Raw genomic sequence first — 177792 nt, forward strand, 5'->3', positions numbered from 1 at the left:
CAGTGCAATCGCGAGGGTTTCGAGGTCTGTCGTCACAAACGGACTAACGAGACCCTCGCTTCATGCACCCGAAAACTTCGGACTTACTCATCTAGGCCCGCGGGTCGGACGACCTGGAGACACGGGCCGGACCGGACACAGCCGGTCCGACGGCCTGGAAACGGCGGCCGGACCGGCCCCGGAAAGTTCGCACGGACCCCCCTTAGCCGAACGGCCCACGCCGGAATGCCGGTTCGCCCTTCCCGGGTCACTATGGCAGCAGTATCCCGTCTGCCCTGAAGGGGGAGCCGTGAGACGTGCCACCGCCGTCAGAGGAACGGTTCTCGCCGTGGGCGCCGTTCTCGTTCTGGCGCCCGTCGGCCTCACCCCCCGAGGGTGCGGCGATCTCTCCGGCGGCCGGCTCTGTATCGAGGGCCCGGTGGGCGGCGCAGGACCGTTCACCGTGCGCTATGTCCAGTACCCGGGCCACCCCAGTGTCGCCGTGCGCCTCGGCTACCAGCGCAAGGACGACCGGATCACCGCGTTCCCCGGCTGGCTCGGCACCCAGCAGACCTGGCACGGCCGGGCCGAGCAGACCGGCAGGCTCGACACCGCCGCGGGCGAGTGCATCCGCGGTGTGATGGAGCACCGGGACCGGACGTACGTCACCGAGTGGCACTGCTCGTAGAGCAGCCCCGGGGAGTCGCGGAATCTGGCAGTCCACATCCGGAAGTCCATGAATGCGGAAGACTCAGACCAGCCGGCGCGCCGTCGCCCAGCGCGTCAGTTCGTGCCGGTTGGAGAGCTGGAGCTTCCTCAGCACCGCCGAGACATGGGATTCCACGGTCTTCACGGAGATGAAGAGCTGCTTGGCGATCTCCTTGTACGCGTACCCGCGCGCGATGAGCCGCAGCACCTCGCGCTCGCGCTGGGTCAGCCGGTCCAGGTCCTCGTCCACCGGCGGCGCGTCCGTCGAGGCGAAGGCGTCCAGGACGAAGCCGGCCAGCCGGGGCGAGAAGACCGCGTCGCCCTCCTGCACCCGGAAGATCGAGTCGACCAGGTCCGTGCCGGTGATCGTCTTGGTGACATAGCCGCGGGCGCCGCCCCTGATCACCCCGATCACGTCCTCCGCGGCGTCCGAGACCGACAGCGCCAGGAAGCGCACCGGATTCTCGCCCGCCCCCATCATCGGCGCGCAGCGGCGCAGCACCTCCACCCCGCCGCCGCCCGGGAGGTGGACATCGAGGAGCACGACCTCGGGCCGGGTCGCCGTGATGACGGTGACCGCCTGGTCGACATCGGCCGCCTCGCCGACGACCTCGACGCCCGTCTCCTCCGTACGGCCGATCTCGGCCTGCACTCCGGTACGGAACATCCGGTGGTCGTCGACGAGCACGACCCGTACGCGCCGGCCGTCCCCCGCCGCGCCGCCGCTCTCCGCACCGGTGGCCCCGGCCTGTGCGCCCTCGCTCATGGTCTCTGCCCCTCGCCCTAGTCGTTCGTCGGCCCGCACGGTCCTGCCACGCACGGACCCGTACCCGTCGTACGTTCGTACGCGCCCGTTCTCAGTCTGCCCGTTCCATCTCCAGCTCGACCTCCGTACCGTTGCCGGGCACCGACCGCAGCCGGGCCGTACCGCCGTTGCGCTGCATCCGGCCGATGATCGATTCCCGTACGCCCATCCGGTCGGCGGGCACCGCGTCGGGGTCGAAGCCGGGGCCGCGGTCCCGTACGGAGAGGAAGACCGTACGGCCCTCCACCTCCGCGAAGACCTGTACGGCGCCGCCCTCGCCACCGTACTTGGCGGCGTTGACCATCGCCTCGCGCGCGGCCTGCATCTGTGCGGCCAGCTTCTCGTCGAGCGGGCAGTCGCCCACGACCACGACCTCGATCGGGACCCCGTGGTGGTCCTCCACCTCCGCCGCCGTGCGCTTCACCGCCTCGGCGAGGGTGGTGGGTTCGTCCTCCTCGTCCTTGCCCGTGCCCTCGGGTTTGTAGAGCCAGGCGCGCAGCTCCCGTTCCTGGGCGCGGGCGAGCCTGCGGACCTCGCCCCCGTCGTCGGCGTTGCGCTGGATGAGCGTGAGGGTGTGCAGCACGGAGTCATGGACATGCGCGGCGACCTCGGCCCGTTCCTGTGCGCGTATGCGCATCAGCCGTTCCTCGGAAAGGTCCTGCGTCATCCGTACGAGCCAGGGCCCGGCGAGCAGGGCGACTCCGGCGACGACCGCGATCGCCCCCGTCAGAATGCTGCCGAACTGGGCCGTCGCGCCGCGCACCACCATGAAGACGGCCAGGCCGAGGCCGACCAGAGCGACGCCCGCGAGGCCGCGGGCGAGCTGGAAGATCCGACGGCGTCTGCCGATCTCGGTCCAGCGGGCGCGGCGGGCGTTGTCCGCCTGCCGCCAGACCAGGACGACTCCCGCGCCGATCAGCAGGGTGGGCCAGATGTAGCGGTCGGCCTGGCCGCGGCCCAGATTGACGTTGCCGACGAAGACGGACGCGCCGATCAGCAGCGCGATGAGCGCGAAGATCTGGCCCTTGTCGGGTTTGCGGAGCCGCCGCCGGCCGTCCGGGCTGATCTCGAAGAGGGTGCGCGGTTCGCTCGTCGTACCGCCGACCCCGAGCGGTACGACGATCCAGAAGACCGCGTAGACCAGCGCACCGAGGCCCTGGCCGAAGAAGAGGCCGAGAAAGACCAGCCGTACCCAGACGACCGGCAGCCCGAGATGCCCCGCCAGCCCGCGCGCGACACCGCCCAGCATCCGGCCGTCCGCGCTGCGGTAGAGCTTGCGCGGGGCCTGTTCCTCGGGCACCGGGGCGCGGGGGGCTGAGGTCGCGGCGCGTGGCGGGGCGGCTGGCATGTCATCGATGGTCACATGGCGCGGTGTGCGGGGACATCAGGGTCGGGCCCCTGAGGCGACCCTGATACCTGGGGGACACCTCGGGGACACCTGGGGTGGTGTCCCCAACCTCACAGCCCTAGGTCCTGTCCTGGGCCAATATCAGGGACAGACCGGGGTCGGGGCCGCTGGAGCCCGCGCCCCCGCGCCGTCACCATGGATGTATGACCCAGCCGCCCCCCGTGCCACCCGCCGCGCCGCCCCCGGCATCGGCCCCCGGCCCCGCGTCGTCCCGTCCCTTCTCCAAGGACCTGCGGCGCAGCCCCCGGCAGAAGATGGTCGCCGGGGTGTGCGGCGGCCTGGGCCGGTACTGCGACATCGACCCGGTGATCTTCCGGATCGTGATCGGGGTGCTCACGGTGACGGGCGGCATCGGGCTGATCTTCTACGGCTTCGCCTGGCTCCTCGTCCCGTTGGAGGGCGAGGACGAGAACGAGCTGCGCAGGCTGCTGGCGGGCCGGGTCGACGGCTCGTCACTGATCGCGGTGCTGAGCGCGCTGGTCGGCTGCGGACTGCTGCTGTCGACGCTGGGCAACAACGGCACGCTCTCCTTCGCCGTGATGCTGTCGGTCGCGGTCGCCGGCTCGGCCGTCTGGTCGCAGCGCCGTCGCCAGATCGCCTCCGACGGCGCGACCGCCGCCTCCGCGCACGCCCACACCGCGCCGGAGGCGCCCCCCGAGACCATGGCACCGCCGACACCCGGCGGCACCTCGTCGTGGTGGCGTGACCCGATCGTCAAGGACGGCACCACGGGCCGCTCCGCCGGCGCTCCCTATCTCTGGGGTCCGCGGGATGCCGCCGAGGAGCGTACGGGGTGGCGCGATGGCGCGACCCCGCTGCTGAAACGGGTGCCATGCCCCCGGGGCCCGAGCGGGATCGGCGGCAGCGTACTCATGCTCGCCCTGGTGGCGGGCGGGCTCGGCACGGGCCTGACCTGGGACAGCCATCCGTTCGGCACGAGCTTGCAAATCGGGCTGGCCGCCGCGCTCGCGGTCTTCGGTCTCGGGCTGGTCGTCAGCAGCTTCCTGGGCCGGACCGGCCTGGGCACGATCTTTCTGGCGGTGGTCACGGCCGGGCTGCTCGCGGCGAGCGCGGCGGTGCCCAAGGACATCACCACGGACTGGGGCCGAAAGCAGTGGACCCCGGCTTCGGTCGCGTCCGTGGAACCCCGGTACAGACTGGGCTCCGGCGTCGGCACCCTCGATCTGACCGGCCTCGCCGTCCCCGAGGGCCAGTCGGTCCGTACGTCCGCCGAGGTGGGCGCCGGGCAGCTCAAGGTCGTCGTACCGGAAGGAGTGACCGTGAAGGTGCGTGCCACGGTCGGCCTCGGGGACATCCGGCTCCCCAGCGAGCCGCCGAACGATGTGGACATCTCCCCGGACCAGTCGCGTGAGCGCACGCTGTCGCCGGACGCCGGGTCCGCTCCGGCGGGCACGCTGGAGCTGCGGCTCGAAGTCGGCCTCGGCCAGGTGGAGGTGACCCGTGCTGCGTCATGAGTTCAGGCCCGGCCGGCTGGTGGCGGGGCTGGCGGTGCTGGGCGCGGCCGTCACGTACGCGGGAGACGCGGCCGGCGCCTGGCACACACCGTGGTACATGGCGCTCATCGTGGTCTGGGACGGTCTCTGTGTGGCGGCCCTGGTGGCCTGGACGCACTACCGCATACGCCGTCGCCGGTCGGCCAGGACGGCGTCCAGCGAGAACACCGGAGCACCGGCGAGCACCAGCGGAAGCCAGGCCATGAGGTAGGCGAGGTCGTTGCCGTAGTAGTACGGCGTGCTCTGCCAGCTGACCGTCAGCCACAGGCTCAGCGAGATCAGCGCTCCGCCGAACGCGGCGAGTCGGCCGAGCACGCCGAACAGGGTGCCCAGTCCCACGGCGAGTTCGCCGATGGCGATGGCGTAGCCGAACCCCGAGGGGCTCTTGAGCGCCAGATCCACCAGTGCCGGGACGGCCGAGCTGTCCCGGACGGCCCGCATCATCTCGCCGACGGACCCCGCGCCGGTCGCCGAGAAGAATCCGCTCTGGGTGAGTTTGTCGATCCCCGCGTAGATGAAGGTGACGCCGAGGAAGATCCGCAGCGGCAGAAGCGCGTAGCGCGAGGCGTTCTCGCGTCGGCCCGTCCGCTCGCCGCCGAGCTGCCCATAGGTGTCCGTCCGGTAGCTGTGCGTCATCGCCGGTCCGCCTCTCCGTGTCCCGCGCCGTTGCCGCGAGGGCGACTGTCCCCGCGTGCCTTGTCCTTGCATACGCAGCAGGACACGTCCGGCACTCAGTGAACCGGCCAACAGCCTGGCGGAATCGGACAGTCTTCAACAGACCTTGAACCGCATGCGACCGGATACGTTCACTACCTGACCCGGACGGACACGGCCGAGTCCAACACGGCCGAGTCCAACACGGCCTACTCCAACACGGCCTACTCCAGCACGGCTTAGTCCATGACCTCGACGATCACACGGTTGGTCTCGATTCCCGCCGCCGTCACCACCTGCACCTCGACGGGTCCCGGCTCCACATCCACCGGTACGGGCACGGTCAGCGAGGTGTCCGACGGATTCGCGAAGCCGCCGGGGACCGGCACCAGCGGGACATGGACATGGACCGCGCCGATCCTGACGACCATCCGGGCCAGCCGGTCCGGGGTGCCCGCGCCCGGCGGTACGAAACCGGCCCCGCGGATCTCGATGTCGTCGCCGGTACGGATCGGGGCGTCCAGATCGCCCGCCTCCCTGGCCCGTACCACCGACAGGACGACGGGACGGCCGCCCTCCGCGTACTTCCCCGCGAAGTAGGTGGCGGCGGAGACCGCGACCAGCAGCGCCAGCGCCCAGGGCAGATCCGGCAGTTGCTCGGGGCGTCGGGCCAGCCGGACCGCCGAGAAGACCACGGCGACGGCGCTCACCAGCGTGTACTGCACATCCGTGAAGCTGCCGCGCCCCGCGTCGTCGCAGAGCAGATCGGCAAGCCGCGGCCGCACGGCCCGTACCTTCTGGAGCCGCTGGCCCAGTACGCGCACGGCCACCACGCGGCGTACGACCACGGCGATGGCGCACACCACGGCCAGTACCGTCACCAGGCCCACGCCCCGGGCCAGTTCGAGGCCGGCGATCAGCTCGTCGCGCCGCTCGGGGCCCGAGGCGCCGGCCAGTTGGAGCGCGAGGACGAGCACGGAGAAGACGGCGAGCAGGACCCAGGCGGAGGCGACGGTCCGCGAGGTCGACAGCCGGTTGTCCTCGCCGATCAGCGGCGCGAGCAGGCCGCCGCGACGACGGTGCAGCCGGGCGGCGGCGGTCAGCAGGCCGGCGACGACCAGGGCGGCGAGCAGTCCGGCCGTACGCGCGAGCGTCCAGCCGGCCCCTATCGCGGTCACGGACTGGACCAGCGCGAGCAGCGCGACCCCGCCCCACACCGTCAGCAGCGTGTGCCGCCAGACGGCGTGCAGCCAGGCGTCGCCCGCCTCACGGCTGCGGTCGGCCACCGCGTTGGCGGACTGGGTGAGTTCGTCGGAGACCCACTGCCGGGAGGCCCCCGCCGAGTGCGCCACCGCGGCGGGCAGTCCCTGTCCCGCGGCCAGTTCGTCCCGCTTCACCAGGAACGCGGCCACCGCCCGTCGGTGCCCCTCCCGCGCTCCGTGCGGGCAGTCCCCGCACGTGCAGCCTCCGCCGTGCGCGCCCTGCCTCGCCTCTTGCACCGCCACGCCGAACGCCGCCTTCCCCGCCCCGTCCACCGAACTTCCTTGCAACGCAAGGGAATTCTGCCGCACAGAGGGCAACCCGCGCGCCGTAGGGGCGGTCCGGGCGGGTGACAACAGCGTTACGGTGTTGACGAGCGTTACGGTGTCGACGCCGTGGGCGCCCGGCCCGTCACTCCCACTCGATGGTGCCCGGCGGCTTGCTCGTCACATCGAGGACCACGCGGTTGACCTCGGCGACCTCGTTGGTGATCCGCGTGGAGATCCGCGCCAGCACCTCGTACGGCATCCGCGTCCAGTCGGCGGTCATCGCGTCCTCGGACGAGACGGGCCTGAGCACGATCGGATGGCCGTACGTACGCCCGTCGCCCTGCACACCCACCGACCGCACATCCGCGAGGAGGACCACCGGGCACTGCCAGATGTCCCGGTCGAGCCCGGCCGCGGTCAGCTCCTCGCGGGCGATCGCGTCGGCCTCGCGCAGCAGATCGAGCCGCTCGCGCGTGACCTCGCCGACGATCCGGATACCGAGGCCGGGGCCCGGGAAGGGCTGGCGCTGGACGATCTCGTCCGGCAGCCCCAGCTCCTGGCCGACCATCCTGACCTCGTCCTTGAACAGCTTGCGCAGCGGCTCGACGAGCTCGAACTCGATGTCGTCGGGGAGCCCGCCGACATTGTGGTGCGACTTGATGTTGGCGGTGCCGGTGCCGCCGCCCGACTCGACCACGTCCGGGTACAGCGTGCCCTGCACGAGGAACGCGACATCCTCGCCGTCCGCGCCCGCCTCGGCGACGATCTCGGCCTGCGCCTGCTCGAAGACCCGGATGAACTCACGGCCGATGATCTTCCGCTTCTGCTCGGGGTCGGAGACCCCGGCCAGCGCGCTGAGGAAGCGCTCCTCGGCGTCGACGACCCTGAGCTGTACGCCGGTGGCGGCGACGAAGTCCTTCTCGACCTGCTCGGTCTCGCCCTTGCGCATCAGCCCATGGTCGACATACACACAGGTCAGCTGGGAACCGATGGCCTTCTGCACGAGGGCGGCGGCCACGGCCGAGTCCACCCCGCCCGACAGCCCGCAGATGGCGCGCTTGGTGCCGACCTGCTCACGGATGAGGGCGACCTGCTCGTCCACCACATTGGCGGTGGTCCAGGTCGGCACGATACCGGCGCCCCGGTAGAGGAAGTGCTCCAGGACCTGCTGGCCGTAGGTGGAGTGCATGACCTCGGGGTGGTGCTGCACCCCGTACAACCGCTTCTCGTCGTTCTCGAACGCGGCGACGGGTACGACATCGGTGGACGCCGTGACGGTGAACCCGGCGGGCGCGGCGGAGCAGGCGTCGCCGTGCGACATCCAGACGGACTGCTCGGCCGGCGTGCCCTCGAAGAGGGTGGAGCCGGTCTTGGAGACCCGCAGCTCCGTACGGCCGTACTCACGCGCGCCCGTGTTGTCGACGGTGCCGCCGAGCGAGGTCGCCATCAGCTGGAAGCCGTAGCACATGCCGAAGACGGGGACGCCCGCCTCGAAGAGCGCGCGGTCCACGCTCGGGGCGTTCTCGGCGTACACGGAGGACGGGCCGCCGGAGAGGATGATCGCCCGGGGGTTCTTGGCCAGCATCTCGGCCACCGGCATCGAGGACGGGACGATCTCGCTGTAGACCCGTGCCTCGCGCACGCGGCGGGCGATGAGCTGGGCGTACTGCGCGCCGAAGTCGACGACGAGTACGACGTCGGGAGCGGCGGCGGGGGGTGCTGCTGGCACGGGGGCGGCCTTCCGGCGGTGATGGAACGATGAACGAACGTGGGATGTCGTGCTGCCAATTCTAACGGCGGGCGCGTACCGGCCCGGGACGCCTTCTCGTCTCACCATCCGAACCCGCGTTGCCGCGCCTGGGTGCGCGCGGTCCATACTGTCCCCATGCACACGCAGCTGACCTTCGTCTTTACCTATGGCACCGGCCCGTCCGGCTGCCATGGTCGTGCTGCTTGAGCTGACAAGCGACCTCCCAGGCGCCCCGGGCCGACAAGGCCCGGGGCGTCTGTCGCGTTCGGGGCCCTGTGGCCACCGGGACATCTGACGTCCCGACCACTCCCCGAGAAGGAACCCCGCATGACTGTCACGGAGAACGCCGGCGCCCGTACCGAAGAGGCCGCCACGCTGATCGCGGACGCGCGCGAACGCGTCGACGCGCTGGACGACCGGATCATCGGTCTCGTCCAGGAACGGATGGCGGTCTCGGCCGTCATCCAGGACGCCCGGATCTCCTCCGGCGGCCGTCGCGTCAATCTCTCCCGCGAGATGGAGATCCTCGGCCGCTACCGGGATGCCCTCGGCAAACCGGGTACGGCGCTGGCGATGACCCTGCTTGAGCTGAGCCGGGGCCGCGTCTGAGCCGGCCGGAGCCGCGTCCGAGCCCAGCCGGGAGCGCGTCCGAGCCGCGCCGGGGCCGTGTTCGGATCCGGCCGCGTCCCGGGTCCTGCCGCATCTGAGTTCGGGTGCCGCTCTCACCCGTACGGCGCGTGACCGGGTCCCGCGAGCCTTCGTTGGACCGTGCGTCCGTGCCCAGCCAGGGGCGGCGAGCGTGCAGGAAAGTTGAGGAAAGCCACGCGTGGCTCCGCCGGGGCGTGCGACGGACCGCAGGTGCGTCGTGGGACCTCGCCCCGGCGTCCGTGACCGGTCGGCAGGGGACAGCAGCCCGGTCACCCATGGGCGGTCGGCTCCGGGGACGCCCGGAACCGACCGCCCTTCCTGTGAGATCTCTGTGACACAGGCCACTTAAAGATTCCGTGAAGGACGCGGCAACCATTCCCGCACGTCACAGGTCTTGCTTGCGAAATCAACGGCCTCACCCGTGAACCCCACGTCTGGGAGGGCCCCACGACTCGCACCGCCCCCGGCGGTGTGCCGTACTTCGCTGAGGTCTTCATGAAACTCCGCCGTGCCATGGCCGTCGCCGCCGCGACCGCTGTCATAGCCCCCGCCGCCTTCTTCTCCGCCCCGGCCGCTTTCGCGACCGACGGTGACAGCACCCCGCCGCCCGTCACGAGCGAGGCACCTGAGGCCCCCGAGCCCACCGGGGCGGAGACCACCGGGGCGAGCGTGCCCCCGCCCGCCACCAGTGAGACCCCCGGGGCCCCCGAGGCGGGCGAGGAAGGTGCGCGGTCCGACGAAGAGGCCCCCGCGCCCGGAACGGACGCCTTCGAGGCGGAGGGTACGAAGCCCGCCAAGCCGACGCCCGCGTCGTCCGACCTGACGACCAAGCCGGGTGGCGAGACGGGCGACGAGACGGGCGAGGGCCCGGTCGAGTGCGTCGAGACCGACGAGGGCATCTTCGACGACCAGCTGCGAACGAGCCTCTCCGGACTGCCGGAGCGCGTTGTCGCGGGCAGCGGTTTCCATTCCTTCAAGCTCAATGTCTCGAACAAGGGCGAGCACGACTACGAGCGCGTCGACCTCGGCGTCTTCGCGTTCCAGATCGACGAGAAGTCCTGGGACCTGAACACCGGTCATCTCACGCTCCAGTACAAGGACCCCGAGTCCGGCGTCTGGACCCCCATCTCCCTGGACGAGGACGACGAGGGCTCCGGCTATCTCGGTTACACGGACCTCAAGGCGAAGGAGTCGTTCTCCGTCGACCTGCGTCTGAGCGTGGCCGCATCCGCCCCGGCCGGGCTCGGTTACGCCTTCAGCGTCGGTGTCTACGCCGACGACGAGGGCAACTGCGTCTCCTCGGACGACGAGTCCTTCTACGAGTTCGAGATCGTCGCGGCAGGTACGGACCCGGGCAAGCCGAACGAGGCCAAGCCCCAGGAGGGCGGGAAGAAGCCCCTCCCCGCCAAGCCGGCGGGCAACACCGAGATCAAGCCGCAGGGCCACCTCGCCGAGACCGGCTCCTCCTCAGTGGTCCCCGTCATCGGCATGGCCGGTGGCATCGCCATCGTGGCGGGCGCCGGAGTGATGTTCGCGATGAAGCGCCGCAGGAGCGACGCGGCCGCGTAAACGCGCGGACACGCGGGCGCGCGGCCACACAGGCACGCAGGCGCGCAGGCACGCGGCCACGCAGGCACGACGCCACATCACACAGAGACTCAGTGAGGCGCTGCACTCGGAGGGGGGTGCAGCGCCTCGCTGCACCCCGCCCCACCCCGGCGCACTCCGCCCCCGCGGCCCGCCGTCACACCCGCTTCGGCGGGATCTTGGGCAGCGCCACGAACGGCAGCCGCAGCGCCCCGAACGCCTCCTCCGGCACCGCCGGGGACACCGGTGCGACCGGATCCGGTCTGACGTACGCGGCCCCTTGCCCGGGGCGGGGGTCGGGCTCGCCCTTGTTCGGCCAGAACGACATCGCGCGTTCTGCCTGGGCCGTGATGGTCAGGGACGGGTTCACCCCCAGGTTCGCCGAGACCGCGGAGCCGTCGACCACCGAGATGCCGGGGTGTCCGTACAGCCGGTGGTACGGGTCGATCACGCCCTCCTCCGCCGAGGCTCCGATGACACAGCCGCCCAGGAAGTGCGCGGTCAGCGGCGTACCCATCAGTTCGCCCACATTGCTGCCCGCGAAGCCGTTGATCTCCTCCGCGATCAGCGTCGCGGCCCGGGTCGCCTCGGGTATCTGCTTCGGGTTGGGTGCGCCGTGTCCCTGGCGCGCGGTGAGCAGTCCTTTGCCCACACCGCCCGGTTTCCGGTAGGTCGTCAGGGAGTTGTCCAGCGACTGCATGACGAGGCCGATGATGGTCCGCTCCGACCAGCGGCGGGTGGAGAGCGAGCGGAGCAGCAGCAGGGGGTGCCTGGCCGCGTTCCCGAGCCAGCTCCGCACCCGCCGCTCGCTGTACGGCACCTGAAGGAGCGTCAGCAGGCCCATGGCGTTGGAGCCCTTGCCGTAACGCACCGGCTCGATATGGGTGGTGTCGCTCGGGTGGATCGAGGACGTGATGGCGACGCCCCGCGTGAAGTCGGCCTTCGACTCGCCGTGCCGCGCGCGGTAGCGCCGGTTGTCGGTCGCCGCGCCCACCAGGGCCTCGGAGTTGCTACGGGTCAGCTCGCCGAGCCGGGCCGAGAGGCGCGGCAGCAGTCCGCGGTCCCGCATGGTGTGCAGCAGGGTCTGGGTGCCGTACGTACCGGCCGCGATCACGACCCGGCGGGCGCGCAGGACGCGCGCCCGGCCCTTCTGGCGGCCCGTGCCGCGCACCCGGGTCGGTACCGTCGTGACGCGGAAGCCGCCCTCCCCGTCCTCCGTCACCGCGACCACCGAGGTCATCGGGTGGACGACCGCCCCGGCGCGCTCGGCCAGATACAGATAGTTCTCGTTGAGGGTGTTCTTGGCGCCGTGCCGGCAGCCCGTCATGCACTCACCGCACTGCCGGCAGGCGTTCCGCGAGGGTCCGGCCCCGCCGAAGTACGGGTCGTCCACGGCCGACCCGGGCCGGGTCCTCGCCGTACCGTCGGCGTCCCGGCCGTCCCCGAAGAAGACCCCGACCGGCGCGAGATGGAAGCTCTCGCCCACGCCCATCGCCTCGGCCGCCGCCTTCAGATGGACGTCCGAAGGGGTCATGGCCGGGTTGAGCCGTACGCCGAGCATGCGGCGCGCCTGGTCGTAGTACGGCTTCAGCTCCTGCTGCCAGTCGGTGATGGCGGCCCACTGCGGATCGTCGAAGAACGCGGCGGGCGGTACGTACAGGGTGTTGGCGTAGTTGAGGGAGCCGCCGCCGACCCCGGCGCCCGCGAGCACCATCACATTGCCGAGGAGATGGACGCGCTGGATGCCGTACAGCCCGAGTGCGGGGGCCCACAGGTAGTTCTTGAGGTCCCAGGAGTTCTTGGGGAGGGTGGCGCGGGTGAAGCGGCGGCCCGCCTCCAGGACACCGACGCGGTATCCCTTCTCGGTCAGCCGCAACGCGGAGACCGAGCCGCCGAAACCGGAGCCGACGACGATCACGTCGTAGTCGTACACCGCGTCGTCGTACACGGCGTCGTCGTGCACGTCGTAGTCGTACAGCGCGTCGTCGGATCCGTCGCGGACCGTGTCCGGGTGTGCTGCGTCGTGGTTCTCGTTCTGCTTCCGGGCCTGGCTGTCCTGTGCCACTGGCTCTCCTCGTTGAGAACGACCGTGTGCCGAACCACCGCGTCACGAACCACCGCGTCACGAACCACCGCGTCACGCACTACCGAAGCCGCAGTGCCTTCATGATCCGCAGACTGTGGCTCATGAGGGCCGCGTGCCTCTCGTCGTCCATCCCGAAGGACGGCGCCATGGGCAGGATCCGCTGCTGCGCGACCGTCTGGGCCTCGGTGAACTTGAGGATCCCCTCGGCGCCGTGCCGCCGGCCGAGACCGGAATCCTTCATGCCGCCCATCGGCGACCGCACGCTGCCGTACGCCGGCGCGTATCCCTCGTTGATGTTGACCGTGCCGGTACGCAGCCGGGCCGCGATCGCATGGCCGCGCCGGGAGTCCTTCGTCCATACGCTCGCGTTGAGCCCGTACGACGTGGCGTTGGCGAGGCCGATCACCTCGTCCTCGTCGCTGAACCGGTAGACGGAGACGACCGGGCCGAACGTCTCCTCCGCGCACACCGCCATCGGCGCGTCGACCCCGTCCAGGATGGTCGGCTCGTAGAAGAGCGGCCCGATGTCGGGACGCGCGACCCCGCCGGCGATGACCGTGGCGCCCTTGGCGACGGCCTCCTCCACGTGGCGGGTGACCGTCTCCAGCTGGCGCTCGCCCACCAGGGAGCCCATGTCGGCGCCGTACGCGAGGGAGTTGCCGAGCCGCATGGCCTTCGTACGGGCGGCGAACCGCTGGAGGAACACCTCGGCGACCGAGTCATGGACATACAGCCGCTCGATGGAGATGCAGAGCTGACCGGCGGAGGAGAAGCAGGCGCGCACCGCGCCCGCCGCCGCCTTCTCCACGTCGGCGTCCGCGAGGACCAGCATGGCGTTCTTGCCGCCGAGTTCGAGCGAGACGCCGACGAGCCGGTCGGCGGCTCCCCTGGCGACCTCGCGGCCGGTACGGGTCGAGCCGGTGAAGGAGACGTAGTCGGCGTGCCTGACGACTTCCGGGCCGGTGACCGGGCCCTCGCCGAGGACCACCAGGAAGACCTCGGGCGGCAGCCCGGCCTCGATCAGCAGATCACGGGCCCACAGCGCGGTGAGCGCGGTCTCGGTGTCGGGCTTCATCACGACGGCGTTGCCCGCCACGAACGCGGGCAGCGCGTCGCCCGCGGACAGCTCCAAGGGGTAGTTCCAGGGCACGATCTGGCCGATGACACCGCGCGGCTGACGCAGCTCGGTGACCTTCGTCAGGGTCGGTACGACGCCGGTGTGGCGCTTCGGCCGCAGATACGACGCCGCCGCCCGGCCGTAGTGCCGGGCTTCGACGGCCAGCCCCTGGACCTCTTCGTGCGCGTGCAGCCTGGCCTTGCCGGTCTCCAGCTGGATCAGATCGAGCACCTCGGCCTGGCGTTCCAGCAGCAGATCGTGGAAGCGGAGCAGCACCGCGGCCCGCTGTCTGATGGGCAGCGCCGCCCAGAGAGGCTGGGCCGCGCGGGCGCGCTCGAAGGCCGTCACCACGTCCTCGGGCGTGGACTCGGGCAGGACCGCCAGCCGCTCCCCGGTGAAGGGCGCGTGGTTTTCGGTGCGGCCGGAGCCGACGACACCACGTATGAGCCGGGCGACCACCTCGGGGGTGACCACATCGGCCGCGGTGCGCGCTCCGGCCGGGGCGGTGGCCACCGGGTTGGTGCCGAGGGAGCCGGGAGGGGCGGCGGAGGGGGCGGTGGGTGCCTGCGAGTCCGTCATGGGCCGAGCGTATGCCGCATCCGAACCTTTGGATACCCGGCGGTAACACCTTTTCCCCGAGCGCCCATATCGCGCCAGTGATCGCTGGCAGATATCCCCTGATCAGCGGCTACGGCGAGGTCAGGAGGCCCCGGCCGACGCAGCCCCCGACTCCTCGACGACGAGATGATCGACGACGTCCGAGAACAGTTCCTCGCCGTCCCGCACGGCCGCGCCCTTCGCGGGCATGGCCACCCTCAGCCGCAGATAGGTGTTGTCCTCGCCGGGGACGACGAGTTCGTGCCAGCGGTAGCGGACCGGAAAGTCGTCCGAATCGCTGTAGTCGGTGAAGTCGACGACCGTCTCGAAGCCCGGCTTGCCCTGGTGCTCGACATCCTTGGTGGTGACCTCGGCGTCCTTGATCTCCGTGCCGTTCTTACCCCCGAGCTCGTAATGCCTCTTCCAGACGTCCGCCTTCGGCTCCAGCAGATCGTTGTCCGGCAGCTTCTGGTTCCGCTCGATGAAGATGCCGAAGACACCGCTGGGGTCGTAGTACGTGACGCCGGTGTCATCGGTCGTCTGCTCGCGCCGGTAGTCGCCGGGGACCCCGACCTTCGCGCGGAGAATCTCGTTCTCCGGACGGACCCCCCAGCCCTCCGGGAGCTCGCCGCCACCGAAGGGGTTGGCGAGGATCAGTACGAGGGCGACGGCCACGGCCAGCACCCCCGCGCCCAGCCCGTACCGCGCCGGACGGCTCCGCCGGAGCACCGGCGGGACCCAGCCGCCGAGGCCCGTGGAAGCCGGCTCGGGGCCGGTCCCCGCGTACGGCCGGGCAGCGGCCGGCGGGCGCGCCACCGACTCCAGGACCGCCCGGATCTCCGCCGCGTCCGGCCGCGCCGCCGGGTCCTTGCGCAGCAGCCCCATCACGAGCGTGCCGAACGCCCCCGCGCCGCGCGCGGGCATCTGCGGCTCCGCCGACAGCACCGCCTGGAGCGTGGCGGGGACATTGGAGCGGCGGTACGGCGACATGCCCTCGACCGCCGCGTACAGCACCACACCGAGCGACCACAGGTCCGACTCCGGCCCCGGCTGCCTGCCGAGCACCCGCTCGGGCGCGATGAACTCGGGCGAGCCGACGAACGCGCCGGTCTCGGTCAGCCCCTGCTCGCCCTCGACCTGGGCGATCCCGAAGTCGCTGAGGACGACCCGGTCGCCACGGCCGAGGAGCACATTGTCCGGCTTGACGTCACGGTGCAGTACGCCCTTCTCGTGGGCCGCCGTGAGCGCGTCCAGTACGGCGAGTCCGATCCTGGCCGCCTCGCGCGGGTCGAGCGTGCCCTCCTGGAGCCGGTCGGCGAGCGAACGACCGCGCACCAGCTCCATCACGATCCACGGTTTGGCGTCCTCGATCACCACATCGTGCATGGTGACGACGGCGGGGTGCTCGATCTTGGCGGCGGCGCGCGCCTCGCGCCGCATCCGCACGTACACGCGGTCCCGGTCGCGCTCGGCCACGTTGTCCGGGACCCGCGGCTCCTTGATCGCCACCTCGCGGTCCACGACCTCGTCGTGTGCCAGCCAGACCGTGCCCATCCCGCCGTGTCCGAGCCGGGAGACCAGCCGGTAGCGGCCACCGAGCAGGCGCCTGGCAGCCGGATCGGCCGGGTGGGCGGCGGCCGGCGCGAGGGCCGGGGAAGCCTGTGCGGCCGCCGGTGGCTGCTGCGGCTGCCGCGGGTGCTGCGGCTGCCGCGGGTGCTGCGGCTGCCGTGTGTCCTGCGTGGGCAGGTATCCGGCCTGTCCTCCCGGCTCGGCGGCCGGTGGCTGCGCCCGCAGCGGCACCTGCGGCACATCCGGCGGCACGTCCGGCGGCCTCAGTTCATAGCTCGTGGGCTCGTTCACCCGTCCCCCGTCGTCGCTCATGTACGTCATCCTCACGAAGTTCGGCCGCGATCGCGCGGCGTTTCACTGGCCGGTATCGCTCGGTGGCGCCTGCCAGCTGCGCAGTACGGCGTCGAACTGCTTGCGCGTCGTCTCCCAGTCCTCCTCGGGACCGGCCATGTAGATCGCGTACTCCGTGGCGCTGTCGTCGGAGAAGTAGATCTGGTCGATCGCGTGCCGCTTGCCCGGCTGCCCGGTCTTCTCGGTCCAGGTGAACTCCCAGAGAGCGGCCTTCGCCTTGTCGCGGTAGGCGTTGGGGGCCAGTTCGAGCCTGAGGTAGTCCGGGAACTTCTGGACGGTCTTCTCCATGCTCAGCATGTGCGCGTACGGAGTGTCGAAGTCCGGCGAGCCGACGCTGATCCGTATGAGGTGACGGCCGTTGTCCGGGGTGTAGTCGATCTGGTCGCCGTTCGTCTGCCGTTCCCAGCCCTCGGGGACGTTGAGACTGAAGCCCTCCTCGGCCTCGACACGGGTCCAGCCCTCGGGCACGGTCTCGCTGCCGGTGTCTCCCTTGCCCGCCGCATCGCCGGCCGTATCGCCCGCCGCGCCGTCGGCCTGGCCACCGTCCGTCGTGGCGTCGTCCGTCGTACCGTCCCCCGCCGTGGGGTCGTTCGCGGACCGGCCGCCCGCGTTGTCGGCGGGAGCACCGTCATCGGCGAGCTTCAGCGCGGCGAAGCCGATGCCGCCGCCGAGGACCGCCGCGACGACCACGGCCACCAGCGTCGTACGCCAACGGCCCCGGCGGGCGGGGCCCGAGGGCGCGGCCGACGCCGCGGGCAGGGTCGGGGAGGAGCCCGAAGCCGGGCCGGTGGCGACATACGCCGGGCCGGTGGCGATGTGCGCGGGGCCGGTGGCCACGTGCGCCGGGCCGGTGGCGCCGTGTCCGGTGGCGCCGTGTACGGGGCCGGACTCGGCGGGCGCGAAGGACGGCCCGACGGGCGGCAGGTGCGAGGTGGCCGACTGCCGCTCTCCGTGGGACAGATGACGCGTCGTCGCGTGCTCGTCCTGCCCGGCGGCCGTCAGGCCCTCCGACACATCGCGCAGCATGCGCTCGGTCCGCTGCGCGTCGGGGCGTCCGTCCGGGTCCTTGCGCAGCAGCGCGGCGATGACGGGCGCGAGCGGGCCCGCCTGGCCGGGGTGGTCCGGCTCGTCCGTCACCACGGCCTGCATGGTGGTCAGCGGTGAACTCCGGCGGAACGGCGAGACCCCCTGCACCGCCGTGTAGAGCGTCACGCCGAGCGACCAGAGGTCGGAGGCGGGGCCGGGATCGCCGCCCCGTACCCGCTCGGGCGCCAGATAGTCGATGGAGCCGACGAGTTCACCGGTCCTGGTGATGGTCGAGTCGCCCTCTATCGCCGCGATCCCGAAGTCGGTCAGCAGCACCCGGCCGTCGCGCGCGAGCAGGACATTGCCCGGCTTCACATCGCGGTGCAGCACCCCGGCCGCGTGCGCCGCGCGCAACGCGTCGAGGACCGCGAGACCGATTCCGGCCGCCTCGCGATAGCCGACCGGGCCGGACTCCTTCGCGGCGTCGGCGAGCGAGGGGCCGTCGACGTACTGCATGACGATCCACGGCCGGCCGTCGTGCTCCAGCACATCGTGGACCGTGACGACACCCGGGTGGCTGATCCGGGCGGCGGCCCGTGCCTCCTTCTGGGTCCGCTGGTGCAGTACGGCCCGGTCGGCCTCGGAGACATACCGCCCCGCGGTCAACTCCTTGATGGCGACGACCCGGTGCAGCACTTCGTCATGTGCCCGCCACACCTTGCCCATGCCGCCGCGGCCGATGCACTCGGCAAGTCGGTAACGCCCGGCGAGCAGCGGCCCCGCGCCGCTCGCGTCCCTGTCCGAGCCCGAGCCCGCGCTCGTCCCCGTGCTCTGTATGTGCTCCACGTCCCAGCCCCGATCCTTGGGATCACAGATTACGGAGGGGGCATACGGACACGGAACCTCGGGTGGGTCACGGAAACCGCACTGTGATGCGTAACGGGCGTTGTACGGGGCACAAGTTGGGACTCTTGCCTCAGCGGGTGATCCGATAGGCGCCGGTCGCCTGCTGGTAGATCTCGTCGACCTTGTCCCGCTGCCCGTCCGGTCCGATGACCTGGATGACGTGGTACCGGTCGTCGACGATCATCGCGAGATTCCGTACGAACACCGCGCGCCCGCTGCTGTCCGTCCAGGTGTACTGCCCCTCCGCCATGGCCTGCCGGCCCACATCGACCCGGCGTACGCCCGAGGCGCTGGACCAGGACGAGTCACGGAACGGCTGAAGCTCCCGCTCCGTGTCGCGCTGGTAGGCGATCGGGTCGTCGCCGTTCTCCGCCACGCTGTCCCGGCCGGGAACGACGATCAGGGTGAAGTCGCCCCCGACATAGCGGACTTGCCCGCTGTCGTTGATGGGGCGTCGCTGCCAGCTCTTGTCGACGCCGATCCGGAAGCCCTCGGAGTCCGTACGCAGGACATAGCCGTCGGCGAGATCGGCGTCGGAACCCGACGTCTGGGGCGCGGAGGCATTGGGCGGGGGCGAACCCGCATTGTCCGGAGCCGGTGATGCCGGGGCGGCGGACGAGCTGGGACCCGCCTCGCCGACGCTCTGGCCCTGCTGGACCGTATCCGCCTTGGGCAGGAACATCACGGCGTAGACGATGGCCGCCACGAGCAGCAACAGGATCAGGATGAGCAGATTCCGGCCGAGGGAACGAGGGCCGCGACCCGGGCCCCGCTCGGCCCTGTCGAACCTGTCGGCACTCTCGAACCTGTCCGAGCTGTCGAACCGGCCGGACCTTTCCGACCTGCCCGACCATTCCGACCGGTCCGATCGGTCCGTCCTGTCGGGCCCGGCCGTCCGCTCGGGCCCGTCCAGCAGGCTGTCCAGCCGTTCCGTGATCTCCCGTTCCGTACCGTCCTGGAGCGCGTCGGCCCCGAGCGCGTGCCCGTGCTCCTGCTCGTAGTGCCGCCGCTCGTCGAGACCGGCCCCCCGGCCGCCCTTCTCCTTGCGCTCCTTGCCCTTCTTGTGACGGTGGCGTCCGCCCAGGTCCCGGCCGCGGCCGCGGCGTCGGCGCACCAGCTCGCCCCGACGGCGCACGATCGGCAGCCGGGTCTCGTCCGCGGGCACCGGTACGACATCGAGACCGGCCTCCGGCTCGGGCGCGGACCGTACGAGCGAGCGCAGCCAGCCGCGCAGCTCCTCGAAGTCCGGGCGCTCGGTGGGGTCCTGACGCAGCAGCGATTCCACGACGGGGCGCAGCGGTCCGCACTCCTCGGCGAAGGCGGGCGGTTCGGCGCAGACGAGCTGCACCAGCTCGATGGCGCTCTCTTCGGGGTACGGGGCATGGCCCTGCACCGCGCGGTACAGCAGCGCGCCGAGGGCCCACAGGTCGGTGGCGGGCCCGATGGGCGGTGCCAGCTGCCAGTTCTCGTGGACGGGACCGGCCTGCTCGGGCGCCCAGCGTTCGGTGACGGCACCGACGACCGCGATACGGGCCTGCCGGGCGCGCTCGGCGGCGAGCGGGGTGGCGGGGCCGCGGTACACGGGCAGGGAGCCGCTCGCGACTATCTCGTCCCAGCGCCCGGCGCCCGCGCCCTGACCGGTGACCGCGGGCAGCTGGGCGGACTGCCGCTGCGAGTCGGCGCGGAACGCGTCGCGCGCTCCACCGGACTGCCAGGTGCCGCTTCCTCGTCCGCTGTCACTGCCGGGTCCGGAGTAGGGGGTGTCGCCGCCGCGGGCCACGACGGCACCGGAACCGGCACCAGAACCGGTACGGGAGCCGGAGTCGCCGGGCGGCAACGCGGGAATGCCGGACGTACCACCGGCGGACGTACCACCGGCGTTCGTACCACCGGCGTTCGTTCCGTCGCCGCTCGCGCCGGAGCCGCCCCCGAAGGGGCCGGCCGAGTCGGGGCCGTACGGGCTGCCGCTGCCGCCGGCCGGTACGGAGCCCGACGCGTCGTTCCAGGGAGCCGGGCCGTCGCGCCAGACACCGGCCAGCCGGGCTCGGTAGGGGGTGGGCGGGTCGTCGTCCTCGTCGATGTCGGAGTCGGCGTCGGCGTCCGTGTCCGCGAAAGTGCGGGGCCGCGCCCACCAGTCCGGGTCGAGGCTCGCACCCTGCTGCGGACCACCGTCCGTGCCGGGGCCGCTCCGGGGAGGCTCCTGCGCACCCGAACCGGTGGTCGTACCGCCCGTGCCGCCCGTGACGCCCGTGCCGCCCGTACCCGCCGGGAGACCAGTACCCCCCGTACCGCCCGAGGCTCCCGGAACAGCCGGGACGCCCGCACTGCTCGTACTGCCCGTACCGCTCGTGCCGGAGCCCTGGTCCTCAGTGGCGCGCGCGGCGGCGCGCGCCCCCGCGCGGTACGCGGCGATGGCTCCGGCGCGCGCGGCGCGGATATCGCCGGAAGCGCTCCCGCCCGGCAGCGCCGGCTGACCGCCGTACGGCGCCGGGATGCCGGGGGTGCCGTGATGCGGACGCGGCATCGCACCGGACGTACCGGACGAGGTGCCGTCGTCGTAGGGGCTGTCCCCGCCCCGGCCCGTCCCCAGCGCGGCGCGGCCCGGCGCGCCGGGCACCCCGGCCGTCGGCCCGGGGTCGTACGGCAGGGAGGCCGTCGGTGAACCGGAGGGCCCTTCCGTCGGCGCGTACTGTCCCGGCGGTCCGAGCTGTTCGTAGGAGCCCTGTTGTCCCCGCGCCCCCAGCTCCTCGTGCGGCGCGTGGGGCTCATGGAGTCCGGGTGACTCATGGAATCCGGGTGACTCGTGGAGTCCGTGGGGCTCCCGCTGTCCCTGGTGGTCCGGCTCCTCGAACCGGTCCGGCGGCTCGGGCACCGGCGCGTACCCGCACAGCGCCTCTTCCGCCGCGCCCGCGGCGAGCCCGGTCAGCACCACGCGTCCGTCGTCACAGACGAGCACCGTACGGACGGTGATGTTCCGGTGCGTCCAGCCGTGCGCGTGCACCACCCGCACCGCGGTCAGCACATCGGAGGCGATCTCGGCGGCCCGGAAGGGGTTCAGCGGTCGCTCGGCCAGCAGCGCGGCAAGCGGTCTGGCCGCGACCAGTTCACTCACTATCCACAACGAACCGGCCTCCGCGAACACGTCGAAGACCTGGTCGAGCCGGGGATGGTCGGGGATCTGGGCGGCGCTCTGCGCGGCCTCGATGGCCCGCCTCACCGCCGGATCCGTGTGCCTGCGTGCCGAGCGCCCCGAGGTCCGGCGCGGTGCCGCGACGCCGTCCGCGTCCACCACCTCCGCGTCCACGACCTCCGGCAACGGCACCTGCCTGACGAGGACTTCCTGCCCGCTGTACGTATCGAAGGCGCGGGTCTCGACAAGGTCGTACTCATCGGAGGGTGGCAACGGAAGGCGATAGCGGTCGGCGAGCACCCGTCCCGCGTAGTCGTCCACAACGCCTCCCCACCACACGCCGTCTCCCGGTCCCGGAGACCCGCGAAACCGCCAATTCCGGTCGTTTACCGGCTCATTGTGGATGCGTACGGTTCGCGAGCTCTCACGATACGTGGCCGCGGGCCAACATGCCGCCGGGTCGCGGCAACCCGCTGCGTAACGTTCGGTTCTCGTAGGCCGAACTACCCACCACAGCGCCCGGAACTCATCGCTCCGCCTACTTGCTCGTCGGCTTTTCAGGCGGCCGATTCAGACAGCCGATTCCAGACAGCCGATCCAGGCAGCGGATTCAGGCAGCGGATTCAGGCAGCCGATTCGAACGATCGCTCACGCCACCGCTCAGGCCGTCGGCTCAAACGTCTCGAACGCCGTCTCGCGCAGCGTCTCGCACTCCGAGTCGCTCCACTCGCTCGCCTCACAGCTGACCATGATCGAATAGCCGCGCTTGGCGTCGATCTTGAAGCCCCGGTTGAGGACCCTGATCCGCTCACCGTTCTGATCGCGCTCGAACTCCCAGTCGGCGACGGTCTGGTAGCCGTTGTAGTCGACCTTCTTGATGCCGCGCAGCTTGTAGTTGTCGCTGCTGCCCCTGACCGCCGACTGGAGCCCTCGCCAGGCGGCCACCGCGTCATCGGTCGGGCTGTCGTTGAAGTCGACCTGGACCCTGGGGAATTCGCCGTCCTCGCTGTAAATGCCGCCGGAGTTGGCTCCGGCTATGCCGGTTCTGTGGAACCCCTCGGGCATCGCCATCGTGAAGTGGAACCGGTCGTCGGAGACCTTGGCGTAGCCCTCGGGCAGCGCGCCGCCCTTCTTTCCGCCGCCTTTCTTGTCACCGCCCGAATCGCCCGACGGATCGGAACCGGAACCGGAATCGCCGGACCCCTGCCCGTTCGTGGCGGCGGTGTCGCCCTTGCCGTCGCCCGCCGCACTCGCGTCCGGCGCCGGGCTCTGCCCCGTGCCGTCGCCCGCCGCGTCCTCACCTGCGGTCGCACCGGCCGAGGCGGTCGAGGAGTCCTTGCCCTGGTTGCTCCCTGACGAGTCGTCGGAGTTCCCGTTCAGCGCGACGATCAGGACGGTGGAGATGAGCGCGAGCGCCGCGACGACCGCGATGATCACCAGCGTGCGCCGGGGCACTACATCCGTGAGCGACGCGCGCGGCGGCGCGGGCCGCTGCGGAACAGCGGGCTCCGGGGCCCCCCGGCTCTCGGGCCTGCCGGCCGCCGCGTTCCGTACGGAGGACAGCGCGCCGCGCACCCGGTCCGCGTCCCCGGCGGAACCCGACGCCGACCGCGCGGCCGGGGCCTCGCCGGGCACCGGCGGCAGCGGCACGACGCGGGTGGCGTCCGCCGCCGGTTCCGCGGCGCGCAGGGGCTGCTCGGGGGCGTCGACGATGTCCTGAAGGAGCGCTCGCGCGCCCGCGTCGTCGAGCCGCTGCTCGGGGTCCTTGGCGAGCAGTCCGTAGATGACCTCTTCGAGCGGCCCCGCGTTCTTGGGCGGGTCCAGCGGCTCGGTCATCACGGCGGTGAGCGTGGCGATGGCGGAGCCCTTGTCGTACGGCGGGTAGCCCTCCACCGACGCGTACAGCAGACCGCCGAGCGACCACAGGTCGGCCGCGGGTCCGGGCTTGTGGCCGCGGGCACGCTCCGGCGAGATGTACGAGGGGGCGCCGACGAGCATGCCGGTCGAGGTGACCGACGGGTCGCCCTCGACCTGGGCGATACCGAAGTCGGTGAGGACCACGCGTCCGTCCTCGGCGATCAGCACATTGGACGGCTTCACATCGCGGTGCAGGATGCCCTCGCGGTGCGCGGAGCGCAGCACATCGAGGATGGCGAGCCCGACCTCGGCGGCCCGCCTGGGCGTCAGCAGCCCGTCCTCCCGGACGGCTTCGGCGAGCGACTTGCCCTCGACCAGCTCCATGACGATCCAGGGCCGGTCGTCCTCGTCCACGACGTCATAGACCGTCACCGCGCCGTTGTTACGGATCCGCGCGATCGCCTTGGCCTCCCGCAGTGTGCGCGTGATCAGCCGGCGCTTCTCGTCCTCGTCGATGCTGGAGGGAAAGCGGAGTTCCTTCACCGCGACCGTACGGCCGAGCGTCTCGTCGAGCGCCCGCCAGACCGTGCCCATGCCACCGCGTCCCAGCACCGCGCCGAGCCGGTACCTGCCCGCGAGCAGGCGCCCTTCCGGAGTGCCGTCGGCGCTCTTCCTCGCGTCCTGCTGGGGCTCCTGCGCCGTGTCCCGCGACTGCTCCGACTGCGACATGCGTCCCCTCTGCGATCCCTGATCCTGGCCCGCGACTCCACCCGCCCGCGCGATGCCGTAACGCGCCCTGGCAGGGGCTTCATTGTCCCTCACTCCGAGACCGTCACCGCTCCCGGGTCCGGCGTCCACGAGGATGACGCCGCACGACGGGACCCCACCATGCCACTCCCCCCTGGCCCCGGTGACCACCCCGCCGGTCATCACTCTGTTCGGTGTGGGCGCTTGTGTGCCATGCGTCGGTGTGACGGATGTGCCGAACGGGGCGGCTGTGGCCGCGCCTGTACGCCCGCACCACCGCGGCACCCCCCCGGCCCCCACCGCCCCCGGGCGGCGCGCCGTCTCGCGCTCGCGCACGGACCGACGGCGCCCGGCTCGTATCCGCACTCCCCTACGGATGCTCGTATCCGTACTCCCCTACGGATTACGTCCTGCTCGGCCTCGCCGTCAAGGAGGTGACGGGCCGTTCGTACGCGGCCGAGGCCAAGGCCCGCATCATCGTCCCCCTCGGTCTCACCGGCACCTCCTTCCCCGGCGTACGTACCTCGCTCCCTTCCTCCTACGGCCGGTGCGCACCGGCCACGGTGCGTCAGATCGGCACGATGTCCGGCGCGCCGAGCCGCGCCGCGTCCGCCGTCTGGTCGTCCGGCTGGCGCTGCGACTCCCGCTCCGCCTCCACCCTCTTCTCGTAGTGCTCGACCTCCCGCTCGATCCGGTCCTTGTCCCAGCCGAGCACCGGCGCCATCAGCTCGGCGCACTCCCGCGCGCTGCGGGTGCCGCGGTCGAACGTCTCGATCGAGATCCGGGTTCGCCGCGTCAGTACGTCGTCGAGATGGCGCGCCCCTTCGTGCGAGGCCGCGTAGACGATCTCGGCGCGCAGATAGTCGTCGGCGGCGGCCAGCGGCTCACCGAGACCCGGGTGCGCCGCGATCAGTTCGAGCAGTTCCTCGACGAGCGTCCCGTAGCGGTTCAACAGATGCTCCACGCGGGCGACATGGATCCCCGTCCGCGCGGCCATCCTCGCCCGCGCGTTCCACAACGCGTGATATCCCTCGGCGCCGAGCAGCGGCACATCCTCGGTGACGCACTCCGCCACCCGCTGGTCGAGGCCGTGCACCGCCTCGTCCACCGCGTCCTTGGCCATCACCCGGTACGTCGTGTACTTGCCACCGGCGACGACCACCATGCCGGGCACCGGATGCGCGACGGTGTGCTCGCGCGACAGCTTGCTGGTGGCGTCGGACTCCCCGGCGAGCAGCGGACGCAGCCCCGCGTACACCCCCTGTACGTCGTCCCTGGTCAACGGCGTGTGCAGCACCGAATTCACATGTTCGAGCAGATAGTCGATATCGGCGCTGGAGGCCGCCGGATGGGCCTTGTCCAGATCCCAGTCGGTGTCGGTGGTGCCCACGATCCAGTGCCGGCCCCAGGGGATGACGAACAGCACCGATTTCTCGGTCCGCAGGATCAGCCCCGTCGTCGAGTGGATCCGGTCCTTGGGCACGACCAGATGGATGCCCTTGGAGGCCCGGACATGGAACTGCCCGCGCTCGGCGATCAGCGCCTGGGTGTCGTCCGTCCAGACCCCGGTGGCGTTGACGACCTGCTTGGCCCGGATCTCGTACTCCCCTCCGGCCTCCACGTCCCTCACACGCGCCCCGACGACCCGCTCGCCCTCGCGCAGAAAGCCGATGACCCGCGCCCGGCTGGCGACATGCGCGCCATAGGTCGCCGCCGTACGCACCAGCGTCGTCACATAGCGCGCGTCGTCCATCTGCGCGTCGTAGTACTGCAACGCCCCCACCAGCGCGTCCTTCTTGAGGCAGGGCGCCACCCGCAGCGCGCGGCGCCGGGAGAGATGGCGGTGGACGGGCAGCCCGCGGCCGTGTCCTGACGAGACGGACATCGCGTCGTACAGCGCGACGCCCGAGCCCGCGTAGAGCCGCTCCCAGCCCTTGTGCCGCAACGGGTAGAGGAAGGGCACCGGCTTCACCAGATGGGGCGCCAGCTTCTCCAGCAGCAGCCCGCGTTCCTTCAGCGCTTCACGTACGAGCGCGAAGTCCAGCATCTCCAGATAGCGCAGCCCGCCATGGATCAGCTTGCTCGACCTGCTGGAGGTGCCGGACGCCCAGTCGCGCGCCTCGACGAGGCCGGTCGCCAGCCCTCGGGTCACGGCATCGAGGGCGGTCCCCGCTCCGACCACGCCCGCGCCCACGACCAGCACGTCCAGTTCACGCTCGGCCATCGCCGCGAGCGCCTGGCCGCGCTCCGCAGGTCCCAGTGTCGCTGTTCTCACCGCTGCCTCCCGTCGTCCCCCGTGTGGTCGGGCTCACACCATCGATTCTGTCCGCACTCCACGACTTCAGCCACTGCCTGTGGATAACACCGGTCACACAGCTGTCGACGAATAGCGCCATCCCTCTCGCGAAACGGACTTCCCCGGCCACGCAATGCCACATAACGGTCATATTTACGCCTAGTCTGACATTGCGCGTGCCCATTCTGTCCACAGGGTTTGCGCTCTCTGTCCACTCCGGCTAAGGGAAGGGCGGTCATCGCCGTGCCCGCAGATCTCGCCGTCATCGGACTCGGCCATCTCGGCCTGCCCCTCGCCCACGCCGCCGTGGCCGCCGGTATCGAGACCATCGGCTTCGACACCGACCCGCGGCCCGTCGCCGAACTGGCCGCCGGCCACTCCCCGGTCGACGGCCCGCTCACCGCCTCCGACGTACGCCGGATGCTCTCGGGGGGCTTCCGGCCGACCACCAATCCCACCGATCTCGGCCGGGTCCGTACGGCCGTCATCTGCGCGCCCACCCCGCTCGGCGCCGACCGCACCCCCGATCTGACCGCGATCGGCGACGCGGCCCGCGCGCTGGCCGCCCGGCTGCGCCCGCACACCACCGTGCTGCTCGAATCACCCGCCGCGCCCGGCACCACCGAGGGCTTCCTCCGCACCACCCTGGAAGAGGGCTCCGGACTGCGCGCCGGACGCGACTTCCATCTCGCGTACTCCCCCGGCCGGCTCGACCCCGGCAACCGCACCCACGGCTTCGCCAACACCCCCAAGGTGATCGGTGGTCTCACCCCCGCCTGCACCGAGTCGGCGGCGGCCTTCTACAGCCGCCTCACCGACAAGGTCGTCCGGGCGCGCGGACCGCGCGAGGCCGAAACGGTCAAGCTCCTCGAAACCAACTTCCGGCACGTCAACATCGCCCTGGTCAACGAGATGGCCGTGCTCTGCCATGACCTCGGCGTCGACCTCTGGGACGTCATCCGCTGCGCCGAGACCAAGCCCTTCGGCTTCCAGGCCTTCCGGCCAGGACCCGGCGTCGGCGGCCATGGCGCGCCGATGGACCCCAGCTATCTGCCGCACGCGGGCCGCACCCCGGGCCATCCGCTGCGGATGGTCGGCCTCGCCCAGGAGATCAACTCCCGTATGCCGCAGTACGTCATCCAGCGCAGCGCCACCCTCCTCAACGAGCACGGCAAGTCCGCGCGCGGCGCCCGCGTACTGCTCCTCGGCGTCACCTACAAGCCCGACCTCGCCGACCAGGAGAACTCACCGGCCACCGAGATCGCCTGCCGGCTGATGGATCTGGGCGCCACCGTCAGCTACCACGATCCCTACGTCCCGGACTGGCGCGTACGCGAACTCCCCGTCCCCCGCGCGGACTCGCTCTACGAGGCCGCCGCCGACGCGGATCTGACGGTGCTGCTCCAGCACCACCGCACGTACGACCTCCAAGGTCTGGCGGTCAAGGCGCAGTTGCTGCTGGACACGAGGGGCGCGAGCCCGGCGGGCGCCGCGTACCGCCTCTGAAAGTGGCCGCACCACGCTGAAACGGGTACGGGACCGCCCGAGCCGACTGCTTCTGTCCAGGGCCAACTGCTTCTGTCCAGGGCCAACGAGCGCGGATCATGCGCGCGACACATCGCCTGGACGCCCCCGGACCGCGCGACGCGGCCCGGGGCAATCCGCCTTCAGGAGTCCTCAGGAGTCCTCGGGAGTCCTGGGCCCGACGCTCCTCGGGAGTCCTGGGCCCGACGCTCCTCAGCGGCGGTGCTGCGAGTCCGCCACCGTCACCTCGACGCGCTGGAACTCCTTGAGCTCGCTGTAGCCCGTCGTCGCCATGGCCCGCCTCAGCGCGCCGAAGAAGTTCATCGACCCGTCCGGGATGCGCGAGGGACCGGTCAGGACCTCCTCCGTCGTCCCGACGATGCCCAGATCCACCAGCTTGCCGCGCGGCACATCCTCGTGGACCGCCTCCATGCCCCAGTGGCGCCCCTTGCCCGGCGCGTCCGTGGCCCGCGCCAGCGGCGAACCGATCATCACCGAGTCCGCGCCGCACGCGATCGCCTTGGGGAGATCACCGGACCAGCCGACCCCGCCGTCCGCGATGACATGCACATACCGGCCGCCGGACTCGTCCATGTAGTCCCGGCGGGCCGCCGCGACATCCGCGACGGCGGTCGCCATCGGGACCTGGATGCCCAGCACATTGCGGGTGGTGTGCGCGGCGCCGCCGCCGAAGCCGACCAGCACGCCCGCCGCGCCCGTACGCATCAGATGCAGGGCCGCGGTGTACGTGGCGCAGCCGCCGACGATGACCGGCACATCCAGCTCGTAGATGAACTGCTTCAGGTTCAGCGGCTCCGCGGCCCCCGAGACATGCTCGGCGGAGACGGTCGTACCGCGGATGACGAAGATGTCGACCCCGGCATCCACCACGGCCTTGGAGAACTGCGCGGTGCGCTGCGGCGAGAGCGCGGCGGCCGTGACCACGCCCGATTCCCGCACCTCCTTGATGCGCTGCCCGATCAGCTCTTCCTTGATCGGCTCGGCGTAGATCTCCTGGAGCCTGCGGTTGGCGGTGGCCTCCTCAAGACCGGCGATCTCGTCGAGCAGCGGCTCCGGGTCCTCGTACCGGGTCCACAGGCCCTCCAGGTTGAGCACCCCCAGACCGCCCATCTCACCGATCCGGATCGCGGTCCGCGGGGAGACGACGGAGTCCATGGGAGCGGCGAGGAAGGGCAGCTCGAACCGGTAGGCGTCGATCTGCCAGGCGATCGAGACCTCCTTCGGGTCCCGGGTGCGCCGGCTCGGGACGACGGCGATGTCGTCGAAGGCGTACGCCCTGCGGCCGCGCTTGCCGCGCCCGATCTCGATCTCAGTCACGATGTGTGGCCTTTCCCTCTACGTCTGCCCGTCCAGTATCCCCGACGCGCCAGTGAGGGGCGGTCCCGGAAACCGGGGCCGCCCCTCACAGAAACATGTGCTTGTCCCACGTTTTCAGTTCGCGGTGTAGTTCGGTGCCTCGACCGTCATCTGGATGTCGTGCGGGTGGCTCTCCTTGAGGCCCGCCGACGTGATCCGTACGAAGCGGCCCTTGCGCTCCATCTCGTCGATGGAGGCGGCGCCCACATACCCCATGGTCTGGCGCAGCCCGCCGACCAGCTGGTGCAGTACGGCGGCGAGCGGACCGCGGAAGGGGACCTGGCCCTCGATGCCCTCGGGCACCAGCTTGTCGTCCGAGGACACCTCGGCCTGGAAGTAGCGGTCCTTGGAGAACGAACGCCCCTGGCCGCGTGACTGCATCGCGCCGAGCGACCCCATGCCCCGGTACGACTTGAACTGCTTGCCGTTGATGAACTGGAGCTCGCCCGGCGACTCCTCGCAGCCCGCGAGCAGACTGCCCAGCATGACCGTGCTGGCTCCGGCGGCGAGCGCCTTGCCGATGTCGCCGGAGTACTGGAGGCCGCCGTCGCCGATGACCGGGATACCGGCGGCCTGACAGGCGACCGCCGCCTCGTAGATCGCCGTGACCTGCGGGACCCCGATACCGGCGACCACGCGGGTGGTGCAGATCGAGCCGGGTCCTACACCGACCTTGACGCCGTCCACACCCGCGTCGATCAACGCCTGGGCGCCCTCGCGGGTGGCGACATTGCCGCCGATGATGTCGACCGGGACACTCGACTTGATCTTGGACATCCAGCTGAGCGCGTTGCTGTTGTGACCGTGCGAGGTGTCCACGACCAGGAAGTCCACACCCGCCGCGACCAGCGCCTGGGCACGCTCCAGCGCCTCCGGGCTGGCCCCCACGGCGGCACCGACCAGCAGCCGGCCCTCCGTGTCCTTGGCCGCCTGCGGGTACTTCTCCGCCTTGACGAAGTCCTTGACCGTGATCAGGCCCTTGAGGATGCCCGCGTCGTCGACCAGCGGCAGCTTCTCGATCTTGTGCCGGCGCAGCAGCCCCATGGCGTCCACACCGGAGATGCCGACCTTGCCGGTGACCAGCGGCATCGGGGTCATGACCTCGCGCACCTGGCGGGTACGGTCCGCCTCGAAGGCCATGTCACGGTTGGTGACGATGCCGAGCAGCTTGCCCGCGCTGTCGGTGACCGGGACACCGCTGATCCGGAACTTGGCACAGAGCTGGTCGGCCTCGGCGAGCGTCGCGTCGGGGCGCACCGTGATCGGGTCGGTGACCATGCCGGACTCGGAGCGCTTCACCAGATCGACCTGGTTGGCCTGGTCCGCGATGGAGAGATTGCGATGCAGCACACCGACGCCGCCCTGCCGCGCCATGGCGATCGCCATCCGGGCCTCGGTGACCTTGTCCATCGCCGCGGACAGCAGCGGGATGTTCACCTTGACGTTCCGCGAGACCAGTGAGGCGGTGTCCACCTGGTTCGGCAGCACTTCCGAGGCCCCCGGAAGCAGCAGCACGTCGTCGTATGTCAGCCCGAGCGTCGCGAATTTCTCGGGCACTCCGTCGACGTTTGCAGTCATGACACCTTCCCCAAATGGCCTTGATCGGTGCGGATGTCCATGCTAACGGGCTTCGCGGGCCACTCATTCCACGATCGAGATCACCGATCGGCTTCGTATGTTCATACGTTCGCGGCCACGAAAGCGTGCCACGAAAGTCGCTCGCGGTGACCGCCGGGGCGGGCAGGCGCCGGTACGACCGCCCGGTACCGACCGCGGGTACGACCGTCCGTTCACGAGCCCGGACGACCGCCCCGGTTCACTGCTCGGCCAGGGCCCGCAGCCTGCTGAGCGCGCGGTGCTGGGCGACCCGTACGGCGCCCGGCGACATCCCCAGCATCTGCCCGGTCTCCTCGGCGGTCAGCCCGACCGCGACCCGCAGCACCAGCAGCTCGCGCTGGTTCTCCGGCAGATTGGCGAGCAGTTTCTTGGCCCACTCCGCGTCACTGCTGAGCAGCGCGCGCTCCTCGGGCCCCAGGGAGTCGTCCGGCCGCTCGGGCATCTCGTCGGACGGCACGGCCGTGGATCCCGGGTGCCGCATGGCGGCCCGCTGGAGATCGGCGACCTTGTGCCCGGCGATGGCGAAGACGAACGCCTCGAAGGGCCGGCCGGTGTCGCGGTAGCGCGGCAGCGCCATGAGGACGGCGACACAGACTTCCTGCGCGAGGTCCTCCACGAAGTGCCGCGCGTCACCGGGAAGGCGGTTCAGTCGCGTACGGCAGTAACGCAGCGCGAGCGGATGGACCCGGGCCAGCAGATCGTGCGTGGCCTGTTCGTCGCCGTCGACGGCACGGTGAACGAGCGCACCAATCACCGTGGTCTCGTCATCGCGCATCGGTCCATGGTGCCTTGGCGGCTGCTGATCGGTGGCACCGCGTCCATAGTTGTGCACCGAAGCGTTATGAGCGGGTGCGGCAGAACTCATTTCCTGCGCTCTCCCCTCGCGCTCGTCCGACTCGTCCCCGAGGAACTCCACATCTCAAGGATGCGGCATCGCGCGGGAAACGAGTGTGTACGAGCGTACGTTGCCCCGCCCGCCGGGTCTGCCGCGACAGACACGGCAGACCCGGCGGCGGGCGGGGACGGCTACGGCGTGTCAGCGGACGAGGCCCCAGCGGAAGCCGAGCGCCACCGCGTGCGCGCGGTCCGAGGCGCCGAGCTTCTTGAAGAGCCGCCGGGCGTGTGTCTTGACCGTGTCCTCGGAGAGGAACAGCTCACGGCCGATCTCCGCGTTCGACCGGCCGTGGCTCATGCCTTCGAGCACCTGGATCTCGCGCGCGGTGAGCGTGGGCGCCGCGCCCATCTCGGCCGAGCGGAGCCGGCGCGGCGCGAGCCGCCAGGTCGGATCGGCGAGCGCCTGTGTGACGGTCGCGCGCAGTTCGGCACGCGAGGCGTCCTTGTGGAGATAGCCGCGGGCGCCGGCGGCGACCGCGAGCGCGACACCGTCCAGGTCCTCGGCGACCGTCAGCATGATGATCCGGGCACCGGGGTCCGCCGAGAGCAGCCTGCGGACCGTCTCGACACCGCCCAGCCCCGGCATGCGTACATCCATCAGAATCAGGTCGGACCGGTCGGCACCCCAGCGGCGGAGGACTTCCTCGCCGTTGGCCGCGGTCGTCACGCGCTCGACACCGGGCACGGTCGCGACCGCGCGGCGGAGCGCCTCTCGGGCAAGCGGGGAGTCGTCGCAGACGAGGACGGATGTCATGACTGTCCTCCGCAGCTGATGCGCGTCACCTTGAGCCTCCAGGCTGGGTACATATCGTCACCTGTGCGATTGACGCTCTCGGACATGCGCCCGAGCGCTCATTGTCTCAACCGCCTCGCACATTCAACGACGGTCACTCGAAAGAGTTACGGGTCGGACAGCCCTCTTCGACACTCCCTGTGAGGGGTCGCACACGGAGGAGAGCGCCAGGGGTTGACCGGTACCCAATCGGAGGTATGCCCCATTTAGCGGCTTTTCTTCACTTTTACTGGTGTCTGTGGCTAGATTCGCAATGAGTCATATTTACATCTACTTACATAGTAGATGTACGGTCGTGAGCACCGGTGCGTGTACGCGCCGGGCTCGTACCCGGCGTCCAAGCGGCCCGTATCCGCCTCAGCACGGTTTCAAGGGGACATGAGCAATGGCAGATTTCTCCCGCCTTCCCGGACCGAACGCAGACCTGTGGGACTGGCAGCTCCTCGCGGCATGTCGGGGTGTCGACAGTTCGCTCTTCTTCCACCCGGAGGGGGAAAGAGGCGCGGCACGAAGCGCGCGTGAGAACTCGGCGAAAGAGGTGTGCATGAGGTGCCCCGTCCGCGCGGAGTGCGCGGCACACGCCCTGGCGGTGCGGGAGCCGTACGGCGTGTGGGGCGGACTGACCGAGGACGAACGCGAGGAGCTGATGGGGCGGGCGCGGACCCGGCTGATCACCGCGTCGACCTCGGGTCACGGCACCGGCCACGGTCACAGCCACAGCCACCACGGGAGCCACGAGAACGGCTGAGTGCCCGCCGCCGATAAGCGAAGAAACGTTCCTCCAGGTAAGGCCACACCGCACATACCGCACCACCCCCCTGCGCCGCCTCTCAGCGCGCGCCCGCCAGGACCAGCTGATCCAGCGTCGCCGCCACGGCCGGGACCTGAGCGAGATCGGGCAGGGTCAGGGCGACGATCTCCCGGTGAACGGACGGCTCGACCGCGAGCGTACGAACACCCTCGGTGCGTACGGACTCCATCGCCAGCTCCGGCAGCACCGCCACCCCCAGCCCCGCCGCGACCAGGCCGATCACGGCCGGGTAGTCATCCGTCGCGAAGTCGATCCGGGGCGTGAATCCCGCGGCCTCACACGCGTCGACCAGCTGGGTACGGCAGCGGGGGCAGCCCGCGATCCAGGACTCGGCGGCCAGCTCGGCGATCGCGACGGCACCGGCGTCCGCGAGCCGATGATCCTCGGGGACCAGACCGACGAGCCGGTCCATGAGCAGCGGGCGCACGACGAGGTCGTCCCACTCCGCGCCGGAGCCGCCGTACCGGAACGCCAGCGCCACATCGCACTCACCGTCTCGCAGCATCACCGCCGAACTCGGCGGCTCGGCCTCGACCAGCGAGACGCGCGTGCCCGGATGGGCCGCGCGCAGGGCGGCCAGAGCGGTCGGCACCAGCGTGGAACTGCCGCTGGGGAAGGACACCAGCCTGACCCGGCCGGCCCGCAGCCCGGCGATGGCCGCGATCTCCTCCTCCGCCGCGGTGAGTCCGGCGAGGATGCCCGTCGCGTGCCGTACCAGCGCCTCGCCGGCCTGCGTCAGCCGCATCTCGCGGCCGGTACGGACGATCAGCGGGGTGCCCGCGGACGATTCGAGCGCCTTCATCTGCTGGCTGACGGCCGGCTGCGTACAGCCCAGTTCGCGGGCCGCGGCGGAGAAGGAGCCAGTGGCGGCCACGGCGCGCAGGACACGGAGATGACGGGCTTCGATCACCCTTCGAGTATAAGTGAGCCTTTGGGGTAGCGATGAGTAATAGGTGGAATCTTTGAGAGTGGGGTGGATAGCGTGGCGTGTATGAAGCTTCTGACCGTGAATGTGGGGCGGCCGACGGCCGTGGAGTACACGGACACCCCGGGCGGGTTCACCGGGATCGACAAGCGTCCGGCCGACGGTCCCGTCCGGGTGTCGGATCCCGGGGCCAAGGGCGAGGGCGGGAGCGGCGTCGCCGGTGACACGGTCTGCGATCTGCGCCATCACGGCGGCTCCGATCAGGCGGTGTACGCGTTCGCCCGGGAGGATCTGGACTTCTGGGAGCGGGAGTTGGGACGGCCGCTGGCCAATGGCGCCTTCGGGGAGAATCTCACCACGTCCGGCGTGGACATCATGGGCGCCAGGATCGGCGAGCGCTGGCGTATCGGCTCCGAGGTGGTGCTGGAGACGACGAGCGGGCGGATTCCGTGCCGTACGTTCCAGGGCTGGCTCGGTGAGAAGGGCTGGGTGCGGCGGTTCACCGGGCAGGCCGTGACCGGGGCGTATCTGCGCGTCATCACCCCCGGCGCGATCCGCGCGGGCGATCCGATCGAGATCGTCCACCGGCCGGACCATGATGTGACGGTCTCCCTGGCCTTCCGCGCCGTCACCACCGAGCGCGAGCTGCTGCCACGGGTTCTCGCCGCCGGTGAGGCCCTGCACGCCGAGGAGTTGAGGACAGCGCGGGAGTACGTCGAGAAATACGCCACGGAGAACGCCGCGAAGTAACCCATTCCCGGGCGTCGCCGGGTCCGCCCGCCAAGGCACTAACGTGCCTGCGTATGACGACTGCTCTGATTACCGGCGCGACGGCCGGGATCGGCGCCGCCTTCGCTCGGCGGCTGGCCTCGGACGGACACAATCTCGTCCTGGTGGCCCGCGACACCGAGCGTTTGCGGGCCCAGGCCACCGAACTGCACGACCGGCACGGCATCGAGGCCGAGGTGCTGACCGCCGACCTCTCCACCGACCACGGGATCGCCTCGGTGGAGAAGCGGCTCTCGGACCGCAAGCAGCCGGTCGATCTGCTGGTCAACAACGCGGGGTTCGGCAACAAAGGACGATTCCTCGATGTCTCGATGGCCGACGAACTGACCATGCTGAAGGTGCACTGCGAGGCGGTGCTGCGGCTGACCTCGGCGGTGGTCCCCGGGATGAAGGCGCGCGGCCGGGGCGGGGTCGTCAATGTGGCGTCGGTGGCGGCGTTCGTACCGCGCGGGACGTACGGCGCCTCGAAGGCCTGGGTCGTGCAGTTCACCCAGGGCGCGGCGCGGGATCTGACCGGGTCGGGCGTACGGCTGATGGCGCTGTGCCCCGGTCTCGTGCGGACCGAGTTCCATGAGCGGGCCGGGATGGGCACGGACAATGTCCCGGGCTGGATGTGGCTGGACGCGGACAAGCTGGTGGCCGCCGCGCTGGCGGACCTGGCGCGCGGGAAGACGGTGTCCGTACCGGATCCGCGCTACAAGGCGATGATGGGAGCGGTGAAGCTGGCCCCGCGCGGGCTGCTCGGCGGGATCACCTCGAAGACCGGCCGCAAGTACGGCCCGCGGTAAGCGGTCACGCAGGAGGCCCGGCACCCCCTGGAAGGGGTACCGGGCCTCGGTGCGTTCGTCCGGCCGGACGGTTACGCGCCGTGCGACGTCAGTGGCTGTGGCCGTGGCCGCCGTGACCCGCGTCGGCCTCTTCCTCGGCCGGCTTCTCGACGACCAGGGTCTCGGTCGTGAGCAGCAGCGAGGCGATGGACGCGGCGTTCTCCAGGGCGGAGCGCGTGACCTTGACCGGGTCGATGACGCCGGCCTTCACCAGGTCGACGTACTCGCCGGTCGCGGCGTTGAAGCCGTTGCCCTTGTCCAGCTCCGCCACCTTGGAGGTGATGACGTAGCCCTCAAGACCGGCGTTCTCGGCGATCCAGCGCAGCGGCTCGACGACGGCGCGGCGGACGACCGCGACACCGGTGGCCTCGTCGCCCTCCTTGCCGAGGTTGCCTTCGAGCACCTTGGCGGCGTGCACCAGAGCGGAGCCACCACCGGAGACGATGCCCTCCTCGACCGCGGCGCGGGTCGCGGAGATGGCGTCCTCCAGACGGTGCTTCTTCTCCTTCAGCTCCACCTCGGTGGCGGCGCCGACCTTGATCACGCACACGCCGCCGGCCAGCTTCGCGAGGCGCTCCTGGAGCTTCTCGCGGTCCCAGTCGGAGTCCGTGGACTCGATCTCGGCCTTGATCTGGTTGACCCGGCCGGCGACGTCGGTGGAGTTGCCGCCACCGTCGACGATGGTCGTGTCGTCCTTGGAGATGGTGACGCGGCGGGCGGAGCCCAGCACGTCCAGACCGGCCTGGTCGAGCTTGAGGCCGACCTCCTCGGCGATGACGGTCGCACCGGTGAGGGTGGCGATGTCGCCGAGCATGGCCTTGCGGCGGTCACCGAAGCCGGGGGCCTTCACCGCGACGGCGTTGAACGTGCCGCGGATCTTGTTGACGACGAGGGTGGAGAGCGCCTCGCCCTCGACGTCCTCGGCGATGATCAGCAGCGGCTTGGAGCCACCCGCCTGGATGACCTTCTCCAGCAGCGGCAGCAGGTCCTGGATGCTGGCGATCTTGCCCTGGTGGATCAGGATGTACGGGTCGTCGAGGACGGCCTCCATACGCTCCTGGTCGGTCACCATGTACGGGGACAGGTAGCCCTTGTCGAAGGCCATGCCCTCGGTGAAGTCCAGCTCAAGACCGAAGGTGTTGGACTCCTCGACGGTGATGACACCGTCCTTGCCGACCTTGTCCATCGCCTCGGCGATCAGCTCGCCGACCTGCTCGTCCTGGGCGGAGAGCGCGGCGACGGCGGCGATGTCGGACTTGTCGTCGATCGGGCGGGCGGTCGCGAGGAGCTCGTCGGACACGGCCTTGACCGCGGCGTCGATGCCCTTCTTCAGGGCGGCCGGGGAGGCGCCCGCGGCGACATTGCGCAGGCCCTCGCGGACCAGCGCCTGGGCCAGCACGGTGGCGGTGGTGGTGCCGTCACCCGCGATGTCGTTGGTCTTGGTCGCCACCTCCTTCACCAGCTGGGCGCCGAGGTTCTCGTACGGGTCCTCGACCTCTACCTCACGGGCGATCGTGACACCGTCGTTGGTGATGGTGGGGGCGCCGAACTTCTTGTCGATGACGACATTGCGGCCCTTGGGGCCGATCGTCACCTTCACCGTGTCGGCAAGCTTGTTGACGCCGCGCTCAAGGGCGCGACGGGCGTCCTCGTCGAACTTCAGGATCTTCGCCATGGGAGCTTCTCTGTCCTCTCAATGAACCGCGCCCCTGTCCGCCCGGCTGTCGCAGGGTGGCCAGGGGCGCGGTCCACAAGCAATTAGGTGAATTACTTCTCGATGATCGCGAGAACGTCGCGAGCCGAGAGGACGAGGTACTCCTCGCCGCTGTACTTCACTTCGGTGCCGCCGTACTTGCTGTACAGAACGACATCGCCGACGGAGACGTCGAGCGGAAGGCGCTCGCCGTTCTCGAATCGGCCCGGGCCCACGGCCAGGACGACGCCCTCCTGGGGCTTCTCCTTGGCGGTGTCCGGGATAACCAGGCCAGAGGCCGTGGTCTGCTCGGCGTCGAGCGGCTGGACCACAATGCGGTCCTCAAGCGGCTTGATGGCAACCTTGGTGCTGGCGGTCGTCACGATCCGACCTCCCCCTTCGGAGATCTCACGGGGTTGACTGTCTGAGGGTGGCGACCAAATAGATCCGTCGTCGCGGGTGCCGGACCTGTCAGTCGCGCTTTGGCACTCTCCAGTGGGGAGTGCCAGACCCGAGACTATGACTGCGATTAGCACTCGGTCAAGCGGAGTGCCAATGAGCGCGGTCGTGGCGGATTTCCCGGTGCGGAAAAGCGGCTCCTGGGCCGGGGTTCCTCACGGGTCGGGCAGGACCGAAGGGCAGTGCCGCAGCGGTGGCGACGGCGGCGAAGGGGTGGAGAACGGCGGGGACGGCGGGAACGGCGGCGAAGGCGGTGGCGCGGGCGACATCTCGTGCAGCCCGCAGACGGGGCGTACGGGGGCGCCCGCCGCGGACGGGGACGAGGACGGGGGCACGGACATCGGCCCCGCTCCCGATCCCGGACCCGGCGCCCCCGAACCGGCGCCGGCCCCCGCCCCCGGCCCCGGCCCCGCCTTCGCTCCAGGTCCGGGACCCGGTAGCGGCACAGGCACCGGGGGCGGGACCGAGTCATGCGGATTCACCCGCTGCGCCGCCTTGCGGCCAAGTCGTTCGATCGGGTCCATCGGGTCCATCGCGCCGGACGACTGCGCGCAGCCGGCCGCGAGGAGCGCACCGGCTGCCAGCACCCCGGCCAGCAGCCGGTGCGCGGGCCTCATACGTAGTCCTCCAGCCTGCCCACGGCGTATCCCTTGTCGGTGACGACCTTCATCACATGGCGGATCATGTCGGGCATCGAGCCCTTCCACTCGTCCCGTCCGCGGAAGTGGGTCAGGATGATGTCGCCGGGGTGCATGTCCCGGTCCCACTCGCGCCACTCCATGTGGTCGGGGAACGCCTCGGACGCCCAGATCGGCGCGGCCTTGATCCCGCACTCCTTCGCGGCGCGCAGCGTGTCGGCGTTGTAGTTGCCGTACGGCGGCCGGAAGAGCGTGGGCCGCTTCCCGTAGTTCCTCTCCAGCAGATCCTGCTGGCCGCAGATCTCCCGCTTCTGCTCCTCGTACGACAGACCCGGCATGTACGGGTGGTTGAGGGTGTGGTTCTGAATGGCGACCCCGCGGTCCCGCATCTGCCCGAAGTAGCCGTAGTTGTCGTTGATGACGTAATCGCTGAGGAAGGCGGTGTAGGGGATCTTCAGCTCGCTCATCATCCGCAGCAGTTCGGGGTCCTTCTCCGAACCGTCGTCCATCGTCAGGAAGACGACCTTCTTGCCGTCGACCGGAACGGTGGTGAACAGCGGCGGCAGATCCTCGCCCCCCTCGACCTCGAAGCCCTCACGGGTGCTGATCTCCGGCTTGACAGCGGGCGGCCTGGGCGCGGCCAAGGGGGTACTCGCGAGCCCCCACTTCTTCGCGGCGACGGCGCGCTCGGCCTGGGCGCGGCGTACGTTCTCGGGCGAGTAGAGCGCGTCCAGTTCGGCCGCTGTCCGCTCGCCCGGCACCCCGGGGGCGGCTGGCCGGCCCGGCTTCCCGGCGGCGGGCGCGGCGGGCGCGTGCTGCACCGGTTCGGCGGACCGGTCGGTACATCCCGAGCCGAGGGCTGCGACCAGCAGCGCGGCCAGAACCGTACGACCGCACCATCGCCTGGTTTCCCGCCTGGTGACGGGTGCGCGATATGCGGCCTGTGTGGACATTTCTTCTTTTTGTCGTACTAGCTGCATGGCGTCGCATCCTGTCAGCGCGCGGAGCCCGCGAGCACCCGACACCGCCGCCCCGGCGTGTACCGTCCCCCGGCTGGCCCACAATGGGGCGGGTGACCGACCGCGCCTCCTCCCCCGCCGCCTCGCCCCTTCCGGGACCGGCTCCTGCCACGCCGCTCCTCGCGCCCCTCCTCTCCGCCGAGGGGCAGGCGCTGCTCGCCGAGGTGCGCGACCACGACCCGGCTCAGGAACTCGCCCTCGCCACCCGGCTGCGCCGTGAGCACCCGGCCGAGCTGGTGTCGGCGGCGCTGGCGCAGGCGCGGCTGCGCCAGCGCGGGGTGGCGAAGTTCGGCGCGGCCGACGCGTACCGCATGTACTTCACACCGAACGGCGTCGAACAGGCCACGCGCGGCAGCGTCGCCGCTCACCGGGCCGCCCGCTTCCGCGCCCTCGCACCGGACTCCGGGAACTCCGGGAACTCCAGGGTCACGGACCTCTGCTGCGGCATCGGCGGGGACGCGATCGAACTGGCCCGCGCGGGACTCGCCGTGACGGCGGTCGACCTCGACCCGCTGACCTGCGAGATCGCCCTCACCAATGTGCGCACCCTGGCACCGGACGGTCCGCCCGTGACGGTGACCCGGGCGGATGTCCTGGAGTACGACACGACCGGGGCCGACTCCCTCTTCATCGACCCGGCGCGGCGCGGCGGCCGGGGCAGGATCTTCGATCCGGAGGCGTACTCACCGCCGTTGTCCTGGGCGATCGACGCGGTACGGCGGGTCGGCGCGGGCGCGGTCAAGATCGCGCCCGGCATCCCGCACGAACTGATCCCCGACGACTTCGAGGCCGAATGGATCTCGGACGGCGGCGATGTGAAGGAAGCGGTGCTCTGGCACCGGCGCGAGGGCGGGCACGGGCCCCTGAGCGAGCGCGGACACGGTGGCCCGGCGGCCGTCGTCCCCGGTGCGCGCCGTGCCACCCTCCTGCCGTCCGGGGCCACCCTCACCGGCCGCGGACTGCCCGATCCGCCCGTCCGTCCCCTCGGCCGCTTCCTGTACGAGCCGGACGGCGCCGTCATCCGCGCGCATCTGGTCGCCGAGGTCGCCGAGGACCTGGTCGGCGGACTGCTCGACGAGACGATCGCCTACATCACGGCCGACGAACCGCGCCCGACACCGTTCGCCACCGCCTATGAGATCACCGACCAACTCCCCTTCGGGCTCAAGAAACTGAAGGCGCTGCTGCGCGAACGCGAGGTCGGCGTACTGACCGTGAAGAAGCGCGGCTCGGCCGTGGAACCGGAGGAGTTGCGCCGACGGCTCAAACTCAAGGGCCCCCAGGCGGCGACGGTCTTCCTCACCAGGGTCGCCGGCGCCCCCACGATGCTCATCGGCCACCCGGCGGAACAGGCCGGGAGCGCGCCAAGTTGACGGCGGGAACGCCAAGTTGACGGCGGGAACGACAGACGGACCGACAGACGGACTGACAGGTGGAATGACCGGTGGAATGACAGACGGCAATGGCAAGCGGCCTGATCAGTCCAGGTCGGTCAGCTCGTCCGCGTAGATCTGTGACAGCGGCTGCGGGCCGATGTACTGCTGGCAGTTGCACTGTCGGCGCTCGTACCGCAGGGGCTTCTTGTTCTCGTCCCACTCCATCGGCGCCTCCACGTCCTCGTGGCACTTGCCCTGCTTGTCGTGCTTCGCCAGATGGTGGGTGCAGCCGCACACCGGCTCCGGGGGCTTGTTGGCCTCTTCAAGGGCCAGCCGCTCGTGCTCCTGGAGTTTGAAGCGCTCGATTCTTCGTTCGTGCCGGGTTCGGAGCGCGGTACGGCCGGTGTCGGCGATCCAGCCGAAGCCGCCCACGATGAAGAAGACGAATATCCACCAAATCCATTCCATCCGCCGCCCCTTAACCCTGAATGGCGCATGCGTTCCCTCTTCAGGATAGGACGGACACGGCAGGACTGGCCTCAGCGGTGCGCTCCCCCGCCCCCGCGGACCGGTACCGACCCCATCAACAGCCGCTCCGACCAGCATTGATGTCTGACCGAAGGGACCAGTCCCAGCAGCCCGGTCACCAGGAGGGTGACGCCGAGCCCCAGCGCGTACGCGGTCTCACCCAGCGTGGCCGTTTCGCGGCCCGTCACGCCCCCGGTCCCGGCCTCGGACAGGGCACGGCCGGTCAGCCACACCCCCACCAGGCACAGCAGCACCGACGGCAGCAGCCACATCACGGACCGCCCGTGCGCCCCCAGACGGGGGTCCGTCAGGGGTTCCGGGGCGACGCGTGCCCAGGCCTCCAGGCGCTCCCGTATGACACGGCCCCGGCTCAGCCAGAAACCGACCCCGACCACCGCCGGGATCAGGAGAACGGCCGCGAGCGCCAGCGCCACCACTCCGGCCGGCAGACCGAGGCCGCCCCCCTCGAAGCTCTGGATCGCCGTCCCCACGGCCGCCCAGCCGACCACGGCGAGCGCCCCTGTCAGCCAGAGCGCCGCCAGCCGCCCGAAGGACAGACCGCGCCTGCTCAGCACCACCATGACCTGGGTACGCTCGGCGAGCCGCGCCGCGCGGTCGGGCCAGGTGCCCTCCGCACCCTCCTCCGGGGACGGCGGGGGCGGCGGCAGCGGAGCGCGGCTGATCATTCGCCAGAGGTTAGCGGTGCGCGGAGGCGTCGACGGCGCGGGGTCGGCACCGGTGACACTCCGTAGCGTCATTCGCGGGTGTCCGGGACGCACCCGGGTAGTTTCGGGGCGATCGAGCCGAACGAGGTCCACCCATGCCACCGCTGTCCTTCGCGTATCTGCTGAGATGGCTGCTGGGCAGTGAGCGCTGGCAGCGGCTGCATGTGAGGGCGGCCGTGTGGGCCGCGCTGGCCGTCGTGGTGATCCTGCTGGCCGGCTCCTGGATCATCGTCCCGTTCGAGGCGTCGGCGCCGCGCGCGACCATCACGTCCTTTCCGCTCGCTCTGTGGTGGTCGATCGAGACGGCAACCACCGTGGGGTACGGGGATCTGTATCCCGTCACCGCGCCGGGGCGCGTCATCGCCACTGTGGTGATGCTCGCGGGGATCTCCCTGTTCAGCATCGTCACGGCGTCCGTCGCCACCTGGTTCGTCGGCGGCGCCGCCCGCCACGCGCGTCAGCTGGCGCTGGCGGTCGAGCGCGCGGAGCGCGAGGGGCGGGCGGGGGTCTCGGAGGAGACGCGCGCCCTCCACGAACGGTTCGACCGTCTGGAACGCCTGCTCATGGACCGCGGCGGCCAGGCGCCCCCGAAGGACCGCTGACCGGTCACGTCATCCGGCCATCAGGCCACCAGGTCAGCGGGCCACCGGGCCGCCTTGGGCACCGGGTCACTTCGCGGCGGCGACCGGCCGCCCGAGGATCTCGGCCAGCCGTGAGTAGCCGTCGCCGCCGTGTCCCGCGTCGATGGCCTGCCGGGCGATGCCGAGCGCGGCGCTGAGCACCCCGGTCTCCAGGCCGCGGGCGCGCGAGGCGTGGATGATGTGGTCCATCCCCGCCGCGGCCGAGAGGAGCGAGGACTCCTCGCCCGGGAAGCGGCCCTCCTCGATATGGCGCGCGAAGGTGTCCAGGATGCCGGGCAGCAGAGCGCTGATGCCCTTGGCGTAGCGGGCGAAGTCCGTCGCGCCGATGTTCTCCCCGGCGGCCAGCGCGAAGGCGTGGACGACACCGCTCATGGCGGTCCAGAAGAGGTCGAGCAGCGCCACGTCGTGCGCCGCCGCCCGGCCGGGATCCGTACCGAGATGCGCGGCGGTGCCGCCGAGACTCGCCAGGGCGGGCCGATGGGTCTCGTACAGCTCCTCCGGTCCGCTGTAGAGGACAAGGGCGGCGGATTCCCCGATCGTCCCGGTCGGGGTCATGATCGACCCGTCGAGATAGCCGATGCCGTGTCCGGCGGCCCAGGCGGCCGTCTCACGCGCACGGTCCGGCGAGTCGGTGGTCAGGTTCACCAGGGTCCGCCCCTTCAGCGCGGCCGTGGCGGGGGCGAGGAGCGCGTGTACGGCGTCGTAGTCCAGGACGCATACGAGCGTGAGCGGACTCGCCGCCACCGCGTCGGCGACCGTCTCGGCGAGAACGGCGCCGCGTGCGACCAGTTCATCCGCCTTGCCTGCCGTGCGGTTCCATACGGTCGTCGGGTGGCCGTTCTTCAGGAAGGCGCCGCCGAGCGCGCGGCCCATCGGGCCGAGGCCAAGAATCGTCACGGATGTGCGGTTCGCAGTGTTCGGTTCCGTCGTCGTCATGACGGTTAAGCTAAACCTTCACGTTGACGTGAGAGTCAACTCCCGCTGGTGGGGGGCCATATGCGTATCGGAGAACTGGCCGGCAGGACCGGGGTGAGCCGGCGGGCGCTGCGCTATTACGAGGAGCAGGGGCTGCTGCGACCGGAGCGCGGACCGAGCGGGTACCGCGAGTACGCCGAGACCGACGTGGCGGACGTGCGGCGAATCCGCACGCTGCTCGCGGCCGGTCTCGGCACGGCGGTGATCGCCGAGGTGCTGCCCTGCATGGTCGAGGTCGAGGAGGAGGGAGCCCTCCTGGCGCCCGGCTGCCCGGAGCTGGTCCCCGGGCTGTCCCTGGAGCTCGCCCGGATCAAGGAGGCCATCGCGCAGCTCGACGCCGCCCGCGAGGTCCTCACGGCCATCATCAACGCCCCGGTCCCGGCCGCGGCCCCGCCCCCCGCCGGGACCGCGCGCACGACCTGACCCCGCGGCTGCGCCGCACGCCGCACTGCTCACGCCTCACGGCTCACCGCTCACGGCTCACGGCTCACGGCTCACGGCTCACGGCTCACGGCTCGGCGATCTCCCGGAGCTCGACGGTGATGTCGAACTCTTCCTCGTGGATCTCCACAAAGCGCCGGGTCCACTCCATGGCCTGCTCCTTGTCCTTCGCCTGCACGATCGCGTACCCCCCGATGACCTCCTTGGCCTCGGTGAACGGCCCGTCGGTGACGCTGAGCCTCCCGCCGCTCCGCCGAAAGCGCACACCCCGCGCGGACGGCGTCAGCCCGGCGGTGTCGAGCAGCACACCGGCCTTGGTCATCTCCTCGATCAACTCGCCCATGCGCCGCATCAGCTCGGGACTGGGCCCACCGGCGGGCGCGTTCTTCTCGTCACTGCTGACCGTGGACAGATAGCGCGGCATGGTGACTCCTCGGTGTGTACGGCGGGCTGTTGCCCGCCACTCACCCTTACGTCGAAGGTGAGCCCCCCGGATCGACACACACCTCGACACCCACCCCGACACACGCCGGGAATTCCTCTCGGGGGAATCCGAGCGAGAGTGCCAACAGCATGTGCGTACCTGCCCGGGCATCCCGCGACACGAGGCCGAGCCCGCCGGTCGGCTATCGCGCCGCGACCGACTCGAAGCGCCAGCGGTGGGGTGGGCGGGCGACGAGGTCCGGGGGTGGGGTGGGGAGTTCGGGGAGATCCGCGTCGTAGGGGGCGTCCCACCAGGTGATGACCAGGACGCGGTCCTGGGGGGCGCGCAGGAGTTCCCGGCGCAGGGGGGCGTACGACAGTTCGCGCGCCCGCGCCCACTCCAGCAGCTCCGCGCCCCGGCCGGGCGCCGCTCTCGCCTCCCACATCAGGGCGACCGTCATGAGTACAGATTGTCCTTCGCCACTTCATGCACATGGTCGTGATCGTGCCGGTGGTCATGGTCCTGCCCCGGCACATGCGGCTCCGTCACCGGCAGCGACGAGTCCGCCGACAGCTCCCAGTCCGACGCCGGCCGGTTGCGCGCCACCATCTCCGCGCCCAGCGCCGCCACCATCGCGCCGTTGTCCGTGCACAGCCCCGGGCGCGGCACCCGCAGCCGGATGCCCGCGCGCTCGCAGCGCTCCTGGGCGAGCGCGCGCAGCCGGGAGTTGGCCGCGACGCCGCCGCCGATCATCAGATGGTCCACGCCCTCGTCCTTGCAGGCGCGGACGGCCTTTCGGGTCAGTACGTCGACCACCGCCTCCTGGAACGAGGCCGCCACGTCCCGTACGGGCACCTCCTCGCCCGCGTTCCGCTTCGCCTCGATCCAGCGGGCCACCGAGGTCTTCAGGCCCGAGAAGGAGAAGTCGTACGGCGCGTCGCGCGGGCCAGTCAGTCCGCGCGGGAAGGCGATCGCGGACGGGTAGCCCTCCCTCGCCAGCCGGTCGATCACCGGGCCGCCCGGGAACCCCAGCTGGAGCACCCGCGCGATCTTGTCGAACGCCTCGCCCGCCGCGTCGTCGATGGTCGAGCCCATCGGCCGCACATCGGCCGTGATGTCCGGCGCGAGCAGCAGCGACGAGTGGCCGCCGCTGACCAGCAACGCCATGGTCGGCTCGGGCAACCGGCCGTGTTCCAGCTGGTCGACGCAGATGTGGGAGGCCAGGTGGTTCACCCCGTACAGCGGCTTGCCCAGCGCGTACGCGTACGACTTCGCCGCCGAGACCCCCACCAGCAGGGCGCCCGCGAGGCCGGGGCCCGCGGTCACGGCGATGCCGTCCAGATCGCGCGCGGAGATCCCCGCCTCCTTCAGCGCGCGCTCGATCGTCGGAACCATCGCCTCCAGATGCGCGCGGGAGGCGACCTCCGGCACGACACCGCCGAAGCGCGCGTGCTCGTCGACGCTCGACGCGACGGCGTCGGCGAGCAGGGTCGTCCCCCGGACGATGCCGACGCCGGTCTCGTCGCAGGAGGTCTCGATACCGAGAACGAGGGGTTCGTCAGCCATGGGTCTCAGTTCCTCGATGGGTCTTCACGTGGTGGCGCATGACGAGCGCGTCGACATTTCCCGGCTGGTAGTAGCCACGCCGGAACCCGATCGGCTCGAAGCCGAACCGCTCGTACAGCCGCTGCGCCCGGAGGTTGTCCACCCGCACTTCGAGCAGCACCTCCTCGCACTCGAAGGCGGTGGCGTGCTGAAGGAGATCGGTGAGCAGCCGGGAGCCGAGGCCGGTGCCCCACTGGTCGCCGGCGGCGGCGATGGTCTGTACGTCGCCGAGTCCCCCGGCGGCGGCGAGTCCGGCGTATCCGACGATCCGGCGGCTCCCGCCCTCCGTCGTCTCGGCCACCACGTAGCGGCGGGTGGCCCGGGGGCCGCGCGCGTGGGCCAGCTCCGACCAGAACATGGCCGGGGACCAGGCGTCCTCGGGGAAGAGGTCACGTTCGAGGGCGAGTACCGGCTCGATGTCCCACCAGCGCATCTCGCGCAGGACGACGGCGGGAGCAGCGGCGCTGTCGGCCGCGGCGCTGTGGCCCGCCGCGCTGTCGGCCGCCGCGCTGTCGGCCGCGGCGCCGTTGGCCGTGGTCCCGTCGGCCACGATCCCCTCAGGGGCATCGGTGCCGTCAGGGGCATCGGTGCCGTCCGCCGCATCAGTCGCGTCCGTCACTTCGGCGTGACCACCTTGTAGTTCTTGGGCACCTGCGCGTCGGGCCGGCGCAGATACAGCGGCAGCGCCGGCAGGAACTCCCCGCCGGACGCCAGTCTCTCCGCCGCCAGCGAGGCGAGCGCCGCGGCCGACTGGTGCTCGGGGCCGCGGGCGTCCGGAAACGTGTCGGGGTAGAGCAGCGCCCCGGCGCCGACGGCGGGCAGTCCCGCGACAGCCGCCGCGATATCGGCGGGCCGGTCGACGGCCGGTTCTGTCAGTCGGGTGCGGGGGTCCGCGTAGCGCGCCCAGTAGACCTCCTTGCGCCGCGCGTCCGTCGCGACCACGAAGGGGCCCTCGGCCCCGGAGGCGTACGCGAGGCCGTCGAGTGTGCACAGCCCCCGCACCGGCACCCCGAGCGCGGAGCCGAGGGTCAGCGCCGTGACCAGGCCGACGCGCAGTCCCGTGTACGGGCCGGGACCGACGCCGACGATCACGTCCGTGACGGCGTCCAGTTTCAGTCCGGCCCCGGCGAGGGCCCGGTCGACGGCGGGCAGCAGCAGTTCCCCATGGCGGCGCGCGTCGACCCGGCTCTCCTCGGCCAGGACGGAGCTGCCGTCGTGGAGGGCGACGGTGACGGCGGGCGTGGCGGTATCAACGGCGAGCAGAAGCACGCAAACAGCCTACGGCTCCCGGCCCCAAGGCACGGCGCCCCGCCCCGTCAGCCGCCTGCTGCTAACGTCACCAACTAGTCATACGTACGAGAGGTGGATCAAGGTGTCCAGGAGCAGCTCGGGAATCGTGGCCGGGCTCACCGCGGCTGCCGTGGCCGTGGTCGGTTTCCTCGCCTACCAGGCGTCGGCGAATGTCCCCGACGCCTTCGCCAAGCCCAAGGCACCCCGTACCGCACCCTCCGGCGCCGCCGGGGCCCCCGCGCAGAAGCCGAAGAACCCGCATGCCCTGCCCGCCGAGTCGGGCGAGGGCGACCGGGTCGTCTACGCGCTGGCCGACCGGCGCGTATGGCTGGTGGAGAAGAACCGGGTGACCCGGACCTTCCCGGTCATGCCGAGCACCGTCAGCCCCGAAGCCGGCTCGTACCAGGTGACCTCCCGGTCGGGATCGGTCACGGGCTCGGACGGGGTACGGATCGAGCATGTCGTGCGGTTCGCGCTCGTCGGCGATGTCGCGATCGGCTTCAGCGCGGCGGTGGACGGCACGCTGTCGAGCCCCGATCCGACGCTGAAGACCGGCGGCGTCAGGATGAAGGTGGCGGACGGAAACGCGATGTGGACGTTCGCGACGGTCGGTTCCAAGGTCGTGGTCGTCCCGTAAGGCCGCGGGCCGCGGGCCGGGGTCCTTGCCCGGCCGCCGCCCCTCCCGGCCACGGCCACCCACGTCCGCCCCACCCTCTTACGCGGCGTCGCGCTCCCTCGCGGCGTCGCGTCTCTGTTCCCGCTCGCGCCGCGACTCCAGCTGCCCGGCTTCCCCGGCCTCGGCGTCCTTGGCCGCCCGCGCCTCGGCGACCGCCACGGCCGACGGCTCGCACGGCGGCGTCGACACGGCCGCCGCCGAAGCGCAGGACGCCAGCAGATCCTTCATGGAAACGGACGACGGCGAGAGCGACCGCGTCAGATACGAAGTGGAGCGCGGTCGCGGTTCATGTGCTGGCGCCGGCATGGATGCCTCCTGGTGTTCGGGGGCAGGCATAGTTAGGTAGACCTAACCACTTCTCCGTACCATGTCACCACGTACGGCACGGCACGCGCAACATTTTGCCGACGTCTTGTCGGAATGTACGGAACGGCTGGCCGAATCAGTGGATCAGCGCGGCCAGGTCCGTGTCCGACCAGCGGCTGCCGAAGCCGGTCAGGGTGACGACGCGCCGTTCGTCAGCGTCCGCGCCGCCCGGGTCGGCCTCCGTATCCGCGTTCGCGTCCGCGTTCGTCTCCGCGTTCGCGTCCCCGTCCACGGTCCGGTCCGCGCCCACGGTCCGGTGGATCACCACATGCAGCCGGTCGTCCGACAGGTCCTCGACCTTGCCGTCGCCCCACTCCACGACCACCACGGAGTCCGGCAGCGAGACATCCAGATCCAGGTCCTCCATCTCGTCCAGCCCCCCGCCCAGCCGGTACGCGTCGACATGGACCAGCGCGGGGCCGCCGACCAGGGACGGATGGACCCGGGCGATCACGAACGTCGGTGAGGTGACGGCGCCGCGGACGCCAAGGCCCTCGCCGAGGCCGCGCGTGAGAGTGGTCTTGCCCGCGCCGAGTTCACCGGTCAGCATCACCAGATCGCCGGGGCGCAGGAGCGCGGCGAGTCCTCGGCCGAGCTCCCGCATCCGCTCCGGGGTCTCCACGGTGAGGCGGACGGCCGACCGGTCAGGGCGGTCGGGCCGGTCACGGCTGTCACGGCCGTCACGGCTGTCGGGACGGTCGGGCTGGTCGGGCTGGTCGGAACAGTCGGTACGGCGGGGGGCGGGCGCGGCCTCAGCCCCCGGGCCCTGCGGTGCTTCCATGAGTGCCAACGTTAGCCGCTGCCGGCATCGCGCCGACCCGTGCCAGCAGGTCGGCGAGCCGGTCCGTGACGGCCTCCGGATGCTCCAGGATCACCAGATGTCCGGCGTCCGGTACGAGCACGAGCTCCGCGTCCGGCAGCAGATCGCCGATGGCCTCGCTGTGCGTGCTGGGGGTCACCAGATCGCTCTCCCCGGCCAGGACCAGCGCCGGGATCTCCAGGAAGACCGAGAGCGCCTGCACCTTGTCGTGGTCGGTGAAGGCCGGATAGAACTCCGCGACCACATCGATCGGGGTCGACTCGATGAGCCGCTCGGCGAACCGTACGACCGCCGGGTCCACATCCTTCGAACTGAAGGAGTACCGCTTGATCAGCCCCGCGAAGAGATCCGCCGTCGCCCGGCGGCCGCGCTCGACCAGCTCGGCCTGGGAGCCGAGCGCCTTGAGGACGCCGGGCAGGACTCGCCGTACGGCGTTCACGCCCGCGACCGGCAGGCCCCAGTTGACCTCGCCGAGCTTTCCGCTCGACGTGCCGATGAAGGCGACACCGACGACCCTCTCCCGTACCAGCTCCGGATACTGGTCGGCGAGGGCCATGATCGTCATCCCGCCCATGGAGTGGCCGACGAGCACCAGCGGGCCCTCGGGCGCCGCCGCGTCGATGACGGTTCTCAGATCGCGGCCGAGCTGGTCGATCGTGACCGGGACCGCGCCGGGGCCCTGCTGGGCGGCGCCGCGCGCGGAGCGGCCGTGGCTGCGCTGGTCCCAGTGGACGGTGCGGACGAGTCCGCGCAGGGCGGCGCGCTGGAAGTGCCAGGAGTCCTGGTTGAGGCAGTAACCATGGCTGAAAACAACCGTGACCGGTGCGGGGGACTTCCGGCCGAAGAGCCTGCGGCGGCGCGGGCCGGCCGCCGGATCCGCGCCGGTCGCGTCCTCCGGGTCGACCTCGTCGATCTCGTAGTACAGCTCCGTACCGTCGTCGGCGAGCGCCTTGCCCGGCGCCCCGCGCAGCGCGCCGTACGGACCCGACGCGTCGAGCGCGAGCCGGGCCCTTCTGCGCATCCCGCGGCCGACGGTCAGTCTCTCGATCGCCACCCCGGCCGCCGCACCCGCGGCGATCACGCCTATCGCGGCTCCGGCGACGCCGGCCTTGCGCCAGTTGCCCGTGACCGACGCCATCATGGCGGCCGCCCTGGACGCCGTGTCACCCGCCGCGCTGCTCTCGCTCACCGTGCGCTCCTCGTCGTTCCGGCGGAATCTTCCCCGTCGTGCCGATCTTCACCCGGCGGAGGTCACACGGGCCGTTGCCTCTTCAACATACCCAGGGCGGCAACCGACGCGTTCGAGCCAGATACGCGGACCGCTCGTCGCCCCGGTCATCCGGACCGCGTGTCCACATAGACGCGGGGGACGCGTGAACCGATACGTGTGACGATCTCGTAGGCGATGGTGTCCGCCGCCTCGGCCCAGTCCTCGGCGGTCGGCTCACCGCGGTCACCCGGACCGAACAGGACGGCGGTCGCGCCCGGCTCGGGGATGTCGCCGCCGAGGTCGACCACGAACTGGTCCATCGCGACCCGCCCGGCCACCCGCCGCCGCACCCCTCCCACGAGGACCGGCCCCCGGTCGGAGGCATGGCGCGGGATGCCGTCGGCGTAACCGAGGGGCACGAGCCCGAGGGTCGTCTCCCGCGACGTGACATAGCGGTGGCCGTAGCTGACGCCGTGGCCCTCCGGCACCCGCTTGACCAGGGCGACGGAGGCGGAGAGCGTCATCGCGGGCCGCAGGCCGAAGTCCCGCGAGGTGCCGAGCTCGGGGCTCGGGGAGATGCCGTACATGGCGATGCCGGTCCGTACGAGATCGAAGGAGGCCTCGGGGAGGGTGAGCGCGGCGGCCGAGTTGGCGATATGCCGGACCTCGGGCTCGACGCCCTCCTTCTCGGCGTACGCGACCATCTGGTGGAAGGCGTCGAGCTGCGCGGCGATGGAGGGATGGCCCGGCTCGTCGGCGCACGCGAAATGGGACCAGAGGCCGGTGACCCGGACCAGACCCGCGGCCTGCGCGTCGAGCGCGGCGGCCACCAGTTCGGGCCAGTCGGCGGGCTGGCAGCCGTTCCGGCCGAGGCCGGTGTCCGCCTTGAGCTGGATACGGGCGGGACGCGCCGCCGCGCGCGCCGCGTCGGTCACCTCACGCAGGGCCCACATCGCGCTGACGGACATGTCGAGATCGGCCTCGATGCCCTCCCGCCAGGGGTCGCCGGGCGTCCAGAGCCAGCACATGACCCGGCTCCCGATGCCCGCCGCGCGCAGGGCGAGCGCCTCATGGGGGGTGGCCGTGCCCAGCCAGGTCGCGCCCGCGTCGAGGGCTGCCCGCGCGGTGGGCACCATGCCGTGTCCGTATCCGTCGGACTTCACGACACCCATCAGGGCGACGCCGGGTCCCACGCGGGAGCGCAGCGCGCGCACATTGCCCCGCAGGGCGGCGAGATCGACTTCGGCCCGTGCGCGGACACCGGTCGACGTGTGTGTGTTCTCGGTCATCGTGCCCAGTCTCTCAGAGCGATGTCCGGCGCCGGTGCGATGTCATCGCCGCCCGGCGCGGCCGCCCTCGGCATCCTCGGCCCACGCTCCTCAGCCCTCCTCAGCCCTGCTCAGCCCTCCTCAGCCCTCCTCAGCCCACGACGTTGCGCCACGCCTCCGGCAGGTTCTCCGCCACGTCGTCCGCGGCCAGCGGCGCGTTCCTCGATGCCAGCCGGGCCGAGAGGCCATGGAGATAGGCGGCCACCGACGCCGCGTCGCGGGCCGGCAGTCCGGCGGCGAGCAGGGAGCCCGACAGGCCCGAGAGGACATCCCCGCTGCCCGCCGTGGCCAGCCAGGACGTGCCCGTGGGGTTCACCCGGACCGGAACGGCCGGGTCCGGGTCGGCGATCAGCGTCGTCGAACCCTTCAGCAGCACCGTCGCGCCGTACCGCGCCGCCAGCTCCCGCACCGCCGTCAGCCTGCCCGACTCGACCTCCGTCCGGGCGACGCCGAGCAGTGCCGCCGCCTCGCCCGCGTGCGGGGTGAGGAGGGTCGGGGCCGTACGTCCCCGCACGGTCCCCGCGTCCAGCAGCCGCAGCCCGTCCGCGTCCACCAGCACCGGGACGTCCGAGGCCAGGACGTCCGCCACGGCGGCCTCGGGGCCCGAACCGTCGCCCGGCGCGTCCCCCAGCCCGGGGCCGACCGCCCAGGCCTGGACCCGGCCCGCCTTCGACGGCGGTCCCTCGTGCACCAGCGTCTCCGGGAAGCGCGCGATCACCGCGTGCGTGCCGGGGCCGACATAGCGGACGGCGCCCGCGCCGCCCCGCAGCGCGCCCGAGACCGCGAGCACCGCCGCGCCCGGATAACGCACGGAGCCCGCCACCACACCGACCACACCGCGCCGGTACTTGTCGCTCTCGCCCGTCGGCACCGGCAGCAGCCGGGCCACATCCTCGTGCTGGAGCGCTTCCAGTTCCGGCACGGACGGCAGATGGGGCGCGAGGCCGATGTCCACAAGCCGTACCGCGCCCGCGTGTTCCCTGGCGGGGTCGATCAGCAGGCCCGGTTTGTACGTACCGAAGGTCACCGTCACATCGGCGCGCAGCGCCTCACCCGTCACCTCCCCGCTGTCGGCCTCGACGCCGCTCGGCAGATCGACGGCGACGACCAAGGCGCCGGAGCCGCGCGCCGCCCGGGCCACCGGTACGGCGTCGGGGCGCAGCCCGCCATGTCCGCCGATGCCGGTGATGCCGTCGACCACGAGGTCCGCGGCGGTCAGTTCGTCGTAGAGGTCGCCGGCGCCGGCGACGCGACCACCCGCGCCGAGCAGCGCCGTCAGCCCGCCCTCGTGGGTCCGGCCGGGGGCCAGCGGTACGACGGTGACGGCGGCGCCGCGACGGGCCAGCCGGACCCCGGCGTAGAGGGCGTCACCGCCGTTGTCCCCGCTGCCCACGAGCAGGACGACACGTGCCCCGTACACCCGTCCCAACAGATCCCGCAGCAGGCCCGCGCAGACGGCGGCGAGACCGGCGGCGGCGCGCCGCATGAGCGCGCCCTCCGGCAGCCGTGCCATCAGCTCGCGTTCGGCGCTCCGTACCGTCTCCACGCTGTACGCAGTACGCATTCGACCAGCCCTTCCACCGTCGTCACCCGCGTTCGCCCCCCGTAGCCTGCCGTCGTCCGCCCACCCTCAACCCTCCGCGATCACCACGGCGGACGCCACCCCCGCATCGTGGCTGAGCGACACATGCCAGTTCCGTACGCCAAGCTCCGCGGCGCGCGCCGCGACCGTCCCCCGTACCCGCAGCCGTGGCTGCCCGCTGTCCTCGACGCACACCTCGGCGTCCGCCCAGCGCAGTCCGACGGGCGCGCCCAGCGCCTTGGCCACGGCCTCCTTCGCGGCGAACCGCGCCGCCAAGGAGGCCACTCCGCGCCGCTCGCCGCTCGGCAGCAGCAACTCCCGCTCCGAGAAGAGCCGGTCGGCCAGTTGCGGTGTCCGCCGCAGCGACTCCCCGAACCGGTCGATCTCCGCCACGTCGATCCCCACCCCGATGATCAACTCATCCTCCGTCCCGGCCGGCGTATCCACTCGGCTCGCACTCGCACTCTCCCTCACTCCACGGTCACGGACTTCGCCAGGTTCCTCGGCTGGTCCACCTCATTGCCGCGCGCGGTCGCCAACTCGCACGCGAACACCTGCAACGGCACCGTCGCGACCAGCGGCTGAAGCAGCGTAGGCGTCGCGGGGACACGGACCAGATGATCCGCGTACGGCACCACCGCGTCGTCCCCCTCCTCCGCGATCACGATCGTGCGCGCGCCCCTGGCCCGGATCTCCTGGATGTTGGACACGATCTTGTCGTGCAGCACCGAACGCCCGCGCGGCGAGGGTACGACCACCACCACCGGCAGATCCTCCTCGATCAGCGCGATGGGGCCGTGCTTCAGCTCACCGGCCGCGAACCCCTCGGCGTGCATGTACGCCAGTTCCTTCAGCTTGAGCGCGCCCTCCAGGGCCACCGGATAGCCCACGTGCCGGCCCAGGAACAGCACCGTCCGCTTGTCCTTGAGCGAGCGCGCCAGGGCCCGTACCGGCTCCATCGTCTCCAGGACCCGCTCCACCTCGTGGGAGATCCGCGACAGATCCCGGATGACGGCCCTGATCTCGTCGCCCCACTTCGTACCGCGCCGCTGCCCCAGATACAGCGCGACCAGATAGCAGGCCACCAGCTGGGTCAGGAACGCCTTGGTCGAGGCGACGGCGACCTCGGGGCCCGCGTGCGTGTAGAGGACCGCGTCCGACTCCCTCGGAATCGTCGAACCGTTCGTATTGCAGATGGCCAGCACCTTCGCGCCCTGTTCGCGGGCGTGCCGCAGCGCCATGAGCGTGTCCATGGTCTCGCCGGACTGCGAGATCGCGATCACCAGCGTGCGCCGGTCCAGGATCGGGTCCCGGTAGCGGAACTCGCTGGCCAGTTCCACCTCGCAGGGCATCCTCGTCCAGTGCTCGATGGCGTACTTCGCGATCAGCCCGGCGTGGAAGGCCGTCCCGCACGCCACGATGACGACCTTGTCCGCCTCGCGCAGCACGGCTGCCGGGATACGTACCTCATCGAGCGTCAGCGAGCCCTCGGAGTCGATCCGTCCGAGGAGGGTGTCCGCGACCGCCTTGGGCTGTTCCGCGATCTCCTTGAGCATGAAGTAGTCGTAGCCGCCCTTCTCGGCGGCGGACGCGTCCCAGTCCACGTGGTACGAACGGACGTCGGCCGGCGCGCCGTCGAAGTCCGTCACCACCACACCGTCGCGGCGCAGTTCGACGACCTGGTCCTGGCCGAGTTCGATCGCGGCACGGGTATGGGCGATGAACGCGGCGACGTCCGAGGCGAGGAAGGACTCGCCGTCCCCGACACCCACCACCAGCGGGGAGTTACGGCGCGCGCCGACCACCACGTCCGGCTCGTCCGCGTGCACGGCGACGAGCGTGAACGCCCCCTCCAGCCGCCGGCACACCTGCCGCATTGACTCGGCGAGATCGCCGCACGACGAGAACGCCTCGGCGAGCAGATGCGCCACGGCCTCGGTGTCGGTCTCCGACTCCAGGTCGTGGCCGCGCCCGGCGAGCTCGGCGCGGAGCGCGGCGAAGTTCTCGATGATGCCGTTGTGTACGACGGCGACACGGCCCGCGTTGTCCAGATGGGGGTGGGCGTTGATGTCGGTCGGGCCGCCGTGCGTGGCCCACCGGGTATGCCCGATACCGGTGGTGCCGCTCGGCAACGGCCGTTCCACCAGCGTCTTCTCCAGGTTGACGAGCTTGCCCGCCTTCTTCGCCGCGGCCAGCCCGCCGTCGGCGAGCACCGCGACCCCGGCGGAGTCATACCCCCGGTACTCAAGCCGTTTGAGGCCCGCGATGACCACATCGAGCGCCGACTGTCCTCCGACATATCCCACGATTCCGCACATGTCGGCAGCCTAGGTGGTGTCCGGTCGAACTTCGTGGACCGGCCGGTGGGGCGCCCCATGCGTCTCGTACCGCCCCGGGCACGTGACTGAGCACACCACCCACCGGGGCCCCGCACCCCCGACAATGGCGGGGTGATCACTTCGCCGCCACGAAGCGCCCCACGCCGGGGCGACCATGGGCCGACACCCTATGTCGACCTCAGCCGGGCCGAGTGGAGCGCGCTGCGCGACAAGACGCCGCTGCCGCTCTCCGCCGAGGAGGTCGAGCGGCTGCGCGGACTCGGCGATGTCATCGACCTCGACGAGGTACGGGACGTCTATCTGCCGCTCTCCCGGCTGCTCAATCTCTATGTCCAGGCCACGGCGGGGCTGCGCGGCGCGCTGAACACCTTCCTCGGGGACGCGGGCAACGGGCACGGCTCCCAGCGCGGTACACCGTTCGTCATAGGCGTGGCGGGCAGTGTCGCCGTCGGGAAGTCCACCGTGGCCCGGCTGTTGCAGGCACTGCTCGCGCGCTGGCCGGAGCACCCCCGCGTGGAACGCGTCACCACCGACGGCTTCCTGTTCCCGATGAAGGAACTCCAGGCCCGCGGACTGATGTCGCGCAAGGGCTTCCCCGAGTCGTACGACCGCCGGGCGCTGACCCGGTTCGTCGCCGACATCAAGGCGGGCAAGGACGAGGTCACCGCGCCGGTCTACTCCCATCTGATCTACGACATCGTGCCGGACGAACTGCTCACCGTACGGCGGCCCGACATCCTCATCGTCGAGGGTCTCAATGTCCTCCAGCCCGCGCTGCCGGGGAAGGACGGCAGGACCAGGGTCGGGCTGGCCGACTACTTCGACTTCAGCGTGTATGTCGACGCCCGCGCAGAGGACATCGAGACCTGGTATCTGAACCGCTTCCGCACGCTGCGCGAGACGGCCTTCCAGAACCCCGCCTCGTACTTCAGGAAGTACACCCAGGTCTCCGAGGAGGAGTCCCTCGACTACGCCAGGACGATGTGGCGGACCATCAACAAACCCAATCTGCTGGAGAATGTGGCGCCCACGCGCAGCCGCGCCACACTGGTCCTGCGCAAGGGCCCCGACCACAAGGTCCAGCGGCTGTCACTGCGCAAACTCTGAAGAACTGAAGGACTGTCAGCGTGCTGCATCTGCGCCTGCTCGTGCCGGACGGCCGTACCGACGAGGTCGTGGGGACCCTGGAGCGGACCGTCGGCACCGCGCATCTCGTCGTCGTGCCGGGGGCTTCCCGCGATCCGCGCGGCGATCTCGTCATATGCGATGTGGCGCGAGAGGCGGGCAGCGAACTGATCGCGCGGCTGCGCGCCCTCGGGATCGACGAGACCGGTTCGATCTCGGTGGAGAACATCGATCTGTCGCTGTCGAAGACGGCGGACGAGGCGGAGGAGGAGGCGCCCGGTGAGGGCGCCGACGCCGTGCTGTGGGAGCACCTGGAGGAGGTGACCCACGAGGAGTCCTCGCTCTCCCTCACCTATCTGGCGTTCCTCTCGCTCGCGACGATGATCGCGGCCTGCGGTGTGGTGCTGGACAACGCGATCCTGATCGTGGGCGCGATGGCGGTGGGGCCGGAGTTCGGCCCGCTCGCCGGGATCTGTACGGCGCTGGTGCAGCGCGCCCCGCTGCTGGCGTGGCGCTCGCTGATCGCGCTGATCGCCGGATTCGCGGTGGCGATGGGGCTGACGACCGTCTTCAGTCTGGTGATGGACGGCTTCGGGCTCTTCACGGAGTCCCTGCTGGAGGCCGACCGGCCCAATACCTCGTTCATCTGGAACCCGGACCTGTTCTCCCTGGTGGTCGCGGCGCTCGCGGGCGTGGCCGGGATGCTCTCGCTGACATCCGCGAAGTCGGGCGCGCTGGTGGGGGTGGCCATCTCGGTGACGACGGTCCCGGCCGCGGCCAACGCGGCGGTCGCCCTCGGCTATGGCGACTTCGCGCAGGTATGGGGCTCCAGCAGCCAGCTCCTGCTGAATCTGGCGGGCATCGTCGCCGCCGGTACGCTCACGCTGCTCGCCCAGAAGGCGCTGTGGGCGGCGCGGCGGGGCCGGATACGGCGTACCGGCGTCCCCCGCGCCCCGAAGACGAACGAGTGACGACCACATACGGGCCTAAGGAAGATCTGCTGTTCCAGGAGACGGGGAAGCGCCTGCCATCCGAAGAGGGGCAGGCGCTTCGGCTTGTCGCACTACTCTGCGTTCCGCCGCCGCGCCAGCACTGGAATCGCTGCGATCTTCTCAGGCGTCAGGTCGGCCCAAACCAGCCCGCGCGGCCGGCGTGGGTTAGTACAACGGATCACCTCGTCCGGCGTGACGATGTAGTCGACGCTGAAATCGTGCTCGGTCTCGGGGATGTCGTCCTCGACCACTTGGAGCGGATGAACGGGCGCGACGATCACCGTCTGATCCGTCACGAGGCCCGCCTCGATCAAGAGCGCAACCTCAAGGTCGGAGTACCCGGCGCCCTTGCCGATGCGCGCACCCGACCGGTTCACCGCGACACTGCCGCAGACCACCAGGTCGACAGGGCGCATGTCATCCACGCCGACACGGCGGGCGAACTGAGCCGCACTCCTCTTGTCGGCGGCTTCCTCGGCCGACACACCCAACGTTTCGGGGTCGAGGAGGAAGAACGGTTCCAGGCTCGCCATCCTCGGCACGGCCATATACAGGAGCTTGCCGTCTTCAAGCGCACGGATGCGGACGGGACGCTGTGCCCAGTCCGGGTTGGCCTTGACGGTGGTAGCACGCCGCCACTCGTCCAGTTCCGCCAACCGTTCCGCCGTCGCCTCAGCACCGTAGAAGCCAGGAATCTTGCCGTACGAGTCATCCGGAGCGCCGTCACCGTCGATGAGTCGACGCCACACCATGTCGCGGACGGCCTGCTTGGCCTGGTCGATATCTGTCACGCCCCACCCGTCCTACATCGCAGCTATCAGGGCAAGCAGGCGATCATTGATGTCCTGCGCCCACTGCTCATTTCGCCACTGTCGAAGCTCTCGACCAGCAGAGAACGCCAGATTAAGACCGCCGCCTCCGCGTGTCAGCTCCACAGCATCAATGGTGCGGTGCATGGTCGCGGCCGCTTCATCCAGCTTCCTTTGACGGATGAGTGCAAGCGTCAAGTTGCCAAGCGCGATAGCCTGACTCTTCTTCTTGGCGGCCAGTGCCCGCGTGGTCGTGCGGAGGATCGGCTCCGCTCGCTCCGGGAGGTTGAGAAACAAGTAGCACGATCCGGTGAGCCGGTTGAACTCGTTGACGGTGTAATGCTCCGCTGCCACGTCATCCAGGCCCACCCGATCAAACTGGGCGTCAGCCTTCTTGAGTGCGTCCTCGCATTCCTTGAGCGCGCCGGTCATCGCGTGCCCCTCCGCGACGTGCAGCAGGCTCAAGCCTGTCAGCGACGGGCTGGCGACCTTCGCCACCTCGGCCGCCTGCTGAGCGAGCATGACGCCCTTGGTCGGATTCTTCTCGCCATAGAGGGCAACGAAGCTCATCCGGAGCGTGGCATAGGACTCAATCGAGGGATCACGGATGTGCTGGGCGGCGTCGACAGCTTCACCGTAGTAGGTGAGCGGTGCGTCATGGTCGCGCCGCTGGCTGACATCCCAGACCAGTTGACCCATGAGGGTTGCTGAGTCGGCTTCCACCTCGTAAAGCGCTCGTCGTACGCGCGGGTTGGTGGCGTTCTCACGGAGGAACTTCACCTGTCCGTGCACGTGTCCAGCCGGGCCAAGCAAGCTGGTGGAGGATGCCTGGTCGTAGGACTCATCGAGCTGACGCAACCGCTCGTGCAAGTAGGCGACCACCATCAGGTCGACCGACGCCGGGTTTTCAAGCGCGTAGTTGATGCGTTCACTCGGCCGTGTGTGAATGATCGTCACATCATCGAGGGCCGCTTGTAGTTCGTCACTGGTGATTTTGAATGCGCGGGCAAGCTTCGGTCGTAACCAGGCTTGCGGCTCGGTTTCAGCGCTCTCCCAGCGGCCCACCGTTGAACGCTCGACGCCTAGATGTTCGGCAAGCGTCTCCTGTGTGAAGCCTGCCGATTTACGACGCTGAGCCAGCCGTACGCGCTTGCTGGCCATCGCTCATCCCTCCGACTGATCACGCGGCGTGAATCAGCCTAGCCAATCGGGTGACGTCCGTGCAGGCCAGGCGGTCATCTGCGGCATGGATGCGACATCTCTGCCGCACGCGCGCTGTTGGTTTTCGCAGGTCAAGCGGCTTTTCTCGCTGGTGGGTCGATCGACGGCAGGCAGCGTGAACAGTCGCCGGTCGATCCCTTCCAGCCTACGAGGAGGAATGGATGAGACCTGGAATGTACGGCTATCTGCGGTTAGCCGCCAGTAGCGCGGACGATGAAAACCGAACCCTGCAAAATGAATTGGCCACGCACGCTGAGCGCGAAGGTTTCACGTTGGAGCGGACCTTCATCGAGCAGATTCGTGCCAACGAACCGGCCTTCGACTGCTTGACGGAAGCCCTCAAGGCGAGCGGCGTCCGCAACGTCATCGTGCCTTCCCTCTGGCACTTCGCCCGGCTGCCCGGACTGCAAGCCGCGATGCGCGAACACATCGAGTACGAACTCGGCGCACGAATTTGGGTCGTCCAAGGAGTCCAGCGATGAGCAATACGAAGTCACCGGCCTACGGGTACCTACGCGCCCGCTCCGACGGGGCCGACCACGAGGCCATCGCGCTGGAACAGAACATGAAGTGCTTCGCCGCCGTGCGGGGGTTGCAACTGACTGCCATCTACCACGAGTTCGACAGCGGCTCGATCGACGCCTTCAACGAACTGGTCGAGGTGATCCGTTGTACCGGTGCGCGTGACGTGTTCGTGCCGTCCCTGGATCACCTCGCCGAGAACGGCCCGCTCCAACGTGCCCTGCTCGACCGGTTGGAGTTTGGTTTCTCGGCCACCGTGCACGCCCTGGACGAACTCCCGCACCACCAGGACGACGCAGCCACGGGAAGCAGTGGCGACCCACAAAACGCCGCCATCTCGTCAGCCGGCCGAGGGTAACGCCATGCCGCTGCTGCGCGCATGGGATCGCCTGACGCTGACCGCTGTTCCTTCAGCCGTGAGCTGTGCACGGGCCTTCGCCAAGTTCACGCTCCGGTGGTGGGACGCGACCCACGTTATGGACGACGCCCTACTCGTCGTCTCCGAACTGGTCACCAACGCTGTCACGGCCACCGGCCCGAAGACGACCACACCCACATGGACGGATATCAAGGCGGAACACATCCTCGGCGTACAGCTCCGCGTCGTGGACATGCATCTGTACGTCGAGGTGTGGGACAGAAGCGATGAGGTCCCCGGCACCAAGCATCCGGCCGCGGACGCCGAAGACGGGCGCGGCCTTCTGCTCGTCGAAGCGCTCACCAAAGGGTGGGGCACCTCCCGGCCGCCGGTCGGAGGCAAGATCGTGTGGGCTGAGTTGGCACTATCCAAGCCGCCCACTCTGACGGTCGATGTGCCGCCGCTACCGCACCGACTGCCCGCGCATGTGCGCGTTCCGGAAGGCAAGGCCAAGGACGCGGTCGCTACCGCGCTGATGCAGCGCGTCTTAGAAGGGGTGCGCAACCTGTGAGAGACACGACGGGTAACGACGAACTGCACCGTGTCGGGTCGTGGGTGCTGCGGATCGACACCAGTGAGGACACACCCACGGCGCGGTTCATGGTGGAGTGCGAAGACTGCCACGACACTTCCGCCCCGGTGGACGACGTCCAGCGGATTACCGAGGCGTGGGCCGTGAATCATGCGACCGAGAACCCCGGCCACGAGCGCTACCAGCTCACCATCCACCACTTCTGGCGGGTGACCCGTGGAGCGAGCCGCCCACGGCGACTGTAGATGTCAAGAAACGACGAACACCCCCCGTGAAGATGATCACGGGGGTGTTCTTGGGGTCCCGTACCACCGGCTCCGTGCCCGAGGGGCGCAGCAGAACGCGCCCCGTGGAGCCCAGTTCGCGCTCGGCCTCGGCGACCGCCGACGCCAGTTCCAAGGTCCGGCGGCTCACTGCGCAGACTCTGAGGACGGCGCCGGTGTGCCCACGGACCGATCGCCCTGATACGGGTCAGACCTTGACGATCCGCACGCCGCGGCCGCAGAGCAACTCCAGGTCCTCGGGGTCCGAGGTGAGGATGACGGCCGGCCCCGGGGCACGCAAGGCGGTAGCCGCGACGACCGCGTCGATGGCGTACTTGTGCCCGTGCAGTCCCGTCTCCTTGAGCAGCGCCATGGCCCTCCTTCCGATCGCCTCGCTGACAGGTTCCACCACCAGCCGGGACAGCGCCCAGTCGAAGCGCGACTGGTTCACCCGTGGGTGATGGGCCTCGATGAGGGTCAGAATGCTGGCGACCACTCGCATGTCCTCTTCCTGGGCGCCACGAACGAGGCCCATGACCCGGCGGTCGTTCGACGTGACCTTGGACAGCCCTTCGCTGTCCAGAACCAGGGTTCCTCCCTGCCCCATCAGGCCGCGTTCCCGGCGGCTTCGTCGGCGCCCCGCAGCTCGGCGCGGGCGGCGTCGATCTCCTCGCGGGTGAACGCACCGTGTGCGGCCTCATGCTGGGATACGAGTTCGGCGAGATTGTCGCGCTCGATCTGCCTCTGCACCGCGGCGTCGACATAGGCGCTGAACCCGCGCTTCCCGGCGCGTGCCCGCACCGCCGAGATGTTCCCGACGTGCAGACTCACCGAAACGTTCGCCGTCGGCCCCTCGCCCACCCCGAAGGTTGTGTCATCGCTCATGACACGATTCTAATAGAAAAAGTCTTAGTACGTAGGAGCGCTTTCCGCGCGGGGAGGGAAGACCGGGCAACGGCGAAACCGGAACGCCCGGGCGGACCACGTCAGGCGGCCCGGCCCCCCGCCGGGGTCCGGGCCGCGAGAACACTCCGTCGGCTCAGCGCCTTCAGCCGAGCGCCGACTTCACCGCGTCCGCCAGCCGGCTTGCCACCGACCGCGCCTGGTCGATGTCCGCCGCCTCGACCATCACCCGTACCACCGGCTCCGTGCCCGAGGGGCGCAGCAGGACGCGGCCCGTGGAGCCCAGTTCGCGTTCGGCCTCGGCGACCGCCGACGCGAGTTCGGCGGAGGTCGTCACCCGCGACTTGTCGACATCGGGCACATTGATGAGCACCTGCGGCAGCCGTCGCATGACGCCCGCGAGGTCGGCCAGCGTACGGCCCGTCGCGGCGACCCGGGCCGCGAGCATCAGACCGGTGAGGGTGCCGTCGCCGGTGGTGGCGTGGTCGAGGACGATGACATGGCCCGACTGCTCGCCGCCGAGTGCGTAGCCGTGCTCCTTCATCGACTCCAGTACATAGCGGTCGCCGACCGCGGTCTCGACGAGATGGATGCCCTCGCGTTCCATCGCGAGCTTGAACCCGAGGTTGGACATGACCGTCCCGACCACCGCGTCGCCGCGCAGTGTGCCCGCCTCGCGCATCGCGAGGGCGAGTACGGCGAGGATCTGGTCGCCGTCGACCTCCTCGCCCGCGCCGTCCACGGCCAGACAGCGGTCCGCGTCGCCGTCGTGCGCGATGCCGAAGTCGGCACCGTGCTCGACGACCGCGGCCTTGAGCTGGTCCAGATGGGTGGAGCCGCATCCGTCGTTGATATTCAGCCCGTCCGGCTCAGCGCCGATGGTGATGACCTCGGCGCCGGCGCGGGTGAACGCCTCCGGTGACACCCGGGCCGCCGCGCCGTGTGCCTCGTCCAGGACGACCTTCAGCCCGTCGAGCCGGTTCGGCAGCACAGCGATCAGATGTGCCACGTACTGATCGAAACCTTCGTCGTACGAGCGGACCCGCCCGACCCCGGCACCGGTCGGCCGCTCCCAGGGGGCGCCGGTGCGGTGCACGGTGTTCTCGTAATAGGCGGCCTCGATACGGTCCTCCAGCTCGTCGGCGAGTTTATGGCCGCCGCGCGCGAAGAACTTGATGCCGTTGTCGGGCATGGCGTTGTGGCTCGCGGAGAGCATCACGCCGAGGTCCGCGCCGAGCACCCCGGTGAGATACGCCACCGCGGGGGTCGGCAGCACACCGACCCGCAGGACGTCCACGCCCGCGCTCGCCAGGCCCGCCACGACAGCGGCCTCCAGGAATTCACCGGAGGCACGAGGATCGCGTCCGACCACCGCCGTGGGCCGATGCCCCTCGAACGTCCCCACTTCGGCGAGTACATGCGCCGCCGCTACCGAAAGTCCGAGCGCCAGCTCGGCCGTCAGATCGGCGTTGGCGACACCGCGCACACCGTCCGTGCCGAAGAGTCGTCCCACAGCTCTCCCTCCGAGAACACCCGGAGCCGGCATCACCGATCTCGCCCCGAGCGAAAGTTTTCGAAAACGCAAACCCATGCAAAGTTTTGAGCGCCTGATGCTGTTATACGCCCGAGTAACCAATAAAACGAACGCCCCGGCAGCACGGAGTGCCGCCGGGGCGTTCGGATGCCGTAGAGGCCGTAAAAGCCAGATCCGGCAAGCGAGCGATTTAGCGCTTGCTGTACTGCGGCGCCTTGCGGGCCTTCTTCAGACCGGCCTTCTTGCGCTCGACGGCGCGGTCGTCGCGGCTCAGGAAGCCGGCCTTCTTCAGCGGGGCGCGGTTGTTGTCCACGTCCGCCTCGTTCAGCGAGCGGGCCACACCGAGACGCAGGGCGCCGGCCTGGCCGGAGACGCCGCCACCCGAGATACGGGCGATGACGTCGTAGCGGTTGTCGAGCTCAAGCACCTTGAAGGGCTCGTTGACAGCCTGCTGGTGCACCTTGTTGGGGAAGTAGTCCTCAAGGGTGCGACCGTTGATCTTCCACTTGCCGGTGCCCGGGACGATCCGGACGCGGGCGATGGCGTTCTTGCGACGGCCCAGGCCGGCCGCCGGCTGCGGGTCGCCGAAGCGGGACGCCATCGACTCGGAGGTGTACTCGCCCTCGACCGGGGTCTCCGACTCGAAGGTCGTCACCTCGGCGTACGTCTCTTCCGCCTCGGGGGCTTCGACGGGGGTCTCTGCAGTGGTCTCGGCCACGATGCTCCTCAGATTTCTTTTCGTCTTAGGGGGTGGCCGGAACTACTGCGCGACCTGGGTGATCTCGAACGGGACCGGCTGCTGAGCGGCGTGCGGGTGCTGGTCACCCGAGTACACCTTCAGCTTCGAGAGCATCTGACGGCCCAGGGAGTTCTTGGGGATCATGCCCTTGATGGCCTTCTCGACGGCCTTCTCGGGGTTCTTGGCGAGCAGCTCGTCATAGCGGACGGAGCGCAGACCACCCGGGTAGCCGGAGTGGCGGTACGCCATCTTCTGGGTCCGCTTGTTGCCGGACAGGTGCACCTTGTCGGCGTTGATGATGATGACGAAGTCACCGGTGTCCACGTGGGGCGCGTAGATCGCCTTGTGCTTACCGCGCAGAAGGTTGGCGGCGGTGGTCGCCAGACGGCCCAGGACGATGTCCTGCGCGTCGATGATGTGCCACTGGCGCGTCACATCGCCGGGCTTGGGGCTGTACGTACGCACGGTCGTATGCCTTCGCTTCTTCAGTGAAAGTGGAGTCCTGACAAGGCCACCCGGACGATCACGACAGCCCTGGCGGTACTCCGGGGACGCAACCCGTGCACTACCGCTGTCCATCGGCCCGGTGGACCGGCGTAAGGGCCCCTCGCGTGAGAACGACCAAGCCAATACGCATAACGAACCAGAAGAATACCGTCGGTGCCCCGTACGGGTCAAAACGGGGGTCGCGCCTCTCGGGACCGGGTGCCAAGGGGCGCGCGACCGTATCGCCCGTACCACCCGCTCGCGCTCCCCCGTACCGTCCGTTACCGCTCCCGTACCACCCGTCGCTCGTCCCACACCGGCTCCGGCGTCTCCCGTACGACCCCGTCCGAGCCGAATACCAGATACCGGTCGAAGGAGCGAGCGAACCAGCGGTCGTGGGTGACCGCGAGCACTGTCCCGTCGTACACCTCCAGACCGTCCTGAAGGGCCTCCGCCGACTCCAGGTCCAGGTTGTCCGTCGGCTCGTCCAGGAGCAGCGCGGTCGTGCCGCACAGTTCGAGCAGCAGGATCTGGAAGCGCGCCTGCTGGCCGCCCGACAGCTTCTCGAAGGGCTGGTCGCCCTGGCGCTCCAGCTCGTAACGGCGCAGCACGCTCATCGCGCCGCCGCGGTCCTTCGCGTGCTCCGTCCACAGGATGTCGACCAGCGTGCGGCCCAGCAGCTCGGGATGGGCGTGGGTCTGCGCGAAGTGGCCGGGTACGACCCGCGCGCCCAGCTTCCACGTGCCGCTGTGCCGTACGTCCTCACCGGCCAGCAGCCGCAGGAAGTGGGACTTGCCTGAGCCGTTCGAACCGAGGACCGCGACCCGCTCGCCGTAGTAGATCTCCAGCGAGAACGGCTTCATCAGCCCGGTCAACTCCAGGTCCTCGCAGGTCACGGCCCGTACGCCGGTACGGCCGCCACGCAGCCGCATGGTGATCTCCTGCTCACGCGGTGGCTCCGGCGGCGGCCCGGCGTCCTCGAACTTCTTGAAGCGCGTCTGCATCGCCCGATAGCGCGAGGCCATGTCGGGGCTGATCGCCGCCTGCTGCCGCAGCCGGTGCACCAGCGCCTTCAGCCGGGCGTGCTCCTCGTCCCAGCGCCGCCTCAGCTCCTCGAAGCGCGCGAAGCGCTCCTTGCGCGCCTGGTGGTACGTGCCGAACCCGCCGCCGTGCACCCACACGTCGGAGCCGGCCGGGCCGGGCTCCACGCTCACGATCTTCTCGGCGGCCCTGGCCAGCAGCTCCCGGTCGTGGGAGATGAAGAGGACCGTCTTACGGGTCTCCTTCAGCCGCTCCTCCAGCCACCGCTTGCCCGGCACGTCCAGATAGTTGTCCGGCTCGTCGAGCAGCAGCACCTGGTCGGGCCCCCGCAGCAGCGCCTCCAGCACCAGCCGTTTCTGCTCGCCGCCGCTCAGGGTGCGCAGCTCGCGCCACTGCGCCTTCTCGTACGGGACGCCGAGCGCCGCCGTCGTACACATGTCCCAGACCGTCTCGGCCTCGTAGCCGCGCGCCTCCGCCCAGTCGCTCAGCGCCTGCGCGTACCGCATCTGCGCCGCCTCGTCGTCGACCGTCATGATGCCGTGCTCGGCCGCGTCCACGGCCGCCGCGGCTTCCCGCACGCGCGGCTGCGCGACCGAGACCAGCAGGTCACGGACCGTGCGCTCGTCCCGTACCGAGCCCACGAACTGCGACATCACACCGAGCCCGCCGCTGACCGTCACCGAGCCGCCGTGCGGCTGGAGCTCCCCCGCGATCAGCCTCAGCAGCGTGGTCTTGCCCGCGCCGTTGGCCCCGACGAGAGCGACGACGGAGCCCTCCGCGACGCGGAACGAGGCGTCGCCGAGCAGCACCCGTCCGTCGGGGAGGTAGTACTCCAGGTGCGCGGCGTCAACATGTCCCATGTCCGGCATTGTCGGTGCGGGTGGCGCCGGAGCCCAATCCTTTTCGGATTCCCGGGCCGCTCCCCGGTCTTCGGGCGGTCTAAACTCGCGCCATGAGCTTTGGGCAAGGGGGGCCCTCCTGGGGCGGCCCCGGTTCACCGGACCATGACCCGCACGGCACACAGACACCGGATTGGGCCGCTCTCGCGGACGCCTCCGCCGCGCGTACCCGCCGCAAACGCTGGCTGATGATCGGTGGTGGCGTGCTCGCGACCGGCGCGATAGCCGCGATCGTGGCGACCGCCGTCGTCTCCATGAACGGCGGGAACGACCGCGGCGCGGAGAACACCGCCAACGATCTGCCCACACCCACCGATCTGCCGGACCAGAGCCCCGAGGCGGAGCCCACCTTCTCCTCGGTCCAGCCGCTGCCGCCGCCGAACCCGAAGGACTATGTCTCCAGCGCCGACAAGGACAAGGCGCCGCTGAGCGCCGACACCCTCTTCCCCGGCGACAAGATCACGATGAGCGACCGCGTGTACGCGAAGGGTGCCACGGCCCGGACCACCAACTGCGCCGCGGCGGCGCAGGGCGCGCTCGGCTCCATCCTCGCCTCGAACAGCTGTGACCAGGTCATCCGCGCCACGTACAGCAGGGACGGGGTCGCCGTCACCGTCGGCGTCGCGGTCTTCGAGACGGAGGCGCTCGCGCTGAAGGCCAAGGACCAGGCGAAAGACGGCGTCGCCTCGCTGTCCGGCGCCGGTGTGCCGACCTTCTGCCGGGCCCCCTCGATCTGCCGCAAGACCACCAACTCGTACGGCAGGTACGTCTACTTCACGGTCGGCGGCTTCACCTCCGGCGAGAACGTCACCACGTCGGACAAGGACGTGTTCACCACCGGGGACGATGTCGCGGAGTTCGCCTTCCGCCAGATCCTCGAACGGGGCAGGGCCCAGGCGTCGGCCGCGGCCACGGCCCCCGTCGACCAGTAATCCGGTCCCAGGGCCCCCGGCCACGCGCGCCGTCGCTGTTGCCCGGCACGGCGCGTGCTCCGCGCTGTGTACAGTCTGCGCAACTTGTGTGGCGCTGGTGAATGCACAGAGGACGTGGGGTGGATGGCGGTCAAAGTCACCGTGGTGGTTCCGACGTACAACTCGGGAATCCACATCGAGCCGCTGGTCGGGTCGCTGCTCGGGCAGACCCTGCCCAGCGACGAGTTCGAGGTGCTCTTCGTCGACGACGGCTCGACCGACGAGACCCCGGAGCGGCTGGCGGCCCTGGTCGCCGAGCACGACCACTTCCGGATGGAGCGCATTCCCAACTCGGGCTGGCCGGGAAAGCCGCGCAACATCGGCGTGCAGCGGGCGAACGGTCAGTACGTGCAGTTCGCCGACCACGACGACCGGCTGTCGCCCGAGGCGCTGGAGCGGCTGTACGCCATGGCCGCGCGCAACGACTCCGACATCGTCATCGGCAAGGTCGCCAGCAACTTCCGCAGCCGGGGCGTCCCGTACGGTCTGATGACCCGGACCCGGGAGAACTGCACGGTGCGCGACGCGCCGCTCATCGACAGCCTCACCCCGCACAAGATGTTCCGCACCGCGTTCCTGCGCGAACACGGCATCGCGCACCCCGAGGGGCCCTGGATCCTGGAGGACCAGCTCTTCATGGTCCGCGCCTATCTCAAGGCGTCCGTGGTCTCCGTCCTGGGCGACTACGTCTGCTACGCGTACTGGGCCCGTGAGGACGCCGAGAACGCCGGTACGGCCGCCATGGACCCGCGCCGGTACTACGGGAATCTCCGCGAGGTCATGGCGACCGTCGTCGCGGGCACCGAGCCGGGGCCCGAGCGCGACCGGCTGCTGCGCCGCTTCTACCGGGTGGAGATGCTGCACCGGCTGGGCGAGCCGCCCCGGGGCCTGCTGGTCGACCCGCCGTTCCGGGACGACCCGTTCGAGGTGGTGCGCGAGCTGGCCGGGGAGTTCATGACGGACGGCGTGCACACGGGGCTGGCCGCCGTACAGCGGACCAGGTCGGCCCTGCTCCGGGAGAACAGACCCGCGGAGTTGACCGAGTTCACCCGCCGACAGACGGATCTCACCGCGCGCTGCGCGATCGAGCGGGCGGACTGGAGCCGGGACCGGTTCAAGGCGTCGTTCACCGCCCGGTTCGCGGGCGAACCCGGCCCCGACGGCGCCCTCGACGGGTCCGGTCTGCTGCTGGCCCGGCGCGGTGACCGGTACTTCCTCGCGCCCGCCCTGACGGACGGTGTTCTGTCCGAACCCGTCGATGTGACCGACGAGTTGAAGTCCTTCAGGGCCGATGTGCTGCTATACCACACGGAGACCGCGCATGTGTGGCTCCCCGACCGCGAGACGTCTCTCGTCCTGGAGGAGGAACCCGTCCCGGACGGCCTCGTCACAGCCGTGCCCGAGGGCACCGTGCTCGTACGGCCCGTCGTCCGCGGCACCGTCGCCGTCGACCCGCTGCGCGGCGCGGGCGGCGGGCCCATGGCCGAGGGCGCCTGGGAGGTGCGGATCAGGCTCATGGGCGCGGGCTTCGACCGCTACACACGGCTCGGCGGGGACACGACGCAAGGGGAGGTGGCTCTGCCCGCCCCGGAAATCCTCGGCGGACACGAGATCACCGGCGCCCTCACCGAGGACGGGCTGACCCTGACCGTACGCGCGACCGACGCGGTGCCCGGTCCCCGGCCGCCGAAGGTCAGCGTCGTCGTACCCACCGCAGGGGCGGCCCCCGAGACGGTGGAGACCACCCTCGCCTCACTGGCCGCCCAGACCCTGCCGGCCGCCGACATCGAGGTGATCACCGTGCCGGACGCGGCGCCCGGCACCGACCCCCGTAACACCGGGACCGACACCGCGACCGGCCAGTACGTGCTGTACATGGAGCCGGGCGACCGGCTCGGCACCCAAGCCCTTGAGCGGATGTACGCGTACGGCATCGAGCACGACGCCGATATCGTCGCCGGGAAACTCGCGGGCAAGGGCCGCGCCGTCCCCCGCGAGCTGTTCGTACGGGACCGGCCGCGCGCCACCCTCGCCAAGGACCCGCTGGCCGACAGCCTGACCGCCAACAAGCTGTTCCACCGCGCCTTCCTCGACGGGCAGGGCCTGCGCGACGGGCACGGGCCGCGCGACGGGCACGTCCTGCGCTTCCCGGTGGGCGGCGGGCAACTGGCCGAGCAGGCGTTCACCGCCGAGGCCACCCTCCGGGCCGGCCGCACCGCCGTCCTCGGCAGCTACGTCTGCTACCACTACGGTCCGGCCGGCGCGGGCCCCGCCGTACCGCCCGGTGAGTTCTACCCCGAGCTGCGCGCCCTGCTGAAGACCGTCGACGGCCTCGTCGGGCCCGGGGCGGCGCGCGACCGGCTGCACCGGCGCTGGCTGCGCGTGGAGATCCTGGACCGGCTGAGCGGCAAACGCCTGCTCGACCTGGACGAGGAGGCGCGGCACGAGCTGTTCCGGGCGATCCGCGCGGTCGTCGTGGACGGCATCTCGGACACGTCGGTGGCCGGTCTGCCCGCCGCGCGCCGGGTGGCCGTCGGGCTGATCACCGACGACCGGCTCGACGATCTGGTGGCGCTCGCCGCCTGGGAGTCCTCCGTCGTCTGCCACGCGCGGCTGGACGCGCTGTCCTGGCTGAACGACGGCGGCGCTCTGCGGGTGGCCTTCACCGGCGAGCTGCACGGCGCCGACGGCCCGCTGGGCGTCACCGACACCGGTACGGATCAGGAGGCGCTGGCACCGGCCGGTCTCTCCCCGGCCCTGCGGGACCGGCTCGCCCGTGAACCGCTCACCGGCGGCGCCTCCCCCGCCAAGGCGTCCGTCGTCCTCGTCCTGCGCGAACGCGCCAGCGGCGCCGAGTACCGGCTGCCCACGAAGACCACCGTCTTCCGCCCCGAAGGCGTGCTGAGCATCGCCGGGACGGCCCGGCTCGACCTCGCCACGGCGCTGGACGGCGCCGCGCTCGGCGACGGCGTCTGGGATCTGTCCGTACGCCTGTCCGCGCTCGGCTGGACGAAGTCGGCGCGGCTCGGCTCCCGGCGCGGCCCCGAGGTGCCGGAACAGCTCACGCCCGTGCCGCACCCGACCGCGCGGGACCGCCGTGTCACGCCGTACTGGACCAATCCGCAGCGCGATCTGTCCCTGCGCGTCGCGGTCCCGAAGCCGGAGCCCGCACCCGCGCGGGGCACACCGGCCCCGGCACCGGGACCGCTGCGCCGCCTCGCCCGGCGGCTGCGGCGGGGCTGAGGTCAGCAGCAGCCCGCGTCCCCGTCCCCGTCCCCATTCAGGTTCGCGCCCAGCGTCCGCTTGTTGCGTGCCGCGCGGTTCCGCTCACCCAGCAGTTCGTCGGCCGGATAGCCGACCTCCTCCAGGGTGAGCCCGTGCGGCCGTACGACATGCACCGCCGAGTCGCGCACCCCCGCCGCCAGCACCTTCGCCGGCCACTCCACGGGCCGGTGCCCGTCGCCCACGAACAGCAGCGCGCCCACCAGCGAGCGCACCATGTTGTGGCAGAAGGCATCGGCCCGCACGGTCGCGGTGATCACCCCGTACGCGTCACGCTCCCACTCCAGCCGCTGGAGGGTACGGATGGTCGTGGCGCCCTCGCGCCGCTTGCAGTACGCAGCGAAGTCGTGCTCGCCGAGCAGCCCCGCGGACGCCGCGTTCATCGCCGCCACGTCCAACGGCCAGTCGTGCCACAGCACATGACCGCGCAGCAGCGGATCGACACCCCCGGGATGATCGGTCACGCGGTAGGCGTAGCGCCGCCAGACGGCCGAGAAGCGCGCGTTGAAGCCCGGGGGTGCCTCGGTGACCTTCCAGACCCGTACGTCGTGGCTGAGCCGTCCCGCGAGCCGCCGCAGCAGCCGCTCCCGGTGCTCGGCCCACACGTCGTCCGGCAGATCGACATGCGCGACCTGTCCGCGCGCGTGCACGCCCGCGTCCGTACGTCCGGCGACGGTCAGCTCGTACGTACGCGACGATCGCGTCACCGTACGCAGCGCGTCCTCGATCTCGCCCTGCACGGTCCGCCGGGTCCGCTGCCTCGCCCAGCCGGAGAAGTCCTTGCCGTCGTACGACAGGTCCAGCCGTATCCGTACGTGTCCGGGCGCCGCGCCCTCGATGTCCTCGCTCACCTGACCCACCTGACCCACGTGCCCCACCTGTCCGCCCTTTCCATACAGAACGGGCCCGCCCCCAGAGGGAGCGGACCCGTCCGTCAGCCGTCAGAACGCTCAGGCGTCCTTGGACTCCGACTCGGCCTCGGCGGCCGGCTTGGCGTCCTCGACGGTCTCGGCCGGAGCCTCGTCCTTCTTGAGGGCGTCTTCCTTGACCGCGCGCTTCGTCGCCGCCTCGGCCTCACCGGTGGCCTGCTGCGCCACGGTCAGGGCCTCGACCAGCTCGATGACCGCCATCGGGGCGTTGTCGCCACGACGGTTGCCGATCTTGGTGATGCGCGTGTAACCACCGGGGCGGTTCTCGTACCGCGGGGCGATCTCGGTGAAGAGCGTGTGGACGACGCTCTTGTCCGTGATCGACTGAAGCACCAGACGACGGTTGTGGATGTCGCCCTTCTTCGCCTTGGTGATGAAACGCTCCGCGACCGGGCGCAGGCGGCGGGCCTTGGCCTCGGTCGTGGTGATGCGGCCGTGCTCGAAGAGCGACTTCGCGAGGTTCGCGAGGAGCAGCTTCTCGTGCGCGGCGCTGCCGCCCAGACGGGCACCCTTGGCGGGCTTCGGCATGGTGTATCTCCTTGTGTCTGCACCGGCCGTATCAGGTACCGGTGTCAGTTCCCGGACGGGCGATCGCCCGCCGGAACCCGGAGCTCACGCTCCGGAGGCGGTTCAGTACTGCTCGGTCTCCACGAACCCGGCGTCCGCGTCGTCGTCGGCGCCGAAGGCGTCCGCGGCGGCGGTCGGGTCGAATCCGGGCGGGCTGTCCTTGAGGGCCAGGCCCATGCCGGCCAGCTTCGCCTTGACCTCGTCGATCGACTTGGCACCGAAGTTACGGATGTCGAGCAGATCGGCCTCGGAGCGCGCCACCAGCTCACCCACGGAGTGGATGCCCTCGCGCTTGAGGCAGTTGTACGACCGGACGGTGAGCTCCAGCTCCTCGATCGGCAGGGCGAGATCGGCGGCGAGTGCCGCGTCCGTCGGCGAGGGGCCCATGTCGATGCCCTCGGCGTCGATGTTGAGCTCGCGCGCCAGACCGAACAGCTCGACCAGCGTCTTACCGGCGGACGCCATGGCGTCACGCGGCCGCATGGCCTGCTTGGTCTCGACATCGACGATCAGCTTGTCGAAGTCGGTGCGCTGCTCGACACGGGTCGCCTCGACCTTGTACGTGACCTTGAGCACCGGCGAGTAGATGGAGTCGACCGGAATCCGGCCGATCTCCTGGCCCACCTGCTTGTTCTGGACGGCGGAGACATAGCCGCGACCGCGCTCGACGGTCAGCTCCATCTCCAGCTTGCCCTTGCCGTTCAGCGTGGCGAGCACGAGGTCCGGGTTGTGGACCTCGACACCGGCCGGCGGGGCGATGTCAGCGGCCGTGACCAGGCCCGGGCCCTGCTTGCGCAGGTACATCACGACCGGCTCGTCGTGCTCCGAGGAGACGACCAGCTGCTTGATGTTCAGGATGAGGTCGGTGACGTCCTCCTTGACGCCCGGCACGGTGGTGAACTCGTGCAGGACACCGTCGATCCGGATCGACGTGACCGCCGCGCCGGGGATCGAGGAGAGGAGCGTACGCCGAAGGGAGTTGCCGAGCGTGTAGCCGAAGCCCGGCTCCAGCGGCTCGATCACGAACCGCGAGCGGTATTCGTCGACGACCTCTTCGGTCAGCGAGGGACGCTGAGCGATAAGCATGGTTGATGCCTCCAGTCTTGGCACCCGCTATTTGATGCCAACAGAACAAGGGTACGGGCGGCACGGCACCGAAGCGCCGTACCGCCCGCGAGCCGTTCCCCTGCGCGGGGAAAGGGTCAGACGCGGCGGCGCTTCGGGGGGCGGCAGCCGTTGTGCGGGGTGGGGGTGACGTCCTGGATCGAGCCCACCTCCAGGCCGGTGGCCTGGAGCGAACGGATCGCGGTCTCACGGCCGGAGCCGGGACCCTTGACGAAGACGTCGACCTTGCGCATGCCGTGCTCCTGCGCGCGACGGGCGGCCGACTCGGCGGCCATCTGCGCGGCGAAGGGGGTGGACTTGCGCGAGCCCTTGAAGCCGACGTGGCCGGCGGAGGCCCAGGAGATCACATTGCCCGAGGGGTCGGTGATCGAGACGATCGTGTTGTTGAACGTGCTCTTGATGTGGGCGTGCCCGTGAGCGACGTTCTTCTTTTCCTTGCGGCGCACCTTCTTGGCAGCGCCCTGACGACCCTTGGGGGGCATCTATTTCTCCTACAGGGAGGTGGTCGGTCCTACAGCGAAGACCGCTGATGAGCGTCCGCTGAGGACTACTTCTTGCCCGGCTTCTTCTTACCGGCGATGGCGCGACGCGGGCCCTTGCGGGTACGAGCGTTCGTGCTGGTGCGCTGTCCGTGCACCGGCAGGCCACGGCGGTGACGCAGACCCTGGTAGCAGCCGATCTCGACCTTGCGGCGGATGTCGGCGGCGATCTCGCGACGGAGGTCACCCTCGGTCTTGAGGTTGGCGTCCACATACTCGCGGATCTTGACGAGGTCTTCCTCGGCAAGGTCGCGGACACGGATGTTCGGGTCGACGCCAACGGCGGCGAGGGTCTCCTTGGACCGGGTGCGCCCGATACCGAAGACGTAGGTGAGGGCGACCTCGACGCGCTTTTCGCGCGGGAGGTCAACGCCTGCGAGGCGTGCCATTCATGGCTCCTGATGATGTCGGAGGTCTTCCGCAGTGCCGTTCCCGGCTGCCGGTCCCTCCCTTTACGGGAGCGATACGGTCCGGGTCCCCGGCCTCCGCCGGAGGTGTCGGTCCCACCGGGTGGGAGCCGGACACTGCGTCATTACGAGTTTGCTCGCGTCGCGCGAAGTACTGCGAGAGGCAGGTGGTCTTGCGTCAGCCCTGGCGCTGCTTGTGGCGCAGGTTGTCGCAGATGACCATGACCCGGCCGTGACGGCGGATCACCTTGCACTTGTCGCAGATCTTCTTGACGCTCGGCTTGACCTTCATGGGATTGAGGTTCTCCGGGTCAGTGCGGGCATCCCGCGAGGGATGTCAGCAAGATCTACTTGTATCGGTAGACGATCCGGCCACGCGTCAGGTCGTACGGAGAGAGCTCCACCACGACCCGGTCATCGGGGAGGATACGGATGTAGTGCATCCGCATCTTGCCGCTGATGTGCGCGAGGACCTTGTGACCGTTCTGCAGCTCCACCTTGAACATGGCGTTCGGGAGGGACTCGATCACGGTGCCCTCAATTTCGATGGCACCTTGCTTCTTGGCCACGCTTCGCCCTTCGAATCGGCTACCTTGATCGATTCTGGCAGCCGCATGAGGACACACGGGTACACCAGAGCCGACGCGTCAGTCTACGGGAGCGCACTCGAAAAGACGAATCCGTTCAGTTTGCCCACCGGAGGAGATTTTTAAGCCGGCGGGGCCGCGGCTGCGCCGGCCTCCGGATACAGCGGCCCCCCGGCATTCAGGCCAGCGGGTCCGGAGCCGCCGTGATGCCCAGTTCGGCGAGCTTCGCCCTGCCCCCGTCGGGGGCGGTCAGGACCAGCGGGCCCTCCTCGGTCAGCGCCACGGAGTGCTCCCAGTGCGAGGACCAGGTGCCATCGGTCGTGACAACCGTCCACTCGTCCTCCAGCACCTCCGTACGCGCTGTTCCGAGCGAGACCATCGGCTCGATCGCCAGGCAGAAGCCCGGGACCAGCTTCGGTCCCTTGCCGCGCTTGCGGGAGACATAGTTCAGCAGATGCGGGTCCATGTGCATCTCGGTGCCGATGCCATGGCCGCCGTAGTCCTCGATGATCCCGTACTTGCCGCCGCCGGGGCGGGGCTGTCTGCGGATGTATGTCTCGATCGCTCGGGACACATCCACCAGCCGGTTGCCGCCGCGCATCGCCGCGATCCCGGCCCACATCGACTCCTCGGTCACCCGGGAGAGTTCGACCAGTTCCGGAGCGTGACCGGTGCCGACGAACGCCGTGAAGGCCGCGTCGCCGTGCCAGCCGTCGATGATCGCTCCGGCGTCGACGGAGATGATGTCGCCGTCCTTGAGGACGGTCCTGTCGTCCGGGATGCCGTGGACGACGACCTCGTTGACCGAGGTGCAGATGGTCGCGGGGAACCCGCCGTACCCGAGGAAGTTCGGCTTGGCGCCGTGCTCGGCCAGTACCTTGCGGGCGACCTGGTCCAGATCCCGGGTGGTGGCGCCGGGCACCGCCGCCTCGCCGGTGGCCGCGTGCACGGCGGCGACGACCAGTCCCGCCTCACGCATCTTCGCGATCTGCTCGGGGGTCTTGATCTGCACCATGCCTGTTGCCTTCCACCTGTCTGTGACTGATCAGATACGACCTGCTCAATACGTCCGCTTCACACGGACCGCTCAACAGTAAGGCCGTGGCGTCCGAGGGACGCCACGGCCGTACTTGGTACCGCTGCACTACTGGGACCTACGCGGCCCGGCCCCGCTCCAGCGCCGCCATCGCACGCTCGGTCACTTCGGTGACCTTGCCGAGCGCGGAGATCGTCACCACCAGACCCTGGGCCCGGTAGTGGTCGATGATCGGCTCGGTCTGCGTGTGGTAGACCTCAAGCCGGGTCCGCACGGTCTCCTCGGAGTCGTCGTCCCGCTGGTACAGCTCGCCGCCGCAGATGTCACAGACACCCTCCGTCTTCGGCGGGCTGTACGTGACATGGAAGACATGCGCGCTGTCGTTGCGGCAGACCCGGCGCCCCGCGATGCGTGTGACGACCTCGTCCTCCGGGACCTCCAGGTCCAGCACCGCGTCCAGCTTCACGCCGTCCTGCGAGAGGGCCTCGTCCAGCGCCTTCGCCTGCGAGACATTGCGCGGGAAGCCGTCCAGCAGAAAGCCGTTGACGGCGTCCGGCTGGGCCATCCGCTCCTGTGCCATCGCGATGGTCACCTCGTCGGGCACCAGGTTCCCGGCGTCCATGTACGACTTCGCGAGCTTGCCGAGGGTCGTGCCCTGGCTGATGTTGGCTCGGAAGAGGTCGCCCGTGGAGATGTGCGGGACCTTCAGGTTCTTGGCGAGGTACGCGGCCTGCGTTCCCTTGCCGGCACCGGGCGGCCCGACGAGGACGATTCGCATCAGCGGAGGAACCCTTCGTAATTACGCTGCTGAAGCTGGCTCTCGATCTGCTTCACGGTTTCCAGACCCACACCCACGATGATGAGGATGCTCGTCCCGCCGAACGGGAAGTTCTGGTTCGCACCGCCGAAGCCTGCCAACGCCATCGTCGGGACGAGAGCAATCAGACCCAGGTACAGCGAGCCCGGCCAAGTGATCCTGTTGAGCACGTAGCTCAGATACTCGGCAGTAGGTCGACCTGCCCGGATACCCGGGATGAACCCACCATACTTCTTCATGTTGTCGGCAACTTCTTCGGGGTTGAAGGAGATGGCCACGTAGAAGAAGGCGAAGAACACGATCAGCAGGAAGTACGTCGCGATGTAATACGGGTGGTCACCCTTGACGAAGTGCGCTTCGATCCAGGTCTTCCACGCGGAGTTCCCACTGGAGAACTGCGCGACCAGCGCCGGGATGTAGAGCAGCGACGACGCGAAGATGACAGGGATCACACCCGCCTGATTCACCTTCAGCGGGATGTACGTGGACGTACCGCCGTAGGACCTGCGGCCGATCATGCGCTTCGCGTACTGGACGGGGATCCGGCGCTGCGCCTGCTCGACGAAGACGACCAGGCCCACCATCACGAAGCCGATCAGAATGACCGTGCCGAACTCGATCCAGCCCTTGGCGAGCGTGCCGCTCTCCTTGATGGCCCACAGCGCGCCGGGGAAGCCGGCGGCGATCGAGATGAACATCAGGATGGACATGCCGTTGCCGATCCCGCGGTCGGTGATGAGCTCACCGAGCCACATGACGGCGGCGGTGCCCGCGGTCATGGTGATCACCATGGTGACGGTGACGAAGATCGACTGGTCGGGCACGATCTCCGAGGCGACCGGACAGCCGCTGAAGAGCGCGCCGCTCCGGGCGGTGGCGACCAGGCCGGTGCCCTGGAGCACGGCGAGGGCGACCGTCAGATAACGGGTGTACTGCGTGATCTTCGCCTGACCGGACTGGCCCTCCTTCTTGAGGGCCTCCAGCCTGGGGATGACCACGGTCAGCAACTGCAGGATGATGCTCGCGGTGATGTACGGCATGATGCCGAGCGCGAAGATCGTGATCTGCAGCAGCGCCCCGCCGCTGAACATGTTCACCAGACCGAACAGGCTGTTGTTGCCCTTCTGGGCCGCGTCGACACAGGTCTGGACATTCTCGTAACTGACGCCCGGTACCGGGACATGCGCCCCGAGCCGGTACAGCACGATGATGCCGAGTGTGAAGAGCAGCTTCTTGCGCAGGTCGGGCGTCTTGAACGCCCGGGCGAACGCGGTGAGCACGGTGCCTCCTGCGACCCCCGCGCTACTGCGTCAGAGGTGACGGTATTGAGGATCGACGGATACGGAACAAGCGATACAGCAACAATGCACGCCACCTTACCGGCGACAGTGCCCCCCTTGGAACGACCAACCGGGGATGCCCCTTTTGAGAGGCATCCCCGGTCGGATGTTCAGGCCATCGAGTTGTCTCAGACGAGCTCGGTGACGGTGCCGCCGGCGGCGGCAATCTTCTCCTTGGCGGAGCCGGAGACGGCGTCAACCGAAACCTGCAGCGCCACGGAGATCTCGCCCTGGCCCAGGACCTTGACGAGGCTGTTCTTGCGCACCGCGCCCTTGGTGACCAGATCGGCCACCGTGACCTCGCCGCCGTCGGGGTAGAGCGCGGCGAGCTTGTCCAGGTTCACGACCTGGTACTCGGTGCGGAACGGGTTCTTGAAGCCCTTGAGCTTCGGGAGACGCATGTGGAGGGGCATCTGCCCACCCTCGAAGCGCTCCGGAACCTGGTAACGGGCCTTGGTGCCCTTGGTACCACGACCTGCGGTCTTACCCTTGGACGCCTCACCACGACCCACACGGGTCTTGGCGGTCTTGGCGCCCGGGGCAGGACGGAGGTTGTGGACCTTCAGCGGGTTGCTCTCCGCCATGTCAGTCGACCTCCTCAACCGTCACGAGGTGGCGGACGGTGTGCACCATGCCGCGGAACTCGGGACGATCCTCCTTGACAACCGTGTCACTGACCCGCTTGAGGCCGAGCGAACGCAGGGTGTCGCGGTGGTTCTGCTTGCTGCCGATGTACGACTTCGTCTGCGTGATCTTGAGACGGGCCATTACGCACCCGCTCCCGCACGCGCACGGAGCAGAGCCGCGGGGGCGACGTCCTCAAGGGGCAGACCGCGGCGGGCCGCGATCTCCTCGGGACGCTGCAGGCCCTGAAGGGCCGCCACGGTCGCGTGCACGATGTTGATCGCGTTGTCCGAGCCGAGCGACTTCGACAGGATGTCGTGCACGCCCGCGCACTCCAGCACGGCACGCACCGGGCCACCGGCGATCACGCCGGTACCGGGGGAAGCCGGCTTGAGCAGGACGACGCCCGCGGCCTTCTCGCCCTGGATCGGGTGCGGGATGGTGCCCTGGATACGGGGGACCTTGAAGAAGTGCTTCTTGGCCTCCTCAACACCCTTGGCGATGGCGGCCGGCACCTCCTTGGCCTTGCCGTAGCCGACACCCACGGTGCCGTCACCGTCGCCCACCACGACCAGCGCGGTGAAGCTGAAGCGACGACCACCCTTCACAACCTTGGCAACGCGGTTGATCGCGACAACGCGCTCAACGTAAGCGGTCTTCTCGGCGGCAGCGCCACCGTCGCGACCCTTCCGGTCCCGCCGCTCGCCGCCACCGGCACCGCTTCCGCGGCGCTGGGGTCCAGCCATTGGATTTACCTCTCTCTGTTACGTCCGTTGGTCCCGGAACCGGGAGCTAGAACTTCAGCCCGGCTTCGCGGGCGGCGTCAGCCAGAGCGGCAATGCGCCCGGCGTACCTGTTGCCACCACGGTCGAACACGACGGCCTCGACGCCTGCGGCCTTGGCACGCTCGGCGACCAGGGCACCGACCTTCTGTGCCTGGGCGCTCTTGTCGCCCTCGCCACCCCGGATCGAGGTGTCCAGGGTCGACGCCGAAGCGAGCGTGTGGCCCGCGATGTCGTCGATGACCTGCGCGACGATGTTGCGGTTGGAGCGCGTCACGACCAGGCGAGGACGCTCCGGCGTACCGGAGACATGCTTGCGGACGCGGATGTGGCGACGCTTGATGGCGGCGCGCTTGTACGCGTCACCCTTAGCAATCTTGACACCGTATGCCATGGCTTACTTACCCGCCTTTCCGACCTTGCGGCGGATGACCTCGCCCGCGTACTTGACGCCCTTGGCCTTGTACGGGTCGGGCTTCCGCAGCTTGCGGATGTTAGCGGCGACCTCGCCGACCTTCTGCTTGTCGATGCCCTCGACGGTGAACTTCGTGGGCGTCTCGACCTTGAAGGTGATGCCCTCGGGGGCCTCGATGAGGATCGGGTGGCTGTAGCCCAGGGCGAACTCCAGGTTGGAGCCCTTCGCCTGGACGCGGTAGCCGACTCCGCTGATTTCGAGCGCCTTGACGTATCCCTGGGTCACGCCGGTGATCATGTTCGCCACCAGCGTGCGGGACAGGCCGTGCAGGGCCTTGTTCTGACGCTCGTCGTTCGGGCGCAGCACCTGAAGGGTGCCGTCCTCGCCCTTGGTGACCTCGATCGGCGCGGCGACGGTGTGCGAGAGGGAGCCCTTGGGGCCCTTCACGGCGACCGTACGGCCATCGATGGTGACGTCCACACCGGCGGGAACCTGGATGGGGAGCTTGCCGATTCGCGACATGAGCTATTCCTCCGTTCCCGACTACCAGACGTAGGCGAGGACTTCCCCACCTACGCCCTTCTTGCTGGCCTGCTGGCCGGTCAGGAGACCGTGGGACGTGGAGATGATGGCCACGCCCAGGCCGCCGAGAACCTTCGGCAGATTGGTGGACTTCGCGTACACACGCAGACCCGGCTTGGAGATGCGCTTGATGCCGGCGATCGAACGCTCGCGGTTCGGGCCGAACTTCAGCTCCAGGACGAGGTTCTTGCCGACCTCGGCGTCCTCGACCTTCCAGCCGGTGATGAAGCCCTCCTGCTGGAGGATCTCCGCGATGTGCGACTTGATCTTGCTGTGCGGCATCACGACTTCGTCGTGGTACGCCGAGTTCGCGTTGCGCAGACGCGTGAGCATGTCTGCGATGGGATCAGTCATGGTCATGAATTGGCCTTCGGCCTCTCTCGCCGGGGTTTCCTGTATGCGCCATCCCTCTCCCCGATCAGAGCCGGGACGGGTGCGGTGCGGGGACCTACGGCGTAGTAAGTCTGATTTGGACGACGGGCGCCCAACCCCACAAGCCTACGGCATATGAGGGAGGGCTCCCGCCAACCAATTGCTTACCGAGAGCTTCGGGTGGTCCTGAAAAGCAGGACTACCAGGAGCTCTTGGTGACGCCCGGCAGCTCGCCGCGGTGGGCCATCTCACGAAGGCACACACGGCACAGGCCGAACTTGCGGTAGACGGAGTGGGGACGGCCGCAGCGCTGGCAGCGGGTGTAACCGCGCACACCGAACTTCGGCTTGCGGGCGGCCTTAGCGATCAGAGCCTTCTTCGCCACGGTCAGTTCTCCTTGAACGGGAAGCCGAGGTGACGAAGGAGGGCACGACCCTCGTCGTCGTTGGTCGCCGTGGTGACCACGGTGATGTCCATGCCCCGGACCCGGTCGATCTTGTCCTGGTCGATCTCGTGGAACATGACCTGCTCCGTGAGACCGAAGGTGTAGTTGCCACGGCCGTCGAACTGCTTCGGGGACAGACCGCGGAAGTCACGGATACGCGGCAGCGCGAGCGACAGCGTACGGTCCAGGAACTCCCACATGCGGTCACCGCGGAGGGTGACGTGGCAACCGATCGGCTGGCCCTCGCGCAGCTTGAACTGCGCGATGGACTTCCGGGCCTTGGTGACGGACGGCTTCTGGCCGGTGATCGTGGTGAGGTCCTTGATGGCGCCCTCGATCAGCTTGGAGTCGCGGGCGGCGTCGCCCACACCCATGTTGACCACGATCTTGACGAGACCGGGGATCTGCATGACGTTCTCGTACGAGAACTCCTCACGCAGCTTTCCGGCGATCTCCTCGCGGTAGCGCAGCTTCAGACGCGGCGCGGTAGTGGTGGCAGTCATCAGATGTCCTCACCGGTCCGCTTGGCAACGCGGATCTTGTTGCCCTCGTCGTCAAAGCGGTAGCCGACGCGGGTGACGACCTTCTTGCCGTCCTTCTCCACCACCAGCTGAACGTTGCTGACGTGGATGGGGGCTTCGGTGGTCACGATGCCGCCGGTCTGCGAACCGCGAGCCGTCTGGCCGGCCTTGGTGTGCTTCTTGACCCGGTTGACACCCTCGACGAGAACACGGTCCTGCGTGGGGTAGGCCACGATGACCTTGCCCTGCTTGCCCTTGTCCTTACCGGTGATGACCTGAACCAGGTCGCCCTTCTTGATCTTCATGCTTACAGCACCTCCGGCGCGAGCGAGATGATCTTCATGAACTTCTTCTCGCGCAGCTCACGGCCCACCGGGCCGAAGATACGGGTGCCACGAGGGTCGCCGTCGTTCTTCAGAATGACAGCGGCGTTCTCGTCGAAGCGGATGTACGAGCCGTCCGGACGGCGGCGCTCCTTGACGGTGCGAACGATGACCGCCTTGACGACGTCACCCTTCTTCACGTTGCCACCGGGGATCGCGTCCTTGACGGTGGCGACGATGACGTCACCGATACCCGCGTAGCGGCGACCCGAGCCACCGAGAACACGGATGGTGAGAATTTCCTTCGCACCCGTGTTGTCGGCGACACGCAGTCGCGACTCCTGCTGGATCACGTCTATCTCCTGATCGTCTGCCGGTTCCCCGGGGGCCGATCACTCGGCCCCCGGAGCCTGGCGGAACTAGTCCGAGGGAAATGCCCTGCTGGCAAACCCCTCAGGGATTACTTGGCCTTTTCGAGGATCTCGACGATGCGCCACCGCTTCGTGGCGGACAGCGGCCGGGTCTCCATCAGGAGGACGCGGTCGCCGATGCCGGCGGTGTTCTGCTCGTCGTGCGCCTTGAGCTTGTTCGTACGGCGGATGACCTTGCCGTACAGGGCGTGCTTGACACGGTCCTCGACAGCGACGACGACGGTCTTGTCCATCTTGTCGCTGACGACCAGACCCTCACGGGTCTTGCGGAAGCCGCGCTCGGTCGTGGCGTTGGTCTCGGTCACGTTGCTCTCAGTCATCAGGCGCTCTCCACCGTCTCGATGCCCAGCTCGCGCTCACGCATCAGGGTGTAGATCCGCGCGATGTCCTTGCGCACGAGCTTCAGCCGCCCGTGGTTTTCGAGCTGACCCGTCGCCGCCTGGAAGCGGAGATTGAACAGCTCTTCCTTGGCTTCGCGAAGCTTCGCGAGAAGCTCCTCGTTGCCCAGTTCGCGCAGTTCGGACGCCTTGGTCACGGCCGCCATCACGCCTCACCTGCCTCGCGCCGAACGATCCGGCACTTCATCGGAAGCTTGTGAGCAGCGCGGGTAAGCGCCTCACGCGCAATCTTCTCGTTCGGGTAGGACAGCTCGAACATCACCCGACCGGGCTTGACGTTCGCGATCCACCACTCGGGGGAACCCTTACCGGAACCCATGCGGGTCTCGGCAGGCTTCTTGGTGAGCGGACGGTCCGGGTAGATGTTGATCCAGACCTTGCCGCCACGCTTGATGTGACGGGTCATCGCGATACGAGCGGCCTCGATCTGACGGTTCGTCACATACGCGGGGGTCAGCGCCTGGATGCCGTACTCGCCGAACGCAACCTGCGTCCCACCCTTGGACATCCCGCTGCGCTTCGGGTGGTGCTGCTTGCGGTGCTTGACCCTACGGGGGATCAGCATGTCGGTCAGGCCTCCGTTCCGCCGGTAGAAGAGGACGTCGCCTCAGCGGCCGGAGCAGCGGCGGCGTCGGCCTTGGGGGCCTCGGCTGCCGGGTTCTGCTGCGGCTTGCGGCCACGGCCGCCACGCTCGCCACCGCGGCCACCACGGCCGGCGGGACGGTCGCTGCCACCACCACGGGCCGGACGGTTGCCGGCGCGGGCCGCGGCGTTCTCGGCGCGCACCTCGGCGATGTTCTTGACGTCGCCCTTGTAGATCCAGACCTTCACACCGATACGGCCGAAGGTCGTCTTGGCCTCGAAGAAGCCGTAGTCGACGTTCGCACGGAGCGTGTGCAGGGGCACGCGGCCCTCGCGGTAGAACTCCGAGCGGGACATCTCGGCGCCGCCGAGACGGCCACCGCACTGGATCTTGATGCCCTTGGCGCCCGCCTTCATCGTCGACTGCATGCTCTTACGCATGGCGCGACGGAAGGAGACACGCGAGGACAGCTGCTCGGCGACGGCCTGGGCCACCAGCTGAGCGTCCACCTCGGGGTTCTTGACCTCAAGGATGTTCAGCTGGACCTGCTTGCCGGTCAGCTTCTCCAGCTCGCCACGGATACGGTCGGCCTCGGCGCCGCGGCGGCCGATGACGATGCCCGGACGCGCGGTGTGGATGTCAACGCGGACGCGGTCGCGGGTGCGCTCGATCTCCACCTTGGAGATGCCGGCCCGCTCCATGCCCTTCGTCATCATGCGACGAATGGCGACGTCTTCCTTGACGTAGTCCTTGTACAGCTTGTCGGCGTACCAACGGGACTTGAAGTCCGTGGTGATACCGAGTCGGAACCCATGCGGGTTAACCTTCTGGCCCATTACCGGGTTCCTTCCTTGCTGCTGACGACCACGGTGATGTGGCTGGTCCGCTTACGGATCCGGTAGGCACGGCCCTGGGCACGCGGACGGAACCGCTTCAGGGTCGGGCCCTCGTCCACGTACGCCTCACTGATGACCAGCGAAGAGGCGTCGGTGTGGTCGTAGTTGTGCGCGGCGTTGGCAATGGCGCTGTCCAGCACCTTGCCGACCGGCACGCTCGCGGCCTGCGGGGCGAAGCGCAGGACCGCCTGAGCCTCCGTGGCGTCCATGCCACGGATGAGGTCCACCACGCGGCGGGCCTTCATGGGCGTGACGCGGATGTACCGCGCCTGGGCCCTGGCTTCCATGGTTGTCCCTTCGGTGTAAGTCATAGTCAGTCACCCCGCGTTAGCGGCGCTTCGACTTCCGGTCGTCCTTGACGTGGCCGCGGAAGGTGCGAGTCGGCGAGAACTCGCCGAGCTTGTGGCCGACCATGGACTCGGTGACGAACACCGGGACATGGATCTTGCCGTTGTGCACCGCGATCGTGTGGCCCAGCATGGCCGGGACGATCATCGAGCGACGGGACCAGGTCTTGATGACGTTCTTGGTGCCTGCTTCGTTCTGGACGTCCACCTTCTTGATCAGGTGGTCGTCGACGAAGGGCCCCTTCTTGAGACTGCGCGGCATCTGAACCCGCTCCTAGCGCTTCTTGTTCGTCTTGCGGCGGCGGACGATGTACTTGCTGCTGGCCTTCTTCGGCGAGCGAGTACGACCCTCCTTCTGACCCCACGGGCTGACCGGGTGGCGTCCACCGGAGGTCTTGCCCTCACCACCACCGTGCGGGTGGTCAACCGGGTTCATCGCGACACCGCGGACGGTCGGGCGCACGCCCTTCCAGCGCATACGGCCGGCCTTGCCCCAGTTGATGTTCGACTGCTCGGCGTTGCCGACCTCGCCGATGGTGGCGCGGCAGCGGACGTCGACCAGCCGGATCTCACCGGACGGCATACGAAGGTGGGCCATGGAGCCCTCCTTCGCCAGCAGCTGCACGGAGGCACCCGCGGAGCGGGCGAACTTCGCGCCGCCGCCGGGCCGCAGCTCGATGGCGTGGATGGTCGTACCGACCGGGATGTTGCGCAGCGCCAGGTTGTTGCCGGGCTTGATGTCGGCGGCCGGACCGTTCTCGACACGGGCGCCCTGCGCCAGGCCACGGGGGGCGATGATGTAGCGCTTCTCGCCGTCCGCGTAGTGCAGCAGCGCGATGCGCGCGGTGCGGTTCGGGTCGTACTCGATGTGCGCGACCTTGGCCGGCACGCCGTCCTTGTCGTGACGACGGAAGTCGATCACTCGGTAGGCGCGCTTGTGTCCACCACCCTGGTGGCGAACGGTCACACGACCGGCGTTGTTACGGCCGCCCTTGCTGTGCAGCGGGCGGACCAGCGACTTCTCCGGCGTGGACCGCGTGATCTCGACAAAGTCGGCGACGCTGGAGCCACGACGGCCCGGGGTCGTCGGCTTGTACTTGCGGATACCCATTGTCTCTCAGTCCTCGGAAGAATTCCGGATCCTGGACGTCTCGACCTCCGTCAGGAGGTCGGGCCGCCGAAGATGTCGATACGGTCGCCCTCTGCGAGGGTCACGATGGCGCGCTTGGTGTTCGCGCGCTTCCCGAAACCGGTGCGGGTGCGCTTGCGCTTGCCCTGGCGGTTGATCGTGTTGACCCCGGTGACCTTGACCGAGAAGACCGCTTCCACGGCCTGCTTGATCTGGGTCTTGTTGGCGGTGGGCAGCACGATGAACGTGTACTTGTTCTCGTCGAGCAGCGCGTAGCTCTTCTCGGACACCACGGGCTTGACGAGAACGTCACGCGGGTCGTCGAAGGTCTTGCTGGTGATCTCGGCCATCAGGCTTCGCTCCCTTCGGTCTCTACGGCCTTGGAGGGGCCAGACACGAAAGACTCGAAGGCGGCCTGGGTGAAGACCACGTCGTCGGAGACGAGCACGTCGTACGTGTTCAGCTGGCCCGGCGCCAGGATGTGCACCTGGGGCAGGTTGCGGGCGGACAGCCACGCGGCCTCGTCGGACCTCTCGGCGACCAGCAGCACGTTCTTGCGCTCGCTGATCTTGCCGATCAGGGTCCGGGCGGCCTTGGTGGACACCGCGTCCTCGACCAGGCCGGAGACGACGTGGATACGAGAGTGACGGGCCCGGTCGGTGAGGGCACCGCGCAGGGCGGCGGCCTTCATCTTCTTGGGGGTCCGCTGCGAGTAGTCACGCGGCACGGGGCCGTGGACGACGCCACCACCGGCGAACTGCGGAGCGCGGGTCGAACCCTGACGGGCGCGGCCGGTGCCCTTCTGGCGGTACGGCTTCTTGCCACCGCCGCGGACTTCGCCGCGGGTCTTGGTCTTGTGCGTGCCCTGTCGGGCAGCGGCCAGCTGGGCGACAACGACCTGGTGGATCAGCGGAATGCTGACCTTCGCGTCGAAGATCTCCGAGGGGAGCTCGACGGTCCCGGCCTTGTCGCCTGCCGGCGAAAGGATGTCAACGGTGCTCATCAGTTACCTCAGGCCCCCTTGGCCGCGGTACGGACCAGGACGAGGCCGCCGTTCGGACCAGGAACCGCGCCCTTGATCAGGAGCAGGCCCTTCTCCGCGTCAACGGCGTGAACGGTCAGGTTCTGGGTGGTGACCCGCTCGTTGCCCATGCGGCCCGCCATGCGGAGGCCCTTGAACACACGGCCCGGGGTGGCGCAGCCACCGATGGAGCCGGGAGAGCGGTGCTTGCGCTGGGTGCCGTGACCGGCGCCGAGGCCCTTGAAGTTGTGACGCTTCATGACACCGGCGAAGCCCTTGCCCTTGCTCTTGCCCGTGACGTCGACCTTGACGCCGGACTCGAACGTGGCGGCGGTGATCTCCTGGCCGAGCGTGTACTCGCCGGCGTCGGAGGTGCGGAGCTCCACCAGGTGGCGGCGGGGGGTCACGTCGGCCTTGGCGAAGTGACCCTTGAGGGGCTTGTTCACCTTGCGCGGGTCGATCTCGCCGAAGGCGATCTGGACCGACTCGTAGCCGTCGGAGTCATTCGTACGGACCTGGGTAACAACGCAGGGCCCGGCCTTGACGACGGTCACCGGGACGACACGGTTGTTCTCGTCCCAGACCTGGGTCATGCCGAGCTTCTCGCCCAGGACACCCTTGATCTGCTTTGCCATCTCTTCCGCGCCTCTCAGAGCTTGATCTCGATGTCAACGCCGGCCGGAAGGTCCAGGCGCATCAGCGAGTCAACGGTCTTGGGCGTCGGGTCGAGGATGTCGATCAGGCGCTTGTGCGTGCGCATCTCGAAGTGCTCGCGCGAGTCCTTGTACTTGTGCGGCGACTTGATGACGCAGTACACGTTCTTCTCAGTGGGCAGCGGCACCGGGCCCGCGACCGACGCACCAGTACGCGTCACCGTCTCGACGATCTTCTTCGCCGAGGAGTCGATGACCTCGTGGTCGTAGGCCTTGAGCCGGATGCGGATCTTCTGTCCCGCCATGGCTGCTTCGTAGTCCTGTCTCTCGTAACGCTCTGGAACCCGGTAGCTCCGCGCCCCGCTCCGACCCACGCGGTCGGGCGTGTCGCATCCTCGCCAATGAAAATCTCCCGAAGGAATTTCCCTGCCAAGGGGTACGGTCCTGCTGACCGCGAGCCGGGGCCGGGCCGCGATATCGCGATTGGCCACCGGGCGCCTGGCCGGAGCCCCGCTGACGCTTCCCGGAAGATTCCCGTACGTCCGCCCCAGCGCTGCCCCGAGGGGCAGTTGGGACGACGAGTACTGTGGGACTCGCTTCCGGTCCTCCCGGCGGGAGGCGCGCAGCATCGGCACTCAACCGAGCAACCTGAACAGTGTGCCATAGGGGCCCCAGCCCTGGCCAATCGCGGCCGGAAAGGGTACCCCACGCTCGGATCGGTCAAGCATGCCGCGCCCGGGTCGTGTGTCGACGCGACGGTTCGCGACGCCCCCGGCGCGTAGCGTGACGCCCCCGGGTCCCCGGAGCCGCTGCCGGAACGCCCGGCGGCCGGTCCGCGACCCCCGTCCTTCCTCTCGCCGTGACCACCGCGACCCCTGAGTTTCCCGACCGCGATCGGTAGGCTCACGGGGGTCAAGTCGGCCGCGGTGCACGGGGAGTGGGGACTTCGGTGAAAGCTCTGGCGGTCGGCGACCCACGACACGTGGGTCCGTACCGGATCACGGGCCGACTGGGCGCGGGCGGGATGGGCGTGGTCTACCTCGGGTCCTCCCCGGGCGGGCGAGAGGTGGCCGTGAAGGTCATCCGGCCCGAGTTGGCGGACGAACCGGGATTCCGGGAACGGTTCGCACGCGAGGCCTCGGCGGCTCAGTCCGTCAGCGGGGCGTTCACCGCCGCCGTGGTCGGCGCGGACCCGCATGGAGACGCGCCGTGGCTGGCCACGCTGTATGTGCGCGGGCTCTCGCTCGCCGAGGCGATCGCGCGGCACGGCACACTGCCCGAGTGGTCGGTGTGCGGGCTGGGTGCCGGACTGGCCGAGGCGCTCCAGGCCATCCACGCCGCGGGGCTGATCCATCGCGACCTGAAACCCTCGAACGTACTGCTGGCCGCCGACGGACCGCGCGTGATCGACTTCGGAATCGCGCGGGAGGCGGGTGCCGAACCGCTCACGAGCACCGGTCTCATCGTCGGCACGCCGGGGTTCATGGCGCCCGAGCAGTTCATCCGCCGGCCGGTCGGAACGGCCGCCGATGTGTTCTGCCTGGGCGCGGTGCTGGCCTTCGCGGGCACCGGGCAGGGACCGTTCGGCACCGGCTCGTCGCACGCGATGGGCTATCGCGTCGTCCACGAGGAGCCGGATCTGACGGGGCTGCCCGCACGCGTACGGGCCGTGGTGGCGCGGTGCCTGGCCAAGGATCCAGCGGCCCGGCCCACGGTTCCCGAACTGCTGGCGGAGCTGGCCGGGCTTGTGGCGTCGGGTCCGGGTCCGGATCCCGACCCGGACCCGGAGGAACGGGACGCGACGAGCGCCCGGCCGCGTGGCGTGACTCTCCCCCTGCGGGGGGCTCTCTGGCTGCCCGCGCCGCTCGCGGACGCGGTCGACCGGGCGGGCACGGAGACCGTCGAGCCACCACCCACCGTCGGGCCACCACCCACCGTCGGGCCGTCAGCCACCGCGGACTCGGTGCCCGATGCGGATCCGGTGCCCGCCGAGCCCTCTCCAGCCGCCGAGCCGACCTCGACCGCTGGTCCGTCCCCGACCGCCGACAGGGTTGGCGCCGGTTCACCGGAGTCGCGGTCCCCGGGGTCGCGGCCCCCGGAGTCGCGGCCCCCGGAGTCACGGAATCACACCATCTCTCCGCGCCCGGCGGGCTCGGACCCGAGCTGGGTGCGCAGACACCGGACCAAGCTGCTGATCAGCTGTCTGCTTCTCGGAGCCGTCGGCATTCTCTCGCCCCGCATCGGTGCGTGGATCACCGACGGCTCCGACGCGAACGATGTCCCCGGCGATGTCCCCGGCTCCAGCTCGGGCTCGTCCCCGGAGGCCTCCGCGTCGAGGGCCTTCGAGTGCGCCGAAAAGAGCGGGGCGCTCCTGGGCTCCGGTTCGTCCGCCCAGAAGAGCGCCGTGGACGCGTGGATCAAGGAGTACACGGCGGCCTGTCCCGACGCCCTGGTCAACTACAACGCCATCGGCTCGGGCGGCGGTGTCTCCGAGTTCCTGGCGGGCACCACCGCCTTCGCGGGCTCCGACGCCACGCTCAAGCCCATCGAGTCCGCCGCGTCCAAGAAGGTCTGCGAGGACGGCTCGGCGATCAATCTGCCGATGCTCGGCAGCCCGATCGCCATCGCCTACAACATCCGCGGTGTGGACGACCTCGTCCTGGACGCTCCGACCATCGCGAAGATCTTCGACTCGAAGATCACGAAGTGGAACGACGCCGCGATCAGGGAGCTGAACCCCGGCGTCACCCTGCCCGCCACGACGATCCAGGCGTTCCACCGCAGCGACGAGTCCGTCACCAGCCGCGCGCTGGGCGACTACCTGAACGCCTCGGCCCCGGCCGAGTGGCCGTACGAGTCCGGAACGGGATGGCCCGGCTCCGGCGGACAGTCCGCCCAGGGTTCCTCCGGCGTCGCCGCCCAGATGGCGCTGGTCTCCGGCTCGATCGGCTACTTCGATCTGTCCTACGCGACCATGAACGGCGAGAAACTGAACACCGTCAGGATCAGTACGGGCGCCGCGGAGCCCGTCGAGGCGAACACGAAGAACGCGTCCGAGGGCCTGGGCACCGCCGCGATCGTCGGTACGGGCAAGGATCTGGCCCTCGCGCTCGACTACACGACCAAGGCCGAGGGCGCGTACCCGCTTCTCTATGTGACCTACGAGATCGTCTGCGACAAGGGCACCGCTCCCGGCAAGCTCGGCACCTTGAAGTCCTTCCTGAGCTACACCAGCGGCGAGGAGGGGCAGCGGACCATCAGCGGCATGGGGTACGCGCCGCTGCCCTCCGCACTCACCGCCAAGGTCCGCGAGTCCGTCCGTACGATCAGCTGAGCCCGGGCCCGAGCAGAACGTCCGGCGCGGCCGTGGCTGGCCTGATGGTGCGCCACGTGAGCCGGAAAGGCTCTGGGAAAGCGCTCTCCATCGGAGCAGTCTTGGCCCCGACCGAGCCACCCCCTGCTCGAAGGGTTGATCGCATGTCCCGCTCCACAGGCACCACCACGAACAGCCCCCGCACCCGTCCCGGCTCCCGCGCCGCCGCCCTGCTGGCCGGAGCCGCGTCCATGCTCGCTCTCGGCGTCCTCGGCGCCACAGCGCCCCCGGCAACCGCGTCGCCGAACGACGCGCAGGTCAACGGCCAGGCCACCTGGTACAACACCGGCCTCGGCGCCTGCGGTTGGGTCAACGACGACAGCCAACTGGTCGTGGCCGTCTCGGCGGCCCTGTACGGGAACTACCCCAACCCCAACAACTCCCCCGTGTGCGGAAAGCAGTTACGGGTCAACGGCCCACTCGGCTCCGTGACCGTGACGGTCGTGGACAGATGCTCCGGCTGTGCGACGAACGACGTGGACCTCAGCCCCGCCGCGTTCCGCCAGGTGGGCGACCCCAACGCGGGACGGATCAACATCAGCTGGGACTGGGTCTGACCTGACCGACACCCCACACACGAGGGCCGGCCGCCCCGGACGCTCCGGGCCCGTCCGCGAACCCCCGCACACGAAAGGGCCCGTACGACCGAAGTCGTACGGGCCCTGCCGCTGGATGCTCCGAGGAGCTACCTGGTCAGATCAGACCGGATCAGCAATTACTTGTTGATCTTGGTGACCTGGCCGGCGCCGACGGTCCGGCCACCCTCACGGATGGCGAACTTGAGGCCCTCCTCCATGGCGACGGGCTGGATCAGCTCGACCGTCATGACGGTGTTGTCGCCCGGCATGACCATCTCGGTGCCCTCGGGAAGGGTCACCACGCCGGTCACGTCCGTGGTACGGAAGTAGAACTGCGGGCGGTAGTTGTTGAAGAACGGGGTGTGACGGCCACCCTCGTCCTTCGACAGGATGTAGGCCTGGGCCTCGAAGCTGGTGTGCGGCGTGACCGAACCCGGCTTGATGATGACCTGGCCGCGCTCGACGTCCTCGCGCTTGATGCCACGGAGGAGCAGACCGACGTTCTCACCGGCCTGGCCCTCGTCGAGCAGCTTGCGGAACATCTCGATGCCGGTGACCGTGGTGGTGGTCTTCTCGGTCTTGATACCGACGATGTCGACGGTCTCGTTGACCTTCAGGACACCACGCTCGATACGACCGGTGACGACGGTGCCACGACCGGTGATCGTGAAGACGTCCTCGATCGGCATCAGGAACGGCTTGTCGACGTCGCGCTCGGGCTGCGGGATGGACTCGTCAACGGCCTTCATCAGGTCGAGAACGGTCTTGCCCCACTCGGCGTCGCCCTCAAGGGCCTTGAGCGCCGAGACCTTGACGACCGGCAGGTCGTCGCCCGGGAACTCGTACTCGGAGAGCAGCTCGCGGACCTCAAGCTCGACGAGCTCAAGGATCTCCTCGTCGTCCACCATGTCGGCCTTGTTCAGGGCGACAACGATGTACGGAACGCCGACCTGGCGGGCCAGGAGCACGTGCTCCTTGGTCTGCGGCATCGGGCCGTCGGTGGCGGCGACCACGAGGATGGCGCCGTCCATCTGCGCCGCACCCGTGATCATGTTCTTGATGTAGTCCGCGTGACCCGGGCAGTCGACGTGCGCGTAGTGACGCGACTCCGTCTGGTACTCGACGTGCGCGATGGAGATGGTGATACCGCGCTGGCGCTCCTCGGGAGCCTTGTCGATCTGGTCGAAGGCCGAGGCCTCGTTCAGGTCCGGGTACGCGTCATGCAGCACCTTGGTAATGGCGGCCGTGAGGGTCGTCTTACCGTGGTCGATGTGACCGATGGTGCCGATGTTGACGTGCGGCTTAGTCCGCTCGAACTTCGCCTTCGCCACTGGGGTCCTCCTGGAGTGGTTCTGTACGCCTTACTCATCGGCGCCAGGTGATCTTTGCTGGGATGCCGGCCCCCGGGGCGGCCCCGCCATGATCCGGTGGATCCGGCGGAACCGCCCCAGGACTTGCCGGTGACAAGCCTAAAGCGTGGACTCGGAAGAGTTACTCGCCCTTGGCCTTCGCGATGATCTCCTCGGCGACGTTCCGGGGAACCTCGGCGTAGGAGTCGAACTGCATCGAGTAGCTTGCGCGACCCGAGGTCTTGCTGCGGAGGTCTCCGACGTAGCCGAACATCTCCGACAGCGGCACCAGGCCCTTGACGACCTTGGCGTTGGCCCGGTCCTCCATGGCCTGGATCTGGCCACGCCGGGAGTTGATGTCACCGATGACATCGCCCATGTAGTCCTCGGGCGTGGTCACCTCGACCGACATCATCGGCTCAAGGAGTACGGGAGACGCCTTGCGGGCGGCTTCCTTGAACGCCTGCGAACCGGCGATCTTGAAGGCCAGCTCCGAGGAGTCGACCTCGTGGTAGCCACCGTCGAGCAGCGTGATGCGCACACCGGTCATCTCGTAACCCGCGAGGATGCCGAACTGCATGGCCTCCTGCGCGCCGGCGTCCACCGAAGGGATGTACTCCTTCGGGATACGGCCACCGGTGACCTTGTTCACGAACTCGTACGAGGCGTCGCCGCCCTCGATGGGCTCGATCATGATCTGCACCTTGGCGAACTGCCCGGTGCCACCGGTCTGCTTCTTGTGGGTGTAGTCCACCCGCTCGACGGTCTTGCGGATCGTCTCACGGTAGGCGACCTGCGGCTTGCCGACGTTCGCCTCGACGCGGAACTCGCGTCGCATACGGTCGACCAGCACCTCAAGGTGAAGCTCGCCCATACCGCCGATGACGGTCTGGCCGGTCTCCTCGTTGGTGTGCACCTGGAAGGAGGGGTCCTCCTCCGCGAGACGCTGGATGGCGACACCCAGCTTCTCCTGGTCACCCTTGGACTTGGGCTCGATCGCGACCTCGATGACCGGCGCCGGGAAGTCCATGGACTCCAGGATCACCGGGTTCTTCTCGTCGCACAGCGTCTCACCGGTGGTGGTCTGCTTCAGGCCCATGACGGCGACGATGTCACCGGCGCCCACCGACTCGATCTCCTCACGCTTGTTCGCGTGCATACGGTAGATCTTGCCGATGCGCTCCTTGCGGCCCTTCACCGAGTTCAGCACCGCGGTGCCGGACTCCAGCTTGCCGGAGTACACCCGGACGAAGGTGAGCTTGCCGAGGTGCGGGTCGCTCATGATCTTGAACGCCAGCGCGGACAGCGGCTCGTCGACGGAGGGCTTGCGGACGACCTCCAGCTCCGGGTCCTTGACGTCGTGGCCCACGATGCCCTCGACGTCCAGCGGAGTCGGCAGGTAGCGCACAACCGCGTCGAGCAGGGGCTGAACGCCCTTGTTCTTGAACGCGGTACCGCAGAACACCGGGGTGACGGTGATGCCGTCGGACTTGCCGGAGGCGATGGTGATACGGCGGATCGCCGCGTACAGCTGCTCCACGGAGGGCTCGGTGCCCTCCAGGTACAGCTCCATCAGCTCGTCGTCGTTCTCGGAGACGGTTTCGAGCAGCTTGCCGCGCCACTCCTCGGCCGCCTCGGTGTGCGTGGCCGGGATGTCGACGACGTCGTACATCTCGCCCTTCGCCGCCTCGGCGGACCAGACGAGGGCCTTCATCGTCACGAGGTCGACGACGCCCTTGAAGTCGGCCTCCGCACCGATCGGCAGCTGCATGACGATCGGAACCGCGCCGAGGCGGTCCGAGATCATGTCGACGCAGCGGTGGAACTCCGCGCCGGTCCGGTCGAGCTTGTTCACGAAGCAGATACGGGGCACGCCGTAACGGTCGGCCTGCCGCCATACCGTCTCGGACTGCGGTTCCACACCGGCGACACCGTCGAACACGGTGACGGCACCGTCGAGGACGCGGAGCGAACGCTCCACCTCGACTGTGAAGTCCACGTGACCCGGGGTGTCGATGATGTTGATGGTGTGGTCGACGTCGTCGAGCGGCCAGTGGCAGGTCGTCGCGGCGGACGTGATCGTGATGCCGCGCTCCTGCTCCTGCTCCATCCAGTCCATCGTGGCAGCGCCGTCGTGGACCTCACCGATCTTGTAGCTCACACCGGTGTAGAACAGGATGCGCTCGGTGGTCGTCGTCTTGCCCGCGTCGATGTGGGCCATGATCCCGATATTGCGGACCTTGGCCAGGTCAAGCGAAGTGGTGGCCATAAGGCTCAATCTTCTCTCGGTCTCGATGTGGGTAGCGACTACCAGCGGTAGTGCGCGAAGGCCTTGTTGGACTCGGCCATCTTGTGCGTGTCCTCACGCTTCTTGACCGAGGCGCCGAGACCGTTGGAGGCGTCGAGCAGCTCGTTCATGAGGCGTTCGGTCATGGTCTTCTCGCGACGGGCGCGGGAGTAACCCACGACCCAGCGCAGAGCGAGGGTGGCGGCGCGACCGGGCTTGACCTCGATCGGCACCTGGTAGGTGGCGCCACCGACACGGCGGGACTTGACCTCAAGCGTGGGCTTGACGTTCTCAAGCGCGCGCTTCAGCGTGATGACCGGGTCGTTGCCGGTCTTCTCGCGGAGGCCTTCCATGGCGCCGTACACGATCCGCTCGGCAGTGGAACGCTTGCCGTTGAGCAGAAGCTTGTTGATCAGCGACGTGACAAGAGGAGATCCGTAGACCGGGTCGATGATGACCGGGCGCTTCGGGGCGGGGCCCTTACGAGGCATTCTTACTTCTCCTTCTTGGCGCCGTAGCGGCTGCGGGCCTGCTTGCGGTTCTTGACGCCCTGGGTGTCAAGGGAGCCGCGGATGATCTTGTAGCGAACACCCGGCAGGTCCTTCACACGGCCACCACGCACGAGCACGATGGAGTGCTCCTGCAGGTTGTGTCCCTCACCCGGAATGTAGGCCGTGACCTCGATACCGGAGGTCAGACGCACACGCGCGACCTTACGGAGGGCCGAGTTCGGCTTCTTCGGGGTGGTCGTGAAGACACGCGTGCAGACGCCGCGGCGCTGAGGGGAACCCTCAAGTGCGGGCGTCTTGTTCTTCTCGACCTTGTCCTGCCGGCCCTTCCGGACCAGCTGCTGGATCGTAGGCACTACTTCTCCGGTTTCTGTGTGCCGTCAGTGAAACTAACCTGGAACACCTCCGACCCACGCGGTCGGGTGTGTCGAATACTGCATGGCCTCACCGAGGGCGAGGCGGGCGCAGATTACGGTGGCCGGTGCTCAAGCTCGCGTGCGGTTGAGGACACGCACAGGAGCCCAGGCACACCCCAGGCACAAGGTCTGAGCGTACCTACCTCATCGACTCCGGTCAAAACAAATGCCGGGCCCCCCGACACGCCGGACGTCCCCCTGGTGAACGGCGGGCGACGGGGGCGCGACCGGGGCTCATGGAAGACGGGTTCGACGGGTTCGGTGGGCGGGCACGGCTCGGTGGCACGCGGGCCGGAAGCACGCGGGTCGGTACAAGGGTCGGTACGCGGGTCCGCCATGGGGGCCAAGGCGCCGCCGCCACCCACGCCCGGGTGGGTCGTGCGCCGGGTCCTCCCGGGGGCGCCCCACGAGCCGCCGACGTCCGTTCCCGGCGGTGGCACGCGCCTGCTCAACGCCGAAGGGCGGCCACCCCCCAAGGATGGCCGCCCTCCGTTCGCTCACGCCTTACTGGTTGTACGGACCGTAGTCGTAGTCCTCCAGCGGAACGGCCTGGCCGGAGCCCGTGCCGAACGGCGAGTAGTCGATGTCGTCGTAGCCGACGGCCGAGTACATCGCGGCCTTGGCCTCCTCGGTCGGCTCGACCCGGATGTTGCGGTAGCGGGACAGGCCCGTACCGGCCGGGATGAGCTTACCGATGATGACGTTCTCCTTGAGCCCGATCAGGGAGTCCGACTTGGCGTTGATCGCCGCGTCGGTGAGGACCCTGGTCGTCTCCTGGAAGGACGCCGCCGACAGCCACGACTCGGTGGCCAGCGACGCCTTGGTGATACCCATCAGCTGCGGACGGCCGGAGGCCGGGTGGCCGCCTTCCGTGACCACACGACGGTTCTCGGTCTCGAACTTCGAGCGCTCCACCAGCTCGCCCGGCAGCAGCTCCGCGTCGCCGGACTCGATGATCGTCACACGGCGCAGCATCTGCCGGATGATGATCTCGATGTGCTTGTCGTGGATCGACACACCCTGCGAGTTGTAGACCTTCTGGACCTCGCCGACCAGGTGGACCTGGACCGCGCGCTGACCGAGGATCCGCAGCACGTCATGCGGGTTGGTGGCACCCACGGTGAGCTTCTGGCCCACCTCGACGTGGTCGCCCTCGCCGACGAGCAGACGGGCACGCTTCGAGATCGGGAACGGCGTCTCGTCGCTGCCGTCGTCCGGGGTGACGACGATCTTCTTGGTCTTCTCGGTCTCCTCGATACGGACGCGGCCGGCCGCCTCCGAGATCGGGGCGACACCCTTGGGCGTACGGGCTTCGAAGAGCTCGACGACTCGGGGCAGACCCTGGGTGATGTCGTCACCGGCCACACCACCGGTGTGGAAGGTACGCATCGTCAGCTGGGTACCGGGCTCACCGATCGACTGGGCGGCGATGATGCCGACCGCCTCACCGATGTCGACCAGCTTGCCGGTGGCCAGCGAACGGCCGTAGCAGAAGGCACAGGTACCGACCGCGGACTCGCAGGTCAGGACCGAGCGGGTCTTGACCTCCTCGACCCCGGCGGCCACGACGGCGTCGATCAGGACATCGCCCAGGTCGACATTTGCCGGCGCGATGACCTTGCCGTCGACGACGACGTCCTCGGCGAGCATCCGCGCGTACACGGACGTCTCGACGTCCTCCGCCTTGCGCAGCACACCGTCGGCGCCGCGCTCGGCGATCCGCAGCTTCAGACCGCGGTCGGTGCCACAGTCCTCCTCGCGGATGATCACGTCCTGCGAGACATCCACCAGACGACGGGTCAGGTAACCCGAGTCGGCGGTACGCAGGGCGGTGTCGGCCAGACCCTTTCGGGCACCGTGCGTGGAGATGAAGTACTCCAGCACGGACAGGCCCTCACGGAAGGACGCCTTGATGGGACGCGGGATCGTCTCGTTCTTGGCGTTGGACACCAGACCACGCATACCGGCGATCTGACGCATCTGCATCATGTTTCCGCGCGCGCCCGAGTTGACCATCATGAAGATGGGGTTGGTCTTCGGGAAGTTCGCGTTCATCGCCTCGGCGACCTCGTTGGTCGCCTTGGTCCAGATCGCGATGAGCTCCTGCGTGCGCTCGTCCTTGGTGATCAGACCGCGCTCGTACTGCTTCTGGACCTTCTCGTCCTGCGCCTCGTAACCCTGGACGATCGCCTTCTTCGCCTCGGGCACGACGACATCGGAGATGGCGACGGTGACACCGGAACGGGTCGCCCAGAAGAAGCCGGCCGCCTTCAGGTTGTCGAGCGTCGCCGCCACGATGACCTTGGGGTAGCGCTCGGCGAGGTCGTTGACGATCTCGGAGAGCTGCTTCTTGCCCACCGAGTAGTCGACGAACGGGTAGTCCTCGGGCAGCAGCTCGTTGAAGAGCGCGCGGCCCAGGGTCGTACGCAGCCGGAACGGGTCGCCCTGCTGCCACGGCACCGCGGTGCCGTCCGTGTCCGCCTCCTCGGCGGCAGGCGGGGTCCAGCCGCGCGGCGGGATCGTGCCCACCGGGAAGCGGATGTCGACCTTCGCCTGGAGCGAGAGCTCCCGGTTGTCGAACGCCATGGTCGCCTCGGCGGTGGAGCCGAAGGACCGGCCCTCGCCGATGACCTCGCGCTCTTCCTCGTCCGTCGTGAGGAAGAAGAGACCGAGCACCATGTCCTGGGTCGGCATGGTGACGGGACGGCCGTCGGCCGGCTTCAGGATGTTGTTCGAGGACAGCATCAGGATGCGGGCCTCGGCCTGCGCCTCCGCGGAGAGCGGCAGGTGGACGGCCATCTGGTCACCGTCGAAGTCCGCGTTGAACGCGGTGCAGACGAGCGGGTGGATCTGGATGGCCTTGCCCTCGACCAGCTGCGGCTCGAAGGCCTGGATGCCCAGACGGTGCAGGGTCGGCGCACGGTTCAGCAGCACCGGGTGCTCGGCGATGACCTCTTCGAGCACGTCGTACACGACCGTACGGCCGCGCTCGACCATGCGCTTCGCCGACTTGATGTTCTGCGCGTGGTTCAGATCCACCAGGCGCTTCATCACGAACGGCTTGAAGAGCTCCAGCGCCATGGCCTTCGGCAGACCGCACTGGTGCAGCTTGAGCTGCGGACCGACGACGATCACGGAACGGGCCGAGTAGTCGACTCGCTTGCCGAGGAGGTTCTGACGGAACCGGCCCTGCTTGCCCTTGAGCATGTCGCTCAGGGACTTCAGCGGACGGTTACCGGGACCGGTCACCGGGCGACCGCGGCGGCCGTTGTCGAACAGCGCGTCGACGGCCTCCTGCAGCATCCGCTTCTCGTTGTTCACGATGATCTCGGGGGCACCGAGGTCAAGGAGACGCTTGAGGCGGTTGTTGCGGTTGATCACACGGCGGTACAGGTCGTTCAGGTCGGAGGTCGCGAAGCGGCCACCGTCCAGCTGCACCATCGGACGCAGGTCCGGCGGGATGACCGGCACGCAGTCCAGCACCATGCCCTTGGGGCTGTTGCTGGTCTGCAGGAACGCGGAGACGACCTTGAGGCGCTTGAGCGCGCGGGTCTTCTTCTGGCCCTTGCCGGTACGGATGATCTCGCGGAGGCGCTCGGCCTCCTCGTCCAGGTCGAAGGACTCCAGGCGCTTCTGCAACGCCGCGGCACCCATCGAACCGTCGAAGTACGTGCCGAAGCGGTCACGCAGCTCGCGGTAGAGCAGCTCGTCGCCCTCCAGGTCCTGGACCTTGAGGTTCTTGAAGCGGTTCCACACCTCGTCGAGACGGTCGATCTCGCGCTGCGCGCGGTCGCGCAGCTGCTTCATCTCACGCTCGGCGCCCTCGCGCACCTTGCGGCGCACATCGGCCTTGGCGCCCTCGGCCTCCAGCTCGGCCAGGTCGGTCTCAAGCTTCTTGGCGCGGGCTTCGAGGTCGGCGTCGCGGCGGTTCTCGACCTGCTGGCGCTCGACGGAGACATGCGCCTCCAGCGACGGCAGGTCGCGCGTACGGCGCTCCTCGTCCACGAACGTGATCATGTACGCGGCGAAGTAGATGACCTTTTCGAGGTCCTTCGGCGCGAGGTCGAGGAGGTACCCGAGGCGGGACGGGACGCCCTTGAAGTACCAGATGTGGGTCACGGGCGCGGCCAGCTCAATGTGGCCCATCCGCTCACGGCGCACCTTGGCGCGCGTGACTTCCACGCCACAGCGCTCACAGATGATGCCCTTGAAGCGGACACGCTTGTACTTGCCGCAGTAGCACTCCCAGTCCCGGGTCGGACCGAAGATCTTCTCGCAGAAGAGTCCGTCTTTCTCGGGCTTGAGCGTGCGGTAGTTGATGGTCTCCGGCTTCTTCACTTCGCCGTGCGACCAGGTCCGGATGTCGTCCGCGGTGGCAAGGCCGATCCGCAGCTCGTCGAAGAAGTTGACGTCGAGCACTTGTCGTCAATCCCTCTTTCGGGGGTTCGAGCCCCTCGCGTCAGCGAGTAGATGGGGCACTTCAGCAATGGTCTGAACGGGTCCGGGGAGAGCCGGCCGGATACGGGATCCGGCCGGCGAACCCGTCAGACCTCTTCGACGCTGCTCGGCTCGCGCCGGGACAGGTCGATACCGAGCTCCTCCGCCGCGCGGAAGACGTCCTCGTCCGTGTCACGCATCTCGATGGACATACCGTCCGAGGACAGCACCTCCACGTTGAGGCAGAGCGACTGCATTTCCTTGATGAGCACCTTGAAGGACTCGGGAATGCCGGGCTCGGGGATGTTCTCGCCCTTGACGATGGCCTCGTAGACCTTCACGCGGCCGGTCACGTCGTCGGACTTGATCGTCAGCAGCTCCTGGAGGGCGTACGCGGCGCCATAAGCCTCCAGCGCCCACACCTCCATCTCACCGAAGCGCTGACCACCGAACTGGGCCTTACCACCCAGCGGCTGCTGGGTGATCATCGAGTACGGGCCGGTCGAACGCGCGTGCAGCTTGTCGTCGACCAGGTGGTGGAGCTTGAGGATGTACATGTACCCGACCGAGATCGGGTCCGGGAACGGCTCACCGGAGCGGCCATCGAACAGATGCGCCTTGCCGGACGGCTGGACCATCCGGTTGCCGTCGCGGTTCGGGATCGTCGCCTCGAAGAGACCGGAGATCTCGTCCTCACGGGCACCGTCGAAGACCGGGGTGGCGACGTTGGTACCGGCGGCGACCTCGTCGGCGCCGATGGCCTTCAGCCGCTCCATCCACTCCTCGCTGCCCTCGACCTTCCAGCCCTGGCTGGCGAGCCAGCCGAGGTGGATCTCCAGGACCTGTCCCGGGTTCATTCGGGACGGGACACCCAGCGGGTTGAGGATGATGTCGACCGGGGTGCCGTCCTCCAGGAACGGCATGTCCTCGATCGGCAGGATCTTCGAGATGACGCCCTTGTTGCCGTGACGGCCGGCGAGCTTGTCACCGTCGGTGATCTTGCGCTTCTGCGCCACGTACACGCGAACCAGCTGGTTCACGCCCGGCGGCAGCTCGTCGCCCTCCTCGCGGTCGAAGACACGCACACCGATGACCTTGCCGGTCTCGCCGTGCGGCACCTTCAGCGAGGTGTCACGTACCTCGCGGGCCTTCTCACCGAAGATCGCGCGGAGCAGTCGCTCCTCCGGGGTCAGCTCGGTCTCACCCTTGGGCGTGACCTTGCCGACCAGGATGTCTCCGGCGACGACCTCGGCACCGATCCGGATGATGCCGCGCTCGTCGAGGTCCGCGAGGACCTCCTCCGAGACGTTCGGGATGTCCCGGGTGATCTCCTCGGGGCCCAGCTTGGTGTCACGGGCGTCGACCTCGTGCTCCTCGATGTGGATCGAGGAGAGGACGTCGTCCTGGACCAGCCGCTGGCTGAGGATGATCGCGTCTTCGTAGTTGTGGCCCTCCCACGGCATGAACGCCACGAGGAGGTTCTTGCCGAGCGCCATCTCACCCTGCTGGGTGGCGGGACCATCGGCGAGGACCTGGCTCTCGACGACCCGGTCGCCCTCGTTGACGACAACCTTCTGGTTGACCGAGGTGCCCTGGTTGGAGCGGGAGAACTTGGCGATGCGGTACGTGGTGTACGTGCCGTCGTCGTTGGCGACGGTGATGTAGTCCGCGGAGACCTCCTGGACCACACCCTCCTTCTCCGCCTTGATGACGTCACCGGCGTCGACCGCGCAGCGGTACTCCATGCCGGTGCCGACCAGCGGCGCCTCGGACGTGATCAGGGGCACGGCCTGACGCATCATGTTCGCGCCCATGAGGGCACGGTTGGCGTCGTCGTGCTCCAGGAACGGGATCATGGCGGTCGCGACCGACACCATCTGGCGCGGCGAGACATCCATGTAGTCGACGTCCGTGCCGGGCACGTAGTCGACCTCGCCACCACGGCGGCGGACCAGGACGCGGGGCTCGGTGAAGCGCAGCTCGTCGGAGAGCGTCGCGTTCGCCTGAGCGATGACGAACCTGTCCTCCTCGTCGGCGGTCAGGTAGTCCACCTCGTCGGTGACCTGGCCGTCGGTGACCTTGCGGTACGGGGTCTCGACGAAGCCGAACGCGTTGACCCGGCCGTACGAGGCGAGCGAGCCGATCAGACCGATGTTCGGGCCTTCAGGGGTCTCGATCGGACACATACGCCCGTAGTGCGACGGGTGCACGTCACGGACCTCGAAGCCGGCCCGCTCACGGGACAGACCACCCGGGCCCAGCGCCGACAGACGGCGCTTGTGGGTCAGACCCGACAGCGGGTTGTTCTGGTCCATGAACTGCGACAGCTGGCTGGTGCCGAAGAACTCCTTGATGGAGGCGACGACCGGCCGGATGTTGATCAGGGTCTGCGGCGTGATCGCCTCGACGTCCTGGGTCGTCATGCGCTCGCGCACGACGCGCTCCATCCTCGCCAGACCCGTACGGACCTGGTTCTGGATGAGCTCGCCGACGTTACGCAGACGACGGTTGCCGAAGTGGTCGATGTCGTCGGTCTCGACGACGATCTGGGTGCCGTTCTCACCGACCGTCTCGGTCTCCCCGGCGTGCAGCTTGACCAGGTACTTGATGGTCGCGATGACATCGTCGGTGGTGAGCACGCCGGCGTCCAGCGGCTCGTCCGCGCCGAGCTTCTTGTTCACCTTGTAGCGGCCGACCTTCGCGAGGTCGTAGCGCTTCGGGTTGAAGTAGAGGTTCTCCAGCAGCGTCTGCGCCGCCTCGCGCGTCGGGGGCTCGCCCGGACGCAGCTTGCGGTAGATGTCGAGCAGCGCGTCGTCCTGGCCCTGGGTGTGGTCCTTCTCCAGGGTGGCGCGCATGGACTCGTACTCGCCGAACTCCTCCAGGATCTGCTCGGTGGTCCAGCCGAGAGCCTTGAGGAGGACGGTCACGGACTGCTTGCGCTTGCGGTCGATACGGACACCGACCATGTCACGCTTGTCGATCTCCATCTCCAGCCAGGCACCCCGGGACGGGATGATCTTGGCGGAGAAGATGTCCTTGTCGGACGTCTTGTCGATCGACGAGTCGAAGTAGACACCCGGCGAGCGGACCAGCTGGGACACCACGACACGCTCGGTGCCGTTGATGACGAAGGTGCCCTTGTTGGTCATGAGCGGGAAATCGCCCATGAAGACCGTCTGGGACTTGATCTCACCGGTCTCGTTGTTGGTGAACTCGGCCGTGACGAAGAGCGGGGCGGCGAACGTGAAGTCGCGCTCCTTGCACTCGTCGATGGAGTTCTTCGACGGCTCGAAGCGGTGATCGCGGAAGGTCAGCGACATCGACCCGGAGAAGTCCTCGATCGGAGAGATCTCCTCGAAGATCTCCTCCAGACCTGACTTCCTGGGGACGTCTTGCCCACTCTCCAGAGCCGCCTCGACACGAGCCTTCCAAGCGGCGTTACCGAGCAGCCAGTCAAAGCTCTCGGTCTGCAGCGCCAGGAGGTTCGGAACCTCGAGGGGCTCCTTGATCTTTGCAAAGGAGATGCGCAGCGGGGCGGTGCTGGCACCGTTGTTCGTATTCGTGGTCGAGGCGTTGCGCGAGGCGGCCAAGAGGGGGTCCTTCCGAGGGCTCGGACTCACTACGCGCGTACCGGTCCCAAGCCGGGCACGGAGAGGGAAAGCCCAGTTCAGGGCCGTTCACTCACCGATGCTCTTGCGAGGGGGTGCCCCTGGTGACGGGCAGGGAGCAGCTAACAGGCAGCGCAAAGGGACAGTGTAGCCACTTGGCACACTGATGTCCAGAGCGGGTTTTTCGACACCCTCGTTTTTCTCAACACCCTTGTCTCAACTGCGGCAACTCAACTGCGGCAAGCCTCGCGCCGTAGGCGCACATCGATACTGCCCTCTTCACCGTCGATCCATGCCTCGGATGCGGATCGATTGTGGCGACGCGTCCTGAGAATTGCGCGCTGCGTGCGGTTCGTCAAGGCCCCCCACCCCACGTGGAAGGTCACGGGGCGCCTGGAAGCGCGGCGATGATCACGATACTCGCCGCGCGCCGAAGAGCAAGGCAGCCCCTGCGGCAACGCGGAAGGGCGACCACCCGACTGGGTGATCGCCCTTCGCGTCAACAGCGCGCCTCGCGGCGCCGAGACTGCCCCCGCGCGCCTACCGGCGCCCGGCGACGGACTCGTACGGGGTCACTTGACCTCGACGGAGGCGCCGGCGCCCTTGAGGGACTCGGCGGCCTTGTCAGCGGCCTCCTTGGCGACCTTCTCCAGGACGGGCTTCGGGGCGCCGTCCACGAGGTCCTTGGCCTCCTTGAGGCCCAGGGAGGTCAGCTCACGCACGACCTTGATGACCTGGATCTTCTTCTCGCCGGCACCCGTGAGGATGACGTCGAACTCGTCCTGGACCTCTTCGGCCTCGGCCGGGGCACCGGGGGCACCGGCGACCGGCGCGGCGACCGCGGCGGCGGCGGTGACGTCGAACTTCTCCTCGAACGCCTTCACGAACGCGGAGAGCTCGATGAGGGTCATGTCCTCGAACTGCGCGAGCAGGTCTTCCTGGCTGAGCTTCGCCATGATGGCGGTCCTTCCACTAATTCGGCTGGTGCCGTATGTACAGTTCCGCGGGCGTACCGGCCCGCTGCGGCCGCGCGAGCGTGATTACTCGGAGTCGGCCTCGACGGGAGCCGGCGTACCGGCACCGCCCTGCTCTTCCTTCTTGACGCGAAGCGCTTCCGCGGTGCGGACGAACTTCGACGGAAGCGCCTGGAAGAGCGAGGCAGCCTGCGACTGCTTGCCCTTCATGGCACCTGCCAGCTTGGAGAGCAGAACCTCGCGGGACTCAAGGTCCGCGAGCTTCTTGATCTCGTCAGCGCTCAGCGCCTTGCCATCGAGGACGCCGCCCTTGATGACGAGATTGGGGTTTTCCTTGGCGAAGTCACGAAGACCCTTCGCCGACTCCACCGGGTCACCGGTGACGAAGGCAACCGCCGTCGGACCCGCGAAGAGGTCGTCCAGCGTGTTGATCCCGGCCTCGTTGGCCGCGATCTTGGTCAGCGTGTTCTTCACCACGGCGTACTGGGCGTTCTCACCGAGAGAACGGCGCAGCTCCTTGAGCTGCGCCACGGTGAGACCCCGGTACTCGGTCAGCACGGCGGCATTCGAGCTGCGGAACTTGTCCGTCAGCTCGGCTACGTCGGCAGCCTTGTCGGGCCTTGCCATGAGCGTCGGCCTCCTTCCGGGTGATGAGGACCGCTCAGAAGGGGCTGGGCAAAACGAAACGCCCCGGCGCAGGCGCACGGGGCGTAGCTCGACCGAATGGAATCCGGGAACTGTCCACAGTCACCTGCGCGGGTCGTCCGCAGCTAGCGGATCCTTCGGCCGCCGCACCCTCTTACGAGCGCACAGCGACGACCAGCGGTCTTTGGCTTCTGGGGCAGAGTACGTGAGGAGGAGGCCGCAGGACAAATCAGCCTGTGGCCGCTCCCGTGCCATCGGCGCCCAGGCTGCCCATCAGCCCGGCGAAGTCGAAGGTCTCACCGGCCGGCGGGGCCTGGACCTGGGCCTTCGCTCCGTAGTCGGAGTAGTGCATGGATATGTTGATGTCGCCCTGGGCGGTGTCCATGCCGACGTCCATCTTCACCGGATAGTCGTCCTCGTTGACCCAGACCTCCGTGTCGTACCCCTTCAGACCCGACTTCTTCATCGAGTCCAGGAGGTCCGCACGCTCCTTCTCGCTGAGCACGTCGAGCGATCCCTGGGACTTCACCAGCTCGTCGAGCGTGAGCGTGCCCTTGTAGTGCTCGGCCTGGACGCCGTCGACCTTCTCGCTGCCGAGGTGCTTCAGATTCGGCGAGTCGAGCAGCAGGGCGAGCTGCTGTGCCGGGTCCTGGTTCATGTTCTCCAGGCCGCCCGCCAGCTGCTTCTGGGCGGCCTCGTCACCGGAGGCCTCGGCCACGGCGCCCAGGTCGAGCTTCATCCAGCGCTTGCCGTCCATCTCCTTGGCGGCGTCGGCGCCCATGTCCATGTACATGACGTTGTCGAGCCAGACCATCCGGATCTTGTCCGGGGCCGAGGCGTCGGCCGCCAGCGCCGATCCGTCCATGGTCATGTCCATCACCGTGGGGTCCCACCCCATGACGCCGGTCATTTCCATGTCGCCCGCCCCGCCCGCCGCGGCCGGCATCGACATCGTCATCCGGACCTTGGCCGACTTCGCCTCGGAGGTCTTCTTGAAGGCGGCGGTGATGACGTCCGTCGCCTCCCCCGAGGTGGACTGTGCCGCACCTGAAGTGGACTGCGGTGCCGCACCGCCGTCGCTCTGACAGCCCGCGACAGCGGCGATGACGGCCACGGCCGCCAGTGAGACGCTCCCGCGCCTCCACATCGACTTGCTCATTCCCCACCCCTTGATTGTGAGTTCAACTCCCCTGCACGGTAACCCATGCCTATGACAGACGAACACGGAAAAAAGCCGGTTCCCGCACCTCAGGAGAGGTGCGGGAACCGGCTCTTCGTACGCGGGACCCGCGGCTGTCGTCAGTGTCAGACGGCGGCCGGGTCCTCCTCCACGAGGAGGTTGCGGGTGCGGTTGGCGTCCAGCGGGATGCCGGGGCCCATCGTCGTGGCCAGGGTGGCCTTCTTGATGTAACGGCCCTTGGCGGCGGACGGCTTGAGACGGAGGACTTCCTCCAGCGCCGCGGCGTAGTTCTCGACCAGCTTCGTCTCGTCGAAGGAGACCTTGCCGATGATGAAGTGCAGGTTCGAGTGCTTGTCGACGCGGAACTCGATCTTGCCGCCCTTGATGTCGTTCACAGCCTTGGCGACATCGGGGGTGACGGTGCCGGTCTTCGGGTTCGGCATCAGACCACGCGGGCCGAGGACGCGGCCGAGACGGCCGACCTTGCCCATGAGGTCCGGGGTGGCGACGACGGCGTCGAAGTCCAGACGGCCCTTCGAAACCTCGTCGATGAGTTCGTCGGCGCCGACGATGTCGGCGCCCGCGGCACGCGCGGCCTCGGCACGGTCACCGGTCGCGAAGACCAGGACCCGGGCGGTCTTGCCGGTGCCGTGCGGAAGGTTCACGGTGCCACGGACCATCTGGTCGGCCTTGCGGGGGTCGACGCCCAGCCGCATGGCCACCTCGACGGTGCCGTCGAACTTGGTGGTGGTGGTGTCCTTGGCGATACGGACGGCCTCAAGCGGGGCGTACGTACGCTCCCTGTCGATCTTGGCGTCCGCGCCGCGGAGAGCCTTGCTGCGCTTCACTTCGTCTCCTGGTGGTTCATCAGGTGTGGAGGTCGTGGTCCGGGCCGCGCATGGCCCTGCCACTGGGGCTTGCCCGGCTGGGTCAGCCCTCGACCGTGACGCCCATGGAACGGGCGGTGCCGGCGATGATCTTCTCGGCGGCGTCCAGGTCGTTGGCGTTCAGGTCGGGCATCTTGGTGGTGGCGATCTCGCGCACCTGGTCGCGGGTGAGCTTCGCGACCTTCTTGACGTGCGGCTCGCCTGAGCCCTTGTCCACGCCCGCGGCCTTGAGGATCAGCTTGGCGGCCGGCGGCGTCTTGGTGATGAAGGTGAAGGAGCGGTCCTCGTAGACCGTGATCTCCACCGGCACGACCATGCCACGCTGCGACTCGGTCGCGGCGTTGTAGGCCTTGCAGAACTCCATGATGTTGACGCCGTGCTGGCCCAGCGCGGGGCCGACCGGCGGAGCCGGGTTGGCCGCACCGGCGCTGATCTGGAGCTTGATAAGCCCCGTGACCTTCTTCTTCTTGGGAGGCATTGCTCTCTCCGGGTCCTAGTGAGAGTTTTCAGCCAGCCGTCCGGTCATCCGGATGGAGGCATACCGCACAACGATAACGGGTATAGGTGCACGGCCAAAAACCGACAGGTCAGACAGCTGTATGAGCCTGTCTGACCTGTCGGAAGCTGCTGTCGCGCGCGGGCACGGCGCGCACGCGCCGCCCGCTGGGCTCAGTTCTTCTGGATCTGGTCGAAGCTCAGCTCGACCGGGGTCTCGCGGCCGAAGATCTCGACCAGGCCCTTGACCTTCTTCGAGTCGGCGTTGATCTCGTTGATGGTCGCCTGGAGCGTGGCGAACGGGCCGTCGGTGACGGTGACCGAGTCGCCGACCTCGAAGTCCAGCACCTGGACCTCGACCTTGCGGGACGGGGCGGGCTTGCCCTCGGCCTCCGCGGCCTCACGGGCGGCCTTCTCCTCGGCCTCCGGCGCGAGCATCTTGACGATCTCGTCCAGGGTCAGCGGGTACGGGTCGTAGGCGTTGCCCACGAAGCCGGTGACACCGGGGGTGTTACGGACGACGCCCCACGACTCGTTCGTCAGATCCATGCGCACCAGGACGTAGCCCGGGAGCTTGTTCTGGCGAACGTTCTTGCGCTCGCCGTTCTTGATCTGGACGATCTCTTCCTCTGGGACCTCGGCCTGGTAGATGAACTCCTCGACGTTCAGCGAGACGGCACGCTGCTCCAGGTTGGCCTTCACGCGCTTCTCGTAGCCCGCGTAGGTGTGGATCACGTACCACTCGCCGGGCAGCCCGCGAAGTTCCTCACGGAGCGCGGCGACCGGGTCGACGGGAGCCTCGGGCTCTTCGCCGGCGGCCTCGACATCGGCGGTCTCGTCGTCGTCCGCCGCGGGGTCGTCCTCGTCGTCCTCGATGTGGAGCGCGGCCTTCTCGGCCGGCTCGCCCGCGGCGACGTCAGCGGCTTCGGCCTGGTCTGGCTCGACAGCGTCCGCCGCCTCGACGATGCCGGTTTCGTCCTCGCGGGACTCCACCGACTCGCCGGCGTCGTTCAGTTTCGGGTCAGACACGGTGGCTGCTTCTTCCTGGCTCATTGGGTGGAACGCGCGAAAGGGACGCCGTACCGGGCTCCCCTCCGCGGGATCAGCCGAAGACGTACTTGATTGCGTTCTGGAATCCATAGTCAATCACGGTCACCAAACCGATCATGACGACGACGAAGACAATCACCACGGTGGTGTACGTAGTCAGCTGGTTGCGAGTCGGCCAGACGACCTTGCGCAGCTCGGCGACGATCTGACGGTAGAAGAGCGCGAGCCGGCCCAGGGGGCCCTTCTTGCCACGCTTGCCGCCCTTGCGCGGCTTCTTCGACTCGGCGGACTCGTCGTCAGCATCAGGCTTGTCGATGGAGCCCACGGCGTCCGTCACGCTCTCTCACCTGATTCCGGGTCGTGGCCGTGCCGCGCCCGGGGGAGCCGCACGGCGATGCATTGAATGTACGTACATGCGCACACATCCTGGCGGAGATGTGTGAAGCAGGGCCGGAGGGACTTGAACCCCCAACCGCTGGTTTTGGAGACCAGTGCTCTACCAATTGAGCTACGACCCTTTGCGTTTTCCCCAACCTACCGCATCCGACCGGACGCATGGAGTGCGCGGTACAGACCTGGCGGCTGAGGGCCAACGACGAGTGAGTGTACGTGGTCGCGGCCCCCGCGTCGAACAGCTTCCCCCGCGACAGTCGCGGCCCGCCCCACGCGCCGGACTTCCTTCTATGTGTCCGCCCTGCGAAACCTGTGTGCCGGCGAGGTTTCGGGTCTGGGACCATGGGCGCATGAGCGCTGCAATCCCTCCGACCGAGCGCCGGGTCTCCGCCCGTATCGGCGCGATCTCCGAGTCCGCGACCCTCGCCGTGGACGCCAAGGCCAAGGCCCTGAAGGCGGCCGGGCGTCCGGTGATCGGCTTCGGCGCCGGTGAGCCCGACTTCCCGACGCCCGGCTACATCGTCGATGCCGCCGTCGAGGCGTGCCGAGACCCCAAGTACCACCGCTACACACCGGCGGGAGGGCTCCCCGAGCTCAAGGCCGCGATCGTCGCGAAGACGCTGCGCGACTCCGGCTACGAGATCGAGCCCGCGCAGATCCTGGTGACCAACGGTGGCAAGCAGGCGATCTACGAGGCGTTCGCGGCCGTCCTGGACCCGGGCGACGAGGTCATCGTCCCGGCTCCGTACTGGACGACGTACCCCGAGTCGATCCGGCTGGCCGGCGGTGTCCCGGTAGAGGTCGTGGCCGACGAGACCACCGGCTACCGCGTCTCCGTCGAGCAGTTGGAGGCCGCGCGTACCGAGCGTACGAAGGTCGTCCTCTTCGTGTCGCCGTCCAACCCGACGGGTGCCGTCTACAGCCCCGCCGACACCGAGGCCATCGGCCGCTGGGCCGTCGAGCACGGGCTGTGGGTGATGACGGACGAGATCTACGAGCACCTCGTGTACGGCGACGCCGCCTTCACCTCGCTGCCGTCCGTCGTTCCTGAGCTGCGCGACAAGTGCATCGTGGTCAACGGTGTGGCCAAGACCTATGCGATGACCGGCTGGCGTGTGGGGTGGATCGTCGGCCCCAAGGATGTCGTCAAGGCCGCGACGAACCTCCACTCGCACGCCACGTCCAATGTCGCCAACGTCTCGCAGGCCGCGGCGATCGCCGCCGTCTCCGGTGACCTCACCGCGGTCGCCGAGATGCGCGCGGCCTTCGACCGGCGCCGTCGGACCATCGTGCGGCTGCTGAACGAGATCGACGGCGTCGTCTGCCCCGAGCCGGAGGGCGCCTTCTACGCGTACCCGTCGGTGAAGGCGCTGCTGGGCAAGGAGATCCGCGGCAAGCGCCCCCGGACGTCGGTCGAGCTGGCCGCGCTGATCCTGGACGAGGCCGAGGTTGCGGTCGTCCCCGGAGAGGCGTTCGGTACGCCCGGCTATCTGCGGCTGTCGTACGCGCTCGGTGACGAGGATCTGGTGGAGGGCGTCGGCAGGATCCAGAAGCTGCTGGCCGAGGCCAAGGACTGAGCGGGCTCGCGACGGGCTCCCGGCGATCGCCGGGAGCCCGTTTTTGCGTTCGGACAAGATCTCGATCGGGGAAAGTGGCTGCCGGTCGGCTCGCGCATGCGGCAGGATCTACGAATGGAGAGCACCACCCGCCCCCGCGATCTCAGCCTGCTGCCCAAGGCCCATCTGCATCTGCACTTCACCGGTTCGATGCGGCCCACGACGCTGCTCGAACTCGCCGACAAGTACGGCGTACATCTCCCCGACGCGCTGACCAGCGGCGAACCGCCCAAGCTGCGCGCGACCGACGAACGCGGCTGGTTCCGCTTCCAGCGGCTCTACGACATCGCGCGGTCCTGTCTGCGGAACCCCGAGGACATCCAGCGGCTGGTGCGCGAGGCGGCCGAGGAAGACGTACGGGACGGCTCGGGCTGGCTGGAGATCCAGGTCGACCCCACCTCGTACGCCCCCCATCTCGGCGGACTGATCCCGGCCCTGGAAGTCATCCTGGACGCCGTGGACACCGCGTCCAGGGAGACCGGTCTGGGGATGCGGGTGCTGGTCGCGGCGAACCGGGTGAAGCATCCGCTGGAGGCCAGGACGCTGGCCCGGCTCGCCGTGCGGTACGCGGACCGCGGTGTCGTCGGCTTCGGACTCTCCAACGACGAGCGACGCGGGATGGCCAGGGACTTCGACCGGGCCTTCGCGATCGCCAGGGACGGGGGGCTGCTGGCCGCGCCGCACGGCGGTGAGCTGACCGGGCCCGCGTCCGTACGGGACTGTCTGGACGATCTGCGGGCTGCCCGTATCGGGCACGGCGTCCGCGCGGCGGAGGACCCGCAGCTGCTGCGCAAGCTCGCGGAGCGCGGGGTGACCTGCGAGGTCTGCCCGTCCTCGAATGTCGCGCTGGGCGTGTACGAGAAGCCGGAGGACGTCCCGCTGCGAACCCTGTTCGACGCCGGGGTCCCGATGGCGCTGGGCGCGGACGACCCGCTGCTCTTCGGCTCCCGGCTGGCGGCGCAGTACGAACTGGCCCGGCGGCACCAAGGCTTCAGCGACACCGAACTGGCCGAGCTGGCACGGCAGTCGGTGCGGGGCTCGGCGGCGCCGCGGGAGGTACAGGAGAAGCTGCTGACGGGCATCGACGGCTGGCTGGCCGGCTGACGCTCCCCTGTCTCCGCCCGGACGGGCCCTAGAGACTGACGCCGACCGTCACCGGCTCGTTGACCAGCGTGATCCCGAACGCCTCCTGGACCCCCGCCACCACCTCGCGGGCGAGTACGAGCAGATCCTCGGTGGTCGCCGCGCCCCGGTTGGTGAGGGCGAGGGTGTGCTTGGTGGAGATCCGGGCCGGACCCGTGCCGTACCCCTTGGTGAAACCGGCCCGGTCGATCAGCCAGGCCGCGGAGGTCTTCGTACACCCCTGCCCGTCCGGGAATCCGGGCGGCGTCACCCCGTCGCCGAGGCGGGCCCGTACGCGCGCGACGAACTCCGCGTACTGGCGGTCGGTCAGGATCGGGTTGGTGAAGAAGGAGCCGGCCGACCACGTGTCGTGGTCCTCGGGGTCGAGCACCATGCCCTTGCCCGCGCGCAGCTTGAGGACGGTGTCCCGCGCGGTCTCCACCGGAACGCGGTCGCCGGGTTCGACACCGAGGACGCGCGCCGTCTCGGCGTACTTGAGCGGGGTGGAGAGCCCCCGCGCGTCCTCCAGGGCGAAGCGGACCCGCAGGACGACCCAGCGCTCGGGGTGCCGCTTGAACCGGCTGTGGCGGTACGAGAAGCCGCAGTCGGCGTTGGTGAGGGTGACCGTCCGCCCGGTGGAGCGGTCGTAGGCGACGACCTCGGTGAGGGTGCTCGACACCTCCTGGCCGTACGCGCCGACGTTCTGGATCGGCGTGGCACCGGCCGAGCCGGGGATCCCCGCGAGGCATTCGATGCCGGCCAGGCCCGCTTCGACGGTACGGGCGACGGCGTCGGTCCAGATCTCCCCGGCGGCCAGTTCCAGCGTGGTGCCGTCGAGCGAGAAGCCCTTGGTCGCGATGCGCAGGGCGGTGCCGTCGAAGCCGTTGTCCCCGATGATCAGATTGCTGCCGCCGCCGACGATCAGCAGCGGTGTACCGGCGGCGTCCGCCTCGCGCACGGTGGCGGTCACTTCGTCGTCGGTGACCGCCGTGACCAGGCGGGTCGCCGGGCCGCCGAGGCGGAAGGTGGTCAGTGGGGCGAGGGGGGCGTCGTGGAGTTCCTGCACGGGACAAGAGTACGGGCCACTGAAATCGCGGCCCGCGATTTCAGTGGCCCGGCATCAGACGGACACGGGCTCGCGCTCCGCCGCCTTCCCCTTGGTCATGTCGGCCCGCTGGGCGCCGCGCCCGGGTATGAGCAGGGCCGTCAGCGCGCCGAGAGCCACCAGCCCCGCGCCGATCCAGAGGGCCGGCACGGTGCCGTCCGTGAAGGTGTCGGGCGTACGGTAGCCGCCCTGCGCGGCGAAGACCGCTCCGAGGACGGCCACACCGAGCGCTCCGCCGACCTCGCGCAGGGCGTTGTTCGTACCGGAGGCGATGCCCTGTTCCGCCGGGCGGACGGTGGACATGACCAGACTGGCGGCGGGCGCGAAGTACAGCCCCATACCGACGCCGCTGATGATCAGCGCGGGCAGCTGCGCCGCGTACGACATGTCCGGCGCGAGGACCAGCGCGAACAGCCCCAGCCCGAGCGCTTGGAGCGCGAGGCCCACGACCACGACGGGCCGGCCGCCGATGCGGTCGGTGAGCACCCCGGCGATCGGCGCGACGAGCAGCGGCATCGCGGTCCACGGGAGCATCCTCAGCCCCGCCTGGGTGGGCGAGTAGCCGAGAACCCCCTGGAGGAACTGGCTGAGCAGGAAGATCGAGCCGAACATGCCGAGGAACATCAGGAGGCTGGCGCCGTTGACGCCGGCGAAGCCGCGGTTCTTGAACAGCCGCATGGGCAGCATCGCGCCCGGGGCGCGCAGTCCGTGCAGAACGAAGGCGATGAGCAGCGCGCCGCCGGCTGTCAGGCCCAGCAGGACGGGGAAGCTGGTCCAGCCGTCGGCGTTGGCCGTGACCAGGGCGTGGACGATGCCGAAGAGGCCGGTACTGACGAGGAGGGTGCCGGGGATGTCGAGGCGGGCGTTCGGCGCGTGCGACTCCTGGAGGCGCAGCCGGGCGAGGGGCAGCAGAGCGAGGCCGATCGGTACGTTCAGCCAGAAGATCCACTGCCAGGAGAGGTGTTCGGTGAGGCTGCCGCCGACGAGCGGACCGCTGGCGACGGCGAGACCGGTGACCGCGCCGAAGATGCCGAGGGCGGCTCCTCGCCGTTCGGCGGGAACGGCGGCGGTGAGCAGGGTGAGCGTGAGCGGCATCATGATCGCCGCACCGACGCCCTGGACGGCGCGTGCGGCGATGAGCGCGTCGATGCCGGGCGAGAGCGCGGCGGCGGCCGAGGCGCCGGTGAAGATCGCGAGGCCGGCCAGGAAGAGCCGGCGACGGCCGTACCGGTCTCCCAGGGCCGCTCCGAACATGAGGAGCACCGCGAAGGTGAGCGTGTAGGCGTTGACGGTCCATTCCAGGTCCTCCAGCGCGCCGCCGAGATCTGCGCGGATGGAGGGCAGTGCGGTGGTGACGACGAGGTTGTCCAGGGCCGCCATGAAGCTGGCGACACCGGTGATGACCAGGGTCCAGATGGCTCGGGACCCGCCGGCCGTTGGCTGACTCATTCTTCTCCCCCTGATGGGCACTTATTAGTTATGGATGACTAACTTCGCTGGACAGCCTTCGAGGCGATACGAGGACGCCGCCTCACCGAGGCGCCACGCTCCCCCGTCGGCCTCAGCCCTCGGACGGTCGCTTCGACTCGACGAAGCCGGACCAGACGCGATGGCCGGACGGGAAGCCCAGCGAGACAAGGGTGTTGATCAGCATTCCGTACGCCAGAAACGTCGTGGTCCCGGCCACGTCCGCCCCGAGCGCCAGATGGACCGTCTCCCAGAGCTCCTGCCAGCCGGCCCGTACCGCGTCGCCGAACTCGTGGTCGCCCGCGGCCTCGGCGGTCGCCACCGCGACATACATCTGCATCTGCATCAGCAGCTTCTCCGGATCGTCGGCGATCAGCTGCTGATAGGCGGCGCCCATGGCCTCCAGGGCCTCTTCACCCTCCAGCCCTTCGGACGCCTTCGTGAAGACGCGCATGGTGTCCAGCAGACAGCGTTCCGCGGCGGCGAGGAATATGGCCTGCTTGTTCGGGAAGAGGCGGAAGAGATACGGCTGCGAGACACCGACCCGTTGGGCGATCGCCTCCGTGGAGGTGCCGTGATAGCCACCCCGCGCGAACTCCGACACCGCCGCGCGGACCACGCTCTCGCGCCGCTCTTCTTTGCTCATCCTGACCACATGAGAAAGTTATTGGTCACTCACTACCCATGTCAAGCGTAAGGGGCGCCCGTCCATGGCGGGCACCCCTTACTCGTCGATCCCTCAGGTTCTCGTCGAACCCTCAGGCTCTCGTCGATCGCTCGCTCAGGCGAGCCGGACGACGGCGCGGGACATCCCCAGCACCTTCTGCCCCGCGCTCATCGCCGTCAGATCCACCCGGACCTTGTTGTCGTCCAGCTTGGCCGCGACCTTCGCACTGACCTCGATCAGCGCGCCCTGGTCGTCATTGGGCACCACGACCGGCTTCGTGAAGCGCACGCCGTACTCGACGACCGCGCCCGGGTCACCCACCCAGTCGGTCACCACCTGGATCGCCTCGGCCATGGTGAACATGCCGTGCGCGATGACGTCAGGGAGGCCGACCTCCTTGGCGAACTTCTCGTTCCAGTGGATCGGGTTGAAGTCCCCGGAGGCACCCGCGTACCGCACCAGCGTCGCGCGGGTGAGGGGGAAGCCGCGGGACGGCAGCTCCGTACCGATCTCGACCTCGTCGTAACCGATCTTCGCGGTCATCGGCCTCACGCCCCCTCGGCGGCGCGCGCCACCAGCTTGGTCCACGCGGTCACGACATGCTCGCCGGCCTCGTCGCGCACTTCACCACGTACATCGATGATGTCGTTCCCCGCCAGAGACTTGATCGCCTCGATGGTCGAGGTGACGCTCAGCCGGTCGCCCGCCCGCACGGGACGTGTGTACGCGAACTTCTGGTCGCCGTGCACGACACGGCTGTAGTCCAGACCCAGCTGCGGATCGGCGATGACCTCACCCGCGGCCTTGAAGGTGATCGCGAACACGAAGGTCGGCGGAGCGATCACATCGCAGTGCCCGAGGGCCTTGGCGGCCTCCAGATCGGTGTACGCCGGGTTGGGATCGCCCACCGCCTCGGCGAACTCGCGGATCTTCTCCCGGCCGACCTCGTACGGCGCGGTGGGCGGATAGCTCCGCCCCACGAAGGACTGATCGAGCGCCACTGACTCGCTCCCTCCTGATGTAGATGACCACAAGCCTGACGCAGACCTGAAGACCTGACGCAGACAAGCCTGATGTAGACAAGAGAAACGACACGAGGCCGTCCCCAACCGGGGACGGCCTCGTAGACGAGCCTGATTCAGCGCGTTTCGCGGTGCGCGGTGTGCGAGTTGCAGCGCGGGCAGTGCTTCTTCATCTCAAGACGGTCCGGGTTGTTACGCCGGTTCTTCTTGGTGATGTAGTTCCGCTCCTTGCACTCCACGCAGGCCAGCGTGATCTTCGGGCGGACGTCGGTGGCAGCCACGTGAGTGCTCCTTGGACGGACAACGGATGAACAGATGAACGCAGAAAAGAGTAGCCGATCGAAGGACCGACCCCACAATCGGCTACTTTGTGTAGCGGTGACCGGACTTGAACCGGTGACACAGCGATTATGAGCCGCTTGCTCTACCGACTGAGCTACACCGCTTCGATGTTGGATCTCCTCGCCCGAAGGCGAGGATCACCGAACATCTGAGCCCCAATACGGAATCGAACCGTAGACCTTCTCCTTACCATGGAGACGCTCTACCGACTGAGCTATTGGGGCGAGCGATGAAGACATTACACGGTCGGTTGCCGATCGCCCAAATCCGTTTTCCCGCCCCACGCCCCACGCGTCCCATGGTGTCCCGTACGCCACTGGTGGGCTCGTCGGTACGACTGTCGCGCCCTTCCTCGAAGGCCGACTGAGGCGCCCCTAGGCTCGACTCACGCTGCGTGATCCCGCACGCCGGAGCCCGACCGGAAAGCCCTCACCAGGAGCGCGATGCCCGACAGCCAGCCGCAGCCGTCCGACGGAGCCCTGCCCGACACCACCGCGCTCGTCCTGTACGGCGCCCGTCTCACCGACGGCCGCACCGTGGACGTACGGCTCAGCTCGGGCCGGATCGAGGCCGTGGGCACGGCGGGCAGTCTCGCCGCGCACGGCACGCGGGTGGATCTGGCCGGCTATCTGCTGCTCCCCGCTCCCGCCGAGCCGCACGCCCACAGTGACACCGCCCTCACCGCGCTCACCCCCGACGGACCGGGCTCCTGCTCCCCCGAGGACGTGCAGCGCCGCGCCACCGAAGCCACCCTGCTGCAACTCGGGCACGGCGCGACCGCACTGCGCTCGCACGTACGGATCGGGGGCGCGCAGGAGCTGGGCCGGATGGAGGCGGTGCTCCAGGCCCGGCGTTCGCTGCGCGGTCTCGCCGATCTGACCGCCGTCGCCGTACCGCGGCTGCTGACCGGCCTCGCGGGCGCCGACGGGCTCGCCATGCTGCGGGACGCGGTGAAGATGGGCGCGGGTGTGGTGGGCGGCTGCCCCGACCTGGACCCGGATCCGGCCGGGTACGCGGAAGCGGTGCTGGGGATCGCGGCCGAGCACGGCTGTCCCGTCGATCTGCATACGGACGGTAACGATCCGGTCCGGCTCGCGCAGCTCGCCGCGATGGCGGGCGGCCTGCGGCCCGGGGTGGCGCTCGGGCCGTGCGCGGGGCTGGCCAGGCTGCCGGCCGAGACGGCGGCCCTGGCGGCGGACCAGCTGGCGGCGGCCGGCGTGACGGTGGTCTGTCTGCCGCAGGGCGGCTGCGGGGGCGTGGAAGGCGCGGACATGGAACGGGTGGGCGCGGACCGGCGCGGCGGCGCGCGGGACCGGCGCGGTACGGAGCCGCCCGGCGCGGACTCCTGGGGGTACGGGCTGCCGGGCGCCGAGCGCGGCGTCGCCCCCGTACGGCTGCTGCGGGCGGCCGGTGTGCGGATCGCGGCGGGCAGTGGGGCGCTGCGGGACGTATCGAATCCGGTGGGGCGCGGCGATCCGCTGGAGGCGGCGTATCTGCTGGCTTCGCAGGGCGGAATGCGGGCGGCGGACGCGTACGACGCGGTGAGCGGGGTGGCGCGGGCGGCGATGGGGCTGCCCGAGGTACGGATCGAGGCGGGCTTTCCCGCGGAGTTGCTGGCCGTGCGAGGGGAGCGGATCGAGGGCGCGCTGTCCCTCGCGTACAGCAGGATCGTCATCCACCGCGGACGGGTGGTGGCGCGGACGAGCGCTGTACGGGAGTACTGCGACTCGGCGGCGGCGGTCGCGCTCGAACTGCCCCGGCAGGGACGGTCCGTCCTGGGTAACCCCGGCCCCTGAGCGGGATGCCGGATCAGCGGCGAACGGTCCACGGACGTACGGTCATAGGCATGCGAATCGTGATCGCCGGAGGACATGGTCAGATCGCGCTGCGGCTGGAGCGACTGCTCGCCGCGCGCGGACACGAGGTCGCGGGCATCATCCGCGCCCGAGGGCAGGCGGAGGATCTGCGCGAAGCCGGTGCCGAACCGGTCGTACTGGACCTGGAGTCGGCCTCGATCGAGGAGGTGGCCGAAGTACTGAAGGGCGCGGACGCCGCGGTCTTCGCCGCGGGCGCGGGCGGCGGGAGCGGAGCGGCCCGCAAGGAGACGGTGGACAAGGGCGCGGCGGTCCTCTTCGCGGATGCCGCTGAGCGCGCGGGCGTACGCCGTCACCTCGTCGTCTCGTCCGTGGGCGCGGACCCTGACCATCCGGGCGACGAGGTCTTCGACGCGTATCTGCGGGCCAAGGGCGCGGCGGACGCGTACGTACGGTCCCGGTCCGGGCTCGACTGGACGATCCTGCGGCCGGGGACGCTGACGAACGACCCGGGGACGGGGCTCGTGCGGCTCACGGAGTCGACGGTACGGGGGTCGGTCCCGCGTGACGACGTGGCGGCGGTGCTGGCCGAGCTGGTGGAGACCCCGGGGACCGCGGGTCTGACCCTGGGTCTGATCGGCGGGACGGTCCCGGTGGCGGAGGCGACGGAGGTCGCGGCGGGCGGACGATGAGTTCCGGGCCCGGCGACGGTCCTTGCACTCATGAATGAGGACATGAGTGCAAGGACATGAGCGAGGACATGACCGGGGACATGAGCGACGACGGTGTGCGTAAGGACGTGCAGAGGGGTGTTGGTGGAGTCGTGGGAGCGGAAAAGGACCGGAGCGGGTCCGTGAGCCTGCCGAAGATCGTCCGCCGGGGCGAGCAGCCGTACGTGGCCATCGGAAAATCTGTCCGGATGGACGAATTCCCGACGCTCGCCGACCGGCTGCCCGGGCTCATCGGCTGGGTGCTCGACCAGGGACTCGAACTGGCGGGGGCGCCGTTCTTCCGCTACCGCACCATCGACATGGACGCCGAGTCGGAGGTGGAGGCCGGCGTCCCGCTGGTGTCGGCGCCGGAGCCGGAGGGTGAGATCCGCGTCGGGACACTGCCCGCCGGCCATTACGCGACGGTCACTCACCTCGGCCATCCCGACGGCCTGTTGGAGGTGGCCAGAGGGCTGCGGGAGTGGGCGGAGCACGAGGGGCTGGAGTGGGACATGACCGTGGTCGACGGGGTGGAGCACTGGGGCTCCCGACTGGAGACGTACAAGACCGACCCACGGGTGGAACCGGACCCGGCCAACTGGGAGACGGAGCTGGCGTTCCGCCTCGCGGATCTGGCCCCGGGCAGGTAGCGGGACGTTGTCCGGCCGGCCGGCGGGAGCGCCGGCTCCGGTCGGCGGGAGCGCCGGCTCCGGTCGACCGGACATGAGAATGCCCCCGGGAGAGGGATCCCCGGACACGAGGAGGGCTCCGAGGACACGAGAAAGGCCCTGAGGACACGAGAAAGGCCCCTGATCCACGTCTCCGTGAAGCAGGGGCCGTCTCTATCGCGTGGCGGCGCCAGGATTCGAACCTGGGTAGGCTAAGCCGACGGATTTACAGTCCGCTCCCATTGGCCACTCGGGCACACCGCCATGGGATGTCGCTGCCGGGTGGAGAGGCCGCTTTGGGCGGTGCTCCGTGGCAACGACGTAAACGATACCCGATGCCCGGGGGTGCTCTGCCACCGGTTTGATCAGCACTTCGGGCGGGCGTGGGTGACTAGGCTTTACGGCAGCGGCCGGCGCTGTCCGGTCGCGCAGCGAGCATGCGATGAGCACCCGAAAAGCACCGATACAAGGAGCCACAGGACATGGCCGACTCCAGTTTCGACATCGTCTCGAAGGTCGAGCGGCAGGAGATCGACAACGCTCTCAACCAGGCCTCGAAGGAGATCGCGCAGCGTTACGACTTCAAGAACGTCGGCGCCTCGATCGGCTGGTCCGGCGAGAAGATCCTCATGCAGGCGAACTCGGAGGAGCGGGTCAACGCGATCCTCGACGTCTTCCAGTCCAAGCTGATCAAGCGCGGGATCTCGCTCAAGGCGCTGGACGCGGGCGAGCCCCAGCTGTCCGGCAAGGAGTACAAGATCTTCGCTTCGATCGAGGAAGGCATCTCCCAGGACAACGCCAAGAAGGTCGCGAAGATCATCCGCGATGAGGGTCCCAAGGGCGTCAAGGCGCAGGTGCAGGGCGACGAGCTGCGGGTCAGCTCGAAGAGCCGTGACGATCTACAGACCGTGATCTCCCTGCTGAAGGGGCAGGACTTCGACTTCGCGCTCCAGTTCGTGAACTACCGGTGACGCGGGACCGACCGGTGAGCTGGGCGGCACGGGGCGAGAGTTCCGTGTCCGCCCCGGCCGTCACCGGTCGGGCGTGATGTCCGAATCCCGCCAGCTTCCGCGGATCGGACGGCGGAGACTCGTTACTCGGAGCGGCTGAACGCGACCACGGAACGCGGCTCGTGGACAGCCGAACACTCCGCGAGGAGAGGAACGAGCGATGACCGGGACCATGTACACGACGATCGACAGCCCGCTGGGCGAACTGCTGCTCGTGGGCGAGAAGTCCGCCACCGCGAAGGGCGGCGTCGCGCTCGCCTCGCTCTCCGTGCCGGGGCAGAAGGGCGCGGCCGTCGTCCAGGACGGATGGGTCCGCGCGCCGGAGGCGTTCGAGGAGATCGCCGGGCAGCTCAGGGCGTACTTCGAGGGGACGCTGACGCGGTTCCTGATCGAGTACGCGGACAGCGGTACGGACTTCCAGCGGCGGGTCTGGCAGGCGGTGGACGCGATTCCGTACGGCGAGACCGTGACGTACGGGCAGATCGCCGGGCAGGTCGGCGCCGCCGGAGCCGGGGTGCGGGCCGTGGGGACCGCGATCGGACGGAATCCGCTGCTTGTCGTACGGCCGTGTCATCGGGTGATCGGCGCGGACGGGGCGCTGCGCGGGTACGCGGGCGGTATGGACCGTAAGGAGCGGCTCCTCGGCCTGGAGGGCGCGCTGGTGCGATGAGCGGGGAACTGTTCCCGAGGCCGCGAGCCGTCGTCGCGCCCGGCGCCGTGCACGTTCCCTCCTGGCTGTCCGAGGAGGGGCAGCGGGAGCTGGTGGACGCCTGCCGGGGCTGGGCGCGGGGGCCGGTTCCGATCCGGCACACGGTGCTGCCGAGCGGCGGTGTGATGTCCGTACAGACAGTCTGCGTGGGCTGGCACTGGCAGCCGTACGCGTATACCCGTACGGCCTGCGATGTGAATGGCGCGCGGGTCGCGGAGTTCCCGGACTGGCTTGTCGCGTTGGGGCGCGAGGCGGTGGTCGAGGCGTACGGCGATCCGGCGGCCGGTGCGGCGTACACCCCGGACACGGCGCTGATCAACTTCTACGAGGGCGGCGCGAAGATGGGGATGCACCAGGACAAGGACGAGAAGTCGGCGGCGCCGGTGGTGTCGCTGAGCATCGGCGACCGCTGTGTTTTCCGCTTCGGCAATACGGAGGGCCGGGGGCGGCCGTACACGGATGTCGAACTGTCCTCCGGGGACCTCTTCGTCTTCGGGGGACCTTCGCGGTACGCGTACCACGGGGTGCCCAAGGTCTATCCGGATACGGCGGACCCGGCCACGGGCCTGGGCAGCGGGCGGTTGAACATCACCCTGCGCGAGACCGGTCTCGTGTAGTCGGCCTTTAGTCGGCCTTGCGAAGCCGGCTTGCGTGCCCAGGGTCGGCGGTCGTGGGGTCAGCGGGGCCACGGCTCAGCGGAGCGGCGGCTCAGCACGGCGGCGGCTCAGCGGGCGCGGGAGTGGCCGAAAATCAGCCGGTAGAGAACGAGCAGCACAAGAGCGCCGCCGATCGCCGATATCCAGGTCGCCCCGTCGTAGAACTCGTTACTGATGGGGTGATCGAGCCAACGGGCCGAGATCCAGCCGCCTATGAAGGCTCCCGCGATACCGATGAGGGTCGTACCGATCAGTCCGCCCGGGTCCCGGCCGGGGAGTAGAATCTTGGCGGCGGCTCCGGCGAGAAGTCCTAGAACGATCCAGCTGATGACACCCATGCCATGAACCTGCCTTTCGTACGGTCTTGTCCTGGAGGACGCCGTACGGGCGGGTGGCGGTTGCACCTGGAGGCGTGACTGTCGGACGTTCACGGCCCATGCGAAGGGAACGGTCAGCGGGCCGCGAACGGCTGGTCGGTGGGGACGATCTCCTTGCCGAGTGGCGCCAGCGAGATGGGAATCAGCTTGAAGTTGGCCAGGCCCAGCGGGATCCCGATGATCGTGACGCACAGGGCGATACCCGTGAGGATGTGGCCGAGGGTGAGCCACCAGCCCGCGAGAACCAGCCACAGCACATTGCCGACGCACGAGGGCGCCCCCGCGTCGCGGCGGTCGACCGCCATATAGCCGAAGGGCCACAGGGCGTAGAACCCGATACGGAACGCGGCCACCCCGAAAGGGATGCCGATGATCGTGATACAGAGCAGCGCGCCTGCCAGCAGATAGCCGAGGCACATCCAGAAGCCGCACAGAACGAGCCATATGACGTTCAGGATTGTTTTCATGGGCGGCGACCTGCCATCTGTTCCAGTCGGGCGATGCGCTCCGCCATCGGCGGGTGCGTGGAGAACAGCTTCGAGACTCCGTCCCCGGGGCGGAAGGGGTTCGCGATCATCATGTGGCTCGCGGTCTCGATACGCGGCTCGGGAGGCAACGGGAGCTGTTTCGTCCCCGCGTCCAGTTTACGCAGCGCACTCGCCAGAGCGAGGGGGTCGCCGGTGATCTGGGCGCCCGAGGCATCGGCTTCGTACTCCCGCGAGCGGCTCACCGCGAGCTGGATGACCGAGGCCGCGAGGGGGCCCAGAATCATGATCAGCAGCATGCCGAAGATACCGGGGCCGTCATCGTCGTCGGACCGGCCGAAGGGGATCAGCCAGGCGAAGTTCACCAGGAACATCACCACGGAGGCGAGGGCTCCGGCGACGGAGGAGATCAGGATGTCCCGGTTGTAGACATGGCTCAGCTCATGGCCGAGGACTCCGCGCAGCTCCCGCTCGTCCAGGATCTGGAGGATGCCTTCCGTACAGCAGACGGCGGCATTGCGCGGGTTGCGGCCAGTGGCGAACGCGTTGGGGGCCTGTGTGGGCGAGATGTAGAGCCGTGGCATGGGCTGGCGGGCGGCGGTCGAGAGCTCACGGACGATGCGGTAGAGCTGCGGCGCCTCGAATTCGCTGACGGGACGCGCGCGCATGGCGCGAAGGGACAGCTTGTCGCTGTTCCAGTAGGCGTACGCGTTCGTGCCGATCGCCACGACAAGCGCGACGATCAGGCCCGTACTGCCGAAGAAACTGCCGATCGCGATGATGAGTGCGGACAGTCCCCCGAGGAGTACGGCGGTCCTGAGCCCGTTGTGCCGGCGGTGCACGGTACGCCCTCCAAGTGGTGCGGCAGGGGAACCCTTTGCTGGTGCTGCTCCACTCTTCAGTGGACCCTTCCGTACTGGTCAACGCCAGGCGGGCGGCGCGGGTTCCCTTGTGCCGCCGGACAGGGGCGTACGCCGTCCGGGTGGCGCGATGGTGGTGGTAGCGCGGGCCGGCGGTGTGCGGGGCCGGTACGGGCTCGCGTACGGGCTCTTGGCTACACGGATGCTAGAAGAGGCCGGTACCGGCGAAGCGCAGTACGAGCTGGGGCGCCACGGAGAGGGCGACACCGGCTGCGGCCGTGAGCGCGATGGCGACGGTAACGGCCGTGGGGGGCCGGCCGATGGCCACCTCGTCGCCTCCGGATTCCGAAGCCCCGCCTCCGGAACCCGAAGCCGCGCTCCCGGCCTCTGGCTCGGCCTTTGCCTCCGGCGCGCGGAAGAGGAGCGCCGTCCACCGGAGGTAGTAGTACAGCCCGATCACCACATTGGCGGCCATGACAACGGCCAGCCAGCCGAGGCCCGCGTCGACGGCCGCCGAGAAGACCGTGACCTTGGCGAACAGGCCGATGATGCCCGGCGGCAGTCCGGCCAGGCAGAGCAGGAAGAAGCCCATGGCGAGGGCGACGAGGGGCCGCCGCGCGTAGAGACCCTGGTAGTCGGAGAGGCGGTTCAGCGGCTTCGTACGGGCCACCAGCACGACGACCGCGAAAGCGCCCAGGTTCACGACGGCGTACATCAGGGCGTACGCGACGGTCGATCCGATCCGGTCGCCGCCCGCGTACGCCGCGGCGGCGATCGGCACCAGGAGATAGCCCGCCTGGGCCACGGACGACCAGGCCAGCAGCCGTACCGCGCTCCGCGCGCGGGTGGCCGACTGGCGCAGTGCCGCGGCATTGCCGAGGGTCATGGTGAGCGCGGCGAGGACCGCGAGTACCGGGCCCCAGACCTCGCGGTACGAGGGGAACGCGATGACGGTCACCAGAATGAGGCCGGAGAAGCCGACCGCCTTCCCGACGACGGAGAGGTACGCGGCGATGGGCAGGGGCGCGCCCACATAGGTGTCGGGCACCCAGAAGTGGAACGGGGCGGCGGCCGTCTTGAAGGCGAAACCGACGAGCGTCAGGGCCACGCCCGCCTTGGCGAGGGTGTCCAGCTGACCGGGGACGTGCCCCAGCTCCGCGGCGATCCGGGTGAGGTGGAGGGTGCCGGTCGCGGCGTACACGAAGCTGACGCCCAGCAGCATCACGGCGGTCGCGGTCACCGACGAGAGGAAGAACTTCAGCGCGGCCTCGGAGGAGAGCCGGTCGCCGCGCCGCAGTCCGACGAGCGCGAAGGCGGGCAACGACGCCACTTCGAGGGCGACGACGAGAGTGGCGAGATCACGCGAGGCGGGCAGCAGGGCGGCGCCGGCCGCCGAGGCGAGCAGCAGGAACCAGTACTCCCCCACGGGGAGTTTTCCGCTGTCGTGGAGCGAGATCAGCGCGGTGAGCAGTGCCCCGCCGAGGACCAGTAGCTGGATGACGAGCGCGAAGTGGTCGGCGGTGTAGCCGCAGACGCCGGCGTCGTTGGTGAGGCAGAACGTCGAGCGGTCGCCCGCGCGCAGCGGGAGCAGGCTGAGGAGCGCGGCGAGCAGACCGGCGATCGCTATACCGCCGAGGAGCGGCTTGCGATGCTCCGGTACGAAGAGATCGGCGACCAGCACGATCAGGGCGACGACCGCTGTGATGGTGGGGGGCGCGATCGCGAGCCAGTCGATCGACTGGACGAGGCTGGCGGCGCCGACGGCGCTCTCGGCGGCCACGGTCACGACTTGCCTCCTGCGAGGAGCTTCTGCACGACGGGGTCGGTGAGGCCGAGCAGAACGGCGGGCCAGAGTCCGGCGATGACGGTGAGGGCGACGAGCGGGGTCCAGGCGGCGAACTCGTAGGTCCGCACGTCGGTGAAGCGCGCCGCCGACGCCGCCGCCGGTCCTTCCGGCAGGGCTTCCGCCGGTCCTCCCCGCGGGCCTTCCTGCGGGGCTTCCTGCGAGCCTTCCTGCGGGCCTGCCTGGGGGTGCGCGCCCATGCAGACGCGGCGCACGACGATCAGCAGATACGCGGCGGTGAGCAGCGTGCCGAAGCCCGCGATCACCATGAAGGTGAGGAAGGCGGGGCGGCTCAGCCCTTCCGCCGGGTTGAAGGCCCCGAACATCGCGAGCATCTCGCCCCAGAATCCGGCGAGGCCGGGCAGGCCGAGGGAGGCGACGGCCGCGAAGGCGAGCAGCCCGCCGAGGCGCGGGGCGCGACCGTAGAGCGCCGCGCCGGTGGCTCCGGCGAGGGTGTCGAGGTCGGCGCTGCCGTACCGCTCCTTGACCGCTCCGACCAGGAAGAACAGCAGGCCGGTGATGAGGCCGTGGGCGATGTTGGCGAACAGCGCGCCGTTGACGCCGGTGGGGGTCATGGTCGCGATGCCGAGCAGGACGAAGCCCATGTGGCCGACGGAGGAGTACGCGATCAGCCGTTTGAGGTCGCCCCCGGCGCCCTGTTTGGCCAGCGCGAGACAGGCCAGGGAGCCGTAGATGATGCCGACGACCGCGAAGGCCGCGAGATACGGCGCGAAGGTCCGCATGCCGTCGGGGGCGATGGGCAGAATGATCCGGACGAAGCCGTACGTACCCATCTTGAGCAGTACGCCGGCGAGGAGCACCGAACCGACGGTCGGGGCGGCGGTGTGGGCGTCGGGCAGCCAGCTGTGCAGCGGCCACATCGGGGTCTTGACCGCGAGGCCGATACCGATCGCCAGAACGGCGATGAGCTGCACGGATGTGCTGAGCCCACGGCCGTTGTCAGTGGCGAGTGCCACCATGTCGAATGTGCCCGCGTTGAGCCCGATCAGCAGCAGGCCGAGCAGCATGACCACGGAGCCGAGCAGCGTGTAGAGGATGAACTTCCAGGCGGCGGCCTGCCTGCCGCCGGTGACGCCTTCCGAGCCGCCCCAGCGGGCGATGAGGAAGTACATCGGGATCAGCACCATCTCGAAGGCCAGGAAGAAGAGCACAAGGTCGAGAACGGCGAAGGTCGCGAGCGTGCCGGACTCCAGCACGAGCAGCAGGGCGACGAATCCCTTGGGCGAGGGGCCCTTGGGCGGCTGGTAGTAGCTGTAGAGCGCGCAGAGGAAGGTCAGCAGCGCGGTCAGGACCAGAAGGGGGAGGGAAATGCCGTCGATGCCGAGGTGGATCCGGACGTCCAGCGCCGCGATCCAGCTGATGTCCGTCGTGGCCTGCGTCTTTGACGGCTGGTCATGGTCGAAGCCGAGGGCCAGGACGATCACGGCGACGAGGATCGCGCCGGTCACGGTCACGCCGTGGCGCAGCACGGCCTGGTCGGGGCTCTTGCCCCGCAGTCCGGGCGGGGCCGGGAGGAGCGCCGCGACGGCCCCGATGAGCGGCCCGACGACGATCAACGCGAGAAGGAACTGCATCACGGATTCACTGATATCGATCACGGCTCACGCTCCGGCGGCGACGAGTACGGCGGCGATCGCCAGGACGACGGAGCCGGCCAGCAGGGCACCGAGGTAGGTCTGCACGTTTCCGGTCTGGGCACGGCGTACGGCGGCGCCGAGCCAGCCGGTGCCGGTGCCCGCGCCGCGTACGTATGTGTCGACGACCTCGCGGTCGAGGAAGCGGACCAGCTGGGCGGCCGCCAGGACGGGGCGTACGAACAGCCGGTGGTAGACGGCGTCGAGATGGAAGCCGGCCGCCGCGTGGCGGTGGAGCGGCCCCAGCAGGAGGCGGGCGGGGTCCGCGGGGTCGGGGGCGCCCGCGATGGAGCCGTACACCCGGGTGTGGATCTCGATGGCTTCCCTCTCCGCGAGGGCGGGCTCCGTGTCGGGGTGGGGGACGACGGCCCCGATCGGGGTGCGGGCCGCCAGCGCCGAGGTGTGTCGCCAGCAGCCGTAGGTGACCAGACCGCCGACGAGCGCGACGCCCGTGCCCAGGACGGAGGTGGTGAGGTTCGGGGCGAGGCTCTTGCCGTCGAACCAGCCGGGGAGGAGACCGACGGCCAGGCCGAGGGCGATGGTGGGAATGGCCAGCACCCACAGGACGGCGTTCATGGAGACGGGCTGCTTGCCGTAGTCGGGGACCTCGGAGCCCCGGCCGCGGAAGGTCAGCAGCCAGAGGCGGGCCGCGTAGGCGGCGGTGAGGAGGGCGGTGAGCAGTCCGGCGAGCAGTACGGTCCAGCCGGCCGCTCCGGGGGCGGCGGCGCCGGATTCACCGAAAGCCGTGTGCTCGGCGGCGACGAGGACGGATTCCTTGGAGAAGAAACCGGCGAAGGGAGGGATCGCGGCGAGCGCGAGCAGGGCGACGGTCACCGTCCAGTAGGCGTCCGGGATGCGCTGGGAGAGGCCCCGCATCCGGGACATGGCGGCCAGAGAGTTGGTGCCGGCGGCATGGATGATCACGCCCGCACCGAGGAAGAGGAGCGCCTTGAACGCGCCGTGCGCGATCAGATGGAAGACGGCGGCGCCACGGTCGCCCACGGCCAGGGCGCCCGACATATAGCCGAGTTGGCCGATGGTCGAGTAGGCGAGGACGCGTTTGATGTCGTCCTGCGCGAGGGCGGCGAGCGCCGAGCCGACCATCGTGATCGCGGCCATCACGGCGAGCACCATCAGAGCGGCCGCGGAAGCGGCGAAGACAGGAAGGAGCCGGGCCACGAAGTAGATACCGGCGGCGACCATCGTCGCCGCGTGGATCAGCGCGGAGACGGGTGTGGGGCCCGCCATCGCGTCGGGCAGCCAGGTGTGCAGCGGGAACTGCGCGGACTTGCCGGCCACACCCGCGAGCAGCAGCAGCGCGATCAGGGTGGGGTGGTCGAGGCCACCGTCGGCGACGGTCTTCAGCACGCCCGTGATACGGAACGTCCCGGCATCGGAGGCGAGCGCGAACAGCCCGATCAGGAAGGGGACATCACCGAGCTTGGTGACCAGGAAGGCCTTGAGGGAGGCCGCGCGCGCCTCGGGCGTCTCCCAGTAGTGGCCGACGAGGAAGTACGAGCAGATGCCCATGATCTCCCAGCCGACCAGCAGCACCATCAGATCGCCCGAGTAGACGACGAGGAGCATCGCGGAGGTGAAGAGCGAGACCAGAGCCGCGTACGAGGGGTAGCGCGCGTCGCCGCGCAGATAGCCCGTCGAGTAGATCTGCACGCAGGACGCGACGACGCCGACGAGGACGGCGACCAGAGCCGCGAAGCCGTCGATGTGCAGGGCGAGGTCGATGGGGACCGAGCCGGTGGGGGTGAGCTGGGTCGCGGCGTCCAGCGGCGGCGTCCCGTTGCCGTCGCCGCCGCCCTGGCGTACGGCCACGGCGATGGCGAACCCCGCCGCGGCCAGGGTCGGCAGGATGGCCAGCGGTCGTACGAACCCGGGTGAGACGCGGCCGAGCGACAGCCCGGCGACGGCGCCCAGGAAGGGCAGGAGGGGGACGAGAACGGCGAGGGTCGTGGTGGTCACGCGGTGGCCTCAGCCTTCTGCGCCGGGGCGGCGTCGGTCGCTTCCGGTCCGGTGCCCTCCGGGGCCTCGGGGCCCCCGGGGCCTTCCGCGGTGTCGCGGAGCCTGTCGATGTCCGAGGTGCCGCGGTTTCGGTAGACCATCAGGACGATCGCCAGGCCGATGCCGATCTCCGCGGCGGCGATGGCGATGACGAAGAGGGTGAGCGCCTGGCCGGCGTGCAGGGTGTCGCGGAGCCAGACGTCGAAGGCGACCAGATTGAGGTTGACGGCGTTGAGCATCAGCTCGACGGACATCAGGACGAGGATCGCGTTGCGCCGCGCGAGCACTCCGTACAGCCCGGTGCAGAACAGCAGGGCCGCGAGCACGGCGGGATAGGCGAGATGCATCAGCGCTTCTCCTTGCCGCTACGGCCGTTATCGGTGTCGTCGGCGCCACGGCTGTTCCGGGCGGCGGTCGCGCGCTTACGGGAGAGGACGATCGCGCCGACGAGTGCGGCCAGCAGGAGCACGGAGAGCGCCTCGAAGGGCAGCACCCAGTTGCGGAACAGGAAGTGGCCGGTCACCTCCGTGGAGCCCTGGGCCGGCCCGTCCAGGTCGATCCAGGTCGTACGGAACGCGTCGACGACCACCCAGACCAGGGACACGGCCGCGACGACGGCCACCGCGAGGGCGACGGGACGGTTGCCCGAATCGGCGTCCGGGGAGCGGCCGATGGGCGCCTTGGTGAGCATCAGTCCGAAGAGAAGGAGGACCACCACGGAACCGAGATAGATCAGGACCTGCACCCAGGCGATGAACTCCGCCGTGAGCAGCAGATATTCGACGGCAAGGCCGCCGAGGGTGACGACCAGCCAGAGAGCCGCGTGGACCAGCTGTTTGGTCGTGACGGTGACGAGGGCCGCGCCGAAGGTGACCAGACCGACGAGGAGGAAGGCGATCTCGACACCGCTCGGCGACAGAAAGCCGTGCGCTGCGGGGGTCACTCGCCCGCCTCCTGTTCCCGCTCCCGTTGCGCCGCCGTCGCGAGTTTCTCGACGGTCTTGCGGGCGGCGCCGAGCTCCTTCGGCTCCTCGGCCGCGGGGTCGAGAGCAGGCGGCGCTGGCACCGTCCACATCCACTCGCGGAGCTTGTCCCGCTCGTGGGTGAGTTCGCGGATGTCCGTCTCCGAGTACTCGAACTCCGGCGACCAGAAGAGAGCGTCGAATGGACAGACCTCGATGCAGATACCGCAGTACATGCAGAGTGCGAAGTCGATGGCGAACCGGTCGAGGACATTACGGCTGCGTTCGCGCCCTCCGGGGACGGCGGCCGGGACCGTCTCCTTGTGGGAGTCGATATAGATGCACCAGTCGGGGCACTCACGGGCGCAGAGCATGCAGACCGTGCAGTTCTCCTCGAACAGTCCGATCACGCCACGGGTGCGGGGCGGGAGTTCGGGCTGTGCTTCGGGGTACTGATGGGTGACGGTCTTCCTGGTCATCGTCCGCAGGGTGACGGCCAGGCCCTTGGCCAGACCGGAGCCGGGAAACGAGGGGGCCACTAGTTGATCGCCACCTTCACGATGCCGGTGAGCGCGATCTGCGCGAGAGCGAGCGGGATGAGAACGGTCCAGGCGAGCTTCTGCAACTGGTCCTCACGCAGCCGCGGATAGCTCACCCGCAGCCAGATGATGACGAACGCGAGCACGGCCGTCTTCAGGAGCGTCCAGACCCAGCCGAGTCCGTCGTCCCCGAGCGGGCCGTGCCAGCCGCCGAGGAAAAGCACCGTGGTCAGTCCGCACAGGACGACGATGCCCGCGTACTCGGCGAGCAGGAAGAGCGCGAAGCGCAGGCCCGTGTATTCGGTGTAGGCGCCGAAGATGATCTCGGAGTCGGCGACCGGCATGTCGAAGGGCGGGCGCTGGAGTTCCGCGAGACCGGCGACGAAGAAGACCAGGGCGCCGACGATCTGCCAGGGCAGCCACCACCACTCGAAGGCGTTGAGGATGCCGGGGAGGGAGACGGTGCCGGCCGCCATCGCGACGGAGGCGGCGGCGAGCAGCATCGGCAGCTCGTAGGCGAGCAGTTGCGCGGCGGTGCGCAGACCGCCGAGAAGGGAGAACTTGTTGGCCGAGGCCCAGCCCGCCATGAGCGAGCCGAGCACCCCGACGCCCATCACGGCGAGCACGAAGAAGATTCCGGCGTCGACGACCTGGCCGACCGCGCCCTCGCTCGGACCGATGGGGATCGCGACCAGCACGAGGAGATACGGAAGAAGGGCGACGGCCGGGGCGAGCTGGAAGATACGGCGGTCGGCGTTGGCCGGGACCACATCCTCCTTCTGCGCGAACTTCACCCCGTCCGCGACGAGCTGGGCCCAGCCGTGGAAGCCGCCCGCGTGCATGGGGCCGAGACGGCCTTGCATATGGGCCATCACCTTGTGCTCGGTCTGACCGACGACGAGGGGAACGACCAGGAACACGGCGAAGACGACGATGAGCCGGAGGGCGACGTCGAGTACGTCGTTCACGCGTCTCCTTCGGGGCGGCGGTCGCTCTCGGGGCCCTCGCTCTGGGTGCTCTCGGGCTCGGGAGCTTGGGGCTTGGGGCCCTCGGTCTCGGGGTTTTCCGGCTCGGGGCCCTGGGACTTGAGGCTTTCCGGGTTGTTTTGGTCTTCCGGCCTGGGGGCTTCCGGCTTGGGGGCTTCTGGCTTGGGGGCTTCTGGCTTCGGGCTTTCGCTCTCCGGGCTCTCGGCCGGAGGGGGTTTGCGCCACGGCGCGTCCGGGGTCGTGCCCTGCGGCTGCTGGCTCGCCGAGCCCTGCGTGACGCTGCGCGCGCGGCGCACCGGGCGGTCGCCCGCCGCGGCACCGGCACCCGCGCCACCGGCGCCCGCGGCGCGTGCCCCGCGGGCGGGTCGGGTCGGGGCCGGGGGGAGCTGGCCCTTGAGGGGGCCCCACTCGTTCGGGTCGGGCACACCGGGCGGAAGCATCTGGCGCCGCTTGGGGCCGCCGTGCTCGGACTCCCCCGGCTCCTTCGCACCCGGCCATGCCTTGACGACCCGGGCCGCCAGGACGAAGTCCTTGCGCAGCGGGTACCCCTCGAACTCCTCGGGGAGAAGCAGGGGAACGAGATGGGGATGGCCGGAGAAGGAGACGCCGAACATCTCGTGCGTCTCGCGCTCGTGCCAGCCCGCGCCCGCGTAGACGCCGATGGCCGTGGGCAGGACGGCCGCGTCGTGCGGGACGGTCGTACGGACCAGCAGTCGGCGGACCGTACCGCCCTCCAGGGCGACGACATGGGCGCAGACGCGGAAGCCTGTGCCCGGCTCGTCGACCGCGCTCAGCCAGTCGAAGTAGGTGCAGCCCAGCTGGTCGCGGGCGGTTTCGAGAGCGGGGATCCAGGACTCGGCGGGGACATCGACCGTCAGCAGGTCATATGTCCGCTCGGCCGTGGCCCCCTCGCCGAAGATCTCGGCGGCGGCGTCCGGCAGCCGGTCGTATGCGTTCACGAGGCGCTCTCCCCCGGCGTCGGCGGCGGCGGTGGCGGCGTGACCAGTCCGCTGCGCAGTGCGGCGGCCGAGGGCCGGCCGGCCGAGGCGTAGCGCTCGCCGAGCGATTCCCGGGCGATCTTCTCCTGGAGCTTCAGGATGCCCTGGAGCAGCGCCTCGGGGCGGGGCGGGCAGCCCGGCACGTAGACGTCGACCGGGATGATCTGGTCGACGCCCTTCGTCACGGAGTAGGAGTCCCAGTACGGGCCACCGCAGTTGGAGCAGGCGCCGAAGGAGATCACGTACTTGGGCTCGGGCATCTGCTCGTACAGCCGCTTCACGGCGGGTGCCATCTTGTCCGTGACGGTGCCGGAGACGACCATCAGGTCGGCCTGGCGCGGTCCCGGGGCGAAGGGGATCACTCCGAGCCGGATGAAGTCGTGCCGGGACATGGAGGCGGCGATGAACTCGATGGCGCAGCAGGCGAGTCCGAAGTTGAAGACCCAGAGGCTGTAGCGGCGGCCCCAGTTGAGGATCACTTTCATGGGCTGCGGGGCCAGCCGGGAGAGCACACCGAGCCGTTTTCCGCTTCCGCTCGCCTCTCCGGTTCCGCTCGCGTCTGCGGTTCCGTTTTCTATCCCGATCCCGATCCCGGTTCCGGTTGCGGCGGGACCGTCGGCGGACACGGTCGGGAGGAATTCAGGAGCGGGAGTGGGGGTCACGTCCATTCCAGGACGCCCTTCTTCCATGCGTAGAGCAGTCCCACGGCCAGGAAGCCGAGGAAGACGAACATCTCGACCAGCGTCGTGGCGCCGTATCCGGGGGCCGCGAAGACGGTCGCCCAGGGGAAGAGAAAGATCGAGTCGACCGCGAAGATCACGTAGAGGAACGCGTACACGTAGTAGCGGACCTGGGTGTGTGCCCAGCCCTCGCCCACGGGGTCCACTCCACATTCATAGGTGAGCAGTTTCTCCGGCGTCGGCACCACCGGCCGCAGCAGCCGGCCCGCCCCGAAGGCGACGGCGACGAACAGCACGCCGACGACCGCGAGCAGTCCGACCACCGAATAGCTCTGGAAGTAGTCCGACGCGAGAACGGTCGGTTGCGACACGTCCGCCCCTCGCTCCCTGACCTCGTAGCGGCTTCTTCGACGATCTGTACGGACGGGAGTCTAGGCCCTGTTAAAGGCTTGGTAAGCAGCCGCGTCCCGCTTAGTGGGGTTATCCCTACTTCAGCCGACCCAGCTACCCCATGGCGCGCGCCATCCGCTCCGTGCAGGCTTGGTCTCTATGACCGTGAGCAGCAGCCTCCCCGACGATGACCGTCCGCCACCCGTGCGTTTCGCTTTCGACCGGCACACCTGGAAGGAGATCGCGCATCTCCTGGTGAACCTTCCGGCTTCCCTGGTCGGTTTCGTCTATGTGGTGTTCACGGTCTCCACCGGTGCGGGGCTTTCGGTGACCGTGATCGGGCTGCCGTGGCTGGTCTGCGGGCTCGCGGGGGCGCGGCTGCTCGGCCGGGCGGAGCGGGCGCGGGCACGGGCGCTGCTCGGGGTACGGATCGACGAGCCGAGCCCGCTGCATGGCCCCGGACGGCGACCCGACGGGCTGCTCGGCCGGATATGGGCCGGGCTGAAGGATCCGGTGGCCTGGCGGACCGTGCTGTACGAGTTCATCCGGCTGCCTTGGGGCGTGCTGACGTTCGGCGTCACGCTGGCCGGTCTCTTCGTGTTCTGGCCGGTCCTCCCCTACGTGGCGCGCGGGCTCGCCAATGTCGACCGGGCGATGGTGCGGGCGCTCCTCTCGCCCTCCGACGAGCTGGAGCGGCGCATCGCGGAGCTGGAGTCGGACCGTGGCGTGGTGGTCGACACCGCCGCCGCCGATCTGCGCCGTATCGAGCGCGATCTGCACGACGGCGCGCAGGCGAGGCTGGTGGCCCTGGCCATGGGGCTCGGCCTCGCCAAGGAGAAGCTGCTGGAGGATCCGGAGACGGCGGCGAGCATGGTGGACGAGGCCCATGGCGAGGTGAAGCTGGCGTTGCAGGAGCTGCGGGATCTGGCGCGCGGCATCCACCCGGCCGTCCTCACCGACCGCGGGCTGGACGCGGCGCTCTCCTCCGTCGCCTCTCGCTGCACGGTCCCGGTGAAGGTGACCGTGGATCTGGACGAGCGGCCGGCCGAGGCGATCGAGGGCATCGCGTATTTCACGGTCTCCGAGCTGCTGCAGAACGTGAGCAAGCACAGCGAGGCGCGGATGGCGGCGGTGGATGTGTGGCGGCGGGACGACCGGCTGCTGATCCAGGTGCAGGACGATGGGCGCGGCGGCGCGCGGCTGGACGGTGGTACGGGCATGTCCGGGCTGTCCGAGCGGCTCGACGCGGTCGACGGTCTGTTCGTCCTCGAATCCCCGGCTGGTGGGCCCACGATCGTCACGGCGGAGCTGCCGTGGCGGCGGCGCGGTAAGGGCTGAGCGCGGCTTCGGGCCCCGCCCGGCGTGCCCCCGGGCGGGGCCCGACCACACCCCGGGCGGGGCCCGACCACACCTCGGGGGTGGGGAAAACCCCAGGGGAAAGACGGAGACCGGCCTCATGGTGCGGGCGCTCCGGCCCCGGGAGCATGGAGGACATGGAGACACGCAGCCCGCTCTCCCCCAGCCCGCTCGCAGAACGGACCACACCCATGGCCTTGGATTATGGATCGCAGCCGCGGCCCCACTTCCTTCCGCCGGCCCTGCGCGCCCCGGTCGAGGGACGCACCTGGCGCGAGTTCGGCTATCTGCTGCTCAGCGTGCCCATCAGCGCGGTGCTGTTCTGCTACGCGATAGCGACCATCGCGCTCGGGGCGGGCCTGCTGGTCACCTTCCTCGGGGTGCCCGTGCTGGCGTTGGGGCTGGCCGGCTGCCGTGGCTTCGGAATGATGGAGCGGGCGCGGGCGCGCGCGCTGCTGGGGCTCGATGTGCCGGATCCGGCGCCGGCCCGTGGCGCGAAGAGCGGGCTGATGTCCTGGGTCGGCGCGGTGCTGAAGAGCGGGGTGTCCTGGCGCCATCTGCTCTACGCGATCCTGCATTTCCCGTGGGCGATGTTCGCGTTCGTGGTGTCCTTGACGTTCTGGTCCGTGGCCTGGGGGCTGTTCACGTATCCGCTGTGGCACTGGGTGTTTCCCAGCAATCTCGACCAGTCGGGAATCGCGATCTACAGCGACGGCGCGGGGGACGGCTTCTTCCTGGACACACCGTTCGAGATAGCCGCCACCTCGGTGGTGGGGCTGGTGCTGGTGCTCTTCTGCCCCTGGCTGATACGCGGCCTGGCGACCGTGGACCGGCTGCTGGTGATGGGGCTGCTCGGCCCGTCCCGGCTGGCCACCCGGGTCTCGGAGCTGGAGTCGGACCGGGGAGTGGTGGTCGACACGGCAGCGGCCGATCTGCGCCGTATCGAGCGGGACCTGCACGACGGCGCGCAGGCGAGGCTGGTGGCCCTGGCCATGGATCTGGGACTGGCGAAGGAGAAGCTGGCGGAGGACCCGGAGGCCGCGGCGCGCATGGTCGGCGAGGCGCACGGCGAGGTGAAGACGGCGCTCCAGGAGCTGCGCGATCTGGCGCGCGGCATCCACCCGGCCGTCCTCACCGACCGGGGACTGGACGCGGCGCTGTCCGCCGTGGCCTCCCGCTGCACGGTCCCGGTGACGGTGGAGGTCGATCTCCCCTACCGGCCGGCCGCCGCGATCGAGGGCATCGCCTACTTCACGGTCTCCGAGCTGTTGCAGAACGTCAGCAAGCACGCCAGGGCGAGCCGGGCGACGGTGGAGGTGTGGCAGACGCAGGACCGGCTGATGCTTCAGGTCACGGATGACGGCAGGGGCGGGGCGGGCGCGACGGCGGGCAGCGGGCTGGCCGGGCTGACGGAGCGGCTGGACGCGGTGGACGGGATCCTGGTCATCGACTCCCCGGCCGGCGGTCCGACGACGGTGACGGCGGAGCTGCCCTGGCGGGGCTGACGCTCAAGGAGCGCCGCGTGGCGTGAGCACGTACGGCGTGAGCACGTACGGCGTGCTGCCCTCCGGGGGTTCCCCTCCCCGGAGGCTCTCGTCAGGCGGTGGGCCCATTTCCCGCCGGGTGTGCGCGGAGCGATACGAATACTGGGATGCTGGAGGGCACACGGGACAGATCTCACCAATGGGGGCTACATCATCGTGGAAGACAGAGTGCGGGTCGTCATCGCCGAGGACTCAGTGCTGCTTCGGGAGGGCCTGACCCGGCTGCTGACCGACCGCGGACACGATGTCGTCGCTGGTGTCGGTGACGGGGAAGCGCTCATCAAGACCGTGGGTGATCTGGCGAACGAGGGCGCGCTGCCGGATGTGGTGGTCGCGGACGTACGGATGCCGCCGACCCACACCGACGAAGGGGTGAGGGCGGCCGTGCGGCTGCGCCGGGACCATCCGGGGATCGGGGTGCTGGTGCTCTCCCAGTACGTCGAGGAGCAGTACGCCACCGAGCTGCTGGCCGGCAGCAGCCGGGGCGTGGGGTATCTGCTCAAGGACCGGGTGGCCGAGGTCAGGGAATTCGTGGACGCCGTCGTACGGGTGGCCAGGGGCGGGACCGCGCTGGACCCCGAGGTGGTCGCCCAGCTGCTGGGCCGGAGCCGCAAGCAGGACGTGCTGGCGGGGCTGACGCCCCGCGAGCGTGAGGTGCTCGGGCTGATGGCCGAGGGGCGGACGAACTCGGCGGTCGCCAAGCAGCTGGTCGTGAGCGACGGAGCGGTCGAGAAACATGTCAGCAATATCTTTCTGAAGCTTGGGCTTTCCCCTAGTGATGGGGATCACCGCCGGGTGCTGGCCGTTTTGACGTATCTGCGGTCCTGACCGGGGAACACCCTGACTGTCGCCCCGTCAGCCGCACAGGCGGGGCGGAGGGTGGGACGAAAGCCCTAGAACCAAAGGATGAGAGCGGAACGACTTTCACGGATCCCATCGGGGGTGGGCAAAATATGACAAATCGGCGCACGCGGCCGTCTCAAACTGGCGTCCACCATTCGATCGGTCAAGGGAAGGCGACCCTTACCGACGTAGGGTGGCCTCCGGGACTGCCGGGCGGCCGGTCGGTCCCGAGCCGCCGCCCGAGGGAGGTCCAGTTCAGTGACCAGCCAGGTCAGTAGCCCAGCCGAGCAGGCCGATGGGGCCGACGACGCGAGTGAGAGCGATCGCGCCGTCGGTGACCAGCGCGCCCCCGCGTCCGGACAGGAGGGCGCAGGCGAGAAGGAAGTCCGTCGACTGGACCGGGTCATCATCCGTTTCGCGGGTGACTCGGGTGACGGGATGCAGCTGACGGGTGACCGGTTCACCTCCGAGACGGCGTCGTTCGGGAACGACCTGTCGACGCTGCCGAACTTCCCGGCCGAGATCCGGGCTCCCGCCGGGACGCTGCCGGGCGTCTCCTCGTTCCAACTGCACTTCGCCGACCACGACATCCTCACGCCGGGCGACGCGCCCAATGTGCTCGTGGCCATGAACCCGGCCGCGCTGAAGGCGAATATCGGCGATGTGCCGCGGGGCGCGGAAATCATCGTGAACACCGATGAGTTCACCAAGCGGCCGATGGCCAAGGTCGGCTATCTGACCTCACCGCTGGAGGACGGCTCGCTCGACGGCTACCAGGTGCACCCGGTGCCGCTGACGACGCTGACGATCGAGGCGCTCAAGGAGTTCGGTCTCTCCCGCAAGGAGGCCGAGCGCTCCAAGAACATGTTCGCGCTCGGGCTGCTCTCCTGGATGTACCACCGGCCGACGGAGGGCACCGAGAGGTTCCTGCGGGCCAAGTTCGCCAAGAAGCCGCAGATCGCGGAGGCCAATGTCGCCGCCTTCCGGGCCGGCTGGAACTTCGGGGAGACCACCGAGGACTTCGCGGTCTCCTACGAGGTCGCCCCGGCCGGGGCCGCGTTCCCGACCGGCACGTACCGCAATATCTCCGGGAATCTGGCGCTGGCGTACGGCCTGATCGCCGCCGGCCACCAGGCGGACCTGCCGCTCTACCTCGGCTCGTACCCGATCACCCCGGCCTCGGACATCCTCCACGAGCTGTCCCGGCACAAGAACTTCGGCGTACGGACCTTCCAGGCCGAGGACGAGATCGCGGCCATCGGCGCGGCGCTGGGCGCGGCGTTCGGCGGGTCACTCGCCGTCACCACCACCTCGGGGCCGGGTGTGGCGCTCAAGTCGGAGACCATCGGTCTGGCGGTGTCGCTGGAGCTGCCACTGCTGGTCGTCGCCATCCAGCGCGGCGGTCCCTCCACCGGGCTGCCGACCAAGACCGAGCAGGCGGATCTGCTCCAGGCGATGTACGGGCGCAATGGCGAGGCCCCGGTGCCGGTGGTCGCGCCGCAGACCCCGGCGGACTGCTTCGACGCCGCCATGGAGGCCGCGCGGATCGCGCTGACCTACCGCACCCCGGTCTTCCTGCTCTCCGACGGCTATCTCGCCAATGGCTCCGAGCCCTGGCGGATCCCGGAGACGGACGAACTCCCCGATCTGCGGGTGCGGTTCGCGACCGGGCCCAACCACGAGCTGGCCGACGGCACCGAGGTGTTCTGGCCGTACAAGCGTGACCCGGGGACCCTGGCCCGCCCGTGGGCGGTGCCCGGTACGCCGGGACTTGAGCACCGTATCGGCGGGATCGAGAAGCAGGACGGCACGGGCAATATCTCGTACGACCCGGCCAACCACGACTTCATGGTGCGCACCCGCCAGGCCAAGATCGACGGAATCCAGGTCCCCGATCTGACCGTCGACGACCCGGACGGCGCCCGCACGCTGGTGCTGGGCTGGGGCTCCACCTATGGGCCGATCACCGCCGCGGTCCGCCGGCTGCGCAGGGCGGGCACGCCCATCGCCCAGGCGCATCTGCGTCATATCAACCCCTTCCCGCGCAACCTCGGGGAGATCCTTGGCCGTTATGACAAGGTCGTCGTGCCGGAGATGAACCTCGGCCAGCTCGCCACGCTGCTGCGGGCGAAGTATCTCGTCGACGCCCACTCGTACAACCAGGTCAACGGCATGCCGTTCAAGGCCGAGCAGCTGGCCACGGCCCTCAAGGAGGCCATCGATGTCTGATGCGAACGAGTTGCTGACGCTGGTCCCCAAGGCCGAGGCCAAGCAGTCCATGAAGGACTTCAAGTCGGACCAGGAGGTCCGCTGGTGCCCCGGCTGCGGTGACTACGCGGTGCTGGCCGCGGTCCAGGGCTTCATGCCCGAGCTGGGCCTCGCCAAGGAGAACATCGTCTTCGTCTCCGGCATCGGCTGCTCCTCGCGCTTCCCGTACTACATGAACACGTACGGGATGCACTCCATCCACGGCCGCGCCCCCGCCATCGCCACCGGGCTGGCGACCTCGCGCCGCGATCTCTCGGTCTGGGTGGTCACCGGCGACGGCGACGCGCTCTCCATCGGCGGCAACCATCTGATCCACGCGCTGCGGCGGAACGTCAACCTCAAGATCCTGCTGTTCAACAACCGGATCTACGGACTGACGAAGGGCCAGTACTCGCCCACCTCCGAGCTCGGGAAGATCACCAAGTCGACCCCGATGGGTTCGCTGGACGCGCCCTTCAACCCGGTGTCGCTGGCGATCGGCGCGGAGGCGTCGTTCGTGGCCCGTACGGTCGACTCCGACCGCAAGCACCTCACCGAAGTGCTGCGCCAGGCCGCCGACCACCCCGGCACCGCGCTGGTGGAGATCTATCAGAACTGCAATATCTTCAACGACGGCGCCTTCGAAGTCCTCAAGGACCGGGAGAAGGCCGCGGAGGCCGTGATCCGGCTGGAGCACGGGCAGCCGATCCGCTTCGGCGTGGAGGGCATGAAGGGCGTCGTCCGCGACCCGGCCACCGGTGATCTGGAGGTCGTGGCCGTCACGCCCGAGAACGAGTCGCGGATCCTCGTCCATGACGCGCACGCGACCAGCCCCACCACCGCGTTCGCGCTGTCGCGTCTCGCGGACCCGGACACGCTGCACCACACCCCCATCGGGGTGCTGCGCAGCGTCGAGCGGCCCGTCTACGACACCCTGATGTCGGACCAGTTGGACGCGGCCGTCGAGCGGCAGGGCAAGGGCGATCTGGCCACGTTGCTCGCCGGTGGCGACACCTGGACGGTCGCCGGCTAGGGCGTGTTGCGAGCGCCGTCCGCCCGGAGGGCGGGCCTGGCGGCGTCTGGTGCGTGCGATCGCAAGGCGGAGGGTCTCCCCAGGACCTGGCGCGTCGCGGTTCTCCGGGGCCCGGATCTCTTACGAGGTCCGGGCCTCGTCGTATGCCCGGCGCGCCTTGAACACGTCGTCCAGCCGTCGTTCCGTCCAGCGCTCCAGATCGCGCACATACTCGGCGGCCTCCCTGCCCAGCTCGGTCAGGGAGTAGTCCACGCGGGGCGGGATCACGGGCTTGGCGTCGCGGTGGACGAAGCCGTCACGCTCCAGGGTCTGGAGTGTCTGAGCGAGCATCTTCTCGCTGACCGCGCCGATCTCCCGGCGCAGTTCGCTGAAGCGGTACGAGCGCTCCAGCAGGGCGCCGAGCACCAGCACCCCCCAGCGGCTGGTGACATGCTCCAGGACCAGCCTGGAGGGACACATGGACGGGGTGACGTCCGGCTTCTCTGCGCTGCCCACCTGCTTACTTACGGCCATGTCAGTACCTTACTTCAAGGTGGGTACTTTCGGTTGGTTAGTGTCGAGCCTAGGGTGAGTGACAGAGAGTGCCGATCCGCGCATATCCACCCGAACTGGAGCCCCCCATGAGCATCGTTGTCACCGGCGCCACCGGACACCTCGGCCGACTGGTCGTCGCGGCCCTGCTGGCCGACGGCGTTCCGGCCGACGAAATCGCCATCGTCGTACGGAACGAGGAGAAGGCCGCGGGCCTGGTGGCGCGCGGTGTCGAGCTACGCGTCGCCGACTACGGCCGGCCCGAGACGCTGGCGGACGCGTTCCGGGCCGGTGACCGGGTACTGGTGATCTCGGGCAGTGAGGTCGGTCAGCGCGTGCCGCAGCACACCGCCGTCATCGACGCCGCGCGGGCGGCGGACGTGGCCCAGCTCGCCTACACCGGCATCCTGGGCGGCCCCGACGCCGACCTCCAACTGGCCGCCGAGCACAAGGCGACCGAGCGGCTGATCCTCGACTCCGAGCTGCCGTACACCTTCCTGCGCAACGGCTGGTACACCGAGAACTACACCGGCAACCTCGCGCCCGTACTGGAGCATGACGCCGTCGTCGCCGCCGCGGGCGAGGGCCGGATCGCCTCCGCCACCCGCGCGGACTACGCCGCCGCGGCGGCGGCCGTACTGACCGGTGAGGGTCACCTCGACAAGGCGTACGAGCTGAGTGGCGACACGGCGTGGTCGCTGAGCGAGTATGCGGCGGAGCTGTCGCGGCAGACCGGCAGGACCATCGCGTACAACAACGTGCCGGCCGAGACGCTGCTCGGAATCCTCACCGGCGCCGGGGTGCCGGAGCCGATGGCCTCACTCCTGGTCGATGTGGACCAGGGGATCCGGCGCGGCCTGCTGGCCGGTACGACGGGGGATCTGGCCCGGCTGACCGGCCGCCCCACCACCCCGCTCGCCGAGACGATCGCCGAGGCGCTCAAGGGCTGACCTCGCACACAACCCGTCATGACCGTATGACGATACGGACATGACATCGCGGCCCGCGCGGCGCTACCTTCATGGGGGCGCCGTGCCGGGACGGCGCCGTCTGTGGTGGGGAGGGCCAGTGAAGGCGGACGGCGACCAGCGGGCGGGACTGCCGGCCCAGCGGGCGGGACTGCTGTACGGGATCAGTGCCTACGGGATGTGGGGACTGGTCCCGCTCTACTGGCCACTGCTCGAACCGGCCGGGGCCATGGAGATCCTGGCCCACCGGATGGTCTGGTCGCTGGCGTTCGTCGCCATCGGGCTGCTGGTGCTGCGCCGCTGGGGCTGGATACCGGAGCTGATACGTCAGCCTCGCAAGCTGGGGCTGATCGCCGTGGCCGCCACCACGATCTCCCTCAACTGGGGTTTCTACATCTGGGCGGTCAACAGCGGCCGGGTCGTCGAGACCTCGCTGGGCTATTTCATCAATCCGCTGGTGACGATCGCCCTGGGTGTTCTGCTGCTCAAGGAACGGCTGCGGCCCGCCCAGTGGACGGCGGTGTTCATCGCCCTGGCCGCCGTGCTCGTCCTCGCCGTCGGGTACGGACAGCCGCCCTGGATCTCGCTCGTACTGGCCTTCTCGTTCGCGACCTACGGCCTGGTCAAGAAGAAGATCAACATTGGTGGACTGGAGTCGCTGGCCGCCGAGACCGCGGTCCTGTTCCTGCCCGCGCTCGGCTATCTGGTGTGGCTGGGCGCGTACGGCTCGGCCACCTTCGGCTCGGAGGGTACGGGCCAGATGGCCCTGCTCGCCGGGACGGGCGTGATCACCGCGCTGCCGCTGATCTGCTTCGGCGCGGCGGCGATCCGGGTACCGCTGTCGACGCTGGGCCTGCTCCAGTATCTGGCGCCGGTCTTCCAGTTCGTGCTGGGGATCACGTACTTCCACGAGGCGATGCCGCCGGAGCGGTGGGCGGGCTTCTCGCTGGTCTGGCTGTCCCTGGCGATCCTGACCTGGGACGCGCTGCGGAACGCCCGCCGTACGCGGGCGGAGGCGCTGCGCCTGGCGGCGGAGGCGGAGGCGGTAGCGACGGCGACCGCGACCGCGACCGCGACGACTGTGGCGGCCCCGGCAACGGCCTCGGACTCCACCTCGGCACAGGCGGGGGAGCCGATCCCGGTCACAGAGCCGGCGCCCTCCCCCGCCGCCTCCCCCGGTCCTCGCGAACCGGACACCCGGTAACCGACCCGCGCGTCCCCGACCCGCCTGTTCCCGACTCAGACGACTCAGACGGCTCAGGCGGCTAGGCGGCTCAGGCGGTGTCGCCGCTACGGGTGCGGTGAGCCCGCACCTTCTCACGCGTACCGCACCGTTCCATCGCGCACCAGCGGCGGCGCCCCGGCCGTGACGTGTCGACGAAGAGCAAGTAGCAGTCCTGCGCGGCGCATTCGCGCACGCGTGCCGCGAAGGGTCCGGTCAACAGCTCGACGGCGTCGCGGGCGACGGTCGACAGCAGTTCCGGCCCGGTGGCGCCCGGGGCCCAGGCGCGGGTCCCGTCGGACCCGATACGGGTGACGAGCGGGGGTTCGGCCGCCGCGGTGTTGATCACCGCGAGGTCCGCCGCCGCCAACGCTCCACCCCGGGCACGGGCCAGGGTCAGCCGCAGCAGCGCGTCCCGCACCGTACGAGCGTCCCGCACATCCTCCTGCCGTACCGACAGCACGTCTTCGAGGCCCGGCGCCAGCCGGCTACGCCGTACCCATTCCAGCAGCGCCGCGGGGTCGTGCAGCACCTCGTGCCGCGCGTAGCTCCCCGGGCCGCCGGTCGTCAGCAGCTCCAGGCAGAGCGCGCCCGGGTCGAACCGGTAGGGGCGGCCACCTTCGGGCGGCTGAAGAAGCATGCCCGTCCTGTCCGTTGCGGACCGACTCATGTAACCAATATAACTGGTTACATGAGTCAGTCCCCCAAGCCCGTGCACTGGAAAATCGTCATCGACGCCGCCGATCCGCACGCCCAAGCCGACTTCTGGGCGGCGGCCCTCGGCTATCTCGTCGAGGACCACAGCGTCCTCATCGAAAAGCTGCTGAGCCTCGGCCAGGTGACGGACGCGGACGTCCTGGCAGCGCACGGCCGCCCGGCCTGGCGGGATCTGGCCGCCGTCCGCCATCCGGACGAACCGTACGAGGAGGAGAGCGGCATGGGGATGGGCCGCCGGATCCTGTTCCAGCGCGTGCCGGAGGCGAAGACCGTCAAGAACCGGATCCATCTCGACCTGCACCCCGGCCCCGGGCTGCGGGAGGCGGAGGTCGGGCGCCTGGAGGGGCTGGGAGCGACGGTGATCCGCCGCGTGAAGGAGCCCGGCGGGGAGTGGGTCCTCATGGGCGACCCCGAACTCAACGAGTTCTGCGTGGCCTAGGGCCTGTCGTTCGGATCTTGCTGGGCTCGCGCGCCCTGGCACCGCGCCCCGACCCAGCCTGATCCAAACGAAAGACCCCCGCCGAGCAGGCCCGGCATGCCGTCCGGTCAGCGAACACAGCTGACCGGTTCGCTCTCTTGACGGCGAGTCAAGCTCTCACCGAGCATTCAGCACGCACAGCGCACCAACAGCTTCCGCATCACGATCAGCACCAGCGCAGCACAGGCACAGCGCACAGGCTCAGCACCCGCACAGCACCCGCACAGCCCCAACGCCCCGCGCGCCCTCAGTCGCGGGGCGTCTCGCACGTTCCGTCCCTGTCCCCGTACGGAATCCGGAGCCCCCACATGAAACTCTCCGTTCCCGGAGCCCACCGCATACCCGGTCGGCGCGTCCGACCTGGCCGAATATCCACCCGCGCCACCACTGCCGCGGTCGCGGGACTCGCCGCCGCAGGGCTGCTCGCCGCCGCCGCGCCCGCCGTGTCAGCGGCGCCCGCCGCGCCTCCGGTCTCCACGAGACCGGCGCAGTCCACGCCCGCCGCGCCCGCCGCCCTCGCGGCCCCCGATATTCCGCTCGCCAATGTCAAGGCGCATCTCACCCAGTTCTCGTCCATCGCCGCCGCCAACGGCGGCAACCGCGCCCATGGCCGCGCCGGCTATCTGGCCTCCGTCAACTACGTCAAGGGCAAGCTGGACGCGGCCGGGTTCACCACCTCCGTACAACAGTTCACCTCCGGCGGCGCCACCGGCTACAACCTGATAGCCGACTGGCCGGGCGGCGATCCGAACCAGGTCGTGATGTCCGGTTCGCATCTCGACTCGGTCACCTCGGGCGCCGGGATCAACGACAACGGTTCGGGCTCCGCCGCCGTCCTGGAGACCGCGCTCGCCGTCTCCCGGGCCCAGCTCCAGCCCGCGAAGCATCTGCGGTTCGCCTGGTGGGGCGCGGAAGAGCTGGGTCTGGTCGGTTCGCGGTACTACGTGAACAATCTGCCGGCCGCCGAGCGCGCGAAGATCAGCGGATATCTGAACTTCGACATGATCGGCAGCCCGAACGCCGGTTACTTCGTCTACGACGACGACCCGACCATCGAGCAGACCTTCAAGGACTACTACGCGGGCATCGGCGTCGCGACGGAGATCGAGACCGAGGGCGACGGCCGCTCGGACCACGCGCCGTTCAAGAACGTGGGCATCCCGGTAGGCGGGCTCTTCAGCGGCGCCGGTTACATCAAGAGCGCCGCGCAGGCGCAGAAGTGGGGCGGCACCTCGGGGCAGGCCTTCGACCGCTGCTACCACTCCTCCTGCGACAGCACGGCGAACATCAACGACACGGCGCTCGACCGCAACAGCGACGCCGCCGCCCACGCGGTCTGGACGCTGTCGGCGAACTCGTCCGGCCCCTCGGGCGAGGTCTTCGAGACCGTCGACGATGTCACCATCCCGGACAACGGCCCCACCATCACCTCGGCGGTGACCGTCTCCGGCCGTACGGGCAACGCGCCCGCCGCGCTCAAGGTGGGTGTGGACATCAAGCACACCTGGCGGGGTGACGTGGTCATCGACCTGATCGGCCCGAGCGGGACGGTCTACCGGCTGAAGGACTCCAGCGGCAACGACTCGGCGGACAACGTGATCGCCACGTACACGGTCAACGCGTCCAGCGAGACCGCGAACGGCGTCTGGCGGCTGCGGGTACAGGACGTGGCCGCCCAGGACACCGGCTACATCGACAGCTGGCGCCTCACCTTCTGAGACCGCGAGCCCTCCTGAGAACGCGAGTCCTCCTGAGAACGCGACCGCTCCCCGGAGACCGCTTCCCTGAAACGGCGGCCGCTCTCCCGAGACCGCGGCTGCCCGCGTGCTGCAATCGGTGCGCACGCGGGCAGCCGCACGTCAGGCGCTGATGTCCTTCGCCGTGAAGCGCGCCCAGGCCGCCGAGCCGAACACCGCCGCGTACAGCGCCTGGAGCCCGAGGTTCTTGACGATGTCGTCCCAGTAGAACGGCTCGCGCAGCAGATCCGCGAAGGACAGCCAGTAGTGCGGGAAGAGATACGGCTGTATCGCGTGCAGCTGCGGGATCGTGTCCAGGATCTGCGCCGTGATCAGCAGCCCGACGGTCGCCGCCATCGCCGCGATCCCGCTGTTGGTCAGGGTGGAGATGAACAGACCGAGCGCCGCGAGACCCACCAGCGAGGCGGCGACGACCAACGCGATCAGCAAGGCCCGCAGCAGCCCGTCACCGAAGGAGATCCGGGTGCCCGAGATCGTGGTGACGTCAGCGAGCGGGAAGAGCAGCGCGCCGACGGCCAGCGCCGAGGCGGCCACGACGAGCGTCGCGACCAGGCAGAAGGCCAGCGTGGACGCGTACTTGGCGAGCAGCAGTCTCGTACGCCCGGCCGGCGCGACCAGCAGATAGCGCAGTGTCCCGCCGTTGGCCTCGCCCGCGATCGCGTCGCCCGCGATGACCCCCACCGCCATCGGCAGGAAGACGGGCAGCGTCGCGGCGAGCGCGGCGAAGACCAGGAACAGTCCGTTGTTGGTGATCTGCGTCAGGAACGCGGGCCCGTTCCCCCCGCCACCCCCGCCCACTCCGCCGCCGTCGCTCGTCTCGATCTTCACGGCGATCCCGATGAGGACGGGTACGGCGGCGAGCACCCCCAGCAGCGCGAGAGTCCGCCAGCGCCGGAAGGTGGTGGTCACTTCGGAGCGCAGCAGCCCGAAGGTCCACCACAGCCGGCGCTCCCGGTCCCGGGCCACGGGCTCCGCCGGTCCCCCGCCCGCCGTGCGAAGGTCCCCCATCCGAAGTTCCCCCGTCCGAAGGTCCCCCGTCTCAGCCCGCGACATCGAAGCCCTCCCCCGTCAGCGCGACGAAGGCGTCCTCCAGCGAGGCGCGCTCCTGGCCGAAGGCCCGTACGCGAACCCCTGCCCGGACGAGCGCCGCGTTGAGGTCCGCGAGATCCACCGGCTCCGTCCCGCCCGTGGGCAGCTCTCCGCTCACCCGGTCCTCCGCCACGGCCACATCGGTGACGCCCAGCTCCTTCAGCACCCGGGCGGCCTCGCCGGGGTCGGGGGTGGTGACGGCCAGCCGGCCCCGGGTCCCGGCCGCCAGCTCGGCGACCGGACCCTGTGTGATCAGCCGCCCCTGGGCCATCACCGCGGCGTGCGTGCACACCTGCTCGATCTCGTCGAGGAGGTGCGAGGAGAGGAAGACGGTCGTGCCGTCCGCCGCCAGCTCCCGTACCAGGGTCCTGATCTCCCGCATGCCCTGCGGGTCCAGCCCGTTCGTGGGCTCGTCGAGCACCAGCAGCCGGCGCGGTCGCAGCAGCGCCGACGCGAGCCCGAGCCGCTGCTTCATCCCGAGGGAGTACGCCTTCGCCTTCTTGCCCGCGGCGGCGGTCAGCCCGACCCGGTCCAGCGCGTCGGTCACCCGGGCGCGGCGGGTACGCGGATCGGCCGTCGGGTCGGCGGAGTCGTACCGTACGAGGTTCTCCCGGCCCGACAGGTAGCCGTACAGCGCGGGCCCCTCGATCAATGCGCCGACCTGGGGAAGTACCGCGCGGGCCGCGCGGGGCATGGGCAGGCCGAGGAGCGAGGCCGAGCCCGCGGTCGGCTCGATCAGCCCCATCAGCATCCGGATCGTGGTCGTCTTGCCCGACCCGTTGGGCCCGAGGAAGCCGAAGACGCTGCCGGCGGGGACGGCGAGATCGAGCCGGTCCACGGCGAGCTGCCCGCCACGGAACCGCTTGGTGAGTCCTCGCGTCTCGATCACATCGGTCACATCGATCTCATCGCGCGCTTCGCCCACGTCGCCCATGTCACCCCCGTCGAGCACGGCTGTCATCTCCCTCCCCGTCCCTCCCGGTCGCCCATCGGCAGTACGAGAACGGACCGGCCCCGGTAAGTGTTCCGCCCCGCCGTACGGAGCGTACGGCGGGGCGGAACGTGGTGGATCGGCCGGATCGTTACTTCGCCGCGTTGGCGGCCTTGACCAGCGCGTCCTGTGTCACCGCGCCGACGTACACCTTGCCGTCGTCCGTCATCAGGGCGTTGATCAGACGGGTCTTGAAGACCGTGCCCGAACCGAACTTCCCGGTGACCTTGTCACCCAGCGCGTCCAGGAACTGCTGCGCCTCGGCCGGGACATCGCCCGGCTTCGCCGCGTCCGCGCCGGCCGCGCCCGCGATACCACCGTCGACGCCGGTCTCCAGCTCGTAGACGGCGTTCCAGCCCTCGCCGATGACCTTCGGCGCGCTCTTTTCCCCGGTCCCCTTGGCGCCGTCCTCGCCCTTGGGCAGCTCCCAGGCTCCGCCCTTGTCGCCCTTGTGCTCGCCCGCGCCCTTGTCCTCGCCCTGCGTCACCTTCGCGCCCTTGGGCGGCGTGAACTCGAACGTGGAGGCGGCCGGCTTGGCGAAGTCGACGTCGGTGAAGCCGACATCGACCACGGCCTTGCCACCGCTGCTCGGCGACAGCGTGAACTTCAGCGGGGTGCCGGTCTCCGCGTCGACCGCGATCTTGATCGAGCCGACCGTCGAACCGCTCTGCTTGGGCTTGATCAGCAGCTGGTACGCATCGCGTCCGGCGACCTTCGCCGTACCGTCGACGCTCACGGATGTCGTGTCGCCCGCGGCCTTCAGCGCCTCCTCGGCGAAGTCCTTGGGGGTCGCCGGGACGTCCTTCAGTGCGTCCTTCGGGGCCTGCTTCTCGCCGCCCTCGGCCGCGCCGTCCTTGGCCGCGTCCTTCGGGGCGGTCGCGTGGTACGCCTCGTTGGAGGCGCTGTCGTACGCCCAGATCTCGCCGCCGTTGTGGATCAGGCTGTACTCGGCGGCGGTGTCGCGGATCGACAGCCGCTGCTTGTCGGGGCCGTCCACCGCGACCCGCAGGGTGTGCGTGCCGGAGCTGAGCTCCATCAGCTTGGCGTTCGGGTCCGCGGACGAGCCGTCGGTGGGTCCGGCGCCGCCCGGGCCGCCCTTGCCACCGGCGAGCGCGCCGCCGGCCATGTCGCCGAGGCCGCCGAGCGACGGGAGCCCCAGATCCGTGGTGATCTTCACGGAGCCCGAGAGCTGCTCGGTCTCCGACGCGGCGATCTTCTCGATGAGTTGCTGCGCGCTGATCTTCGGCAGTTCGGGGTCTCCGGTCGCGGCGAGTGCCGGGACGAGCCCGATGGTCGCCGCAGCCACCACCGCCACCGCGGCGGGGAGCGCGTAGCGCGCCGCCTTGCGGCGGCCCTCGCCGGGCTCCCTGTCCTCCTCGGTGATCCGTGCGCTGTCGTTCGGTGCCATGTGTGCCCTACCTCCGTGGTCGGCGGCCTTCCGTCCCGTGCACTCGTCCACTCCGCGCCGCCAGTCTCACCCGAATTGGTCAGGAGTGGTGTTAACCATCTGACCAAACGGCCCCGTGCAAAGCGTCAGACCCCGGGCGCAACTTGGCGTACTGCTCTGGGATGACATCCCGATGAGATGTTTCCCGCGTCCACTAGGGGAAGACAGGATTCCGCCGGTCCGCTTCCCAGCTCGTGAACTCCGACGACTCACGCAACGTCGGCGCAGACCACGTCGGCGCACGCCGCGTCGGGCAGACAGACGCCCCGTCAGCCCGCCCGGTGGACCACCGCGTCGCACAGCTCGATCAGTGCCGCCTTCGCGTACCCCTCGGGCAGCGGCGTCAGCGTCGCCCGCGCCTCCTGCGCGTACCGCACCGTGTCCCTCCGTGCCTGCTCCAGGGCCGGATGCGCGCGCAGCCGCCGCAGCGCCTCCGAGAGCCGCGCGTCGTCCGCCAGATCGCCGTCCAGCAGCTCGACCAGCGCGAGGTCGTCGGGGCGGCCGTGCGCCTCGGCCTGGGCGCGCAGCAGCAGCACGGGCAGTGTGTGGATGCCCTCACGCAGATCCGTGCCGGGCACCTTGCCCGACTCGTGCGAGTCGCTGGCGATGTCGAGTACGTCGTCCGCGAGCTGGAAAGCGACGCCGAGGCGCTCCCCGTACTGGGTGAGGATGTCGACGACCGACTCGTCCGCGCCGGAGGTCATCGCGCCGAAGCGGCAGGAGACCGCGACCAGCGAACCGGTCTTGCCGCCCAGGACGTCGAGGTAGTGCGCGACCGGGTCGCGACCGTCGCGCGGTCCCGCGGTCTCCAGGATCTGGCCCGTCACCAGCCGTTCGAACGCCTCGGCTTGGATCCGTACCGCCTCGGGCCCCAGATCGGCCAGGATGTGTGACGCGCGCGCGAAGAGAAAGTCACCCGTGAGGACGGCGACCGAGTTGCCCCAGCGGGCGTTGGCGCTGTCCACGCCCCGGCGGACCTCCGCCTCGTCCATCACGTCGTCGTGGTACAGCGTCGCGAGATGGGTCAGCTCGACGACCACCGCCGCGGGGACGACACCGGGCGCGTACGGATCACCGAACTGTGACGCGAGCATGACCAACAAAGGCCGGAAACGTTTGCCGCCCGCCCGTACCAGGTGCTGGGCAGCCTCCGTGATGAAGGGCACGTCGCTCTTGGTGGCATCGAGCAGCCCTGCCTCGACAGCCGCCAACCCGGTCTGGACATCGGCCTCAAGAGCCTGGTCCCGCACGCTCACCCCGAACGGCCCGACGACGGTCACGAGAGGTACTCCTGTCTGCTGACGATCACACGGATTGTCGATGTGTCGGCGTCTCCACTCAAGTCAGCCTATCCGGTCGCCTTTCGATCACCGTGGGCGCCTTCCCGGAACCGCCGCTATGTTCGGGATCAGCCATACGACCAGGAGTAGTGCTTTCGTCCCGAACAGTGACCGAACCCCGAGCGAACGGGGAGCGGCCATCACACGGCGATGATCACGGTCGGGACCGCCCGCCGAGGCACGAAGCACGAGGCGCAAGGCACGAGGCGCGAGGCAATCGCGAGGTGGCCCGGCATGCCCACGTCATCCACACCTGCTTCCCGCGGGAGACGATCCACCTACGGGCAAGGCGACCACATACGGGCCCGGCGATCACGAACGGGCCGAGCGATCATGCACGAGCCAAGCGATCACGCACGAACAGGGCCATCACGAACGGGCGGCGCAGCGGCCCCGACCGCGGCGATCTGACGGTGGAACAGATCCGCCTCGGGGGCTACCGCGGGTACGGTCCGCGAACTACCCGACACACGCCGCCCTATTGGGCCAAGACGGACTTTTCACCACTGCCGCGGCTGGGCAACAGCGACGTAACGTGTCCTGCATCGATCCGGAAAGCGAGGCAGCACCAATGCCCGAGCAGAGCCCGCTCGAACCGGCCGAGGGAGATCCCTTCGGCCCGCACAACCTCCCGTACGGAGTCTTCTCCACCGCCGACGAGCCCGACCGCCGCCGGCTCGGGGTCCGTATCGGCGACCACGTGCTCGACGCGGGAGCGGCGGCGCACGCCCTGGGCTCCCCGTACGCGGCACTGCTGGCCAGGCCGAGCCTCAACCCCCTGATGGCGGCGGGCCGTACGGCCTGGCGCGATGTCCGCCGGGCCCTCACCGCCTGGGTCACGGTGCCCGCGCACCGCGCGGACATAGAGCCCCTGCTCCATCCGCTCGGCTCGGTCACCCTGCATCTGCCGTACGAGATCGCGGACTATGTCGACTTCTACGCGAGCGAGCACCACGCCACCAATGTGGGCCGGATCTTCCGCCCCGACGGAGACGCGCTGCCGGCCAACTGGAAGCATCTGCCGATCGGTTACCACGGCAGGGCCGGCACGATCGTCGTATCGGGTACGGACGTGACGCGCCCGTCGGGACAGCGCAAGGCGCCCTCCGACCCGGTGCCGGTCTTCGGCCCCTCCGTCAAGCTCGACATCGAGGCGGAGGTCGCCTTTGTCGTCGGGACGCCCTCGCGGCAGGGCAGTGCGGTGGAGCAGACGTCTTTCCGTGACCATGTCTTCGGGCTGTCGCTCCTCAACGACTGGTCGGCGCGCGACATCCAGGCGTGGGAGTACGTACCGCTCGGCCCGTTCCTCGGGAAGTCCTTCGCCACCTCCGTCTCGGCGTGGGTGACCCCGCTGGAGGCCCTGGACGCGGCCCGGGTGGCGCCTCCGGCACGTACCGCCGAGCTGCTTCCCTATCTGGACGACGCGGCCGACGAGGAGCCGGGCGGCTTCGATCTGCGGATCTCCGTCTCGCTCAATGGCCAGGTCATCTCGGAGCCGCCGTTCTCCACCATGTACTGGACGGCGGCCCAGCAGCTGGCCCATATGACGGTCAACGGCGCCTCGCTCCGTACGGGCGACGTCTTCGCGTCCGGCACGGTCAGCGGCGCCGAGCGCGAGCAGCGCGGCTCCCTGCTCGAACTCACCTGGAACGGCACCGAGCCCCTTGAACTCCCGGGCGGCGGCCGGACATTCCTGGAGGACGGCGACGTGGTCACCCTGACCGCCTGGGCCCCGGGCCCCGACGGCACCCGGGTCGGCCTCGGCGAGGTCACGGGCCGGATCGTGCCCGCCTGAACCGGACTGCCCGGCACCCGCGGAGGGGTGCCGGGCGGCCGGTTCGTCACGTGGTGGCGTGCGCACCCCGCGGGGAGCGGGGTGCGGGCGCCACCGGGCTACCGCACGAACCCGCCCGCCTGGCCCGCCAGATCCAGGAAGTACTGCGGGGCCACGCCCAGGACCAGCGTGACCGCGACGCCGACCGCGATCGCCGTCGTCGTCAGGGCGGACGGCACCGCGACCGTCGGGCCCTCCGGCTTCGGCTCGCTGAAGAACATCAGCACGATGACCCGGATGTAGAAGAACGCGGCGATCGCCGAGGCGATCACACCGATCACGACCAGCACGCCCGCGCCGCCGTCCGCCGCCGCCTTGAAGACCGCGAACTTCCCGGCGAAGCCCGAGGTCAGCGGGATACCGGCGAAAGCGAGCAGGAAGACGGCGAAGACCGCGGCCACCAGGGGCGAACGCCGCCCGAGCCCGGCCCACTTGGACAGATGCGTCGCCTCGCCGCCCGCGTCGCGCACCAGCGTGACGACCGCGAACGCGCCGATCGTGACGAAGGAGTACGCCCCCAGATAGAAGAGGACGGACGAGATGCCCTCGCTCGTCCCCGCGATCACACCGGCCAGGATGAAGCCCGCGTGCGCGATCGAGGAGTACGCCAGGAGGCGCTTGATGTCGGTCTGGGTGATGGCGACGATCGCGCCGCCCAGCATCGTGACGATGACGACGCCCCACATCACCGGCCGCCAGTCCCAGCGCAGCCCCGGCAGCACGACATACAGCAGCCGCAGCAGCGCGCCGAAGGCCGCCACCTTGGTCGCCGCGGCCATGAAGCCGGTGACGGGCGTGGGCGCGCCCTGATAGACGTCCGGGGTCCACATGTGGAACGGCACCGCGCCGACCTTGAAGAGCAGCCCCATCAGGACCATCGCGCCGCCGATCAGCAGCAGCGCGTCATTGCCCATGGTGTCGGCGAGGGCCGGGTTGACGTTCTGGACGGTGCCGTTGACGACCTCCGCGATCCGCGCGTACGAGACGGAGCCCGCGTATCCGTACAGCAGGGCGATCCCGAAGAGCAGGAACGCCGACGAGAAGGCGCCCAGCAGGAAGTACTTGACCGCCGCCTCCTGCGACATCAGCCGCTTGCGGCGGGCGAGGGCGCACAGGAGGTAGAGCGGGAGCGAGAAGACTTCCAGCGCGATGAAGAGCGTCAGCAGATCGTTGGCCGCCGGGAAGACCAGCATGCCCGCGACGGCGAACATGGCCAGCGGGAACACCTCGGTGGTGGTGAACCCGGCCTTGACCGCCGCCTTCTCGGTGTCGCTGCCCGGTACGGCCGCGGCCTGCGCCACAAAGGAGTCGACGCGGTTGCCATGGGCCTCCGGGTCGAGCTTGCGCTCGGCGAAGGTGAACACGGCGACGATCGAGGCCAGCAGGATCGTGCCCTGGAGGAAGAGCGCCGGGCCGTCGACGGCGATGGCGCCCATGGCCGCGATGTGCTTCTTGGTCGTGCCGTATCCACCGGCCGCGAGCCCGACCACCGCCGCGAAACCGGCGGCGAGGGCGACCACGGAGAGGAACAGCTGTGTGTGGTACCTGCCCCGGCGCGGGACGAACGCCTCGGCCAGGATGCCGAGGACCGCCGCGCCCAGCACGATCAGTACGGGTGACAGCTGCGCGTACTCGATGTGCGGGGCCGGGATCTTGGTGATCCCGTCGGCCGCCGTCGTTGTCCACAGGCTGTGGACGACAGTCGCACTCATGGAGCGGCCTCCACCTCGGGCTTGGGATCGGTCTGCTGTACGTCGGAGAGCGTGTGCTCCACCGCGGGGTTGACGATCTCGGTCAGCGGCTTCGGATAGACGCCCAGGAAGAGCAGCAGCGCGATCAGCGGGGTGACGACCACCAGCTCACGGACGCGCAGATCCGGCATCGACTTGACCTCGGCCTTCAGCGGCCCGGTCATCGTGCGCTGATAGAGCACGAGGACATAGAGCGCGGCGAGGACGATGCCGATGGTGGCGATGATGCCGATCACCGGATATCTGCTGAACGTGCCGACCAGGACCAGGAACTCACTCACGAACGGCGAGAGCCCCGGCAGCGAGAGCGTCGCGAGCCCGCCGATCAGGAACGTCCCCGCGAGAACCGGCGCGACCTTCTGCACCCCGCCGTAGTCGGCGATGAGCCGCGAGCCGCGCCGGGTGATCAGGAAGCCCGCCACCAGCATCAGCGCGGCCGTCGAGATCCCGTGGTTGACCATGTAGAGCGTGGCGCCCGACTGGCCCTGGCTGGTCATCGCGAAGATGCCCATGATGATGAAGCCGAAGTGGGAGATCGACGCGTACGCGATCAGCCGCTTCATGTCCCGCTGGCCGACCGCGAGCAGCGCGCCGTAGACGATGCTGATCAGCGCGAGCACCAGGATCACCGGGGTGGCCCACTTGGACGCCTCCGGGAAGAGCTGGAGGCAGAAGCGCAGCATCGCGAACGTGCCGACCTTGTCGACCACGGCGGTGATCAGTACGGCGACGGGCGCGGTCGCCTCGCCCATGGCGTTGGGCAGCCAGGTGTGCAGCGGCCACAGCGGCGCCTTCACGGCGAAGGCGAAGAAGAAGCCGAGGAAGAGCCATCGCTCGGTGTCGGTCGCGATGGACAGCGAACCGTTGGCCCGCGCCTCGGCGATCTCGGAGAGCGAGAAGCTGCCCGCGACGACATAGAGCCCGATGACGGCGGCCAGCATGATCAGGCCGCCGACCAGGTTGTAGAGGAGGAACTTGACGGCCGCGTACGAGCGTTGGGTGGCCGCCGCCTCGTCCCCTCCGCTATGGGCGCGGTCGCCGAAGCCGCCGATGAGGAAGTACATCGGGATGAGCATGGCTTCGAAGAGGATGTAGAAGAGGAAGACGTCGGTGGCCTCGAAGGAGAGGATCACCATCGCCTCGACCATCAGGATCAGCGCGAAGAAGCCCTGGGTCGGCCGCCAGCGGCGGTTCGGGTGCACCTCTTCCAGCGGGTCGGCGTCATGCCAGCCGGCCAGGATCACGAAGGGGATCAGCAGCGCGGTCAGCGCGAGGAGCGCCACCCCGATGCCGTCCACGCCCAGTTCGTACCGGACCCCGAAGTCCGAGATCCAGGCGTGCGATTCGGTGAGCTGATAGCGGGCACCGCCGGGCTCGAAGCGGACCACCACGACGGCGGCCAGCACGAGCGTGGCGAGCGAGAAGAGCAGCGCCAGCCACTTGGCGGCGGTGCGCCGGGCGGCCGGGACGGCCGCCGTGACGATCGCGCCGACCGCGGGCAGCACGGCCGTGGCTGTCAGGAGCGGGAACGACATGTCCGTTACACCGCCCTCATCAGCAGGGTCGCGGCGATGAGCACTGCCGTACCTCCGAACATCGAGACCGCATAGGTGCGGGCGTAGCCGTTCTGCAGCTTGCGCAGTCGGCCGGAGAGCCCGCCGAACGACGCGGCGGTGCCGTTGACCACCCCGTCGACCAGGGTGTGGTCGACATAGACCAGGGAGCGGGTGAGGTGCTCGCCGCCGCGGACCAGGACCACATGGTTGAAGTCGTCCTGGAGGAGATCGCGGCGGGCGGCGCGGGTGAGCAGCGAGCCGCGCGGGGCGGTCACCGGCACGGGCCCCCGTCCGTACATGAACCAGGCGAGGGCGACCCCGAGGACCATCACGACCACGGTGGCGGTGGTGACGGTGGTGGCGCTGACCGGCGGGTGACCGTGCGAGTGTCCGGTGACGGGCTCCAGCCAGTGCAGGAAGCGGTCCCCGATGGAGAAGAACCCGCCGGCGAAGACCGAGCCGAAGGCCAGGATGATCATGGGGATGGTCATGGACTTCGGGGACTCGTGCGGGTGCGGTTCGTGTCCCTTCTCGTCCGGCTGCCAGCGCTTCTCGCCGAAGAACGTCAGCACCATCACGCGCGTCATGTAGAACGCGGTGATCGCGGCGCCCAGCAGCGTGACGGCGCCGAGGATCCAGCCCTCCGTACCGCCCTTGGCGAACGCGGCCTCGATGATCTTGTCCTTGGAGAAGAAGCCGGACAGCCCGGGGAAGCCGATGATCGCCAGATAACCGAGACCGAACGTGACGAACGTGACCGGCATGTACCTGCGCAGGCCGCCGTACTTCCGCATGTCGACCTCGTCGTTCATGCCGTGCATGACCGAACCGGCGCCGAGGAAGAGCCCGGCCTTGAAGAAGCCGTGCGTCACCAGGTGCATGATCGCGAAGACATAGCCGATCGGGCCGAGGCCCGCCGCCAGGATCATGTACCCGATCTGCGACATCGTCGAGCCCGCGAGGGCCTTCTTGATGTCGTCCTTCGCGCAACCGACGATCGCACCGAACAGGAGCGTCACCGCGCCGACCACCACGACCACCAGCTGTGCGTCCGGCGCCGCGTTGAAGATCGCGCCGGAGCGGGTGATCAGATACACGCCCGCCGTCACCATCGTCGCCGCGTGGATCAGGGCCGAGACCGGAGTCGGGCCCTCCATCGCGTCACCGAGCCAGGACTGGAGCGGCACCTGGGCCGACTTGCCGCACGCGGCCAGCAGCAGCATCAGGCCGATCGCCGTCAGCTTGCCCTCCGTCGCGTCGCCCGTGGACGACAGCACGGGGCCGAAGGCGAAGGTCCCGAAGGTGGTGAACATCAGCATGATCGCGATCGACAGACCCATGTCGCCGACCCGGTTGACCAGGAACGCCTTCTTGGCGGCCGTGGCCGCGCTGGGCTTGTGCTGCCAGAACCCGATGAGCAGGTACGAGGCGAGCCCCACACCCTCCCAGCCCATGTACAGCAGCAGGTAGTTGTCGGCGAGGACCAGCAGCAGCATCGCCGCCAGGAACAGGTTCAGATAGCCGAAGAAACGGCGGCGCCGCTCGTCGTGCTCCATGTACCCGATCGAATAGATATGGATCAGCGTGCCCACGCCGGTGATCAGCAGGACGAAGGTCATCGACAGCTGGTCGAGCTGGAAGGCGATGTCCGCCTGGAACCCCTCGACGGGGATCCAGCTGAACAGATGCTGGTGCAGGGAGCGGCCTTCGCCGCTCTTGCCGAGCATGTCGCTGAAGAGCACGACACCGATCACGAAGGACGCGGCGGCCAGCAGCGTGCCGAGCCAGTGGCCGACGCGGTCGAGCCGACGGCCGCCGCACAGCAGCACCGCCGCTCCGAGCAGAGGCGCCGCGATGAGCAGCGCAATCAAGTTCTCCACGATTCAGCGACCCCTCAGAGCTTCATCAGGCTGGCGTCGTCGACCGAGGCCGAGTGGCGGGAACGGAACAGCGACACGATGATCGCGAGCCCGACCACGACCTCCGCGGCGGCGACGACCATCGTGAAGAAGGCGATGATCTGGCCGTCGAGATTGCCGTGCATCCGGGAGAAGGCGACGAACGCGAGGTTGCAGGCGTTCAGCATCAGCTCGATGCACATGAACACCACGATCGCGTTCCGCCGGATCAGCACTCCGGCCGCGCCGATGGTGAACAACAGCGAGGCGAGATAGAGGTAGTTGACCGGATTCATCGCTTGACCTCCTCATCCTCGCGGCCCAGCCGCTCGGACGACCGCTGCTCCAGCGCCTTGAGGTCCGCGATGGCCTCGTTCGACACATCGCGGATCTGCCCGCGGTCCTTCAGCGTCTTGTTGACCGTCAGCTCGGACGGGGTGCCGTCGGGCAGCAGACCGGCGATGTCCACCGCGTTGTGCCGGGCGTAGACACCGGGGGCGGGCAGCGGGGGCAGTTGCGTGCCCTTGCGTACGCGCGCCTCGGCCAGCTCCCGCTGGGTCTTGGCCCGTTCGGTCCGCTCCCGGTGCGTGAGCACCATCGCGCCGACCGACGCGGTGATCAGCAGCGCGCCGGTGATCTCGAAGGCGAACACGTACCGGGTGAAGATCAGGGCGGCCAGTCCCTCGACATTGCCGCCGGCGTTGGCCTGGCCGAGCCCGGTGAAGGAGTTCAGCGAGGCGTTGCCGATCCCGGTGATGAGCAGGACCCCGAAGCCCAGCCCGCAGGCGGCGGCCCACCAACGCTGACCCTTCAGCGTCTCCTTGAGGGAGTCGGCGGCCGTGACACCGACGAGCATCACCACGAAGAGGAACAGCATCATGATCGCGCCGGTGTAGACGACGATCTGCACCACGCCCAGGAAATACGCCCCGTTGGCGAGATAGAAGACCGCCAGGACGATCATCGTGGCGGCCAGGCACAGCGCGCTGTGCACGGCCTTCTTCATCAGGATCGTGCAGAGAGCGCCGATCACGGCGACGGTGCCGAGGATCCAGAACTGGACGGCCTCACCGGTCGAGGTCGTCGTGGCGGCGGAGGTGAGCGAGGACGCGGAGGTGAAGGAGGAAACAGGCAGGACGGACGCGAGGGAGGACGCGGCGAGCAGGCTCATGCACCGACCTCCTCGTCCGTCGGCTTCTCGCCCTTGCTGACCGCGACCTGCCGGACCGTACCCGGCGCGGCCTCGGTGACCAGCCCCCGGTAGTAGTCCTGTTCATCGGTGCCCGGGAAGATCGAGTGCGGTGTCTCGACCATGCCTTCCTGAAGGCCCGCGAGAAGCTGCTCCTTCGTATAGATCAGGTTCTCGCGGGAGCTGTCGGCCAGCTCGAAGTCATTGGTCATCGTGAGCGCCCTGGTCGGGCAGGCCTCGATACACAGACCGCACAGGATGCAGCGCGCGTAGTTGATCTGGTAGACGCGGCCGTAGCGCTCCCCCGGGGAGTAGCGCTCCTCGTCCGTGTTGTCCGCGCCCTCCACATAGATCGCGTCCGCCGGGCACGCCCAGGCGCACAACTCGCAGCCGATGCACTTCTCCAGCCCGTCCGGATGCCGGTTCAGCTGATGCCGGCCGTGGAAGCGCGGCGCCGTCTCCTTCTGCTGTTCCGGGTACTGCTCGGTCAGCCGCTTCTTGAACATGGCCTTGAAGGTCACGCCGAAGCCGGCCACCGGATTCCGGGGGGGACGCGGGATGTCCCCCGGCGAAGAGTCAGACACTGTCAGCCTCCTTTCCGTCACTCTCGGTACCGTCACTCACAGTATTGCCCCCACCACTGACAATCAGCTCGCGGTCACGCCGTGGCCGCCTGCGCGGTACGGGCGGCAACTCCTGTCCCGGCAGCGGCGGTACGGGGAATCCGCCCGCCATCGGGTCGAAGGCCGGGGGCTCCGGTTCGTTCGCCGCCGCGGCCTTCTCCTTCCTGTCGCGGAAGATGTCCACGACGAAGGAGAGCAGCAGGATCGCGATGACCGCCCCGAGGACGTACAGCACGATCGACTGGAAGCCGTAGTTCTCGTTGCGCAGGGCCCGTACGGTCGCGACGACCATCAGCCAGACCACCGAGACCGGGATCAGCACCTTCCAGCCGAGCTTCATCAGCTGGTCGTAGCGCACGCGCGGCAGCGTGCCGCGCAGCCAGATGAAGAAGAACAGCAGCAGCTGGACCTTGAGGACGAACCAGAGAAGCGGCCACCAGCCGTGGTTCGCGCCCTCCCAGAAGGTGGAGATCGGCCACGGGGCGCGCCAGCCGCCGAGGAAGAGCGTGGCGGCGACGGCCGAGACGGTGACCATGTTGATGTACTCGGCGAGCATGAACATCGCGAACTTGATCGACGAGTACTCGGTGTTGAAGCCGCCGACGAGGTCGCCCTCGGACTCCGGCATGTCGAAGGGGGCGCGGTTCGTCTCGCCCACCATCGTGACGATGTAGATGATGAAGGAGACCGGCAGCAGGATGATGTACCAGCGGTCGGCCTGGGCCTCGACGATCGCCGAGGTCGACATCGACCCCGAGTAGAGGAACACCGACGCGAACGCGGCGCCCATGGCGATCTCGTACGAGATCATCTGCGCGCACGAGCGCAACCCGCCGAGCAGCGGATACGTCGACCCCGACGACCAGCCCGCGAGGACGATGCCGTAGATGCCGACCGAGGCGACGGCGAGGATGTAGAGCATCGCGATCGGCAGGTCGGTCAGCTGCATCGTGGTGCGGTGGCCGAAGATCGAGACCTCGTTGCCGGCCGGGCCGAACGGGATCACCGCGATCGCCATGAACGCCGGCACCGCCGCGATGATCGGCGCGAGGACGTAGACCACCTTGTCCGCACGCTTGACGATGATGTCTTCCTTGAACATCAGCTTGGCGCCGTCGGCGAGGGACTGGAGCATCCCCCAGGGGCCGTGCCGGTTCGGGCCGATGCGCAGCTGCATCCAGGCGACGACCTTGCGCTCCCACACGATGGCGAAGAGCACGGTCAGCAGCAGGAACGCGAAGCAGAACACCGCCTTGACGACCACGAGCCACCACGGATCGCGGCCGAACATCGACAGGTCCTCGACGGCGAGGACCTGTCCCGGGGCCGTCGCGAGTTGGGCGAAGGCGGTCATGCGCGCACCTCCGGTGCTTCCGTGGCCGCGTCGCCGGGCTCGGCCGGGCCGATACGGACGAGCGTGCCGGGGCGGGAGCCGGTGTCCGCGAGGACCCCGCCGCCCGTCGAGTTGAGCGGCAGCCAGACCACCCGGTCCGGCATCTCCGTGACCTGGAGCGGGAGCGTGACCGTGCCCGACGGGCCGGTGACGGACAGCTCGTCGCCGTTCTTGACGCCCGTCTCGGCGGCCGTCGCGGTGGAGAGCCGGGCGACCGCCGCGTGCCGGGTGCCGGCCAGCGCGTCGTCGCCCTGCTGGAGAAGACCGAGGTCGAGCAGGAGCCGGTGGCCCGCGAGTACGGCTTCGCCCTCGCCGGGCCTGGGCACCGGACGGGACGGTTCCAGCGGCTCGGTCGCGCGCGGTCCCTCCCAGTGGCCGAGCCGTTCCAGCTCGGCGCGTACGGCCCTGAGGTCGGGCAGTGCGAAGTCGCCGGCCCCGTCGGCGTCCGAGGTGGCGGCGAGCGTGTCGGCCAGCATGTGCAGCACGCGCGCGTCGCTCGGTGCCAGGCGCCGGGTCATCTGCTCCGGCTTGAGCGCGGCCTCGAACAGCCGCACCCTGCCTTCCCAGTTGAGGAAGGTGCCCGACTTCTCCGCGACGGCGGCCACCGGGAAGACCACATCGGCCCGCTCGGTGACCTCGCTCGGCCGCAGCTCCAGCGAGACGAGGAACCCTACGGCGTCCAGCGCGGCCCGCGCGGACGCCGGGTCCGGCAGATCCGCGACCTCGACACCCGCGACGACCAGGGCGGTCAGCTCGCCGGTGGCGGCGGCCTCGATGATCCGGCCGGTGTCACGTCCGTAGGCGCGCGGCAGTTCGCTCACACCCCAGACCGCGGCGGTCTCCTGACGGGCCCGCGGGTCGGTGGCGGGACGGCCGCCGGGCAGCAGCGACGGGAGCGCGCCCGCCTCCACCGCGCCGCGCTCGCCGGCCCGCCTGGGAATCCACACCAGCCTCGCGCCGGTCGCGGTGGCGGCCCGCGCGGCGGCGGTGAGCCCGCCAGGTACGGCCGCCAGCCGCTCACCGACGACGATCACGGCACCCGGCTCGCGCAGCGCCTGGGAGGCCCGTTCGCCGTCCCCTTCGAGTCCGGCGCTGACCGGGTTGGCCGCCAGCGCGTCCAGCCATTCGGTCTCGGTGCCCGGCGCGGCCGGCAGCAGCGTGCCGCCGGCCTTCTCCAGACCGCGGGTGGCGTGGGTGGCCAGCGAGAACGTGCGCTGGCCGTGGTTGCGGCGTGCCTTGCGCAGCCGCAGGAAGACGCCGGGCGCCTCCTCCTCGGACTCGAAGCCCGCGAGCAGCACGGCCGGAGCCTTCTCCAGCGTGGTGTACGTGAGCCCCGTACCGTCCAGGTCGCGGCCGTGGCCCGCGACATGGGCGGCCAGGAAGTCGGCCTCCTCGGTGCTGTGCACGCGCGCGCGGAAGTCGATGTCGTTGGTGTCGAGGACGACCCGGGCGAACTTGGCGTACGCGTAGGCGTCCTCGACGGTGAGCCGGCCACCGGCCAGCACGCCCGCCCGGCCGCGCGCGGCGCTCAGACCGCGGGCCGCGGCCTCCAGCGCCTCGGGCCAGCTCGCCGGTTCGAGGACGCCGTCCCCGTTCCGTACGAGCGGGGTGGTGAGCCGGTCGGGCTTCTGCGCGTAGCGGAAGCCGAACCGCCCCTTGTCGCACAGCCACTCCTCGTTGACCTCCGGGTCATTGGCGGCCAGCCGCCGCATGACCTTGCCGCGCCGGTGGTCGGTCCGGGTGGCACAGCCGCCCGCGCAGTGCTCGCAGACGCTCGGCGAGGACACCAGGTCGAACGGGCGGGAGCGGAAGCGGTACGCGGCCGAGGTCAGCGCCCCGACCGGGCAGATCTGGATGGTGTTCCCAGAGAAGTACGACTCGAACGGGTCGCCCTCGCCGGTGCCGACCTGCTGGAGCGCGCCCCGCTCGATCAGCTCGATCATCGGGTCGCCCGCGATCTGGTTGGAGAACCGCGTACAGCGCGCGCACAGCACACACCGCTCACGGTCGAGCAGCACCTGGGTGGAGATCGGGACGGGCTTCTGGAATGTGCGCTTCTTGCCCTCGAAGCGGGTGTCCGGGTCGCCGACCTGCATGGCCTGGTTCTGGAGCGGGCACTCGCCGCCCTTGTCGCAGACCGGGCAGTCCAGCGGGTGGTTGATGAGCAGCAGCTCCATCACCCCGCGCTGGGCCTTCTCGGCGACCGGCGAGGTCAGCTGCGACTTGACGACCATGCCGTCGGTGCAGGTGATGGTGCAGGAGGCCATCGGCTTGCGCTGGCCCTCCACCTCGACGATGCACTGGCGGCAGGCGCCGGCCGGGTCGAGGAGCGGATGGTCGCAGAAGCGCGGGATCTCGATGCCGAGGAGTTCGGCGGCGCGGATGACCAGGGTCCCCTTGGGGACGGAGATCTCGATGCCGTCGATGGTCAGCGAGACCAGGTCCTCGGGCGGGACCGGCGGCTCGCCGCCGCCGGAGGGAGCGCTCGTCGTCACGGTCATGCGTTCACCTCCAGGTGCGGGTTCCGGTCTGCCCAGACGGTGGACTTCGCGGGGTCGAAGGGGCAGCCCTTGCCGGTGATGTGCTGCTCGTACTCCTCGCGGAAGTACTGGAGCGAGGAGAAGATCGGGGACGCGGCGCCGTCGCCGAGCGCGCAGAAGGACTTGCCGTTGATGTTGTCGGCGATGTCGTTGAGCTTGTCGAGGTCGGACAGCTGTCCCTTGCCGTCCTCGATATCGCGGAGCAACTGCACCAGCCAGTACGTCCCCTCGCGGCAGGGCGTGCACTTGCCGCAGGACTCATGGGCGTAGAACTCGGTCCAGCGGGTGACGGCACGGACGACGCAGGTGGTCTCGTCGAAGCACTGGAGGGCCTTCGTGCCGAGCATGGAGCCGGCGGCGCCCACCCCCTCGTAGTCCAGCGGGACATCGAGGTGCTCGTCGGTGAACATCGGGGTCGAGGAGCCGCCCGGTGTCCAGAACTTGAGCCGGTGGCCCGCGCGCATGCCGCCGCTCATGTCGAGCAGCTGGCGCAGGGTGACGCCGAGCGGGGCCTCGTACTGGCCGGGGCTGGTGACATGGCCGCTGAGCGAGTAGAGCGTGAAGCCCGGGGACTTCTCGCTGCCCATCGACCTGAACCAGTCCTTGCCGCAGTTGAGGATCGCGGGAACGGACGCGATGGACTCGACGTTGTTCACCACGGTGGGGCAGGCGTAGAGGCCGGCCACCGCCGGGAAGGGAGGACGCAGCCGGGGCTGTCCGCGACGGCCCTCCAGGGAGTCGAGCAGCGCGGTCTCCTCACCGCAGATGTACGCGCCCGCGCCCGCGTGCACGATGACATCGAGATCGAGCCCGCTGCCCAGGATGTTCTTGCCGAGGTACCCCGCCGCGTAGGCCTCACGCACCGCCTCGTGCACCCTGCGCAGTACGGGGACGACCTCGCCGCGCAGATAGATGAACGCGTGCTGCGAGCGGATCGCGTAGCAGGCGATCACGATCCCCTCGATGAGGGAGTGCGGATTGGCGAAGAGGAGCGGGATGTCCTTGCAGGTGCCCGGCTCCGACTCGTCCGCGTTGACGACGAGGTAGTGCGGCTTGCCGTCGCCCTGCGGGATGAACTGCCACTTCATCCCGGTGGGGAAGCCCGCGCCGCCGCGGCCGCGCAGGCCCGATTCCTTGACATACGCGATGACGTCGTCGGGCGGCATCGCGAGGGCCTTCTTGAGCCCCTCGTATCCTTCGTGGCGCTCGTAGGTCTCCAGCGTCCAGGAATCCGGCTGGTCCCAGAAGGCGGACAGGACGGGCGCGAGGATCTTCTCGGGGCTGGTCCCGTTCTCGTTGAGCGCGGCGGCCACTGTCATCACTCCCCCTCCTCGGCTGCGCCCGGCTGCGATTCGTTCTGCGGATGCGCGCCGTCCCGGGGCCGTACCACCCGCTGGGGTGCCTCGCCCTTGGCGAGCCGCAGGCCGACCAGCGACGCGGGTCCGGCGCCACCGGTGGCCTCGACGGCACCGGGGCGCTCGTCGGGGAAGCCGGCGAGGATGCGCGCGGTCTCCTTGTAGGTGCACAGGGGGGCGCCGCGGGTGGGCTGGACGGTCCCTCCCTCGCGCAGGTCGTCGACGAGCCGCTTGGCGCTGTCCGGCGTCTGGTTGTCGAAGAACTCCCAGTTCACCATCACGACGGGCGCGAAGTCGCAGGCCGCGTTGCACTCGATGTGTTCGAGGGTGACCTTGCCGTCCTCGGTCGTCTCGTTGTTGCCGACGCCGAGATGCTCCTTGAGCGCGTCGAAGATGGCGTCGCCGCCCATCACCGCGCAGAGCGTGTTGGTGCAGACGCCGACCTGGTAGTCGCCGCCCTGCTTGCGGCGGTACATGGAGTAGAAGGTCGCGACGGCCGTGACCTCGGCGGTGGTCAGTTCGAGCAGCTCCGCGCAGAAGGCCATCCCCGTGCGGGAGACGAACCCCTCCTCGGACTGCACGAGGTGCAGCAGCGGGAGCAGCGCGGACCGGGAGCCGGGGTAGCGGCCGATGATCTCCTTGGCGTCCGCTTCCAGCCTGGCACGTACCTCGGCCGGGTAGTCGGGAGCGGGGAGCTGTGGCATCCCCAGGCTCACCTCTGCGTTGGGCGGTGTGGTGGTCACCGGTCGACACCTCCCATCACGGGGTCGATGGACGCGACGGCGACGATGACGTCGGCGACCTGGCCGCCCTCGCACATCGCCGCCATGGCCTGGAGATTGGTGAAGGACGGGTCGCGGAAGTGGACCCGGTACGGGCGGGTGCCGCCGTCGGAGACGACATGCGCGCCCAGCTCGCCCTTGGGCGACTCGACGGCCGCGTACGCCTGTCCCGGCGGGACCCGGAAGCCCTCCGTCACCAGCTTGAAGTGATGGATCAGAGCCTCCATGGACGTGCCCATGATGTTCTTGATGTGGTCGAGCGAGTTGCCCAGACCGTCGGGGCCGAGCGCCAGCTGTGCGGGCCAGGCGATCTTCTTGTCGGCGACCATCACCGGGCCCGGCTCCAGCCGGTCCAGGCACTGTTCGACGATCCGCAGCGACTGGCGCATCTCCTCCAGGCGGATGAGGAAGCGGCCGTACGCGTCGCAGGTGTCGGCGGTCGGGACCTCGAAGTCGAAGGTCTCGTAACCGCAGTACGGGTCGCTCCTGCGCAGGTCGTGCGGGAGTCCGGCGGAGCGCAGGATCGGTCCGGTGGCGCCCAGCGCCATGCAGCCGGTCAGATCGAGATAGCCGACATCCTGCATACGGGCCTTGAAGATCGGGTTGCCGGTGGCGAGCTTGTCGTACTCCGGCAGGTTCTTGCGCAGCGTCTTCAGCAGCTCGCGCAGCTGGTCAACGGCGCCCGGGGGCAGATCCTGGGCGAGTCCGCCGGGGCGGATGAACGCGTGGTTCATCCGCAGGCCGGTGATCATCTCGTAGGCATCGAGAATCAGTTCACGATCACGGAAGCCGTAGATCATGATCGTCGTCGCGCCCAGCTCCATGCCGCCGGTGGCGATACAGACGAGGTGCGAGGAGAGCCGGTTCAGCTCCATCAGCAGGACGCGGATGAGCGTGGCCCGGTCCGGGATGTCGTCCTCGATGCCGAGCAGCTTCTCCACGCCGAGGCAGTACGCCGTCTCGTTGAAGAACGACGTCAGGTAATCCATGCGCGTGACGAAGGTGGTGCCCTGCGTCCAGTTGCGGAATTCGAGGTTCTTCTCGATACCGGTGTGCAGATAGCCGATGCCGCAGCGGGCCTCGGTGACGGTCTCGCCCTCGATCTCCAGGATCAGCCGCAGCACTCCGTGGGTGGAGGGGTGCTGGGGGCCCATGTTGACGACGATCCGCTCGTCGTCGGCCTTGGCCGCGGACTCGACGACCTCGTCCCAGTCGCCACCGGTGACCGTATATACGGTGCCCTCGGTGGTCGCGCGGGGCGTGGCGTGCGGGGCGTGGGGTGCGTGGGGAGCAGACATCAGGAGTACGACCTCCGCTGGTCCGGAGCCGGGATCTGGGCGCCCTTGTACTCGACGGCGATCCCGCCGAGGGGATAGTCCTTGCGCTGCGGGAAGCCCTGCCAGTCGTCCGGCATCATGATCCGGGTCAGGGCGGGGTGGCCGTCGAAGATCAGCCCGAAGAAGTCGTACGTCTCGCGCTCGTGCCAGTCGTTGGTCGGATAGATCTCGACCAGGGACGGCACATGCGGGTCGGCGTCCGGCGCGGAGACCTCAAGACGGAGCAGCCGGCCGTGGGTGAGCGAGCGCAGGTGGTAGACGGCGTGCAGCTCGCGGCCCTTGTCACCGGGGTAGTGGACGCCCGAGACCCCCGTGCAGAGCTCGAAGCGCAGCGCCGGGTCGTCGCGCAGGGTGCGCGCCACCTGGACGAGATGCTCGCGCGCGATGTGGAAGGTGAGTTCGGCGCGGTCGACGACGGTCTTCTCGATGGCGTTGTCCGGGAGGAGACCCTGCTCCTCCAGCGCGCCTTCGAGCTCGTCGGCGATCTCGTCGAAGGACCCGCCGGGGCCGCCGTACGGCCGGGCGGAGGCGCCCGGCAGCAGCACGGTCCTGACGAGCCCGCCGTAGCCGGAGGTGTCGCCGCCGTTGTTGGCGCCGAACATGCCCTTCTGTACGCGGATGGGCTCGCCGGTGTCCTCACGCGCGGACGGAACGTTGTTTCCGGAGGGCCGCTGTCCGGATCCCTGGTCGCCGGTCATCGCAGCAGCCCCTTCATCTCGATCGTCGGGAGCGCCTTGAGGGCCGCCTCCTCCGCCTCACGGGCCGCTTCCTCCGCGTTGACCCCGAGCTTGGAGCTCTGGATCTTCTGGTGGAGCTTGAGAATGGCGTCCATCAGCATCTCGGGGCGTGGTGGGCAGCCGGGCAAATAGATGTCGACAGGGACAATATGATCTACACCCTGGACAATCGCGTAATTATTGAACATTCCGCCCGATGATGCGCAAACCCCCATGGAAATCACCCACTTGGGGTTGGGCATCTGGTCATAGACCTGTCGCAGAACCGGCGCCATCTTCTGGCTCACCCGCCCGGCCACGATCATCAGATCGGCCTGTCGCGGCGAACCGCGGAAGACCTCCATGCCGAACCGCGCCAGGTCGTACCGCCCGGCACCGGTCGTCATCATCTCGATGGCGCAGCACGCGAGGCCGAAGGTCGCGGGGAAGACGGATGACTTCCGCACCCAGCCCGAGGCCTGTTCGACGGTGGTCAGCAGAAAACCGCTCGGCAGCTTCTCTTCGAGTCCCATTGGTGGCCCCTCAGCCCCTTTAGTCCCATTCCAGACCGCCGCGCCGCCACACATACGCGTAGGCGACGAAGACGGTGAGCACGAAGAGCAGCATCTCCACGAGCCCGAAAATCCCCAGGGCGTCGAAGCTGACGGCCCAGGGGTAAAGGAAGACGACCTCGATATCGAAGATGATGAAGAGCATCGCCGTCAGGTAGTACTTGATGGGAAAACGGCCGCCTCCGGCCGGCGTCGGCGTGGGTTCGATGCCACACTCGTACGCTTCAACTTTGGCCCGGTTGTAGCGCTTTGGGCCGATAAGCGTGGCCATGACCACGGAGAAGATCGCAAACCCAGCCCCGAGGGCGCCGAGCACGAGGATGGGTGCGTAGGAATTCACGCCCCTCAGCTCCTTCCAGTCGTCCTTGACCGTTGGATCGCACCGGGCGGTTCGCCTCGCCGCCCCGTCACGATCACTGAAGATCGCGTACATGTGAGGCAGTTCACAAGCCCGACTGCCCCGCATCCTATGCCCGGTGGTCTGTGATCTGCGACACGGGGTGCGACAACAGCTTTGTGATCTCCACCACCCGACGAAGGATCATGAAGTCGGATGAGCGGTGATCTTCATACGTGAAGCGGCCGAGCGGTCACCAGATGTGACAACCGAGTCCGTTTCCACTGGTCAGGGGCGGGTCGCTCTATCAAGCGATGCACCGTACAAGCAAATTTGCAATGAAATAGTCTACCGTGCTAAGGGGCTCGATGGTCACTCGCGCGAGGGGGAAGTGCGGACCGACATGGACGCGTGCACGCGTTCACGAGCAACCGGGACAGCTTCTTCACGAGCAACCGGGACGGCTTCGCGAGCGTCCATAGAGACACCCGTGCGCACGCCGGAAGACCCGGCGGCCACCCACAGCGCGGCCCGTGATCGTTCCGACCGCCGGACAGTGACCACTCTGTGACCTGTACCACTTCACTCCACCGTCAAGACAAGAGGGCTTGGCCATGGGTGTGAAGGGGTGGTAAGCGGCGGGCAATTCGGACGTTTATCGGAAAGACCGTGATCACAGCCATGATCGCGCATGCCCGGTTTGCCCGTTACGGCGTCAATAAGACCCGAAGCTAAGCGGATTCACAGATTCCGAACGTAACTGTGGCGCAACACACCTTGCTTGACGGGAACCAGGTCTCACCTGATAGCCGTAGTTCTCATGTCCCACACCGCTCACATACCCAGCCACCGGAAGCCCCGCCGCAGCGCGTCGAAAGTCGTCCTCCGTAGCGGAGTTGCCGGTGGCGTCCTCAGCACCATCGCGGTCGCAGGTGCCGCCGGTCCGGCGAACGCCGAGCCGGTGACCACCCAGACCATAGAAATGCCCACGCTCACCTCCGGCCTTGTCAGCGACTTCACGAAGTCCGCCGAGGCCACTCAGCGCATGGCCAACTCCCTGGACCTGCGCGCCCAGCAGGACGCCGCGGCCGCCAGCGCCGCGCAGACCGCCAAGAAGGCCCAGGCCGAGGCGGAGCGCAAGGCCGAGGCGGAGGCCAAGAAGAAGGCCGAAGCCGAGGCCCGCGCCAAGGCCGCTGCCGCCGAGCGCGCGTCCCGTACCGCGGAGCGCACCACGCTGTCGGCGTCCTCCTCGTCGGACTCCGGCTCGGGCTCCTCGTCCGGTTCGTCCGCCTCGACGTCGTCGAAGACCACTTCGGGGGCCACCGGTTCCGCCGCCGCGGTGCTCGCCTTCGCCCAGGCCCAGCTCGGCGACGCGTACATCATGGGCTCGACGGGCCCCAACGCCTGGGACTGCTCCGCCCTCGTCCAGGCCGCCTACCGCCAGATCGGCGTCGACCTCCCGCGCGTCTCGCAGGACCAGTCGACCGCCGGCACCCAGGTCTCCCTGAGCAACCTCCAGCCGGGCGACATCCTCTACTGGGGCGGCGCGGGCAGCGCGTACCACACGGCGATCTACGCCGGTGGCGGCGAGTTCATCGGCGCGCAGAACCCCAGCAGCGGTGTGGTGAAGAAGTCCCTGGACTGGGACCCGCCGAGCGGCGCCGTCCGCGTCCTCTGATCCGCCGCTCCACTCGTGGTACGACCGACCAAGTCGTCGTACGGCGACGAGAACCCGCACCCTGCTCGGGCGATGCGGGTTCTTGTCGCGCTCGCCCCCGCTCGCCCCTTTTGCCCTGCTCTCGTCAGACGGCGGCGCTGGGGATCGCGACACCGGTGAGGCGCTCGGACTCGGCCCACAGACGGGCGTTGGCGGCCGGGTCGAGGGCCCGGCGGGTGATACGGGCGGTGGCCGTGGGGCCGACCAGCCCGAAGCGTCCGCCCGGACCGTAGTACCCGCCGGCGACGGCGCCGGGGTCGGCGGCCGCGTACAGCAATGGCTCCGTGCCCTGTTGGACGTCCTGCGAGGGCAGGACGGAGAACAGGGGGTTCCAGCGCGGCTTGCCGGTGCCGAGACTCGCCCCCGCCGTCTGGAGGTTCGTCCGCGTGTAGCCGGGGTGCGCGCCGATGCTCAGCAGCGGCCAGCCGCGCTCGGCGGCGAAGGCCGCGAGCTGCCGGGTCATCATGAGATTGGCGAGCTTGGACTGCGCGTACGAGAGGTTCGGGCTGTAGCGGCGCTCCCACTGAAGGTCCTCGAAGTGGATACGGCCGAAGTTGGCCGTACCGCTGCTCATCGTGGCCACCCGCGGCGCGGTGGCGGACAGGAGCAGCGGAAGCAGCCGGACGGTCAGCGCGAAGGGGCCGAGGTAGTTGCTGCCCAGCTGCAACTCGAAGCCGTCGGCCGTGGTCAGCCGGATCGGCGGGGTCATCACCCCGGCGTTGTTGACCAGCAGATCGAGTGGGATGCCGTCGGCGATGAGCCCGTCCGCGAACTCCTGGACGGAGGCCAGATCGGCCAGATCGATCCGGCGCACCTCCAGTTGGGCGCCCGGGTGCCGGGCCAGGATCTCGGCGCGGGCCCGCTCCCCCTTGGCGACCGTACGGACGGCCATCACGACACGCGCCCCCGCACCGGCGAGCCGACGGGCCGCTTCCTTGCCGGTCCCGCTGTTGGCGCCGGTGACGACCGCCAGCTTTCCGCTCTGGTCGGGGACGACGTACATGGCCACTCCTTCGTCCAGGAGACCGTCTCGTAATAGACCGCCTCGCAGTAGACGGCCTCATAGTAGACCGCCGGTCTGTTGTCATCGAAGCTAGCAGACCGTCGGTCTGCTAACAACAGACCGGGGGTCTGTAGCCTTGTGGCCATGACAACGCCCTTCCAGCGCGCCCGCAGCGAGGAGCAGCGCGCCGTACGCCGGCAAGCGATCCTGGACAGCGCGGCGGCAATGCTGACCGAGATGCCCGTGGCGCAGGTGAGCCTCAACGAGCTGAGCCGACGCGTCGGTCTGGCGAAGTCGAACGTGCTGCGCTACTTCGAGTCCCGCGAGGCCGTCCTGCTCGAACTGCTGGACACCGCGCTGCGGGAGTGGCTGGAACTGCTGGCCGACACCCTCGCCACGGCGGTCGACGCGACCACCGGACCGTACGAACGCGGCGACCGGCTCGCGGGCGCGATGGCGGACACACTGGCGGCCCGTCCGGTGCTCTGCGATCTGGTCAGCGCGCAGGCGGCGGTGCTGGAACGGAACATCTCCCCGCGCATCGCCGCGGAGCACAAGCGCGCCACCCTGGCCGGCGTCACCGTCCTGGTCCGGCTGATCCGCGCACACCTGCCCGAGTTGGACGAACCCGACGCGACGAAGTACGCCGCCGCCGCCTTGATGTCCACCGGCGCGGTCTGGACCCACGCGCAGCCCTCGGCCGCGATGCTGGCCGCCTACGAGGCCGACCCCACGCTGGCCGTCATGCAAATGGACTTCACCGCGACGCTCCGCGAACTGCTGGAGGTAGTGGCCACGGGCCTGCTGACCCGAGCACTGCGCGGCTTTCCCGCCTGAACGCAACCCGGCCCCCCGCGGTGAACCCGCGGGGGGCCGGTCATGAGCAGGCGTCACTTGTCGCCGAAGATCACAACCGTGTTGAAGCTGTTCTTGATCTTGGAGTCGATGTCGATGAACTCACCCCGACCGTCGTGCTCCCAGCTCGTGGCTGAGGCGGCACCCGCACCGCCCAGGACGGCCATGGCGGCGAGAGCGGCGGCGGCGACTGCTGTACGAATACGCATGAGTTTTCTCCTTGTGAAGAAACGTTCGGTTCGGACACTTCACAGGTTCACGTTGGAGCGCCGCCGATAACCGAGCGGGAAGAGAGACCACTCCGATGCGGAGAAAATGCAGTACCCCTGGCCGAGAAACGCCAAAAGGCTGGTTTCCGGTCCCACGGCCGGGCCGCCGAGACTCCGGGATGCGCCATTGACGGTCCAGTATCAGACTGACGGGGGTGCGCCCGAACCGCACGCCGCGGTCCGCGATGGGACGCGCGGCTGCCCCTCCCCGCCGGGCACACTCCCCCACGGCAATGAGGTCCGCTCTTTGTTACTGGCCGGTTCGATGGCGGAGGGCGGAGGGCGGCCGGGTCCCCGGGGCCCCGGAGGACGGATCAGCGCGGGGCAGGACGCATGGCCGGGGGTTCAGCGGTGCCGACGATGAAATCGCCACCCACGTGCCGGACATCGGCCGACCACCCCAGCGCGGCGAGCTCGTCAGTGAGCGTGCCGGCGTCGCGGAAGACCTTGACGACGCGATACGGACTGCCGTCGTCGAGGCGGCGCAGCACCGCGGGGGTGGACCGCTGGTCCAGAACCTCTTCGCGCGCGGCCTCGGCGGGGCCGTCGTCGACGAAGATCACCCTCCCGTTCGGCGCGAGTGCGGAGGCGACCGTGCCCCAGAAGTCCCGTAGGCGGGACGGCGGGACGTGGGAGAGCCAGAAGGCGAAGAACACGGTGTCGTAGCGGCGCGGCGGGCGCCAGGCGAACAGATCGGCCTGGACGAACCGGACGTGCGGGGAGGCAACCCGCGCACGTGCGATGGCCAATGGCTCGTCCGACGCGTCGACAGCGGTCACCGAGCGCGCCCGCGCGGCGAGCGCCTTGGTCCACTGGCCGGTTCCGCAGGCCAACTCCAGTACGTCCCCCACGATCGGCAGGCCGTCGGCCGCGGCCAGCAGCTCCCGCAGATCCTCCCGCTCGGAATAGGGCCGGTCGTATGCGCCCGCGTGGGCCCGGTAGTAGGCGATCTGCTCTGCCAGAAGAGCGTCCTCATCGCTGTCCATGCGGCCGACCCTAATGGGCATCCGGCCCTCCGCGCCCGCCCTTCGCGGCACGGACCCTGTGGATCTGACACCATTCCGCGATCGGCGCGATGGGCGGATCCCGGACGTTGAACAGGGTCCAACGGGAGGTATCGGGCATGAGTTTCAGGCTGGCGGCGTACGCCGTGTGCGTCGAGGACGGGCGGGTACTGCTCGCGCGTCATGTACCGCCGGAGGGCGAGAGCAACTGGACTCTCCCTGGCGGTCGCGTCGAGCACGGGGAGGACCCGTTCGACGCGGTGATCCGGGAGGTCGCCGAGGAGACCGGCTGCGACGCCGTGGTCGAACGTCTGCTGGGCGTGGACTCCCGGGTGATCCCCGCAGCCGTCGCGCGTGCGGGAGTCGAGCACCAGAATGTCGGCGTCTTCTACCGGGTCCGTATCACCGGCGGCCAACCGCGGCCCGAGCCGAACGGCGAAATCGCCGAGTCCGTCTGGGCTCCGATCCCCGATGTCGCTCGGCTGCGCCGGTCGTCACTGGTCGACGTCGGCCTCGACCTGGCCCGGACCCTTCCGGCGACCGGCCATGTCGCTCCCGTACCGGTCGGCGGTCTGATTCAGCACTGAGGCACCGCTGTTCGCGAGCGGACCGCACGGCGCACCAAGCGCGGCGCCGACGGTATGAATCGTTTCCTCGCCCGCCGGGCTACTCGGTGATACCGTATAGTGGTACTCGGCACTACACAGTACTGGGGCAGTCGAAGGGGAGGCGCGCGATGGAGGACCTGACAGAAATGTTGAAGGGCACGCTGGAGGGCTGCGTGCTGGAAATCATCGACAGCGAGGAGACCTACGGGTACGCCATCACGCGTCGGCTGAACGAACTTGGCTTCACCGACGTCGTCGAGGGGACGGTCTACACCATCCTGCTGCGGCTGGAGAAGAACAAGCTCGTCCAGGTGACGAAGCGACCATCCGGGGTGGGCCCGCCACGGAAGTTCTACGCGCTCAACGACGCGGGGCGTGCGGAACTCGTGAAGTTCTGGGCGAAATGGAAATACCTCTCATCACGCATCGACATGCTCAAGGAGGGCGGGAGATGAACTTCTGGGAGACCATGACCGGCAGCGACCTCACCAGGGACTGGAAGGCGTTCGAAGCCCGGGCCGAGACATTGCCCGACGACTACCGGGCGGCATGGGAACAGATCAAGGCCCACCTCTTCCCCTACTCGGGCTTCACGGGCCGCAACCTGATGCCGATCCTCGACGGCGCCCTGGGGCTGCTCGAAGAGACGGCCGCGGACGGGCAGACCATCCACGAGGTGCTGGGCGACGACATCGCGGGCTTCTGCGCGGCGCTGGCCGGCGGAGAAGGGGCCCGGAACTATCGCGACCGGTGGCGCGAGCAACTGAACAGGAACGTCGCAAGGAAACTGGGCCGGCTAGGAGGCTGACATGGGCATCCAAGACATCATCGAAGGCAAGAAGCAATGGCGAGCGCATGTGGCGCGGGTCAAGGCGCTCCCGCCGGACTACCAGATCGTCTACAAGGAGATGCAGAAGTACTTCTTCAAGATCGGTCCGGTCGACCTGACTGACGGGACCCTGCTCTCAGGGATTGTCGACTTCTTCGAAGAGGGCGTCGCGGCCGGCAAGGGAGTCCTGGAACTCATCGGCACCGACGTCGCCGCCTTCTGCGACGACCTGGTCAAGGACTCGCGCACCTACGCGGACATCTATCAGGAGTCCGTCCAGGAGTCCGTCAGCGGGAAACCCGGCACGACAGAGAAGTAAGACCACCCGCAACGGAACCACTTGGGCGGCGAGGCGGGGGGGGTGCGGGTTCGTGCCGAGGGGTAGTCGGGGGCACCCGGTGCGTTTGATGGCGGGTGGGGGCCGCCCCTGATCTTTGAGTGTCGCGGTTACGGGTCGGGCGTCAAGGGCGCTCCTCCGTCGCGTCGGCTGCGCCGATTCCGCTGCGCTCCACCCTTGACACCCAACCCTCCACCGCAAGTGCTGCTTTGAGGGGGGCGGCCCGGGGGGAGGGGTCCCAATGCCAGGAACTTTAGGGGGTGCGGGTTTGAGTCGTGGTGGT

177 protein-coding genes, 4 tRNA genes and 2 pseudogenes are annotated in these 177792 nt (G+C 69.4%); 48 read left to right on the top strand and 135 right to left on the bottom strand.

Going from position 1 to position 177792, the window contains the following annotated elements; translation table 11 throughout:
• Nucleotides 1-289: 289 nt before the first annotated feature.
• Nucleotides 290-667: a hypothetical protein gene (locus tag ABTZ59_RS15000; protein ID WP_249948276.1), complete on the top strand. Its 378-nt coding sequence runs from the start codon at nucleotides 290-292 to the stop codon at nucleotides 665-667.
• Nucleotides 668-730: 63 nt separating this feature from the next.
• Here ABTZ59_RS15000 and ABTZ59_RS15005 read toward each other — a convergent pair whose 3' ends face one another.
• A complete protein-coding gene (locus ABTZ59_RS15005; RefSeq protein ID WP_351396332.1) occupies nucleotides 731-1453 on the bottom strand; it encodes a LuxR C-terminal-related transcriptional regulator in 723 nt (240 codons plus the stop codon).
• Between the two features lie 91 nt (nucleotides 1454-1544).
• Nucleotides 1545-2840, bottom strand: a complete 1296-nt coding sequence (locus ABTZ59_RS15010; RefSeq protein ID WP_351396334.1) for a PspC domain-containing protein — start codon at nucleotides 2838-2840, stop codon at nucleotides 1545-1547.
• Between the two features lie 203 nt (nucleotides 2841-3043).
• On the opposite strand from ABTZ59_RS15010, the gene ABTZ59_RS15015 reads away from it, so the two are divergent.
• Nucleotides 3044-4375: a PspC domain-containing protein gene (locus tag ABTZ59_RS15015; RefSeq protein ID WP_351396337.1), complete on the top strand. Its 1332-nt coding sequence runs from the start codon at nucleotides 3044-3046 to the stop codon at nucleotides 4373-4375.
• Nucleotides 4376-4531: 156 nt separating this feature from the next.
• Here the strand turns inward: ABTZ59_RS15015 and ABTZ59_RS15020 are convergent, their stop codons facing one another.
• The 3 genes from ABTZ59_RS15020 to guaA all read right to left on the bottom strand — a co-directional run bounded on the left by ABTZ59_RS15020 (nucleotide 4532) and on the right by guaA (nucleotide 8326).
• Nucleotides 4532-5050: a DoxX family protein gene (locus ABTZ59_RS15020; RefSeq protein WP_351396340.1), complete on the bottom strand. Its 519-nt coding sequence runs from the start codon at nucleotides 5048-5050 to the stop codon at nucleotides 4532-4534.
• 257 nt (nucleotides 5051-5307) lie between these two features.
• A complete protein-coding gene (locus ABTZ59_RS15025) occupies nucleotides 5308-6573 on the bottom strand; it encodes a hypothetical protein (RefSeq protein ID WP_351396706.1) in 1266 nt (421 codons plus the stop codon).
• A gap of 166 nt (nucleotides 6574-6739) precedes the next feature.
• Nucleotides 6740-8326 (bottom strand): glutamine-hydrolyzing GMP synthase, encoded by a 1587-nt coding sequence (gene guaA, locus ABTZ59_RS15030; protein ID WP_351396343.1) that lies wholly within the window; start codon nucleotides 8324-8326, stop codon nucleotides 6740-6742.
• 312 nt (nucleotides 8327-8638) lie between these two features.
• Between guaA and ABTZ59_RS15035 the strand changes: the two genes are divergently transcribed.
• Both ABTZ59_RS15035 and ABTZ59_RS15040 read left to right on the top strand, forming a co-directional pair.
• A complete protein-coding gene (locus ABTZ59_RS15035) occupies nucleotides 8639-8956 on the top strand; it encodes a chorismate mutase (protein WP_351396709.1) in 318 nt (105 codons plus the stop codon).
• A 534-nt stretch (nucleotides 8957-9490) separates the two neighbouring features.
• The gene (locus ABTZ59_RS15040; protein ID WP_351396346.1) at nucleotides 9491-10564 is read left to right on the top strand and encodes a hypothetical protein; all 1074 of its coding nucleotides are present in this window, start codon (nucleotides 9491-9493) and stop codon (nucleotides 10562-10564) included.
• A gap of 175 nt (nucleotides 10565-10739) precedes the next feature.
• Here ABTZ59_RS15040 and ABTZ59_RS15045 read toward each other — a convergent pair whose 3' ends face one another.
• The 6 genes from ABTZ59_RS15045 to ABTZ59_RS15070 all read right to left on the bottom strand — a co-directional run bounded on the left by ABTZ59_RS15045 (nucleotide 10740) and on the right by ABTZ59_RS15070 (nucleotide 23950).
• Nucleotides 10740-12647, bottom strand: a complete 1908-nt coding sequence (locus tag ABTZ59_RS15045; RefSeq protein ID WP_503002849.1) for a GMC oxidoreductase — start codon at nucleotides 12645-12647, stop codon at nucleotides 10740-10742.
• A gap of 79 nt (nucleotides 12648-12726) precedes the next feature.
• Nucleotides 12727-14364: a succinic semialdehyde dehydrogenase gene (locus tag ABTZ59_RS15050; RefSeq protein WP_351396348.1), complete on the bottom strand. Its 1638-nt coding sequence runs from the start codon at nucleotides 14362-14364 to the stop codon at nucleotides 12727-12729.
• A gap of 120 nt (nucleotides 14365-14484) precedes the next feature.
• On the bottom strand, nucleotides 14485-16263 hold the full coding sequence (locus ABTZ59_RS15055; RefSeq protein WP_351396351.1) for a serine/threonine-protein kinase: 1779 nt from the start codon (nucleotides 16261-16263) through the stop codon (nucleotides 14485-14487).
• 42 nt (nucleotides 16264-16305) lie between these two features.
• Nucleotides 16306-18174, bottom strand: coding sequence for a serine/threonine-protein kinase (locus ABTZ59_RS15060; protein ID WP_503002852.1), 1869 nt, complete (start codon nucleotides 18172-18174; stop codon nucleotides 16306-16308).
• 130 nt (nucleotides 18175-18304) lie between these two features.
• The gene (locus tag ABTZ59_RS15065) at nucleotides 18305-21685 is read right to left on the bottom strand and encodes a serine/threonine kinase C-terminal domain-containing protein (protein WP_351396354.1); all 3381 of its coding nucleotides are present in this window, start codon (nucleotides 21683-21685) and stop codon (nucleotides 18305-18307) included.
• Between the two features lie 339 nt (nucleotides 21686-22024).
• On the bottom strand, nucleotides 22025-23950 hold the full coding sequence (locus tag ABTZ59_RS15070) for a serine/threonine-protein kinase (protein ID WP_351396357.1): 1926 nt from the start codon (nucleotides 23948-23950) through the stop codon (nucleotides 22025-22027).
• A gap of 248 nt (nucleotides 23951-24198) precedes the next feature.
• Between ABTZ59_RS15070 and ABTZ59_RS15075 the strand changes: the two genes are divergently transcribed.
• Nucleotides 24199-24639, top strand: a complete 441-nt coding sequence (locus tag ABTZ59_RS15075; RefSeq protein ID WP_503002854.1) for a serine hydrolase — start codon at nucleotides 24199-24201, stop codon at nucleotides 24637-24639.
• Here the strand turns inward: ABTZ59_RS15075 and ABTZ59_RS15080 are convergent.
• Complete coding sequence (locus ABTZ59_RS15080) at nucleotides 24537-26243, bottom strand: glycerol-3-phosphate dehydrogenase/oxidase (protein ID WP_351396360.1); 1707 nt, start codon at nucleotides 26241-26243, stop codon at nucleotides 24537-24539. The genes ABTZ59_RS15075 and ABTZ59_RS15080 overlap by 103 nt on opposite strands.
• A gap of 264 nt (nucleotides 26244-26507) precedes the next feature.
• Between ABTZ59_RS15080 and ABTZ59_RS15085 the strand changes: the two genes are divergently transcribed.
• A complete protein-coding gene (locus ABTZ59_RS15085; protein ID WP_351396363.1) occupies nucleotides 26508-27770 on the top strand; it encodes a nucleotide sugar dehydrogenase in 1263 nt (420 codons plus the stop codon).
• 231 nt (nucleotides 27771-28001) lie between these two features.
• On the opposite strand, the gene ABTZ59_RS15090 is transcribed toward ABTZ59_RS15085, so the two are convergent.
• The 4 genes from ABTZ59_RS15090 to ABTZ59_RS15105 form a co-directional block, all read right to left on the bottom strand.
• A complete protein-coding gene (locus ABTZ59_RS15090; RefSeq protein ID WP_351396366.1) occupies nucleotides 28002-29126 on the bottom strand; it encodes a GuaB3 family IMP dehydrogenase-related protein in 1125 nt (374 codons plus the stop codon).
• Between the two features lie 114 nt (nucleotides 29127-29240).
• Nucleotides 29241-30743, bottom strand: a complete 1503-nt coding sequence (gene guaB, locus ABTZ59_RS15095) for an IMP dehydrogenase (protein ID WP_351396369.1) — start codon at nucleotides 30741-30743, stop codon at nucleotides 29241-29243.
• Between the two features lie 238 nt (nucleotides 30744-30981).
• Entirely contained in the window at nucleotides 30982-31557 is a 576-nt protein-coding gene (locus ABTZ59_RS15100; protein ID WP_030351487.1) for a sigma-70 family RNA polymerase sigma factor, read from the bottom strand.
• Nucleotides 31558-31818: 261 nt separating this feature from the next.
• On the bottom strand, nucleotides 31819-32430 hold the full coding sequence (locus ABTZ59_RS15105) for a response regulator transcription factor (protein WP_003948568.1): 612 nt from the start codon (nucleotides 32428-32430) through the stop codon (nucleotides 31819-31821).
• A 424-nt stretch (nucleotides 32431-32854) separates the two neighbouring features.
• Here ABTZ59_RS15105 and ABTZ59_RS15110 point away from each other — a divergent pair, with 424 nt between their 5' ends.
• A complete protein-coding gene (locus ABTZ59_RS15110) occupies nucleotides 32855-33217 on the top strand; it encodes a WhiB family transcriptional regulator (protein WP_351396372.1) in 363 nt (120 codons plus the stop codon).
• A gap of 82 nt (nucleotides 33218-33299) precedes the next feature.
• Here ABTZ59_RS15110 and ABTZ59_RS15115 read toward each other — a convergent pair whose 3' ends face one another.
• Entirely contained in the window at nucleotides 33300-34190 is an 891-nt protein-coding gene (locus ABTZ59_RS15115; protein ID WP_351396375.1) for a LysR family transcriptional regulator, read from the bottom strand.
• Between the two features lie 81 nt (nucleotides 34191-34271).
• Between ABTZ59_RS15115 and ABTZ59_RS15120 the strand changes: the two genes are divergently transcribed.
• On the top strand, nucleotides 34272-34955 hold the full coding sequence (locus ABTZ59_RS15120; protein WP_351396378.1) for an MOSC domain-containing protein: 684 nt from the start codon (nucleotides 34272-34274) through the stop codon (nucleotides 34953-34955).
• Between the two features lie 53 nt (nucleotides 34956-35008).
• Nucleotides 35009-35782 carry an SDR family NAD(P)-dependent oxidoreductase gene (locus ABTZ59_RS15125; RefSeq protein ID WP_351396381.1) on the top strand — a complete coding sequence of 258 codons (774 nt, stop codon included), beginning with the start codon at nucleotides 35009-35011 and terminating at the stop codon, nucleotides 35780-35782.
• 88 nt (nucleotides 35783-35870) lie between these two features.
• Here the strand turns inward: ABTZ59_RS15125 and groL are convergent, their stop codons facing one another.
• The 4 genes from groL to ABTZ59_RS15145 form a co-directional block, all read right to left on the bottom strand.
• Nucleotides 35871-37496: a chaperonin GroEL gene (gene groL / locus ABTZ59_RS15130; RefSeq protein ID WP_249948297.1), complete on the bottom strand. Its 1626-nt coding sequence runs from the start codon at nucleotides 37494-37496 to the stop codon at nucleotides 35871-35873.
• A gap of 92 nt (nucleotides 37497-37588) precedes the next feature.
• Nucleotides 37589-37897 carry a co-chaperone GroES gene (groES, locus tag ABTZ59_RS15135; RefSeq protein WP_023539274.1) on the bottom strand — a complete coding sequence of 103 codons (309 nt, stop codon included), beginning with the start codon at nucleotides 37895-37897 and terminating at the stop codon, nucleotides 37589-37591.
• Between the two features lie 231 nt (nucleotides 37898-38128).
• Nucleotides 38129-38590 (bottom strand): hypothetical protein, encoded by a 462-nt coding sequence (locus ABTZ59_RS15140; protein ID WP_351396385.1) that lies wholly within the window; start codon nucleotides 38588-38590, stop codon nucleotides 38129-38131.
• Nucleotides 38587-39591: a polysaccharide deacetylase family protein gene (locus tag ABTZ59_RS15145; RefSeq protein WP_351396388.1), complete on the bottom strand. Its 1005-nt coding sequence runs from the start codon at nucleotides 39589-39591 to the stop codon at nucleotides 38587-38589. Before ABTZ59_RS15145 ends, ABTZ59_RS15140 begins: the two co-directional genes overlap by 4 nt.
• An 83-nt stretch (nucleotides 39592-39674) precedes the next feature.
• On the opposite strand from ABTZ59_RS15145, the gene ABTZ59_RS15150 reads away from it, so the two are divergent.
• On the top strand, nucleotides 39675-41003 hold the full coding sequence (locus ABTZ59_RS15150; protein ID WP_351396391.1) for a class I SAM-dependent methyltransferase: 1329 nt from the start codon (nucleotides 39675-39677) through the stop codon (nucleotides 41001-41003).
• Between the two features lie 105 nt (nucleotides 41004-41108).
• Here ABTZ59_RS15150 and ABTZ59_RS15155 read toward each other — a convergent pair whose 3' ends face one another.
• Together ABTZ59_RS15155 and ABTZ59_RS15160 are read right to left on the bottom strand one after the other, a co-directional pair.
• Nucleotides 41109-41474 (bottom strand): hypothetical protein, encoded by a 366-nt coding sequence (locus tag ABTZ59_RS15155; protein WP_351396394.1) that lies wholly within the window; start codon nucleotides 41472-41474, stop codon nucleotides 41109-41111.
• Between the two features lie 71 nt (nucleotides 41475-41545).
• Entirely contained in the window at nucleotides 41546-42220 is a 675-nt protein-coding gene (locus ABTZ59_RS15160) for a hypothetical protein (RefSeq protein ID WP_351396397.1), read from the bottom strand.
• 134 nt (nucleotides 42221-42354) lie between these two features.
• Here ABTZ59_RS15160 and ABTZ59_RS15165 point away from each other — a divergent pair, with 134 nt between their 5' ends.
• A complete protein-coding gene (locus ABTZ59_RS15165; RefSeq protein ID WP_351396400.1) occupies nucleotides 42355-42861 on the top strand; it encodes a potassium channel family protein in 507 nt (168 codons plus the stop codon).
• 66 nt (nucleotides 42862-42927) lie between these two features.
• Here the strand turns inward: ABTZ59_RS15165 and ABTZ59_RS15170 are convergent, their stop codons facing one another.
• Nucleotides 42928-43836, bottom strand: coding sequence for an NAD(P)-dependent oxidoreductase (locus ABTZ59_RS15170; protein WP_351396403.1), 909 nt, complete (start codon nucleotides 43834-43836; stop codon nucleotides 42928-42930).
• A 60-nt stretch (nucleotides 43837-43896) separates the two neighbouring features.
• On the opposite strand from ABTZ59_RS15170, the gene ABTZ59_RS15175 reads away from it, so the two are divergent.
• Entirely contained in the window at nucleotides 43897-44298 is a 402-nt protein-coding gene (locus ABTZ59_RS15175) for a MerR family transcriptional regulator (protein WP_351396406.1), read from the top strand.
• 85 nt (nucleotides 44299-44383) lie between these two features.
• Here the strand turns inward: ABTZ59_RS15175 and ABTZ59_RS15180 are convergent, their stop codons facing one another.
• The 5 genes from ABTZ59_RS15180 to tsaB form a co-directional block, all read right to left on the bottom strand.
• Nucleotides 44384-44740 (bottom strand): YciI family protein, encoded by a 357-nt coding sequence (locus ABTZ59_RS15180; protein WP_351396409.1) that lies wholly within the window; start codon nucleotides 44738-44740, stop codon nucleotides 44384-44386.
• Between the two features lie 202 nt (nucleotides 44741-44942).
• Nucleotides 44943-45200 (bottom strand): hypothetical protein, encoded by a 258-nt coding sequence (locus ABTZ59_RS15185; protein WP_351396412.1) that lies wholly within the window; start codon nucleotides 45198-45200, stop codon nucleotides 44943-44945.
• The gene (tsaD, locus tag ABTZ59_RS15190) at nucleotides 45197-46306 is read right to left on the bottom strand and encodes a tRNA (adenosine(37)-N6)-threonylcarbamoyltransferase complex transferase subunit TsaD (protein ID WP_351396415.1); all 1110 of its coding nucleotides are present in this window, start codon (nucleotides 46304-46306) and stop codon (nucleotides 45197-45199) included. Before tsaD ends, ABTZ59_RS15185 begins: the two co-directional genes overlap by 4 nt.
• Nucleotides 46299-46778 carry a ribosomal protein S18-alanine N-acetyltransferase gene (gene rimI / locus ABTZ59_RS15195; protein WP_351396718.1) on the bottom strand — a complete coding sequence of 160 codons (480 nt, stop codon included), beginning with the start codon at nucleotides 46776-46778 and terminating at the stop codon, nucleotides 46299-46301. The genes tsaD and rimI overlap by 8 nt, the downstream gene beginning before the upstream one ends.
• A 182-nt stretch (nucleotides 46779-46960) precedes the next feature.
• Nucleotides 46961-47614, bottom strand: coding sequence for a tRNA (adenosine(37)-N6)-threonylcarbamoyltransferase complex dimerization subunit type 1 TsaB (gene tsaB, locus ABTZ59_RS15200; RefSeq protein WP_351396418.1), 654 nt, complete (start codon nucleotides 47612-47614; stop codon nucleotides 46961-46963).
• Nucleotides 47615-47717: 103 nt separating this feature from the next.
• Between tsaB and ABTZ59_RS15205 the strand changes: the two genes are divergently transcribed.
• Nucleotides 47718-48272, top strand: coding sequence for a L,D-transpeptidase (locus ABTZ59_RS15205; RefSeq protein WP_351396420.1), 555 nt, complete (start codon nucleotides 47718-47720; stop codon nucleotides 48270-48272).
• A 78-nt stretch (nucleotides 48273-48350) separates the two neighbouring features.
• Here the strand turns inward: ABTZ59_RS15205 and ABTZ59_RS15210 are convergent, their stop codons facing one another.
• The 7 genes from ABTZ59_RS15210 to glmS form a co-directional block, all read right to left on the bottom strand.
• Entirely contained in the window at nucleotides 48351-48617 is a 267-nt protein-coding gene (locus tag ABTZ59_RS15210; RefSeq protein WP_351396423.1) for a hypothetical protein, read from the bottom strand.
• Nucleotides 48618-48753: 136 nt separating this feature from the next.
• Entirely contained in the window at nucleotides 48754-49458 is a 705-nt protein-coding gene (gene tsaE / locus ABTZ59_RS15215; protein WP_351396426.1) for a tRNA (adenosine(37)-N6)-threonylcarbamoyltransferase complex ATPase subunit type 1 TsaE, read from the bottom strand.
• Nucleotides 49430-50686, bottom strand: a complete 1257-nt coding sequence (locus ABTZ59_RS15220) for an alpha/beta fold hydrolase (RefSeq protein ID WP_503002862.1) — start codon at nucleotides 50684-50686, stop codon at nucleotides 49430-49432. Before ABTZ59_RS15220 ends, tsaE begins: the two co-directional genes overlap by 29 nt.
• A gap of 146 nt (nucleotides 50687-50832) precedes the next feature.
• Nucleotides 50833-51996: an alanine racemase gene (gene alr, locus ABTZ59_RS15225; protein WP_351396429.1), complete on the bottom strand. Its 1164-nt coding sequence runs from the start codon at nucleotides 51994-51996 to the stop codon at nucleotides 50833-50835.
• A gap of 130 nt (nucleotides 51997-52126) precedes the next feature.
• On the bottom strand, nucleotides 52127-53599 hold the full coding sequence (locus ABTZ59_RS15230; RefSeq protein WP_351396432.1) for an NAD(P)H-hydrate dehydratase: 1473 nt from the start codon (nucleotides 53597-53599) through the stop codon (nucleotides 52127-52129).
• A gap of 66 nt (nucleotides 53600-53665) precedes the next feature.
• Nucleotides 53666-54034: a holo-ACP synthase gene (locus ABTZ59_RS15235; RefSeq protein WP_249948314.1), complete on the bottom strand. Its 369-nt coding sequence runs from the start codon at nucleotides 54032-54034 to the stop codon at nucleotides 53666-53668.
• Between the two features lie 53 nt (nucleotides 54035-54087).
• Nucleotides 54088-55935, bottom strand: a complete 1848-nt coding sequence (gene glmS, locus ABTZ59_RS15240; RefSeq protein ID WP_351396434.1) for a glutamine--fructose-6-phosphate transaminase (isomerizing) — start codon at nucleotides 55933-55935, stop codon at nucleotides 54088-54090.
• A 132-nt stretch (nucleotides 55936-56067) separates the two neighbouring features.
• Here glmS and coaA point away from each other — a divergent pair, with 132 nt between their 5' ends.
• Together coaA and ABTZ59_RS15250 are read left to right on the top strand one after the other, a co-directional pair.
• The gene (gene coaA, locus ABTZ59_RS15245) at nucleotides 56068-57063 is read left to right on the top strand and encodes a type I pantothenate kinase (RefSeq protein WP_351396437.1); all 996 of its coding nucleotides are present in this window, start codon (nucleotides 56068-56070) and stop codon (nucleotides 57061-57063) included.
• A 20-nt stretch (nucleotides 57064-57083) separates the two neighbouring features.
• Nucleotides 57084-58052, top strand: coding sequence for a DUF389 domain-containing protein (locus ABTZ59_RS15250; RefSeq protein WP_351396440.1), 969 nt, complete (start codon nucleotides 57084-57086; stop codon nucleotides 58050-58052).
• A gap of 92 nt (nucleotides 58053-58144) precedes the next feature.
• Here the strand turns inward: ABTZ59_RS15250 and ABTZ59_RS15255 are convergent, their stop codons facing one another.
• Together ABTZ59_RS15255 and ABTZ59_RS15260 are read right to left on the bottom strand one after the other, a co-directional pair.
• Nucleotides 58145-58864: a 5-formyltetrahydrofolate cyclo-ligase gene (locus tag ABTZ59_RS15255; protein ID WP_351396443.1), complete on the bottom strand. Its 720-nt coding sequence runs from the start codon at nucleotides 58862-58864 to the stop codon at nucleotides 58145-58147.
• 12 nt (nucleotides 58865-58876) lie between these two features.
• Nucleotides 58877-60043, bottom strand: a complete 1167-nt coding sequence (locus ABTZ59_RS15260) for a helix-turn-helix transcriptional regulator (protein ID WP_351396446.1) — start codon at nucleotides 60041-60043, stop codon at nucleotides 58877-58879.
• Nucleotides 60044-60276: 233 nt separating this feature from the next.
• On the opposite strand from ABTZ59_RS15260, the gene ABTZ59_RS15265 reads away from it, so the two are divergent.
• From ABTZ59_RS15265 to ABTZ59_RS15280, 4 genes are read left to right on the top strand one after another with little or no spacing between them, the layout of a single operon-like run.
• Complete coding sequence (locus tag ABTZ59_RS15265; RefSeq protein ID WP_351396449.1) at nucleotides 60277-60585, top strand: hypothetical protein; 309 nt, start codon at nucleotides 60277-60279, stop codon at nucleotides 60583-60585.
• On the top strand, nucleotides 60582-60983 hold the full coding sequence (locus tag ABTZ59_RS15270) for a hypothetical protein (protein ID WP_351396452.1): 402 nt from the start codon (nucleotides 60582-60584) through the stop codon (nucleotides 60981-60983). Before ABTZ59_RS15265 ends, ABTZ59_RS15270 begins: the two co-directional genes overlap by 4 nt.
• 4 nt (nucleotides 60984-60987) lie before the next feature.
• On the top strand, nucleotides 60988-61554 hold the full coding sequence (locus ABTZ59_RS15275) for an ATP-binding protein (protein WP_351396455.1): 567 nt from the start codon (nucleotides 60988-60990) through the stop codon (nucleotides 61552-61554).
• The gene (locus ABTZ59_RS15280) at nucleotides 61551-61820 is read left to right on the top strand and encodes a DUF7848 domain-containing protein (RefSeq protein WP_351396735.1); all 270 of its coding nucleotides are present in this window, start codon (nucleotides 61551-61553) and stop codon (nucleotides 61818-61820) included. The genes ABTZ59_RS15275 and ABTZ59_RS15280 overlap by 4 nt, the downstream gene beginning before the upstream one ends.
• A 58-nt stretch (nucleotides 61821-61878) precedes the next feature.
• On the opposite strand, the pseudogene ABTZ59_RS37380 reads toward ABTZ59_RS15280, so the two are convergent.
• The 7 genes and pseudogenes from ABTZ59_RS37380 to ABTZ59_RS15315 form a co-directional block, all read right to left on the bottom strand.
• Nucleotides 61879-61980: pseudogene (locus tag ABTZ59_RS37380) on the bottom strand (hypothetical protein); the annotation flags it as partial.
• Nucleotides 61981-62046: 66 nt separating this feature from the next.
• On the bottom strand, nucleotides 62047-62445 hold the full coding sequence (locus tag ABTZ59_RS15290) for a DNA-binding protein (RefSeq protein WP_351396461.1): 399 nt from the start codon (nucleotides 62443-62445) through the stop codon (nucleotides 62047-62049).
• Nucleotides 62445-62723: a hypothetical protein gene (locus ABTZ59_RS15295; RefSeq protein ID WP_326610846.1), complete on the bottom strand. Its 279-nt coding sequence runs from the start codon at nucleotides 62721-62723 to the stop codon at nucleotides 62445-62447. The genes ABTZ59_RS15290 and ABTZ59_RS15295 overlap by 1 nt, the downstream gene beginning before the upstream one ends.
• A gap of 163 nt (nucleotides 62724-62886) precedes the next feature.
• Nucleotides 62887-64254, bottom strand: a complete 1368-nt coding sequence (gene glmM, locus ABTZ59_RS15300) for a phosphoglucosamine mutase (RefSeq protein ID WP_351396465.1) — start codon at nucleotides 64252-64254, stop codon at nucleotides 62887-62889.
• Between the two features lie 211 nt (nucleotides 64255-64465).
• A complete protein-coding gene (rpsI, locus tag ABTZ59_RS15305; RefSeq protein WP_249948319.1) occupies nucleotides 64466-64993 on the bottom strand; it encodes a 30S ribosomal protein S9 in 528 nt (175 codons plus the stop codon).
• 42 nt (nucleotides 64994-65035) lie between these two features.
• Entirely contained in the window at nucleotides 65036-65479 is a 444-nt protein-coding gene (gene rplM / locus ABTZ59_RS15310; protein WP_249948320.1) for a 50S ribosomal protein L13, read from the bottom strand.
• A 302-nt stretch (nucleotides 65480-65781) separates the two neighbouring features.
• Complete coding sequence (locus ABTZ59_RS15315; RefSeq protein WP_351396472.1) at nucleotides 65782-67401, bottom strand: ABC-F family ATP-binding cassette domain-containing protein; 1620 nt, start codon at nucleotides 67399-67401, stop codon at nucleotides 65782-65784.
• 92 nt (nucleotides 67402-67493) lie between these two features.
• Here ABTZ59_RS15315 and ABTZ59_RS15320 point away from each other — a divergent pair, with 92 nt between their 5' ends.
• On the top strand, nucleotides 67494-68372 hold the full coding sequence (locus ABTZ59_RS15320) for a hypothetical protein (protein WP_351396475.1): 879 nt from the start codon (nucleotides 67494-67496) through the stop codon (nucleotides 68370-68372).
• Between the two features lie 123 nt (nucleotides 68373-68495).
• Nucleotides 68496-71654, top strand: coding sequence for a glycosyltransferase (locus ABTZ59_RS15325; RefSeq protein WP_351396478.1), 3159 nt, complete (start codon nucleotides 68496-68498; stop codon nucleotides 71652-71654).
• A 2-nt stretch (nucleotides 71655-71656) separates the two neighbouring features.
• On the opposite strand, the gene truA is transcribed toward ABTZ59_RS15325, so the two are convergent.
• From truA to rpsJ, 31 genes are all read right to left on the bottom strand, one after another.
• Nucleotides 71657-72544, bottom strand: a complete 888-nt coding sequence (gene truA, locus ABTZ59_RS15330) for a tRNA pseudouridine(38-40) synthase TruA (protein ID WP_351396481.1) — start codon at nucleotides 72542-72544, stop codon at nucleotides 71657-71659.
• Between the two features lie 99 nt (nucleotides 72545-72643).
• Complete coding sequence (rplQ, locus tag ABTZ59_RS15335; protein WP_351396484.1) at nucleotides 72644-73150, bottom strand: 50S ribosomal protein L17; 507 nt, start codon at nucleotides 73148-73150, stop codon at nucleotides 72644-72646.
• A gap of 102 nt (nucleotides 73151-73252) precedes the next feature.
• Nucleotides 73253-74275 (bottom strand): DNA-directed RNA polymerase subunit alpha, encoded by a 1023-nt coding sequence (locus tag ABTZ59_RS15340; protein ID WP_003956430.1) that lies wholly within the window; start codon nucleotides 74273-74275, stop codon nucleotides 73253-73255.
• Nucleotides 74276-74391: 116 nt separating this feature from the next.
• A complete protein-coding gene (rpsK, locus tag ABTZ59_RS15345; RefSeq protein ID WP_003956432.1) occupies nucleotides 74392-74796 on the bottom strand; it encodes a 30S ribosomal protein S11 in 405 nt (134 codons plus the stop codon).
• A 65-nt stretch (nucleotides 74797-74861) separates the two neighbouring features.
• On the bottom strand, nucleotides 74862-75242 hold the full coding sequence (gene rpsM / locus ABTZ59_RS15350) for a 30S ribosomal protein S13 (protein WP_129770852.1): 381 nt from the start codon (nucleotides 75240-75242) through the stop codon (nucleotides 74862-74864).
• Between the two features lie 196 nt (nucleotides 75243-75438).
• Complete coding sequence (gene rpmJ / locus ABTZ59_RS15355) at nucleotides 75439-75552, bottom strand: 50S ribosomal protein L36 (protein ID WP_003956441.1); 114 nt, start codon at nucleotides 75550-75552, stop codon at nucleotides 75439-75441.
• Nucleotides 75553-75607: 55 nt separating this feature from the next.
• Nucleotides 75608-75829 carry a translation initiation factor IF-1 gene (infA, locus tag ABTZ59_RS15360; protein WP_003956442.1) on the bottom strand — a complete coding sequence of 74 codons (222 nt, stop codon included), beginning with the start codon at nucleotides 75827-75829 and terminating at the stop codon, nucleotides 75608-75610.
• Between the two features lie 196 nt (nucleotides 75830-76025).
• On the bottom strand, nucleotides 76026-76862 hold the full coding sequence (gene map, locus ABTZ59_RS15365; RefSeq protein ID WP_351396488.1) for a type I methionyl aminopeptidase: 837 nt from the start codon (nucleotides 76860-76862) through the stop codon (nucleotides 76026-76028).
• A gap of 139 nt (nucleotides 76863-77001) precedes the next feature.
• The gene (locus tag ABTZ59_RS15370; RefSeq protein ID WP_351396491.1) at nucleotides 77002-77661 is read right to left on the bottom strand and encodes an adenylate kinase; all 660 of its coding nucleotides are present in this window, start codon (nucleotides 77659-77661) and stop codon (nucleotides 77002-77004) included.
• Nucleotides 77661-78980: a preprotein translocase subunit SecY gene (gene secY, locus ABTZ59_RS15375; RefSeq protein WP_249948327.1), complete on the bottom strand. Its 1320-nt coding sequence runs from the start codon at nucleotides 78978-78980 to the stop codon at nucleotides 77661-77663. The genes ABTZ59_RS15370 and secY overlap by 1 nt, the downstream gene beginning before the upstream one ends.
• A gap of 188 nt (nucleotides 78981-79168) precedes the next feature.
• Nucleotides 79169-79624: a 50S ribosomal protein L15 gene (gene rplO, locus ABTZ59_RS15380; protein ID WP_351396495.1), complete on the bottom strand. Its 456-nt coding sequence runs from the start codon at nucleotides 79622-79624 to the stop codon at nucleotides 79169-79171.
• A gap of 1 nt (nucleotide 79625) precedes the next feature.
• Nucleotides 79626-79808, bottom strand: coding sequence for a 50S ribosomal protein L30 (gene rpmD, locus ABTZ59_RS15385; protein ID WP_066943591.1), 183 nt, complete (start codon nucleotides 79806-79808; stop codon nucleotides 79626-79628).
• Nucleotides 79808-80410, bottom strand: coding sequence for a 30S ribosomal protein S5 (rpsE, locus tag ABTZ59_RS15390; RefSeq protein ID WP_030351447.1), 603 nt, complete (start codon nucleotides 80408-80410; stop codon nucleotides 79808-79810). Before rpsE ends, rpmD begins: the two co-directional genes overlap by 1 nt.
• 46 nt (nucleotides 80411-80456) lie before the next feature.
• Nucleotides 80457-80840, bottom strand: a complete 384-nt coding sequence (rplR, locus tag ABTZ59_RS15395) for a 50S ribosomal protein L18 (protein WP_114659653.1) — start codon at nucleotides 80838-80840, stop codon at nucleotides 80457-80459.
• A 3-nt stretch (nucleotides 80841-80843) separates the two neighbouring features.
• Nucleotides 80844-81383, bottom strand: coding sequence for a 50S ribosomal protein L6 (gene rplF, locus ABTZ59_RS15400; protein ID WP_351396500.1), 540 nt, complete (start codon nucleotides 81381-81383; stop codon nucleotides 80844-80846).
• 21 nt (nucleotides 81384-81404) lie between these two features.
• Entirely contained in the window at nucleotides 81405-81803 is a 399-nt protein-coding gene (gene rpsH, locus ABTZ59_RS15405) for a 30S ribosomal protein S8 (protein ID WP_046504649.1), read from the bottom strand.
• Between the two features lie 211 nt (nucleotides 81804-82014).
• Nucleotides 82015-82200 carry a type Z 30S ribosomal protein S14 gene (locus tag ABTZ59_RS15410; protein ID WP_003948630.1) on the bottom strand — a complete coding sequence of 62 codons (186 nt, stop codon included), beginning with the start codon at nucleotides 82198-82200 and terminating at the stop codon, nucleotides 82015-82017.
• Between the two features lie 2 nt (nucleotides 82201-82202).
• Nucleotides 82203-82763: a 50S ribosomal protein L5 gene (rplE, locus tag ABTZ59_RS15415; RefSeq protein WP_030351443.1), complete on the bottom strand. Its 561-nt coding sequence runs from the start codon at nucleotides 82761-82763 to the stop codon at nucleotides 82203-82205.
• A complete protein-coding gene (rplX, locus tag ABTZ59_RS15420) occupies nucleotides 82763-83086 on the bottom strand; it encodes a 50S ribosomal protein L24 (RefSeq protein ID WP_249948330.1) in 324 nt (107 codons plus the stop codon). The genes rplE and rplX overlap by 1 nt, the downstream gene beginning before the upstream one ends.
• A gap of 2 nt (nucleotides 83087-83088) precedes the next feature.
• A complete protein-coding gene (gene rplN / locus ABTZ59_RS15425; RefSeq protein WP_003974257.1) occupies nucleotides 83089-83457 on the bottom strand; it encodes a 50S ribosomal protein L14 in 369 nt (122 codons plus the stop codon).
• A gap of 107 nt (nucleotides 83458-83564) precedes the next feature.
• Entirely contained in the window at nucleotides 83565-83855 is a 291-nt protein-coding gene (gene rpsQ, locus ABTZ59_RS15430; protein WP_351396506.1) for a 30S ribosomal protein S17, read from the bottom strand.
• Nucleotides 83855-84079, bottom strand: a complete 225-nt coding sequence (rpmC, locus tag ABTZ59_RS15435; RefSeq protein ID WP_129770858.1) for a 50S ribosomal protein L29 — start codon at nucleotides 84077-84079, stop codon at nucleotides 83855-83857. The genes rpsQ and rpmC overlap by 1 nt, the downstream gene beginning before the upstream one ends.
• The gene (gene rplP, locus ABTZ59_RS15440; RefSeq protein ID WP_072485538.1) at nucleotides 84079-84498 is read right to left on the bottom strand and encodes a 50S ribosomal protein L16; all 420 of its coding nucleotides are present in this window, start codon (nucleotides 84496-84498) and stop codon (nucleotides 84079-84081) included. Before rplP ends, rpmC begins: the two co-directional genes overlap by 1 nt.
• A 5-nt stretch (nucleotides 84499-84503) precedes the next feature.
• Nucleotides 84504-85352, bottom strand: a complete 849-nt coding sequence (gene rpsC / locus ABTZ59_RS15445; RefSeq protein ID WP_351396510.1) for a 30S ribosomal protein S3 — start codon at nucleotides 85350-85352, stop codon at nucleotides 84504-84506.
• Entirely contained in the window at nucleotides 85352-85699 is a 348-nt protein-coding gene (gene rplV / locus ABTZ59_RS15450; RefSeq protein ID WP_004571827.1) for a 50S ribosomal protein L22, read from the bottom strand. The genes rpsC and rplV overlap by 1 nt, the downstream gene beginning before the upstream one ends.
• A 40-nt stretch (nucleotides 85700-85739) precedes the next feature.
• Complete coding sequence (gene rpsS, locus ABTZ59_RS15455) at nucleotides 85740-86021, bottom strand: 30S ribosomal protein S19 (protein ID WP_030351437.1); 282 nt, start codon at nucleotides 86019-86021, stop codon at nucleotides 85740-85742.
• 12 nt (nucleotides 86022-86033) lie between these two features.
• Nucleotides 86034-86870 carry a 50S ribosomal protein L2 gene (gene rplB, locus ABTZ59_RS15460; RefSeq protein WP_129770859.1) on the bottom strand — a complete coding sequence of 279 codons (837 nt, stop codon included), beginning with the start codon at nucleotides 86868-86870 and terminating at the stop codon, nucleotides 86034-86036.
• Nucleotides 86871-86920: 50 nt separating this feature from the next.
• Nucleotides 86921-87238, bottom strand: a complete 318-nt coding sequence (gene rplW / locus ABTZ59_RS15465) for a 50S ribosomal protein L23 (RefSeq protein WP_351396514.1) — start codon at nucleotides 87236-87238, stop codon at nucleotides 86921-86923.
• On the bottom strand, nucleotides 87238-87891 hold the full coding sequence (gene rplD, locus ABTZ59_RS15470) for a 50S ribosomal protein L4 (protein WP_351396517.1): 654 nt from the start codon (nucleotides 87889-87891) through the stop codon (nucleotides 87238-87240). The genes rplW and rplD overlap by 1 nt, the downstream gene beginning before the upstream one ends.
• Nucleotides 87892-87899: 8 nt before the next feature.
• On the bottom strand, nucleotides 87900-88544 hold the full coding sequence (gene rplC / locus ABTZ59_RS15475; protein ID WP_249948335.1) for a 50S ribosomal protein L3: 645 nt from the start codon (nucleotides 88542-88544) through the stop codon (nucleotides 87900-87902).
• 14 nt (nucleotides 88545-88558) lie between these two features.
• Nucleotides 88559-88867: a 30S ribosomal protein S10 gene (gene rpsJ / locus ABTZ59_RS15480; protein ID WP_003948644.1), complete on the bottom strand. Its 309-nt coding sequence runs from the start codon at nucleotides 88865-88867 to the stop codon at nucleotides 88559-88561.
• Nucleotides 88868-89544: 677 nt separating this feature from the next.
• Here rpsJ and ABTZ59_RS37385 point away from each other — a divergent pair.
• The 3 genes and pseudogenes from ABTZ59_RS37385 to ABTZ59_RS15490 form a co-directional block, all read left to right on the top strand.
• Nucleotides 89545-90288, top strand: a pseudogene (locus ABTZ59_RS37385) (serine/threonine-protein kinase); the annotation flags it as partial.
• A 462-nt stretch (nucleotides 90289-90750) separates the two neighbouring features.
• A complete protein-coding gene (gene pstS / locus ABTZ59_RS37390; protein ID WP_503002907.1) occupies nucleotides 90751-91896 on the top strand; it encodes a phosphate ABC transporter substrate-binding protein PstS in 1146 nt (381 codons plus the stop codon).
• Between the two features lie 143 nt (nucleotides 91897-92039).
• Nucleotides 92040-92492 (top strand): RlpA-like double-psi beta-barrel domain-containing protein, encoded by a 453-nt coding sequence (locus ABTZ59_RS15490; protein WP_351396524.1) that lies wholly within the window; start codon nucleotides 92040-92042, stop codon nucleotides 92490-92492.
• 158 nt (nucleotides 92493-92650) lie between these two features.
• On the opposite strand, the gene tuf is transcribed toward ABTZ59_RS15490, so the two are convergent.
• From tuf to ABTZ59_RS15560, 14 genes are all read right to left on the bottom strand, one after another.
• Nucleotides 92651-93844 carry an elongation factor Tu gene (tuf, locus tag ABTZ59_RS15495; RefSeq protein ID WP_129770864.1) on the bottom strand — a complete coding sequence of 398 codons (1194 nt, stop codon included), beginning with the start codon at nucleotides 93842-93844 and terminating at the stop codon, nucleotides 92651-92653.
• 160 nt (nucleotides 93845-94004) lie between these two features.
• Nucleotides 94005-96131, bottom strand: coding sequence for an elongation factor G (fusA, locus tag ABTZ59_RS15500; RefSeq protein ID WP_351396528.1), 2127 nt, complete (start codon nucleotides 96129-96131; stop codon nucleotides 94005-94007).
• A gap of 38 nt (nucleotides 96132-96169) precedes the next feature.
• Nucleotides 96170-96640: a 30S ribosomal protein S7 gene (rpsG, locus tag ABTZ59_RS15505; RefSeq protein WP_030351427.1), complete on the bottom strand. Its 471-nt coding sequence runs from the start codon at nucleotides 96638-96640 to the stop codon at nucleotides 96170-96172.
• Nucleotides 96641-96642: 2 nt separating this feature from the next.
• Complete coding sequence (gene rpsL / locus ABTZ59_RS15510) at nucleotides 96643-97014, bottom strand: 30S ribosomal protein S12 (RefSeq protein ID WP_003948652.1); 372 nt, start codon at nucleotides 97012-97014, stop codon at nucleotides 96643-96645.
• A gap of 564 nt (nucleotides 97015-97578) precedes the next feature.
• Nucleotides 97579-101493 (bottom strand): DNA-directed RNA polymerase subunit beta', encoded by a 3915-nt coding sequence (locus ABTZ59_RS15515; RefSeq protein WP_351396533.1) that lies wholly within the window; start codon nucleotides 101491-101493, stop codon nucleotides 97579-97581.
• A gap of 125 nt (nucleotides 101494-101618) precedes the next feature.
• Nucleotides 101619-105101: a DNA-directed RNA polymerase subunit beta gene (gene rpoB, locus ABTZ59_RS15520; protein WP_351396535.1), complete on the bottom strand. Its 3483-nt coding sequence runs from the start codon at nucleotides 105099-105101 to the stop codon at nucleotides 101619-101621.
• A gap of 590 nt (nucleotides 105102-105691) precedes the next feature.
• Nucleotides 105692-106075: a 50S ribosomal protein L7/L12 gene (gene rplL, locus ABTZ59_RS15525; RefSeq protein ID WP_351396537.1), complete on the bottom strand. Its 384-nt coding sequence runs from the start codon at nucleotides 106073-106075 to the stop codon at nucleotides 105692-105694.
• Nucleotides 106076-106159: 84 nt separating this feature from the next.
• Nucleotides 106160-106720, bottom strand: a complete 561-nt coding sequence (rplJ, locus tag ABTZ59_RS15530) for a 50S ribosomal protein L10 (protein ID WP_249948342.1) — start codon at nucleotides 106718-106720, stop codon at nucleotides 106160-106162.
• Nucleotides 106721-106967: 247 nt separating this feature from the next.
• Nucleotides 106968-107897 (bottom strand): SCO4651 family lipoprotein, encoded by a 930-nt coding sequence (locus ABTZ59_RS15535; protein WP_351396542.1) that lies wholly within the window; start codon nucleotides 107895-107897, stop codon nucleotides 106968-106970.
• A 146-nt stretch (nucleotides 107898-108043) separates the two neighbouring features.
• On the bottom strand, nucleotides 108044-108766 hold the full coding sequence (gene rplA / locus ABTZ59_RS15540) for a 50S ribosomal protein L1 (protein WP_249948344.1): 723 nt from the start codon (nucleotides 108764-108766) through the stop codon (nucleotides 108044-108046).
• 82 nt (nucleotides 108767-108848) lie between these two features.
• The gene (gene rplK, locus ABTZ59_RS15545) at nucleotides 108849-109283 is read right to left on the bottom strand and encodes a 50S ribosomal protein L11 (RefSeq protein WP_030351419.1); all 435 of its coding nucleotides are present in this window, start codon (nucleotides 109281-109283) and stop codon (nucleotides 108849-108851) included.
• A gap of 191 nt (nucleotides 109284-109474) precedes the next feature.
• Nucleotides 109475-110329 (bottom strand): transcription termination/antitermination protein NusG, encoded by an 855-nt coding sequence (nusG, locus tag ABTZ59_RS15550; protein ID WP_351396547.1) that lies wholly within the window; start codon nucleotides 110327-110329, stop codon nucleotides 109475-109477.
• Between the two features lie 73 nt (nucleotides 110330-110402).
• The gene (secE, locus tag ABTZ59_RS15555; protein ID WP_249948346.1) at nucleotides 110403-110687 is read right to left on the bottom strand and encodes a preprotein translocase subunit SecE; all 285 of its coding nucleotides are present in this window, start codon (nucleotides 110685-110687) and stop codon (nucleotides 110403-110405) included.
• A gap of 108 nt (nucleotides 110688-110795) precedes the next feature.
• Nucleotides 110796-110868: transfer RNA gene (locus ABTZ59_RS15560), tRNA-Trp, on the bottom strand.
• A 225-nt stretch (nucleotides 110869-111093) separates the two neighbouring features.
• Here ABTZ59_RS15560 and ABTZ59_RS15565 point away from each other — a divergent pair.
• Complete coding sequence (locus ABTZ59_RS15565; protein WP_351396550.1) at nucleotides 111094-112320, top strand: pyridoxal phosphate-dependent aminotransferase; 1227 nt, start codon at nucleotides 111094-111096, stop codon at nucleotides 112318-112320.
• A 96-nt stretch (nucleotides 112321-112416) separates the two neighbouring features.
• Nucleotides 112417-113463, top strand: a complete 1047-nt coding sequence (locus ABTZ59_RS15570) for an adenosine deaminase (protein ID WP_351396553.1) — start codon at nucleotides 112417-112419, stop codon at nucleotides 113461-113463.
• Nucleotides 113464-113491: 28 nt separating this feature from the next.
• Here the strand turns inward: ABTZ59_RS15570 and ABTZ59_RS15575 are convergent, their stop codons facing one another.
• The 8 genes from ABTZ59_RS15575 to ABTZ59_RS15610 form a co-directional block, all read right to left on the bottom strand.
• Nucleotides 113492-114547 carry a UDP-N-acetylmuramate dehydrogenase gene (locus tag ABTZ59_RS15575; RefSeq protein WP_351396556.1) on the bottom strand — a complete coding sequence of 352 codons (1056 nt, stop codon included), beginning with the start codon at nucleotides 114545-114547 and terminating at the stop codon, nucleotides 113492-113494.
• A gap of 54 nt (nucleotides 114548-114601) precedes the next feature.
• Nucleotides 114602-116035: an MFS transporter gene (locus ABTZ59_RS15580; RefSeq protein ID WP_351396560.1), complete on the bottom strand. Its 1434-nt coding sequence runs from the start codon at nucleotides 116033-116035 to the stop codon at nucleotides 114602-114604.
• Nucleotides 116036-116147: 112 nt separating this feature from the next.
• A complete protein-coding gene (locus tag ABTZ59_RS15585; RefSeq protein WP_351396563.1) occupies nucleotides 116148-116699 on the bottom strand; it encodes a TetR/AcrR family transcriptional regulator in 552 nt (183 codons plus the stop codon).
• A gap of 135 nt (nucleotides 116700-116834) precedes the next feature.
• Nucleotides 116835-117263 carry a MaoC family dehydratase gene (locus tag ABTZ59_RS15590; RefSeq protein WP_249948352.1) on the bottom strand — a complete coding sequence of 143 codons (429 nt, stop codon included), beginning with the start codon at nucleotides 117261-117263 and terminating at the stop codon, nucleotides 116835-116837.
• 5 nt (nucleotides 117264-117268) lie between these two features.
• Nucleotides 117269-117721 (bottom strand): FAS1-like dehydratase domain-containing protein, encoded by a 453-nt coding sequence (locus tag ABTZ59_RS15595; RefSeq protein ID WP_249948353.1) that lies wholly within the window; start codon nucleotides 117719-117721, stop codon nucleotides 117269-117271.
• 137 nt (nucleotides 117722-117858) lie between these two features.
• A complete protein-coding gene (gene rpmG / locus ABTZ59_RS15600) occupies nucleotides 117859-118023 on the bottom strand; it encodes a 50S ribosomal protein L33 (RefSeq protein ID WP_003956487.1) in 165 nt (54 codons plus the stop codon).
• A gap of 92 nt (nucleotides 118024-118115) precedes the next feature.
• Nucleotides 118116-118188, bottom strand: a tRNA-Met gene (locus ABTZ59_RS15605).
• Nucleotides 118189-118235: 47 nt separating this feature from the next.
• A tRNA-Thr gene (locus ABTZ59_RS15610) sits at nucleotides 118236-118308 on the bottom strand.
• A 219-nt stretch (nucleotides 118309-118527) separates the two neighbouring features.
• Between ABTZ59_RS15610 and ABTZ59_RS15615 the strand changes: the two genes are divergently transcribed.
• The 3 genes from ABTZ59_RS15615 (at nucleotide 118528) to ABTZ59_RS15625 (ending at nucleotide 121258) form a co-directional block, all read left to right on the top strand.
• The gene (locus ABTZ59_RS15615) at nucleotides 118528-119880 is read left to right on the top strand and encodes an amidohydrolase family protein (RefSeq protein ID WP_351396568.1); all 1353 of its coding nucleotides are present in this window, start codon (nucleotides 118528-118530) and stop codon (nucleotides 119878-119880) included.
• Between the two features lie 50 nt (nucleotides 119881-119930).
• Nucleotides 119931-120590 carry an SDR family oxidoreductase gene (locus tag ABTZ59_RS15620; RefSeq protein WP_351396571.1) on the top strand — a complete coding sequence of 220 codons (660 nt, stop codon included), beginning with the start codon at nucleotides 119931-119933 and terminating at the stop codon, nucleotides 120588-120590.
• Between the two features lie 161 nt (nucleotides 120591-120751).
• Nucleotides 120752-121258 carry a GyrI-like domain-containing protein gene (locus tag ABTZ59_RS15625; RefSeq protein WP_351396574.1) on the top strand — a complete coding sequence of 169 codons (507 nt, stop codon included), beginning with the start codon at nucleotides 120752-120754 and terminating at the stop codon, nucleotides 121256-121258.
• Nucleotides 121259-121458: 200 nt separating this feature from the next.
• Here ABTZ59_RS15625 and ABTZ59_RS15630 read toward each other — a convergent pair.
• A tRNA-Tyr gene (locus ABTZ59_RS15630) sits at nucleotides 121459-121540 on the bottom strand.
• Between the two features lie 218 nt (nucleotides 121541-121758).
• Between ABTZ59_RS15630 and ABTZ59_RS15635 the strand changes: the two genes are divergently transcribed.
• The 3 genes from ABTZ59_RS15635 (at nucleotide 121759) to ABTZ59_RS15645 (ending at nucleotide 123612) form a co-directional block, all read left to right on the top strand.
• The gene (locus tag ABTZ59_RS15635; protein WP_249948357.1) at nucleotides 121759-122247 is read left to right on the top strand and encodes a YajQ family cyclic di-GMP-binding protein; all 489 of its coding nucleotides are present in this window, start codon (nucleotides 121759-121761) and stop codon (nucleotides 122245-122247) included.
• Between the two features lie 199 nt (nucleotides 122248-122446).
• A complete protein-coding gene (locus ABTZ59_RS15640) occupies nucleotides 122447-122956 on the top strand; it encodes a methylated-DNA--[protein]-cysteine S-methyltransferase (RefSeq protein WP_351396577.1) in 510 nt (169 codons plus the stop codon).
• Nucleotides 122953-123612, top strand: a complete 660-nt coding sequence (locus tag ABTZ59_RS15645) for an alpha-ketoglutarate-dependent dioxygenase AlkB family protein (protein WP_351396580.1) — start codon at nucleotides 122953-122955, stop codon at nucleotides 123610-123612. The genes ABTZ59_RS15640 and ABTZ59_RS15645 overlap by 4 nt, the downstream gene beginning before the upstream one ends.
• Nucleotides 123613-123719: 107 nt before the next feature.
• On the opposite strand, the gene ABTZ59_RS15650 is transcribed toward ABTZ59_RS15645, so the two are convergent.
• The 13 genes from ABTZ59_RS15650 to ABTZ59_RS15710 form a co-directional block, all read right to left on the bottom strand.
• Nucleotides 123720-123989, bottom strand: a complete 270-nt coding sequence (locus ABTZ59_RS15650; protein ID WP_249948360.1) for a GlsB/YeaQ/YmgE family stress response membrane protein — start codon at nucleotides 123987-123989, stop codon at nucleotides 123720-123722.
• Nucleotides 123990-124102: 113 nt separating this feature from the next.
• Complete coding sequence (locus ABTZ59_RS15655; RefSeq protein WP_249948361.1) at nucleotides 124103-124495, bottom strand: YccF domain-containing protein; 393 nt, start codon at nucleotides 124493-124495, stop codon at nucleotides 124103-124105.
• Nucleotides 124492-125355 carry a zinc metalloprotease HtpX gene (gene htpX / locus ABTZ59_RS15660; protein WP_030351401.1) on the bottom strand — a complete coding sequence of 288 codons (864 nt, stop codon included), beginning with the start codon at nucleotides 125353-125355 and terminating at the stop codon, nucleotides 124492-124494. Before htpX ends, ABTZ59_RS15655 begins: the two co-directional genes overlap by 4 nt.
• Nucleotides 125356-125578: 223 nt before the next feature.
• A complete protein-coding gene (locus tag ABTZ59_RS15665) occupies nucleotides 125579-127159 on the bottom strand; it encodes an NADH-quinone oxidoreductase subunit N (RefSeq protein WP_351396585.1) in 1581 nt (526 codons plus the stop codon).
• On the bottom strand, nucleotides 127156-128811 hold the full coding sequence (locus ABTZ59_RS15670; RefSeq protein ID WP_351396723.1) for a complex I subunit 4 family protein: 1656 nt from the start codon (nucleotides 128809-128811) through the stop codon (nucleotides 127156-127158). The genes ABTZ59_RS15665 and ABTZ59_RS15670 overlap by 4 nt, the downstream gene beginning before the upstream one ends.
• Before the next feature lie 27 nt (nucleotides 128812-128838).
• A complete protein-coding gene (locus ABTZ59_RS15675) occupies nucleotides 128839-130848 on the bottom strand; it encodes an NADH-quinone oxidoreductase subunit 5 family protein (RefSeq protein ID WP_351396587.1) in 2010 nt (669 codons plus the stop codon).
• Nucleotides 130845-131234 (bottom strand): NADH-quinone oxidoreductase subunit NuoK, encoded by a 390-nt coding sequence (gene nuoK, locus ABTZ59_RS15680; protein WP_249948364.1) that lies wholly within the window; start codon nucleotides 131232-131234, stop codon nucleotides 130845-130847. Before nuoK (ABTZ59_RS15680) ends, ABTZ59_RS15675 begins: the two co-directional genes overlap by 4 nt.
• On the bottom strand, nucleotides 131234-131830 hold the full coding sequence (locus ABTZ59_RS15685) for an NADH-quinone oxidoreductase subunit J family protein (RefSeq protein WP_351396590.1): 597 nt from the start codon (nucleotides 131828-131830) through the stop codon (nucleotides 131234-131236). The genes nuoK (ABTZ59_RS15680) and ABTZ59_RS15685 overlap by 1 nt, the downstream gene beginning before the upstream one ends.
• Nucleotides 131827-132387, bottom strand: coding sequence for a NuoI/complex I 23 kDa subunit family protein (locus ABTZ59_RS15690; protein ID WP_351396594.1), 561 nt, complete (start codon nucleotides 132385-132387; stop codon nucleotides 131827-131829). The genes ABTZ59_RS15685 and ABTZ59_RS15690 overlap by 4 nt, the downstream gene beginning before the upstream one ends.
• Nucleotides 132387-133355: a complex I subunit 1/NuoH family protein gene (locus ABTZ59_RS15695; RefSeq protein ID WP_249948367.1), complete on the bottom strand. Its 969-nt coding sequence runs from the start codon at nucleotides 133353-133355 to the stop codon at nucleotides 132387-132389. The genes ABTZ59_RS15690 and ABTZ59_RS15695 overlap by 1 nt, the downstream gene beginning before the upstream one ends.
• Entirely contained in the window at nucleotides 133352-134332 is a 981-nt protein-coding gene (locus ABTZ59_RS15700; RefSeq protein ID WP_351396597.1) for an NADH-quinone oxidoreductase subunit C, read from the bottom strand. The genes ABTZ59_RS15695 and ABTZ59_RS15700 overlap by 4 nt, the downstream gene beginning before the upstream one ends.
• Nucleotides 134329-135039: an NADH-quinone oxidoreductase subunit B gene (locus tag ABTZ59_RS15705; RefSeq protein WP_351396600.1), complete on the bottom strand. Its 711-nt coding sequence runs from the start codon at nucleotides 135037-135039 to the stop codon at nucleotides 134329-134331. Before ABTZ59_RS15705 ends, ABTZ59_RS15700 begins: the two co-directional genes overlap by 4 nt.
• Nucleotides 135030-135422: an NADH-quinone oxidoreductase subunit A gene (locus ABTZ59_RS15710; protein WP_351396602.1), complete on the bottom strand. Its 393-nt coding sequence runs from the start codon at nucleotides 135420-135422 to the stop codon at nucleotides 135030-135032. Before ABTZ59_RS15710 ends, ABTZ59_RS15705 begins: the two co-directional genes overlap by 10 nt.
• Nucleotides 135423-135600: 178 nt before the next feature.
• On the opposite strand from ABTZ59_RS15710, the gene ABTZ59_RS15715 reads away from it, so the two are divergent.
• The 5 genes from ABTZ59_RS15715 to ABTZ59_RS15735 all read left to right on the top strand — a co-directional run bounded on the left by ABTZ59_RS15715 (nucleotide 135601) and on the right by ABTZ59_RS15735 (nucleotide 142464).
• Complete coding sequence (locus tag ABTZ59_RS15715) at nucleotides 135601-136779, top strand: sensor histidine kinase (RefSeq protein ID WP_351396605.1); 1179 nt, start codon at nucleotides 135601-135603, stop codon at nucleotides 136777-136779.
• Between the two features lie 209 nt (nucleotides 136780-136988).
• Nucleotides 136989-138302 carry a sensor histidine kinase gene (locus ABTZ59_RS15720; protein WP_351396726.1) on the top strand — a complete coding sequence of 438 codons (1314 nt, stop codon included), beginning with the start codon at nucleotides 136989-136991 and terminating at the stop codon, nucleotides 138300-138302.
• A 207-nt stretch (nucleotides 138303-138509) separates the two neighbouring features.
• Nucleotides 138510-139169, top strand: coding sequence for a response regulator (locus tag ABTZ59_RS15725; RefSeq protein ID WP_249948533.1), 660 nt, complete (start codon nucleotides 138510-138512; stop codon nucleotides 139167-139169).
• Nucleotides 139170-139442: 273 nt separating this feature from the next.
• A complete protein-coding gene (locus ABTZ59_RS15730; protein WP_351396608.1) occupies nucleotides 139443-141413 on the top strand; it encodes a 2-oxoacid:acceptor oxidoreductase subunit alpha in 1971 nt (656 codons plus the stop codon).
• Nucleotides 141406-142464: a 2-oxoacid:ferredoxin oxidoreductase subunit beta gene (locus ABTZ59_RS15735; protein ID WP_351396611.1), complete on the top strand. Its 1059-nt coding sequence runs from the start codon at nucleotides 141406-141408 to the stop codon at nucleotides 142462-142464. The genes ABTZ59_RS15730 and ABTZ59_RS15735 overlap by 8 nt, the downstream gene beginning before the upstream one ends.
• Before the next feature lie 120 nt (nucleotides 142465-142584).
• Here ABTZ59_RS15735 and ABTZ59_RS15740 read toward each other — a convergent pair whose 3' ends face one another.
• A complete protein-coding gene (locus ABTZ59_RS15740; RefSeq protein ID WP_351396614.1) occupies nucleotides 142585-142977 on the bottom strand; it encodes a winged helix-turn-helix transcriptional regulator in 393 nt (130 codons plus the stop codon).
• A 107-nt stretch (nucleotides 142978-143084) separates the two neighbouring features.
• Between ABTZ59_RS15740 and ABTZ59_RS15745 the strand changes: the two genes are divergently transcribed.
• On the top strand, nucleotides 143085-143945 hold the full coding sequence (locus ABTZ59_RS15745) for an SDR family oxidoreductase (protein ID WP_351396617.1): 861 nt from the start codon (nucleotides 143085-143087) through the stop codon (nucleotides 143943-143945).
• A gap of 196 nt (nucleotides 143946-144141) precedes the next feature.
• Nucleotides 144142-145167: an EamA family transporter RarD gene (rarD, locus tag ABTZ59_RS15750; protein WP_503002910.1), complete on the top strand. Its 1026-nt coding sequence runs from the start codon at nucleotides 144142-144144 to the stop codon at nucleotides 145165-145167.
• Between the two features lie 70 nt (nucleotides 145168-145237).
• Here the strand turns inward: rarD and ABTZ59_RS15755 are convergent, their stop codons facing one another.
• Nucleotides 145238-145855 (bottom strand): CGNR zinc finger domain-containing protein, encoded by a 618-nt coding sequence (locus ABTZ59_RS15755; protein ID WP_351396623.1) that lies wholly within the window; start codon nucleotides 145853-145855, stop codon nucleotides 145238-145240.
• Between the two features lie 21 nt (nucleotides 145856-145876).
• Between ABTZ59_RS15755 and ABTZ59_RS15760 the strand changes: the two genes are divergently transcribed.
• A complete protein-coding gene (locus ABTZ59_RS15760; RefSeq protein WP_351396626.1) occupies nucleotides 145877-146341 on the top strand; it encodes a VOC family protein in 465 nt (154 codons plus the stop codon).
• 347 nt (nucleotides 146342-146688) lie between these two features.
• Complete coding sequence (locus ABTZ59_RS15765) at nucleotides 146689-148098, top strand: M28 family metallopeptidase (protein ID WP_351396629.1); 1410 nt, start codon at nucleotides 146689-146691, stop codon at nucleotides 148096-148098.
• A gap of 141 nt (nucleotides 148099-148239) precedes the next feature.
• On the opposite strand, the gene ABTZ59_RS15770 is transcribed toward ABTZ59_RS15765, so the two are convergent.
• The 4 genes from ABTZ59_RS15770 to ABTZ59_RS15785 form a co-directional block, all read right to left on the bottom strand.
• Nucleotides 148240-149190 (bottom strand): ABC transporter permease, encoded by a 951-nt coding sequence (locus ABTZ59_RS15770; protein ID WP_503002894.1) that lies wholly within the window; start codon nucleotides 149188-149190, stop codon nucleotides 148240-148242.
• A complete protein-coding gene (locus ABTZ59_RS15775; protein WP_351396729.1) occupies nucleotides 149177-150160 on the bottom strand; it encodes an ABC transporter ATP-binding protein in 984 nt (327 codons plus the stop codon). Before ABTZ59_RS15775 ends, ABTZ59_RS15770 begins: the two co-directional genes overlap by 14 nt.
• Nucleotides 150161-150308: 148 nt before the next feature.
• Nucleotides 150309-151625, bottom strand: coding sequence for a LolA family protein (locus tag ABTZ59_RS15780; protein ID WP_351396637.1), 1317 nt, complete (start codon nucleotides 151623-151625; stop codon nucleotides 150309-150311).
• Between the two features lie 308 nt (nucleotides 151626-151933).
• Nucleotides 151934-152944, bottom strand: a complete 1011-nt coding sequence (locus ABTZ59_RS15785; RefSeq protein ID WP_351396640.1) for a polyprenyl synthetase family protein — start codon at nucleotides 152942-152944, stop codon at nucleotides 151934-151936.
• 631 nt (nucleotides 152945-153575) lie between these two features.
• On the opposite strand from ABTZ59_RS15785, the gene fahA reads away from it, so the two are divergent.
• Nucleotides 153576-154799: a fumarylacetoacetase gene (fahA, locus tag ABTZ59_RS15790; protein ID WP_351396643.1), complete on the top strand. Its 1224-nt coding sequence runs from the start codon at nucleotides 153576-153578 to the stop codon at nucleotides 154797-154799.
• A gap of 98 nt (nucleotides 154800-154897) precedes the next feature.
• On the opposite strand, the gene nuoN is transcribed toward fahA, so the two are convergent.
• From nuoN to ABTZ59_RS15860, 14 genes are read right to left on the bottom strand one after another with little or no spacing between them, the layout of a single operon-like run.
• Nucleotides 154898-156550: an NADH-quinone oxidoreductase subunit NuoN gene (gene nuoN / locus ABTZ59_RS15795; protein ID WP_351396647.1), complete on the bottom strand. Its 1653-nt coding sequence runs from the start codon at nucleotides 156548-156550 to the stop codon at nucleotides 154898-154900.
• Complete coding sequence (locus ABTZ59_RS15800; protein WP_351396650.1) at nucleotides 156547-158124, bottom strand: NADH-quinone oxidoreductase subunit M; 1578 nt, start codon at nucleotides 158122-158124, stop codon at nucleotides 156547-156549. Before ABTZ59_RS15800 ends, nuoN begins: the two co-directional genes overlap by 4 nt.
• A 5-nt stretch (nucleotides 158125-158129) precedes the next feature.
• Nucleotides 158130-160025: an NADH-quinone oxidoreductase subunit L gene (nuoL, locus tag ABTZ59_RS15805; RefSeq protein WP_351396653.1), complete on the bottom strand. Its 1896-nt coding sequence runs from the start codon at nucleotides 160023-160025 to the stop codon at nucleotides 158130-158132.
• A 14-nt stretch (nucleotides 160026-160039) separates the two neighbouring features.
• Complete coding sequence (gene nuoK / locus ABTZ59_RS15810; protein WP_030351371.1) at nucleotides 160040-160339, bottom strand: NADH-quinone oxidoreductase subunit NuoK; 300 nt, start codon at nucleotides 160337-160339, stop codon at nucleotides 160040-160042.
• A complete protein-coding gene (locus ABTZ59_RS15815; protein WP_351396656.1) occupies nucleotides 160336-161214 on the bottom strand; it encodes an NADH-quinone oxidoreductase subunit J in 879 nt (292 codons plus the stop codon). Before ABTZ59_RS15815 ends, nuoK (ABTZ59_RS15810) begins: the two co-directional genes overlap by 4 nt.
• Complete coding sequence (nuoI, locus tag ABTZ59_RS15820; protein WP_351396659.1) at nucleotides 161211-161816, bottom strand: NADH-quinone oxidoreductase subunit NuoI; 606 nt, start codon at nucleotides 161814-161816, stop codon at nucleotides 161211-161213. Before nuoI ends, ABTZ59_RS15815 begins: the two co-directional genes overlap by 4 nt.
• Nucleotides 161809-163209, bottom strand: coding sequence for an NADH-quinone oxidoreductase subunit NuoH (gene nuoH, locus ABTZ59_RS15825; protein ID WP_351396662.1), 1401 nt, complete (start codon nucleotides 163207-163209; stop codon nucleotides 161809-161811). Before nuoH ends, nuoI begins: the two co-directional genes overlap by 8 nt.
• Complete coding sequence (locus ABTZ59_RS15830) at nucleotides 163206-165749, bottom strand: NADH-quinone oxidoreductase subunit G (protein WP_351396665.1); 2544 nt, start codon at nucleotides 165747-165749, stop codon at nucleotides 163206-163208. The genes nuoH and ABTZ59_RS15830 overlap by 4 nt, the downstream gene beginning before the upstream one ends.
• Nucleotides 165746-167107 carry an NADH-quinone oxidoreductase subunit NuoF gene (nuoF, locus tag ABTZ59_RS15835; RefSeq protein WP_351396668.1) on the bottom strand — a complete coding sequence of 454 codons (1362 nt, stop codon included), beginning with the start codon at nucleotides 167105-167107 and terminating at the stop codon, nucleotides 165746-165748. Before nuoF ends, ABTZ59_RS15830 begins: the two co-directional genes overlap by 4 nt.
• On the bottom strand, nucleotides 167107-167886 hold the full coding sequence (nuoE, locus tag ABTZ59_RS15840) for an NADH-quinone oxidoreductase subunit NuoE (RefSeq protein WP_351396670.1): 780 nt from the start codon (nucleotides 167884-167886) through the stop codon (nucleotides 167107-167109). Before nuoE ends, nuoF begins: the two co-directional genes overlap by 1 nt.
• Nucleotides 167883-169223 carry an NADH-quinone oxidoreductase subunit D gene (locus tag ABTZ59_RS15845; RefSeq protein ID WP_351396673.1) on the bottom strand — a complete coding sequence of 447 codons (1341 nt, stop codon included), beginning with the start codon at nucleotides 169221-169223 and terminating at the stop codon, nucleotides 167883-167885. The genes nuoE and ABTZ59_RS15845 overlap by 4 nt, the downstream gene beginning before the upstream one ends.
• Entirely contained in the window at nucleotides 169223-169960 is a 738-nt protein-coding gene (locus tag ABTZ59_RS15850) for an NADH-quinone oxidoreductase subunit C (protein ID WP_351396676.1), read from the bottom strand. The genes ABTZ59_RS15845 and ABTZ59_RS15850 overlap by 1 nt, the downstream gene beginning before the upstream one ends.
• Entirely contained in the window at nucleotides 169957-170511 is a 555-nt protein-coding gene (locus ABTZ59_RS15855; RefSeq protein ID WP_046505025.1) for a NuoB/complex I 20 kDa subunit family protein, read from the bottom strand. Before ABTZ59_RS15855 ends, ABTZ59_RS15850 begins: the two co-directional genes overlap by 4 nt.
• Before the next feature lie 19 nt (nucleotides 170512-170530).
• The gene (locus tag ABTZ59_RS15860; RefSeq protein ID WP_351396732.1) at nucleotides 170531-170890 is read right to left on the bottom strand and encodes an NADH-quinone oxidoreductase subunit A; all 360 of its coding nucleotides are present in this window, start codon (nucleotides 170888-170890) and stop codon (nucleotides 170531-170533) included.
• An 817-nt stretch (nucleotides 170891-171707) separates the two neighbouring features.
• On the opposite strand from ABTZ59_RS15860, the gene ABTZ59_RS15865 reads away from it, so the two are divergent.
• Entirely contained in the window at nucleotides 171708-172565 is an 858-nt protein-coding gene (locus tag ABTZ59_RS15865) for a C40 family peptidase (RefSeq protein ID WP_351396679.1), read from the top strand.
• Nucleotides 172566-172689: 124 nt separating this feature from the next.
• Here ABTZ59_RS15865 and ABTZ59_RS15870 read toward each other — a convergent pair whose 3' ends face one another.
• Nucleotides 172690-173607 (bottom strand): SDR family oxidoreductase, encoded by a 918-nt coding sequence (locus tag ABTZ59_RS15870; protein ID WP_351396683.1) that lies wholly within the window; start codon nucleotides 173605-173607, stop codon nucleotides 172690-172692.
• A gap of 144 nt (nucleotides 173608-173751) precedes the next feature.
• Between ABTZ59_RS15870 and ABTZ59_RS15875 the strand changes: the two genes are divergently transcribed.
• Nucleotides 173752-174444, top strand: a complete 693-nt coding sequence (locus ABTZ59_RS15875) for a TetR/AcrR family transcriptional regulator (protein ID WP_351396686.1) — start codon at nucleotides 173752-173754, stop codon at nucleotides 174442-174444.
• Between the two features lie 53 nt (nucleotides 174445-174497).
• On the opposite strand, the gene ABTZ59_RS15880 is transcribed toward ABTZ59_RS15875, so the two are convergent.
• Both ABTZ59_RS15880 and ABTZ59_RS15885 read right to left on the bottom strand, forming a co-directional pair.
• Nucleotides 174498-174671 (bottom strand): hypothetical protein, encoded by a 174-nt coding sequence (locus tag ABTZ59_RS15880; protein ID WP_351396689.1) that lies wholly within the window; start codon nucleotides 174669-174671, stop codon nucleotides 174498-174500.
• 374 nt (nucleotides 174672-175045) lie between these two features.
• Nucleotides 175046-175717: a class I SAM-dependent methyltransferase gene (locus tag ABTZ59_RS15885; protein WP_351396692.1), complete on the bottom strand. Its 672-nt coding sequence runs from the start codon at nucleotides 175715-175717 to the stop codon at nucleotides 175046-175048.
• Nucleotides 175718-175854: 137 nt separating this feature from the next.
• Between ABTZ59_RS15885 and ABTZ59_RS15890 the strand changes: the two genes are divergently transcribed.
• From ABTZ59_RS15890 to ABTZ59_RS15905, 4 genes are all read left to right on the top strand, one after another.
• Nucleotides 175855-176322 carry an NUDIX hydrolase gene (locus ABTZ59_RS15890; RefSeq protein ID WP_351396695.1) on the top strand — a complete coding sequence of 156 codons (468 nt, stop codon included), beginning with the start codon at nucleotides 175855-175857 and terminating at the stop codon, nucleotides 176320-176322.
• A gap of 149 nt (nucleotides 176323-176471) precedes the next feature.
• Nucleotides 176472-176798, top strand: coding sequence for a PadR family transcriptional regulator (locus ABTZ59_RS15895; protein ID WP_351396698.1), 327 nt, complete (start codon nucleotides 176472-176474; stop codon nucleotides 176796-176798).
• A complete protein-coding gene (locus tag ABTZ59_RS15900; RefSeq protein WP_351396701.1) occupies nucleotides 176795-177151 on the top strand; it encodes a DUF1048 domain-containing protein in 357 nt (118 codons plus the stop codon). The genes ABTZ59_RS15895 and ABTZ59_RS15900 overlap by 4 nt, the downstream gene beginning before the upstream one ends.
• A 1-nt stretch (nucleotide 177152) precedes the next feature.
• Nucleotides 177153-177491, top strand: coding sequence for a DUF1048 domain-containing protein (locus ABTZ59_RS15905; RefSeq protein WP_351396703.1), 339 nt, complete (start codon nucleotides 177153-177155; stop codon nucleotides 177489-177491).
• The last annotated feature ends 301 nt before the right edge of the window (nucleotides 177492-177792 follow it).

The sequence above is a fragment of the Streptomyces sp. NPDC094034 genome (genome assembly GCF_040303865.1).
Classification (GTDB): domain Bacteria; phylum Actinomycetota; class Actinomycetes; order Streptomycetales; family Streptomycetaceae; genus Streptomyces.

Excerpts from the sequence above, each read along its gene's own strand:
- rpsC (WP_351396510.1), bottom strand. The coding sequence starts at position 85,352 with ATGGGCCAGAAGGTTAACCCGCATGGGTTCCGACTCGGTATCACCACG.
- ABTZ59_RS15100 (WP_030351487.1), bottom strand. The coding sequence starts at position 31,557 with ATGCGCGATGACGAGACCACGGTGATTGGTGCGCTCGTTCACCGTGCC.
- ABTZ59_RS15020 (WP_351396340.1), bottom strand. The coding sequence starts at position 5,050 with ATGACGCACAGCTACCGGACGGACACCTATGGGCAGCTCGGCGGCGAG.
- glmS (WP_351396434.1), bottom strand. The coding sequence starts at position 55,935 with ATGTGCGGAATCGTGGGATATGTCGGAGGACAGTCGGCGCTCGATGTG.
- ABTZ59_RS15320 (WP_351396475.1), top strand. The coding sequence starts at position 67,494 with ATGAGCTTTGGGCAAGGGGGGCCCTCCTGGGGCGGCCCCGGTTCACCG.
- rplF (WP_351396500.1), bottom strand. The coding sequence starts at position 81,383 with ATGTCGCGAATCGGCAAGCTCCCCATCCAGGTTCCCGCCGGTGTGGAC.
- rplD (WP_351396517.1), bottom strand. The coding sequence starts at position 87,891 with ATGAGCACCGTTGACATCCTTTCGCCGGCAGGCGACAAGGCCGGGACC.
- rarD (WP_503002910.1), top strand. The coding sequence starts at position 144,142 with ATGTGGGGACTGGTCCCGCTCTACTGGCCACTGCTCGAACCGGCCGGG.
- ABTZ59_RS15640 (WP_351396577.1), top strand. The coding sequence starts at position 122,447 with ATGACCGGGACCATGTACACGACGATCGACAGCCCGCTGGGCGAACTG.
- ABTZ59_RS15650 (WP_249948360.1), bottom strand. The coding sequence starts at position 123,989 with ATGGGTGTCATCAGCTGGATCGTTCTAGGACTTCTCGCCGGAGCCGCC.
- nuoK (WP_030351371.1), bottom strand. The coding sequence starts at position 160,339 with ATGAATCCGGTCAACTACCTCTATCTCGCCTCGCTGTTGTTCACCATC.
- ABTZ59_RS15845 (WP_351396673.1), bottom strand. The coding sequence starts at position 169,223 with ATGTCTGCTCCCCACGCACCCCACGCCCCGCACGCCACGCCCCGCGCG.
- ABTZ59_RS15490 (WP_351396524.1), top strand. The coding sequence starts at position 92,040 with ATGTCCCGCTCCACAGGCACCACCACGAACAGCCCCCGCACCCGTCCC.
- rpmJ (WP_003956441.1), bottom strand. The coding sequence starts at position 75,552 with ATGAAGGTCAAGCCGAGCGTCAAGAAGATCTGCGACAAGTGCAAGGTG.
- ABTZ59_RS15315 (WP_351396472.1), bottom strand. The coding sequence starts at position 67,401 with ATGGGACATGTTGACGCCGCGCACCTGGAGTACTACCTCCCCGACGGA.
- rplK (WP_030351419.1), bottom strand. The coding sequence starts at position 109,283 with ATGCCTCCCAAGAAGAAGAAGGTCACGGGGCTTATCAAGCTCCAGATC.
- ABTZ59_RS15655 (WP_249948361.1), bottom strand. The coding sequence starts at position 124,495 with ATGAAAACAATCCTGAACGTCATATGGCTCGTTCTGTGCGGCTTCTGG.
- rplQ (WP_351396484.1), bottom strand. The coding sequence starts at position 73,150 with ATGCCGAAGCCCGCCAAGGGTGCCCGTCTGGGCGGCAGCGCCGCGCAC.
- ABTZ59_RS15890 (WP_351396695.1), top strand. The coding sequence starts at position 175,855 with ATGAGTTTCAGGCTGGCGGCGTACGCCGTGTGCGTCGAGGACGGGCGG.
- ABTZ59_RS15715 (WP_351396605.1), top strand. The coding sequence starts at position 135,601 with ATGACCGTGAGCAGCAGCCTCCCCGACGATGACCGTCCGCCACCCGTG.
- rplE (WP_030351443.1), bottom strand. The coding sequence starts at position 82,763 with ATGACTGCCACCACTACCGCGCCGCGTCTGAAGCTGCGCTACCGCGAG.
- ABTZ59_RS15735 (WP_351396611.1), top strand. The coding sequence starts at position 141,406 with ATGTCTGATGCGAACGAGTTGCTGACGCTGGTCCCCAAGGCCGAGGCC.
- tsaE (WP_351396426.1), bottom strand. The coding sequence starts at position 49,458 with ATGGAAGCACCGCAGGGCCCGGGGGCTGAGGCCGCGCCCGCCCCCCGC.
- tsaD (WP_351396415.1), bottom strand. The coding sequence starts at position 46,306 with ATGGCTGACGAACCCCTCGTTCTCGGTATCGAGACCTCCTGCGACGAG.
- ABTZ59_RS15740 (WP_351396614.1), bottom strand. The coding sequence starts at position 142,977 with ATGGCCGTAAGTAAGCAGGTGGGCAGCGCAGAGAAGCCGGACGTCACC.
- ABTZ59_RS15040 (WP_351396346.1), top strand. The coding sequence starts at position 9,491 with ATGAAACTCCGCCGTGCCATGGCCGTCGCCGCCGCGACCGCTGTCATA.
- rplO (WP_351396495.1), bottom strand. The coding sequence starts at position 79,624 with ATGGCGGAGAGCAACCCGCTGAAGGTCCACAACCTCCGTCCTGCCCCG.
- ABTZ59_RS15645 (WP_351396580.1), top strand. The coding sequence starts at position 122,953 with ATGAGCGGGGAACTGTTCCCGAGGCCGCGAGCCGTCGTCGCGCCCGGC.
- ABTZ59_RS15070 (WP_351396357.1), bottom strand. The coding sequence starts at position 23,950 with ATGTCGCAGTCGGAGCAGTCGCGGGACACGGCGCAGGAGCCCCAGCAG.
- rpsJ (WP_003948644.1), bottom strand. The coding sequence starts at position 88,867 with ATGGCGGGACAGAAGATCCGCATCCGGCTCAAGGCCTACGACCACGAG.
- ABTZ59_RS15325 (WP_351396478.1), top strand. The coding sequence starts at position 68,496 with ATGGCGGTCAAAGTCACCGTGGTGGTTCCGACGTACAACTCGGGAATC.
- ABTZ59_RS15110 (WP_351396372.1), top strand. The coding sequence starts at position 32,855 with ATGGCAGATTTCTCCCGCCTTCCCGGACCGAACGCAGACCTGTGGGAC.
- ABTZ59_RS15585 (WP_351396563.1), bottom strand. The coding sequence starts at position 116,699 with ATGAGCAAAGAAGAGCGGCGCGAGAGCGTGGTCCGCGCGGCGGTGTCG.
- rpsQ (WP_351396506.1), bottom strand. The coding sequence starts at position 83,855 with ATGACTGAGAGCAACGTGACCGAGACCAACGCCACGACCGAGCGCGGC.
- ABTZ59_RS15635 (WP_249948357.1), top strand. The coding sequence starts at position 121,759 with ATGGCCGACTCCAGTTTCGACATCGTCTCGAAGGTCGAGCGGCAGGAG.
- ABTZ59_RS15125 (WP_351396381.1), top strand. The coding sequence starts at position 35,009 with ATGACGACTGCTCTGATTACCGGCGCGACGGCCGGGATCGGCGCCGCC.
- ABTZ59_RS15815 (WP_351396656.1), bottom strand. The coding sequence starts at position 161,214 with ATGAGCCTGCTCGCCGCGTCCTCCCTCGCGTCCGTCCTGCCTGTTTCC.
- nuoH (WP_351396662.1), bottom strand. The coding sequence starts at position 163,209 with ATGACCGCCTTCGCCCAACTCGCGACGGCCCCGGGACAGGTCCTCGCC.
- ABTZ59_RS15005 (WP_351396332.1), bottom strand. The coding sequence starts at position 1,453 with ATGAGCGAGGGCGCACAGGCCGGGGCCACCGGTGCGGAGAGCGGCGGC.
- ABTZ59_RS15620 (WP_351396571.1), top strand. The coding sequence starts at position 119,931 with ATGCGAATCGTGATCGCCGGAGGACATGGTCAGATCGCGCTGCGGCTG.
- ABTZ59_RS15855 (WP_046505025.1), bottom strand. The coding sequence starts at position 170,511 with ATGGGACTCGAAGAGAAGCTGCCGAGCGGTTTTCTGCTGACCACCGTC.
- ABTZ59_RS15745 (WP_351396617.1), top strand. The coding sequence starts at position 143,085 with ATGAGCATCGTTGTCACCGGCGCCACCGGACACCTCGGCCGACTGGTC.
- nuoK (WP_249948364.1), bottom strand. The coding sequence starts at position 131,234 with ATGCATCTCGCCTATCCCGCCGTGCTCGCGGCCCTGCTGTTCTGCACC.
- ABTZ59_RS15105 (WP_003948568.1), bottom strand. The coding sequence starts at position 32,430 with ATGACATCCGTCCTCGTCTGCGACGACTCCCCGCTTGCCCGAGAGGCG.
- ABTZ59_RS15165 (WP_351396400.1), top strand. The coding sequence starts at position 42,355 with ATGCCACCGCTGTCCTTCGCGTATCTGCTGAGATGGCTGCTGGGCAGT.
- ABTZ59_RS15875 (WP_351396686.1), top strand. The coding sequence starts at position 173,752 with ATGACAACGCCCTTCCAGCGCGCCCGCAGCGAGGAGCAGCGCGCCGTA.
- ABTZ59_RS15775 (WP_351396729.1), bottom strand. The coding sequence starts at position 150,160 with ATGGGCGACGTGGGCGAAGCGCGCGATGAGATCGATGTGACCGATGTG.
- ABTZ59_RS15570 (WP_351396553.1), top strand. The coding sequence starts at position 112,417 with ATGCGGCAGGATCTACGAATGGAGAGCACCACCCGCCCCCGCGATCTC.
- rplB (WP_129770859.1), bottom strand. The coding sequence starts at position 86,870 with ATGGGTATCCGCAAGTACAAGCCGACGACCCCGGGCCGTCGTGGCTCC.
- ABTZ59_RS15290 (WP_351396461.1), bottom strand. The coding sequence starts at position 62,445 with ATGGGGCAGGGAGGAACCCTGGTTCTGGACAGCGAAGGGCTGTCCAAG.
- ABTZ59_RS15615 (WP_351396568.1), top strand. The coding sequence starts at position 118,528 with ATGCCCGACAGCCAGCCGCAGCCGTCCGACGGAGCCCTGCCCGACACC.
- ABTZ59_RS15830 (WP_351396665.1), bottom strand. The coding sequence starts at position 165,749 with ATGACCGTGACGACGAGCGCTCCCTCCGGCGGCGGCGAGCCGCCGGTC.
- rpsS (WP_030351437.1), bottom strand. The coding sequence starts at position 86,021 with ATGCCGCGCAGTCTCAAGAAGGGGCCCTTCGTCGACGACCACCTGATC.
- ABTZ59_RS15760 (WP_351396626.1), top strand. The coding sequence starts at position 145,877 with ATGAGTCAGTCCCCCAAGCCCGTGCACTGGAAAATCGTCATCGACGCC.
- ABTZ59_RS15340 (WP_003956430.1), bottom strand. The coding sequence starts at position 74,275 with ATGCTTATCGCTCAGCGTCCCTCGCTGACCGAAGAGGTCGTCGACGAA.
- ABTZ59_RS15185 (WP_351396412.1), bottom strand. The coding sequence starts at position 45,200 with ATGACGGTCGCCCTGATGTGGGAGGCGAGAGCGGCGCCCGGCCGGGGC.
- ABTZ59_RS15155 (WP_351396394.1), bottom strand. The coding sequence starts at position 41,474 with ATGGAATGGATTTGGTGGATATTCGTCTTCTTCATCGTGGGCGGCTTC.
- fahA (WP_351396643.1), top strand. The coding sequence starts at position 153,576 with ATGCCCGAGCAGAGCCCGCTCGAACCGGCCGAGGGAGATCCCTTCGGC.
- ABTZ59_RS15055 (WP_351396351.1), bottom strand. The coding sequence starts at position 16,263 with ATGAGCGACGACGGGGGACGGGTGAACGAGCCCACGAGCTATGAACTG.
- ABTZ59_RS15755 (WP_351396623.1), bottom strand. The coding sequence starts at position 145,855 with ATGAGTCGGTCCGCAACGGACAGGACGGGCATGCTTCTTCAGCCGCCC.
- ABTZ59_RS15905 (WP_351396703.1), top strand. The coding sequence starts at position 177,153 with ATGGGCATCCAAGACATCATCGAAGGCAAGAAGCAATGGCGAGCGCAT.
- ABTZ59_RS15050 (WP_351396348.1), bottom strand. The coding sequence starts at position 14,364 with ATGACGGACTCGCAGGCACCCACCGCCCCCTCCGCCGCCCCTCCCGGC.
- rplX (WP_249948330.1), bottom strand. The coding sequence starts at position 83,086 with ATGAAGATCAAGAAGGGCGACCTGGTTCAGGTCATCACCGGTAAGGAC.
- ABTZ59_RS15590 (WP_249948352.1), bottom strand. The coding sequence starts at position 117,263 with ATGACCGCGAAGATCGGTTACGACGAGGTCGAGATCGGTACGGAGCTG.
- ABTZ59_RS15120 (WP_351396378.1), top strand. The coding sequence starts at position 34,272 with ATGAAGCTTCTGACCGTGAATGTGGGGCGGCCGACGGCCGTGGAGTAC.
- ABTZ59_RS15230 (WP_351396432.1), bottom strand. The coding sequence starts at position 53,599 with ATGCGTACTGCGTACAGCGTGGAGACGGTACGGAGCGCCGAACGCGAG.
- rpsH (WP_046504649.1), bottom strand. The coding sequence starts at position 81,803 with ATGACCATGACTGATCCCATCGCAGACATGCTCACGCGTCTGCGCAAC.
- ABTZ59_RS15885 (WP_351396692.1), bottom strand. The coding sequence starts at position 175,717 with ATGGACAGCGATGAGGACGCTCTTCTGGCAGAGCAGATCGCCTACTAC.
- ABTZ59_RS15780 (WP_351396637.1), bottom strand. The coding sequence starts at position 151,625 with ATGGCACCGAACGACAGCGCACGGATCACCGAGGAGGACAGGGAGCCC.
- ABTZ59_RS15260 (WP_351396446.1), bottom strand. The coding sequence starts at position 60,043 with ATGGCCAGCAAGCGCGTACGGCTGGCTCAGCGTCGTAAATCGGCAGGC.
- nuoN (WP_351396647.1), bottom strand. The coding sequence starts at position 156,550 with ATGAGTGCGACTGTCGTCCACAGCCTGTGGACAACGACGGCGGCCGAC.
- ABTZ59_RS15270 (WP_351396452.1), top strand. The coding sequence starts at position 60,582 with ATGAGCAATACGAAGTCACCGGCCTACGGGTACCTACGCGCCCGCTCC.
- rimI (WP_351396718.1), bottom strand. The coding sequence starts at position 46,778 with ATGCGCTGGTGGGACATCGAGCCGGTACTCGCCCTCGAACGTGACCTC.
- ABTZ59_RS15580 (WP_351396560.1), bottom strand. The coding sequence starts at position 116,035 with ATGAGTCAGCCAACGGCCGGCGGGTCCCGAGCCATCTGGACCCTGGTC.
- alr (WP_351396429.1), bottom strand. The coding sequence starts at position 51,996 with ATGACCGAGAACACACACACGTCGACCGGTGTCCGCGCACGGGCCGAA.
- ABTZ59_RS15295 (WP_326610846.1), bottom strand. The coding sequence starts at position 62,723 with ATGAGCGATGACACAACCTTCGGGGTGGGCGAGGGGCCGACGGCGAAC.
- rplC (WP_249948335.1), bottom strand. The coding sequence starts at position 88,544 with ATGGCAAAGCAGATCAAGGGTGTCCTGGGCGAGAAGCTCGGCATGACC.
- ABTZ59_RS15370 (WP_351396491.1), bottom strand. The coding sequence starts at position 77,661 with ATGCGAATCGTCCTCGTCGGGCCGCCCGGTGCCGGCAAGGGAACGCAG.
- ABTZ59_RS15705 (WP_351396600.1), bottom strand. The coding sequence starts at position 135,039 with ATGGACGTGACCCCCACTCCCGCTCCTGAATTCCTCCCGACCGTGTCC.
- ABTZ59_RS15900 (WP_351396701.1), top strand. The coding sequence starts at position 176,795 with ATGAACTTCTGGGAGACCATGACCGGCAGCGACCTCACCAGGGACTGG.
- rplR (WP_114659653.1), bottom strand. The coding sequence starts at position 80,840 with ATGGCATACGGTGTCAAGATTGCTAAGGGTGACGCGTACAAGCGCGCC.
- rplW (WP_351396514.1), bottom strand. The coding sequence starts at position 87,238 with ATGGCCGAGATCACCAGCAAGACCTTCGACGACCCGCGTGACGTTCTC.
- rpsE (WP_030351447.1), bottom strand. The coding sequence starts at position 80,410 with ATGGCTGGACCCCAGCGCCGCGGAAGCGGTGCCGGTGGCGGCGAGCGG.
- ABTZ59_RS15800 (WP_351396650.1), bottom strand. The coding sequence starts at position 158,124 with ATGTCGTTCCCGCTCCTGACAGCCACGGCCGTGCTGCCCGCGGTCGGC.
- rplL (WP_351396537.1), bottom strand. The coding sequence starts at position 106,075 with ATGGCGAAGCTCAGCCAGGAAGACCTGCTCGCGCAGTTCGAGGACATG.
- map (WP_351396488.1), bottom strand. The coding sequence starts at position 76,862 with ATGGTGCAGATCAAGACCCCCGAGCAGATCGCGAAGATGCGTGAGGCG.
- groL (WP_249948297.1), bottom strand. The coding sequence starts at position 37,496 with ATGGCGAAGATCCTGAAGTTCGACGAGGACGCCCGTCGCGCCCTTGAG.
- rpsK (WP_003956432.1), bottom strand. The coding sequence starts at position 74,796 with ATGCCCCCCAAGGGTCGTCAGGGCGCTGCCAAGAAGGTGCGCCGCAAG.
- rplJ (WP_249948342.1), bottom strand. The coding sequence starts at position 106,720 with ATGGCAAGGCCCGACAAGGCTGCCGACGTAGCCGAGCTGACGGACAAG.
- ABTZ59_RS15870 (WP_351396683.1), bottom strand. The coding sequence starts at position 173,607 with ATGTACGTCGTCCCCGACCAGAGCGGAAAGCTGGCGGTCGTCACCGGC.
- ABTZ59_RS15770 (WP_503002894.1), bottom strand. The coding sequence starts at position 149,190 with ATGTCGCGGGCTGAGACGGGGGACCTTCGGACGGGGGAACTTCGGATG.
- guaB (WP_351396369.1), bottom strand. The coding sequence starts at position 30,743 with ATGACTGCAAACGTCGACGGAGTGCCCGAGAAATTCGCGACGCTCGGG.
- ABTZ59_RS15160 (WP_351396397.1), bottom strand. The coding sequence starts at position 42,220 with ATGATCAGCCGCGCTCCGCTGCCGCCGCCCCCGCCGTCCCCGGAGGAG.
- ABTZ59_RS15275 (WP_351396455.1), top strand. The coding sequence starts at position 60,988 with ATGCCGCTGCTGCGCGCATGGGATCGCCTGACGCTGACCGCTGTTCCT.
- ABTZ59_RS15015 (WP_351396337.1), top strand. The coding sequence starts at position 3,044 with ATGACCCAGCCGCCCCCCGTGCCACCCGCCGCGCCGCCCCCGGCATCG.
- ABTZ59_RS15075 (WP_503002854.1), top strand. The coding sequence starts at position 24,199 with ATGTGCCGAACGGGGCGGCTGTGGCCGCGCCTGTACGCCCGCACCACC.
- fusA (WP_351396528.1), bottom strand. The coding sequence starts at position 96,131 with ATGGCCACCACTTCGCTTGACCTGGCCAAGGTCCGCAATATCGGGATC.
- ABTZ59_RS15010 (WP_351396334.1), bottom strand. The coding sequence starts at position 2,840 with ATGCCAGCCGCCCCGCCACGCGCCGCGACCTCAGCCCCCCGCGCCCCG.
- ABTZ59_RS15720 (WP_351396726.1), top strand. The coding sequence starts at position 136,989 with ATGGCCTTGGATTATGGATCGCAGCCGCGGCCCCACTTCCTTCCGCCG.
- ABTZ59_RS15865 (WP_351396679.1), top strand. The coding sequence starts at position 171,708 with ATGTCCCACACCGCTCACATACCCAGCCACCGGAAGCCCCGCCGCAGC.
- ABTZ59_RS15145 (WP_351396388.1), bottom strand. The coding sequence starts at position 39,591 with ATGCAGCTAGTACGACAAAAAGAAGAAATGTCCACACAGGCCGCATAT.
- ABTZ59_RS15140 (WP_351396385.1), bottom strand. The coding sequence starts at position 38,590 with ATGAGGCCCGCGCACCGGCTGCTGGCCGGGGTGCTGGCAGCCGGTGCG.
- ABTZ59_RS15670 (WP_351396723.1), bottom strand. The coding sequence starts at position 128,811 with ATGCAGTTCCTTCTCGCGTTGATCGTCGTCGGGCCGCTCATCGGGGCC.
- ABTZ59_RS15895 (WP_351396698.1), top strand. The coding sequence starts at position 176,472 with ATGGAGGACCTGACAGAAATGTTGAAGGGCACGCTGGAGGGCTGCGTG.
- rplP (WP_072485538.1), bottom strand. The coding sequence starts at position 84,498 with ATGCTGATCCCCCGTAGGGTCAAGCACCGCAAGCAGCACCACCCGAAG.
- rplV (WP_004571827.1), bottom strand. The coding sequence starts at position 85,699 with ATGGAAGCCAGGGCCCAGGCGCGGTACATCCGCGTCACGCCCATGAAG.
- ABTZ59_RS15180 (WP_351396409.1), bottom strand. The coding sequence starts at position 44,740 with ATGCCGCGCTATCTGTCCACGGTCAGCAGTGACGAGAAGAACGCGCCC.
- rpmC (WP_129770858.1), bottom strand. The coding sequence starts at position 84,079 with ATGGCGGCCGTGACCAAGGCGTCCGAACTGCGCGAACTGGGCAACGAG.
- ABTZ59_RS15565 (WP_351396550.1), top strand. The coding sequence starts at position 111,094 with ATGAGCGCTGCAATCCCTCCGACCGAGCGCCGGGTCTCCGCCCGTATC.
- ABTZ59_RS15170 (WP_351396403.1), bottom strand. The coding sequence starts at position 43,836 with ATGACGACGACGGAACCGAACACTGCGAACCGCACATCCGTGACGATT.
- rpmD (WP_066943591.1), bottom strand. The coding sequence starts at position 79,808 with ATGGCCCGTCTCAAGATCACGCAGACGAAGTCGTACATCGGCAGCAAG.
- rpsG (WP_030351427.1), bottom strand. The coding sequence starts at position 96,640 with ATGCCTCGTAAGGGCCCCGCCCCGAAGCGCCCGGTCATCATCGACCCG.
- ABTZ59_RS15535 (WP_351396542.1), bottom strand. The coding sequence starts at position 107,897 with ATGAGCAAGTCGATGTGGAGGCGCGGGAGCGTCTCACTGGCGGCCGTG.
- ABTZ59_RS15150 (WP_351396391.1), top strand. The coding sequence starts at position 39,675 with ATGGGGCGGGTGACCGACCGCGCCTCCTCCCCCGCCGCCTCGCCCCTT.
- ABTZ59_RS15265 (WP_351396449.1), top strand. The coding sequence starts at position 60,277 with ATGTACGGCTATCTGCGGTTAGCCGCCAGTAGCGCGGACGATGAAAAC.
- nuoF (WP_351396668.1), bottom strand. The coding sequence starts at position 167,107 with ATGACAGTGGCCGCCGCGCTCAACGAGAACGGGACCAGCCCCGAGAAG.
- ABTZ59_RS15850 (WP_351396676.1), bottom strand. The coding sequence starts at position 169,960 with ATGACCGGCGACCAGGGATCCGGACAGCGGCCCTCCGGAAACAACGTT.
- ABTZ59_RS15210 (WP_351396423.1), bottom strand. The coding sequence starts at position 48,617 with ATGCCGGCGCCAGCACATGAACCGCGACCGCGCTCCACTTCGTATCTG.
- ABTZ59_RS15765 (WP_351396629.1), top strand. The coding sequence starts at position 146,689 with ATGAAACTCTCCGTTCCCGGAGCCCACCGCATACCCGGTCGGCGCGTC.
- rpsM (WP_129770852.1), bottom strand. The coding sequence starts at position 75,242 with ATGGCACGCCTCGCAGGCGTTGACCTCCCGCGCGAAAAGCGCGTCGAG.
- ABTZ59_RS15880 (WP_351396689.1), bottom strand. The coding sequence starts at position 174,671 with ATGCGTATTCGTACAGCAGTCGCCGCCGCCGCTCTCGCCGCCATGGCC.
- ABTZ59_RS15175 (WP_351396406.1), top strand. The coding sequence starts at position 43,897 with ATGCGTATCGGAGAACTGGCCGGCAGGACCGGGGTGAGCCGGCGGGCG.